This is a genomic window from Arthrobacter sp. C9C5, assembly GCF_013359735.1.
Classification (GTDB): domain Bacteria; phylum Actinomycetota; class Actinomycetes; order Actinomycetales; family Micrococcaceae; genus Arthrobacter.
Window position 1 is genome coordinate 111809 of the sequence record NZ_JABFMX010000001.1, and the last position, 212404, is coordinate 324212.

At 67.7% G+C, this 212404-nt stretch carries 193 protein-coding genes, 1 tRNA gene, 1 pseudogene and 1 riboswitch; of the genes and pseudogenes, 129 read left to right on the forward strand and 66 right to left on the reverse strand.

Features of this window, described 5'->3' with window-relative positions; translation table 11 throughout:
- The first annotated feature begins 96 nt into the window (after nt 1–96).
- The 14 genes from rplU (at nt 97) to HNO80_RS00630 (ending at nt 12204) form a co-directional block, all read left to right on the forward strand.
- Entirely contained in the window at nt 97–405 is a 309-nt protein-coding gene (rplU, locus tag HNO80_RS00565; RefSeq protein ID WP_175321083.1) for a 50S ribosomal protein L21, read from the forward strand.
- Nucleotides 406–465: 60 nt separating this feature from the next.
- Nucleotides 466–729, forward strand: coding sequence for a 50S ribosomal protein L27 (rpmA, locus tag HNO80_RS00570; RefSeq protein ID WP_009372867.1), 264 nt, complete (start codon nt 466–468; stop codon nt 727–729).
- Nucleotides 730–845: 116 nt separating this feature from the next.
- Nucleotides 846–2435: a GTPase ObgE gene (gene obgE, locus HNO80_RS00575; protein WP_175320922.1), complete on the forward strand. Its 1590-nt coding sequence runs from the start codon at nt 846–848 to the stop codon at nt 2433–2435.
- Nucleotides 2425–3576 carry a glutamate 5-kinase gene (gene proB, locus HNO80_RS00580; protein ID WP_175321084.1) on the forward strand — a complete coding sequence of 384 codons (1152 nt, stop codon included), beginning with the start codon at nt 2425–2427 and terminating at the stop codon, nt 3574–3576. The genes obgE and proB overlap by 11 nt, the downstream gene beginning before the upstream one ends.
- Nucleotides 3577–3602: 26 nt before the next feature.
- Complete coding sequence (locus HNO80_RS00585) at nt 3603–4937, forward strand: glutamate-5-semialdehyde dehydrogenase (protein ID WP_175320923.1); 1335 nt, start codon at nt 3603–3605, stop codon at nt 4935–4937.
- 90 nt (nt 4938–5027) lie between these two features.
- Entirely contained in the window at nt 5028–5261 is a 234-nt protein-coding gene (locus HNO80_RS00590) for a hypothetical protein (RefSeq protein ID WP_175320924.1), read from the forward strand.
- 55 nt (nt 5262–5316) lie between these two features.
- A complete protein-coding gene (gene nadD, locus HNO80_RS00595) occupies nt 5317–5946 on the forward strand; it encodes a nicotinate-nucleotide adenylyltransferase (RefSeq protein ID WP_217500422.1) in 630 nt (209 codons plus the stop codon).
- Nucleotides 5947–5953: 7 nt separating this feature from the next.
- Nucleotides 5954–7291, forward strand: a complete 1338-nt coding sequence (locus tag HNO80_RS00600) for a hypothetical protein (protein WP_175320925.1) — start codon at nt 5954–5956, stop codon at nt 7289–7291.
- A 125-nt stretch (nt 7292–7416) separates the two neighbouring features.
- Nucleotides 7417–7818, forward strand: a complete 402-nt coding sequence (rsfS, locus tag HNO80_RS00605; protein ID WP_175320926.1) for a ribosome silencing factor — start codon at nt 7417–7419, stop codon at nt 7816–7818.
- Between the two features lie 118 nt (nt 7819–7936).
- Nucleotides 7937–8009, forward strand: a tRNA-Ala gene (locus tag HNO80_RS00610).
- 65 nt (nt 8010–8074) lie between these two features.
- The gene (locus HNO80_RS00615; RefSeq protein ID WP_502707790.1) at nt 8075–8428 is read left to right on the forward strand and encodes a zinc ribbon domain-containing protein YjdM; all 354 of its coding nucleotides are present in this window, start codon (nt 8075–8077) and stop codon (nt 8426–8428) included.
- 69 nt (nt 8429–8497) lie between these two features.
- Nucleotides 8498–9586 (forward strand): NAD(P)-binding domain-containing protein, encoded by a 1089-nt coding sequence (locus tag HNO80_RS00620; RefSeq protein WP_175320928.1) that lies wholly within the window; start codon nt 8498–8500, stop codon nt 9584–9586.
- Between the two features lie 68 nt (nt 9587–9654).
- Nucleotides 9655–10812, forward strand: coding sequence for a class I SAM-dependent methyltransferase (locus HNO80_RS00625; RefSeq protein WP_175320929.1), 1158 nt, complete (start codon nt 9655–9657; stop codon nt 10810–10812).
- A gap of 189 nt (nt 10813–11001) precedes the next feature.
- Nucleotides 11002–12204 carry an ROK family transcriptional regulator gene (locus tag HNO80_RS00630; RefSeq protein ID WP_175320930.1) on the forward strand — a complete coding sequence of 401 codons (1203 nt, stop codon included), beginning with the start codon at nt 11002–11004 and terminating at the stop codon, nt 12202–12204.
- Nucleotides 12205–12238: 34 nt separating this feature from the next.
- Here HNO80_RS00630 and HNO80_RS00635 read toward each other — a convergent pair whose 3' ends face one another.
- Nucleotides 12239–12436: a hypothetical protein gene (locus HNO80_RS00635; protein WP_249777074.1), complete on the reverse strand. Its 198-nt coding sequence runs from the start codon at nt 12434–12436 to the stop codon at nt 12239–12241.
- 457 nt (nt 12437–12893) lie between these two features.
- Here HNO80_RS00635 and HNO80_RS00640 point away from each other — a divergent pair, with 457 nt between their 5' ends.
- A complete protein-coding gene (locus HNO80_RS00640; RefSeq protein WP_175320931.1) occupies nt 12894–13868 on the forward strand; it encodes a methylenetetrahydrofolate reductase in 975 nt (324 codons plus the stop codon).
- 57 nt (nt 13869–13925) lie between these two features.
- On the forward strand, nt 13926–16268 hold the full coding sequence (gene metE / locus HNO80_RS00645) for a 5-methyltetrahydropteroyltriglutamate--homocysteine S-methyltransferase (protein ID WP_175320932.1): 2343 nt from the start codon (nt 13926–13928) through the stop codon (nt 16266–16268).
- Nucleotides 16269–16429: 161 nt separating this feature from the next.
- On the opposite strand, the gene HNO80_RS00650 is transcribed toward metE, so the two are convergent.
- Entirely contained in the window at nt 16430–16936 is a 507-nt protein-coding gene (locus tag HNO80_RS00650; RefSeq protein ID WP_175320933.1) for a DUF2004 domain-containing protein, read from the reverse strand.
- Between the two features lie 99 nt (nt 16937–17035).
- Here HNO80_RS00650 and HNO80_RS00655 point away from each other — a divergent pair, with 99 nt between their 5' ends.
- Nucleotides 17036–18478 (forward strand): aldehyde dehydrogenase family protein, encoded by a 1443-nt coding sequence (locus HNO80_RS00655; RefSeq protein ID WP_175320934.1) that lies wholly within the window; start codon nt 17036–17038, stop codon nt 18476–18478.
- 1 nt (nt 18479) lies between these two features.
- Here HNO80_RS00655 and HNO80_RS00660 read toward each other — a convergent pair whose 3' ends face one another.
- On the reverse strand, nt 18480–19400 hold the full coding sequence (locus tag HNO80_RS00660) for a LysR family transcriptional regulator (RefSeq protein WP_175320935.1): 921 nt from the start codon (nt 19398–19400) through the stop codon (nt 18480–18482).
- 172 nt (nt 19401–19572) lie between these two features.
- On the opposite strand from HNO80_RS00660, the gene HNO80_RS00665 reads away from it, so the two are divergent.
- The 4 genes from HNO80_RS00665 to HNO80_RS00680 are packed head-to-tail and all read left to right on the forward strand — an operon-like array spanning nt 19573 to nt 24387.
- Nucleotides 19573–20958, forward strand: a complete 1386-nt coding sequence (locus HNO80_RS00665; protein ID WP_175320936.1) for an NAD(P)/FAD-dependent oxidoreductase — start codon at nt 19573–19575, stop codon at nt 20956–20958.
- Complete coding sequence (locus tag HNO80_RS00670) at nt 20955–21686, forward strand: DUF1365 domain-containing protein (protein ID WP_175320937.1); 732 nt, start codon at nt 20955–20957, stop codon at nt 21684–21686. The genes HNO80_RS00665 and HNO80_RS00670 overlap by 4 nt, the downstream gene beginning before the upstream one ends.
- Nucleotides 21683–23149, forward strand: a complete 1467-nt coding sequence (locus tag HNO80_RS00675) for a class I SAM-dependent methyltransferase (protein ID WP_349627130.1) — start codon at nt 21683–21685, stop codon at nt 23147–23149. The genes HNO80_RS00670 and HNO80_RS00675 overlap by 4 nt, the downstream gene beginning before the upstream one ends.
- Complete coding sequence (locus HNO80_RS00680) at nt 23146–24387, forward strand: SAM-dependent methyltransferase (protein ID WP_175320938.1); 1242 nt, start codon at nt 23146–23148, stop codon at nt 24385–24387. The genes HNO80_RS00675 and HNO80_RS00680 overlap by 4 nt, the downstream gene beginning before the upstream one ends.
- Before the next feature lie 13 nt (nt 24388–24400).
- On the opposite strand, the gene HNO80_RS00685 is transcribed toward HNO80_RS00680, so the two are convergent.
- Both HNO80_RS00685 and HNO80_RS00690 read right to left on the reverse strand, forming a co-directional pair.
- Complete coding sequence (locus HNO80_RS00685; protein ID WP_175320939.1) at nt 24401–25495, reverse strand: chitinase; 1095 nt, start codon at nt 25493–25495, stop codon at nt 24401–24403.
- 68 nt (nt 25496–25563) lie between these two features.
- Entirely contained in the window at nt 25564–27900 is a 2337-nt protein-coding gene (locus HNO80_RS00690) for a bifunctional polysaccharide deacetylase/glycosyltransferase family 2 protein (protein ID WP_175320940.1), read from the reverse strand.
- A gap of 433 nt (nt 27901–28333) precedes the next feature.
- Between HNO80_RS00690 and HNO80_RS00695 the strand changes: the two genes are divergently transcribed.
- The 9 genes from HNO80_RS00695 to HNO80_RS00735 all read left to right on the forward strand — a co-directional run bounded on the left by HNO80_RS00695 (nt 28334) and on the right by HNO80_RS00735 (nt 37218).
- A complete protein-coding gene (locus HNO80_RS00695) occupies nt 28334–28966 on the forward strand; it encodes a hypothetical protein (protein WP_175320941.1) in 633 nt (210 codons plus the stop codon).
- Nucleotides 28967–29210: 244 nt separating this feature from the next.
- A complete protein-coding gene (locus tag HNO80_RS00700; RefSeq protein WP_175320942.1) occupies nt 29211–30110 on the forward strand; it encodes a hypothetical protein in 900 nt (299 codons plus the stop codon).
- A 358-nt stretch (nt 30111–30468) separates the two neighbouring features.
- Entirely contained in the window at nt 30469–31038 is a 570-nt protein-coding gene (locus HNO80_RS00705; RefSeq protein ID WP_249777075.1) for a hypothetical protein, read from the forward strand.
- 480 nt (nt 31039–31518) lie between these two features.
- Nucleotides 31519–31764, forward strand: coding sequence for a glutaredoxin-like protein NrdH (gene nrdH / locus HNO80_RS00710; RefSeq protein WP_018773329.1), 246 nt, complete (start codon nt 31519–31521; stop codon nt 31762–31764).
- Nucleotides 31765–31806: 42 nt separating this feature from the next.
- The gene (nrdI, locus tag HNO80_RS00715) at nt 31807–32301 is read left to right on the forward strand and encodes a class Ib ribonucleoside-diphosphate reductase assembly flavoprotein NrdI (RefSeq protein WP_175320944.1); all 495 of its coding nucleotides are present in this window, start codon (nt 31807–31809) and stop codon (nt 32299–32301) included.
- Between the two features lie 68 nt (nt 32302–32369).
- Nucleotides 32370–34490: a class 1b ribonucleoside-diphosphate reductase subunit alpha gene (gene nrdE / locus HNO80_RS00720; RefSeq protein WP_175321088.1), complete on the forward strand. Its 2121-nt coding sequence runs from the start codon at nt 32370–32372 to the stop codon at nt 34488–34490.
- 36 nt (nt 34491–34526) lie between these two features.
- Nucleotides 34527–35321, forward strand: coding sequence for an NUMOD3 domain-containing DNA-binding protein (locus HNO80_RS00725; RefSeq protein ID WP_249777076.1), 795 nt, complete (start codon nt 34527–34529; stop codon nt 35319–35321).
- Nucleotides 35318–36292, forward strand: a complete 975-nt coding sequence (nrdF, locus tag HNO80_RS00730) for a class 1b ribonucleoside-diphosphate reductase subunit beta (protein WP_175320945.1) — start codon at nt 35318–35320, stop codon at nt 36290–36292. Before HNO80_RS00725 ends, nrdF begins: the two co-directional genes overlap by 4 nt.
- Nucleotides 36293–36456: 164 nt before the next feature.
- A complete protein-coding gene (locus HNO80_RS00735) occupies nt 36457–37218 on the forward strand; it encodes a GAF and ANTAR domain-containing protein (protein ID WP_249777077.1) in 762 nt (253 codons plus the stop codon).
- Nucleotides 37219–37995: 777 nt separating this feature from the next.
- Here the strand turns inward: HNO80_RS00735 and HNO80_RS00740 are convergent.
- On the reverse strand, nt 37996–39069 hold the full coding sequence (locus HNO80_RS00740; protein ID WP_502707791.1) for a DNA polymerase IV: 1074 nt from the start codon (nt 39067–39069) through the stop codon (nt 37996–37998).
- Between the two features lie 230 nt (nt 39070–39299).
- Between HNO80_RS00740 and HNO80_RS00745 the strand changes: the two genes are divergently transcribed.
- From HNO80_RS00745 to HNO80_RS00755, 3 genes are all read left to right on the forward strand, one after another.
- Nucleotides 39300–39992 (forward strand): SDR family NAD(P)-dependent oxidoreductase, encoded by a 693-nt coding sequence (locus tag HNO80_RS00745; RefSeq protein ID WP_349627152.1) that lies wholly within the window; start codon nt 39300–39302, stop codon nt 39990–39992.
- A 519-nt stretch (nt 39993–40511) separates the two neighbouring features.
- Nucleotides 40512–40970 carry a hypothetical protein gene (locus HNO80_RS00750; RefSeq protein WP_175320947.1) on the forward strand — a complete coding sequence of 153 codons (459 nt, stop codon included), beginning with the start codon at nt 40512–40514 and terminating at the stop codon, nt 40968–40970.
- A gap of 1199 nt (nt 40971–42169) precedes the next feature.
- Entirely contained in the window at nt 42170–42715 is a 546-nt protein-coding gene (locus HNO80_RS00755) for a hypothetical protein (protein ID WP_175320948.1), read from the forward strand.
- Nucleotides 42716–42942: 227 nt separating this feature from the next.
- On the opposite strand, the gene HNO80_RS17825 is transcribed toward HNO80_RS00755, so the two are convergent.
- Nucleotides 42943–45351: an alpha/beta fold hydrolase gene (locus HNO80_RS17825; protein WP_249777078.1), complete on the reverse strand. Its 2409-nt coding sequence runs from the start codon at nt 45349–45351 to the stop codon at nt 42943–42945.
- A gap of 70 nt (nt 45352–45421) precedes the next feature.
- Here HNO80_RS17825 and HNO80_RS00770 point away from each other — a divergent pair, with 70 nt between their 5' ends.
- Both HNO80_RS00770 and HNO80_RS00775 read left to right on the forward strand, forming a co-directional pair.
- Nucleotides 45422–46054, forward strand: a complete 633-nt coding sequence (locus HNO80_RS00770; protein ID WP_217500391.1) for a TetR/AcrR family transcriptional regulator — start codon at nt 45422–45424, stop codon at nt 46052–46054.
- 27 nt (nt 46055–46081) lie between these two features.
- Nucleotides 46082–46939, forward strand: a complete 858-nt coding sequence (locus HNO80_RS00775; protein ID WP_175320950.1) for a 3-hydroxyacyl-CoA dehydrogenase — start codon at nt 46082–46084, stop codon at nt 46937–46939.
- Between the two features lie 30 nt (nt 46940–46969).
- Here HNO80_RS00775 and HNO80_RS00780 read toward each other — a convergent pair whose 3' ends face one another.
- Nucleotides 46970–47818, reverse strand: a complete 849-nt coding sequence (locus HNO80_RS00780) for an SDR family oxidoreductase (protein ID WP_175320951.1) — start codon at nt 47816–47818, stop codon at nt 46970–46972.
- Between the two features lie 74 nt (nt 47819–47892).
- Nucleotides 47893–50040, reverse strand: a complete 2148-nt coding sequence (locus HNO80_RS00785) for a transglycosylase domain-containing protein (protein WP_175321093.1) — start codon at nt 50038–50040, stop codon at nt 47893–47895.
- Between the two features lie 155 nt (nt 50041–50195).
- Here HNO80_RS00785 and HNO80_RS00790 point away from each other — a divergent pair.
- A pseudogene (locus HNO80_RS00790) lies at nt 50196–50444 on the forward strand (LLM class flavin-dependent oxidoreductase); the annotation flags it as partial.
- Between the two features lie 316 nt (nt 50445–50760).
- On the opposite strand, the gene HNO80_RS00795 reads toward HNO80_RS00790, so the two are convergent.
- Nucleotides 50761–51096: a hypothetical protein gene (locus HNO80_RS00795; RefSeq protein ID WP_175320952.1), complete on the reverse strand. Its 336-nt coding sequence runs from the start codon at nt 51094–51096 to the stop codon at nt 50761–50763.
- Nucleotides 51097–51389: 293 nt separating this feature from the next.
- Between HNO80_RS00795 and HNO80_RS00800 the strand changes: the two genes are divergently transcribed.
- Nucleotides 51390–52217 (forward strand): TIR domain-containing protein, encoded by an 828-nt coding sequence (locus HNO80_RS00800; RefSeq protein WP_175320953.1) that lies wholly within the window; start codon nt 51390–51392, stop codon nt 52215–52217.
- A gap of 1072 nt (nt 52218–53289) precedes the next feature.
- Here the strand turns inward: HNO80_RS00800 and HNO80_RS00805 are convergent.
- Together HNO80_RS00805 and HNO80_RS00810 are read right to left on the reverse strand one after the other, a co-directional pair.
- Complete coding sequence (locus HNO80_RS00805) at nt 53290–54135, reverse strand: hypothetical protein (protein WP_175320954.1); 846 nt, start codon at nt 54133–54135, stop codon at nt 53290–53292.
- Nucleotides 54136–54224: 89 nt separating this feature from the next.
- Nucleotides 54225–54629 carry a hypothetical protein gene (locus HNO80_RS00810; protein WP_175320955.1) on the reverse strand — a complete coding sequence of 135 codons (405 nt, stop codon included), beginning with the start codon at nt 54627–54629 and terminating at the stop codon, nt 54225–54227.
- 161 nt (nt 54630–54790) lie between these two features.
- Here HNO80_RS00810 and istA point away from each other — a divergent pair, with 161 nt between their 5' ends.
- The 3 genes from istA to HNO80_RS17830 all read left to right on the forward strand — a co-directional run bounded on the left by istA (nt 54791) and on the right by HNO80_RS17830 (nt 57699).
- Nucleotides 54791–56482, forward strand: a complete 1692-nt coding sequence (istA, locus tag HNO80_RS00815; RefSeq protein ID WP_175321094.1) for an IS21 family transposase — start codon at nt 54791–54793, stop codon at nt 56480–56482.
- On the forward strand, nt 56479–57288 hold the full coding sequence (gene istB, locus HNO80_RS00820) for an IS21-like element helper ATPase IstB (protein WP_175320956.1): 810 nt from the start codon (nt 56479–56481) through the stop codon (nt 57286–57288). Before istA ends, istB begins: the two co-directional genes overlap by 4 nt.
- Before the next feature lie 222 nt (nt 57289–57510).
- Complete coding sequence (locus HNO80_RS17830) at nt 57511–57699, forward strand: hypothetical protein (protein WP_249777079.1); 189 nt, start codon at nt 57511–57513, stop codon at nt 57697–57699.
- A gap of 82 nt (nt 57700–57781) precedes the next feature.
- Here the strand turns inward: HNO80_RS17830 and HNO80_RS00830 are convergent, their stop codons facing one another.
- Both HNO80_RS00830 and HNO80_RS17835 read right to left on the reverse strand, forming a co-directional pair.
- A complete protein-coding gene (locus HNO80_RS00830) occupies nt 57782–58321 on the reverse strand; it encodes a hypothetical protein (protein WP_175320957.1) in 540 nt (179 codons plus the stop codon).
- Nucleotides 58314–59411 carry an RHS repeat-associated core domain-containing protein gene (locus HNO80_RS17835; protein WP_502707792.1) on the reverse strand — a complete coding sequence of 366 codons (1098 nt, stop codon included), beginning with the start codon at nt 59409–59411 and terminating at the stop codon, nt 58314–58316. The genes HNO80_RS00830 and HNO80_RS17835 overlap by 8 nt, the downstream gene beginning before the upstream one ends.
- 102 nt (nt 59412–59513) lie before the next feature.
- Between HNO80_RS17835 and HNO80_RS00840 the strand changes: the two genes are divergently transcribed.
- Together HNO80_RS00840 and HNO80_RS00845 are read left to right on the forward strand one after the other, a co-directional pair.
- Nucleotides 59514–59939, forward strand: a complete 426-nt coding sequence (locus HNO80_RS00840) for a flavin-dependent oxidoreductase (protein ID WP_175320958.1) — start codon at nt 59514–59516, stop codon at nt 59937–59939.
- A gap of 131 nt (nt 59940–60070) precedes the next feature.
- On the forward strand, nt 60071–60793 hold the full coding sequence (locus HNO80_RS00845; RefSeq protein WP_175320959.1) for a dienelactone hydrolase family protein: 723 nt from the start codon (nt 60071–60073) through the stop codon (nt 60791–60793).
- 158 nt (nt 60794–60951) lie between these two features.
- On the opposite strand, the gene HNO80_RS00850 is transcribed toward HNO80_RS00845, so the two are convergent.
- Together HNO80_RS00850 and HNO80_RS00855 are read right to left on the reverse strand one after the other, a co-directional pair.
- On the reverse strand, nt 60952–62412 hold the full coding sequence (locus HNO80_RS00850; protein WP_175320960.1) for an AAA family ATPase: 1461 nt from the start codon (nt 62410–62412) through the stop codon (nt 60952–60954).
- 52 nt (nt 62413–62464) lie between these two features.
- Nucleotides 62465–63877, reverse strand: coding sequence for an aminotransferase-like domain-containing protein (locus HNO80_RS00855; protein ID WP_175320961.1), 1413 nt, complete (start codon nt 63875–63877; stop codon nt 62465–62467).
- Here HNO80_RS00855 and HNO80_RS00860 point away from each other — a divergent pair.
- The gene (locus tag HNO80_RS00860; protein WP_175320962.1) at nt 63876–64829 is read left to right on the forward strand and encodes a DMT family transporter; all 954 of its coding nucleotides are present in this window, start codon (nt 63876–63878) and stop codon (nt 64827–64829) included. The two genes, HNO80_RS00855 and HNO80_RS00860, sit on opposite strands and share 2 nt — an antisense overlap.
- A gap of 38 nt (nt 64830–64867) precedes the next feature.
- The gene (locus tag HNO80_RS00865; protein WP_175320963.1) at nt 64868–65512 is read left to right on the forward strand and encodes an FMN-binding negative transcriptional regulator; all 645 of its coding nucleotides are present in this window, start codon (nt 64868–64870) and stop codon (nt 65510–65512) included.
- Nucleotides 65513–65539: 27 nt separating this feature from the next.
- Here the strand turns inward: HNO80_RS00865 and HNO80_RS00870 are convergent, their stop codons facing one another.
- The 3 genes from HNO80_RS00870 to trxA all read right to left on the reverse strand — a co-directional run bounded on the left by HNO80_RS00870 (nt 65540) and on the right by trxA (nt 67366).
- Nucleotides 65540–66586: a Gfo/Idh/MocA family protein gene (locus HNO80_RS00870; RefSeq protein WP_175320964.1), complete on the reverse strand. Its 1047-nt coding sequence runs from the start codon at nt 66584–66586 to the stop codon at nt 65540–65542.
- A 236-nt stretch (nt 66587–66822) separates the two neighbouring features.
- The gene (locus HNO80_RS18180) at nt 66823–67077 is read right to left on the reverse strand and encodes a DUF8730 family Cys-rich protein (protein ID WP_502707793.1); all 255 of its coding nucleotides are present in this window, start codon (nt 67075–67077) and stop codon (nt 66823–66825) included.
- On the reverse strand, nt 67001–67366 hold the full coding sequence (gene trxA / locus HNO80_RS00875) for a thioredoxin (RefSeq protein WP_175320965.1): 366 nt from the start codon (nt 67364–67366) through the stop codon (nt 67001–67003). The genes HNO80_RS18180 and trxA overlap by 77 nt, the downstream gene beginning before the upstream one ends.
- Nucleotides 67367–67509: 143 nt before the next feature.
- On the opposite strand from trxA, the gene HNO80_RS00880 reads away from it, so the two are divergent.
- The 4 genes from HNO80_RS00880 (at nt 67510) to HNO80_RS00895 (ending at nt 69823) form a co-directional block, all read left to right on the forward strand.
- Nucleotides 67510–67812, forward strand: a complete 303-nt coding sequence (locus HNO80_RS00880; RefSeq protein WP_175320966.1) for a rhodanese-like domain-containing protein — start codon at nt 67510–67512, stop codon at nt 67810–67812.
- 150 nt (nt 67813–67962) lie between these two features.
- Nucleotides 67963–68571: a rhodanese-like domain-containing protein gene (locus HNO80_RS00885; RefSeq protein WP_175320967.1), complete on the forward strand. Its 609-nt coding sequence runs from the start codon at nt 67963–67965 to the stop codon at nt 68569–68571.
- Nucleotides 68568–69329, forward strand: a complete 762-nt coding sequence (locus tag HNO80_RS00890) for a sulfite exporter TauE/SafE family protein (protein WP_175320968.1) — start codon at nt 68568–68570, stop codon at nt 69327–69329. The genes HNO80_RS00885 and HNO80_RS00890 overlap by 4 nt, the downstream gene beginning before the upstream one ends.
- Before the next feature lie 125 nt (nt 69330–69454).
- Entirely contained in the window at nt 69455–69823 is a 369-nt protein-coding gene (locus HNO80_RS00895) for a DUF7793 family protein (RefSeq protein WP_175320969.1), read from the forward strand.
- 185 nt (nt 69824–70008) lie between these two features.
- Here the strand turns inward: HNO80_RS00895 and HNO80_RS00900 are convergent, their stop codons facing one another.
- Together HNO80_RS00900 and HNO80_RS00905 are read right to left on the reverse strand one after the other, a co-directional pair.
- Nucleotides 70009–71418 carry an MBL fold metallo-hydrolase gene (locus tag HNO80_RS00900; protein WP_175320970.1) on the reverse strand — a complete coding sequence of 470 codons (1410 nt, stop codon included), beginning with the start codon at nt 71416–71418 and terminating at the stop codon, nt 70009–70011.
- A 144-nt stretch (nt 71419–71562) separates the two neighbouring features.
- On the reverse strand, nt 71563–72066 hold the full coding sequence (locus tag HNO80_RS00905) for a hypothetical protein (RefSeq protein ID WP_175320971.1): 504 nt from the start codon (nt 72064–72066) through the stop codon (nt 71563–71565).
- A 687-nt stretch (nt 72067–72753) separates the two neighbouring features.
- Here HNO80_RS00905 and HNO80_RS00910 point away from each other — a divergent pair.
- The 3 genes from HNO80_RS00910 to HNO80_RS00920 all read left to right on the forward strand — a co-directional run bounded on the left by HNO80_RS00910 (nt 72754) and on the right by HNO80_RS00920 (nt 77507).
- Nucleotides 72754–72963, forward strand: coding sequence for a hypothetical protein (locus HNO80_RS00910; protein ID WP_217500392.1), 210 nt, complete (start codon nt 72754–72756; stop codon nt 72961–72963).
- Nucleotides 72964–73588: 625 nt separating this feature from the next.
- On the forward strand, nt 73589–76780 hold the full coding sequence (locus tag HNO80_RS00915; protein ID WP_175320973.1) for a choice-of-anchor D domain-containing protein: 3192 nt from the start codon (nt 73589–73591) through the stop codon (nt 76778–76780).
- Between the two features lie 115 nt (nt 76781–76895).
- Nucleotides 76896–77507, forward strand: coding sequence for a DNA alkylation repair protein (locus HNO80_RS00920; RefSeq protein ID WP_175320974.1), 612 nt, complete (start codon nt 76896–76898; stop codon nt 77505–77507).
- A 2-nt stretch (nt 77508–77509) separates the two neighbouring features.
- Here the strand turns inward: HNO80_RS00920 and HNO80_RS00925 are convergent, their stop codons facing one another.
- Nucleotides 77510–77764, reverse strand: coding sequence for a hypothetical protein (locus HNO80_RS00925; RefSeq protein ID WP_175320975.1), 255 nt, complete (start codon nt 77762–77764; stop codon nt 77510–77512).
- Nucleotides 77765–77964: 200 nt separating this feature from the next.
- A riboswitch (cyclic di-AMP (ydaO/yuaA leader) is annotated at nt 77965–78130 on the forward strand.
- Nucleotides 78131–78134: 4 nt separating this feature from the next.
- On the opposite strand from HNO80_RS00925, the gene HNO80_RS00930 reads away from it, so the two are divergent.
- A complete protein-coding gene (locus HNO80_RS00930) occupies nt 78135–78890 on the forward strand; it encodes an NlpC/P60 family protein (RefSeq protein WP_175320976.1) in 756 nt (251 codons plus the stop codon).
- Between the two features lie 99 nt (nt 78891–78989).
- On the opposite strand, the gene HNO80_RS00935 is transcribed toward HNO80_RS00930, so the two are convergent.
- Complete coding sequence (locus HNO80_RS00935) at nt 78990–79547, reverse strand: dihydrofolate reductase family protein (protein WP_175320977.1); 558 nt, start codon at nt 79545–79547, stop codon at nt 78990–78992.
- Nucleotides 79548–79802: 255 nt separating this feature from the next.
- On the opposite strand from HNO80_RS00935, the gene HNO80_RS00940 reads away from it, so the two are divergent.
- Together HNO80_RS00940 and HNO80_RS00945 are read left to right on the forward strand one after the other, a co-directional pair.
- Nucleotides 79803–80000, forward strand: coding sequence for a helix-turn-helix transcriptional regulator (locus tag HNO80_RS00940; RefSeq protein ID WP_349627135.1), 198 nt, complete (start codon nt 79803–79805; stop codon nt 79998–80000).
- On the forward strand, nt 80000–81193 hold the full coding sequence (locus tag HNO80_RS00945) for a type II toxin-antitoxin system HipA family toxin (protein WP_175320979.1): 1194 nt from the start codon (nt 80000–80002) through the stop codon (nt 81191–81193). Before HNO80_RS00940 ends, HNO80_RS00945 begins: the two co-directional genes overlap by 1 nt.
- A 34-nt stretch (nt 81194–81227) precedes the next feature.
- Here HNO80_RS00945 and HNO80_RS00950 read toward each other — a convergent pair whose 3' ends face one another.
- Together HNO80_RS00950 and HNO80_RS00955 are read right to left on the reverse strand one after the other, a co-directional pair.
- On the reverse strand, nt 81228–81605 hold the full coding sequence (locus HNO80_RS00950; RefSeq protein ID WP_175320980.1) for a cupin domain-containing protein: 378 nt from the start codon (nt 81603–81605) through the stop codon (nt 81228–81230).
- Nucleotides 81606–81690: 85 nt separating this feature from the next.
- Entirely contained in the window at nt 81691–83166 is a 1476-nt protein-coding gene (locus tag HNO80_RS00955; protein ID WP_175320981.1) for a DUF5129 domain-containing protein, read from the reverse strand.
- Between the two features lie 103 nt (nt 83167–83269).
- On the opposite strand from HNO80_RS00955, the gene HNO80_RS00960 reads away from it, so the two are divergent.
- Nucleotides 83270–83830, forward strand: a complete 561-nt coding sequence (locus tag HNO80_RS00960) for an LpqB family beta-propeller domain-containing protein (RefSeq protein ID WP_249777080.1) — start codon at nt 83270–83272, stop codon at nt 83828–83830.
- The gene (locus HNO80_RS00965; protein WP_175320982.1) at nt 83827–85533 is read left to right on the forward strand and encodes a DUF5671 domain-containing protein; all 1707 of its coding nucleotides are present in this window, start codon (nt 83827–83829) and stop codon (nt 85531–85533) included. Before HNO80_RS00960 ends, HNO80_RS00965 begins: the two co-directional genes overlap by 4 nt.
- A gap of 91 nt (nt 85534–85624) precedes the next feature.
- Here HNO80_RS00965 and HNO80_RS00970 read toward each other — a convergent pair whose 3' ends face one another.
- The 11 genes from HNO80_RS00970 to HNO80_RS01015 form a co-directional block, all read right to left on the reverse strand.
- Nucleotides 85625–87295 carry a SulP family inorganic anion transporter gene (locus HNO80_RS00970; protein WP_349627137.1) on the reverse strand — a complete coding sequence of 557 codons (1671 nt, stop codon included), beginning with the start codon at nt 87293–87295 and terminating at the stop codon, nt 85625–85627.
- A 109-nt stretch (nt 87296–87404) separates the two neighbouring features.
- The gene (locus HNO80_RS00975) at nt 87405–87680 is read right to left on the reverse strand and encodes a hypothetical protein (RefSeq protein ID WP_249777081.1); all 276 of its coding nucleotides are present in this window, start codon (nt 87678–87680) and stop codon (nt 87405–87407) included.
- 32 nt (nt 87681–87712) lie between these two features.
- The gene (locus HNO80_RS00980) at nt 87713–88879 is read right to left on the reverse strand and encodes a cation:proton antiporter (protein ID WP_175320984.1); all 1167 of its coding nucleotides are present in this window, start codon (nt 88877–88879) and stop codon (nt 87713–87715) included.
- A 177-nt stretch (nt 88880–89056) separates the two neighbouring features.
- A complete protein-coding gene (locus HNO80_RS00985) occupies nt 89057–90052 on the reverse strand; it encodes a sensor histidine kinase (RefSeq protein ID WP_175320985.1) in 996 nt (331 codons plus the stop codon).
- A 7-nt stretch (nt 90053–90059) separates the two neighbouring features.
- Complete coding sequence (locus HNO80_RS00990; RefSeq protein WP_175320986.1) at nt 90060–90734, reverse strand: response regulator transcription factor; 675 nt, start codon at nt 90732–90734, stop codon at nt 90060–90062.
- A 5-nt stretch (nt 90735–90739) separates the two neighbouring features.
- Complete coding sequence (locus HNO80_RS00995; protein ID WP_349627139.1) at nt 90740–91276, reverse strand: DedA family protein; 537 nt, start codon at nt 91274–91276, stop codon at nt 90740–90742.
- Nucleotides 91277–91278: 2 nt separating this feature from the next.
- Complete coding sequence (locus tag HNO80_RS18105; protein ID WP_349627140.1) at nt 91279–91503, reverse strand: hypothetical protein; 225 nt, start codon at nt 91501–91503, stop codon at nt 91279–91281.
- A gap of 4 nt (nt 91504–91507) precedes the next feature.
- The gene (locus tag HNO80_RS01000; RefSeq protein ID WP_175320987.1) at nt 91508–92269 is read right to left on the reverse strand and encodes a phosphatase PAP2 family protein; all 762 of its coding nucleotides are present in this window, start codon (nt 92267–92269) and stop codon (nt 91508–91510) included.
- Between the two features lie 177 nt (nt 92270–92446).
- A complete protein-coding gene (locus tag HNO80_RS01005) occupies nt 92447–93643 on the reverse strand; it encodes an alkaline phosphatase family protein (RefSeq protein ID WP_349627141.1) in 1197 nt (398 codons plus the stop codon).
- Nucleotides 93640–94914: an alkaline phosphatase family protein gene (locus HNO80_RS01010; RefSeq protein ID WP_349627142.1), complete on the reverse strand. Its 1275-nt coding sequence runs from the start codon at nt 94912–94914 to the stop codon at nt 93640–93642. The genes HNO80_RS01005 and HNO80_RS01010 overlap by 4 nt, the downstream gene beginning before the upstream one ends.
- A gap of 135 nt (nt 94915–95049) precedes the next feature.
- Nucleotides 95050–95757: an endonuclease/exonuclease/phosphatase family protein gene (locus HNO80_RS01015; RefSeq protein WP_175321100.1), complete on the reverse strand. Its 708-nt coding sequence runs from the start codon at nt 95755–95757 to the stop codon at nt 95050–95052.
- 205 nt (nt 95758–95962) lie between these two features.
- Here HNO80_RS01015 and HNO80_RS01020 point away from each other — a divergent pair, with 205 nt between their 5' ends.
- Complete coding sequence (locus HNO80_RS01020; RefSeq protein WP_175321101.1) at nt 95963–96766, forward strand: thioesterase family protein; 804 nt, start codon at nt 95963–95965, stop codon at nt 96764–96766.
- Between the two features lie 28 nt (nt 96767–96794).
- Here the strand turns inward: HNO80_RS01020 and HNO80_RS01025 are convergent, their stop codons facing one another.
- Nucleotides 96795–97178: a DUF2177 family protein gene (locus tag HNO80_RS01025; RefSeq protein WP_175320988.1), complete on the reverse strand. Its 384-nt coding sequence runs from the start codon at nt 97176–97178 to the stop codon at nt 96795–96797.
- A 16-nt stretch (nt 97179–97194) separates the two neighbouring features.
- Between HNO80_RS01025 and HNO80_RS01030 the strand changes: the two genes are divergently transcribed.
- Nucleotides 97195–97944: a lipoate--protein ligase family protein gene (locus HNO80_RS01030; protein ID WP_175321102.1), complete on the forward strand. Its 750-nt coding sequence runs from the start codon at nt 97195–97197 to the stop codon at nt 97942–97944.
- Between the two features lie 8 nt (nt 97945–97952).
- Here HNO80_RS01030 and HNO80_RS01035 read toward each other — a convergent pair whose 3' ends face one another.
- From HNO80_RS01035 to HNO80_RS01050, 4 genes are all read right to left on the reverse strand, one after another.
- Nucleotides 97953–98459 carry a DinB family protein gene (locus HNO80_RS01035; RefSeq protein WP_175320989.1) on the reverse strand — a complete coding sequence of 169 codons (507 nt, stop codon included), beginning with the start codon at nt 98457–98459 and terminating at the stop codon, nt 97953–97955.
- A 126-nt stretch (nt 98460–98585) separates the two neighbouring features.
- Nucleotides 98586–99233, reverse strand: coding sequence for an MBL fold metallo-hydrolase (locus HNO80_RS01040; RefSeq protein WP_175320990.1), 648 nt, complete (start codon nt 99231–99233; stop codon nt 98586–98588).
- On the reverse strand, nt 99230–100315 hold the full coding sequence (locus HNO80_RS01045) for an S-(hydroxymethyl)mycothiol dehydrogenase (RefSeq protein WP_175320991.1): 1086 nt from the start codon (nt 100313–100315) through the stop codon (nt 99230–99232). Before HNO80_RS01045 ends, HNO80_RS01040 begins: the two co-directional genes overlap by 4 nt.
- A gap of 116 nt (nt 100316–100431) precedes the next feature.
- Nucleotides 100432–100689, reverse strand: a complete 258-nt coding sequence (locus tag HNO80_RS01050; RefSeq protein ID WP_056739948.1) for a mycoredoxin — start codon at nt 100687–100689, stop codon at nt 100432–100434.
- Nucleotides 100690–100861: 172 nt separating this feature from the next.
- Between HNO80_RS01050 and HNO80_RS01055 the strand changes: the two genes are divergently transcribed.
- On the forward strand, nt 100862–101608 hold the full coding sequence (locus HNO80_RS01055) for an SOS response-associated peptidase (RefSeq protein WP_175320992.1): 747 nt from the start codon (nt 100862–100864) through the stop codon (nt 101606–101608).
- Nucleotides 101609–101632: 24 nt separating this feature from the next.
- On the opposite strand, the gene HNO80_RS01060 is transcribed toward HNO80_RS01055, so the two are convergent.
- Nucleotides 101633–102055 carry a VOC family protein gene (locus HNO80_RS01060; protein WP_175320993.1) on the reverse strand — a complete coding sequence of 141 codons (423 nt, stop codon included), beginning with the start codon at nt 102053–102055 and terminating at the stop codon, nt 101633–101635.
- Nucleotides 102056–102069: 14 nt separating this feature from the next.
- On the opposite strand from HNO80_RS01060, the gene HNO80_RS01065 reads away from it, so the two are divergent.
- On the forward strand, nt 102070–102396 hold the full coding sequence (locus tag HNO80_RS01065; protein WP_175320994.1) for a chorismate mutase: 327 nt from the start codon (nt 102070–102072) through the stop codon (nt 102394–102396).
- Between the two features lie 15 nt (nt 102397–102411).
- On the opposite strand, the gene HNO80_RS01070 is transcribed toward HNO80_RS01065, so the two are convergent.
- Entirely contained in the window at nt 102412–102798 is a 387-nt protein-coding gene (locus HNO80_RS01070) for a hypothetical protein (RefSeq protein WP_175320995.1), read from the reverse strand.
- Nucleotides 102799–102943: 145 nt separating this feature from the next.
- On the opposite strand from HNO80_RS01070, the gene HNO80_RS01075 reads away from it, so the two are divergent.
- The 6 genes from HNO80_RS01075 to pdxS all read left to right on the forward strand — a co-directional run bounded on the left by HNO80_RS01075 (nt 102944) and on the right by pdxS (nt 111368).
- Entirely contained in the window at nt 102944–103273 is a 330-nt protein-coding gene (locus tag HNO80_RS01075) for a DUF6504 family protein (RefSeq protein ID WP_175320996.1), read from the forward strand.
- Nucleotides 103270–106824, forward strand: coding sequence for a DNA polymerase III subunit alpha (locus HNO80_RS01080; RefSeq protein WP_175320997.1), 3555 nt, complete (start codon nt 103270–103272; stop codon nt 106822–106824). Before HNO80_RS01075 ends, HNO80_RS01080 begins: the two co-directional genes overlap by 4 nt.
- 136 nt (nt 106825–106960) lie before the next feature.
- Nucleotides 106961–108967: a threonine--tRNA ligase gene (thrS, locus tag HNO80_RS01085; protein ID WP_175320998.1), complete on the forward strand. Its 2007-nt coding sequence runs from the start codon at nt 106961–106963 to the stop codon at nt 108965–108967.
- Nucleotides 108968–108978: 11 nt separating this feature from the next.
- The gene (locus HNO80_RS01090; protein ID WP_349627143.1) at nt 108979–109650 is read left to right on the forward strand and encodes an HIT family protein; all 672 of its coding nucleotides are present in this window, start codon (nt 108979–108981) and stop codon (nt 109648–109650) included.
- Entirely contained in the window at nt 109640–110278 is a 639-nt protein-coding gene (pgsA, locus tag HNO80_RS01095) for a phosphatidylinositol phosphate synthase (protein ID WP_175320999.1), read from the forward strand. The genes HNO80_RS01090 and pgsA overlap by 11 nt, the downstream gene beginning before the upstream one ends.
- A 163-nt stretch (nt 110279–110441) precedes the next feature.
- Nucleotides 110442–111368, forward strand: coding sequence for a pyridoxal 5'-phosphate synthase lyase subunit PdxS (pdxS, locus tag HNO80_RS01100; RefSeq protein ID WP_175321000.1), 927 nt, complete (start codon nt 110442–110444; stop codon nt 111366–111368).
- 208 nt (nt 111369–111576) lie between these two features.
- Here the strand turns inward: pdxS and HNO80_RS01105 are convergent, their stop codons facing one another.
- Entirely contained in the window at nt 111577–113589 is a 2013-nt protein-coding gene (locus tag HNO80_RS01105) for a M3 family metallopeptidase (protein WP_175321001.1), read from the reverse strand.
- Nucleotides 113590–113670: 81 nt separating this feature from the next.
- Between HNO80_RS01105 and HNO80_RS01110 the strand changes: the two genes are divergently transcribed.
- Both HNO80_RS01110 and HNO80_RS01115 read left to right on the forward strand, forming a co-directional pair.
- Nucleotides 113671–114951, forward strand: a complete 1281-nt coding sequence (locus tag HNO80_RS01110) for a CapA family protein (protein ID WP_175321002.1) — start codon at nt 113671–113673, stop codon at nt 114949–114951.
- 32 nt (nt 114952–114983) lie between these two features.
- Complete coding sequence (locus HNO80_RS01115) at nt 114984–115793, forward strand: alpha/beta fold hydrolase (protein ID WP_349627144.1); 810 nt, start codon at nt 114984–114986, stop codon at nt 115791–115793.
- Nucleotides 115794–115878: 85 nt separating this feature from the next.
- Here HNO80_RS01115 and HNO80_RS01120 read toward each other — a convergent pair whose 3' ends face one another.
- Genes HNO80_RS01120 through HNO80_RS01130 form a run of 3 tightly spaced genes read right to left on the reverse strand, consistent with a single transcriptional unit; the run spans nt 115879 to nt 118576 of the window.
- Nucleotides 115879–116388 (reverse strand): GNAT family N-acetyltransferase, encoded by a 510-nt coding sequence (locus HNO80_RS01120; RefSeq protein WP_175321104.1) that lies wholly within the window; start codon nt 116386–116388, stop codon nt 115879–115881.
- Between the two features lie 29 nt (nt 116389–116417).
- A complete protein-coding gene (locus tag HNO80_RS01125) occupies nt 116418–117215 on the reverse strand; it encodes a type 1 glutamine amidotransferase (RefSeq protein WP_283810421.1) in 798 nt (265 codons plus the stop codon).
- Nucleotides 117212–118576 carry a DUF1727 domain-containing protein gene (locus HNO80_RS01130; protein WP_175321003.1) on the reverse strand — a complete coding sequence of 455 codons (1365 nt, stop codon included), beginning with the start codon at nt 118574–118576 and terminating at the stop codon, nt 117212–117214. Before HNO80_RS01130 ends, HNO80_RS01125 begins: the two co-directional genes overlap by 4 nt.
- Nucleotides 118577–118667: 91 nt before the next feature.
- Here HNO80_RS01130 and pdxT point away from each other — a divergent pair, with 91 nt between their 5' ends.
- The 9 genes from pdxT to HNO80_RS01175 all read left to right on the forward strand — a co-directional run bounded on the left by pdxT (nt 118668) and on the right by HNO80_RS01175 (nt 128600).
- Nucleotides 118668–119369: a pyridoxal 5'-phosphate synthase glutaminase subunit PdxT gene (gene pdxT / locus HNO80_RS01135; RefSeq protein ID WP_175321004.1), complete on the forward strand. Its 702-nt coding sequence runs from the start codon at nt 118668–118670 to the stop codon at nt 119367–119369.
- 3 nt (nt 119370–119372) lie between these two features.
- Entirely contained in the window at nt 119373–120128 is a 756-nt protein-coding gene (locus HNO80_RS01140) for a YebC/PmpR family DNA-binding transcriptional regulator (protein ID WP_138769205.1), read from the forward strand.
- Nucleotides 120125–120703, forward strand: coding sequence for a crossover junction endodeoxyribonuclease RuvC (gene ruvC / locus HNO80_RS01145; RefSeq protein WP_175321005.1), 579 nt, complete (start codon nt 120125–120127; stop codon nt 120701–120703). The genes HNO80_RS01140 and ruvC overlap by 4 nt, the downstream gene beginning before the upstream one ends.
- Before the next feature lie 83 nt (nt 120704–120786).
- The gene (ruvA, locus tag HNO80_RS01150; protein ID WP_175321006.1) at nt 120787–121431 is read left to right on the forward strand and encodes a Holliday junction branch migration protein RuvA; all 645 of its coding nucleotides are present in this window, start codon (nt 120787–120789) and stop codon (nt 121429–121431) included.
- Nucleotides 121424–122545 (forward strand): Holliday junction branch migration DNA helicase RuvB, encoded by a 1122-nt coding sequence (gene ruvB, locus HNO80_RS01155; RefSeq protein WP_175321007.1) that lies wholly within the window; start codon nt 121424–121426, stop codon nt 122543–122545. Before ruvA ends, ruvB begins: the two co-directional genes overlap by 8 nt.
- Before the next feature lie 213 nt (nt 122546–122758).
- Nucleotides 122759–123187 carry a preprotein translocase subunit YajC gene (gene yajC / locus HNO80_RS01160; RefSeq protein WP_175321008.1) on the forward strand — a complete coding sequence of 143 codons (429 nt, stop codon included), beginning with the start codon at nt 122759–122761 and terminating at the stop codon, nt 123185–123187.
- Nucleotides 123188–123293: 106 nt separating this feature from the next.
- Entirely contained in the window at nt 123294–125054 is a 1761-nt protein-coding gene (gene secD, locus HNO80_RS01165; RefSeq protein ID WP_175321009.1) for a protein translocase subunit SecD, read from the forward strand.
- Complete coding sequence (gene secF / locus HNO80_RS01170) at nt 125055–126062, forward strand: protein translocase subunit SecF (RefSeq protein ID WP_175321010.1); 1008 nt, start codon at nt 125055–125057, stop codon at nt 126060–126062.
- 144 nt (nt 126063–126206) lie between these two features.
- Complete coding sequence (locus HNO80_RS01175) at nt 126207–128600, forward strand: RelA/SpoT family protein (RefSeq protein ID WP_217500395.1); 2394 nt, start codon at nt 126207–126209, stop codon at nt 128598–128600.
- Between the two features lie 13 nt (nt 128601–128613).
- Here HNO80_RS01175 and HNO80_RS01180 read toward each other — a convergent pair whose 3' ends face one another.
- From HNO80_RS01180 to HNO80_RS01190, 3 genes are all read right to left on the reverse strand, one after another.
- Nucleotides 128614–129297, reverse strand: coding sequence for a type IV toxin-antitoxin system AbiEi family antitoxin (locus tag HNO80_RS01180; RefSeq protein ID WP_175321011.1), 684 nt, complete (start codon nt 129295–129297; stop codon nt 128614–128616).
- 92 nt (nt 129298–129389) lie between these two features.
- A complete protein-coding gene (locus tag HNO80_RS01185; RefSeq protein WP_502707794.1) occupies nt 129390–131045 on the reverse strand; it encodes a DUF349 domain-containing protein in 1656 nt (551 codons plus the stop codon).
- Between the two features lie 61 nt (nt 131046–131106).
- Nucleotides 131107–131913, reverse strand: coding sequence for a peptidylprolyl isomerase (locus HNO80_RS01190; RefSeq protein ID WP_175321013.1), 807 nt, complete (start codon nt 131911–131913; stop codon nt 131107–131109).
- Nucleotides 131914–132137: 224 nt separating this feature from the next.
- On the opposite strand from HNO80_RS01190, the gene hisS reads away from it, so the two are divergent.
- Complete coding sequence (gene hisS, locus HNO80_RS01195) at nt 132138–133502, forward strand: histidine--tRNA ligase (protein WP_175321014.1); 1365 nt, start codon at nt 132138–132140, stop codon at nt 133500–133502.
- Nucleotides 133503–133515: 13 nt separating this feature from the next.
- Here hisS and HNO80_RS01200 read toward each other — a convergent pair whose 3' ends face one another.
- Nucleotides 133516–134829: an APC family permease gene (locus HNO80_RS01200; protein ID WP_175321015.1), complete on the reverse strand. Its 1314-nt coding sequence runs from the start codon at nt 134827–134829 to the stop codon at nt 133516–133518.
- A 121-nt stretch (nt 134830–134950) separates the two neighbouring features.
- On the opposite strand from HNO80_RS01200, the gene aspS reads away from it, so the two are divergent.
- Both aspS and HNO80_RS01210 read left to right on the forward strand, forming a co-directional pair.
- A complete protein-coding gene (aspS, locus tag HNO80_RS01205) occupies nt 134951–136732 on the forward strand; it encodes an aspartate--tRNA ligase (RefSeq protein WP_175321016.1) in 1782 nt (593 codons plus the stop codon).
- 86 nt (nt 136733–136818) lie between these two features.
- Nucleotides 136819–137607, forward strand: a complete 789-nt coding sequence (locus HNO80_RS01210; RefSeq protein ID WP_175321017.1) for a GNAT family N-acetyltransferase — start codon at nt 136819–136821, stop codon at nt 137605–137607.
- Nucleotides 137608–137721: 114 nt separating this feature from the next.
- Here HNO80_RS01210 and HNO80_RS01215 read toward each other — a convergent pair whose 3' ends face one another.
- A complete protein-coding gene (locus HNO80_RS01215; protein WP_175321018.1) occupies nt 137722–138369 on the reverse strand; it encodes an acVLRF1 family peptidyl-tRNA hydrolase in 648 nt (215 codons plus the stop codon).
- A gap of 77 nt (nt 138370–138446) precedes the next feature.
- Here HNO80_RS01215 and HNO80_RS01220 point away from each other — a divergent pair, with 77 nt between their 5' ends.
- The 14 genes from HNO80_RS01220 (at nt 138447) to nusB (ending at nt 152079) form a co-directional block, all read left to right on the forward strand.
- Nucleotides 138447–139886 (forward strand): replication-associated recombination protein A, encoded by a 1440-nt coding sequence (locus HNO80_RS01220; protein ID WP_175321019.1) that lies wholly within the window; start codon nt 138447–138449, stop codon nt 139884–139886.
- Between the two features lie 182 nt (nt 139887–140068).
- On the forward strand, nt 140069–140695 hold the full coding sequence (gene rpsD, locus HNO80_RS01225) for a 30S ribosomal protein S4 (RefSeq protein ID WP_091251848.1): 627 nt from the start codon (nt 140069–140071) through the stop codon (nt 140693–140695).
- Between the two features lie 147 nt (nt 140696–140842).
- Nucleotides 140843–141217 (forward strand): DUF948 domain-containing protein, encoded by a 375-nt coding sequence (locus HNO80_RS01230; RefSeq protein ID WP_175321020.1) that lies wholly within the window; start codon nt 140843–140845, stop codon nt 141215–141217.
- 25 nt (nt 141218–141242) lie between these two features.
- A complete protein-coding gene (locus HNO80_RS01235) occupies nt 141243–141497 on the forward strand; it encodes a DUF6167 family protein (RefSeq protein ID WP_249777084.1) in 255 nt (84 codons plus the stop codon).
- A 195-nt stretch (nt 141498–141692) separates the two neighbouring features.
- Nucleotides 141693–144371 carry an alanine--tRNA ligase gene (gene alaS / locus HNO80_RS01240; protein WP_175321021.1) on the forward strand — a complete coding sequence of 893 codons (2679 nt, stop codon included), beginning with the start codon at nt 141693–141695 and terminating at the stop codon, nt 144369–144371.
- Between the two features lie 13 nt (nt 144372–144384).
- Nucleotides 144385–144999: a Holliday junction resolvase RuvX gene (gene ruvX / locus HNO80_RS01245; RefSeq protein ID WP_175321022.1), complete on the forward strand. Its 615-nt coding sequence runs from the start codon at nt 144385–144387 to the stop codon at nt 144997–144999.
- Complete coding sequence (gene mltG / locus HNO80_RS01250) at nt 144980–146638, forward strand: endolytic transglycosylase MltG (RefSeq protein WP_175321023.1); 1659 nt, start codon at nt 144980–144982, stop codon at nt 146636–146638. Before ruvX ends, mltG begins: the two co-directional genes overlap by 20 nt.
- Nucleotides 146635–147519, forward strand: coding sequence for a shikimate dehydrogenase (locus HNO80_RS01255; protein WP_175321024.1), 885 nt, complete (start codon nt 146635–146637; stop codon nt 147517–147519). Before mltG ends, HNO80_RS01255 begins: the two co-directional genes overlap by 4 nt.
- A 26-nt stretch (nt 147520–147545) precedes the next feature.
- Nucleotides 147546–148745 carry a chorismate synthase gene (gene aroC / locus HNO80_RS01260; RefSeq protein ID WP_175321025.1) on the forward strand — a complete coding sequence of 400 codons (1200 nt, stop codon included), beginning with the start codon at nt 147546–147548 and terminating at the stop codon, nt 148743–148745.
- Nucleotides 148746–148804: 59 nt separating this feature from the next.
- Entirely contained in the window at nt 148805–149344 is a 540-nt protein-coding gene (locus HNO80_RS01265) for a shikimate kinase (protein ID WP_175321108.1), read from the forward strand.
- Nucleotides 149341–150432 (forward strand): 3-dehydroquinate synthase, encoded by a 1092-nt coding sequence (aroB, locus tag HNO80_RS01270; RefSeq protein ID WP_175321026.1) that lies wholly within the window; start codon nt 149341–149343, stop codon nt 150430–150432. Before HNO80_RS01265 ends, aroB begins: the two co-directional genes overlap by 4 nt.
- Entirely contained in the window at nt 150432–150950 is a 519-nt protein-coding gene (locus HNO80_RS01275; protein WP_175321027.1) for a tetratricopeptide repeat protein, read from the forward strand. Before aroB ends, HNO80_RS01275 begins: the two co-directional genes overlap by 1 nt.
- Before the next feature lie 155 nt (nt 150951–151105).
- Complete coding sequence (gene efp, locus HNO80_RS01280; protein ID WP_056739180.1) at nt 151106–151669, forward strand: elongation factor P; 564 nt, start codon at nt 151106–151108, stop codon at nt 151667–151669.
- A complete protein-coding gene (gene nusB / locus HNO80_RS01285; RefSeq protein ID WP_175321028.1) occupies nt 151669–152079 on the forward strand; it encodes a transcription antitermination factor NusB in 411 nt (136 codons plus the stop codon). The genes efp and nusB overlap by 1 nt, the downstream gene beginning before the upstream one ends.
- A 142-nt stretch (nt 152080–152221) precedes the next feature.
- Here nusB and HNO80_RS01290 read toward each other — a convergent pair whose 3' ends face one another.
- Nucleotides 152222–153499, reverse strand: a complete 1278-nt coding sequence (locus HNO80_RS01290; protein ID WP_249777085.1) for a PrsW family intramembrane metalloprotease — start codon at nt 153497–153499, stop codon at nt 152222–152224.
- Between the two features lie 168 nt (nt 153500–153667).
- Between HNO80_RS01290 and pyrR the strand changes: the two genes are divergently transcribed.
- From pyrR to HNO80_RS01355, 13 genes are all read left to right on the forward strand, one after another.
- Nucleotides 153668–154267 (forward strand): bifunctional pyr operon transcriptional regulator/uracil phosphoribosyltransferase PyrR, encoded by a 600-nt coding sequence (pyrR, locus tag HNO80_RS01295; RefSeq protein ID WP_175321029.1) that lies wholly within the window; start codon nt 153668–153670, stop codon nt 154265–154267.
- Complete coding sequence (locus HNO80_RS01300; protein ID WP_175321030.1) at nt 154264–155271, forward strand: aspartate carbamoyltransferase catalytic subunit; 1008 nt, start codon at nt 154264–154266, stop codon at nt 155269–155271. The genes pyrR and HNO80_RS01300 overlap by 4 nt, the downstream gene beginning before the upstream one ends.
- Nucleotides 155271–156644 (forward strand): dihydroorotase, encoded by a 1374-nt coding sequence (locus tag HNO80_RS01305; RefSeq protein ID WP_175321031.1) that lies wholly within the window; start codon nt 155271–155273, stop codon nt 156642–156644. Before HNO80_RS01300 ends, HNO80_RS01305 begins: the two co-directional genes overlap by 1 nt.
- Nucleotides 156644–157162 (forward strand): PH-like domain-containing protein, encoded by a 519-nt coding sequence (locus HNO80_RS01310; RefSeq protein ID WP_175321032.1) that lies wholly within the window; start codon nt 156644–156646, stop codon nt 157160–157162. The genes HNO80_RS01305 and HNO80_RS01310 overlap by 1 nt, the downstream gene beginning before the upstream one ends.
- 37 nt (nt 157163–157199) lie before the next feature.
- Nucleotides 157200–158438 carry a glutamine-hydrolyzing carbamoyl-phosphate synthase small subunit gene (carA, locus tag HNO80_RS01315; RefSeq protein ID WP_502707795.1) on the forward strand — a complete coding sequence of 413 codons (1239 nt, stop codon included), beginning with the start codon at nt 157200–157202 and terminating at the stop codon, nt 158436–158438.
- A complete protein-coding gene (carB, locus tag HNO80_RS01320; RefSeq protein ID WP_175321034.1) occupies nt 158438–161764 on the forward strand; it encodes a carbamoyl-phosphate synthase large subunit in 3327 nt (1108 codons plus the stop codon). The genes carA and carB overlap by 1 nt, the downstream gene beginning before the upstream one ends.
- Nucleotides 161757–162638: an orotidine-5'-phosphate decarboxylase gene (gene pyrF, locus HNO80_RS01325; RefSeq protein WP_175321035.1), complete on the forward strand. Its 882-nt coding sequence runs from the start codon at nt 161757–161759 to the stop codon at nt 162636–162638. The genes carB and pyrF overlap by 8 nt, the downstream gene beginning before the upstream one ends.
- A 351-nt stretch (nt 162639–162989) precedes the next feature.
- Nucleotides 162990–163307 (forward strand): integration host factor, actinobacterial type, encoded by a 318-nt coding sequence (mihF, locus tag HNO80_RS01330; protein ID WP_175321036.1) that lies wholly within the window; start codon nt 162990–162992, stop codon nt 163305–163307.
- 39 nt (nt 163308–163346) lie between these two features.
- On the forward strand, nt 163347–163919 hold the full coding sequence (gene gmk / locus HNO80_RS01335; protein WP_175321037.1) for a guanylate kinase: 573 nt from the start codon (nt 163347–163349) through the stop codon (nt 163917–163919).
- Between the two features lie 39 nt (nt 163920–163958).
- Nucleotides 163959–164222 (forward strand): DNA-directed RNA polymerase subunit omega, encoded by a 264-nt coding sequence (gene rpoZ / locus HNO80_RS01340; protein ID WP_138769242.1) that lies wholly within the window; start codon nt 163959–163961, stop codon nt 164220–164222.
- 26 nt (nt 164223–164248) lie between these two features.
- Nucleotides 164249–165508, forward strand: coding sequence for a bifunctional phosphopantothenoylcysteine decarboxylase/phosphopantothenate--cysteine ligase CoaBC (coaBC, locus tag HNO80_RS01345; protein WP_175321038.1), 1260 nt, complete (start codon nt 164249–164251; stop codon nt 165506–165508).
- Nucleotides 165509–165587: 79 nt separating this feature from the next.
- The gene (gene metK, locus HNO80_RS01350; RefSeq protein WP_175321039.1) at nt 165588–166823 is read left to right on the forward strand and encodes a methionine adenosyltransferase; all 1236 of its coding nucleotides are present in this window, start codon (nt 165588–165590) and stop codon (nt 166821–166823) included.
- Between the two features lie 211 nt (nt 166824–167034).
- A complete protein-coding gene (locus HNO80_RS01355) occupies nt 167035–169188 on the forward strand; it encodes a primosomal protein N' (RefSeq protein WP_175321040.1) in 2154 nt (717 codons plus the stop codon).
- Here HNO80_RS01355 and HNO80_RS01360 read toward each other — a convergent pair.
- The 4 genes from HNO80_RS01360 to HNO80_RS01375 are packed head-to-tail and all read right to left on the reverse strand — an operon-like array spanning nt 169185 to nt 173088.
- On the reverse strand, nt 169185–170270 hold the full coding sequence (locus tag HNO80_RS01360; protein ID WP_175321041.1) for a glycosyltransferase family 4 protein: 1086 nt from the start codon (nt 170268–170270) through the stop codon (nt 169185–169187). The genes HNO80_RS01355 and HNO80_RS01360 overlap by 4 nt on opposite strands.
- Nucleotides 170267–171196 (reverse strand): alpha/beta fold hydrolase, encoded by a 930-nt coding sequence (locus HNO80_RS01365; protein WP_175321042.1) that lies wholly within the window; start codon nt 171194–171196, stop codon nt 170267–170269. The genes HNO80_RS01360 and HNO80_RS01365 overlap by 4 nt, the downstream gene beginning before the upstream one ends.
- A gap of 11 nt (nt 171197–171207) precedes the next feature.
- Nucleotides 171208–172077 (reverse strand): aldo/keto reductase, encoded by an 870-nt coding sequence (locus HNO80_RS01370; protein ID WP_175321043.1) that lies wholly within the window; start codon nt 172075–172077, stop codon nt 171208–171210.
- Nucleotides 172078–172125: 48 nt separating this feature from the next.
- Entirely contained in the window at nt 172126–173088 is a 963-nt protein-coding gene (locus tag HNO80_RS01375) for a sugar-binding transcriptional regulator (RefSeq protein WP_175321044.1), read from the reverse strand.
- Between the two features lie 125 nt (nt 173089–173213).
- Between HNO80_RS01375 and HNO80_RS01380 the strand changes: the two genes are divergently transcribed.
- The 8 genes from HNO80_RS01380 (at nt 173214) to holA (ending at nt 185449) form a co-directional block, all read left to right on the forward strand.
- Nucleotides 173214–175028, forward strand: coding sequence for a glycerol-3-phosphate dehydrogenase/oxidase (locus tag HNO80_RS01380; protein ID WP_175321045.1), 1815 nt, complete (start codon nt 173214–173216; stop codon nt 175026–175028).
- Between the two features lie 158 nt (nt 175029–175186).
- Entirely contained in the window at nt 175187–175936 is a 750-nt protein-coding gene (locus tag HNO80_RS01385; RefSeq protein WP_175321046.1) for an MIP/aquaporin family protein, read from the forward strand.
- Between the two features lie 81 nt (nt 175937–176017).
- Nucleotides 176018–177532, forward strand: a complete 1515-nt coding sequence (gene glpK, locus HNO80_RS01390; RefSeq protein WP_175321047.1) for a glycerol kinase GlpK — start codon at nt 176018–176020, stop codon at nt 177530–177532.
- 345 nt (nt 177533–177877) lie between these two features.
- On the forward strand, nt 177878–180406 hold the full coding sequence (leuS, locus tag HNO80_RS01395; RefSeq protein WP_175321048.1) for a leucine--tRNA ligase: 2529 nt from the start codon (nt 177878–177880) through the stop codon (nt 180404–180406).
- A gap of 71 nt (nt 180407–180477) precedes the next feature.
- Nucleotides 180478–181503, forward strand: a complete 1026-nt coding sequence (locus tag HNO80_RS01400; protein WP_175321049.1) for a DegV family protein — start codon at nt 180478–180480, stop codon at nt 181501–181503.
- A gap of 49 nt (nt 181504–181552) precedes the next feature.
- Entirely contained in the window at nt 181553–182476 is a 924-nt protein-coding gene (locus tag HNO80_RS01405) for a ComEA family DNA-binding protein (RefSeq protein ID WP_175321050.1), read from the forward strand.
- 58 nt (nt 182477–182534) lie between these two features.
- Nucleotides 182535–184502: a ComEC/Rec2 family competence protein gene (locus HNO80_RS01410; RefSeq protein ID WP_249777086.1), complete on the forward strand. Its 1968-nt coding sequence runs from the start codon at nt 182535–182537 to the stop codon at nt 184500–184502.
- Entirely contained in the window at nt 184436–185449 is a 1014-nt protein-coding gene (gene holA, locus HNO80_RS01415; protein ID WP_175321051.1) for a DNA polymerase III subunit delta, read from the forward strand. Before HNO80_RS01410 ends, holA begins: the two co-directional genes overlap by 67 nt.
- A 159-nt stretch (nt 185450–185608) precedes the next feature.
- Here holA and rpsT read toward each other — a convergent pair whose 3' ends face one another.
- Complete coding sequence (gene rpsT / locus HNO80_RS01420; protein WP_056739236.1) at nt 185609–185869, reverse strand: 30S ribosomal protein S20; 261 nt, start codon at nt 185867–185869, stop codon at nt 185609–185611.
- Between the two features lie 223 nt (nt 185870–186092).
- Nucleotides 186093–186644, reverse strand: coding sequence for a type II toxin-antitoxin system PemK/MazF family toxin (locus tag HNO80_RS01425; RefSeq protein ID WP_175321052.1), 552 nt, complete (start codon nt 186642–186644; stop codon nt 186093–186095).
- Nucleotides 186645–186916: 272 nt separating this feature from the next.
- Here HNO80_RS01425 and lepA point away from each other — a divergent pair, with 272 nt between their 5' ends.
- Together lepA and hemW are read left to right on the forward strand one after the other, a co-directional pair.
- Nucleotides 186917–188770, forward strand: a complete 1854-nt coding sequence (lepA, locus tag HNO80_RS01430; RefSeq protein ID WP_175321053.1) for a translation elongation factor 4 — start codon at nt 186917–186919, stop codon at nt 188768–188770.
- Between the two features lie 2 nt (nt 188771–188772).
- On the forward strand, nt 188773–190011 hold the full coding sequence (gene hemW, locus HNO80_RS01435) for a radical SAM family heme chaperone HemW (protein WP_175321054.1): 1239 nt from the start codon (nt 188773–188775) through the stop codon (nt 190009–190011).
- A gap of 60 nt (nt 190012–190071) precedes the next feature.
- Here the strand turns inward: hemW and HNO80_RS01440 are convergent, their stop codons facing one another.
- Together HNO80_RS01440 and HNO80_RS01445 are read right to left on the reverse strand one after the other, a co-directional pair.
- A complete protein-coding gene (locus HNO80_RS01440) occupies nt 190072–190491 on the reverse strand; it encodes a DUF4870 domain-containing protein (protein WP_175321055.1) in 420 nt (139 codons plus the stop codon).
- A gap of 122 nt (nt 190492–190613) precedes the next feature.
- The gene (locus HNO80_RS01445) at nt 190614–191468 is read right to left on the reverse strand and encodes a DUF3097 domain-containing protein (RefSeq protein ID WP_175321056.1); all 855 of its coding nucleotides are present in this window, start codon (nt 191466–191468) and stop codon (nt 190614–190616) included.
- A 247-nt stretch (nt 191469–191715) separates the two neighbouring features.
- Between HNO80_RS01445 and hrcA the strand changes: the two genes are divergently transcribed.
- The 3 genes from hrcA (at nt 191716) to HNO80_RS01460 (ending at nt 194710) form a co-directional block, all read left to right on the forward strand.
- Nucleotides 191716–192729, forward strand: a complete 1014-nt coding sequence (gene hrcA, locus HNO80_RS01450) for a heat-inducible transcriptional repressor HrcA (protein WP_175321057.1) — start codon at nt 191716–191718, stop codon at nt 192727–192729.
- An 80-nt stretch (nt 192730–192809) separates the two neighbouring features.
- Nucleotides 192810–193937 carry a molecular chaperone DnaJ gene (gene dnaJ, locus HNO80_RS01455; protein ID WP_175321058.1) on the forward strand — a complete coding sequence of 376 codons (1128 nt, stop codon included), beginning with the start codon at nt 192810–192812 and terminating at the stop codon, nt 193935–193937.
- A gap of 2 nt (nt 193938–193939) precedes the next feature.
- On the forward strand, nt 193940–194710 hold the full coding sequence (locus tag HNO80_RS01460; RefSeq protein WP_175321059.1) for a 16S rRNA (uracil(1498)-N(3))-methyltransferase: 771 nt from the start codon (nt 193940–193942) through the stop codon (nt 194708–194710).
- Nucleotides 194711–194771: 61 nt separating this feature from the next.
- Here HNO80_RS01460 and HNO80_RS01465 read toward each other — a convergent pair whose 3' ends face one another.
- Nucleotides 194772–195707, reverse strand: coding sequence for a GerMN domain-containing protein (locus HNO80_RS01465; protein WP_349627148.1), 936 nt, complete (start codon nt 195705–195707; stop codon nt 194772–194774).
- A gap of 329 nt (nt 195708–196036) precedes the next feature.
- Here HNO80_RS01465 and HNO80_RS01470 point away from each other — a divergent pair, with 329 nt between their 5' ends.
- The 5 genes from HNO80_RS01470 to HNO80_RS01490 all read left to right on the forward strand — a co-directional run bounded on the left by HNO80_RS01470 (nt 196037) and on the right by HNO80_RS01490 (nt 201595).
- Complete coding sequence (locus tag HNO80_RS01470) at nt 196037–197125, forward strand: PhoH family protein (protein ID WP_175321061.1); 1089 nt, start codon at nt 196037–196039, stop codon at nt 197123–197125.
- Entirely contained in the window at nt 197122–197595 is a 474-nt protein-coding gene (ybeY, locus tag HNO80_RS01475) for an rRNA maturation RNase YbeY (protein ID WP_175321062.1), read from the forward strand. Before HNO80_RS01470 ends, ybeY begins: the two co-directional genes overlap by 4 nt.
- A complete protein-coding gene (locus HNO80_RS01480; protein ID WP_175321063.1) occupies nt 197592–198923 on the forward strand; it encodes a hemolysin family protein in 1332 nt (443 codons plus the stop codon). The genes ybeY and HNO80_RS01480 overlap by 4 nt, the downstream gene beginning before the upstream one ends.
- Nucleotides 198907–199866 carry a GTPase Era gene (gene era / locus HNO80_RS01485; protein WP_175321064.1) on the forward strand — a complete coding sequence of 320 codons (960 nt, stop codon included), beginning with the start codon at nt 198907–198909 and terminating at the stop codon, nt 199864–199866. The genes HNO80_RS01480 and era overlap by 17 nt, the downstream gene beginning before the upstream one ends.
- Nucleotides 199867–200008: 142 nt before the next feature.
- Nucleotides 200009–201595 carry an LCP family protein gene (locus tag HNO80_RS01490; protein WP_349627149.1) on the forward strand — a complete coding sequence of 529 codons (1587 nt, stop codon included), beginning with the start codon at nt 200009–200011 and terminating at the stop codon, nt 201593–201595.
- 98 nt (nt 201596–201693) lie between these two features.
- On the opposite strand, the gene HNO80_RS01495 is transcribed toward HNO80_RS01490, so the two are convergent.
- Entirely contained in the window at nt 201694–203646 is a 1953-nt protein-coding gene (locus HNO80_RS01495) for a M13 family metallopeptidase (protein WP_349627150.1), read from the reverse strand.
- A gap of 252 nt (nt 203647–203898) precedes the next feature.
- Between HNO80_RS01495 and leuA the strand changes: the two genes are divergently transcribed.
- The 3 genes from leuA (at nt 203899) to HNO80_RS01510 (ending at nt 207337) form a co-directional block, all read left to right on the forward strand.
- Nucleotides 203899–205638 (forward strand): 2-isopropylmalate synthase, encoded by a 1740-nt coding sequence (gene leuA / locus HNO80_RS01500; protein WP_175321067.1) that lies wholly within the window; start codon nt 203899–203901, stop codon nt 205636–205638.
- 98 nt (nt 205639–205736) lie between these two features.
- Nucleotides 205737–206492, forward strand: coding sequence for a DNA repair protein RecO (recO, locus tag HNO80_RS01505; protein WP_175321068.1), 756 nt, complete (start codon nt 205737–205739; stop codon nt 206490–206492).
- A gap of 2 nt (nt 206493–206494) precedes the next feature.
- Nucleotides 206495–207337, forward strand: a complete 843-nt coding sequence (locus HNO80_RS01510; protein WP_175321069.1) for an isoprenyl transferase — start codon at nt 206495–206497, stop codon at nt 207335–207337.
- 16 nt (nt 207338–207353) lie between these two features.
- Here the strand turns inward: HNO80_RS01510 and HNO80_RS01515 are convergent, their stop codons facing one another.
- From HNO80_RS01515 to HNO80_RS01525, 3 genes are read right to left on the reverse strand one after another with little or no spacing between them, the layout of a single operon-like run.
- A complete protein-coding gene (locus HNO80_RS01515) occupies nt 207354–208415 on the reverse strand; it encodes an alpha/beta hydrolase (protein ID WP_349627151.1) in 1062 nt (353 codons plus the stop codon).
- A gap of 10 nt (nt 208416–208425) precedes the next feature.
- The gene (locus HNO80_RS01520; RefSeq protein ID WP_175321071.1) at nt 208426–209412 is read right to left on the reverse strand and encodes an alpha/beta hydrolase; all 987 of its coding nucleotides are present in this window, start codon (nt 209410–209412) and stop codon (nt 208426–208428) included.
- A gap of 13 nt (nt 209413–209425) precedes the next feature.
- On the reverse strand, nt 209426–211120 hold the full coding sequence (locus HNO80_RS01525; protein ID WP_175321072.1) for an FAD-binding dehydrogenase: 1695 nt from the start codon (nt 211118–211120) through the stop codon (nt 209426–209428).
- A 90-nt stretch (nt 211121–211210) separates the two neighbouring features.
- Between HNO80_RS01525 and HNO80_RS01530 the strand changes: the two genes are divergently transcribed.
- Nucleotides 211211–212284 (forward strand): quinone-dependent dihydroorotate dehydrogenase, encoded by a 1074-nt coding sequence (locus HNO80_RS01530; RefSeq protein ID WP_175321073.1) that lies wholly within the window; start codon nt 211211–211213, stop codon nt 212282–212284.
- Nucleotides 212285–212404: the final 120 nt, after the last annotated feature.

Genomic DNA, 212404 nt, shown 5'->3' on the forward strand with positions numbered 1-212404 from the left:
CCGGCGTTGAGGCACAGCGTGAGCCGGTCCAAGCATTTGGGCCCCAGGTTCCGCACGCAAATCTAGTAATAAACGTCGAGAGAAGTGAGTTCCCCAGTGGTGTACGCGATTGTCCGCGCAGGCGGCCGCCAAGAGAAGGTTTCCGTTGGAGACTTCGTTACCCTGAACCGCGTCCCCGGTGGAGCCGGCAGCACCTTTGAGTTGCCCGCACTGCTCCTGGTGGACGGTGACAAGGTCACGTCTGCAGCCAAGGACCTGGCCAAGGTAACGGTTACGGCTGAGATCCTCGAAGACCTCCGTGGTCCGAAGATCGTCATCCAGAAGTTCAAGAACAAGACCGGTTACAAGAAGCGCCAGGGTCACCGTCAGGAACTGACCAAGGTCAAGATCACCGGTATCAAGTAACTAACGTTACTGTTCAGGTTTTCAGCAGATTCCCCAGAATTTTAAAGGCAGGCATTTCAAATGGCACATAAAAAAGGCGCGAGCTCCACTCGCAACGGTCGTGACTCCAACGCCCAGTACCTCGGCGTCAAGCGCTTCGGCGGCCAGGTAGTTTCCGCAGGCGAGATCATCGTCCGCCAGCGGGGCACCCACTTCCACCCGGGCGCCGGCGTTGGCCGCGGCGGCGACGACACCCTGTTCGCCCTGACCCCCGGTGCTGTCGAGTTCGGCACCCGCCGTGGTCGTCGCGTTGTGAACATCGTGGCTGCTGCAGCTGCAGAGTAACAACAAGTTCTAAATCGGTGGGGCGGGCCAGTAGGTCCGCTCCACCGGTGTTTTAACCGCATTACAATCATCTTGGGCCCCTTGCGGGCCCGAGGAACAGCACTGAGGAGATCCACGTGGCGAGCTTTGTAGACCGGGTAGTACTGCACGTATCCGGCGGTACCGGCGGCCACGGCTGTGTCTCCGTCCACCGCGAGAAGTTCAAGCCCCTCGGCGGTCCCGACGGCGGCAACGGCGGCAACGGCGGCGACGTCATCCTGCGCGTGGATCCCCAGACCACCACCCTGCTGGACTACCACCACGCCCCGCACCGCCACGCCACCAACGGCGGCCCCGGCATGGGTGACTGGCGCGCCGGCAAACACGGCGAAACCCTGATTCTTCCGGTCCCGATTGGCACCGTGGTCAAGTCCAAGTCCGGCGAAGTCCTCGCGGACCTCGTGAGCGAAGGCGCCGAATACGTTGCCGCGGCCGGCGGCATCGGCGGCCTGGGCAACGCCTCGCTCTCCTCGCAGAAGCGCCGCGCCCCCGGCTTCGCGCTGCTCGGCATCGAGGGCGAATCCAGCGACATCGTCCTGGAACTGAAGTCCATCGCGGACATCGCCCTGGTCGGTTTCCCCTCCGCCGGCAAGTCCAGCCTCATCGCCGCGATGTCCGCCGCGCGGCCCAAGATTGCCGACTACCCCTTCACCACCCTGATCCCCAACCTCGGCGTCGTCCAGGCCGGCGAGGTGCGCTTCACCATCGCCGACGTCCCGGGCCTGATCGAAGGCGCCAGCGAAGGCAAGGGCCTGGGCCACCACTTCCTGCGCCACGTCGAACGCTGCGCCGCGCTGGTGCACGTGCTGGACTGCGGCACGCTGGAATCGGACCGCGACCCGCTCTCGGACCTCGCCGTGATCGAAGCCGAGCTCGAAAAGTACGCCGTGGACATGAGCTACGCCGGCTCCGACGGTGAAGTCGTGCCGCTGAACCACCGCCCCCGCCTGATCGCCCTGAACAAGGTCGACCTGCCGGACGGCAGGGACATGGCCGAGTTCGTCCGCCCGGAGCTCGAAAAACGCGGCTACAAGGTCTTCGAAATCTCCGCCACCAGCCACGAGGGACTCCGCCAGCTGGGCTTCGCCATGGCAGAGATCGTCAAGGCCGCCCGCGACGCGGTGGCCGCCACGCCGCCGAAGGTCCAGGCCCCCGTGCTGCGCCCGCGCGCCGTCAACGAGAGCGGCTTCACGATCCGCCGCGAGGAAAAGAACCTCGAGCCGCTGTTCCGCGTGCTGGGCGAGAAGCCCGTGCGCTGGGTCAAGCAGACCGACTTCACCAACGAGGAAGCCATCGGCTACCTCGCCGACCGCCTCGCCAAGCTGGGCGTCGAAAACGAACTGTTCAAGCAGGGCGCCAAGCCGGGCGACACTGTCGTCATCGGCGAGGACGACGGCGTCGTCTTCGACTGGGAGCCGACCATGATGGCCGGCGCCGAACTGCTGGCTTCCCCGCGCGGCACCGACGTGCGCTTCGCTGACATCGGCGACCGCCCCACCCGCGGCCAGAAGCGCGAGGACCAGCAGGAGCGCCGCGACGCCAAGGCAGCAGCCCGTGCCGAGCTGGAGGCAGAGCGCAAGGCCGGCATCTGGACCGAATCGGTCAGTGCCCGCCGCGCCCCGCAGCCGCTCAAGGAGAGTGGACTCGGCGAAGCCGATGACGAGTAACGCCGTCGTCGTGCCCGGAGCGGCGGGGGTCCCAAGCCGCACCCTGCTCTCCGGCGCCCGCCGGATCGTGGTAAAGGTCGGGTCTTCCTCGCTGACGTCCATCAAGGGCGGCATCGCCGAGGAAGCGCTGAGCGACCTTGCCGATGCCCTCGCGCACAAGCGCAACGCAGGCACCGAGATCATCCTGGTCTCCTCCGGGGCGATCGCCGCCGGGCTGGCACCGCTGGGGCTTGAAAAGCGCCCCCGGGACCTCGCCACCCAGCAGGCCGCCGCGAGCGTGGGCCAGGGCCTCCTCATGGCCCGCTACACCCACGCTTTCGGCGCTCACGGCGTCACGGTGAGCCAGGTGCTGCTGACCGCGGACGACTTCATGCGCCGCAGCCAGCACACCAACGCCTTCCGCGCCCTGGACCGGCTGCTGAACCTCGGCGTCGTCCCCGTGGTCAACGAAAACGACACCGTCGCGACCCACGAGATCCGCTTCGGCGACAACGACCGGCTCGCGGCCCTCGTGGCGCACCTGGTCCGTGCCGACGCCCTCGTGCTCCTCTCCGACGTCGATTCGCTCTACGACGGGCCGCCCTCGCACGGCGCCAAGCGGATCGCGCACGTCTCCGGCCCGCACGACCTCGAAGGCATCTCGATCGGCAGCACCGGCAAGGCCGGGGTCGGCACCGGCGGCATGGTCACCAAGGTGGAGGCCGCATCCATCGCCGCCGGATCCGGGATCAGCGCCCTCGTGACCTCCACCGCGAACGCCGCCGCCGCGCTGGCGGGGGAGGACGTGGGAACCTGGTTCTCCGTCAACGGCGCCCGCAAGCCGATCCGGCTGCTCTGGCTGGCCCACCTGGCGTCCGTGCAAGGCACTTTGGTACTCGACGACGGCGCCGTCCGCGCCGTGCGCGACCGCCACACCTCGCTGCTGCCCGCCGGGATTACCGCCGTGCACGGCGACTTCGAAGCCGGCGACGCCGTGGAGATGGTCGGCACCGACGGGACCGTGATCGCCCGCGGCCTGGTGAACTACGGGGCCGACGAGCTACCCCAAATGCTCGGCCGCTCCACCCGTGAACTCGGTAAGACGCTGGGCCGCGGCTATGACCGTGAAGTTGTTCATGTTGACGACCTGGTGCTGGTCTAAGCTCCCGCCTCGCCTAAACTTGGAGCATGACTGAGGCCCTGACTTCGCACCCCGACCTGCCGGTTCACGATGTGCCCTCCGAGGGCCTGCCGCTGGCCGCAACGGACGTCGAAGCCGCCGTGCACGCCATCGCCGACCGCTCCCGCACCGCCTCCCGCCGGATGGCCCGCGCCGACCGGGCCTGGAAGGACCGCGGGCTGCGCGCCATCGGCGCCGCGTTGCTGGAGCATAAGGACCGGATCCTGGCCGCCAACGCCACAGACGTCGCCGCCGGCCGGGCCAATGGCACCTCCGCGGCGCTGCTGGACCGCCTCACCCTCACCGACGCCCGCGTTCAGGCCTTGGCCGCCGCGCTGGAAAACCTAGCCAACCTGCCCGACCCGGTGGGCAATGTGGTCCGCGGCCAGACACTCCCGAACGGGCTGCGGCTGCGCCAGGTCAACGTGCCGATGGGCGTGGTCGCCGCGATCTACGAGGCGCGTCCCAACGTCACCGTGGACATTGCCGGACTGGCCCTCAAGAGCGGCAACGCCGTGATCCTGCGGGGCGGAAGCGCCGCCGCCGCCACCAACGAGGCCCTCGTCGGCATCCTCCGCGAGGCGCTGGACTCCGTGGGCCTGCCGTCGGACGCCGTCCAGAGCGTCGACCAGTACGGCCGCGACGGCGCGAACTTCCTGATGCGTGCCCGTGGCCGCGTAGACGTGCTGATTCCCCGCGGCGGACGTGAGCTGATCCAGACCGTGGTGACGAACTCCTCGGTGCCCGTCATCGAAACCGGCGAAGGCAACGTGCACATCTTCCTCGACGCCTCCGCGGACGAGGAGATGGCCGTCGAGATCCTGCTCAACGCCAAGACCCAGCGGCCCAGCGTCTGCAACACCGTGGAGACGCTGCTGGTCCATTCCGCTTCCACCGTCCTGCCCGCCGTCGCCGCCGCCCTGCGCGCCGCCGGCGTGACTCTGCACACAGACGAGCGGATCCGCGCCGCGCTCCCGGCCGCCGTGGAGTCCGTGCCGGCCACCGAGGTGGACTGGGCCACCGAATACATGGACCTGGACCTGGCGGTGGCTATGGTGGACAGCTTGGACGAGGCCGTGGAGCACATCCGCACCTGGTCCACCGGGCACACCGAGGCGATCCTCACCAACGACCTCGCCAATGCCGAGCGTTTCATTGCGGAGGTGGACTCGGCTGCGGTGATCGTGAACGCCTCGACGCGGTTCACCGACGGCGGAGAGCTGGGCCTCGGCGCCGAAGTGGGCATTTCGACGCAAAAGCTGCATGCCCGCGGTCCGATGGGGCTGACCGAGCTCACCACCACGAAGTGGATCGTGCAGGGCGAAGGCCAGGTCCGGGCCTAGCAACGCGGTAACATGGAACAGAAGCCAGGAACGGCGGGGCCTCCGTCGTCGCAAAACCGCAATTAATTTGTGAAGTCACTAGGGGAGAACATGCTGTTGCAGCAGATCACCACGTCCATCGCCGCAGCCGTCGAACACGAGGAACTTGCGCCGCTCATTGCGCCGCCGTTCGTCATCGGCGGCTCCATGTTCGTGATCCTGCTGGTCCTGATGTTCATCACGCTGTCCTACGGCAACCTCGGCAAGCGCCACGAAGCCGTTGAGGAGCACGCGGATCCGCACCGCCAGCACCCCAACAAGCACGACCACGGCCAGGGCCACTAATATTTCCGCCAAAGTGAAGCAGCGCGGCGCGAAGCGTCGCCTGCGGCTGGGTGTGATGGGCGGCACGTTTGATCCGATCCATCACGGTCACCTCGTCGCGGCCAGTGAGGTCGCGGCGAAGTTCGGCCTCGACGAAGTGGTGTTCGTTCCCACCGGCCAGCCCTGGCAGAAGAGCAGCAAGAAGGTCAGCGAGGCCGAGCACCGCTACCTGATGACGGTCATCGCCACGGCCTCGAACCCCCGGTTCACGGTGAGCCGGGTCGACGTCGACCGCCCGGGGCCCACCTACACCATCGATACCCTGCGCGACCTGCGCACGCTGCGGCCGGACGCCGACCTGTTCTTCATCACCGGCGCGGACGCGCTGGCGCAGATCCTGTCCTGGAAAGACATCGACGAACTGTGGTCCTTGGCGCACTTCGTCGGTGTGACCCGCCCCGGACACGTGCTGGACGGCATGGGCCGAGACGATGTCAGCCTGCTCGAGGTCCCGGCCATGGCGATCTCCTCCACGGACTGCCGGGCGCGCGTCGCCGCGGGAAACCCCGTCTGGTACCTCGTGCCGGACGGCGTGGTCCAGTACATCGCCAAGTACGACCTGTACGACGGCCGGCCCGATCCCGAGTCGGAATTCCGGGAATCCCGGCCTGCCCTCGAAATAAACCAAACCGCCAGCACTGAATGAGCCTTCAATGAGTCAGGAACAGCCTCCCATCCGCAGCCGCCGCGAATTGCGCCAGGCCAGGGATGAACGCCAGGAAGTGAACCCGGACGCCGGTACCGCGGGTGCTGGCGCGGGTCAGGCTGCCCGGAATCAGGACGGCGGGGGTTCCGTCTCCCGGCAGGCCGGCGCGAACCCCTCCTTCTCCAGACGTCCCGAGGAACCGACCGAGGCCGAGACCACCGGCCGCCGCCGCGTCCCCGGCCCGGTGGATTCCGTCCGGACTACTTCCGCCGCCGAACGGTCCTCCCAAATCCGCGCCCGCGACCGTGCCGCGCTGCGGACCATCAAGGAACTTGCGGAAAAAGAGGGGCAGCTTTCATCCGGAGGTGCGCCCACGCGCCGCCAGCTCCGGCTCCAGCAGCTGGCCGAGGAAACCGCCCCTGCCACCTCGGCCAATCCGATCGTGCCGATGCCCAGCCCGCGCACCCGCCCGCATCCGGTGGTGGGAGCGGTCGCCAAGCCGTCGGCCGGCACGGAAACGTCGGCTGACGCGGCCGCCACACCGGCGGAGACTGCCGCCGCGCCGAACCAGAACGACGGCGCACCCGGTCCCGGCGGAAAGCTGCCGGAGGGAATGAGCGTCGAGCAGGCCCTCGCCGCGCGCGAGCTGCTCGCCGAGCAGGCCCGCAACCAGGTGGCGAAGATGGAGCACATTGCCGCCACCGATCCGGACGCCGTCAACCCGGAAATACTGGCCGAGCAGATTGCCCTCGCCGAGCGGGCGGCCGTGCTCAACCGACGCGCAGCCGCGAAGCAAAAGCTGGCCGAGCAGAACAACCAGCCCGCACAGCAGCGCAACGAACAGCCCAAGAACGATCCCTCGACCGCCAGCAACCTCGCCATGGTGACGCCGCTGGAATTTGTCGAGGTTCCCGGCGTGGAGCGGCCAGTCATGAAGCGCCCTGCCACGTCGTATGTCCCGCTGGTCACCAACTCCAGCCCGAAGGTCCAGCCTCCGCGCACCTCGCGCCGTCCCGGCCAGGCCCGCAAGCGGGATGCCGGTCCGGCCAATGGCCGCTCCGGCGTCCTGGCGCGCGCGGAGGCGGCCGCGCAGGCCGCATCGGCCCGCCGCCCGGCTGCGGCAGCCGCCCCCGAAAATCCCAGTGCCGCGGCGGTGGAGGAAGACTTTGCGGCACGTCCGCCGGTCGCTGCCAACGCCGCCTACGGCCTCGATCCGCTCGACGCGGCCACGGCCGGACTCGGCCGGGCGCGGCGTCTGCGTGCCCTCCAGCTCGGTGTCCTGGCCCTCGGCGTGCTGGCGCTGATTGCCGGCATCATCCTGATCATCACCGGATTGGCGCACTAGCCGCTGCGCCGCAGCATCCCCACGATGCTTCGGCGGTGCTCCGGTCCACACAGCGGTTCCGCCGCACAGCTATTTCACTCAACAGCTTTCGACATTCAATGCTCTTACATTCAACAAGGAGTCCCGTGACTGCAACCGATTCATCCATCGCCACAGCCCGCCACGCAGCCCGAGCTGCTGCGGAAAAATTGGCCGAGGACATTGTGGCCCTCGACGTCAGCGAGCGGCTTGCCCTCGCCGACGTCTTCCTGATCGCGTCGGCGCCGTCGGAGCGACAGGTCAACGCGATCGTCGACGGCATCGAGGATGAACTGTCCAAGTTCGACCTCAAGCCCGTGCGCCGCGAAGGACGCTCCGGCGGACGCTGGGTACTGCTGGACTACGCCGACGTCGTCATCCACGTCCAGCACGAGGAAGACCGCGTGTTCTACGCCCTGGAGCGCCTCTGGAAGGATTGCCCCGTCGTGGACCTTCAGCTCGGCGACGACGCCTCGGCGAAGGCCAGCGCCGCCACCGAATCCGAGTAGGCGGCCTGGCAGCCATCAGCGCAAAACCCTGAATATGCCCGATTTGGAATTTTCAGAAGTGCTGATCTAAGATATTTGAGTTGCTTCGGAGAGAACGAAGTCGGAGCAGCGAAAATTCGGGGCTGTGGCGCAGCTGGTAGCGCACCTGCATGGCATGCAGGGGGTCAGGGGTTCGAGTCCCCTCAGCTCCACCGAACGAGGTCCCGCTCTCTGAGCGGGGCCTCGCTTTAGTTAACGCTCAATTAGGATGGGGACCGTGAACGACTCCCTGCCGCCGTGCCCCGAATGCTCCAGTGCATACAGCTACGAGATGGGTGCCCTGCTGGTCTGCCCCGAATGCGGCCATGAGTGGTCCGCTGCAGCGGAGCCCGAAGACGGTGCCCCGGCCGCACGGGTCATCAAGGACGCGGTAGGCAACGTCCTGGCCGATGGTGACACCGTAACGGTGATCAAGGACCTGAAAATCAAGGGCAGCTCCGTTGTCATCAAGGTCGGGACGAAGGTACGCGGAATCCGCCTAATGGACGGCGTTGGCGACCATGACATCGATTGCAAGGTCGACGGCGTCGGACCCATGCAACTGAAGTCCAGCGTCGTCAAGAAGAGCTAAGCGGGGCCCGCCATTCCTGAACAGCCCCGTCCTGGCCAACCGGAAGCGCCCGCACGGTCCGCCGACGTCGTGGTCATCGGGGCCGGCCAGGCGGGACTGTCCGCCGCCTACCACCTGCAGCGCCGCGGCTTCGTCCCGGCCGGCCTGTCCGGCAACGCCGGTGCGGACAGCGCCGCCGACCCGCTGAGCTATGTGGTGCTCGACGCCGAGGACGGCCCCGGGGGCGCCTGGCGGCACCGTTGGAAGAGCCTGCTGATGGGCACCGTAAACGGCATCAGCGACCTCCCCGGCATCCCGCAGCCGCAGGTGGACCCGCAGGAGCCCAGTTCGAGTTTCCTGAGCCGCTACTTCGGCGGCTACGAATCCCGGCTGGGCCTGGCCATCGAACGGCCCGTGAAGGTTCACGCCGTCAGCCGCGAGGACAGCAACCCGGCCGGACGACTGCGCATCAATACCTCCCGCGGCGCCTGGTCCGCCCGGGCCCTGATCAACGCCACCGGCACCTGGACCCGCCCGTTCTGGCCCATCTATCCGGGCCAGGCCAGTTTTCGCGGCAGGCAGCTGCACGTCGCGGACTACGTGGCCGCGGAGGAATTCCGCGGCCAGCACGTGATCGTGGTGGGCGGCGGGATTTCCGCCGTGGGACTGCTCGACGAGATCTCCAAGGTCACCGGAACCACCTGGTTCACCCGGCGGGAGCCGGTCTGGCGCGACGCCGCCTTCGACCGGGAGGCAGGCCACGACGCCGTCGCCCTGGTCGAGGAGCGGGTGCGGCAGGGGCTGCCGCCGCAGAGCGTCGTCGCCGTGACCGGGCTGATCTGGACGCCGGCCCTGCGCGCCGCCGCAGACCGCGGCGTGCTCAAGCGCCACCCCATGTTCACCGGCATTGAACCCGGAGGAGTGCGGATGGCGGACGGCAGCTTCCTGGCCGCCGACGTCATCCTCTGGGCCACGGGCTTCCGCGCCGAGCTAGAGCACCTCGCGCCCCTGCATCTGCGCGGGCCCGGCGGCGGCATCGCGATGGACGGCACGCGGGTCGCCGCGGAGCCCCGGGTGCACCTCGTAGGCTACGGGCCGTCGTCATCCACCATCGGGGCCAACCGCGCCGGCCGGGCCGCCGTGGCAGGGATCGTCAAACTGCTGGCCGGTTCGGGATAACGTAAAGCGTTGCAACTTACCCAAGCCTGATCTGAGACGGCCCGACAAGAAACGGCGGCAGCCCGCGCGTGGCGGACAACAATCTTGAATCCCTCTTCCCCCGGCTCCGGAGGTTCCCCGACGTCGAGGCCGCCAATCTGCAGGCCTGGGATGCCACCGACCGTTTGTTGCTGGACACCGCCGCTGAACTGCGGGCCGCCGGCCAGGTGGCATCCGGCGGCAGGATCGCCGTCGTGGGGGACCGCTACGGTGCACTGACCCTCGGTGTGCTCGCGCTGGGGTGGCACGACGCCGGCCCGGTCCGGGTGCACGAAGACCTGATCACCGGCGAACGCGCGCTGCGGCATAACGCCGCTGCCACGGGGCTCACCGAGGGGTTCGAGCAGCTCCCGCTAGCCGACGCCGTGGAGGGCGCGGCCCTGGTCCTGCTCCAGCTGCCGCGGTCCCTGGCCGAGCTGGAGGAGATCGCCGACGCCGTCGCCCGGCACGCCGCGTCCGGGGTGGTGCTGCTCGCCGGCGGCCGGCTCAAGCACATGAGCCTGGGCATGAACGCCGTGCTGGAACGCTACTTCGGCGAGGTGCAGCCGCAACTGGCGCGGCAAAAATCACGGATCCTGCTGGCCCGGGCCGCGAAAGCGATCCACGGGCCCCCGCCGTTCCCCGTCTCGGAGCGGAACTCCGGCCTGGAGCTCACGGTCTGCGCCCGCGGCGCCGTGTTCGCCGGCACCGGGCTGGATATCGGAACCCGCTTCCTGCTGGACTTCCTGCCGGAGATCCCCAGCGTCCGGCACGCCGTCGACCTCGGCTGCGGCACCGGAATCCTGGCCGCACTGTACGCCCGCAGCCATCCGGAGGCCCGGGTCACCGCCACCGACCGGTCCGCGGCGGCCGTCGACTCCGCCCGGGCCACGGCCCGCGCCAACGGCCTGGACCGCCAGATCGAGGTCCTGCAGGACGACGCCATGAGCACCCTGCCGGACGCGTGCGCCGAGCTGGTCCTGCTCAACCCGCCGTTCCATCTCGGCGCCGCGGTGCACGCCGGAGCCGGAATCAAACTGATCGAAGCCGCGGCCCGGGTCCTGGCCCCCGGCGGCGAACTCTGGACGGTGTTCAACAGCCACCTGCACTACCAGCCCGCGCTGGAGCGGCTGGTCGGCCGCACCCGCGAGGTGGGCCGCAATCCGAAATTTACGGTCACCGCGAGTGTCCGCAGGCCGCAGCCATAGGGGGCCCGCGCCGGCAACGGCAGGCAATCCGGGCGAAATCAAACCGACTGTGACGGCCGATGGTGGGGGCTTGGGGCCGCGGGTAACGTACCATTTCTGACATCAGCAGTGCTTGGCCGAAGACGTTTAGAGGTATCAGTGACTGAGATCCGCACACCCCCGCCGCGGCGCGGAACGAACCTCCCACGGATGGGGGATTTCAACCTCACGGTCATCCTGGACGCGATCCGGCGCGCCCCGGGCGGGCTCAGCCGGGTGGAACTCGCGCAGCTTGTCGGACTCTCGCCGCAGACCATCTCCAACATTTCCCGCCGGCTGTTGGACCAGAACCTGATCGTCGAGGCGGGCAAGGAAGGCACCGGCCCAGGCAAGCCCCGGACCATGCTTCGCCTTAACGCCGCTGGCATGTATGCCGTCGGCGTTCATCTGGACCCGGCGGTGACGACCTTCGTAGTACTGGACCTCGTAGGCGCCGTGGTCAAGCACTCCCGGATCAAGACCCCGTCCGGCGCTGATCCCGGCGCCGTCATTGACACCATTGCCGCCGAGATCAGGCAGCTGATCGCCGATTCCGGTGTCGACCCCGCCAAGATTGCCGGCCTCGGCGTCGCGTCCCCCGGGCCCATCGACCTGAACGAGGGCGCCGTGGTCGACCCGCCGCTCCTGCTCGGCTGGGACCGCGTCCCGTTGCGGGACGCCCTCGTAAAAGCCACCGGCCTTTCCACGCTCGTGGATAAGGACGTCACCAGCGCGGCCGTCGCGGAGACGTGGGCCGGGGGACCCAGCGGGGCCGGGAGCTTCATTTTTATGTACATGGGCACCGGGATCGGCTGCGGAATCGTCCTCAACGACGAGGTGGTGCGTGGCACGTCCGGAAACGCCGGCGAAATCGGGCACATTGTGGTGGACCCGGGAGGCGCTCTGTGCGATTGCGGGCTGCGCGGCTGCGTGAAGTCCACGGCCATTCCCCAGGTGCTCGTGGCCCAGGCCGAGGAAGCCGGGGTACTCGCTGGCCCGCGCGGGGAAAACAACGGTCCGGCGGTCCAGGAACGGTTCGCCCAGCTGTGCGCCCAGGCCTACGGCGGCGACAAGGCGGCCGCCAAGATTATCGACCGCTCCGCCGTGCTCGTGGCCCGGGCGGTGTCCGTGATCACCAACACCCTGGACGTGGACCGTGTCGTCTTCGGGGGACCGTTCTGGAGCTGCCTCTCGGAAACGTACCTGACGCTGGTCCCTGAGCTCGTGGCGGACAACAGCGCCACCCGGAAGATCCACGGGATCGAAGTCGTAGGCACCGGCGTGGGCGAGGATGTGGGCGCCATCGGCGCCGCCTGCCTGGTCCTGGAACACACGCTGGCGCCACGGTCCCAGCGCCTCCTGCTGGAGGGCTAGCCGGGAGTCGTCTCCTTGCCGGGGGCCGGAGACGTCAGTCGATGTCCTCGATGACGGTCCCGAACGGGATGGTGTCATCCAGATGCGCCTGGTGGTCGTGCGGGTGCACCACCACCCGGACGCCGTGCAACTTGTCCGCCGCCGACTGCATCAGGATCGGCCGGACGGTGTTGATGACGCTCTCGCTCTTGCCGGCGAGATACTCCTGGTAACTGGCTGGAAGCTGGATCATGCCCTCAGGATAGACCTGCGCCGCGGACATGGGGAGGGCCGACAGTGCCCGCGTTTCGGACACGAGCCGCCAACACAATCGGCCTGATCGGCGAAGAATCTTCTGTGACAGGCTTCATGGCAGCGTAAAGACGCGTCTTAATTCTGCAGGCGACTTGAATGCCGCTCCCGGGCACCCTAGAGTCGTAGACAAGTTACCGCGGTAACGTGTCAGCGATCCTCCGTTGCCGGCCGGCCCTTCGAAAATTCCACGCGGATTTTCCACGGGCGGCCAAGGAGGGTGTGGGTGCCCCCATGTGGGCCTGACATTTGCTCACGGACAACTTCGTATCAGGCGTAACAGTCGCGGCTGCGTCCTGCTGAAGTTTCCTCCGTGTTCCCCAAACTAAACTCATTGGCGGCAGCGCCGGCCGGACTCCGGCACAGCTGGCACCAGTGGCTCACAGCCAAGGACGCAAATGTCTCCACCAAGCCTTATAGACGCACATCCAAATCTCGCCGGCGCGGCCCCCGTCGCCCTGTCCTACGAACTTTTCCCGCCACGCTCGCCCGCGGCGGCTGAGTCGCTCTGGACCACCATCGGGGAACTGGAAGCCACCAGCCCCGACTACGTGTCCGTCACCTACGGCGCGAGCGGCTCAAACCGGAACACCGCCGTCGAACTCATCAACCGCCTGGTGCAGGAAACCACGCTGCGCCCGCTGGCGCACCTGACCTGCGTGGGCAACACCCCCCAGGAGCTGGCCGAAATCATCGGCGAACTGCTCGACGTCGGCGTCCGCGGCATCCTCGCCCTGCGCGGCGACCAGCCCAAGGACGGGGGCGCCCCGGCCGATGGCTCTCTGCGCTACGCCCAGGACCTGATCGAGCTCATCCGCCGCGTCGAGCAGCGCCGCTCGGCACTGCTCTGCGCCGGCAAAGTGGCGGTCGGCGTCGCCGCCTACCCTACGCGGCACCCCGAATCCCCGAGTGAGGCGCACGACGTCGAGGTGCTGCTCGCCAAACAGCGCTCCGGCGCGGACTTCGCCATCACCCAGGTCTTCTTCCACACCGAGCAGTACGCGCAGCTGCTGTCCCGGGCGCGCCGGGCCGGCGTCACCATCCCGATCGTCCCCGGGGTCATGCCGCTGACCAGCATCCGACGGCTCACCCGGCTGGGCGAACTGACCGGCGTCGAACCGGCGCCGGAGCTGATTGAACGGCTAGCCGCCGCCGATACCGACGCCGAACGCAACCGGATCGGGGTCAGCGCCACCGTGGACCTGGCCAACGCGGCCCTGGACGCCGGCGCCCCGGGCCTGCACCTCTACACCTTCAACGAGCACGCCAGTGCCCTCGAGGTGCTGGACAAGCTCGCGCTGCCCCGCCCGCGAAGCGGCAACCGGCACAGCAGCCACCAGCGCCCGGCCGGCCGCCGCCAGCTCGCCAGCTGACGGCGCCGGCAGACACAACCTTCCTCCGCACCGCCCCACCAACTCTTAGGACTTCCCATGACTGACAAGAACACCGCTGTCCCCACTCCGTTCCCGGCCGCCTCGATCCTGGGCTACCCGCGCATCGGCCGCCGCCGCGAGCTCAAGAAGGCCGTCGAGGCCTACTGGGCCGGCAAGATCGACGCCGCCGCGCTGGACGCTGCCGCCAAGGAGATCCAGCTGGGCACCGCCAAGCGCCTCCAGGGCCTCGGCCTGGCCGAAGCCGCCGCCGTCCCCGGCACCTTCTCCTACTACGACCAGGTCCTCGACGCTGCCGCCCACCTTGGCGCCGTGCCGGCCCGCTTCGGCAATCTCCTCAACGCCGACGGCCAGCTCGACATCGACGGCTACTTCACCCTGGCCCGCGGTACCAAGGATCAGCAGCCGCTGGAAATGACCAAGTGGTTCGACACCAACTACCACTACCTCGTCCCGGAAATCGGCCCGGAGACCACCTTCGCGCTGACGTCCAACCGGATCGTCGAAGAATTCGAATACGCCCTGGCCAACGGGGTGCTGACCCGCCCGTACATCGTTGGCCCGGTCACCTTCCTGCTGCTGAGCAAGGCCTCCGACGACGCCCCGGCCGGGTTCAGCCCGCTGTCCCGCCTCGAGGACGTCCTCCCCGTCTACACCGCACTGCTGGAAAAGCTCGCCGCCGCCGGCGCCAGCTGGGTCCAGCTCGACGAGCCCGCCCTCGTGGTGGACCAGGACACCCCGGCCGACGAGATCCAAGCCGCCGTCGCCCGCTCCTACGAGGTGCTCGCCGCCGCCGCCAACCGTCCGCAGCTCTTCGTCTCCACCCCCTACGGCGCGCTCAACGGCCAGCTCGGCGCCCTCGCGGCGACCGGCATCGATGCCCTGCACCTGGATGTGTTCAAGGGCGACGTCCCGTCCGCCGCCGCCCTCGCCGCGCTGGGCAACAAGACCCTCGTTGCCGGCGTCGTGGACGGCCACAACATCTGGCGCAATGACCTGGCAGCCTCGGCCGCGAAGATCGCCGAACTGCAGAAGTCGGTGGCGAAGCTCGCCATCAGCACCTCCACCACCACCGCGCACGTCCCGCACGACGTCGACGAGGAAGTCCAGCTCTCCGCGCAGCTGCGCAGCTGGCTGGCCTTCGCCGACCAGAAGGCTACCGAGGTTGTCACCCTCGCCGGGCTGCTGAGCGATGCCGACGCCGTCCGCCCGGCCATCGAGGAGGCCACCCGCATCATCGCCTCCCGCGCCGAGGCCGAGGGTGTCCGCCGCGCCGAGGTCCGGGCCCGCGCCGCTGCCCTGACCGACGCGGACTTCAGCCGCTCCGCCTACGCGGTCCGCGAAGCCGCGCAGATCGAGGCGCTGCACCTGCCGCCGCTGCCCACCACCACCATCGGCTCCTTCCCGCAGACCTCCGAGATCCGCACCGCCCGGGCACGCGCCAACAAGGGCGAACTCAGCACCGAGCAGTACGAGCAGCTCATGAAGAATGAGATCAAGCGCGTCGTGGAGCTGCAGGAAGGGCTTGGCTTCGACGTCCTGGTCCACGGCGAGCCCGAGCGCAACGACATGGTGCAGTACTTCGCGGAGAACCTTGAAGGCTTCGACGTCACCGTGCACGGCTGGGTCCAGTCCTACGGCTCACGGTGCACCCGCCCGTCCATCCTGTGGGGCGATGTCACCCGCCGCGCCCCGATCACGGTGGAATGGGCCCGCTACGCGCAGTCCCTGACCAGCAAGCCGATGAAGGGCATGCTCACCGGCCCGGTCACCATCCTCGCGTGGTCCTTCGTCCGCGACGACCAGCCCCTCGGCGAGACCGCCAACCAGGTGGCCCTAGCGCTCCGCGACGAGATCGCGGACCTGGAAGCCGCCGGCATCAAGGTCATCCAGGTCGACGAGCCGGCCCTGCGCGAGCTGCTGCCGCTGCGCAAGGCTGACCAGGCCGCGTACCTGGACTGGTCCGTGAAGTCTTTCCGCCTCGCCACCGCCGGCGCCGCGGACGCGACCCAGGTCCACACGCACCTGTGCTACTCCGAGTTCGGCGCCATCATCGACGCGATCGACGGCCTCGACGCCGACGTGACCTCGATCGAGGCCGCCCGCTCCCGCATGGAGGTTGTGCATGACCTCGAATCGCACGGTTTCGGCCGCGGCGTGGGCCCGGGCGTCTACGACATCCACTCGCCGCGCGTCCCGGGCGAGCAAGAAGTCACGGAACTGCTCAGCACCGCGGTCAAGCACGTCCCGTCCCGCCAGCTCTGGGTCAACCCGGACTGCGGCCTGAAGACCCGCGGCTACGCCGAGACCGAGGAGTCGCTGCGCAACCTGGTCACGGCCACCAAGACGGTCCGCGCGGAACTGCTCGAAGCGGCCAAATAGCGCGCAGCTGCCGGGCGGTTCACTGAATCGTCGGCGCCATTAACCGACGACGGCGGCCGGTCACCTTCCCAGGTGGCCGGCCGCCGTCGTACGTTTTTCCCATCGGCTGCTGAGCAGTGGCCCTTATCAGCGCTCAAAAGGGCCGCTGCGGAGCAATCGGTTCAGGATTCCCAGAGGATCTCGTCGTCAACCACGCCGTCTTCGTCTGCGGAGGCTACTAGGACCTCGTCGGAGAAGTGCGCGCCCAGGGTGAAGTCGAGGACGAAGTAGCGCTCCGGCTGGCCCGGGTAGATGCCGACGTGGCCGAGCTTCAGGGCCTTGAGGAAGACCTGGTTGGTCAGCTGTGACTTGTCCGTAACGCCGAAGACCTGCTGCAGGTGCTCGGGCTTGATGGCGTTGCAGTGGAAGCGGAGGTATTCCTGCGGGCTGGTGCCTTCCTGCTCCAGTTCCTCGGCGATCATTTCGCGGACCTGGTCCACGAGCTCGGGCAGGAAGCGCAACCGGTAGTCAACCTTGTGCATGGCCGCCTCGTCGAAGTGGTCATGCGCGTTGACATTTAGGTCAAGCTCCAGGGGTTGGCCCGCAAGTTCGTGTCTCGCTGCGAAATTATGGTCACGCCCGTGGTTGAGCTCGATCTCTCCAAAGTGCTGGCTCGCTACCTTGCTCATGTCTTCAACATAGTCCTGAATACTGGTCCGTTCCAGCGTAGGCCGGCATTTATCCGATACCGCCCCCGAACTCCGGCAGGGGACCGGTACATTGATCGGATGCAAACAGTTGCCGCCACAGTCGCCCGCGCCCGAGATTTTTTTGACAGCGGAACCACCCGCCCGCTGGCGTGGCGGCTGGAGCAGCTCGGCAGTCTGCGGCGGATGCTCATCGAGCGGCGCCGGGAGTTTGCCGCCGCACTGGCCGGCGACCTGGGCAAACACGAAACCGAGGCGCAGCTGACGGAAATCGGGTTTGTCACGGCGGAAGCCGCGCACCTGGAGAAGCACCTCGAAGCCTGGCTGCGGCCGCGGCCGGTGTCCGTCCCGCTGGCCGTCCAGCCGGCGAAGGCCTGGACCGAACTCACCCCGCTGGGCGTGGTCCTGGTGATCGGCCCGTGGAACTACCCGCTGCAGCTGCTGCTCGCCCCGCTGGCCGGCGCCCTGGCCGCGGGCAACGCCGTGGTGCTCAAGCCCAGTGAGCACGCCCCCGCCACCTCCGCCGCCCTGGCCCGCTGGATTCCGGAGTACCTGCCCGGCGCGGCGCAGGTCGTCGAGGGCGGCATCCCCGAGACCACGGCGCTGCTGGCCGAGCGCTTCGACCACATCTTCTTCACCGGGGGCGAGGCCGCGGCCAAGGTGGTGCTCCGCGCCGCGGCCGAGCACCTGACGCCGGTGACCCTGGAGCTGGGCGGCAAATCCCCGGTCTATGTGGATGCCTCCACGGACCTGGCCGGCGCCGCCAAACGGATCGCCTGGGGCAGGTACATGAATGCCGGGCAGACGTGTGTTGCTCCCGACTACATTCTGGCCACAGAGGACGTCCTGGTGCCGCTGGAACGCGAGCTGGTCAAGGCCATCAAAGCGCTGTTCGGCACGGATTCCGCGCGGAGCGGGTCCTACGGCCGGATCGTCAACGACCGGCACTTCGCCCGGCTCGCCGCGCTCGCGGACAGCAGCACCGTGGTCCACGGCGGTGAGCGCGACGCCGGCAGCCGGCACTTCGCTCCGACGCTGCTCCGCCCGGCGCCCGGGGACGCCGTGATGGGGGAGGAGATCTTCGGCCCGCTGCTGCCGCTGGTCCCGGTCAGCGGCCGGGATGAGGCGATCCGGACGATCAATGCCGGAGCCAAGCCGCTGGCCCTGTATGTGTTCAGCAACGACGCCGACACTCGCCGTGCGTTCGCCGAACAGACCTCCTCGGGGGCGCTGTGCTTCGACGTACCGGCCGCGCACCTGACCGTTCCCGGGCTCCCGTTCGGCGGCGTGGGCGGCAGCGGCATGGGCGCCTACCACGGCGAACACTCGCTGCGGACGTTCTCGCACGAGCGCTCCACGCTCTCCAAACCGCTCTGGCCGGACACCCTGGCGCTGATCTATCCGCCGTACACGAAGGCGAAGCACCGGATCATCAGCACCCTCGTGGCGCCGGCCGGGAAAACCGTGAAGACCGGAAAGTTCCTGAAGCCCAGGAAGCCGGCGGAGAAGCCCGGCCAGTCCTAGCTCAGTCCCGGCGCGTGGTTCCGAGTTTGTGCAGCGTGTCGGCCAGCAGTTCCACGAAGAGCTGGACCTGGGCCGTCTGCTTTTCCTTGGGCAGCAGCGCGAAGACGTTGCGGGCCAGCCGGATCTCGGGGACGTCCAGCACCACCACGCCGGCGGGCCGGTGCAGCAAGGCCAGCTCGGGGACCAGGGCCGCGCCCAGGCCGGCGGCCGCCATTTCCAGGCTGGCGTGGAAATCGTCGCTGTACGCCACGACGCGCGGGTGCAGGTTGCAGCTGGCGAAGAGCCGTTCAATCACCGTGGCGTCGGACGTGCCGGGGTGGTGCATGATCCAGGGCATGTCGGAAAGGTGGTCGGCCGCCACCTTGGATTCGGGGCCGATGCCCCAGGCCGCGGGCAGCACCACCCGGAAGTCGTCGTCGCCGATCCACTGCCGGTTCACCGTATGCGGCCAGGCGAGGCCGGACTGGCCCACTTGGTAGACCAGCGCGACGTCGAGCTCGCCGCCGGTGCGCAGCCCCTGGATGGTCTGGCCCGGTTCGGCCACGGAGACCCGCAGTTCGATGCCCAGCTTCTTCCACGCCGGATTCTGCAGGATCCGGGGGAGGACGTACGTGGCCAGGCTGGGGAAGATGCCGAGGCGGAGTTCCTGGCTCGCACTGTCGTGGGTCCGGGCCGCCGCCGCCATCAGCGCGTCGATGTCGGTGAGGACCTTGGCCGCATGCCGGGTCATGACGACGGCGGCCTCCGTCGGGTGGATGCTGCGGGCCGAGCGCTGGAACAGGGCCACCCCGGTGTCCCGCTCCAGGGCTGACATCTGCTGCGACACCGCCGAGGCCGTGTAGCCGAGCCGCGCGGCGGCCGCCGCGAACGAGCCGAGCCGGACCACTTCCACGAGCGTTCGGAGGTGCACGGGGTTGATCAAGGGCAGCCCTTCGGTGGTTACGGTGAGGCGGGAGCGAAATCCCGCTTCATTCTGGCACATTGGTGTGCAGGCAGACGCTGGGAAATCGGACTCATCCGGCCGCCCCTCGGTTACGAATTGCCCATAAGACGATTCACCAGGACGATTCAGGCGAAGCAACAGGAGCAAACCAGTGCAGCAAGCAGCAAGCATCCCGAACGGACGGCGCGTCGCCGTGATCGGAAGCGGGGTGGCCGGACTGACCGCCGCCTACGTCCTGAACCGACGCGACAACGTGACGGTGTTTGAAGCGGATGCACGGCTCGGCGGCCACGCCCACACGCACGACGTCCGCCAGGCCGACGGCTCCGTCCTGGGGATCGACACCGGCTTCATCGTCCACAACAACCGGACCTACCCCACCCTGCTGCGGCTGTTCCGGGAACTGGGCGTGCAGACCCAGGAGTCGGAAATGAGCATGTCCATCCGCTGCGACGGGTGCGGCCTGGAATACGCGGGCGCCCGGGCCGGCGCGCGGGGCATCATCCCGCGGCCCTCCACGCTGCTGCGCGGCCGCTACCTGCTGATGCTGCTGGAGGTCACCCGCTTCTACCGCCGGGCCCGCGCCCTGCTGGCCGAGGCTGACGCCGCCGCCGGAACGGCTGTGCCCGAGCTGACCCTCGGCGAGTTCCTGGACCGGGAGAAGTTCAGCAGCTACTTCATCGTGCACTTCATGACCCCCGTGGTCAGCGCCGTCTGGTCCTGCGACCCCACCACCGCCCTGGCCTACCCCGCCCGCTACCTCTTCACCTTCCTCGGCCACCACGGACTCCTCGGCGTCAAGGGCTCCCCGCAGTGGCGCACGGTCACCGGCGGCTCGCGCAGCTACGTGGATAAGCTCGCCGCGACACTGCCGGACATCCGCCTGTCCAGCCCGGTCACCCGGGTCCGCCGCCACGCCGGCGGGGTGGAAGTCACCACGGGTGCAGGCCGCGGCGAGGAGAGCACCGAGCAGTTCGACGCCGTCGTGATTGCCACCCATCCGGCGCAGGCGCTGCGGATGCTCGAGGACGCCACTGCCGCCGAGCGCGAAGCCCTGGCCGGCATGCCCTACTCGGTCAACCACACGGTCTTCCACCGCGACGACGCCGTGCTGCCCGCCAGCGACAATGCCAAAGCGTCCTGGAACTACCGGCTGCCCGCCTGCGACGCCCGCCCGGACCGGGTCCTGGTCAGCTACGACATGACCCGCCTGCAGCGTCTGGAAGCGGCGGACGGCAAACGCTACATCGTCAGCCTCGGCGAGTCGGAGCTGATCGGAGACAGCACCGTCCTGGAGCAGATGGTTTACGAACACCCGCAGTACACGCCGGATTCCCTGCGCGCCCAGCAGCAGATCCTGGGCCTTGGCGACGGCAGCCTGGCGTTCGCCGGCGCCTACCACGGCTGGGGTTTCCATGAGGACGGCGCCCTCTCCGGCGTCCGCGCCGCCGCTAAGCTGGGACGCGAGTGGGAACCCGCCGGCGCTGCCGAAGTGCAGGCGGGTTCCCTGCAGGCCGCTGACCTGGAGGGTGCATGAGCAGTCAGGCAGCCATCTACCGCACCTCGATCGCGCACGTGCGGCGCACCCCGCTGCACAATGCCTTCACCTACCGCAGCTACAGCTGGTACGTCGACGTCGATTCCCTCCCCAGCCTGCCGCGCTGGCTCGCCCCGCTGGCCGGCTTCTCCGTGGCGGACCACCTCGGTGACCCGGACGGAACGCTGCGCGGCAACGTCGAACGCTACCTCGCCACCCAGAAGATCGCGCTCGACGGCGGGCGGATCACCATGCTGGCCAGCGCCCGCGTCCTCGGCCACGTCTTCAACCCGCTCAGCCTGTTCTGGTGCCACGACGCCGCGGGGGAGCTGCGCTGCGTCGTCGCCGAGGTCCACAACACGTACGGGGAACGGCACTGCTACCTGCTGGAGACCGACGACGCCGGACGGGCCACCGTACCCAAGGCGTTCTACGTCTCGCCGTTCAACGACGTCGACGGCCAGTACCGGATGAAGCTGCCGGAACCCGCCGAGCGGCTCGCCGTCTCGATCGTCCTGGAGCGGGAGGGGCAGAAGCCCTTCGTCGCCACCGTGGACGGCGTCCGCCGCGACGCCACCGTACCGAACATCCTGGCCGCGGCGTTCGCCGTCCCGCTGGCGCCGCTGCGGGTGGCCGCGCAGATCCGCTGGCAAGGAATCAAGCTTTGGGCACGTCGGTTGCCCATCATCAAAAGACCACACCACCCTTCACAGGAGGCAGTCCAGTGACCATGACCGAAGCGACCGGGTCCCAGCCTGCGCAGGCCAGCACTGTGCAGACGAACACTGCGCAGACGAAGCCGGCACCCGCAAACCAGGCACCCGCGAACCTGACCGTGCCCTACACGGTTCCGCAGCCGCCGGCGGCCATCGACGCCGCGATCTGGCCCAGCATCGCGGCCGTACCCTCCAGCCTCAAGGCCCGGCTGGCGGGGAAGGCCGCGGATGCGATCTTCCGTGCCGCGGTGCGCCGCCTTCCGCTGGAGGTGCGCTACCCCGACGGCACCGTCCTCGGGAGGGCGGCAACGGGCCAGGCCGGCCCGGGCCAGTCCTTCCCGGTGATGACGATGAACCGACCAGAGGCTTTCGCTGCCCGGCTCGGCGACGGCGGACTGATCGGCCTTGGTGAGTCCTACATGGCCGGGGACTGGGACGCGGATGACCTGACCGCCGTGATGGAGGTCTTCGCCGCCCGGGTGGGAACACTCGTGCCTGAGCCGCTGCAGAAGCTCCGAGGCCTGTACCTGCCCCGCACGCCCCGCACCGAGCGGAACACGGAGCAGAACACCCGCTCCAACATCTCCCGGCACTACGACCTGTCCAACGAGCTCTTCGCCACGTTCCTGGACGGCACCATGACGTACTCCAGCGCCCTCTTCCCGGAGAGCGGCGACGCGTTGCGGAGCGTTGTCTGGGACGGCCTGGCCGACGCGCAGCAGGCGAAGATCGACCGGCTGCTGGACAAGGCCGGCGTCACGGAGGGAACCCGCGTGCTGGAAATCGGCACCGGCTGGGGCGAACTTGCCCTCCGGGCCGCCGCCCGCGGGGCGACGGTCTACTCCGTGACCCTGTCCAGCGAGCAGCAGGAACTGGCGCGACAGCGCGTGGCCGAGGCCGGTTACGCCGACGCCGTCACGATCGAGCTCAAGGACTACCGCGCCGTGGAAGGCGAGTACGACGCCGTCGTCTCCGTGGAAATGATCGAGGCGGTCGGCTACGAATACTGGGCCACCTACTTCCAGACGATCGAGCGCGTGCTGGCCCCCGGCGGGAAGGTCGCCATCCAGGCCATCACTATCGGCCACGACCGGTTGATCGCCACCCGGACCAGCTACACCTGGGTGCACAAGTACATCTTCCCGGGCGGCGTCATCCCCTCGGTCCGGGCGATCGAGGAGATTACCGAAAAGCAGACCGGGCTCCGGGTCCGCGAACGCCTCGCGATGGGCGAGCACTACGCCCAGACCCTGCGGCTCTGGGAGGAACGCTTCATGGCCCGCGCGGAGGACGTCCGCGCCCTCGGGTTCGACGAGATCTTCCAGCGGATGTGGCTGTTCTACCTGTGCTACTCCCGCGCCGGCTTCGAGACCGGTTACCTGGACGTGCAGCAGATCGTGCTGGACAAGGTTTCCACCAAGACCGCCTCCAGCAAGGCGGCAGCCAAGGCTTCCAGCGAGCGGACCGCAGGATGAGCGCGGCGCTTGCAACGACGATCGCGGACGTCCTTCGCCCGGTCGTCGGCGGGGAACTCCCCGTCCGGCTCGTGGTGTGGGACGGCAGCGAGGCCGGTCCGGCCGGGGCGCCGGTGGTGCGGCTCAACTCGCCGGACGCCATCCGCCGGCTGCTCTGGGCGCCGGGGGAGCTGGGCGCCGCCCAGGCCTACGTCACCGGGGAACTGGACGTCGACGGCGACCTCAACTCGGCGCTGGAGCATCTCTGGAAGGTGGTCCGGGACCGCGGCTTGTCCGGCGTCCGCCCCACCCCGTCCGTGCTGGCCGGCGTGGCTAAGATCGCCAAGGCCGCCGGTGCCCTGGGCGCGCCGCCCGAGCCGCCGGCCAGCCAGGCCCGGGTGAAGGGCCGGCTGCACAGCCTGATCCGCGACCGCGCCGCCATCAGCCACCACTACGACCTCAGCAACGACTTTTACGCGCTGATCCTGGACCCGCAGATGGCGTATTCCAGCGGCTACTGGACGGATTCCCGCGGGAACGCCGCCGCCGGTTACGGCCTGGAGGACGCCCAGCGGGACAAGCTGGATCTGGTCTGCCGCAAGATCGGGCTGAAGCCGGGGATGCGGCTGCTCGACGTCGGCTGCGGCTGGGGCTCGCTGAGCTTGCACGCGGCGCAGCACTACGGCGTCGACGTCGTCGGTGTCACCCTGTCGGTCGAGCAGAAGGCGTTCATCGACGCGCGGATCAAGGAGCGCGGGCTCGAGGGGCGGGTTGAAATCCGGGTGCAGGACTACCGTGAGATCCCGGACGGCCCGTTCGACGCCGTGGCCTCGCTCGAGATGGGCGAGCACGTGGGGCAGCGCAACTACCCCGTGTACGCTGCCGCTCTGTTCAACAACGTGGTCCCCGGCGGCCGCGTCCTGGTGCAGCAGATGTCCCGGCGCGGCAAGCATCCCGGCGGAGGGCCGTTCATCGAGTCGTTCATCGCCCCGGACATGCACATGCGCCCGGTCGGGGAGACGCTGGGGTTCCTGGAGGACGCCGGTCTTGAGGTCGAGGCCGTCGAGGCGATGCGCCGCGACTACGTCCGTACCCTCGAGGCCTGGTACGCGCGGTTCGAGCAGAACCACGACGCCGCCGTCGCGATGATGGGTGAGGAGATTGCCCGGGTATGGCGCTTGTACCTGGTGGGCGCACTGCGCAGCTTCGCGGAAGGCCGGATGGGCGTGGAACAGATCCTCTGCAGCCGGCCGGAGTAACAGTTCGGGCAGCTCAGCCTGTGAGGGACTTGCCCAGCAGCTTCGCGAACATCCCGGGCGCCTGCGTCACGCCGCTGCAGTTGCTGGATGCGCTGCTGCCTTCTTCGGGCCGGCTGGAGGAAGTACAGGCGAAGTCCCGGTTCAGCGACCACATGGACATCCGCCCGATGCCGCGTTCCACGGCGAAGCTGTTCAGGCCTTCAGCGTCCGCGAGGGTGAAGACTTGGCCCTTCACATCGTTCATCCCGATCATCGGGGTGAGCCCGATCCGTTGCCACAAGGCCGCATCCTCGAGCGGCTTGCCGGCTTTCTCATACAGTGCACGCAGCGTCTGGTGAGTGGCCTCGGCAGCGCTTTTTGCCGCGGCGAGCATCGTCTGGCCCGGTGCGAGCGGCTCAAAGTCCATCACCATGATGTTGATGCCGGCGAGTTCAACTCCGGCGTCCAGCATCGCTGTCACGGACTTTTCGCCGTCCGTTGTCAGGCCCTCCATCGAGACGGGAAGGGTCAGCCACACCTTCAACGGGTTGACGGCGGGGCGCTCGGCCTGAAGCTTCGCGGCGGCCGCGGCACGTCGTTCCGCCGCTGCGTGATCGCTCAACCCGGCGCCTTCGACGTCGAAGTCCAAGGTGTCGAGCCCGTACTTGGTGATGACCGCCGTGTACGCCTTCACCAGGGCGCCGAGGTCGGTGCAGGTTTCGGCGAGCTCCTTGCCGAGCTGCCCTCCGAACGAGACAGCTATGTCATTGCCGGCCTTGCGGAACGATGTGATCTGGCTGTCCACGCTCAGCTTGGCGCCGGTTTGGTCAAGCGTGTGGACGCCGTCCCAGGAGGGCTGGCAGGTGTCTTTCGGGTGTGCGCCAATAAAGGACAGAACCGTGGTGGCGGCTCCGTGAAGCGCCGTGTCCTGCAGGCGCAGGCTCGGGCTGAGCGTGACGTCGAGGTACCCGCCGAACCACTGCGGGCCTAGCGCGGGCTGGCTCGTCCGCGGCTCCTGTCCGTAGTTGGTCGGCGGTGCGGGAGAACAGGCGGCAACCGCCAACACGACGGCGGAGGCGGCGAGGACCCCGCTCCGGCTGCGGGAGCGGGGCCTATGCCGCCATTGCATGAATGTTCCCTACGTCCGCCACGAGGGCCGTCCCTTTCTTCGCCACGGATCCTGCCGATGGCCCTAGGCTACAACGGGGCCAGCCGGTCCGCGGGGGCCGGGGCGAGGGTGGACAGTTTTGCCTGGCTCGTCGGCATCAGGACGCTGTTGGTGCGTTCGGGTTTGTACCAGCCGACGGCGGTGCCCCGCAGCGCCAGAATCGCGGATCCGAACACCACGTAAGCGCGGAGGGGTTCGTAGATGAGCCGGTAGATGGGGACCATGAGGAGGTGCATGGGACTCTCATGGACCATCAGCACGGCCACTATCGAGATGATCATGTGGGTTGCGGCGACGAACACCGAGAACGCGGCGACGGCCTGCCATTCTCCGCGGGCCAGGCTGGTCGCTGCCACGATGACCGTCAGGGGCATGAAGACCAACGGGACGAGCACCGAGATCAGGGCGTACGGCATGGTCAGCATGCCGAGGGCGCCGAACCGGGGATTGAAGAGCATGGACCGGTGCTTGTAGAGCGTCTGGATGTTGCCATAGGTCCAGCGGAGGCGCTGTTTGAACAATCCCCGCAGGGTCATGGGCGCTTCCGTCCATGCCACGGCGGAATTCTCCTGCACGATGCTGTAGCCGAGCTGCTGCAGGGAGAGCGTGAGGTCAGCGTCCTCTGCGAGCGTGTCATGGGAGTAGCCGCCGGCCTGGATGAGTGCCTCCCTCCGCCAGGCTGCGCAGGCGCCCGGGACAATCGAGATCGCTCCCATCAGGCCCTCCGCCATTCGCGTGACGCAGATGCCGGAGAGATATTCAAGGCTTTGCCAGGCGGTCAGGAGATTGCGGCGGTTTCCGACTTTCACGTGCCCGGCGACCGCTCCGACGATCTTGCCGTTGCGCGGCGCCAGGAAATGGCGGGCAAACATCTTGATGGTCTGGGGTTCAAACAGCGTGTCGCCGTCGAGGGTGACCACAATTTCTCCGCGGGACTGGGCTATTCCGTGGTTGCTGGCGGCGGACTTTCCGCCGTTGGGCTGGTCGATGACGCGCAGTTGCGGCCAGGTCTGGGCGTATTCGGAAAGAACCGCCAGGGTGCCGTCGGTAGAGCCGTCATTAATGGCGACGACTTCCATCCGGGGGTAGTCGCTGGCTCTCAGGGCGTCTAACGTTTTGGCCACGACAAGTTCTTCGTTGAAGACCGGTAGGACGACGCTGACGAATGGCCACTCTTCCTCCTTGACGTCCGCCCAAAGACGTTTCTTCTGCCGCTGATTGTTGATGACGGCGAGAACCACGTAGAGGAACGTCAGGACGGTAAGCGAGCCGATTCCGAACCAGAAAAGCCAAGTGAGGACCACGTTCGGAGTCACTAGATACGTCGTCATCGCGGCCAAGGTCGCATCGTCCTCCACGGCGGCCTTGACGTCCGACTGGGGAATGTATTCGGGCGGAAGCAACGGCTCGACCGTGGTGAAGGTGTAACCCATTGCTTTTGCCTGCGGGATGAAGGTCTTCAGCATTTCGATCGTTGCGTTGCGATCACCGCCGCCGTCGTGAACCAGGACAATATGCCCTTGTCCGTCCAGTTTCTGCGCCTTAATCGGAACGCCGGGGGCGTAGGACCAGTCCCGCGTATCAAAGTCCATGTTGATATGGAGGAACCCCAGCTGCTGGGATTGCAGAAGGGCCAGGGTGTTGTTTTCCGGATCTCCGGTCGGGATGCGGAACAGCCTTGTTCCGTAGCTGTCCGCAGCGCGCATGACCCGGTCCGCCCCGATGATCTGCTGGCGGTTGAACAGGTCGTCGTGGGCCCAGAAATCGATGTGGGACATCGTGTGGTTTCCGACCATATGACCTTCCTGGGTCATGCGGCGGAAGATATCCGGGTACTTGACGATGTTGTCGCCAACCGTGAAGAACGTCGCCGGTACGCCTTCCTTGGACAGCAAATCCAGAATTTGCGGCGTATTGCGCGGGTCGGGCCCATCATCGAAGGTCAACATCAATGTGTGGTCCGCCGGCTTCCCAAAAGTTTCCATGGCGTAGGGGCTGTTGCCGATCAGCTCAATTTCGTCGGCGGTGGCCTCCCTCCAGATGGTGTTGCTGAAGGGATCCTTGAGGAAGACTTTGCCATCCCGCCGCTCGATGAGCGCGATCCGATCGAAGGCGAAGCCGCCTTCGGGGCCGATTCGGGGAATGTTCCGCAGATCCTGGGTGGACAACAATTTCCGGGGGTACTCCACGGACTGGTTCTCTGGCGCTTTCCATACCGGAGCGCTGGCAGCGGGCAGGATCCACACGACCGACAGGACGATCAACAGCACGCTCGCCATTAGGGCGACGAGAATGCGTCGCCACCGTTTTCCACTGGGATCGAAGAAGACCGGTGCAGTGCCGGAAATTGGGGATGATTTCTTCATGGATTGCCTCGCCAGGGAATCTTGTGTGATGTAGTCCCCGACCGGAGTCAGGGCGTGAGCGCCAGCGCTCGTTGCCGGGGGTCATGCCCGGAACTGGCGATCAATTCGCGGAGGGAAAAATCGGCGCTCATCTGGTCTCTCCCTTGAAGCCGCACGAGCCGCCGGTTCGCGGCGTACCCTTATGCCTTCGAGGTTAGGAGCGCCCGATGGGGTCACACACGCGTAGGAAACACCCGCGTTTTTAGAGTGGTTCTACTTGGTTTGAGGGATCGACTACCGCGGATTGGCGACGACGATTCGAGTAAGCGCGGAGGGGCGCAGCAGTGGTGCCGCCGGACTCTGAAAGACGGGTCAACCTTGCGTCTATCGCCGCAGCCGGACCGACGGGTAGCGTTCAAGGTACGTGGTCCGAATTAGTGGAGGCAGATGCCGAATGCGCAGAGAGATCGGACTGGCCGCAGGCTTGCTGTCGGTTGTCCTGGCTGCCGCCGCGTGCGAGGGCGCGCCGCCGTCGCCACCGCAGTCTCCTTCGTCATCGGGGCTCTCGGCCGTTCCGGACACGTACATCACGGCCTACACCTGGTTCGACAACACGCCCGAGGGCTCCCCGGACATCAGCCACCCGGTGCTGCACAAGAAGGCCGGCGGGGCAGGAACCTACGCGGATCCGGTGACCATCGCCGTCGGGCACTCCCTGGAGACGGGCCAGGACGTCCTTGATTTCCCTGCCGGCACCCGGATCTACCTACCCGATGTCCGCCGGTACTTCATTGTGGAGGACACCTGCGGGGACGGCCCCAGCCCGGAGGACGGGCCCTGCCACGCCCTGGCGGCCAGACACGGCGGCGCATCCAGCTGGCTTGATGTCTGGATTGGCGGCGAGGGGGAGAGCGAGTCATTTGCCAGGCGCTGCGCGGACCAGGTAACCGGCGTCCGGGCCGCTGTCTTCCACCCTGCGGACAACTACGTCGTGGCCTCGGGGGCGGGCGTGATCCACGACGGCCAGTGCGACAGCGGCTACGGCAATCAGCTCGTCACCACGTCACCGGCCCCGACGGCCCGCTGATTTCCTAAGCCGAGTTTGAAAACAGGTCAAAGGACCCTGTCGATTGGCCTCTCCGCGCTTGCCAAGGTAACGTTTGGGTTACCGGTTGGTACACACGCCCCACAGAACATCCAGAATGCTCTTGCGTGTGGTAATTCCCTCGGCGGATGCGTCTTTGCGCTCCGCATGCCGTGACCAACTCCGGGCAGGAACCATCCCCAGGGACTGTCCGTTTTCCGCACCCCATGAAAAGGCTTTATTTTCCATGCGCAGAAATACTCTGCTGGCCGCCGGCATGCTCTCGGTCCTCCTCGCCACCTCGGCGTGTGGCGCCGGAACCGGCGCCTCCAATTCATCCGCCCAGTCTTCCGGATCGGCAAACGCCGGTGTTGAGGTTACGGCCGCTGCCGACAAGCCGTCGGCCGAGGTTGGCGCCTCCCAGCGGGCCGCTGCTGAGAAGGCCAAGGTTGCAGCTGTGGCCGCCAAGAAGGCCAAGGCGGCCGCCGCGGCCTCCAAGAAGGCCGCAGCCGCTGCGGCAGCCAAAACGGCAGCCGCCGCAAAGGCGCCGGCAACGGTGCCCGCCGCTCCCGCCGTACCGGCCGTGGTTCCTGCGGCTCCGAAGCCGGCCCCGGCACCCGTTGTGCCGGCGTCGTCCTCCGAACGGGTTGTCAACACCACGTACACGACGGCGTACACCTGGTACGACAACACCCCGGCGGGCTCGGCCACGATCAGCCACCCCATTCTGCACAGCACGGCCGGGGGCACCGGCACGTACAACGACCCGATCACCATCGCCGTGGGTCACTCCACCGCCAGCGGTAAGGACGTTCTGGACTTCCCGGCCGGCACCCGGATCTACCTTCCGGACGTGCGCCGCTACTTCATCGTCGAGGACAGCTGCGGCGACGGCGACGACCCCCAGGGCGGCCCTTGCCACCAGGGCACCAACGTCGAGGGGACCAACTCCACCATCTGGATCGACATGTGGATCGGCGGCCAGAGCATGAGTGCTGACGGTGCCGACAACTGTGCCAGCAAGGTGACGAACGTCCGTACGGCCGTCTTCAACCCGGCCAGCAACTACGCGGTCGCGCCGGGCGCTGGCGTCATCCACGACGGCAAGTGCGACGCCGGCTATGGCAACACGCTCCTGAAGCGGTAGCTGTCGGAAGATTGACATTCGGCTGCGGCCGGAGGCCCTGCGGGGGCTGGCGAGACTTCGCCGGCCCCCGTTTTCCGTTGCGGGACCGGTGTAGGGCCGCGCACCGGTCCGCTCCGGAGGCCCAAAGACCCTTGTTCGTGGGCTGGGACAACGCAGACTTGGAGGGAGTTAGTTGCACCCAAAAGGGGAGGGCGCCATGCGTCGGTCCGGACCGTCCGTCAGGGTAGTTTCAGTAGGGTTTTGCGTCGCCGTTCTGCTGGCGTCCTGCTCTTCCCCCAGTGGACCGCCAACGGGTTCGGCGACAGCGACGCCGTCGCCGGCCGCTTCATCCGCAAGCTCGAAACCGGGCCTGAAACCGTTGGCCCAGGCCTCCCCCCGGCCGACCGGGCAGGCCGACTGGAAGACCTACACGACGCCTGATGGCACGCTCATGTTCGACTACCCGCCGGACTGGACCGTCAAGGACCGGGCCCGCGAGGCAGCGCCCGGCGGAGTCTTCATCGAAGTCCTCACCGGCGCCCGAAAGTCGATCGCAACCCTGCGGACCAACATTGTGACCAAGGCGAGCTGCACCCAGAAGCTGCCCTACGCCCTGATGGACTCGCAGGAGTTGCCGGCTCTTGCCCAGAACGGTGTGAAGCCGCGCTTTGTGTTCGAGGGCCGGGACGACCATGAGTCCTACCCCTCAAGGCCGGCCCCGTTGTCCTACGGGATCACCTCCGCACCGCTGCCGGCCGGCCCCAGCGCCTGCCCGATCTTCCAGTTCTTCAACTGGCCGCCGGGCGTGGCGGCCTTCAGCGGCGTCTACGATCCGCTCGTTACGACACCGGGGGACACGCCCGACGTCGACACTCCGGAGTCCTACACGGGAACCGAAGAGTACGACTCGCTACGGCAGATGATCACCTCGCTGCGCCCGGCTGACTAGACCCGACCCGGGCGTCACCTACCGAGCGCACCGCGCTCCCGCTTAGGGGGCCAAACACGTCCATCCCGGGCTGGACACTCCGGGGCGGCTTACGCTGTGCCATCGCCCACTACATGTGGTGCTTCGTGCCACTCCCCGGCCCGCTGCGACGCACCCGCGACACGCCGTCCAAAATGCGACACGCGGGGCGGTTAATTGTGGCTAAGTACTCCACAGGGTGTGGATTTCGTCCTCGAAAATGGCTGAAATCCGGACATTTTGAAGGCCCTGGGCTGTGGATTAAAGGTGGGTTAAATGACATACTTGTAATACATCATCTTGGGGTCCGCGCGGGACTCTTGCACTACATGTAGTATCGACATACAGTTCGAGCGGAGCGGTTGCAGACCGCCAGGCGAGGCCAGTAACGGATAAGGATTCCTGTTCCGGTCAGGCCCCACCGGACACGAACCACAGACTTCAACAAAGGGGACTCAGGACATGACCGTTACGGTTTACACGAAGCCGGCTTGCGTGCAGTGCAACGCCACCTACCGCGCTCTCGACAAGAAGGGCATCGCCTACCAGAGCGTCGACATCTCCCAGGATGCCGAGGCCCTTGAGCGCCTCAAGTCCCTGGGCTACATGCAGGCCCCGGTCGTCGTCACCGACCAGGACCACTGGTCCGGGTTCCGCCCGGACAAGATCGAAGAACTGGCACAGGCTGCCGCCGTCGCGGTCGCCTGAAAGCCAACACACGGCACAAGCACGTCAGATGAGGTGACTCCGATGGCACCGGTTATAGCGGCAACAGCCGATGCGCCGCTGGCAGCAGGCGCCGGAAGTCCGGACACGGTCCGGACCACCAGCAGCCACCTCATCTACTTTTCCTCCACCTCCGAGAACACCAGACGCTTCGTTGCGAAGCTGGGTGTCGACGCCGCCCGCATCCCCCTCCACGCGAGGGAACCGGGGCTGGTGGCGACCGAGCCCTACGTGCTGGTGCTTCCCACGTACGGGGGGACGGGGGGAGAGGGATCGGTTCCGAAGCAGGTCATTCGCTTTCTGAACGATCCGAGGAACCGGCAACAGCTCCGTGGAGTGATCGGGGCGGGCAACACGAACTTTGGGGACAACTACTGCATGGCCGGGGATATCGTCGCCGCCAAATGCCAGGTCCCGCACCTATATCGTTTCGAACTCATGGGGACGCCGGAAGACGTCAGCCGAGTACAACAAGGATTGGAAGAATTTTGGACACGACTGTCGCAGACACCGAAGTGACCGGGGGCTCCCACGCGGCCAGCAATACCGCCGTCGAGAAGCACACCGTCCCCGGCGAGAAGCCGGCCATGCCGGCCGCCTACCAGGGCCTGGGCTACCACGAGCTCAACGCCATGCTGAACCTCTACGGCCCCAACGGCGAGATCCAGTTCGAGGCCGACCGGGAGGCTGCGCACCAGTACTTCCTGCAGCACGTGAACAACAACACCGTGTTCTTCCACGACCTCGAGGAAAAGCTCGACTACCTCGTCAAGAACGAGTACTACGAGCGGGAAACCCTCGACCAGTACACGATGAACTTCATCCGCGAGCTCTTCAACCGCGCGTACAAGAAGAAGTTCCGCTTCGAGACCTTCCTCGGCGCGTTCAAGTTCTACACCTCCTACACGCTCAAGACGTTCGACGGAAAGCGCTTCCTGGAGCGCTACGAGGACCGCGTCTGCATGGTGGCCCTGCACCTGGCCCGCGGCGACGAGAAGCTCGCCACCGCGATGGTGGACGAGATCATCGAAGGCCGCTTCCAGCCGGCCACCCCGACGTTCCTGAACGCCGGCAAGAAGCAGCGAGGCGAGCTGGTCTCCTGCTTCCTGCTCCGCATCGAAGACAACATGGAGTCGATCGGCCGGTCCATCAACTCCGCGCTGCAGCTCTCCAAGCGCGGCGGCGGCGTCGCGTTCGCGCTGACCAACATCCGCGAGGTCGGCGCGCCGATCAAGCAGATCGAGAACCAGTCCTCCGGTGTAATCCCCGTGATGAAGCTCCTCGAGGACAGCTTCTCCTACGCCAACCAGCTCGGTGCCCGCCAGGGCGCCGGCGCGGTGTACCTGCACGCGCACCACCCGGACATCTACCGCTTCCTGGACACCAAGCGCGAGAACGCGGACGAGAAGATCCGCATCAAGACCCTCTCGCTCGGCGTAGTGATCCCGGACATCACCTTCGAGCTGGCCAAGAAGGACGAGGACATGTACCTGTTCTCGCCGTACGACGTCGAAAAGGTCTACGGCATGCCGTTCTCCGACGTCTCGGTCACCGAGAAGTACTACGAGATGGTGGACGATTCCCGGATCAAGAAGACCAAGATCAAGGCCCGCGAGTTCTTCCAGACCCTCGCCGAGATCCAGTTCGAATCCGGCTACCCGTACATCATGTTCGAGGACACCGTAAACCGGGAAAACCCGATCGACGGCAAGATCATCATGTCCAACCTGTGCTCGGAGATCCTCCAGGTTTCCCAGCCCACGACGTACCACGATGACCTGTCCTACGACACCACCGGTAAGGACATCTCCTGCAACCTGGGTTCGATGAACATTGCCAAGGCCATGGACTCGCCGGACTTCGGCCTGACCATCGAGACGGCCATCCGCTCGCTCTCGGCCGTCTCGGACATGTCCAACATCACCTCGGTGCCCTCGATCGCCCGCGGCAACGACCAGAGCCACGCCATCGGTCTCGGCCAGATGAACCTGCACGGCTACCTGGCCCGCGAGCGGGTCCACTACGGCTCCGAAGAGGGCCTGGACTTCACCAACATCTACTTCTACACGGTGGTGTTCCACGCGGTCCGTGCCTCCAACCTGCTGGCCATCCAGACCGGCCAGACCTTCGGCGGCTTCGAGAAGTCCAAGTACGCGTCCGGTGAGTTCTTCGACAAGTACACGGACCGGGAATGGGTCCCGCAGACGGCGAAGGTTGCCGAGCTGTTCGCGCACATCCACATCCCCACGCAGGATGACTGGCGCGAGCTGAAGGCTTCCGTCATGGAGCACGGCATCTACAACCAGAACCTGCAGGCCGTCCCGCCGACCGGCTCGATCTCCTACATCAACAACTCCACCTCCTCGATCCACCCGGTGGCGTCCAAGATCGAGATCCGCAAGGAAGGCAAGCTGGGCCGCGTGTACTACCCGGCGCCGTACCTGACCAACGACAATCTGGAGTACTACCAGGACGCGTACGAGATCGGCTACGAGAAGGTCATCGACACCTACGCCGCTGCCACGCAGCACGTGGACCAGGGCCTGTCCCTGACGCTGTTCTTCAAGGACACCGCCACCACGCGCGACATCAACAAGGCCCAGATCTACGCCTGGAAGAAGGGCATCAAGACCATCTACTACATCCGTCTCCGCCAGCTCGCGCTGGAAGGGACCGAGGTGGAAAATTGTGTCTCGTGCATGCTTTAATCAACTGAAATAGGTTGTTTTTCATTAGGGGATGAAATGATGGAAACCACGACGGCGGTGGGCGGCTTGGTCTACGGCATCCGGCTTCGGCGGGAAGTCGAGTACCGCTATGTCGGTATCACTACCAAGACGGCCAGTCGTCGTTTCCATCAACACCTCCGAGTCGCTGCAGAGGGGCGCAAAACACCCTTCTACGATTGGCTTCGGAAGCACGACCCGGCAGACGTCATCGCGGATGAGTTGGACTGGATTGAAGGGTTGCCCGAACTGGGGCAGGCCGAGATCGAGTGGATCAGCTACCTAAGGCGCGAGGGGGATCGACTACTGAACCTCGCGGACGGCGGTCTTGGTCCGACCGGCGTGGTGTGGACGGAAAAGCAGCGCGAAGCCGCCCGGTTGAGGTCGACGGGGCGAACAGGTCTCAGCCGGCCAGGTCCTGCCAATCCGTTCTACGGCGGTAGGCACAGCACCGAGCAGCGCATGAAATGGGCGGCGGACAGGAAGGGAACGTATTCCGGAGCGGAGAACCCGAATTTCGGGAAGTTTGGGCCAGATCATCCAGGGTTCGGTCACTCGATGAGCGAGGAGGCCCGGAAGGCGCTCTCCGAAGCGCGGAAGGGACCCGGTAACCCGAATTTCGGGAAGAAGGCCAGCGCCGAAACCCGTGCGAAAATGTCAGCAGTACGGAAGGGCCGTCCGATGCCTTCCAGCCAGCGCAACGCCCACACCAGGCACCACACGAACAAAGGCATCGAGAAAGCCGACTGCAAGTATTGCGTCGAGGACTCGGCCAAACCAAGTCTCTCTTCAGAAAGCGAGTCGGAGTCATGACAGAAAAAGTAAAGCTTCTCAGCCACGTCGAGGCGATCAACTGGAACCGGATCCAGGACGAGAAGGACGTTGACGTCTGGAACCGCCTGGTCAACAACTTCTGGCTGCCGGAGAAGGTGCCGCTGTCCAATGACGTGCAGTCGTGGGCGACGCTGACCCCGGACGAGCAGCAGCTCACCATGCGCGTGTTCACCGGCCTGACCCTGCTGGACACCATCCAGGGCACCGTCGGCGCAGTCTCGCTGATCCCGGACGCCGTCACCCCGCACGAAGAGGCTGTCTACACCAACATCGCGTTCATGGAGTCCGTGCACGCCAAGAGCTACTCCTCTATCTTTTCCACGCTGGCCTCCACCAAGGAGATCGACGAGGCTTTCCGCTGGTCCACCGAGAACGAGAACCTTCAGAAGAAGGCCCAGATCGTCATGGACTACTACCAGGGCGACGACCCGCTGAAGCGCAAGGTGGCCTCGACGCTGCTGGAGAGCTTCCTGTTCTACTCGGGCTTCTACCTGCCGATGTACTGGTCCTCGCGGGCCAAGCTGACGAACACGGCCGACCTGATCCGCCTGATCATCCGCGATGAGGCCGTGCACGGCTACTACATCGGCTACAAGTTCCAGAAGGGCCTGGAGAAGGTCTCCGAGGAGCGCCGGCAGGAGATCAAGGACTACACGTTCGAGCTGCTCTTCGAGCTGTACGAGAACGAAGTTCAGTACACGCACGATCTCTACGACTCCGTCGGCCTGGCCGAGGATGTCAAGAAGTTCCTGCACTACAACGCCAACAAGGCGCTGATGAACCTGGGTTACGAGGCCATGTTCCCGGCCTCCGTCACCGACGTGAACCCGGCGATCCTCTCGGCCCTGTCGCCGAACGCGGACGAGAACCACGACTTCTTCTCGGGGTCCGGTTCGTCTTACGTGATTGGCAAGGCTGTTAACACTGAGGATGACGACTGGGACTTCTAGGTCCGTCCCCGTCTTCTGTTCAACAAAACGACGACCCCGCACGCAGAAGCGTGCGGGGTCGTCTTGCGTCGGGGCCGCTGTGCCGGAAGAAAACTTCGCCGGGAGGGTCCAGCGGGAGATTCCGGACGTAGTATCAGCGCATACGGAAGAACTGAGGCGAGCCGATGAACACCGACGGGTCAAAGATGGACGGCCCTTCCGGGCAGTCAGAACAGGGCGGGAGCGTGAGCGGCGAACTGGCCACACGGCTCAGCGACCTGGCGAGGGAGCTGCAGCAAGAAAATGACGTTGACACCGTTCTATCCGGGATAGTCCAGGCTGCCGTCCAGCTCATCCCTGGAGCCGCCGATGCGTCCATTAGCGTGGTCACCGGTCGGAAGGCAATCGATTCACCAGTCGCTTCGGGAGACCTTCCCCGCAGGGTTGACGCTCTGCAAAGTTCATCCGGACAGGGGCCTTGCCTAGATGCGGCCTACGAGGAGCGGATTGTGCGTGTTCCCGACCTCCGCACTGAGACCCGTTGGCCGGCCTTCTCCCGAGGCGCGGCTGAGCTTGGGGCGCGCAGCATGCTTTCAATGCAGTTGTTCGTCGAAGGCGATCGGCTGGGTGCGTTGAACCTCTACGGCGCCGCTCCGAACGCTTTCGACCTCGAGTCCGAGCAAATCGGACTGCTCGTCGCCGCCCACGCAGCGGTGGCCTTCGCCGACTCCCAGAAAATCAGCCAGCTCAACGAGGCGCTAATATCCCGCCAACTCATCGGCCAGGCTGAAGGCATCCTCATGGAACGCTACAAACTAACCGCCCAGCAGGCCTTCATGGTCCTCACCCGCGCCAGCACCACTTCCAATACGAAACTGCGTGATGTGGCAGAAAACCTGACCAGCAGCGGAGAAATACCGCCCGGAATACGTCCGCGTCCGAGCTGACGCGGCTCCGCTGCAGATCGTCAGTTCGCGCCAGCCGGGCTCCGGAAAGGCTCGTCGTCCTGCGGTGCGCTCCGGCGCCGGTGTACTTCCTCATCGACAAGGAGGAGGAGCTCGCTGGCGCCGGTCCGGCCTCCGAGCTTCTGCACTTGGAGCAGTGATTGGCGCAACTTCAGGAGGTCTTCAGCGGGTACGAACGGCCACCTTCCGAAGCGGTGGAATACCCGCTCATAGTACTCGCGGCTGGACTGTTCCATCAGGCGGCCGCCCGCGTTGTAGTATCCGGGCGGTACCCGCCGGGGGCGTGATGTATGTGAATTGTCTGGGCGCCGGCCTGTGAGAGGGCGCGGAGCGCTTCAGGGCAGTCTACGCGGAGCTGTTCAAGATCAAGCAGGACGCCGAAGCCGGGCAGGACCCGCGATGCGCGTCGCACCACCGCGAGGAGGGCTTGGACGTTCCTGGGGGTCAACCTGCCGGCCGGTCGAAGGGTGACGGCGGCAGCATCCATGTCGACGGCGACAGTTACGGAGAGTTTCGCAGGCATATAGCGTGTCCTTTGCAAAAGAACGGAGGCCACTGCCTGACCTCCTCCAGAGTACCAAGTCACCGCTGGCATGGACCTGTTTGTGACAATGGATTCCGGGTCTTCCATGCAGGGTCGGTCCGTCGCCGGACTGCAATCGATCGCCTTCTACGTCTCGATGGCCTGGCCGCCCTGCACCGCGGGCGTGACCGGTGATCAGCGGTTCTGCCGGCAAAGCGCAATACCGCACCACGCCGTCACCAGCCGCCGCGCGTCGGCGTGTGACCCTTTCTGGCGTCGTCGGGCATTGTCATTTCGGCCCGCAGGCCCAGGAGCCGGATAGGCCGCCCCGCTTCGATTCCGGCTGCGAGGTCCAAGGCCCGGGCGAGGATCTCGTCCCGATCGAAGGTCTCGGGAATCTTCCTCGCGTGGGTCTTGGTCAGGAACGGTGCGTATCGAACCTTCAGGGTCAACCCAATGACGGGTCGTCCTTCGGCCGCAACATCCTCGAGGACACGCGTTGTCAGCTCCCTGACGGCGTCGTCCACCTGGGCCGGCTCGGTCAGGTCGCGCTGGAAGGTGGTCTCCCGGCTGTGCCCGCGGGCAACCCACGGGGTGGCGTCCACTACGCTGGCGCCGTCCCCGCGTCCCAGCTCCGCGTACCAAGGCCCCATTTTGGGGCCGAACTCGTGGACCAGGTCCTGGGGGTCGGTGGCGGCGAGCTCGGCGACTGTGTTGACGCCGAGCTTAGCCAGCCGCCCGGACACCTTGGTTCCGATGCCCCACAGGTCTTTGGTGGGCCGACTGCCCATGACCTCGAGCCAGTTCGCGGCAGTGAGGCGGAAGACGCCGGCCGGCTTGCCGAACCCGGTGGCCACCTTGGCCCGGACCAGGGTGTCACCGATGCCCACGCTGCAATGCAGCTGCGTCCGCTCCAGGACGGCGGCCTGCACCTGCCGGGCGTAGGCTTCCGGATCCCCTGACTCGATGCCGACGAAGGCCTCGTCCCAGCCCAGTACCTGCACGGTGGCGCCGGGCTGCGCGTGCAGGGTAGCCATCACCGTCTCAGACGCCGCGAGGTAGGCCTCGGGATCGACTGGCAGGATCACGGCGTCGGGCACTTTTCGGGCAGCAATGCGCAAGGGCATTCCGGACCCCACACCGTACGCCCTCGCTTCGTAGGACGCGGTTGAGACCACGGCTCGTTCTGTGGGGTCGCCCCGGCCGCCGACGATGATCGGCTTGCCCGCAAGCTCCGGCCGCCGGAGCACCTCGACGGCGGCGATGAACTGGTCGAGATCGACGTGAAGCACCCAAGGGATTCCGTTCACGCCACCAGTCTGCCCTAAACGTCCCCGGTAGGCACCCGGCCAAACGGCATTGAGAGGGGTGCATGCGAGCATGTGAGAAGTGGCACTTTGGTTGACTTTTCAAGTGATGATGTAAAGATAGATGCATACGCATATAAACGCGTATCGCGGGGCCGCCGGTACAACGACCCTGACCGCGATATCGCTGAGAGATTGAATTAAGCCATGCAACTCGAGAAAAGGGCGCTTTCATTACCGGTGGCGGATCGGGGTTGGGGCTCGCGACCGCGAAGACCTTCATTGCAGAAGGTGCGAAGGTCATGATCTTCGACTTCAATCCCAAGTCGCAGGAAGCGGCCAACGAGATCGGCGCGAAGTTCTTCCAGGGGGACGTCTCGAAGGCCGAGAGCGTCGAGGCGGCCGTCGCGAAGACCGTCGAGGAATTCGGCAGCCTTGATATCGCCGTTGCCTCGGCGGGCGTTGGCGGCGAAGGCGACGTCGTCACCTCGACCGTGGAAAACTGGGAACGCACCAACGGCATCGACTACTCGGGAGGGTTCTACACCAACAAGTACGTCACCGAGCAGCTCCTCAAGCAGGGCTATGGCGGCGTCGTGGCCAACCTCGCTTCGATGTTCGGCCTGGTGGCCGTTTCGAACAACATCGCCTACTCGGCCTCGAAGGGCGGCGTTATGGACATGACCCGCGCCGCCGGGACTATGCATGCGAAGGAGGGCATCCGTGTTAATGCGGTGGCCCCGGGTGTCATCCGAACCCCGCTCATCGACGAGCCGACCCTCGAGCAGTACGCAAGCCTGCACCCGGCCGGTCGCGTAGGCGAGGCGCAGGAGGTCGCCGCCCTCATCACCTTCCTCGCGAGCGGCAAGGCGAAGTTCATCACCGGTGCGACCATTCCGATCGACGGCGGCTACACCGCCGTCTAGCTGTACTGAGCCGGGAGGTTATTGACATATAGGGCTTGAAAACGAGGAGGACCTCCGGGCTAAGTGGAGCTGTCTAGTTCACACACTTTGTACTCGGAGGTCCTCGTGTCCCACGTTAATGCCCGGCTGACAGTTCATGTAAGACGCCTGATCGTTGACCGGGTGGCAGCGTACCGGTGGATCCGCTGTTTCAGAAAGCCGAGGCCGCGGCCGGCCCACCGACAAACAAGACGCTCGTCTGAGCGCAGTCCTCACGGTCGACGCCTATCTCGAGGTCGAAGCGAGGGACTGAGTTCGTTTAGCTGCCATCCATGGTGCGGAATTCGTTCCGGCGTGCGGCTGAGGGTGGTTGACCGATGGAGGTGTCGGGAGGAGCATTAGGCGTGCAGCAGTGCCACTTTTCACCGCGCCTCTGAAGTTGGTGCGGAATAGCCGTTACGCTCCCGGTTGAGGCCGAAGCTTCAATTGTCGATACTGGCTCACATCTCACTTTCGCTCACGTTATGCGAGGAGATCAAAATGAGCGTGAAAATCAAGACACGGATGACCCGCCGATTTGGTGCCGTCTTGTGCCTTGTGATCGTACTGCTCTCAGCGGGGATCGCCCAACCAGCTTCCGCCGCCTCGAGAATCGACGGTCCGTACAACCTGGTGTGTGAGAAATACGACAACAAGTTGTCGGTCAACCCGCCCCGGATCTGGGCGTCCAACCGTACAGAGCTGGTTCTATGGAAGGTCTATATCTGGCGTTGGGACGGTGCCAAATGGAACCAGTACGTCGTTTATGACTTCTGGTCTACTTACAATGTCTTTGGGCAGAGCCTCACAAGCTGGGGTCCCTGGTATCACAACAGCACGATGAATCTTCCGGTGAATCACAGCGGATACTACCGAATCACGTCCGCCATCGTAGGCACTCAGGGAGGCGTACAGTTTGCTGGTCATGTTGATGGAGGTAAAATCTGTTACGTCTCATAAGGTATTTGTCTGGTAGACGCAGTTCAGACGCCTCTTCCGGTGACAATGCGTTCCAAAACAGGCATTCAGCTAAGGCGTGTCTCCTTATTGTCATAGTCAGATGACAACGGGGAAGGGTGGCCTGCCGCCTGAAGTGCGGCCCCGTGGCCATGCGCTAGTGATTTTCGAGCTGGCTGAAAAGAGCTTTCGGTACTGGGACCTAATCTTCTTACCGTCCGGGAATCGCGGCGCCGGCCTTCGCGCATGCAACCCTTAGAAACGGCCCCGGCCGGGAGTGCACGGGGTTCGACTTGGAAACTGGGAACCCAGACCCCGTGTCCGCCTGCGATGTGTCACGACAGAGGAACCGGCACCGCAGCGATCAACGTTCGTTGTTACAAGAGTTCGGAATTCACCGCTGCCGCACCTGGTTGCGGTCAAACACTTCCCGTCGGCGGTGCGGGTCGGACTACCTTTCGGAAAAATCCGGCTTGGGTCTCTGCCCATTGGGTCTATTCAGGACTATCATGTTCGAATCGGGGGAGTAGAAATCGATTTGAATTTCAAGGCGTATTCGTTGTGACTGGAGTTAGAAGTGGGTCACTCAAACTCTGGTTCCTCCCCAGGCAGGGATTTTGAACGTCCTGGGCGCTCGTCTCCGGTGGAACGCGGCAACTTTCGGTCCGCGTCGACGGTGGTCTTGGGCGGCACTAATTGGAGCCCCAGCGCAGGGGATTAGAGTCCGCAGATTGATAGCGGGATTACTACTAGGTTTTGTGGGGGTCATCCCCGTTCCGGGTTCACCATGCTGCGTGGTCAATCGGGAGCGAAGCGACTAACAGATAGTTTGCCTGCGCCGGGCTGGTCCTCGCCGTCACCTTCAATGAAAGCGACACGAGTTCGTCACGGAGCCACCCGCGGAATTGGCGAACGTCGAACGCATCGGCGGGTGGCGCCGCTATGCTCCCTCTCAACGTCTGCCTTGGAACTCCTTGCTGCGGAGAGTCCAATCCCAAACATGACGCAGTCGTTTGTCTGCCTGGTCACAGGGGGTGGCCCGGCCCAAGCCGGAGGGCCTGTTAGACATTGGGAGTAGGCGTGCCATCCAAGATTTTGAACATGCTGGTCGAATTCTCGGGTGGAGCTTCCTATTTCATTCGTCGGTCTTCACCACGAACTCTGACAGCGCCCTGAAGTCCAGTCCTTAATGAGGCAAGACCATGAAAATGAAGCACCGTACCCTAATTACAGCTTGCAGTCTCTGCTTGGCATTGTCGGCCTGTACCCCGGGCCCGCGGGCGCAAGACGCATCAACCCGCACCGAGGCTACAATCCCGGCCAGTACCAAAACGACTGTCGGAACGACTGTCGATATCGATGGGAAGCGGTGGACCTGTCAGACCATCACCGCATCCGGCAACGACGAGTGCGGGGCACTCACCCAGCAGGCTTTCGACACCTACAAAGAAAACCTCGACTCTTACGTACGAAGCGGGGAGCTTGGCGTATTTAGCGGTGAAAAGTTGTTCACCTACTACGACGCAGCATTCGCCGGCTTAGTCGCGTGCGCAATCATGATTGATAAGAGAGACTCGAACGCCTACATCGACGCCATGTTGGTGGAGGAACCGTTCAAGACCAAACTGACGGAACGCAGTTCTTACATCCCGGCCTGGCTTGCAGCGAAAAAACATCTGTGCGCCGATCTTGAGCAGACGACTGTCAATACCGGAGACCAGTCGACGGGCGATGTCCGAGTGGAATAAAGACGATCGGGCGCACTTGAAGTTTGGCGGCGGCGGGGGGCGTCAAGCCGACGTTCCTCGTCCCAGCGCCGTTGCGCCTTCAAGAATCTCCGACGACGCTACCGTGACGGTATGCCCAGTTTGAAGAGGGCTATACCCGACCCAGAACCTGTGGATCTACTCCGGGTTGCCACACTCACACTCTGGACGCCGACAGGATTAGTTGGAGGCGGTCTCCTAAGTCCGCCTTAGACGCCAGCCGCCGCACGCCCCGCCATCCGCCGGGCGAGGAAGTCCTGAACCACCGCGGCAAACTCGTCGGGCCGCTCGATCTGCGGCATGTGTCCCGTCTTCTCGAACACGTGCGATTCGGCGTGCGGCAGTGCCGTGGCGGCCGCCTCGAGGTGGCTAAACGGGAGGATGTGGTCGTGGGAGCCCCACACCACAAGGGTGGGTATGTCCGACTTCGCCAAAGCACCCATGAGGGCCGTCCGCCATTCGGCCCGAACGCCGGAGACGGTGCCAAGGTCGCGGGCGACGTCGAGCAGCGTCTTGCGGTGCGTGGGCCGCTGCGACAGGGCGAAAGCATGGCCGACCCGGGCATCGGTCACCAGCCCCTTGTCATAGAAGATCGACTCGACCGTCCGGCGGGAAGCCGCCTCAGCGGGACGCATGAGCAGGGCCGCGAGCGGCCGGACCGTGAGCAGGCGCAGGACCAGCGCAACCTCTTTGCCGAATCCGGCGCTGTTGGCAAGAACCAGGGCTGAGACGCGGTCCGGATGATCCGCGGCCAGTTTCATGGCGACGGCACCGCCGAGTGAGTTGCCGATCACGGGCAGCGGCTCGTGCACCCCGACGGCGGCGAGGAAGGCCGGCAGGGCGTCGGCAAGCTTTGCCAAAGTCGCCGGCCCGGAGAGCCGGTCGGAGTACGCGAAACCGGGCAGGTCCACGCTGATGACGGTGCGCCGTGCCGCGAGCCGTTCGTGCTGCTCGTTCCAGTCCTCCAGGCTCTGGCCGATGCCGTGCAGGAGCAGCACCGGATCCCCGCTGCCGGTCTTCCGGTAGCGCAACCGCGCACCGCCGACGTCGACGTGCCCGGTTCCGGGGAGGCCGAGCGGATCGGGGAGCGCCGCCCTCGTTCGTCCCGACCCGCGCACCTGGTGCCCGCGCCGGCCGAAACGAACGTGGTCCGTGACCCGGCCGGCCCTGAGCAAGGCGAAGTCGCGCAGATAATTCTGATGCAGCCGCCACGGCGAGCCCGCGCCCTGCCGGGGCAGGCGGTCGGCGCCGCGCAGGATGTACCCGGCCTTCAGGTCGATCAGGGAAGTCAGGCCGGCGTCGGCCACCTCGGCGGGTGCCGCGGGTGCCACCCACTGCAGGTTCCGGCGGTCGAGGTGTTTGAGCAGCCTGCAGATGTAGCCCGCGACCAGATCGGCTTTGAGCGTCCATGACGCGTTGGTGTAGCCGATGGTGAGCGCAAAGTTGGGAACGCCGTCGAGCATCATGCCTTTGTAGGTGAGGGTCTTGCCGACGTCCACGGACTCGCCGTCCACGGTGAGGGTCATGCCGCCAATGACGAGCAGGTTCAGCCCTGTCGCGGTGACAATCACGTCGGCAGGAATCGATCCGCCGGAAACGAGGTCAATCCCGTGCGGGGTGATCCGCGAGATCTCGTCGGTCACGATGTCGGCAGTGCCGGCGCTGATCGCCCGGTAAAGGTCCCCGTTGGGGATGGCGCAGACCCGCTGGTCCCAGGGCTGATACGACGGGGCCAGGTGCGTGTCGACCGGAAAGCCAGCGGGCAGTTTGGCGACGGCCGATTTCCGGAGGATCGCCTTCATCGTTTCCGGCCGCCGCCGGCTGAGCTGGTACGTGAACATCGAAAAGAGAATGTTCTTCGCCCGGACGACGTCGTACGCCAGTTGAGCGGGCACCTTGCCTCGGAGGCGGTCGGCCAGATGGTCCCGGGACGGCACGGGGGCGATGTAGGTGGGGGAGCGCTGAAGCATGGTGACCTTGGCGGCCGACTTTGCCATCGACGGCACAAGAGTCACCGCGGTGGCCCCGCTGCCGATGACCACCACCTGCTTGCCCTCGTAATCGAGCTCGGCTGGCCAGTGCTGCGGGTGGACGATCGACCCGGCGAACGTATCGGCGCCCTCGATGGCCGGGGTGAAGCCCTCGTCATAGCGGTAGTAACCCGAGCAGACGGATAGGAACGAGCAGGTAAAGATGGCCGGCTCGCCGGGACCGGATGCCGCATCGTCCTGGCGGTATTCGCCGCCGGACGTCGGGACCGCCGTCACCGCCCACAGCGCGGTTTCGCTCGACCACTCGGCCGAGACGACCCGATAATTCAGCCGGATCCGCGATTCGAGGCCCTCGTCCGCAACCGTCGCCCGGATGTACTCGCGAATCGAATCGCCGTCGGCGATGGCCTTGGCGCCGGCCCAGGGCCGGAAGGAGTAACCGAGCGTATACATGTCGCTGTCGGACCGGATGCCGGGGTAGCGGAAAAGGTCCCAGGTGCCTCCAACGGCGCTGCGGGACTCCAGGATCGCGAACGTCTTCCCGGGCATCTCGCGTTTCAGCCGGCTGGCGAAACCTATGCCGCTCAGCCCGGCTCCGACAATCAACACATCCACGTGTTCGCTCATATCGCCAAGTTATCGACTTAGAGTTGACAGCGTCAACACGGCGTCGAAAAGTGGTATTAGGATGGGCGGCATGGTTCAGCGAGGAAGACGTACCGCAAAGGTCTCGGGTGACGAGCGCCAGGACACGATCCTGATCACCGCCGAGGCCCTCCTTGCCGAGCGGGCCTTCGACGATATTTCGATCGAGGAGCTGGCGCGCGGCGCCGGCATTTCGCGCCCCACCTTCTACTTCTACTTCGGGTCCAAAGACGAGGTGCTGCTGGCCCTGCTGGACCGTGTCATCACCGAGGTGGAGCACCGGGTCGGTGACCTGCCGCGGGATTTCGAGAGCGACCCCGCGGCGGCCTGGACCCGTTCCATTGGCATGTTCGTCGAGGTGTTCGCGGCCCACCGCGGCGTCTCCACCGCAGCGATCGCGGCGCGCGCCCGCAACGAGGAAGTGCGTGCGCTCTGGTCCAAGTCGATGCAGTCATGGGTCGACTTCTCCAGCGACGTGATCCGGTCCGAGCAGGCACGAGGCGCCGCGCCGGAGGGCGTCGACGCCCACGACCTGGCAGTAAGCCTCAACCTGATGAACGAACGGGTGATCACCGCGGTCCTCGACGCGGAGAGCCCCGCCATCGCGGAGACCAGCGCCCTGCACGTGTTATCGACCATCTGGATCCGCAGTATCTACGGCTCCGACAACCCCGGCCGCCGGTAACGCCCGCGCCGAAAGGAAGAACGCAAAATGGCAGAAATCAAGACGCTCACCGTGCTCGGCACCGGAGTGCTCGGCTCCCAGATCGCCTACCAGGCCGCGTTCCACGGGTTCGCCGTCACCGCCTACGATGTCGACGCTGCGGCCCTCGACAAGGCCCGCTCCCGCTTCGCGCGGCTCGCCGGCATTTACCGGGCGGCAGACGTGGCGGGCGCCGGGGAGGGCAAGGCCGAGGCAGCCCTCGGCAACCTCCGCCTCACCGCCGACCTCGGGGACGCCGTCGCCGACGCGGACCTCGTGATCGAGGCCGTTCCCGAACTGCTCGAGCTCAAGCGGGAGATCTACCGCAAACTCGCGGAGCTGGCCCCCGCCAAGACCATCTTCGCCACGAACTCCTCAACCCTGCTGCCCAGCGACCTCAAGGAGTCCACCGGCCGTCGGGACCGCTTCCTCGCCATTCATTACGCCAACAACATCTGGGCGCAGAACATCGCCGAGGTGATGGGCACCGCCGACACCGACCCGGCCGTGTTCGACGCCGTCGTGGAGTTCGCGCGGGGCAGCGGCCTGGAGCCGATCGAGATCAAGAAGGAGAAGGCCGGCTACGTGCTGAATTCGCTGCTGGTTCCGCTGCTGAATGCGGCCGCCGGCCTGCTGTTGCAGGGCATCGCCAGCCCGGAGACGATCGACAAGACCTGGCGCATTGCCACCGGGGCGCCGAGCGGACCGTTCCAGATTTTCGACGTCGTCGGCCTGGGAACTGCCTACAACATCGCAGCCTCCTCGCCGGACGCCGGATCCCAGGCATTCGCCCGGTACCTGAAGGACAACTACATCGACAAGGGCAAGCTCGGCGTCGCGACGGGCGAGGGCTTCTACAGCTACTGAGTCATGCCGGCGCCACGTGCGCCCCGGGTGTCAACCGTGGTCGTTCGTGTCCAGGACCGTGACGGTTAGGGGCATGCGGTTGGCCCGGCGGAGCCGTCCGGCCAGCACGTTGCGCACCCCGCGGGTCACCATGGTGGTCTTCGTCAGATACCGGAATTCGGCCGCGTCCGATGTTACGAGATCCAACAGGGGGCGTGCGGCGTCGTCGGGGGTCTGCCCCCATAATCCGACGACGACCTGCAGTGCGCCCAGCCGATGGTCGTACCCCGGCTGGGAGGTGATGTGCCCCAGCAGGTCCGTCATCACCAGCCCCGGGTTCATGCCATGCACCCGGACGCCGGTGCCTCTGGTTTCCAGCCGCAACGTCTCGGTGAACTGCCGGACCCAGCGCTTGCTTGACGCGTAGGCATTCTGCAGCGCCACGGGCCCCTGGTCGCCGTGGCCGTAGACGTTGACGAGGTCGCCGCGGCCCTGGCCGAGGAACACCGGCAACGCAACTCTCGACCCGTGGAACGTGCCGAGGATGTTCGTGCGCACCACCCGCGTGAAGTCGTCGACCGGCGTGGACGCCGTAGGCCCGAAGACGCCGGAGGCTCCGGCATTGTTGACCCAGATATCGAGCGTCCCGTGGCTTAGCGCCTCGTCGCGAAGGGCCTCCACCTCGGCGAGCTCGGCGGTGTCGCAGCGACGTCCGGACGCTGCGATCCCTTCCAGATGCAGCCGCTCCACGGCGGCGGCGACGTCGGCGTCGGACCTTGACGCCAGCACCACCGTCGCACCCTGGTGCCCCAGCAGCCGCGCCATGGCAAACCCAAGCCCGCGTGTCGAGCCGGTCACGACCGCCACGCGTCCGTTGAGGACGTCCCGTTGCGAACTCATGCCTCTCTCATACGCGCAGCGGCTGCGGAGAGCAAGAGTTGTCATCGGACTCCGTGCCGAGGTGGAAACGAGACTCAGGGCTTGGTCATCGACTTGGGCGGCGGCGGGAAAGGGGCGGCGGGGTAGAGCGGGGCCACCTGCTGCATGTAGTTGGCCCACTGCGGACCGGCGAGCATGTAACCGTCAATGTTCCTGTAGAACTTGCCGTTTACGGTGACGTTCTGGCCTGGCCGTTTCTGGCCCGCCAGGGTGTCGCCGAAGAATGATGCGGTGGCAAGGCCGGTGGTGTAGCCGACCACCCAGGTCGCGCCATTGTTGTTGGAGGTGCCGGTCTTGGCCGCCACCGGGACCCGACTCTGGACCTTGGGCTCAATGTAGATTCCGGACCCCCGTTTCAGCACGTCCTGGAGCACGGCGTTCACGCCGCGGGCCACCTCGGGCCTGACCGCGCTGCGGCAGTTGCTGGTCTGGGCCGGGAGCTCCCGTCCGGCTGCATCGGTCACCGCGGTGATCGCGATGGGGGCGCAATACTTGCCGTCGGCGGCGAAGGTGGCAAAGGCATTGGCCAGATGGAGCGGCGCCACGCCGATGGCCCCGAGCAGGTTGCCCAGCTGGTGCATGTTCACCCGGGCGTTGTCCACGCCGCTGTGGAGGCCCACCGTGTCCACCATTTTCTGGATGCCGCAGAAGTCCAGCTGGGCGGCCTCGGCGAAAGTCGCCGTGTTGATGGAGTTGTAGAGCCCGTAATTGACGGGCATCTTGCGGTAGTAGCCCTCATCATTGTTCTTCAGGTCGTCGGCGGCACCGAGGGCCCTCTGCGCCGTGTTGTAGGCACCGAGGACCTTGCCACAGCTGGACTTCCAGGGAAAGTCCAGCGGATAGACCCGCCGGGAAGCATCCACCTTGGCGAGCATGGACTTGCCTTCATTGAGCCACTCCGCGAAGGTGAACGGTTTCATAGTGGACCCGGGCTGGAATCCGCCTGCCCCGTTCAGGTCCTTGCCGTTGGCGTCCTTGGAATCGACGTTGAAGTTCAGCTGGGTATCGAATTTTCCCTGGGCGGGCAGAAACACGGTGTTTTGCGCCATGGCGAGGATCTTGCCGGAGCCCGGCTGGATAGACACCAGGGACGCGCCCCATTTGTCCGGGTTGGCCCCGGCCGTGGCGTCGACCTGGACCTGGGCGGCCGCCTGCAGTCTGCTGTCCAGCGTGGTGGTGATAGTCAGGCCGCCGCGGTAAAGCCTCCTTTCGCGGTCCGTGGCGTCGGCGCCGTACGCCGGGTTGTTGAGGATCACGTGGGAGACATAGTCGCAGAAGTACGGGGCCATCTCTGCCGCGGAGCAGCCCTGCTTTGCGGCCGCGATCTTGAGCTTGACACCGCTGGCGACGGCGGCGTCATGGGCGGCCTTGGTGATCTTTTCCTCGCTGAGCATCTTGTCCAGGACCTGGTTGCGCCGCTTGATGGAGTTTTCCGGATGGACGGCGGGGTCGTAGAAGCTGGGACTGTTGACCAGGCCGGCCAGCAGGGCAGCCTGGGGCAAGGTGAGAGCCTTGGCGGTGGTGCTGAAGAAATGCCTGGCGGCGGCCTCAATGCCGTACGCGTCGCGGCTGAAGAACACGATATTGAGATAGCCCTCCAGGATCTGTGCCTTGGTGTACTTCTTTTCCAGCTCGATGGCGAGCTTCATCTCACGTACTTTGTCGCCGATGTTCTTCTGCCCGCTGAGGATGACCTGATCGCTCCTGTCCGCCGACAGCAGGGACTCGTTGATCACGTTCGTGACGTACTGCTGGGTGAGCGTGGATGCTCCCTGCCTGGCGCCGCCGGTCAGGTTGGAGGTGAGCGCCCGGAGAATACCCTGCGGGTCGACGCCGCCGTGCTCGTAGAAGCGGCTGTCCTCGATGGCGACAATCGCGTCCTTGATGAAGGGGGACATCTGGTCCAGCCTCACCTTCACCCGGTTCTCCGCGAAGAAGGTGGCAATCGGTTTCCCGTCCGCGCTCAGGACTTTGGTTGACTGCGACGGCGGAGTCACGGTCAGCTCGGCGGGGAGGTTGTTGAAGAACGTGATTGATCTGCTGACAGCGACGCCGGCCGCCGCGACACCGGGGACCACCAGGCTGGCGGCCAGAACACCGCAAAATGCGCTCACTATCAAGAACCCGAGGACCCTCCGAAAGGCCGCGGCCAGCCGAGACCCGAATCGCTTCTTCTGCGCCATTTTCTGTCCAGTTATCACGCTCAAAATCTGTGCCCAGAATAGGCCGGGCCGCCGCCGAAGGCCAGTGCCGGAAGGCCTTCCTGCTGCCAGCATCCGGGAGGCGCGACGCTGGCCGGCTTCCGGGAGCCCGAGTCCCTGTGAGAGTGTGAGGTCCTATGAAGCGGATCGGTTTCCTCTCCTTCGGTCACTGGGGTGATGTCCCAGGTTCGCGCGTGCGCACCGCCCGGGACGCGCTCCTGCAGGCGATTGACTTGGCCGTGGCAGCGGAGGACGCCGGCATCGACGGAGCGTTCTTCCGCGTTCACCATTTTGCCGAGCAGCAGGCCTCGCCGTTTCCGCTGCTCGCCGCAATCGCCGCCCGCACGTCCCGCATCGAGATCGGCACCGGCGTGATTGACATGCGCTAGTACATGTCGAGGTTGTTGCCCTGGCCTTCACTAAACGAGAACTTGCTCTGTCACCCCGGGTGAGCATTCCAAATCCGGGGACCGGAACGTGCTCCGGCTGTGTCTTCACCGCGTCTCCAACGCTGCGTCACGGAACTAGGAACCCCGGATCCTTCTCCCTGGAGTGAGTCCTCCAAGGGAGTGAGTGGCGGCTGGCCGACCTTCACTGCATTTGCGCCCGCACCTCTATCCTTCATCTTCGGCGGGCCTGATGGTTCGGAGAACCTGGCAAGTTGTCTAACTGCCCGTTGGTACAAGCCGCGTTTGGCTGGCGTCACTTGCCGCGCATCGTGCGCGACCAGACTTTCTTTATCTCCCAGTCGCGGTCATAGCGACCCAACTCCATTGCGGCAGGATGCCAGGCCTTGATCATGGCTATGCGGTCACTACTCGGAATCCTGTCCCATGCGTCGAGGGCGGGTTCCGGGTAATAGACCTGGTATGCGTATAGAAGGGCAAACAAGAGCATTGGGGCGAGGATGAGGCCTCCAAAGCTCGCCATTGCAATGGCTGTGATCAGTCCCGCCCCACAACTAGTGACCCAGATAGCCGTGCGCACCCCGCGATAGGTGGATGTCCGCATAGGCGTGCGCTGAATGAGTACTCCCATGACTCGAGGCTAGCTGTAGAAGGACTTATTTCTCGGGATATTCACCTAATGGCGCGGGAAGCCCGGTCCTTCAGGGCCGGGAGGATGTCAAAGGATCGGCTACATTGAGCACCGATGCCTACCCCCAAAGAACTCACGCTACTGGGAAACCTAAACGCAGAAATAAAATTCACTATTGCTCAAGTGCTGGGCCGCTACCGGGGGCCTACCCAAGCAGGCCGCGCGGGCCGGTATGAACTCGCGACCTCGCCGGGCGCCGCCTGGCATGATGAGGTGCCCGGTATGCTCACCTTGTGAGAGTCTTCCTGAGCTGGTCCAAGGATCTGAGTCGTGAAACTGCCAAGCTGTTTGCTAAGTGGTTGCCGAACGTAATTCAAGAGTGCAGTGAGCCGTTCCTGTCGCTCGACATCGGCAAGGGTGACCCGTGGTTTGAGACGATTACAACGAACCTGACGACGACCGATCTTGGCATCGTATTCATCACCGCGGAAAATCAGCACGAGCCTTGGCTCAATTTCGAAGCCGGCGCGATGCTCAACAAATTCGGCAAGGCAGGCATATGTCCTGTACTCGTTGGGCTGAGTAAGGAAGATTACGCCGGCCCTCTGAGCAACCTGCAGCTCACTGAGATTAAGTCCGAGGAAGATATGCGGGGCCTTTTGGGAACCATAAACCGGCGGTGCAAGACCCCTCTAGCGCCTGAAGTCCTTGGAACCATTTTCGACGCATTCTGGCCCAAGCTCATGGACGGCGCTCAGACAACACTCGCCACAGTGGAAGCGGCGGCCGGTGACGCGAAGTCGAAGCGGACTGTGGAACAGAAAGTCGACGAAATACTGAACCTCGTCCGCGGCATCACATCCGATCCGCGTTCTGGCGACATGGAGAAATGGATCGAAGCTGAAGCAAAGCAGGCGGAGTTGGGCCGTTCACGGCGCTTTGAATACTTTGCGAAGAAGTACGGGTCGATGCATGTCTACCGCAACATTGACAAAGCAGTGGGGAAGGTCTTGGAGTTTTCCGAGAAGGAGGGCAAACTCCAGTACGTTGTGGCACTGTTCTCCGACGACCCGGAGGGGCGCGTTTACCTCGCGGAGGATGTCGAGCTCTGTCCCTTCTAACTGGAAGCTGCGTACCGCACCCGTTCAAGACCACCGCGACAAAGATTGATCCCCTCGGGCGCCCCTCTAGGCGGAGGCTTCTCCTTCCTCTCCTTCCCGCCAGCCCTCAGGTACTGCTGCCGGGTCTCGTAGTTGACTCCGAGTTCACGCCCAGGGCCAGCCTTTTACTCCGGTACAGGCGCGCCTCGAAGTTCGTGGTCTAGTCGGGGGAGGGCGCTCTCCTGCGACTCGGTAGGGCAAACGCGCCGGGCGTGACGCTCACCCTCGGCCGGGTGACTTCATCGCCCACAACATAACGGTCATTATGTTGCTGATTTATTACCCATTCAGGTCCCGGCTGGAGCCGAGCAACCTGATTGATCCACGCGACACGCCGCGCCCGAACCGGACCGTGGACTCGCACCCACGCGAATGCCTTGAATGAGACATCCAGCCGGGGCAGCTCCGTCCGGTGCTCCGAGGAGCTCGAAGGAGGGGCCACGGATTCGTCACCGCGCCGAATTTCGGCAGCGCACCTGAGCCTGGGCTTTGCGGTTCCGCCGGGTTCAACCGCCGAGTCATACGGAGTTATAGGGGGTTATTGGTTTTTTCCTATAAGTGGCTATAACTTCCTATAACTGGCAATAGCGGCGACCTCGACGCTGTGAAGGTCAGGTTCTTGGACGAGACCGTTCCAGGCTGGCGTGCCGGCCGAACCGGCGGCCGCCCGGCCCGCCGATGAACACGCCACGCTCCGGCAGCTCCTCCCGGCCGGCGTCCGCGGCCAGTGAGCTCGCTGAGGAGGCGCTACGGTCTCCCAGCTTGGAGAGCCTGGAGCCTCCACGCTTGAGTCCTTGGATTCGCGCGGGGGCTTCCTCATATCCACTCAAGGCATGCAGCCGGGCAATCATTCAGCCCGCCCACCCTTCCCTCGCGGTTGGCCCGTTGGGGGCAGGTGGAACCCTCCCCGCAGCTCAAAGCTGTCCCGAGCGTCGCAATACCCCGGCGACCATGGCCCGCCATTGATATTGCATTCTAGAGAGCTCCAACCACGAATCCGACACGCTTCAGAGGTGAGCGAGTCCGCCGCAGCTCATGTTGCGTCGGCTGGGTCCAAAGTTGTAAAGCCGCCCAATGGTTCTATCCCGCTGAACAACGCCATGTTCTCCAGGTTGTTGCGTGTGAATAGCTCTGTGTAGGTCATCCTCTGCTGTAGGGATGGCCGCTGTCCCGCCATATTGAATCCAGCCCAGGCCTGAATTTCGGGGTCGATTCCTACTCCAGTCAGGTCTGCTTTGATAGCGAAGCGCGAGATTGCCTTGCTCGTAGTGAAGCGTCCGACCACGAGTTCGCCAACGATGTGGTGGTAGGGCTTCACTGACTCGTCAAAGGTAGCCGTCACGTCGTTGGGCAGGTGCAGACGGATCCGATGCGCGCCGACCCTTCCCAACCCCACGTGCAAGCTTCGGTGTCGATCGGTGCGGGCAAGTTCGTGGACCCAATAGAAGAGGTTGCTCTCCGGCCCATAAGGAGACTGATAGGGCTGGGCTGCCTCAACCTTGTCCAGAATGTCTACCGGAACTCCGGATAGCCGCTTGCGTTGGCTTGCGTACTCCTTCGCCGTCGAGCAGATTGGGTATTGGATTCGTTCAGCCAGCGGAGGCGGATCTTGTCCGGTGGCTGATGCAACCCACGCATAGAGACCGTTATCCAAGGCAGCGCGAATCGTCGCGAGCCAATCGCTGAATGCCAGCGATAATTGCACAGGTGCCTGCTCGCGTGTGACGGCCAAGATTTCAAACGTAGTCGGAGTAACGTTCCGGACGTCGATGTCCCAAGGGTGCTGTGAGATGTATTGTTTCCAGGATTCACCGAATTCTCGGCGCTTCGACTCGGCGTGGTCCAGCCGCGCGAAGGCGAAATCAAAGAGTTGTTGCATGGCCTAACCATAACGGCCGACGATAACGGTTCATTGTCTGATTTTGGATAGAGGACTTAAGCTCCAACACACCCTGCGAGACGCCGGGGCTAACTACGATCTGCTGCCCGGGCGTTCCTGGCGTCAACTTCCTGCAGAAAGAGGTCGGCCAAGTTAAGCCAGTCGCTGACCGGCAGGTCCGTGCACCAGTCTGCAAGGAATTCCTCGGGCTTGGAATTGTGAGGGTTCGGATCGAGCCCTTCAGACCGAACGTTTTTGAAGGGGGACGTCGACCGGTCCACCCGGAAGATGATGTTGCGGGGCTGGTTTACACCGCCAAATTCGATTTTGGGAAGTATCTCAGGTGACCGGACTGTGGGTTGCCACTGGCGCCAGGCGGCGAGGAAAGGGCCCTCGAAGGCAATATTGTCCGTAGCGATGTCGGTGACGCCGCGTGCCGCAAGAGCACCCAGAAATCCGTTGGCCAGTGCAAGCAGCTTTTGATTCTTCCCCATAGCCATTCAGCCTAATGTGATTATGGCAGTTTGAGTGGGGACCGGTTTTGCAGTCTGAGTTGGGCCCACTTCGCGGCTCGCCGGTTGATGAATCGCACTTTCAGTTGAGCCCACCCCACGGTTGATTCCATCAGAGTTTTTCCCGACGGTGGAAGGCAGTGATGGAGTCGAGAGTGGAGTTGTTCGCGAGGATCCGCCGGGATGCCAGGATCAAGGGCTCATCGATCCGCTGCCTCGCCCGGGAACACCGGGTCTCCCGAAGAACGGTCCGGCAGGCGCTGGCCGCTGCGGAACCACCTGAGCGAAAAGTTTCCGCCCGGGAGGCCCCGAAGCTGGGCCCGCTCAAAGGCGTCGTTGATGGGATGCTGCTGGCTGACCTGGACGCTCCGCGGAAGCAACGCCATACCGCCCAACGGATTTTTGACCGCCTGGTCGATGAGCACCAGGCCGTGATCTCCTACTCCACCGTTCGCCAGTACGTGAAGGCCCGCAGGACCGCTATCGCCGTCGAGGCGGGGAACGCCCCGGTGGAGGCCTTCGTGCCTCAGGAACGCGCGCCCGGTGCGGAGGCAGAGGTGGATTTCGGTGATGTGTGGGTGGACCTGGCCGGAGTCCGGACCCGGTGTTACATGTTCGCGTTCCGGCTCTCGAACTCGGGCAAATCCGTTCACCGCGTGTACCCGACCTGCGCGCAGGAAGCATTTCTGGAGGGCCATATCGAGGCGTTCACCGTTTTGGGTGGCGTCCCGAGCAGGCATATCCGCTATGACAACCTGACCTCGGCTGTCACGAAAGTCGTATACGGGGCCGGCCGGCAACGCGTGGAGAACGAACGCTGGGTGCTCTTCAAATCCCACTACGGCTTCGATGCCTTCTACTGCGAACCGGGCATCAAGGGCGCCCACGAGAAAGGCGGGATCGAAGGCGAAGTCGGACGGTTCCGCAGGAACTTCCTCACCCCTGTCCCGGCCGTGGCCACCCTGGCCGAACTCAACGACAAGCTGCGGGTTTGGGATGACGCGGAGGACCGCCGCAGAATCTCCCAGCGGCTCAGGACCATCGGCCAGGACTTCGCCGCCGAACAACCCCTGCTGGCGCCGCTGCCGGCAGAGGGCTTCGACCCGGGTCTGGCCCTGACCCCGCGGGTGGACCGCTCCTCGCTCATCACCGTCCGGTCCACGAAGTACTCGGTGCCGGTGCGGTTCATCAACCGCAGAGTCCGGGTCTCCCTGCAGGCCACGCAGGTGAGGATCTTCGACGGCCGGGCCCTCGTCGCCACCCATCCGCGGACCGTGGCCCGGGGCGGGCAATGCGTGCAGCTGGATCACTACCTCGAGGTCCTGAAATTCAAACCCGGCGCCCTGCCCGGCTCCACAGCGCTGGCTCAGGCCCGGAAATCGGGGGTGTTCACCCCGGCCCATGACGCATTCTGGGCCGCCGCCCGCAAAACCGACGGCGACACCGCCGCAACCCGCGAACTCATCGACGTCCTGCTGTTGCACCGGGTCATGGACGACGCAGACGTCGTCGCCGGGATCACGGCCGCCCTGCAAGTCGGGGCGGTCAGCGCGGACGTCGTCGCAGTCGAAGCACGGCGGGTCGCCGCGGAACGGAACTCCCCGGGGTGGGTCCGGCCAGATTGCGATTCCGGCGCGAAAGAAGAACTCGTCGAGCACCGCATCGTCAGTCTCACCCAGCGCCGCCTCGCGGACCCCGCGGCAGTGATCGCCGGCCTCCCACCGGACAAACGCCCGCTGCCGACCGTGGCCGGCTACGACCAGCTCCTGAACAAACGCACCACCCACTCCACCGACCCGCAGCAAGCGTCACCGAGCAAGGAGCACGTCTCATGAGCCCCACCGCACCCGTTGTCGTGTCCCAGACCCTGCGCCGGCGACGCGGACTGACCGAACAAGCCGCCGCGGCGGCCGTGGCCCAGGCCTGCCGGCGCCTCCGGCTCCCTACGATCCGTGCCGTCCTCGACGAAGCCGTCTCCGTCGCCGGCAAGGAGCAGCTCTCCTACCAGGGCTTCCTCGCCGAACTGCTGCTGGCCGAGTGCGATGACCGCGACCGGCGATCCTCGGTCCGCCGGGTCAAATCCGCCGGATTCCCGCGGGATAAATGGCTCGGAGACTTCGATTTCGACGCGAACCCGAACATCAACCCGGCCACGATCCACACCCTGGCGGCCGGGGACTGGATCCGTAAGGGCCAGCCCCTCTGCCTGATCGGTGATTCCGGAACCGGGAAGTCCCACCTGCTCATCGGACTGGGCACCGCCGCGGCTGAGAAAGGCTTCAGGGTCAAATACACCCTCGCCACCCGGCTCGTGAACGAGCTCGTCGAGGCGGAAAACGACAAAGCTCTCGCCAAGACCATCGCCCGCTACGGACGCGTGGACCTGCTGTGCATCGACGAACTCGGCTACATGGAACTGGACAAACGCGGCGCCGAGCTCCTCTTCCAAGTCCTCACCGAACGCGAAGAAAAAGCATCCGTAGCCATCGCCACCAACGAATCCTTCTCCGGCTGGACCAAAACCTTCACCGACCCCCGACTCTGCGCCGCCATCGTCGACAGACTCACCTTCAAAGGCACCATCATCGAAACCGGAACCGACTCCTACCGCCTCGCCCACACCCTCCAACAAAACACATAACCCGCATAGACCGCATGACCGGCGCAGGCATTCCTGGCCGAGACGACGGCCCGGATCGCCGCCGACCCGGCAGCCCGGTTCGCTCTCTCCCTGGACCGGCTCGCCTACGCCAAGGACAACCACACCCTCGGCACCGACCTGGTCCGCACCTACGTCCGCAACGTCGACGTCGATGACCTCCCGGACGCCGCGGCGGCCGACGTCGTGCAGCTGCGCCGCGGCATGAACGCGCTCACCGGACGGGCAAATATTCTCGGCACCCGATGCGAGGGCCTGGCCGTCGCCGTCCGGAATGCCGGCGGGACCGTCTTCGACTGGGTGGACGAGTCAGAGGCCCGCGCTGTCGTGACCCGGATCGGCGCGTCGGACCAGGCGCTTGCGGCCCGGATCGTTGCCAGGATTACCGCATAATCGAAGCATCAATTGCACCCGTCCTTTGTCACTGATATTCCGGAGAAAACGTCCAGCCGAGTGGTATATCCGATCGAGGCTTTTAGGGCTGCTCCGAGGCTGAGCTTACTCCGCGCAGTACCTGTTGCAGGTCCCGCCTTGACTGCCCAAAGTCAACAATTGCCGTTCTCTGCTTATGTTGGCATTCGGCCTCAATACGAGTACCACTTGCGACAGGATGGAGACGTACGACGATGTCTTCGCCCCAGGTGAATGCTGAAACCCCGGCCTTGATCAGGAGTTCAACCTGGTCTTCATGCAGCAATTCAAAACGTTCATGGTCTCGCACGTTGCCCTTGATGATCTCCTTGACGGCTCCAGGCGGAAGCGGGGAGGTCATCGTGGCCCTTGTGGTGGCTCCAGTAGTGTCGAATTCCTTGCCACCCTTGCCCAGCTGTCCCTTCGACAGAAGGACAAATGCCGCTACAGCAGCGATCGGCAACCCCACAACGAGGGCGGAGGCGAGGACACCCAGGTTCAGCACTACGCTGGCGACGGAAGACAATACGGCATAAGCTCCGGCTACCGCGTAGTGCACGGGACGAAAAACTCGCATCCTCTTGTCTCCTGTGTCTTCAATCATCTTCTATCCTCCGAGGACTCTGTTGATGATTCCGAACGCACAGGACCCCAGGGCTTCGCCACCTGAGAGAGTACCTTGTCCCCTCAGGGAGTTTTCGGATCCGGAGGCAACAATCCCTGCCGGCCGTCAGACCGACTGGCCCGGCCACAGCAAGCCCCACCAACCCGCCGGCAAAGGCGCCAACAAAGGCCCCAAGTACCCCGGCAACCCCGTCGATGGTGTCAAAAAGGCCCGTAGGATCAGTTCGGTTGATGGGATTGGAGTCTGTATAGAGATAGCGGTTTTCCTCCAGTCCGGAAGGGTCGGGCTGGGTGAAGCGGCCAATTCCGGCATCGTAGTAGCGGGCGCCGAATTTGGTGTGCCCGGTGGCGGTGTCTTTGTAGCCGCCGGCGTACCGGAAGGGGTTGGCCGCGGCCTGGGTGCCGGTGGCGGTGGTGTTGCCCCAGGAGTCGTAGGCGTAGGTGGCGACTTTGGCCTGGGCGCTGTCGGTGAGAAGGATCGTGGAGCCCAGCGCATCGGTGGTGTAGTAGAAGCTCGCACCGGCACTGTTGCGCATGCTGATGAGCGTACCGTCCGGGTCGCGGATGAACGAGGTGTTCGCCCCCGCGGTGGTCTGCCGGGTGATGCCGAGGGAACCGTTGAGGAAAGTGGTGGCTCCGGCGGTGGTGCGTTCGGTGTTGGATGATCCGGCGTAGGCAAAGTTTGTCGTGGTGCCCGAAGTGAACGAGGTCATCTGGTCGAAGGTGTTCCAGGCCATGGTTGGTGTGCCGGCTTTAGTGGTGTTGCCGTTGGCGTCGTAGGTGAAGGTGGAGGCCCCGGACGGCGGTGCGGTGCAGGCGGCCGCGGAGGGGCCGGTCCAGCAGAGCTGGTCCGCGGCGTTGTAGGCGGAGTGCAGGGTTCCGGTTCCGGTTTTGGCGGCGGTGAGCCGGTTGCCGTTCAGGTCGTAGGTCCAGGCTTCGGTGACGGTGCCTGTGACGGCGGTCTTGAGCCGCTGCACGGCGTCGTAGGTGTAGGTGGTGACGGCACCGGTCTCCGGAACGCCATCTCCGGCGCCGGCCTTGCCCGCCCCAATCCGCAGTTCGGCGGGCACACGGGACCGGCCCCGATCCAGCCTCGCTCAGCAACCCTCCCGGAACGGATCTGGTGGGGTGCCGGAAGCCGGGCCACCGCACGGTGGGCAGGACAGCAGGGCATGAACCTGATGTCCTCCACCCTGTTGACCGAGGACACCGGGGTTCCCTTCGACCAGCTGCAGGCGGAGCAGATTGCCGGCTTCCGGGAGGCGTGGACAGCAGCCGGACACGCCCACACCCCGCGGGTCTCCGTGTCACGCAGCATCATTCCGCTGATCGACGACGAATCGCGGCACTATTTCGGGCTGCGTGCGCAGACGGATGCCCGGGACCAGGTGGGGTACCTCGACGGCGGCCTTGCCCGCTTCGGGCGCAGCTACATCGGCGAACCCGGACAGCTGGTGCAGCAGCTCTCCCGTGACGCCGCCGTGGCCGCGGCGGACACCCTCCTCGTCACCGTCCCGAACCAGCTGGGCGTGGATTTCAATGTCCGGCTGCTCGAAGCGATTTCCCGCGAGCTGCGCCCCGCCCTGGGCTGGGACTGACGAGTACCTGACATGGGCACGCATCCGTGTGGCCGCGCCCCGGTCGGTGGCCAATGACTCTTCCCGCGAGGGTTGCGTAGCTGGTAGGCCGGTAATCAGATCCTGATTATTCAAGTCTCTCGGGAGGCCCCATGGCCGAGGTAATCATTGGCACTTCCCGCGGGGAAATGCCGGCCTACTTGGCAACGCCGGCCGGCGAAGGTCCCTGGCCCGGCGTCGTAGTTATCCATGACGCGCTGGGCCTGAGCCGGGACATCCGGAAGCAGGCCGACTGGCTGGCCGGCGAGGGGTTCCTCGCGGTGGCCCCGGACCTGTTCTACTGGGGCAGCAGGTCAGCCTGCCTCTGGTCCCTTATCCGCGGCTGGCGGCCCCTTGGCGACCTGGACCTCACCCGTGCTTGGCTGGCGGCACGCGGAGACTGCACAGGCCGCGTCGGGGTAATGGGCTTCTGCATGGGCGGCGGCTTCGCCCTCATGCTCGCACCGGATCGCGACTTCGCCGCGGCCAGCGTGAACTACGGCGGACTCGACGACGCCACGGCCCGGGCCATGCCGCGGGCCTGCCCGATCGTGGCGAGCTACGGAGCAAGAGACCGCTGGCCCGGGGTGCGCCAGGTGCCCGCCCGGCTGGAGCCGCTGCTGGCTGACGCCGGGATAGACCATGACATCAAGGTCTATCCCGGCGCGGGCCACGGCTTCCTCAACCGGCATGGCCCGTCGGACCTGACGTTCGGCGACAAGTTGCTGGCGAAACTGGTGGCCGCCGGCTACCACGAGCCCTCGGCCGAGGACGCCCGCCGGCGGATCCTGGCCTTCTTCCGGACGCATCTGAGCACTGAGGGGGAGCCACGATGATCTACCGCAGGCCGGGGGGCCGGACCAGGCTGGTGGTCAGCGGCTATTGGTCGTTCCGGCCTACATGGCTTCAACCGGTGCTGAGTATTTTGGCGCTCGAGCCCTCGCACTGGGTCACGCAGACGCGCCAGTTCTCAAATCTGAAACGTCTCGTTGAGTCAGAAAGCCGCTGAGCCCCGGAATCCGCCACCGGCAGGCCCGCCGCCGCCGGCAGGGCCGCCGCCGCCCCCGCCTCCGTCGCTGCCGCTGCCGCTGCCCAGCAGACTGCGGGTGAGCGCCTCGCCGTCGGCCATCAGCTGGCCCACGGCCGTCTGAAGGTGGTCGTCCGCGACAGGGACGCCGGCCAGGGCGGCGGCCACGACGGCGCGGCGGATCAGTTCGCGGGCAAAGGAGGCCGTGGTTCCTTCGGTGCGGGCGGCCGCCTCCTCAAGGGCGGCCGCGCTGAAGGGGATTCCGCGTGAATACAGCTTGAGCAACGCCACGCGCTCGGGCCGCGCGGGCAGGGGAATTTCCACGGCCAGATCCACCCGCCCGGGGCGTTGCGCCAGGGCGCGTTCCAGCATGTCCACCCGGTTGGTGGTGAGGACGAACGCCACATCGGCGTCGCTGGCCAGGCCATCCATCGCGTCGAGCACCTCGAATAGCAGCGGCTGGGGTCCGTGTCCGAAGCTGCGGTCCTCGGCAATGAGGTCACAGTCCTCGAGCACCACGATGGAGGGCTGCAGCGCCCTGGCCATGGTGGCCGCCTCGGAAATCCGGGCAAGCGATCCGCCGGACAACAGGATGGCGGTGGCACCTTGGCTCCGGCTCAGCAGATACCGCACCGTGTGGGTCTTTCCGGTGCCCGGACGCCCGTAGAGCAGGATGCCGCGCTTCAGGTGCTGCCCGTACCGGTTGAGGGTGTCCCGGTGCTCGGCGATGCCGAGGGCGTGGTCCGACACTTTCTGCAGCAGACCGTCCGGCAGGATGACATCGGACGCGGCCAGATCCGGCCGGGCGTGGAAGGTCACACCTGCCGCGCTGGGTCCGTACTCGCCCATGACGAGGGAGATGACCTGTCCCTTCAAGATGCTGTGGCGCTGCATCCGACGTCGGAACTCCGCGAGGAAGCTTGCGGCAGTGTCGGTAGCGCAGGCTAGGACTTCCAGGGACGCCGTTTGCCGACCGTAGCGGGGGTTGGCATCCCGTTGCAGCACCACGATCGGATGTCCGCCGTGACTGAACAACCAGAGCCCCAGCGCCACGGCCTGCCGCTGCTCGTCCGGGCCCACCGCGAGGTTTGCGTAGTCGGGCTGGGAGAGCGGGAACTGGGGGAAGACCTGCGCCTGCTGCAGCATGTCGCTCAAGGAATGATGGTGTCGCTGGTCGCCACCGCCGATGCCGACCAGCCGGGACTCCGGATCCTCGCGCGCCAGCTCGGCCATCTGGATGTCTGCGTCGACGAACCGGTGCGGCGGAATCTCCTCCACGACGACAGAAACCGACCCGGCCGGCGCGCCCAAATGTTCGGTAAGCGTCGTCAGCAACTGCGGTCCCGACGGCACCCGGTGCTGGCCGGACTGCGCAAGTTGCACGAGTTGCGCAAAATCGTCGATGAACTTCCCCAAATTTTCATCCATGCGCAGACCCTACCAGCGGCCGCTACCGTACCGTCCGCTGCCGCACCATCCGCTACTGCCCGTTGCGCTCGATCGCCTGTCCCAGAATCCGGGCGCCCTCCGGGAAGGCGCCCGGGTTCGGCCCGGCGTAGTTGAGCCGGATGAAGGGGCCTGCGGGTTCGGCAGGGAACCATTCGGTGCCGGCGGCGATCAGAACCCCGGCGCGCTCGCAGTCGGCGCTGAGCCGGTCGACGTCGGTCCCGTCAGGGAGGCGGGCCCAGAGGTTCAGCCCGCCCTTGGGGACCAGCGTGAGATGGGCCTGCGGGGCATGCTCGCGAAGGCTCGTGACCAGCAGGTCGCGGCGTGACTGGAGCTGGTGGCGGACGCTGCGCAGGTGCGTCTGCCAGGCAGGCTGGGTGACGACGTCGAGGGCAGCGGCCTGGAGGACGCCGCTGACATACATCGACTCGGCCCCGCGGTCCGCGAGGATGCGTTCCCGTGCCGGGCCGCGCGCGATCACGGCTCCCACCCGCATGGCCGGCGAGACACTCTTCGTCAGGGACCGCAGATATACGACGTGCCCGGAATCGTCACGCGCGGCGACGGGGGAGGGGGCCGAGGTGATGCCGAAGTCGTGGGCCCAGTCATCCTCCACCAGGAACGCTCCGTGCCGGCGCACGACCTCCAGGACCTCTTCGCCGCGCCGGCCCGTCCACTGCGCCCCGGTGGGGTTGGCGTAATTGGCCTGCGCGTAGAACAGCCGCGCCCCGGTCTCCTGGAACGCGCGGTCCAACCCGTCCGGATCCGGGCCGTCGGGTCCGCTCGGAACAGGAACGACGCGCACGCCGGCCTGGGCAGCAGCCAGAATCGCGCCCCAGTAGCTTGGGGATTCCATTAGCAGCGGCTGCCCGCTGCCCACCAGCGCCCTGAAGATCGAGCTGAGTCCGCTTTGGGTTCCGGGCAGTACGACGACGTCGCTCGCAGCCGGCGGTGTGACGCCGGCCTGCATCGAGGCACCCAGCTCGTGCGCGAACCAGGACTGCAGCTCCGGGAGCCCCGCAGCCGGTGCCCGGGACAGCGCCGCGTCGCCCCTGGCCGCCCTGGTCAGGGCAGCCCGGACCAGCCGTTCGGGCAGGAGTTCGCGGGCCGGGTAGCCGGAGTGCAGGGCGATGACATCGTTCGCCGCGCTGCGCATCGCGGTGGATGCCGAACGAAGTGGCGCGTGCGGCGTCCGCAGGGCCGCGGTCTGCCAGCCGTAGTCGGAGGGGCGCGCCGTCCGGACCTCCCGGACGAAGGTGCCGACGCCGGGCCGGCTCTCGATGAGGCCCTGGGCGGCGAGGGCCTGCAGGGCCTTCTGCACCGTGACGGGACTGGCCTGGTGTTCGGCGACCAGCGCGCGCGTGGATGGCAGCCGGGAGCCGGGGGCGGCGTGAGTGATCCACTCTTTGAGCTGCGTCACAATCCGCCAACTGCTATCGTGGTTCATGAGAGCCAATAGTAGCGCTACTGTGATTTTTAGCCCAGTGATACCGACCCCTCGGTCCGGCCGCCCCGGCGGCGGCCTCTGGTGGGGACTGCTCGGAGTTGCGGCGTTCTCCTTCACCGTTCCCCTCACCCGGGTGGCGGTCGCGGGACTGTCGCCTTTGTTCATCGGCTCCGGCCGGGCGGTCGTTGCCGCGGCCCTGGCTGCCACCGCCCTGATCCTGACCCGTCAGCGATTTCCGCTGGGCCTTCAGTGGGCCCGCCTCGCGGTGGTCGGCGGCGGGATCGTGGTCGGCTTCCCGCTGCTCACCTCGTTCGCGCTGACCAGTGTGCCCGCCAGCCACGGCGCGGTCGTTATCGCCCTGCTCCCGGCCGCTACCGCAACCGCCGTCGTCCTCCGCGGCCACGAGCGTCCGCGCGCGGCTTTCTGGCTCGCCACGGCTGCCGGCGCCGCGGCGGCCCTGGGCTTCGCCTTCGCGCAGCCCGGAGGCTTCGGGCAACTGCACTGGTCGGACCTGCTGCTGCTCGGCGCGGTCGTCGCCGCGGCCATCGGCTACGCCGAAGGGGGCCTGCTCGCCCGCGAGCTCGGCGCCTGGCAGACCGTCTCCTGGGCGCTCGTCCTCGCGGCGCCGCTGATGCTGCTTCTGGCCGTGTGGACGATGATCCAGCAGCCACCGTCGGGCACCCCGGCGCAGTGGGCCGCCTTCGCCTACCTCGGCGTCGTCAGCATGTTCCTTGGCTTCTTCGCCTGGTACCGCGGCCTCGCCATCGGCCCCATGACCCAAGTCAGCCAGATCCAGCTGATCCAGCCCGTGCTGAGCATCGCCTGGGCCGCGCTCCTCCTTGGCGAAACCCTGACGCCGACCACCCTCATTGGCGGGGCCGCGGTAATCGCCTGCGCCGGCATCGCCGTCCGCGTCCGGCTGAGGCCAACATCGCCACCACCGCGGCCCTGACTCTTCCCGCACCCCACCCCACGGCAAAGGACAATCCCATGTACATCCCAGCGCACTTCGCGGCCGGCCCCGGCGCCGTCCGTGACCTGCTCACCGCCCCGGCGGCCGCCAACCTGGTCACGATGACCGCGCACGGCATGCTCGCCACCTTGCTGCCCTTGGTCTACGATCCCTCCATCGGCGAGCACGGGGCCCTGCACGGACACCTGGCCCGGAATAACCCGCAGTGGTCCGAGCCGTCAGTGGGCGAGGCCCTGGTCATCATGCAGGGGGCCGACGCCTATATTTCACCGGCCTGGTATGCATCAAAGGCCGAACACGGGCGCGTCGTCCCGACCTGGAACTACTCCACGGCCCACGTTTACGGCACCCTGGTCATCCACGATGATCCGGTCTGGCTCGCCGGCCACGTCAGGCGGCTCACCGACCTCAACGAAGCCCATGCAGCCCGGCCTTGGGCAGTCGACGACGCGCCGGAGCGATACATCGCCGGCCAGCTGCGCGCCGTTGTCGGGGTCGAACTGCTGATCAGCAGGATCGAGGGGAAGACCAAGCTCAGCCAAAACCGCTCCGATCAAGACGTCGACGGTGTCGTGGCCGGACTCAGGGGGTGCGGGCACACAGCCAGTGCTCACGACGTCGAACGCGCACGCCGGGAGCGGCGCCCGGACCGGGGACGGTAGGCCGGCCGGGTCCGGGCTGCCGCGCTCCTAACGTTCGTCGCTGGCGTAGCTGAGCCCGATCTGGCTTCGGACGGTGTCCAGCGCGGCCATGACCCGGACGGTCTCGCCGGGTGACAGCACATCGTTGGCGATTGCGCCGGCGGCAATGAGCCGCTCGACTTCCCACGCCTGGTATTGCATGCCGCGGCCGGTGACCGGCTCGTCGAAGCGCTCGACGACGTTGCCGCCGTCGTCGTACCGGGTGAAACCGGTGGGCGTGTACCAGACCGGGTCCATCTCGATGCTGCCTTCGGTGCCGATCACCGCGGCCCGGTTGGGCCCCGCGGTATCCAGTGCGCAGTGCAGCACCGCCTGCTGTCCGTCCGCGTATTCGAAGATCATCGCGGTCTGGCGGTCGACGCCGGTGGCCGTCATGCTGGCGGCTGCCTGGATCCGGGCTGGCTCGCCGAACACGTCGAAGGCGAAGGAGACCGGATAGATCCCCAGGTCAAGGAGTGCTCCGCCGCCCAGCGCGGGGTCGTTGAGCCGGTGCTCCGGATCCTTGGGCAGGTTCTGGTTGTGGTCCGCGATGACGGTCCGGACTTCACCCAGGACGCCCGAGCCGATCAGTTCCCGGACCCGGACCATGTGCGGGAGGTAGCGCGTCCACATCGCTTCGAGGGCAACCAGCCCCTTCGATGCGGCGAGGTCCACGATTTCCTGCGCCTGCCACTCGTTCATGGCGAACGGCTTCTCCACCAGCACATGCTTGCCGGCGTTGAGGGCCAGCAGCGCGTTCTCGTAATGGAACGGGTGCGGCGAGGAGATGTAGATGACGTCCACCTCGGGGTCGTTTACCAGCGCTTCGTAGCTGCCATGGGCCGCGGGCAGCCCGAACCTGCCGGCGAAGTCGCGGGCCGTTGCGAGGTTCCGGGAGCCCACCGCCTGGACGCTGAAGCCGTGCTCGACCAGGTCCGAAGTCTGCAGCCCGGCGATTAATCCGGTGCCGAGGATTCCCCAGCGGACGCCGCTCCCCGAACGTTCGGGACGATCGGGGGCTGGGGTGGGGGAGGGTACTGGGGCGGTGTCTGACATCGTGGGTTCCCTTCGGCCGAGCGCAGATGGTCTGTGGCAGCGGCAGCGAAGACGTCCCCGTGGACGGAGCAGGTTACTGCCGGCGTGTTGTCGACCGTACCGTACGGGCGCCGGTTTGTTGCGGACCGGTCCCCGTCAGGGGCGTCCGTTCCGCAGCCCGTCCGGAAGCGGAGGCCGGCATGCGCCCGGCCGGCCTGGGCGCAGGCACTGCTGCACCGCGGCCGGCCGGGAACGAGTCACTTGCAGGTGCAGCGCTGTTCGGTGGGCACGTCGGCCATGACGGAGTCGACGTGCTCGCCGCAGCCGGCCCAGGTGATTTTTCCACAGCTATTGCAACGGACGGGACTGCACATTGTTTTCTCCTTTAGCGGGTACTGCTGGTTGGGTACTGCGTTGGTTTGGTGATGCTGGCGGTTAGGACGCGGGCGCGGCGGCCATCTTGGCCCGGATTTCTTCCATGTCCAGCCCCTTAACGGCGGTGATGAGTTCATCGAGCCCGCTGGCGTTCATGGCGCCGGGCTGGGAGAAGACGAGGATACCGTCGCGGAAGGCCATCAGGGTGGGGATCGAGGTGATCCGCGCTGCCGCGGAGAGCCCCGGCTCGGCCTCCGTGTCCACCTTCGCGAAGACGACGTCGGGGTGGGCTTCGGAAGCTTTGCTGAATGTGGGGGCAAACATGCGGCACGGACCGCACCAGGCTGCCCAGAAGTCCACCAGGACGATGTCGTTGCCGGAAATGGTGTCGTTGAAGGTCTTTTCAGAGATGTCGATGGTTGCCATAAGGAAAATATATACCCCCGGGGGTATTAGAGACAAGCGCTGAAGGCGTCCCAATTTTGAGCGCCAATACCCCTGGGGGTATATTGTGAGTGGCTGGATTGGCCACATGCCCCTACCGAATGCCTCCCGAAAGGTGCACATCAATGGACATTACCGCCCAGCAACTCAACCAGCAGCTCAAGAACGGCAGCGATGCCCAGATCGTGGACGTTCGGGAACCCGCGGAAGTCGCCGCCGGCATGATCGCAGGCGCACGGCACATTCCGCTGGGCGAACTGCCGGCGCGGTTGGGCGAACTGGACAAGACCCGTCCCGTCGTCGCCGTCTGCCGCAGCGGCCGCCGCAGCGCCGCAGCCGCCGATCAGCTCGCCGCCGCCGGCTTCACCGCCTACACGATGACCGGCGGGATGCTCGACTGGTCCGAGGCCGGGCTGCCCGCCGGCTGACACTCCCCATAAACTGCCCGGGCGACGCCTCCCCCCACGTGCCGCCCGGGCCTCCACCTGTCCTGACTGCGCCCTGGCGGGCTCCGGGCCGGTGGACGGCGGCCTCCCGCATCCGCGGCCAGAACCACCCAAGCTAGACCGAAAGTGACTATGACTACCTCACACAAGACCACTACGACCGAGTCCGCGCCCCAGTCCATTGACGCTGCCACGCTCAAGGCCTGGGAGGACAACCACGATGACCTGATGGTGATCGACGTCCGCAGCGGTGCCGAGTTTGATTCGATGCACATCAAGGGCTCGTACCATGTCCCGCTCCCCATGCTGAGCGAGCACACGGAAGAATTCGCCGCCAAGATGGGCACCCGTGTGGTCCTGGTCTGCCAGTCCGGGAACCGGGCCGAGCAGGCCCGGAAGCACCTTGATGCCGTGGGCCTGGGCAGCGCGAGCGTGCTGGCCGGCGGGGTGCCCGCCTACGCCGCGGCCGGCGGCAACGTGGTGAAGGGCCGCAACACCTGGGCGCTGGAACGCCAGGTCCGCATGACCGCCGGATCCCTCGTCCTGGCCAGCATCGTCGGCAGCAAGTTCCTCTCGCCGAAGCTGGGACTGCTGGCCGGCGGCATCGGGGCGGGCCTGACCTTCTCCGCGGCGACGAACAGCTGCGCCATGGGCCAGATGCTCTCCAAGATGCCGTGGAACCGTTCCGCCAACGAGCCCACCGCCCACCAGGCCCTGCAGAACCTGGGCTCTAAGGCATGATCCTCACCGCGGCGGCGTTCGGGCTGGTCGTCGGCGGCCTGTTGGGCCTGGTTGGAGGCGGCGGGTCCATCCTCGCCGTCCCGGCCCTCGTCTACGGGGTGGGGCTTCCGCTGGCCGCGGCGATCCCGACGTCGCTGGTCGTTGTCGGAGCGTCTTCCGCCGTCGCGGTGCTGCCCCGCCTGCGGGGTGTGAACTGGCGGCTGGCCCTCATCATCGGTGCCGCCGGCACGGCTACTGCCTACCTGGGCGCTTATGTGAACCGGTTGCTCGACCCGAAGGTGCTGCTGCTGGCTTTCGCCGCCATCATGGTCTTCGCCGGCATCCGGATGATGCTTCCGTCCAAGGCCTCCGGCGGCTCCTGCGCCCTGCCCAGCGGCGGCGTCAACTGGCGCAGCTGCCTGCCCAAGGCCATCGCAACCGGTGCCGTCGTAGGTTTCCTGACCGGGCTCCTCGGCGTCGGCGGCGGCTTCCTGATCGTCCCGGCCCTGACCCTGGTCCTGGGCCTGCCGATGGCGGTGACCGTCGGTACCTCGCTGGTCATAATCGTGATCAATTCGATTGCCGGCTTCGCCGCGCACCTCGGTGACCTGCAGATCGACTGGGCCGTCACGGCAGCGTTCGCGGGCGCGGCAATGGTGGCCTCCCTGATCGCGAGCCGGCTCGGAGCCAGGATCCCGGACAAGGCGCTCAAGCGCGGTTTCGGCGTCCTGGTCCTGCTGGTCGCGGCCTACGTGACGGTGCAGGCACTGCTTTCCTAAACCGGACAGCCCGGGAGAAAACAGCACGGCCGTAAGGCGCCGGAGGACGGGTCCTCCGGCGCCTTTTTCGTTGCCCGGGCCTGCTCAGGCCGGCCGGGAGGGTATCTTGGGGCCTAGGGGGATGTATGGAAGAGATCTTAATCGCAGGGGCCAAGGGCCGGCTCGGAGTTTGCGGGCCCCACTTTCACCTGGTTTGGACGCCCGGGGCGCAGGTCGACGCCGGTGACGCCGCCGCGTCGATCGAGGGGATGCGCGCTCTTAGCGGTGGCAGGGAGTTGCCCGTGCTCGTGGAAATATCCGGTGTGACAATGAGCGCGGCGGCAAGGCACACCTATGAACGGGCCGAGGCAGTGTCCGCGGTGGCCCTGCTGGGTTCCAGCGTGGTAGACACCGTCGTGGCGGCGGCACTCGGCCGCCACGGCTTTTGCCCGCATGCGTATTTCACCTCACGCAAAGAGGCCCTGGAGTGGCTTGACGGCCTCGCCGCACCGTAGGGGCCCCGGACGCCGGGGCGGAGCCGCTCGAGGCTGACGATGGGGCGGTGGTCATCGCCCCGCTGACCGCAGTCGCCGGCTGAAGGCCGCGGATGGTACTTGTCGCGGACACAGCTGTGGCGGCGACCCGGGTTACCCGGGCCGCCGCCACGCTGTCACTGTGTTGCGTTACTGGTTTGTCCTGCTTAGCTGGCCGGGACGGTTTCCGGCGCCTTCTTGCGGGCGGCCCAGGCGGCGTAGCTGCCGTCGAGTTCCACGACGTCGTAGCCGGCGCGGCGCAGCGCGCTGGCCGCGACGGAGTTCCGGACGCCGCTCTGGCAGTAGGACACGATGGTGCCTTCGGTGGGGAGTTCGTCCAGGTGCCACATCACACGGCCGCCGCTGAGCTGGTAGGAGCCCGGGATGTTGCCGGCGGCGTGTTCGGTGCGGTTCCGGACGTCCAGGACCATGGCGGCGTCGAAGCCCTCGAGTTCCTCGGGCTGGATCAGCTTCGGGGTGCTGGCGGGCAGGCCTTCGACGCCGCTGACGTAACCGGCGACGTTGTCGATGCCGACGCGGACCAGGTGGTCCCACATCTCCTGCGCGGCGGTCTGGCTGGGAGCCAAGAGGACGAGCGGGTTCTTGTCGGTTTCCGGGTTCACGACCCAGGCGCCGAAGCTGGCGGTGGATTTGCCGGCCGGGATGTTCAGCGACCGGGCGACGGTGCCTTCGTGGACCTCATTGTTCGGGCGGGTGTCAACGAAGATGACCTTGTCCGCGGCGAGGTCGGCGGCGACGTCGGCGGTGTTGAGCTCGGCGAGCGGGGCGCGTTCGCCCATCACGGCGGGGCCTTCACGGTTTTCGCGTTTCATCCGGGCGAAGTAGGCGTGCGCGTCGGGCTGGCCGTCGAGGAGTTCATCGATGAAGCCCTGTTCGTCGTTTGCGGCCAGGTAGGGGCCCCACCAGGCGTAGAGGCGTTCGTAGCCGACGGTGGAGGACGGGATCGCGCCCAGGGCCTTGCCGCAGGCGCTGCCGGCGCCGTGGCCGGGGTGGACCTGGACGTGGTCCGGCAGGGTCAGGAACTTGTCCCGCAGGCTGGCGAACAGCTGCTTGGCGCCCGCGAAGCGGGTGTCAACGCCGCCTGCGGCCTCATCCAGCAGGTCCGGCCGGCCCAGGTCGCCGGAGAACACGAAGTCACCCGAGAGCAGGTAGCCGGGCTTGTCTGCGAATGCGCCGTCGGTGATCAAGAAGGACAGGTGCTCCGGGGTGTGCCCGGGGGTGTGGAGGGCCTTGACCGTGATGTTGCCCAGCACGATCTCGTCGTTGTCGTTCAGGCGTTCGGCCTCGAAGCCGTACTGCCAGTCCGCGCCGCCCTCGCCCGAGACGTAGGCGGTGGCGCCGGTAGCGGCGGCCAGTTCCCGGGTGCCGGAGAGGAAGTCCGCGTGAATGTGCGTCTCGGTGACAGCCACGATCTTCATGCCGTTCGCGGCAGCGAGGTCCTGGTACACGGCGATATCACGCCGGGGATCAACCACAAGGGCCTCGCCCTTGGCCTGGCAGCCGATGAAATAGCTGGCCTGGGCAAGGTCTTCGTCGTAAATGCGCTCGATAAGCATGGGGCTCTCTTTCGTTGGACGGTCGGGGAGTCTCCGTGCGGGGATCCTCCGGTGGTCTATTCACAACGATAATACCCCCGGGGGTATCGCGCAAGCGGCGCCGGACGGGTCCTGCCGTGTCGCCGCCGACGTCGTCCGGAGGCTTCAGCTGCCGACCCTGGCCATCACCTTGTTGATGGTCGCCGCGAGCCCGCGTGCGGCCTGAAGGACGGCGGCGTCGGAGAGGGTTTTCGTTTCCGTTTCCACGCACAGCGTGCCTTTCCGGGCACCCACCTGAATGTGCCGGATTCCGGTCCCGTCGGGAAGCATATAGACCACGGCGTAGCCCGCTTCGCCGCCGGTGTTGACGATCGGATGTTTGATGGCGGTCCAGGTGCGCGAGCCGCCGCCCGGCAGGCTCTCCCGGATCGAACTGCAGCGGCTAAGGTCCTCCGCCCGGCTGTCAAAAGGTGACGGCCCGGCCGGCGGGGGCGGCAAGCTGACGAGCCGCAGGCTGATCTGGTCCAGCGCCTGCGGCCCACCGGCGATCTCAGCGACCAAGGTGGCCGCCCCGGAGAACGAGGCAAGATATGCCGCGTCGTCGTAAATGCATCCGGGAGCGGCCGGCGCCGTGGCAGGGCCGGTGCGGGTGTAGCGTCCTTCCAGCACCTGGGCCGGCCTTCCAGTGGGGCCGGTAATGCCCTGCAGCAGCAGGGCCAGTTGCTGCGGCGTCCGTTGTGCGGGGGCTGCGGGGCAGCGGGCGGACCAGCTGGTGGTGCGACTGACGGTGCCGTGCCGGAGGCGGTCTCCCCAATCAGTTCTTGGGCCAACCGGACCAGCGGCTCGAGGGCGGTCCTGAGTTCCGCGTCGGAACTGGCGGTGGGTGCCTGCCGGCTCAGTCCGATCGTCAGGGTTCCCTGCAGTACCTGCAGTGCAACGGTGGCACCGCCCGGTGGAGTGCCCGCGGTTGCGGGCGTACTCAAAACCGTGGCGTAGGCCTTCTCGCCGACGGCCGGCATCCTAAGCAGCCTGATCGTGGACGTTGGCTCATTCCCCGCCGTCTGCCGGAACGTTGAACATCTTTGGGCCAGTTCGTCGGTGTAGGCGAAATCCGCAGCGAGCACATCGTTCCGCGGCGCGCTTCGGGCAAAGACAAACGCCAGGGCATCGCGTGACCACACGCCGGTCAGCGTAAGGACGCCCGCAGCGAAGTGCATTGCCAGGTCCGCTCCGCTGGTCGGCGAACTGTGCGGCCGGAACACGCCGCATTCGCCGGGCTCGACGGCCGGTTTGTCGGCGGGCTCCGGTCGTCCCTGCAGGCGGGTGCGCAGGTCCGAGCTTCTGGAGACCCGCCCGGTGCCCTCCTGGCCGCTGTTGATCGCCCGGTCCACGAGGGCCATCAGTTCCTCATCGGACAGCACCTTCTCCGCCGTCGCCGCCGGAAAGGTTCCGGTTGCGGTGGCCGATCCGCTCTCGGTAGGCGGTGCGGGTGAGCCCGGCGTGCAGCCGGTCACCGCCAGAACGGCGGCAGCGCAGGCAAGGAGCCAGCGCTGGGTCCGCAAGTGAAGACCGCTGGCATTCAGTGTTGTTGCAGCACCTGGACACACGACTGGACTCCCTGCCGTCGAAAGATGTGCTGAGCCAATGGTCCGCCGCAGGGACCAAGGGCACCAGAGGATTTATGCCCCCGGTGCAGAAGTAACGAGGTCCGCGTTACTCGATCGTGACCTTTGCCCGGGATGCCGTGGCCGGGATGCTGCAGGCCGGTCGTCACCTCATTGTCAACGACGCGAGAAGCAGCTCCGCAAACCCTGCTCATCCACGTCCGGGGGCCAAATCTGGCGTGTTTTTGAGCCCAACCATGAACGGTGCCGTGTTCCTGCGTCAGCTGAACCGGCGTCGGCGGACCCAGGAAGCAAGTGGGCAAGCAAGTGCCCCAAACAACGAAGCAAGTAGTACCGGCAAGAAAGCAAGAAGCCCCCTCCAGAAGACGGGTAGGCGCCACTCGCGCGCCGCTGTTTCGGCGCTTCTAGGCTCCTGAGTACTGGGTGGAGTTAGTCGATTTAATGTTCAGAAACGGGTCTCAGCCATGCGTGAACAAGCGGAATTTCGTGCTGTGTCGGGTCATTTTCCTGGCCGTTGCGGGCGTGCGACTGGGGTGTCCCGTTCCCGACGGAAGCGGACCGCCGGATTGATCGAAGCTCCGTCCCGGCCACGGTCGCAGCCCCGACGCGCCTGGGCGCTCCTGCTGGCATCGTCGCTCGCCCTCGCCGGGCTGTCCGTCAGCGGCCCCGCCTCTGCCGACGTCGGCACGGTCGCCCACGATTTGCTTCGGACAGGCTGGGACAGCAACGAGACTGCGCTTTCGCCGACGTCGGTCGCGTCATCAAACTTCGGCAAACTTTTTTCCACCTCCGTGGACGGCCAGGTCTACGCCCAGCCGCTCGTGGTGGGCGGAACCGTAATCGCCGCGACGGAGAACAACAACGTCTACGGGCTGAACGGCGCCACGGGAGCAGTGAATTGGCAACGCAACCTCGGGCCGGCGTGGCCCGCCTCGACCGTAAGCTGCGGTGACCTGACGCCTAACATCGGAATCACGTCCACCCCCGTCTTCGACCCCGCCAGCAACAGCGTCTTCCTGCTGGCTAAGACGAATGACGGGACTAGTCCGCAACTCCCGCACTGGTACATGCATTCGCTGGACCGCGTCACGGGGGCCGAGAGGGCAGGGTTCCCTGTCCTCATCAGTGGCGCCCCCACCAACGACCCGTCCCGTCCGTTCAATGCCATGACCGCCATGCAGCGGCCCGGCCTTCTCCTGATGGACGGCGTGGTGTACGCGGGCTTCGCGAGCCACTGTGACTACGCTCCATTCGTCGGCTACGTCGTCGGCGTGTCCACGGCCGGCCGGCAGACAACGATGTGGGCCACCGAATCCGGCAACAGCAACGCAGAGGGCGGTATCTGGCAGTCCGGCGGTGGCCTGGTCTCCGACGGATCCGGGAGCATCCTCTTCGCTACGGGCAATGGCATTTCGCCCAAGCCCGGTCCGGGCAAAACGCCTCCTGCGACCCTTGCTGAATCGGTGGTCCGTCTCAAGGTGGGCAGCGACGGCCACTTGAAGCCCACTGACTTCTTCAGCCCGGCCAACAATTCCAAGCTGGACCAGGACGACGCCGATCTCGGTTCCGGTGCCCCGATCGCCATCCCGGACGGCTACGGAACCACGGCCCACCCGCGGCTGCTGGTCCAGGTGGGTAAGGACGGGCGTGTCTACCTGCTGGACCGCGACAACCTGGGCGGTATGGGCCAAGGTGCCGGCGGAACCGACGCGGTGCTCGACGAGGCGGGCCCGTACAACGGTGTCTGGGGACGGCCGGCATTCCTCGGGACCAAGAACGGCGGATACGTCTATACGGTCGAGAACAAGGGCTACCTCCGCGCGCACCGACTTCTGCCCACCAGCACCGGGGGCGTCCAGCTCGCTTCCGTCGGGACGTCCGTGGGCACCTTCGGATACACCTCCGGGGCGCCCGCAGTCACCTCCAACGGTACGGACGCGTCCTCCGCCCTGGTCTGGGCGGTCTATGTCACGGGCCCCACCGGTGCCGGCGCGGAACTGAGGGCCTACCGGGCCCTCCCGGACGCCACGGGAAAGCTCCAGCAAGTGTTCACCGCCCCGCTTGGCATAGCCGCCAAGTTTTCCTCGGTGGCTACCGACAACGGCCGGGTCTATGTGGGAACACGGGACGGGCACGTACTCGCTTTCGGCGCACCGACGACCTCCGCGGTAGGGGCGACGAACACTGACCTCGGCCTGGCCGCGGTGGGAGGGACGGGCAAGGGAACCGTGACTATCACCGCAACCAGGGCCGTAACCGTCAGCGCCATCACAACAGCTGCACCGTTTGGCATCGGTACCCTCACCCTGCCGAGGGCGCTGGCCAAGGGCGCAAGCATGACGGTGCCCGTGACGTTTTCACCAACCGCCCCGGGCCAGGTTGACGGTGCGCTGACCCTCAAGGCCGCTGACGGCGAGACAGCCCTTCTGGGCATACATGCCGTGGGTACGAAGGACGGTCTGGGGGCCACGCCGCCCACGCTCGCGTTCACCGACGTGCCCACCCAGACGAGCTCGCGGCAGACCGTCAATGTCGTCAATACGGGCACAAGCGTCGCAACCGTCACCGGCGTCACCCTGCCGGCCAACGCCGGCCTCAAGGTTGACCCGACCACGCTGCCGGCCGTGGGGCAGAAGATCCAGCCGCTCACCTCCATTCCGGTGTCCGTCACCTTCAGCCCGACGACGTCGGCTGCCGTGGCAGACCGGCTGCTCGTCACGAGCGACCGCGGTTCGCTGACGGTTCCGGTGACGGCCACCGCCGTCTCCGGAGCGGCGCACCTGCAGCTGCCGCCAGGGCTGGACTTCGGTGACGTCCCCATCGGCGCGTCAGCCACCTGGGACTTCACGATCTCCAACACCGGAAATATCCCGATGACCATCACCAAGGCCAAGGCGCCGCAGGGTGTCTTCTCAACCACCGCTCCGATCTCCGAGGGCCTGGTAATCCCGCCTGGCGAATCCGCCTATCAGAGTGTGACGTTCAAGCCGACGGTGGCTGGACAGGCGGGAACCCTGGATACGTTCTACCTGATCACCGCGAATGACGGCCAGGGCGCATCGAAGGTGATGCTCACCGGCAAGGGTGTCGATGACCCCATCGCCCTCAAGGCCTACCAGACCCGTGCGGGCGACCCAAGATCGAGCCTTGGCAGGTCGCTCACCCTGGAGTACCCCGTGGCCGGAGGAAAGTGCCAGGACTACGACAGGGGAGTGATCTGCTGGTCACCGGCTACGGGGGCGCACGTGGTCTCCGGCGCGATCTACGCGCGCTACAAGGCGCTGGGCGGCGCTGCCGGTGTCCTCCGATTCCCGACCACTGACGAGATGGTCGCCCCAGACAAGGTGGGGCGGTACAACCACTTCTCCGGCGGCGGAGGAAGCGGCAGCTCGATCTACTGGTCGCCGAAAACCGGCGCGCATTCGGTGATGGGAGCCATCCGGTCCCGGTGGGCGGCCCAGGGCTGGGAGAAGGGAAAGCTGGGCTATCCAATCACGGACGAGATGGTCACCCCTGACAAGGTGGGGCGATACAACCACTTCTCCGGCTCCATCGGGGCATCGATCTACTGGTCGCCGGCCACCGGGGCGCACTCCATCCTCGGGGCAATTCGCGCCAGATGGGCGTCCCTGGGTTGGGAGAAGGGACGGCTGGGCTATCCGGTCACTAACGAGTACTCGGTGCCCGGTGGACGGGCCTCGAACTTCCAACGCGGAAAGCTGACCTGGATCTCGGCTACCGGAAAGGTGAGCGGCTAGCGCCGGTGCAGCCGCTGCGGCCGACGCGCCACGCACGATCCGGCGCTCGCCGTCGGTCCGTACGCAGGAAGCCGCGGCTTGGACCCTGCAGCCGGACCCGGGACAGAATGGATTCATGAGCGAGGCCGGTGACTTCATTGATGCGGCTCTGCGGCGTGAAAGCTCGTGGCAGCGGGCCGAGGAGGCGCAGGACCGATACGGCCCGGACCTGGGGAGCTACGGTTCCTCGGTCGGCGCCGTCCGCGGCACTGTCCGGGATGCACTCCGCCGCTACCGGAACCTTGACCGTGACGAGATCACGGCGCTTAGCTCGGAACTGTGGGCGGTGCCCGTCTTCGAACGCCGCCTTGCCGCCGTCGTCCTGCTGCAGTCCAGCCTGGCCCTGCTGGACAATTCGGACCTGACCCGGATCGAGGGCTTCCTGCGGACCGCCCGCCTGCGCGAGCTGGCCGATCCGCTGGCGACCGACGTCGTCGGGCCGCTGGTTGCGGGACTGAACGGCCAAAACCGTGCCCGCGCGGAAACCGTGCTGGGCCGCTGGCTGCAGGATCCGGACGAATGGTTGCGGCGCGCGGCCCTGATGGCGCCGCTCCGCGAGCTTCGGGCCGGGGGAGGGGACTGGGACCGTTACCGGCGCCAGGCCGGACTGGCGGAGTCGGGCACCCCGGACGACGCCGGTCTGGTGCGGGAGGCGATCGCTGCCCTCACCTCGGTGATGGCGAAGTAGCGCTACTTGCCGGGTCGGCGCTCCACAACGGCATACGCCTTGCCGTCGAGGAACTGCCAGTCGGTCACCACCATGAAACCGAGCGCGTCCACGCGGTCATTCAGGACGTGGATGTCGAAGCCGCCGTCGCGCGGTTCCGCGTCCCAGGTAGCTACGTGGATTTCCTTCCCCTCGAGAACCAGCAGCTCTGTGTTGACGTCAAAATCCTCCTGCGGCTGATCGCTGAGCTGGCAAATTGCGACACAGTGGCTGTTCATAACGGGGCCTCCGCTCGGGGAACGCTGGGTGCCCTCATCCTATGGCCGGCGGGTACTGGCGCCCTAGGGTTTTTCCTTACCAGGACACGACTCCGTTATCTGAATGTGACATTCCCGCCAGGGCCCGTTACCGTAGATGGGTGCCTGTTTGTTTCCGATACGGGCGCTCCCGAGCCGATTGCCTAACTCTGCCGCGGCCTGGGATCCGAATGCAACCTTTCTGGCAGAGACGGGGAAACCACTTTTGACCTGCAGTCTTAGCAGGTCTTGGGGTGAAGCCGCACAGCGCCCGCACTGACGGGCCCGCGGCCGGGTGCCTCCCATCCGAATCCGACAGCTCACCTCGCAGGCATTGGGAGAGGCTACAAACATGACTTCAAGCATTACTTCTGCGCGCCATCGTTCCGACGCCTCCGCCGGACGGGCCTCAGCATTCTCGGGCAAATCAGGCACCATCGGCCGTCAGGCCGCAGTAATCTTCGCAGCCTCCGGCCTCGTCCTCACGAGCGGAATGGCAGCCAATGCAGCTGTCGCCCCGGCCGAAAACAAGGCCGCCCCGGCGTCGTCGGTTGACGTCGGCAGCAAGGTCTCCGCGCCGGTTACCGCTGATTCCGCAGTTCAGATCAGCTTCGCCCGCCCGGCAGTCGCCACCACGCCGGCACCCGTGATCGAGCAGCCCAAGCCCGTCGCCGCCCCTGCGGTTAACGCCGCGCCGGCGGTCGCGCCGGCTCCGGCACTCGCGCCGGCGGCGCCGCAGGTCAGCGTTCAGGCGAAGGCTGCCGTGGCACCTGCCCCGGCAGCCGGCGGAGCCAACGCCGCGATGCTCTCGGCCGCCTACAGCCAGATCGGCATCACCCAGGACTGCACCGCCATGGTCGAGAAGGCCCTCGGTGCGGCCGGCATCCACGTGGGCGACCTCGGTCCCCAGCAGTTCATGAACTACGGCAAGGTTGTGGGCTCCCCGCAGCCCGGCGACATGATTGTCCAGTCCGGCCACGTGGCCATCTATGCCGGTGGCGGCCAGGTCATCAGCGGCGGCATGAACGGCAGCAACCAGACGATCAAGCACCCCCTGTCCTGGCTGACCGCCACGGGTGGCGTGACCTTCGTCCGCGCCGGCGCATAGCAAAAAGCGGTAAGAACCTCTTTCCAGGGCCGGTGGTCGGCTGCCGTTATGGCAGCTGGCCACCGGCTTTTGTGCAGGTTCTTCGCCGGCCGGCGATGCTCAGCTGGCGTACCGCAGCAGGACGACGCCGTTGCCGAAAGCACGGGTGCCGGCGAGCGTCAGCGCGGTCCCGTCATCCGAGGCCTTGAACAAAGGCTTGCCGCGCCCGATCAACACCGGGTGCACGTAAATCCAGTACTCGTCAATGAGCCCGAGCCGGCGGAAGGTATCGGCGAGGTCCGCCCCGCCCAGTGCCATGTCGCCGCCGGGCTGCGACTTCAGTGCCAGCACTTGGTCGGCGACGACGTCGCGCACCACCGTGGTGTTCCAGCCGGCCCGCTCCAGCGTCCTGGAGTAGACAATCTTCGGCATGTCCCGCCAAATTTTGGCGAACTCGACCACGGCCGGTGTGCTGGACGGATCCTGGTCCGCCGTCGGCCAGAAGTCGGCCATCAGTTCGTAGGTCACGCGGCCGTCCAGGAAGGCGCCCATAGAGGCCAGCTGCTCGTTGAAGTGGCTGTGGAGTTCTTCGTCCACCGTGTGCCAGTCAATCTCTCCATTTGGCCCCTCGAAAAAGCCGTCGAGGGAGACCTGAAGGGCAAGGATGATCTTCCGCATGGGCCAGAGCCTACGCCCGGACGAACCGTTGCGGGAAGGCTGTGGTCGGCCCGGATGACCGGCAACATACTGCCGTTTGGGTTCTGAGCTTGTGCTGCCGGCTCGGGAACAGTCAATTTCGGCAGTATCTTGCCGAATGGGCAATTTTCGGGCACTATTGGGGGAGTCCTGCTGAGGGATCGGCAAAATGATGCCGATATGGCGAGGCCAGGACATGAGACCGCGACACGGTGTGTGCGCAGCGAAGGAGTGCCTGTGAGCGACGTGGCGGCGATTGCCGAGGGGATCCGCCGGACCCGCAAGGAGGCCGGTCTGACCCAGGAGGACCTGGCGCATCTGGCCGGCACCTCGGAGCGTACCGTCCGCGCCATCGAGACCGGGAGCGGCAACCCGTCGCTGCAGGCCGTGGTGGCGGTGGCGAACGTGCTCGGCCTGAAACTCGCGGTGGGCTGATGCCGGCCGAACTCCAGGACCTGAGGTTCGTCAGGGCGGCGGACGTCTACAAGAACGGCCGCCTGGCCGGCCACCTCGCACGGACAGGCACCGGGGGAGTGCGGTTCTCCTACCGGCCTGACTATCTCGCAGGCGGGCAACCCGCCGTCGCCATCTCCCTGCCCCCGTCCGAGGCGGCGGTGGAAGCCCCCGCCGGGGCGCTGCCCGCCTTCTTCGCCGGGCTCCTTCCCGAGGGCCACCGGCTCACCGTGCTGAAGAACGCCACCAAAACCAGTTTCGACGACGAGTTGACCCTGCTCCTCGCCGTCGGGGCGGACGTTCCCGGCGACGTGCAGGTGGTTCCGGCAGGAGAGCCGCCGGCCGAGCCGGCGGCCCTGGCCGATACCTCGCGGCCCGAGGAACTTGATTTCTCCTTCCTCGCCAACACCGTGGACCTGCACGGCATCCCGGGGGTACAACGCAAGACCAGCGCCTCCATGCTGACCACGCCGCTGGCCCTGCGCGGGCACCGCTACCTGCTGAAGCTCGATCCGCCGGAACACCCGCACCTGGTGGAAAACGAGGCCGCCCACCTGAAAGGTGCGAAGGCGCTGAAGATCCCCGTCGCAAAAAGCTCCGTCATCGCCGACCGGAACGGCCTGCCCGGACTCCTCGTCGAACGGTTCGACCGGGTCAAGACGGCCGACGGCGCATGGCACCGGCTGCCGCTCGAAGACGGCACCCAGGTGCTGGGCCTCCCGCCGGCGTCCAAGTACGGGGTGGGCTCCGAGGATGTTGCGGCTGCGCTGGCCCGGATGTGCAAGGCGCCGGTGGTTGCCAGCCGCAACCTGTACCTCCAGTTCCTCTTCGCATGGCTGACCGGAAACGGTGACCTTCACGCCAAGAACCTGGCCATCCTGGGCGGTCCCGCCGGTTTCGTGATGGCCCCTGTCTACGATGTTCCGTGCACCCTCCTGTACGGGGACGAGACCCTGGCCCTCCCCGTCGCCGGCAAGACCCGGAACCTCAAGGCCAGGCACTGGGCCGAATTCGCCAACACACTCGGGTTGCCGCGGCGGGCCGCGGAGAGCGCCAACCGAACCGCGCTTGCGGCGGCGGACGCCATCCGCCTCGAAGACTTGCCGTTCTCCGGTTCCCCGCTACGCGGAGCACAGCGGGAACTGCGGTTCAGGCGCCAGGAGATCAACGCCTGAACCGGGGCTTAGAAGGCCCAGCCCTCGCTGCGCCCTATTCCGCGGCCTTGGCGAAGGTGGCCGCGCTCAGGAACTCGACCCCGACAAACGGGTCTCCACCTTCAACCCAGGCGTCGTGGCCCGGCGGAATGGTGTAGGAATCACCGGCGGCGATGTCGATGCGGCCGCCGTCGGTGGTCTCGACGGCCAGCCTGCCGGACACGCAGAACCCAACGTGGCTGTTCTGGCACGAATCAGTGTGCACCACGGGTTTGATGCATTCGGACCAGCGCCATCCCGGCTCAAAGCTGAACCGGCCGATCGTGTAGTCGCCGACGGACACGATGTCGACCTCGGTCTTGTCCGGACGGCGCTTCTCATCGGGCGAGTTGTGAGACTTCACCTGCAGCTGGGTAACAACGTTTGTGGTCATTGCACTCCCTCTTTTCGATCAGGGAATTTAACTGCTTACGGAGCCAAGCGTCCTCGCTTGGCCGCCCGTTGTCGATACACATTTCTTAGAAGCTGGACGAGCTCCCCGAGCCGGAAAAGCTGCCGCCGCTGCCGCCGTATCCTGTGGTGGAACCGCCCCTGGCGGAGCTGACGCTGCTGACGCCGGTGCTGAAACCACTGTTGAAAGTGGGGACCGAGAAGAAGTAATACGAGGGGTACACCGTGCCCAGGATGCTGGGCTCATAGCTGCGCCGTTGCTTCTTGCCGGTCCCCGCCTGGGCCTCCTCCATTTGCTTGCGCATGAGCTTGGCCTCGCGCTCGTTCCGGGCGAAGCCGGCGATCACCGTGTCCGCGTGGCTCTTGAGCAGCTCCGAGAGCTCGGTCCTGGCATCGCGCAGCCGGTCCAGCGCGGTTTCTGGCGTGATGCTGCCGTCGGAGAGTTCCGCGGTCCAGCGTTCGATGTCCCGCTGGCTGCGGTCGCGGAAGGACCGGAGTGCGGCAGCCGTGGCCGAATCGCCCTCCCCGTGGCTCTTGGCGAGCATGCCCTCGATGCCCGCCAGATCGGTGCGGAAGGGGGCGAGCTGTCGGTCCCACGCCGTCGCCCAGATCGACCCGCGGTTCAGCAGGGCATTCGTGTCGGCTATTACGTCATCCAAGGCATCGAGTTCGGCGGCAGAATCGGCGTACTGCCGGGCCAGCGACAGGCTAGACCGGCGCCCGAGCTGCCGCGGCGTCAGGGTATGCACCTGGTTGGAGAGCCCGGTGGCCGTGCTGTAGCGGCTCAGGAAGGTGCGGTGCTTCTCCAGCACGGTGCTCCCGTACCGCGACGACTCGGGGATTGTGCTGGCATTGAGTTCGGTCACCTGCAGGTCCATGCTTACGTTGGCATAGTTCGCGTCGCCGCGAACTATCTCTTTGCGACTCCCCACCCGAGTCCGCCAGCGCACCAGCAACCAAGTGCCCGCACCGGCCACCGCGGCCCCCACAGCGCTCCAGGCCGTGACGAGGAAGGCAGTTGAGCGGTACCACGGCTGGTTGATCAGCTCTGCGCCGCGCCGAATGCCGGCAATGGTCCCATCTGTCCACTGCGCGTCGCGCAGCAGTTCCTTGGCGGCGTCCTGGATGTCAGCGCGCTGCTCGAGGGACACCTTCCGGTCCTCGCCCATGTATGTTCCGACGTGCCGGCCCACCGGATCCAGCGCGAAGATGAAGAGGCCGTCTGCCCACTTCTGCCCGTCCTTGCTGATCCAGTCCGGGTGCTCGGCGCGGGCGAAGCGCAGCACCTCTTCGTTGAGGTTGTCCGCCGTGCTGCCCTTGTACGTGTAGACGGCCACCTTGGTGGGCTCGTAGAACTCAATCTGCCGCACCGCAGGGAGCAGGGTGTTGCGGTCGAGGACCCCCGCCCGGTCCTCCACGACGACGTCGGCTGGCGGGACGGCGAGCGCCGCCGGTGCGGCGACCAGCAGGATGGCCACCGGGGCGATGAACAGCAGCAGGGCGCCCGCCAGTTTCGGGCCAATGATTTTCCGCATGATCCCCATCGCCTGAGAGTAGTGCCTGCCGCCAGCGTCGTCGAGCCGCGGAGGCGCTGAAAGGGCCTAAAGACACCATGACGGGGCATCGCGGCCCCTCCATACTGACGGCATGAGTGAACCGCCGAGCGGCCCCGAACGACCGGCCACAGCACGCGGCGACGGTCCGCACGGCAAGGATCCGGTCCCGGGACCGGCCGCGGCCGGGGCGCCGGTCCCTGACCGGCACCGGCCCGACCGGGTGCTGCTGGGCATCGTTGCTGCGATCGCCGTGCTGGTGGTGGTCGCGCTGGCGGTGGTCTTCCTTCGCGGGGAGCCGCAGCCGCTGGATGAGTCGTCCCCGGCCGGGGTGGTGCAGCGCTACAGCAGGGCCGTCATCGACGCGGACACCGCCGTCGCGGACGCCTACCTTACCGACGCCGCCCGGTCCCGCTGCGCCAACTTCTACGGCAGTGCCCAGGCCAGCCGGGTGGTCCTAATCTCCACCACCGAACGGGGGGACACCGCCACGGTGAAGGTCTCGGTGGTGCACTCGGCGTCGGACGGCCCGTTCGGCCCCTCCGAATACGCCGAGGAGGCCGTCATCGGTCTAGTGAAGGAGGCCGGCAAGTGGATGATCAACGATCTGCCCTACAGCCTCCAGACCTGCGCCGGCGGGGTGTTGAAAAAGTGAGCGCCACCAGGGTGTCCGTCGGACCTGCGGCGGGGTCGGCGCAGGCGAAGGTCCGCCGCCTGGTGGTCTTCGTGTTGCTCTTTGCCCTCGTGGTGATCGCCGCCAACGGGCTCAGCGGCCTGCTGGAACGGCTGCTGCGCTCCGGCCAGGTGCTGGCCGGAGAAGGGGTCGCAGGGCTGGCGTTGTCGCTGGCGTTCACACTGATCGGTGGCCCGTTCGCCGCGCTGCTCTGGTGGTTCGTCTGGCGGCGGCTGGACGAGGAAGCGGAGCGGGCGGCCACGTCGTGGGGCCTCTACGTCGCCGCGGTTTACACGATTTCGCTGATCCTCTCTGTGACGTCCCTGCTGGCGATGGCGGCCTCGTTCATCGCCGACGAAAATCCGGAGTGGCGGTCGCCGCTGTCCGTCGGGGTGGTCTGGGCCCTGGTGTGGGTGTGGCACCGCTGGATGTGGCGGTATCCGGCCCGGTGCCCGCTCAAGCTCGCGAACGTGCCTGCCGTCATCGGCACCTATTTCGGGCTGGGAGTCGGAGTGGGCGCCGCGGTGACGGCCCTCGGCGGCCTGCTGGACGTCGCCATCCGCGGATCGATGGAGCTCACGTCGATTGTTGACCCGTGGTGGCAGTCCACCCTGCAGGATCTGGTCTGGGCGGCCGGCGGGGGCCTGGTCTGGTGGTGGCACTGGGGCCGGGGTGGTGCGCGCCGGCTGCGGGGCGGGTTCGCCGATGTGGGGCTGGTCGTCGTCGGTGTGCTGGCGGCGGGCCTGCTCGCCCTGGGCGGGGCCGGGACCGTCCTTTTTGTCCTGCTCCGACTGGCCTTTGACCGGCAGGATTCCCTGATGGAACTGCTGGCGCCCCTCGGCGTCGCGATCGCCTCGGCCGCCGTCGGCTCGCTGGTCTGGCGCTACTACCGGACCATTGCGGTCAGCCGCGCCGAAAGGACCAGGCAGGCGGGGGTGCTGGTGACGTCGGGTGTGGCCCTGGCGGCGGCCGCCACCGGCGTCGGCGTGGTCGTGAACGCGGCCCTCTCCATCGCGGTCTCGCCGTTGGCCGGAGGCAACGCCCGCACCCTGCTGCTCGGCGGCATGAGTTCCCTCGCCGTGGGCGGTTGCGTCTGGTGGCTTGCGTGGCGGCCGGCGAGGCAGCACCGGCTTGAAGGCGCGGTCCCGCTCGGGCGGCGCGTCTATCTCATCGCGGTGTTTGGCCTCAGCGCCGTGGTGGCCCTGGTTGCCCTCCTGATGGTCGGCTACCGGGTCTTCGAGTATTTTCTGGGCGACGTGACGGGCGGCAGCCTGGTGGACCGGATCCGCGCACCGCTGGGCCTGCTGGTGGCCACAGGCCTGGCCGCCGGCTACCACTTTGCCGTCTGGCGGCAGGACAGGTCCCGGCCGGCAGCCGCGGGGCCCGGCCGGAAACGGATGGTCGGGCACGTGATCCTCGTGGCGGGCTCCGACCCGGAGCCGCTGCGCCGCACCATCGAGGAGCTCACGGGGGCCGCGGTCACTGTCTGGAGCCGGGACGACGCAGCCGTGCCCGTGCCCGTGCCCGCGGGCGCCGTGCCTGCCGGCGCCGCGCCCGTCGCCGGCGTGTCCGAGGGGGACCCCGGCGGGCGGCTGGCTGACGCCCTGGCCGGGGTGAGCGCCAAGCGCGTGCTCGTCGTCACGGGTCCCGGCGGCAGCGTGGACGTCATACCGCTGCGCGGCTGAGAACGCGGGGGCCGAAGTCGTTGACCTCACCGAGGAGCCCGCAGGCAGCATCACCGGGGTAGCCGGTTAGTCCAGGACCCGCCGGCCAGGATCACGGAAGCCCGAATTCCCTGCGGTAGGAACGCACGGCGTTGTGCACCGTGGGAAAAAAGTGGTCCGGGCCGAACCGGCTGCTGACGCCGAAGCGGATCAGCCGGTCCTTGATCGGCCCCTTCATCTCGGCGAACACCAGGCTGATGCCTTTCCGGGCGAGTTCGTCGTCGAGTTCCACGAGGTCATCCAGGGCGGTGGTGTCGAGGTCCGTGATGGCCTCCGACGCCACCACCACCCACCGTACGGCTCCGGGGGCCTGTGCCACGAGCGTGCGGATGTGGTCGGCAAACACCGCCCCGTTGGCGAAAAACAGCGGGGCGTCGAAGCGGGCAATCACCAGTCCCGGCACCCGGTGGCCTTCCGGGTGCCGGTTGAGGTCGTGGTAGCCGGGCATGTCCTCGACACTGGCCAGCTCCGTGCGGTAAGGGTCCCAGGCGCGCAGGACGAAGGCGATCAGGGACAGGCCAATTGCGACCACGATGCCCTCGAGGACGCCGACGAAGGCGACGCCGAGGAACGTCGCGAGGAGCAGCGCGGTTTCGGTCCGGCTCATCCTGATCAGCCGCACGAGGGTCTTGACGTCAATGATCGAGGCCGCCGCAAGGATTACGACGGCGGCCAGGGTGCTGGAGGGCAGGAACGCCGTGACCCCCGGCGCGGTGATCATGAACAGCACCACAAGGGCTGCCGCGATGACGCCGCTGAGCGGACTGCGCGCCCCGGCCTCAAGCGCGATCGGGGTGCGGGAAGCGCTGCCGGAAACCGGAAAACCGCCGAACAGTCCGCAGGCCGCATTGGCGAAGCCGAGCGCGCCCATTTCCTGGTTCCCATTCACGCGGGAACCGCGCCGGCGCGCGAGGCTCGTCGAGAGCACCGAGGTGTCCGCGAAGGCGATCAGCGCGATGCCAGCCGCGGGTCCCAGCAGGGCAAGGACTTCCTCCGGCCGGACGCTGCCGAGCGCGGGCACCGAAGGCTCCGCCGGGAGGGCGCCCACCACCGGAACGGCCCCGCCCAGCCCGGCCGCGGCGGTGACAGCCATGGAAGCCAGCACGGCCAGCAGCACACCGGGGACCTTCCATGGCAGCGCCCGGCAGCCGAGGATGACCGCGATGGTACCGGCTCCGAACAGCAGTGCCAGCGGATTAGCGGTGCCCTGGAGCAGGGCCCGCCCTGTTCCGCCAAGGCTGCCGGCGAGTGAACCGGCGTCGGCCGGGATGCCGAACAGCTTGGGCAGCTGGCTGGCGATCACGACGAGTGCTATGCCGTTCAGGTAGCCTACGCGGATGGGCTTGGACAGCAGGCCGGTGACGAAGCCGAGTTTGAGGAACCTGCCAACGATCAGCATCGCCCCTATCAGCAGCGAAAGCACCCCGGCCAGGGCCACGGCATGGCCGGACGCCCCGCCTGCCAGTGGGAGGATCGCCGCGGCGATCATCGGCGCGAGGGAGGAGTCCGGCCCGACGATCAGCACCCGCGAGGGGCCGAACACTGCGTACGCGAGCAGGGGAACCACCGAGGCGTAGAGACCGGTGACGGCGGGCAGGCCAGATGCCTCGGCGTAGGCCATGCCGGCCGGGATCAACGCGGCGCTCAGGGCCGCGCCCGCAGCCAGGTCGGCCTTCAGCCAGGAGCGACGGTAGTCGAGGACAATCTTGAGGCCGGGCGGCACACTTCCGATCCAGCGGCGGCGCACGGCGGCCCCGGCTCAGTTCCAGGCTGGTGACGAGTTGGCGGGCTTCATGCTCGATTCTACGTCCGCCGACCGGCCGGACTCTGGCCTAGATGCAGCTTGGCTGGAAGGCGGGGTCGGCCGGCAGACCGGGCGGGCGCCCGAGCGCGTTGGAGACCAGCCGCTGAACGACCGGATCGATCGGCGTCTGGTCGTGCTCAATCACATCCACGGGGCACTTGTCCTGGATGGTGATGTTGGTGACCTGCTGCGCTGAGCCGGCCAGGAACTGGCTCTGATAGGGCGTCACCACCTCGTCGTGCGTCGTTGAGATGACCGTGTACGCCGGCCCGGCCAGGAAATCTTCCCGGTAACAGGACAGCAAGGCTGCACATTTTCGCCCTTTCCGGGCCACGGCTAGCCGCTTCTGCGCTTGGCGTCTCCGGCTTCCAATGGTTGGGCGAAAGTCCTGGCCGCCTGCGATCCGGCCAGGCTGCTCGCGGCTATGGTCACCAGGGCACCCAGGAGCAGGGCGGCGTCCTCGCCGGGCAGCAGTACGTGGAGCTGCGTGCCGATGCTGGCAGCTGCCACCGGCACCCCCAGCTGGGCCGCCGAGAGAACACCGAGCGGAAGGGGGAGTCCGACCGCTCTCAGGCCGGCATGGAGCAGCACCGTCCCGATCCCCAGGGACAGGCCCAGGACCACCATGTCCGGGTGGCCGGCGAGGTCGCGCAGATTCAGGGACGCGCCCAGCCAGACAAAGAAGATCGGGCCGAGAAATCCGTCGCTGACGGCGAAAAGCTGGCGGGCCAGGCGCCTCGGTTCGCCGACGGCGGCCACCACCAGGCCGAAGGAGAAGCCGGCCAGCATCACGGAGACATGACCGAACGTGGCCACTCCGGCCAGCGCGAAGAGCAGGGTCAGCTGGATGCGCAGCTCCAGGGCAAATTTGCGCTCCTCGGAGAGCCGGTGCATGCGCTGCCGGGTGCCGCTCCGCTCCAGGGCGCGCAACGCGAAGAAGAGCGCCATGGCCGCTACCCCCACCGCGAGCGCCCCCAGCGCGGCACGGCCGGCGTTCGGCGGGTCCACGGCCAGTGGCAACGCGACGATGCAGGCGATGTCGGCAATCGCTACCTGGGCTGTCATTGCCACCACCTTCGGTCCGCCCAGGCGCAGGGAGTCGACGATCGGGAGCACCAGGGCGGCTGACGATGAAGCCAGGAGCACCACATAGAGCGGAGCATGGCCGGTGCCAAAGGCCAGGCCCATGCCGGTTCCGATGACCACGGCCGCGCCGGCAGCAACGGCGGCCCGGCCCGATCCCTTTCCCAAGGCGGAGCGGATCTGGGGATCCCTGACCGGCACATGCGTTCCGGCCACGAACATCATCAGCGCAAAGCCGATGTTAGCCAGCAGGCTGAAGGTGGGATCACCCGGATCGACCAGCGAGAGCCCCGTCCGGCCGATCACGACGCCGGCCAGCAGCTCGCCCAGGACGACCGGCAGGCGCCAGCGGACCGGAAGTGCGAGCAAGGGGCCGGCCAGGGCCACGACGGCGATCAGCGCCAGGGACAGAAAAGTCACCGTGGACACAACCCGGCGGTCGCTGACGGCGCAAGCTTCCCCGGCGCAGGTGCCGCCGGTTCAGGCAGGCAAATGACGGAGGCCGCCGCGTCCCTCATTCTGGGGTGTTTCGCCATGGAATGAGACTAGTCCGTCCGCGGTCCGGCGCCCCCGAATGAGTCGCCCGCGCTCCGCGGCTCAGCGCCCGGCGGCGGGAAGGACGATCTTCATGACGGTTCCTTCGTCCCCGGTGCGGGCCACCTCAACCGTGCCGCCGGCGGCCATGGCAATCTCACGGACCAGGGACAAACCGATACCGAAGCTGCGCTGGCTTCGGGCCCCGCCGGCGCTGGGGGTCCTGACGAAGCGCTCGAAGATCCGGTCCTGCTCGACGCCGCTGATCCCGGTACCCGTGTCCGCGACGGTAATGACGGCGTGGTCCTGCTCCGCAGCCGTTGAAATCGTGACGCGTCCGCCGGGCGGCGTGTGGGCGAGGGCATTGTCCGCGAGCGCCAGCACCGCGCGCCGCAGGGCGTTCTGCTCAATCCTGGCCCGTGGCCGGTCGAGAGCGGCGAAGTCCAGGCGCACCTCGTTCGCCGACGCCAGCTGCTGGAGGCTCTCAGCGACGGAAGCGGCGACGTCGGCCAGTTCGACGGGCTCCGCGCCGGGATCGGGTGCCGCGGCCGTAGCGGCCAGCAGCAGTTCGTTGACGATTCCGGTCAGCGTGGCCGCGTCCTCGCGGATCCGGGCCAGGTTCCGGCCCGGCTGGGAGTCCGGCGCGGCGTCGCGCTGCGCGAGCTGGATCCGGGTGTCCAGGATGGCCAGCGGCGTGCGCAGTTCGTGGCTGGCGTCCTGGACGAAGCGGCGCTGCAGGGCCAGCGCCTCGCCCAGCGGGCGGATGGCGCTGCGGGCACTGAGCCACCCCACGAGGCCGGCCAGCGCGATCCCGGCCACTCCGGCGATGATCATCGCCTCCAGCAGGTCCCTGGAATCCAGGTAGGCGTATGTCCCTGCAGCCGCGGCGGGCGGCAACTCCGGATGGGCCAGTTTGTTCATGAGATAGACGGCGGCGACGGCGAGGAGGCAGACCACCATCACCGCGCAGGCGGCGCTGATCCGCACGGCCACCTTGAGCGAGGCCTTGCGAAGGGTGGACTGGTCCGGCGTTCCCCCCGGCACGGTTACCTTGGCCATTGGCTTCCTAACCATGGGCGTCTCCGATCTGGTAGCCGACGCCGTGGACGGTGCGGATGACGGTCTTGGCGATCTTCCGGCGCAGGTGGTGGACGTAGGTGTCGATCACTCCGGGCTGGTCCGTGGTGTGGAAGAAGCTCGCCAGCAGCTCGTCACGGGTGAAGACCCTGCCGGGCTCGGCGGCGAGTGCCCCGAGCACCTCGGCCTCTTTCGCGGTGAGGGACACCTGGCCTCCATACACAGAGCGGACCGAGCGCGATGCCGGGTCGAGTTCCCAGTCGCCGATGCTCATTGGGCCGGCGGGCCGGGCGAAGCTGCGCGTCAGCGCGCGCAGCCGTGCCGCCAGTTCGCCGGCGTCGAACGGCTTGGTGACGTAATCGTTGGCGCCGGCGTCGAGCCCCCGGACCTTTTCGTCCGGGTCGCCCAGCGCCGTCAGAATCAGGATCGGCGCGGCGATGCCCTTGGACCGTAAGGCAGCGATCACGCTGATCCCGTCCATCACGGGCAGTCCGCGGTCGATGACCATGACGTCCCACGGCTCCGTCAGCCCCAGATGCAGGCCGTCCTGGCCGGTGGCGACCAGCCGGACCCGGTAGTCCGGTTCCAGCAGTTCGGCGATCATCGGGCCCAGGACGGGGTCGTCCTCGACGAGCAGCAGGGACGGCCGGTCAGCGGTTGTCATGCCGCCTATTCTTCCGTGGACGTCTTCCCGGTCAGCACGCCCTCCGCCGTGTCGGGTCCAGTTCCGTCTGCACCCGCCGCCCCGTCCGGAGCGGCCGCAGCGGCGGCGCGGCGGTTGCTGCGCCGGCGCTTGAGGAACTGGATCACCCAGGGCGCCACCGAGACGAGGACCATGACGACGGCGATGACGTCGATGTTCTTGGCGATGATCTCGTAGTGTCCCAGCCAGGTGCCCAGCAAAGTCACGGACGTCGCCCAGGCCAGGGCTCCGACGATGTTCCAGAGGGTGAAGGACTTGTGCCCATAGTGGCCGATGCCTGCGGTGAGCGGCGCAAAGGTCCTGACCATCGGCACGAAGCGGGCCAGCACGACGGCGGCGCCCCCGTGGCGGCGGAAGAAGTCCTCCGTGGTGGTCAGATGGGCGGTCTTCAGCACCCTGGCGTCATCCTTGAACCATCTCCGGCCAAAGGTGCGTCCCAGCATGTAGCCGACCTGGTCACCGGCGATGGCGGCCGCGGTCACGACGCCGATCAGCGCCGGCAAGGTCAGGTGCAGCTGCCGATGCAGCAGCCCGGCCGTGAGAGCAGGGAATCGCCGGGCAGGAACGGGAACAGGACACCGGACTCGACGAACACCATGGCCGCGATGACGCCCAGCGCGGCCGGTCCGAGCCCCGCGAGCAGGCTGGCCGGGTCCAGCAGGGAGGGGGTTCCGGCCGCGGCTGCCAGGGCAGGGGCCAGTCCCGAAGACAGGATGCTGTGCACGGTCACGTCCTTAGGGTCGGTGCGAAGGGAGGAATGAGGCGGCCGGCAGGCGCTCCACGATCCCGGGCGCGAACCGGTTCCACAGTCCGCCGAGCAGGACCACCGCGGCACTCGCGGCCAGGAAGCTGGCCGCGACGTCCGTGGGGTAGTGGACGCCGACATAGAGCCTCGACCAGGCCACGATAAGCGCCATGGCCGCACCCGCGACAGCGGCGACCTTGGACCAGCGGCTTCCGCGGGCCAGGAAATACAGGGCGAACGCTAGCGCGACGGCGAAGGAGACGTGGCCCGAGGGGAAGCTGTTGGAGCCCGTCTCCGGCGCCAGCGGGTCGAAGAGCAGCTTCGGATCCGGCCGTTGCCGGGCGATGAGGAGCTTGAAGGCTTCGCTGGCCACCCAGCCGGTGCAGGCGACCAAGCCAAAGGCCACAGCCTTGACCAGGTCACGGCGGACCAGCCAGAGGTACAGGGCGACGATGCCGATCAGCATGAGTCCTACCAGCGGACCGAACACCATGTTGATTCCCATCGCGACGGCGGTCAGCACCGCGCCGTGGTGCCGGCTGAGAGACTGGTCCACGCCCAGCTCGGCAGAGGTGTCGCCGGGCACCAGCTGCACCGTCAGGCCCAGCGCGATAACGGCCGCGCACAGCAGCGCGCCCACCACCAGCCAGTGCCTGGCCTGGGGGAGGGCCCAAAAACGTGATCCGGCAACGGCACGTTCGTCGGGGAGGCGGGATGGTGCAGTGCGGTCGTCAGTGGCGGGCCCAGTCATGGAATCCTTCGGCTCGGGTCGGCGGCGCGCGGTCACGCGTCCTCTTCAAGTCTTCCGCGAGGCTCTTAAGAAACGCTTAAGAACCGGCCCCCGGGTACAGCGCAGGGTGGATGCCACGCGAACGCCCCGGCCGGTGCGGGTTCACCAGCCGGGCGTTCGTTTGTTCGGAGGCAGGACCTAGACGCCGGCGTTGTAGACGTCCAGGCCGAAGCGGTTCAGGCCCGGTGTCCCGGCGTAGCCCAGGTAGGGCAGGCCGAAGGTGTCTTCGATGCTGGCGAGCAGGCTGTAGTGGTTGTAGGGCGTGGTGGACCAGGTGCCGCCCTTGGTGAACGGCGAGAGGACCAGTGCGCCGACCCGGCCTCCGCCCACGCCGGTGATGCCCGGCAGCGGCGCATTCGGCCCCGGGCCCTCACCGCAGCACGCGCTGGCGTCGCTCTGCGGCCCGTCGGACTCGTCGAAGGTGATGACCAGGACCCCGTCCTGCTTGAATGCGGGGGAGGAGGTGATGGCGGGAACCCACTGCTTGAGCCACTCGTCGGCGCTGGCGAGGCCGCCGGGCTGCCCGTCGACGCACGGGGAATCGTGTCCGTCATGGCAGAGGTTGGGCGTGATCATGGACAGGTTCGGGGTGGTGGCAGCGGAGGCGAGGTCCGTCTTCAGGGCGGCCAGGTCGACGTCGTTCTTGGCGCAGTCGGGCGAGCCGGTGATCCCGGCGAAGTACACGAACGGGTTGTGGCGCGCCGCGTACTGGTCGCCAACCTTGGCTTTCTGGGTGTCATCGACGGCGCCCAGCGCCGGGTGCCGGCACGGGGTGCCCATGTCCTCCATGTAGCCCTTCCAGGTCTTCCCGGCAGCCGTCAGCTGGCCGGCGACGGTGGGGACGCTGGCCGGGAAGACGCAGCCGTCCCCGACGGCCTGGCCCGGGCTGGCCGTTCCGCTGCCGGTAAACGGGGTGTAGCTCTGGCAGTCGGCCTGCATCTGGGGGTTCGGCCCCTGCCCCGAAATCTGCGCCACGTAGTTGGGCTGCGAGTTGTGCGCGGTTCCGAAGTACTGGTTCAGCAGGACTCCCTGGCTGCGCAGCGTCTGGGAGAGATACGGTGCGGCCGACGCCGGGCCCCAGGTCTCGTCATAGCCCTTGTTTTCGAGGTTGATGACGAAGACGTGCCGGGCCCCGGGCAGGTAGCCCTGGCCTGCGGTGGTGCCGACCGGGGCGGCGTTGGCCGGCGTGGCCGCTGTGCCGGCCTGGGGGCCGTAGCTGAGCGCCGCGGCGGCCAGTACGAGCAGCGCGGCGGCGGCGAAGCGCTTGAGCGTGCGGCGGCTGCGCGGCCGGGGTGCGGAGGCTGGTGCAGGTGCGGTAGGGGTGGTGGGGTTCACGGGAGCTTCCATCCGTCGGCGAGTGCTTTCTCTTTCAGGCCGGACCATTCCTCGGCCGGCGGCGGGCCGACGGGGGTGCAGGCCGGTCCGGCCACGAAGGGCGGGACAAGGTATTTGGGCGCGGCCAGGTTTGCCGGTGTGGCGAAGTCCAGGACTTCGGCGATGTTGCGGGCGGCCTTGTCCCGCGGCGTCAAGGGCGGGAGGTTCCAGCGCCATTCGATGGCCTTGAGGACCGAGGTGTGGTCGTAGACGTCGTGGGCGACGTAGCGGCGTCGTGCGCGGGGCGAGACCACCAGGGAGGGGACGCGGAAGCCGCGCAGGGCCGTGGCGGCGCTGGTATCCGGGGCCGTCGTCGGCGGGACGTGGTCGTAGAAGCCGCCCCACTCGTCGTAGTTGACCACCAGCAGGGTGTTGGCCCAGCCGGGACCGGAGGTGACCGCGTTGTAAACCTCGGCGAGGAACGTTTCGCCGGAGCGGATGTCCGCGTGCGGGTGGTCATCGCCGGAGGTGCCCGAGCCCTCGTCGGTGAACCGCGGGTCAACGAAGGACACCGCGGGCAGGGTCCCGGCGGAGCAGTCCGTCAGGAACTCGGAGTAATGGTGCGAGATGCCCTGGTACTTGGCTCCCCAGAGCGCGGTGAAGGGGATGTCGCCGTAGTAGTACTTGCCGGACACCCCGGCGCCGGCCAGCCGGTCCCAGATGGTCGGCAGGGTGCTGGTCACCGTGGAGTTATGGATCCGGTCGGTGGCCGCGGCGTGCTGGTAGAACCGGTTGGGGTAGGTCTCTGCCATGGTCGCCGCGAAGTACTGGTCGCACACCGTCCAGTCGGGGCCAGCCTGCCGCCAGAAGTCCAGGTCGGCGGCGTCGTAGTATCCGACGGCGAACTCGTCGTTCTCCCCGGCCAGGAGCCAGCCGTTGTTCTTCCCGTTGTTGAACTGGATCCGGCCGCCCTCATAGGAATGGTCCGGGTCCGGGTGGCCGCAGCCCTGGAAGTCCGTCAGGTGATGGGTGGAGTGCGGGATGCCGTAGCGGTCGGTGAAGCTCAGCCCGGACTGTTTCCCATCGGCCCCCGGCATCCAGCCAAGGAAGTGGTCGAAGGAGCGGTTCTCCATCATCACCACGATGATGTGGTCAATGCCGGATGCGCCGGGTGCAGGCAGCGTCGCCGCGGCCGCGGCCCGGGAAGCGTTGCCGGTGGCCAAAGCCGTGGCGCTGCTGGCGGCAAGGGCCGTGCCGGCGGCGGTCATGAAGTTACGTCGTGTTAAGTTCACGCCCAGTAGTAGATCACGGAAAGATTACGGTCCCGGCCCGTTTCAGGGCTGGTTCACGAACTGTTCACCGGGTGTTGGCGGTCCGGTACCGCGGCGGAAATCCGGGCAGGAACCGGGCATTCCGCCGGGCACCGATCAGGCCGGCACGGTGCCGCCGGGCATCCCGGGCGCGTTCTGCCCGTACTCCGCCGAGATCAGGATGGGGAGGTGGTCGGAGGCGCCGCGCGGCAGCGTTTCGACGTTCTCGATCATGAGGCCCTGGGACGTGGCGAAGTCGAAGTGGCCCTTGAAGACCTTGTACCGGGTGTACGTCCGCCGGTCGCTGAGGGAGAGCTCGTAGCCGGCGTCCTTCATCTGTTCCGTGAGGTACTTGGTGAAGAACGGGTAGTTGAAGTCGCCCACCATGAGCGTCATCAGCCCGCCGCCCATGCTCAGCAGTTCCGCGTGCGCGGCGTGGATCTGGTTCCGGCGCAGCGAGTTCGACGCCGTCAGGGGCGCCGCGTGGAAGGACGCGATGACGAGGTCGTGGTCCGTCTCGTTGTCGACCACCCGGGTGCCGATGAGCCGCTCGTGCGCGGGTGCCAGCACCCGGTCATGCATGGACTTCTTCAGGGCGAACGTCTTGGTCTCGTACGCGGTGAAACGGTCCTTGCGGTAGTAGATGGCCAGGCCCAGCCGGTTGCCTCTCGTGGCATCGGCGAGGTGAAGGGCGCCGATGGTTTCGGGCAGGTCTTCGGTGTCGCACTCCTGGAGGCAGAGCGCATCGATCTCATAGCCGCCGGCCAAAGCCTCCAGTTCGCCGCTGGCCTTGTGTTTGCGGAGGTTGTAGCTGATAACTCGGATCAGGGGAAGCACCTCTTCGCGCAATAGTCGGGGTAAACCTGCTCCCGAGTCTACCCAGTCCGGCGGATCGAACGGGAACAGGACTGGCCGGGCACTTGCCCGGGCAGCTCCGTGAACCGCCGCCGCAATGGCGCGCCGAAGCGGCGGGGAGCCGAGGCGATAGGGTGGTTGGGATTCCCTGATGGATGCTGCGAAAGGCTCGACGTTGACTGCTGAACTACCCGCGCTGGCCGAAGGCGATTTCTACTACCAGGTGCTGGGGGACGGGCGCTTCCGCTCCACCATCCACGCCCAGGGCGCCTGGAACGTGCACGAACAGCATATGGCGCCGGCGTCCGGCATCATCGCCGATTGCCTGGCCCGGCACGAACCGCGGGACGACATGCGGATGGCGCGGATCAGCTACGAGATCCTGGGCCTCATCCCCGGCGGCGAATTCGAGGTCACCACCACCACGCTGCGCCCCGGACGGACCATTGAACTGCTGCAGGCCGAACTCGTGGCCGGCGGCCGCGTGGCCATCCGGGCGACGGCCTGGCGGATGATCACCTCCGACACCTCGGCCATTGCCGCCTTCGAAGACCCCCGGATCCCCGCACCGGAAGACTGCGAGCCCTACGACGCCGCAACGGTTTGGCCGGGCGGGTACATCGCCTCGCTCAAGATGCGGATCGCCGAGGGCCACCGCGCCGGCTCCGGGACCGTCTGGCTGCACACCGACCACCCGCTCACGGACCGGGCGGACAGCAGCGACCTGGCCCGTCTGATCGGCCTCGTGGACACGGCCAACGGGATTGCCGCCCGGGTTCCGCCGGGCAAGGGCAGCTACGCCTTTCCCAACCTGGACCTGCAGATCCACATGTACCGGCGCCCGGAGGGGGAGTGGCTGGGCCTGGACAACGAGGTGTCCTTCGGCACGGACGGCATCGGCCTGACGTCGACGGTGCTGCACGATCTGCAGGGCCCCTTCGGGCGGGCCGAACAGATCCTGACGCTGCGCAAAAGCTAGTCGACGCGCCGGCAGGGAAACTGTCCGGTCAGTGGAAGACGAGCCAGCCGACGGTCGTGGCCAGACCGGTCAGGAACGCGCCCCAGAGGATGTCCGCCACGACGATCGCCAGCGGCCAGTTCTTCAGCGTCGCGGCGTTGGTGAGGTCGTAGGTGGCGTAGGCGAACCCGCCGAGGGCGGCGCCGTAGCCCAGCGCGGTCAGCCAGCTGCCGCCGTCGAGGGCCGGGCGGAGGGCGAAGAAGACGATCCCGGCGATGTAGAGCACGTAGAACACCACGGCGTACCCTAGATGGGGCTTGTCCGCCATCAGGTGGCCCAGGTGCCGGCGGTAGAACTTGTTCATCGACTTGAGCCAGACGGCGTCGATGACGGCGAACGCGGCGGCTACCACCAGGAATTGCAGAATGACCATAAGGGAGCATAACAACATGCAGCAGGCCGCGGCCGGACCCCGGAGCCTGACGGCGTTCCGGCAGGAGCACTCCCTCGGCGCCGCGGAAGACCTGGACTTCGCCCTGGAGCTGCTTCAGCGGGTGAAGACCGGCGCGTTGGGGCCCATGTTGCGGCTTTACCGGCCCGCGCCCACCGTGGCCTTCGGTCAGCGTGACACGCACCTGCCGGGCTTCGACGCCGCGGCGCGGGCCTGCCGCGAGCTCGGGTTCGAGCCCCTGGTCCGGAAGGCAGGCGGACGGGCTGCCGCGTACCACGAGGGAACGCTGGTGATCGACCACCTCGAGCCGCACGCCGATGCGATCGCGGGCGCCAAGGGACGCTTTTCCTTCTTCGGCGAACTGCTGGCGCAGGCACTGCGCGACGCCGGGGTGGAGGCCGCCGTCGGGGAGATCCCCGGCGAATACTGCCCCGGCGAGTTCAGCGTGCACGGCCAGGACGCGCAGGCTCCTGAGCACCGGCTCAAACTCATCGGCACCGCCCAACGCGTTGTCTCCGGCGGCTGGCTGTTCAGCTCGGTGATCATCGTGGAGAACTCAGCGCCGATCAAGGCCGTGCTCGAGGCCAGCTACGCGGCCCTGGGCCTGGACTGGGACCCGGCGACGGCGGGGGCGGTCAACGACCTCGTCCCGCACCTCGACGTGGACGCCATCGAGGCCGCCGTGCTGGGCGCTTACGGCCGCTACGCAACCTTGGACTACGGCGACTTCGCCAGCCTGCTGGACTAGGTTGGGGCTCAACCAGGGGCGCGCGCCGCGAGGAGCTGCTCGTGCAGGATGTCGGCGTGCCCGCAGTGCTGGGCGAGTTCCCGGAGCATGTGCAGATACACCCACCTCAGCGGCAGCGGCCCGCGCCGGTTTCCGCTGACCAGATCGTCCAGCCCCGGCGGCCCGGTCCTTTCGCGTGACTCAGCGCAGGCCCGCCGGTACGCTGCCTGGACGCTGGCGATGGTGTCGCCGTCGTCCAGGCCGAAGGACTCGTCCGGGGTGGCTGGTATGCCGATCTCCTGCCGGCTCCGGCCCGTGACGGCCTCGTCGAACCAGACTTTTTCCACGAACGTGGCGTGCTTGACCAGCCCCAGCAGTGTGGTGCGCGAGGGGACCAGGGACGCGCGGGCCTCCTGCTCGCTCAGCCCATCAAGGCAGTCGTGCAGCGCGGCCCGGTGCTCGTCGAGGAAGGCGTCGAATTGCGCCCGAAGGTCCGCCGCGAAGATGCCGGGATCCATGCTGGGGTAAGTGCTCATGGGTCCACAGCCTAATACGCTGCAGCCGGGCGCCCGCAGCGATGCCCGAAGCGCATCCAGCCCCAGAGACGGCTGGCCCCGTCCGAAACTTCGGACGGGGCCAGCCCATGACTGAACGCTGGGACGTCAGTGCCCCCGCGCGATCCATTCCTCAAGCTGCGGCGCTTCGGCGCCCACACTGGTCGAGTCCCCGTGGCCGGTGCGCACCACCGTGTCCGCGGGAAGCGTGAGCAGCCGGGACTTGATGGACTCGACGATGGTGGGGAAGTCGCTGAAGGACCGGCCGGTGGCGCCCGGGCCGCCCTGGAACAGCGTGTCGCCGGTGAAGACCGTGCCCTCGGCGGCCAGGTAGAAGCTCACGGAGCCGGGGGAATGGCCCGGGGTGTGGAGCGCCACCAGCCGCGCGCCGGCGACGTCTAACGTATCGCCGTCGTCGATGCCCTGATCCGGCTCGGTTCCCGGGAAGACCCGGTCCCAGAGCATCCAGTCCTCCCGGTTCAGGTAGACCGGCGCGTTGACCAGGCCGCGGAACTCGCCCACCGCGGCGATGTGGTCGTCGTGGCCGTGGGTGAGCAGGATGGCTGTGACTTTCCGGCCGGCGACGGCGGCCGCGATGGCGGCGGCGTCGTGTGCCGGATCGATCACCACGCATTCCTGGTCATTGCCGACGATCCAGACGTTGTTGTCGACGTCCCAGGTGCCGCCGTCGAGCGAGAACGTGCCCGAGGTGACCAGCTGGTCGATCCTCAGGCCGGTTTCGGAACCGGCGCTCACAGCTCGACCACCGAGCGGAGCACGGATCCGGAGTGCATCTTCTCGAACGCTTCCTCGATCTGGTCGATCGTGATCCGCTCCGTGACGAAGGCGTCCAGGTCCAGCCGGCCCTGCCGGTAGAGGTCGATCAGCATGGGGAAGTCGCGGGACGGCAGGCAGTCGCCGTACCAGGAGGACTTCAGCGAGCCGCCGCGGCCGAACACGTCCAGCAGCGGCAGCTCCAGGGTCATCTCCGGGCTGGGGACACCCACCAGGACCACAGTGCCCGCGAGGTCCCGGGCATAGAACGCCTGCTTGTACGTCTCCGGCCGTCCCACGGCGTCGATCACGACGTCGGCGCCGAAGCCGCCGGTCAGTTCGCGGATCGCCTCCACCGGGTCGGCGGAGGAGGAGTCCACGGTGTGGGTGGCGCCGAGTTCCTTGGCGCGTTCGAGCTTCTTGGCGTCGATGTCCACCGCGATCACGGTGGTGGCACCGGCGAGCGCGGCGCCGGCGACGGCCGCCACGCCCACGCCGCCGCAGCCGATCACGGCGACGGAATCGCCGCGCTGGACGTTGCCGGTGTTGATCGCGGCGCCGATGCCCGCCATGACGCCGCAGCCGAGCAGGCCGATCGCGGCGGGGTCGGCGTCGGGGTCCACCTTGGTGCACTGGCCGGCGGCGACGAGGGTCTTCTCGGCGAAGGCGCCGATGCCGAGGGCGGCGGTGAGTTCGGTGCCGTCCGCCAGCGTCATCTTCTGCGTCGCGTTGTGCGTGTTGAAGCAGTACTGCGGCTCGCCACGGCGGCAGGCCCGGCACTCGCCGCAAACGGCGCGCCAGTTCAGCACCACACGGTCACCGGGGGCCACCTGGGTGACGCCGGGGCCGACGGCGCTGACCACACCGGTGGCCTCGTGGCCGAGCAGGAACGGGAAGTCGTCGTTGATGGCGCCCTGCTTGTAGTGCAGGTCGGTGTGGCAGACACCGCAGGTGAGGATATCCACCAAGGCCTCGCCGGGTCCGGGGTCAGGGACCAGGATGGTCTCCAGGGTGACGGGTGCGTTCTTGGAACGGACTACTGCGCCTTTGACTTCGTGGACCATGGGGCTGGCTCCTTTCATCACCGCTTCCGCGACGGGAAGCGGCACGGCGCGGGCCCCTGGGGTGAGCCGGGAGTCCGCGCCGTAAGTGGTTTGGGGGGTGTCCTGAAAAGGTGGCTTTAGGCCGCGAGGCGGCTCTTGACCTCGGCCGCGGAGGGGTTGGTGGCGGCGGTGCCGTCCGGGAAGAGCACGGTGGGGACCGTGCGGTTGCCTCCGTTGAGCTGCTCCACGAGTTCGGCGGTGCCTTCGACTTCCTCGATGTTGATCTCGGTGTACCCGATGCCCTGCGCGTCCAGCTGCTTCTTCAGCCGGTTGCAGTAGCCGCACCAGGTGGTCGAAAACATGGTGATGGTGCCGGAATCGGGGGTGAAGTCCACGAAGATCTCCTCAAAGCTGGTTGACGGCGCTGGTTGACGACGATGAGTTGCATCGCCGGTTGCCGACAAAAGTCGTATGTCACTCCCAATAACCGTAACCCGAGGCCCGCTATTCCCTGCTCTATTCCCTGCTCTATTCCCGCTGGGCGGCCCGCGGTGGCATGCTGGTGCCATGTGTGGACGCTACGTGATGGCCCGGGCCGTCGGGGACCTGCTGGCAGAATTCGACGCCGAACTCGAGGAAGAGCTGGTGATTCCGCCGTCCTGGAACGTCGCCCCGACCGCGGACGTGCCGATCCTGCTGGAGCGGCTGGTGGACGGCGAGCCCGTGCGGCAGCTTCACCTTGCCCGCTGGGGACTCGTCCCCTCCTGGGCCAAGGACCCCGGCATCGGCTCGAAGATGATCAACGCCCGCAGCGAGAGCGTGCTGGAGAAGCCGGCTTTCCGCAAGGCCACCCGCACCCGGCGCTGCGCCGTGCCGGCAGACGGCTATTACGAGTGGAAGGGCGAGGGCCGCGGCAAGCAGCCGTACTACGTGCACCCGAAGGACGGCAGCCCGGTGGTCTTCGCGGGGCTCTATGAATGGTGGAAGGACCCGTCAAAGGCCGAGGGGGACCCGGAACGCTGGCTGCTCTCGACGTCGATCCTCACCACCGACTCTCCGCCGGAGGGCTACGCGGACGGCATGCTGGCGGAACTGACGGCCCTGCACGACCGCGTCCCGCTGCCGATGGACCGCCGGACCATGGAGACCTGGCTGGACCCGCAGGCCGACGACGCCGCCGCGCTCGTGGGGCTGGTCCGGGCCGGCGCGCACGACGTCGCCGAGGGCTGGAGGATCGACGCCGTCGGCACCGCCGTCGGGAACGTGAAGAACGACTCTCCGGAACTGATCCAGCCGGTCGGCAGCCTGTTTTAGCGGACGGGCCTTGGGCCGTGGCGACTAGACCGTGACCTTGCCGCCGGCGTCGACCGTCCAGGTGGGGTTGAATGCGACCTCCCAGCGGAAACCGTCCGGGTCCGCGAAGTAGCCCGTATAGCCGCCCCAGGGCTGGGTCTTCGGCGCGGCCACGACGACGGCGCCGGCGGCCTCCGCCTGGCGCATCGCCTGGTCCACCTCGTCGGCGCTGCCCACGTTGTGGCTCAGGGTGATGCAGGGGACGCCGGCCGGGGGATCGGTGGCCGCCTCGGCCTGCATCTGCCCGGCGTCCCAGAGCGAGAGGATAAGCCCGTGGTTGACCTGCAGGAAGAGCACCTCGCCGGAAACCTCCCGGTGGACCGGCCACCCGAGGCCCTCCACGTAGAAGCGGCGCGAGGCGTCAACGCTGCGGACACCCAATGAGATGAAGTCGACTCGTGGTTGCATCTTTCGATACTGTCATGCACATGTCCACACATCACCGTGACGCCAAAGACGCCCAGGCCGATAAGGAACAACTCGCCGCCGTGCGGGTGGCCGTCGACGAGGTGGACGAGCAGATCGTCGCGCTGATCGGCCGGCGCGAACGGCTGATCCGGATTGCCGGCACCCTGAAGGCGGACAGTGCCGAGGTGCGGGCTCCCGGCCGCGTGGAGCGGGTCCTCGAACACGTCAAGGCGACGGCGGAGCAGAAGGACATCGACGCCGAGATCGTCGAACAGACCTACCGGGCCATGATCGATGCCTTCATCCGGCTCGAGCTGGACGTCTACAAAGCCTCCAGCTAGGGCTGGCCAGGTCAGCTAGAGCGACTCCTCGACTGGCACGTTGGCCTGGTACTCCCGGCCCTCACAGTCGCTGTAGGCCGTCATCAGATGGCCCTTGGTCAGCCCCATCACCGTGCTCAGCGGAAAATTGCCGGTGATGGTGTTGCCGGAGTGCTCCACACCCTTGAGGTCGAAGTTCTCTTCCGTGCCGTCATGGCTGAAGCAGAAGAAGGAAACTGCCTCGCCGTTCATGAACTCGATTTCCATCCGGCGCTGGTGCGAATGGTCCGGGGTGGCCGCCACGAGCCCCACCACATAGGCCCCGGAACTCGGGATATTCCCGTCTATATCGAACTTCGCCACCAAGGTTGAATCCTTGGCGGCGATGCTTACGTGCTTCAGGAGTGCGCTATGGGAGCTCATAGCTCAATCCTGCTACCTGCGCCTGCGTCCGTCCACCCCCATCTAGGTTTTGTCCCGGGCCCGGCGTAGACTTGAATTGTTCGAAGATATATTCGAATACCCTCTCAAGATTCTTGCCAGAGGTCAGCGTATTCCGGGAGGCACCATGGGGATGTTCAGCGAGTCGGTGGACGTCGCCTGCACCCCGGCCGGCCAGCCGCTGTCCCTTGACTGGGGCGGCCGGCACTACGACGTCTGCGCCGAACCGGTCCGCTGGTTTGAGCGGCGGCAGTGGTGGGCCGAGGAGCAGCGGGCTCCGCTGGGCAGCGGACCGGGACTGGTGGACCACGAGATCTGGCGGATCCAGGTCCGGGACGCCGGCAGCCCGGAGGGCACCCTCACCCTGGACCTGAGCCGTCATCTGGGCAGCGGCCGCTGGCGGCTGCTGCGGATCCACGATGCCCTCCGCACACTCAGGAAGCCCGAATCGGCATGAGCTTCACCCATCTGCACGTTGCCACCGCCTTCAGCGCCCACTACGGGGTGTCCTGGCCGGAGGAACTGGCCGCTGCCGCCGCCGCGGACGGGGCCACGGCGCTCGCCTGCACGGACCGGGACGGGCTTTACGGAACGGTCAAGCACCTGAAGGCCTGCATGGCGGCAGGGCTGGACCCAGTCGTGGGGGTGGACCTGGCCGTCTTCGACGACGACGGCGACCTCCGCACCCAGCTCGGCGGTCGCGTCGTCGTGCTGGCGCACGGGCAGAACCACGGCGCCGGCTACCGGGCGCTGTGCCGGCTGGTCTCCGACGCGCACGCCCGCACCACGGGCAAGGCCGGGGGAACGGTGCCCGTCGCCGTGACCAGGGCGGAACTGGCCTCCCGGGCCCTCGACCCGCAGACCCTCGAACCGGTGCTGACCGTACTGATCGGCCCGGACTCCGACGTCGGCCGCGCCATGGGCGGCCGGCGCTACCTCCGGCCCCGCACGCTCTTCAAGCGCTGGCTGGACGCCATGCCGGCGGGAACTCTCGCCGCCGAAGTCGTCTCGCAGCTCAGCCCGCCCGGCGAGCCGCTGAGCACGGCCCATGCGGTGCGGATGCTCAAGCTCGCCGCGGAACATGCAGTCCCCGCGGTGCTGAGCAACGCCGTGCGCTACTGTGCCGAGGACGGTGCCGCGACAGCGGACGTGCTGGACTCCGCCCGGACACTGAAATCCCTGCCCGAGCTTTCCGCCGCGCCGCAGCTGCAACCCAACGGGCAGGCGTGGCTGAAATCCTCCGCGCAGATGCTGCGGCTTTGCCAGGAGATCATGCACGCCGCCGGCTACGGCGCAGCAGACCTCAAGAGCCTGCTGGCACACACCGAGGCGCTCGCGGACCGCTGCCGGATGGACCCGGTCGCGGACATGGGATGGAAGCAGCCCGTGGTCCCGGAAGCCTCGGTGATCGGAATTGCGGGGGACCCGCTCGTGGAACTCACGCAGCGCTGCGAGGCTGGCATCAGCCGGCGCTTCCCCGGGATCACCGGCAAAGCCGCCGAAGAGCTGCGTACCCGGCTGGAGCACGAGCTGCGGATCATCGACAGCCTGGGCTTCGCCTCCTATTTCCTGACCGTGGCCGAGGTGTCCCGGATGATCCTGGACATGGGGGTCCGGGCGGCCGCCCGCGGCTCGGGCGCCTCCAGCCTGGTCAACTTCCTGATCGATGTCAGCCAGGTCAACCCGCTGCAGCACGACCTCATCTTTGAACGATTCCTGTCCAGGGACCGCGCCACCCTGCCGGACATCGACATCGACGTCGAAAGCGCCGAACGGCACAACGTTTACCGGAGGATCTTTGAGCGCTTCGGCTCCGAACGCGTCACGCTGATGAGCATGCAGAACGGCTACCGCGCCCGCGGGGCCGTCCGCGACGCCGGCCTGGCCCTGGGCATGGACGGCGGCGACATCGACGAGATCGCCAAGCAGCTGTGGCGGTTTTCGGCCCGGAACTTCCGCGAAGCCTTGGTGGAGAAGCCGGAGCTGAAGGAATTCGCCGGCCGGGTGGAGCAGCGGGACTTCACCGAAAACCAGCAGCTGGACCTGCTGGTGGACCTGACCGAACGGCTGGACCGGCTGCCGCGCCACATCTCGATGCACCCCTGCGGGGTCATCCTGGGCGATGCGACCCTGCTGGACCGCACCCCCGTGCAGCCCAGCGGCCTGGGCCTGCCGATGAGCCAGTTCGACAAGCACGACATGGACCCAATGGGCATGCTCAAGCTCGATGTCCTTGGCGTCCGGATGCAGAGTGCCATGGCGTTCGCGGTCCGGGAGGTGATCCGGCTGCACCCGTCCAAGGCCGAGGTGGTGGCGGCCGGCCGCCACCCCGCAGGACCGGACGGCTCCGGCCCGGACTACATCGCCGCCGACGGCCGCATCGACCTCAACGCCGTCCCGCTCGACGACGAACCCACCTATGAGCTGATCCGCAGCACCCACACCCTGGGCTGCTTCCAGATCGAATCCCCGGGCCAGCGGGAACTCATCGGCAAGCTGGCGCCCCGGGAATTCAACGACCTCATCATCGACATCTCGCTGTTCCGGCCGGGTCCGATGAAGTCGGACATGGTCCGGCCCTTCCTGGAACACCGGCACGGCTTCGCGCCGGAGGTCTACCCGCATCCGGACCTCAAGCCGGTGCTGCAGGAGACCCACGGCGTCACCGTCTTCCATGAGCAGATCCTCAAAACCTTCGACGTCATGACCGGCTGCGGGCTTGCCCGGGCCGATGAATTCCGGCGGGCCCTCGGCAACGAGGTGCTCGAGGGCAGGGTGGAGGAGTTCTTCCGCCGCGAAGCCCGGGCCCGGAACTACACGCCCGAGGTGGTGGACAAGGTCTGGGGGACGCTGAAAGCCTTCGGCAGCTTCGGCTTCTGCAAGGCCCACGGCGCCGCCTTCGCCGTGCCCACCTACCAGTCGGCCTGGCTCAAGACCCACCACCCGGAAGCTTTCCTGGCCGGGCTCTGGGAACACGATCCGGGGATGTACCCCAAGCGGCTGCTGGTGGCCGAAGCCCGGCGGCTGGGGATCCCCATCCTGCCGCTGGACATCAACCGCAGCCAGGCCGAATACCGGGTGGAACGGGTGGACACCGGCCCGGACCGGGGCAAGCTCGGCATCCGGCTAAGCCTGAACGGCATTTTCGGGCTCTCCGGGGCCGAGCTGAAGCGGATCGTGGCCGGACAGCCCTATGATTCCCTCGCGGACCTGCGGGCCCGCACCCGGCTCAGCAAGCCGAGCATCCAGCGCCTGGCCCAGCTCGGCGCCTTCGACTCGCTGCACCGCTCCTCCGGCAGCACTGCCAACCGGGCCGACCTGGTCCAGCACCTGCAGCAGCTGCAGGGCAGGCCGCAGCGCAAGGGGGTCGAGGTCATCGAGGGGCAGTTGGCCTTGCCGCTGGGCGACGTCGAGCTCAGGAACCTGTTGGGCGGCCTGCCGGCCCCCACGCTGGTGGAAACCGTGCGCGCCGAACTGGACCTGTTGGCCCTGGATGTCAGCAGACACCTGATGGACAGCCACCGCCCCTTGCTGGACCGGCTGGGCGTCACGACGGCGGACAAGCTGCTGGGGCTGCGCAACGGCACCGAGGTGCTGGTGGCCGGGGTTCGGGTGGCCACCCAGACCCCGCCGATGCGCGGCGGCAGGCGGGTGGTGTTCATCAGCATTGATGACGGCACCGGCTGCGTGGACTCGGTGTTCTTCCATGAGGCCCAGGAACAGTCCGGACCGCTGCTGTTCGGGACCCGGCTGCTGCTGATCCGCGGAACCACCCGGCGGACCGGCCCGCGGGGCATCAGCATCAGCGCCTCGATGGCCTGGGACCTCAGCCGGACCGAAACGCTGCCCTTCCCCGCGCCCGCAGACGGTACGGCTGACACGACGGCTTCTGCCGGGGTGGCCGCCGGAGGAGCTGCTGCCCACGCGCCGGCCGGCCCGGAGCTCCCGGTCCAGGGCCCGCTGGACGGGATCCGCCGGACCCTGGCCATCACCGGGTTCTCCGGCTAAGCGGCGGCAAAACGCCGGCCGACCGGCGGCGGGCTGCGTTGGTTGGCCTATCCGGAACCCGATAGCATGGACGAGGCTGGCTGTGGTCCCCGTACGCCACAAGCTACGAAGCCTTAACTTTGAATAGGAGACACCCGTGTCAGATGCCCAGCAGATCACCCTTCTCGTCGACGGCGAAGAGACCAAGGTGACTACCGGGACCACCGGCGCGGAACTCTTTTTTGAGCGCCGCGACGTCGTTGTGGCCCGCGTCAACGGCGCGCTGAAAGACCTGGACCAGCCGCTGCCCGAGGGCGCCACGATTGAAGGCGTCACCATCGATTCCCCGGACGGCCTCAACGTGCTGCGCCACTCCACCGCCCACGTCATGGCCCAGGCCGTGCAGCAGCTGCGCCCCGACGCCAAGCTCGGCATCGGCCCGTACATCACCGACGGCTTCTACTTCGACTTCGACGTCGAGGAGCCGTTCACCCCGGAAGACCTGCGCCAGCTGGAAAAGATGATGCAAAAGATCATCAACCAGAACCAGAAGTTCGTCCGCCGCGTCGTCTCCGAGGACGAGGCGCGCGAAGCCATGAAGGACGAGCCGTACAAGCTGGAACTGATCGGCCTCAAGGGCGCCGGCTCGGACGCCGACGGCTCTTCCGTGGAGGTGGGCGGCGGCGAGCTGAGCATCTACGACAACGTGGAGCGCAAGGAGGGCACCACCGTCTGGTGCGACCTGTGCCGCGGCCCGCACCTGCCCAACACCAAGCTCATCTCCAATGCCTTCGCCCTGACCCGCTCCTCCGCCGCCTACTGGCGCGGCAGCGAGAAGAACAAGCAGCTGCAGCGCATCTACGGCACCGCCTGGCCCACCAAGGAAGCCCTCAAGGCCTACCAGGAGCGGATCGCCGAGGCCGAGCGCCGCGATCACCGCAAGCTCGGCGCCGAGCTGGACCTGTTCTCCTTCCCGGACGAGCTGGGCTCCGGCCTGCCGGTGTTCCACCCCAAGGGCGGCATCATCCGCAAGGCCATGGAGGACTACTCCCGCCAGCGCCACGTCGACGCGGGCTACGAATTCGTCTACACCCCGCACATCACCAAGGGCCACCTCTACGAGGTCTCCGGACACCTGGACTGGTACCGCGACGGCATGTTCCCCCCGATGCACATCGACGCGGAACTGAACGAGGACGGCACCGTGCGCAAGCCCGGCCAGGACTACTACCTGAAGCCGATGAACTGCCCGATGCACAACCTCATCTTCCGCTCCCGGGGTCGCTCCTACCGCGAACTGCCGCTCCGGCTCTTCGAATTCGGCTCGGTTTACCGCTACGAGAAGTCCGGCGTCGTGCACGGCCTCACCCGCGTCCGGGGCATGACCCAGGACGACGCCCACATCTACTGCACCCGCGAGCAGATGAAGGATGAGCTCACCAAGACGCTCAACTTCGTCCTCGGGCTGCTCAAGGACTACGGCCTGGAGGACTTCTACCTGGAACTCTCCACCAAGGACCCGGAAAAGTCCGTGGGTTCGGACGAGGTCTGGGAGGAAGCCACCCAGACCCTCGCCGAGGTCGCGCAGGAATCCGGACTGGAACTGGTCCCTGATCCGGGCGGAGCCGCCTTCTACGGCCCCAAGATCTCGGTGCAGGCCCGCGACGCCATCGGCCGGACCTGGCAGATGTCCACCATCCAGCTGGACTTCAACCTCCCGGAGCGCTTCGAACTTGAATTCCAGGCCGCGGACGGCACCCGCCAGCGCCCGGTCATGATCCACCGCGCCCTCTTCGGTTCGATCGAACGCTTCATGGGTGTCCTGACCGAGCACTACGCCGGCGCCTTCCCGGCCTGGCTGGCCCCGGTGCAGGTGGTTGGCATCCCCGTGGCAGAGGCGTTCAACGACTACATGTTCGACGTCGTCGACCAACTCAAGGCTGCCGGGATCCGCGCCGAGGTGGATATCTCCTCGGACCGTTTCCCGAAGAAGATCCGCACCGCCAGCAAGGACAAGATCCCGTTCGTGCTGATCGCCGGCGGGGACGACGCCGAGGCCGGCGCCGTGTCCTTCCGCTTCCGCGACGGCAGCCAGGACAACGGCGTGCCCGTTGCCGAGGCCGTCCGGCGGATCGTCGACGCCGTCCGCAACCGGACCAGCTAGGGGAGCAGCACGTGCAGGAGACCACAGGCGCTGTCCCGGGCTACCCGGGTGACGACGGCGTAACCGACGACTTTGGCCTGGCCGGGGTGCCGGACGCCTTCCAGCGCCTGTGGACTCCGCACCGCATGGCGTACATCAAGGGCGGCCAGCACCAGTTCAAGAACCCGGATGACTGCCCCTTCTGCGTCGCTCCCGAGCGCGAGGACGACGACTCCCTGATCGTATTCCGCGGCCGGTCCTGCTACGTCGTGCTCAATCTCTTCCCCTATAACCCGGGCCACCTCCTCATCTGCCCCTACCGGCATATCCCCGATTACACGGACCTGACCGTCGAGGAGACCGCGGAGTTCGCCGAGCTGACCCAGACGGCCATGCGGGTGCTGCGCAAGGTCGCGAACCCCACCGGCTTCAACTTGGGGATGAACCAGGGCGTGACCGGCGGGGCCGGCATCGCAGGCCACCTGCACCAGCATGTGGTGCCGCGCTGGGGCGGGGACGGCAACTTCTTCCCCATCATCGCGCAGACGAAGGCGATCACCCAGACCCTGGGCGAGGTCCGCCAGCAGGTTGCCGAGGCCTGGCCCCAGGTCAACGACCAGGACACTGACCAGGACAATGACCAGGGCGCCGAACGGGCCGGCAACGCGGGGCAGATGCCTGCCGGGACGTCGGATGCTGAATAAGCACGCCCGCGGCTTCTTCACCGCGCTCTTCTCGCCGCTGGCCCGGTGGCTGCTGCGGATGGGCGTCTCGCCCGACGCCGTCACGATCGTCGGCACCGCCGGCGTCGTCGTCGGGGCGCTCGTGTTCTACCCGCTGGGCCAGCTCTGGTGGGGAACGCTGTTCATCACCGCGTTCATCTTCTCCGACGTCATCGACGGCATCATGGCCCGGATGCAGGAACGCGGCGGACGCTGGGGCAACTTCCTGGACTCCACCCTGGACCGCGTCGCCGACGGCGCCCTCTTCGCCGGCGTCGCCATCTGGTTCTTCACCGGCGGCGCCGATATTCCCATCGCCATCGCCGCCGTCGTCTGCCTCGTGCTGGGCATGGTGGTGTCCTACGCGCGGGCCAAGGCCGAGGCGCTCGGCTACCACGCGAACCTGGGCATCGCGGAGCGTGCCGAGCGGCTGGTGTCGGTCCTGGTGGTCACCGGCTTCACCGGGATCGGGCTCCCCACCGTGGTCCTGTTTGCCACCCTGTGCCTGCTCGCCCTGGCCAGCTTCGTGACGGTCGTGCAACGCATCGCCTCCGTGCACCGCCAGTCGCTGGAGGAAAATACGGGAAGCGCCACGGAACAGGCCGCCTGAGCCCGTAATCGGAATTCAACCCGGCCGCGGCAGGGGACTAGTATTAGGCTTACCGGCCAATGGTTCCCGGTAATCCGGTGTGTGCGAGCCGGTGTATGCGAGATTGTCATCTGCGTGCCGTCCGCGCCCCGGCGAGGTCATCTATCTACCCATAGGGGTTTTTGTGTCTACACCTGATGTAAGCAGCGAAGCCGGCGCGTCCGCCAAGAACGTAACGGGCAGCAGCCGCGTCAAGCGCGGCATGGCGGAGATGCTCAAGGGCGGCGTCATCATGGACGTCGTCAACGTCGAGCAGGCCCGCATCGCCGAGGACGCCGGTGCCGTGGCCGTGATGGCGCTGGAACGCGTTCCCGCCGACATCCGCGCCCAGGGCGGCGTGTCCCGGATGAGCGATCCGGACATGATCGACAAGATCATCGACGCCGTCTCCGTGCCGGTCATGGCGAAGGCCCGGATCGGCCACTTCGTCGAGGCCCAGGTCCTGCAGTCCCTCGGCGTGGACTACATCGACGAGTCCGAGGTCCTGACCCCGGCCGACTACACCAACCACATCGACAAGTGGAAGTTCACCGTTCCCTTCGTCTGCGGTGCCACGAACCTCGGCGAAGCGCTGCGCCGCATCAACGAAGGCGCGGCCATGATCCGCTCCAAGGGCGAGGCCGGCACCGGCGACGTCTCCAACGCCACCACCCACATGCGCCAGATCCGCGCCGAGATCCTGAAGCTCGCCGCCCTGCCCGAGGACGAGCTCTACGTCGCCGCCAAGGAACTGCAGGCCCCGTACGAACTCGTCAAGGAAGTTGCCTCCACCGGCAAGCTTCCGGTGGTGCTGTTCACCGCCGGCGGTATAGCAACCCCGGCCGACGCCGCCATGATGATGCAGCTCGGCGCCGACGGCGTCTTCGTCGGCTCCGGCATCTTCAAGTCCGGCAACCCGGCCCAGCGCGCCGCCGCCGTCGTGAAGGCCACCACCTTCTTCGACGACCCGGACGTCATCGCCAAGGCCTCCCGCGGCCTGGGCGAAGCGATGGTGGGCATCAACGTCGACGAAATCCCGCAGCCGCACCGCCTCGCCGAGCGCGGCTGGTAATTCGCGCTGTTGAGGGCGCCGGACGGCGCTGATCCTCTGCGTGCTATTCCCCGCGCCTTGTTGGCAGCTAAGCGGCTGCCCGGGGCGCGGGGCCCCTTTTACGCACGCTGCCGGATCACACCGCCCGTCGCCTTGCGCTCCTGATGAGTACGACGGCGGCCGGTCACCCTTTCGGGTGGCCGGCCGCCGTCGTTTGTTCTAAATGGACCTAGTCGAGGCCGCGGCGCTTGAGCAGCGGTTCGAGCCGGGCATCCCGGCCCCGGAAGGCGCGGAAGGATTCCAGCGGGTCGCGGCTGTTGCCTCGGGAGAGCAGCTCGGCCCGGAAGAAGTCGCCGTTCGCCCGGGTCAGGCCGCCGTTGTCCTTGAACCATTCGACCGTTTCGGCGTCGAGCACCTCGCTCCAGATGTAGGAGTAGTACCCCGCGGCGTACCAGCCGCCGGCAAAGATGTGCTGGAAGTAGCCGGTGCGGTAGCGCGGCGGGATCAGGCTGTGCGCCACCCCGGCGGCGGCCAGGGCCTTGGCCTCGAATTCCAGGGCGTCCTCGGGGATCTCCGTGCCGTCGAGCACGTGCCAGGCGAGGTCCAGCAGCGCCGCACCAAGGTACTCGGTGGTGCCGAAGCCTTCGCCCCAGAGGGCGGCTTCGTTGAGCTTGTCCACCGCTTCCTGCGGCAGCGGCTCGCCGGTGGCGTGGTGCCTGGCGTAGTTGGCGAGAACCTCCGGCCACATGATCCACATTTCATTGACCTGCGAGGGGTATTCGACGAAGTCGCGCGGCACGGAGGTGCCGGCGAAGCGCGGGTAGGTGACCGAGGAGAACAGCCCGTGCAGGGCGTGGCCGAACTCGTGGAAGGTGGTCCGCAGCTCGTCCAGGGTCAGCAGCGTGGGCTCGCCGGCGGGCGGCTTGGAAATGTTGAGGTTGTTGATCACCACCGGCCGCGTGTTCAACAGTCCGGACTGCTCCACGAGGGAGTTCATCCAGGCCCCGCCGCGCTTCGAATCCCGGGTGTAATAGTCGCCCAGGAACAGGCCCAGGTCGGTGCCGTCGGAGTTCTTTACCTCCCAGACGCGGACATCGGGGTGGTAGCCCTCAAGGTCGGTGCGTTCGTGGAAGGTGATTCCGTACAGGGCGGTGGCGGCGAAGAAAACCCCGTCCTGGAGCACCCGGTCCAGCTCGAAGTATGGCCGCAGGGCCTGCTCGTCCACGGAGTACCGTTCACGCTTCACCTGCGCCGAGTAGTAAGCCCAGTCCCAGGCCTCGAGCGGGTGGCCGGCGACCTCCGCCAGCGCCTCCGCCTCGGCGTCGGCGTTCCGGACGGCGGCCGGGGCGAGGCGGTTCATCATGGCCTGCACGGCCTCGAAGTCAGGGGCGGTCTGCTGGTCCACGCTGAGCTCGGCAAAGTTGGCGAAGCCGAGGAGGCTGGCCTTCTCTGCGCGCAGCCGGACCATGTCCTTGACCAGGTCCAGCACATCGAGGCCGCCACCGCCGCTGCCACGGCCGACCGACGCCTCGAAAAGCCGGCGCCGCACCTCCCGGTTCTCCAGGGCGGCCAGCGCAGGCTGGTTGCTGGGCTGGATCAGGGTGAGCAGGAATTTGCCCTCGTGCCCCGCGGTGCGCGCGGCTTCGGCGGCGCTGGCGACGTCGTCCGCCGGGAGACCGGCGAGCTCGGCGGCGTCGTCCAGCAGCAGCGAGGCGGACTTCATCCCCTCCTTGACTCGTTGGCCGAACTCGGTTCCGAGGGTGGACAGCTCGGCGTTGATGGCCTTGAGCCGTTCCTGGCCGGCCGCGTCGAGCTGGATGCCGGTCTGGCGGAACTCTTTGAGGTATTCCTCCACGAGCCGGTTTGATTCCGCGTCCAGCCGGTCGGTGTTGATGGCGGCGAAGCGCTCGAACAGCCCCCGGTTCAGGTACACGGCGTCCTGGTGGGCCGAGAAGCTGGGGGAGAGGCGGGTCTCGAGCTCCCGGATGGCCTCGGAGGCGTCCGCGGATACCAGCGTGAAGAAGGACGCCGCGGCACGCTGCAGCAGCTGTCCGGAGCGCTCCATCGCCAGTGCCGTGTTCTCGAAGGTCGCCGGCTCCGGGTTCGCCACGATGGCCTGGATCTCGGCCAAGTGTTCTGTGAGGCCGGCCTCGACGGCCTCGGAGTAGTGCTGGACCTCGATGTCCGCGAAAGGCGGCAGTCCGTAGGGCAGGGTGCTGGGGCTCAGGAGGGGATTGGTCATGAAATAACTCTTTCATGCACGGCGCCGGTTCTCAATGGACCGCTAGGCGTGTTGTGACGCGGGCCACCGTACGATGACAAAATGCGAACCATCACCACCACGCTGCGCGGACGGCTGCTGGCCGGGTCCGCCGCGGCTCTCCTGGCGGTCTCCCTGACGTCCTGCGGCCTCGTCGCCCGCCCGGACGCCAGCGCGGGACCTGCCTCGGCGGCCGCCGCCAGTACTGCCGGGACGGCGTCCCCGGGAACCCCGGGATCTACGCCGGACGCCCCGCCGTCGAACACACCTACCCCGACGCCGACGCCGGGGAAGGGGCCGGCGTGCGCCGCCATCCGCTGCACCACTGTCCTGGTCACCGGGGACATGCTGGTCCACGCCCAGCTCTGGGAGCAGGCCCGTGCCGACGCCCTCGCCACCGGCGCCAAGGGCCTGGACTTCGAACCGCTGCTGGCGGGCCAGCGCAAATACATCGAAAAGAGCGACCTCGCGGTCTGCCACCAGGAAACGCCCGTGTCCGGACCCACCGGGCCGTTCTCCGCCTACCCGTCGTTCAACGTTCCGCCACAGATCATCACGGCCGCCCAGCAGGTCGGCTACCAGGCGTGCACCACCGCCAGCAATCACACCATTGACCAGGGCACCGCGGGCCTGGTCCGCACCCTGGATGCGCTCGGCGCGGCCGGGCTGCAGCACACCGGCTCCTACCGCAGCGAAGCCGACTCCCGCGGCGTGATGATCCTGAATACCGCCGCCGCCACGGTCGCCGTGATCGAGGGCGCCTACGGTTTGAACGGGCAGACCCCGGAGCACGCCTGGCAGGTGGACATGCTCGATCCTGCCGCGATGATCGCCAAGGCCCGCAAGGCGAGGGCGCTCGGGGCGGACATCGTGCTGGGTGTCATGCATGCCGGGGACGAGTACTCCAACGTGCCGAACGAGCAGCAGCGCACCGTGGCCCACGCGCTGGTGGACAGCGGCCAGTTCACCATGATCTACGGCCACCACACCCACTCGGTGCTCCCGATTGAGCGCTACAAGGGGACCTGGATCGTGTACGGGCTGGGCAACGGCGTCACCGAACTCTCGCCCTGGTACGTGGTGAACAACGAGGGATTGCTGGTGCGGGCGCAGTTCAGCCAGGACGCCGCGGGCAAGTGGACAGCATCGGACCTTGCCTGGGCGCCTTCCGTCATTGTGCGCGGGCCCTACCGGTGGTGCTCGGTCGCCACCGACGCCCCGCAGGGTCCCTGCGCCGGTGCCGCCGCGGACGCGGCCACCCGGCTGCGGACCCGGACCGTGGTGGAATCGATGGGCGCTGCCGCGGCGGGCGCCCATGAACTGCTGATCACGAAGGAGCGGTAGCCCTGGACACGCTGAGCGAACGACGGCGGACCGTGGGCGCGCGAGGTTCCGAGCTGGCCGTCGTCGAATACGGCCGGCAGCCGGGCCCTGACGTGCCGACGCTGCTGCTGGTGCACGGTTATCCCGACGACCACCGGGTCTTCCTGCCCGTCATCCGGGAGCTCGCCGCAACGCACCACGTGCTCGCGTACGACACACGCAATGCGGGCGCCTCCGTCGTCGTCGGGAGCCCGGGCGACTTCACCCTGGCCACGCTGGTGGACGACCTCTTTGCCGTCCTCGACGCCGCCGGAGCCACCGGGGTGCATCTGGTGGGCCACGATTGGGGGTCGATCCAGGGCTGGGCAGCGGTGCAGGATCCGCGTGCCGCGGGCGTGATCCGCCGCTACACGAGCATCTCCGGCCCGGACCTCCGCCACTTCTCTCGCTGGGTGCGCTCACGGCTCCGGCACCCCCGGTCGTGGCGGCAAGTGGCCGGGCAGTTGCTGCGCAGTTGGTACATCGCTGCGTTCCTGGTCCCGGTGCTGCCGGAGGCTGCCTGGCGGCTGTTCCTGACCCGGCGCTACGAACGGGGCGCCAAGCGCAGCGTCGGCAACGACCCGGTCCGCGGGCTGGCGCTTTACCGCAGCAACTTCCGGTCCGCCCGGAACTGGACTGCACCCGCGCGGGTGGCGATGCCGGTGCAGGTGGTGGTCCCGTTGCGGGACCCCTTCCTGTCCCCGCACCTGGTGGAGGGGCTTGAGGCGTGGGTGGATGACCTGAGCGTGTTGAGGGTGGACAGCGGACACTGGTGGCCGGCGACCAGGCCGGCCGAGCTCGCGGCGCTGCTCAGGAACAGTTGAGCCGGAGGATGACGACGACGGTTGTATCCGGGCTTGCACTACGCGGCCGAGGAGTACGTTGGGGGACTCCGGCGTCCGGCGCTTCTCAGTTCGTCAGCGGGCCCGACAGGCTGCGGGCCATAAAGACGCTGTTGGGGTCTGGCAGGTAGTCGGCGAAAGGCGGGCAGAGGACGAAGCCGTGCCGCGCGTAAAGCCGCCGCGCGGGAGCGAAGAAGTCCTGCGACCCCGTCTCCAGGCACACCCGGTCGTAGCCGCGGTTCCGTGCCTCGTCGAGGATGCGGGTCAGGAGGAGTGCGGCGATGCCACGGCCGCGGGCGTGCTGCGCCGTCCGCATGGACTTGATCTCGCCCTCGCCCGCGCCGAGGTCCTTCAGCGCTCCGCAGCCGAGCAGTGCGCCGCCGTCGAGCACAGCGCCGCCGCCCGGCACAGCGCCGTCGCGCGCGGTCAAGAACGTGATCTCCGGACCGGCCAGCGCGTCCGGGTCCAGGGCGTGCACGCTCTCGGCCGGTGAGGTCGCAAACATGTCCGCGAGGTGTTCGTCCAAGAGGCGCCTGACGTCCGGCCGCGCCGGGCTGTCCCGGGCAATGACGATCACGGAATCATCTGACAGCATGTGGCGGCTGGTCAGCGGGGCCGGCGGGCCGCGTGGTCGCGGGCCAGCACGGCGTACGAGTCATCCGGAGTGCCCGGTGTGAAGCTGCCGTACTTGCGCTCGACGGCGGTCTTGATCAGGAAGTCCGCCAGCGCGGGGTTCTTGGGCAGCAGCGAGCCGTGCAGGTAGCTGGCGACGATGTTCCGGTAGCGGGCGCCTTCCTGGCCGTCGCTGCTGTTGTTGCCGGTGCCCTTGGCCGTGGTTCCCAGCGGCGCGACGCCCGGGCCCAGCGTGGTCTGGCCGCTGTGGTTTTCGTAGCCCAGCACGGTGCCGAATTCGGGGGAGGCCACCGAGACGTTGCCGATCAGCCGTTCGTCCGTGCCGTGCGTCTCGACGTCCAGGATGCCGATGCCCGGGATGACGGAGCCGGTCCGGGTCTTGAAGAACTTCCCGAACAGCTGGTAGAGCCCGCAGATCACCAGCATCGGCGTGCCGTTCTCGGCGAGCTCCTTGAGGACGCTCTCGCGGGAGAGCAGGTCATCCTGGATCACCAGCTGGCCGCTGTCCTGGCCGCCGCCGCCCACGATCAGGTCGACGCCGGCGGGGAACTCGTCCCCGACGTTGTACTCGAGCAGTTCCGGGGTATACCCGTGCCAGCGCAGGCGCTGGGCCAGGACCAGGGCGTTGCCCCAGTCGCCGTAGATGTTCATGTCCCGCGGATAGAGCTGCAGCACGCGGATGCTGCCCTTGCTGGGGGCCGGGGTGTCCTCGGGGGGCAGTTCGTGCCCGAAGGAGAGCCCGTGCGGGGTTTCGGGGGCTGCGGGGGTCATGAGACCACCTCCACTGTGGTGATTTTGGACAGCTCGCGGCGGATGGCCAGCATGGCGGTGTAGGTGCAGAAAATCCGCTTCGGCTTGTCCTTGGAGCCGCGGATGAAGGCGGCAAGGGCGGCGGCGATGTCCGTGTCGACGGCGCCGATCGCCACGTCGTCGTATTGCAACCGGAGCGCCATGTCGTAGGCGCGCGAGCCGGAGAGCTGATCCACGCCGCCGTCGCGCAGGGTGTCGAATTCGACGTCCCACAGCCAGGACATGTCCCGGCCGTCCGCGTAGTTGTCATTGATGGCGATCATCGTGGCGTAGCCTGCGGCCGGGAAGGACTTCAGGCCGAGCCGGAAGCCGCTGGGGTTCTTGACCAGGACCAGTTCCAGCGGCAGGCCGTCGACGACGAGGCTTTCGCCGCGGCCGAAGGCAGGGGCGACGTTGGAAAGCGCCGTCAGCAGGCCGGCATGGTCGGTGCCCGTGCCGCGGGCGCCCGTGATGGCCCGCGCCAGGGTCAGGGCAGCCGCAGCGTTGAAGATGTTGTAGACGCCGCGGAGCTTCATCCCGGTGCTGACCGTCACGCCGTCGTACTCAAAATCGGCGTCGTCGGCGCCCACGCGGCGAAGGACGACGTCGGCACCCGGCCTGGCGGGGGCCGGAGGCACCGGGCTGCCCGGCGCGGCACGCATTTCGTCGTCGTTGGGGAACGTGCTGAGCAGCGAATCATCGAGGCCGAAGTAGCGGACCTCGGGACCGCCGGCCGCCGCGCCATTGAGCGTGTCTGTGTTCTGCGTGTCTGTGTTCTGCGTGTCTGTGTTCTGCGTATCCGCGTTAAGCGTGGCCGCGATTCGGGCCACACGCGGGTCCTCGCGGTTCAGGACGACGGTTCCGGTGGTCTTGGCGGCGATGTGTTGCAGCAGCTCGGCGGTCTTGTCTATCTCGCCGAAGCGGTCCAGCTGATCGCGCAGGACATTCAGCAGCAGGCAGTAGCGCGGCGGGACCTTGTTGACGAAGTGCACGGCGTGGGCCTCGTCGAGTTCCAGGACGGCGACGTCGGCGTCGAGCCGGCCGCGCCAGTCCACCTCGCCGAGCAGCGCCGCGGCCACGCCCCGGGTGAAGTTGCTGCCGGTGCGGTTGGTGAAGACCTTCAGGCCCTGGCTTTCCAGCAGTTCCACGACCATCTTGGTGGTGGTGGTTTTGCCGTTCGTTCCGCTGACGACGGCGACCCCCAGCGGCAGCGTGGAGAGCGTCCGTTGCATGAAGCCGGGGTCTATTTTTTCGACCACCAGGCCGGGGAGGGCTGAGCCTCCGCCCCGGAGCCGGGAGACCCGGCGGACGAGCTTGCCGAGCGGAACGCTGAAGTAGAGCATGCTTTGTAATATATCCCAGAGGCGGCATGGAACCCGGTCCGGCGGCGCGCTCCGGTGCGGCCCGGGGAGCGCGGCGCATTATGCTGGCACCATGACCACCCCCCTTTCTCTGCCTGGTTCCGGCGTGGGATCAGGCCTCCGGATCGGCGTCCTGGCGCTCCAGGGCGACTTCCGTGAACATCTGCACGCCGTGGAGGCAGCCGGCGCCACGGGCATCGGCGTCCGCCGCCCCGCCGAGCTGGACGGCCTTGACGGCCTCATCATTCCCGGCGGGGAATCGACGACCATCGACAAGCTCGCCAGGATCTTCGAACTGCGGGATCCGCTGCGCGAACGCATCCAGGCCGGCCTGCCGGTCTACGGTTCCTGCGCCGGCATGATCCTGCTGGCGGCGGACATCGCCGACCCGGCACGGGACCTTGCGGGCAACCCCCAGCAGACCTTCGGCGGCCTCGACATCACGGTGCGCCGCAACGCCTTCGGCCGGCAGCGTGAATCGTTCGAGACCGACCTCGAGTTCAAGGGGCTGGAGTTCAGCGCGGACGAATCCGGCGTGGCCCCGGTGCACGCCGTGTTCATCCGCGGACCCTGGGTGGAACGCGTCGGCGCGGGCGTCGAGGTCCTGGCCCAGGTGGAACCGTCCAAGGCCGGCCACCCGGAATCCCTCGACGGGACGGCTAGAATTGTTGCTGTGCGTTCCGGCAAGCTGCTGGCCACCTCCTTCCACCCGGAAGTGACGGGGGAGAAGCGCGTGCACGAATTGTTTATTCGAATGATCAGAGGAGAAGCGTAAAGCATGTCAGGCCACTCCAAATGGGCGACGACCAAGCACAAGAAGGCCATCCTGGACAGCCGCCGGGCCAAGTCGTTCGCCAAGCTGATCAAGAACATCGAAGTTGCCGCGCGCATGGGCGGACCCGACCTCGCCGGCAACCCGAGCCTGGAACTCGCCGTCACCAAGGCCAAGAAGACCTCGGTCCCCGCTGACAACATCGACCGCGCCATCAAGCGCGGCGCCGGCCTCACCGGCGAGGTCGTGGACTACACCGAGATCATGTACGAATGCCGCGGCCCGCAGGGTTCGGCCCTGCTGATCGAATGCCTCACGGACAACAAGAACCGCGCGGCCTCCGAGGTCCGACTCGCCATCTCCCGCAACGGCGGCACGATCGCCGATCCCGGTTCGGTCAGCTACCTGTTCTCCCGCAAGGGCGTCGTCTCGCTGCCCAAGAACGGCCTGACCGAGGACGACGTGCTGATGGCCGTCCTCGACGCCGGCGCCGAGGAAGTCAAGGACAACGGCGACAGCTTCGAGATCCACTCCGAACCGACGGACCTGCAGGCCATCCGCGATGCGCTCAAGGAAGCCGGAATCGACTACGACACCGACGAGGCCGAGTTCGTGCCCTCCATGCAGGTGCCGCTGGACCTCGACGCCGCCAAGAAGTTCATGAAGCTCGTGGACGCCCTCGAAGAGCTCGACGACGTCCAGAACGTCTACAGCAACGCAGACCTCAGCGACGAAGTGCAGGCCGCACTGGAAGCCGAGTGACCCTTCGCGTCCTCGGCGTCGATCCGGGCCTCACCCGCTGCGGCATCGGCGTCGTGGACGTCGAGAAGAACCGCCGCGCCACCATGGTGGCCTTCGGCGTCGTCGGCACCTCCCCGGAGGAGAACCTGGACCAGCGGCTGCTCGTCATCGCCACCTCGATCGATGACTGGCTGGACAAGTACGAGCCGCAGGTCCTCGCCGTCGAACGTGTCTTCTCCCAGCTCAACGTCAGCACGGTCATGGGTGTGGCCCAAGCCTCCGGCGTCGTGATCGCGGCCGCCGCGCGCCGCGGCATCCCGGTGGCGCTGCATACGCCCTCGGAGGTCAAGGCCGCCGTGACCGGCAGTGGAACGTCCAACAAGGACGCTGTCACCAAGCTCGTCACCAAGATCCTGCGGCTGGATGCCCCGCCGCGGCCAGCCGACGCCGCCGATGCGCTGGCACTGGCCATCACGCACGCGTGGCGGGCCGGCAGCGGTGCCGCGGTGGCCACCACAGGGCCGGGCAGCCAGTCCCTCACCCCGGCCCAGCGCGCCTGGGCCGACGCGGAGGCCAAAGCGCGCCGCGCGCGCTGAATGTCCGGGGCGCTTGCTAGGGTATTCGTAGATATGTTCGGATAGCCGGCTGCCAACCCAGCCGTAAACCCAGGAGCCAGGCCTTGATCAGTTTTCTCCGCGGAACCGTAGCGCACGTCGGCCTGTCCTCGGCAGTGATCGACCTCAACGGCGCCGGCATGAGCGTCAACGCGACGCCGCAGACCCTCAGCAAGCTCCGCGTCGGGGATGAGGGCAAGCTCTTTACTTCCCTGATCGTGCGCGAAGACTCGCTGACCCTTTTCGGCTTCTCAAGCGACGACGAACGTGAGGTCTTCGACGTGCTGCTCAGCGTCAGCGGCGTCGGCCCGCGCCTGGCCCTGGCGGTCCTGGCCGTCCATGAGCCCGAGGCGATCCGCGTCGCCGCGCATTCCGGTGACGGCAAGGCCTTCACCAAGGTTCCCGGAATCGGGCCCAAGGTCGCCGGCCGGATCGTACTGGAACTGGCCGGCAAGCTGGTCCCGCACGGCACGCCCGGAGGCTCCGCACCGGCCGTGTCCGCCGAAGCCGTCTGGAAGCCGCAGGTGGTTGCCGCGATGACGAGCCTGGGCTGGTCCGAGAAGGACGCCACCGCCAGCATCGACAAGTCGCTGGCCGATTCCCCGGAGCTCGCCGAGCAGGGCAACGTCGCGGAAATCCTCCGCGCCACGCTGCGCTGGCTGGGCCAGGACGGCGCCCGCGCCGGAAACCGGGTAGGCGCCCGTGGCTGAGCCGTCGCTCGTCGCCGGGGGAGAGGAGCCCGAGGAGCGCGCGATCGAGGCCGCCCTCCGGCCCAAGAACCTGCACGATTTCGTGGGCCAGCACCGGGTGCGCAAGCAACTCTCCCTCGTCCTGGAGGCGTCCCGTATGCGCGGCCGCAGCGCCGACCACGTGCTGCTGTCCGGGCCGCCCGGTCTGGGCAAGACCACGCTGTCCATGATCATCGCCGCAGAGATGAACGCCCCGCTGCGGATCAGCAGCGGCCCGGCCATCCAGCACGCCGGAGACCTGGCCGCCATCCTCTCCTCGCTGTCCGAGGGCGAAGTCCTCTTCCTCGACGAGATCCACCGGATGTCCCGCCCGGCCGAGGAGATGCTCTACATGGCCATGGAGGACTTCCGCGTCGACATCGTCGTCGGCAAGGGCGCCGGGGCCACCGCCATCCCGCTCGAGCTCCCGCCCTTCACCCTGGTCGGCGCCACCACCCGCGCCGGGCTGCTGCCGGGGCCGCTGCGGGACCGGTTCGGTTTCACCGGCCACCTCGAGTTCTACTCCGTTGAGGAGCTCGAGCTGGTGCTGCGGCGCTCCGCGGGCCTGCTTGACCTGAAGGTGAACTCGGCCGGGTTCAGCGAGATCGCCGGCCGGTCCCGGGGCACGCCCCGCATCGCCAACCGCCTGCTCCGCCGCGTCCGGGACTGGGCGCTGGTGCACGGCGTGGATCAGATCGACGCCCGGGCGGCGTCGGCTGCCCTCGACATGTACGAAGTGGACAAACGCGGCCTGGACCGCCTGGACCGTGCCGTCCTGGAGGCGCTGATCACCAAGTTCGGCGGCGGACCGGTGGGCCTGTCCACCCTGGCGATCGCCGTCGGCGAGGAAACCGAAACGGTGGAAACAGTCGCCGAACCCTATCTGGTCCGAGAGGGCCTGCTGGGCCGGACGCCCCGCGGCCGGATTGCTCTTGCCCCGGCGTGGACCCACCTGGGTTTTGCGGTGCCTGCCGGCGCGTTCGGGCAGGATCCGCTGGACCTGTTCCAGGCCGGCGCCGCCGCTGGTGGACCGGCCGGCTTCGGCGTGGATGCCGAGGGGGAAGTCGATCCGGAATGGATCCGTAATAGTCAATAGCACTCGCTAGTGACCTTTTCCCTCTAGACTGGTATGACGCTCGGCACGTTCGGGCCTTTGTTTCCGTGTGCGGCTACCACTAGCCGCTGCCGGCCGGGCATGATTTTCTGCCAGGTTTACTGCCAGGGTCCACACCAGGCGGCCCCGGAACGGAACGGACGTTGCTGTGAAACCAGCTCGCAAGTACAGAACGGAACTTTCCCCTTGGATCCAATGACAATTCTCCTGTTCGTCATGCTCGGCGTGTTCGTCTTCATGATGTTCCGCCGCAACAAGAAGACGCAGCAGCAGCAGGTGGAACTCCAGTCGAAGTTCGGCCCCGGCGTTGACGTCATGACCAGCTTTGGCCTGTTCGGCCGCATCGTTGAGATCGACGACGCCGAGAACAAGGTTGTCCTGGAGCTCTCCCCGGGCAACACCGCCACCGTGCACCGCCAGGCCGTCACGAAGATTGTTGAGCCGGTTGTTGCGGCCGAGGAGCCCACGGTTGTTCCCGACGACGCCTCCTCGCTGACCCTCGGCAAGACCGATGCCACCGTCGACGGCGTCGACGGCGCCGCCACCGCCGGTGAGACGCCCCGCAACGAAACGCCGGACGAAACCCTGCGCCGCCTGAACGACGAAGGCAAGAAAGACAGCTAGTCTGCCTCCTGAGCTATCCCGCGAAGCTACGGTGCGCGGGCATCCGCCGGTGCAGGCCTGACAGGCCGCACCGGCGGTTCCTCCGTAAACAATAGAAAGATCGACAATGGCACGAACTGGCCCCAAAAACTCAGCCCTCAGGGTGCTGGTCTGGCTTGGCGTAATTCTCGCCGTCTTGACTGCCGTCCTGGCCGGCGGCACCATGGCCGGGCAGGCGAGCTGGGCTCCGAAGCTGGCACTGGACCTTGAAGGCGGCACCCAGATGATCCTGGCGCCCAGGGTGGAGGGCGGTTCGGACATCAACGAAGAACAGCTCAACCAGGCCGTGGCGATCATCCGCCAGCGTGTGGACGGCTCCGGCGTCGCGGAAGCTGAAATCAGCACGCAGTCCGGTCGTAACGTCGTCGTCAGCCTTCCGGGCACTCCGTCGAAGGAGACCCGTGCGCTGATCCAGGCGTCGGCCGACATGAACTTCCGCCCGGTCATTCAGGCCGGCGCCGGCGCAGCCGTTCCGGTCGCGTCCCGGACCCCGGCGGACAAGCTGCCCAAGCCGACCGCAGCGCCGAAGAACAGCAGCGACGAGAACTGGGTCACCGCGGACGTCTACAAGAAGTTTGAGGCGCTCGACTGCGACAACCCGTCCCAGGACAAGCAGGAACGCTCCGACCCGGCCAAGCCGCTGGTGACCTGCGAGCCCGCTTCCGACGGCAGGCCCGCAATCAAGTACATCCTCGGCCCGGTTGAGGTCAAGGGCTCGGACATCACGACCTCGTCCTTCCAGCTGCAGCGCGGCGCGCAGGGCGCGGTGACCAACCAGTGGGCCGTCGACATCCAGTTCAACGACGAGGGCACCGCCAAGTTCAAGACGGTTACCGAGCGGCTGAACAAGTTCTACGTCGCTGCCGGCGGTGAGACCGGTTCGGACCCGAAGTCGCAGTTCGCCATTGTCCTGGACGACCAGGTCATTTCCGCCCCGCGGTCCCAGGCCGTCATCACCGATGGCCGCCCGCAGATCACCGGTGGTTTCACCGAGCAGTCCGCCAAGGCCCTCTCCGACCAGCTGCGCTTCGGCGCCCTGCCGATCAGCTTCGAGATCCAGAGCGACCAGCAGATCTCGGCCACCCTCGGCGGTGAGCAGCTGCGCATGGGCATGCTTGCCGGCCTGATCGGCCTGCTGCTGGTTGTGGTCTACTCGCTGTTCCAGTACCGGGCGCTCGGCTTTGTCACCGTCGCCTCGCTCGTCGTCGCCGGTGCGCTGACCTACCTGGCCATCGCAATCCTCGGCTGGACCGAGAACTACCGCCTCTCGCTGGCCGGTGTGGCCGGCATCATCGTGGCAATCGGCCAGACGGCGGACTCGTTCATCGTCTACTTCGAACGCATCCGTGATGAGCTCCGCGAAGGCCGCGGCCTGGTCTCGGCCGTGGAGAACGGTTGGAAGCGGGCCAAACGGACCGTCCTGGCCTCCAAGGCCGTCAACCTGCTGGCAGCCCTCGTGCTGTACTTCGTGGCGGTGGGCAACGTCCGCGGCTTCGCCTTCACCCTGGGCCTGACCGCAATCGCCGACCTGATCGTGGTCTTCATGTTCACGCACCCGACCCTGCAGGTCCTGGCCCGCACCAAGTTCTTCGGCGAAGGCCACAAGTTCTCCGGCCTCGACCCGAAGCGGCTCGGCGCCGTGCCCCTGTACCGGGGAGCGGGACGGATCCGTACGCCGGAGGACCGGCCGGTTGCGGCCCCGCGCGCCAAGAACACCGGTGCCGCGGCCGAGGCCGAACGCCGGATGACCATTGCAGAACGACGCCTCGCGGAAAAGCAGGAACAGCTTGCTGGTTCCTCCAAAAGCGCGTCCAAGGAGGGCAAGTAAATGGCCAGCTTCGCCACTTTCGGTAACGAGCTTTACACGGGCAAGCGCTCGTACGACTTTGTCGGTTCCAAGAAGATCTGGTTCCTGATCGCCGCGGCCGCCGTCGCGCTTTCCATCCTGCTGCCGATCGCCAAGGGCGGATTCAACCTGGGCATCGAGTTCCGCGGCGGCTCGGAGTTCACGGTCTCCAACGTCAAGGACCGCGACGCCGCCCTCGGCGAGAAGGCGGTCCAGGAAGTCGTCTCCGGCAGCCTGCCGCGCGTCGCCAACGTTGCCGGCAACACGATGCGCATCCAGACGGACAAGCTCAGCGACGATGAGGTGATCAAGGTCAAGGAAGGCCTCACCAAGGCCTACGGCGTGACCGACAACGAGGTCACTTCGACGTTCGTGGGGCCCACCTGGGGCGCTGACGTGACCAAGCAGGCACTGCTCGGCCTCGCCATCTTCGTGGGCCTTGCCGCAGTCCTGATGGCGCTGTACTTCCGGACCTGGAAAATGTCCCTGTCCGCCCTGGCCGGCATGGCGGTGACGATGTTCGTCACGGCCGGGGTGTATTCGCTGAGTGACTTCGAGGTGACCCCCTCGGCCGTCATCGGCTTCCTCACGGTGCTCAGCTATTCGCTCTACGACACCGTCGTGGTGTTCGACAAGATCCGTGAAAACACCGCGGATCTGCAGGCATCCACCCGGCGCACGTTTGCCGAAGAAGTGAACCTCGCCGTCAACCAGACGCTGGTGCGTTCCATCAACACCATGATGGTCGCCATCCTGCCGGTCGGCGCCATCCTCTTCATCGGGGCCGGACTGCTGGGCGCGGGAACCCTGCGGGACCTGTCGCTGGCGCTGTTCGTGGGCATCCTGATCGGCACCGCGGCGACCATCTTCGTCGCCGCCCCGCTGTACGCCTGGCTGCGCCAGGGGGAGCCGGACCTGATCAAGCAGGCCAAGCGCGTGCAGCAGCGCCGGGCCGAGCATGCCGCCAAGGCGGCACCTGCCACGGCCTAGCCGGCAGGCCCCGCAGAAGACCGCCCGACGGGCCGGAGAACGTCCCCGCGACGTTCTCCGGCCCGTGGCCGTTGGTCCCGGTTATCGAAGTATCCTGCTGCGGGAATAGACTTGAATAATTAACGGGTTGTGAGAGGTGCTTCATTGGAAGAACGTTCGACGCCGGTGCCTGCAGCCCCGGCGGATAAGGCTACCGGCCAGGGGCCCCAGACTGGCGTGGTCGCTGCCGGACGCCCGGACACGGCCGTGCCCGTCGACAACTCCGGAACCCGGCCCACCTTCCCCGGACGCCGCGAACGCACCCGCTCCCGGCTCGCGCGCCTGACCGGCCGCGGAACGCCCTCCTACTCGCCGATTCTGGAGCCGTTGCTGCGCACCGTGCGCGCCAACAACCCCAAGGACGACTTCGAACTCATCCAGCGCGCCTTCGTCGTGGCGGAACGATGCCACCGCGGACAAAAGCGCAAGAGTGGCGACCCGTACATCACGCACCCGGTGGCCGTGGCGACGATCCTGGCCGAGCTGGGATTGAGCGGGACGACGCTGGCCGCCGCGCTGCTGCACGATACCGTCGAGGACACCTCGTACACGCTGGATGATCTCAAGGGGGAGTTCGGTCCGGAGGTCGCCATGCTGGTCGACGGCGTGACCAAGCTGGACAAGGTCAGCTTCGGCGAGGCCGCCCAGTCCGAGACCGTGCGCAAGATGGTCGTTGCCATGGCCAAGGACATCCGCGTGCTTATGATCAAGCTCGCCGACCGGCTGCACAACGCCCGCACCTGGCGTTTCGTCTCAGCCGAGTCCTCGGCCCGCAAGGCCCGGGAAACCCTGGAGATCTTTGCGCCGCTCGCGCACCGGCTCGGCATGAACACGATCAAGTGGGAACTCGAGGACCTCTCCTTCGCCGCGCTGTACCCCAAGGTCTACGAGGAAATCGTGCGCATGGTGGGGGACCGCACCCCCGAGCGGGAGAAGAACCTCGCCGTCATCCGCAACCAGATCACCGAGGATCTGCGCGCGGCCAAGATCAAGGCCACGATCACCGGCCGGCCCAAGCACTATTACTCCATCTACCAGAAGATGATCGTCCGCGATAAGGACTTCGACGACATCAACGACCTGATGGGTGTCCGGGTTCTCGTCGACTCCGTGCGCGACTGTTATGCCGCCCTCGGAGCAATGCACTCGCGCTGGAACCCGCTTCCGGGCCGGTTCAAGGACTACATCGCGATGCCCAAGTTCAACATGTACCAGTCTCTGCACACCACGGTGATCGGCCCGGGCGGCAAGCCGGTGGAAATCCAGATCAGGACCCATGAGATGCACCGCCGCGCCGAATACGGCGTCGCCGCGCACTGGAAGTACAAGGACCAGCCCAACCGCACGGCGGCCGGTCCGGGGAGCCCGCGCGACGGGGACATGGGCTGGCTGCGGTCCCTCGTGGACTGGCAGCAGGAAACCTCCGACCCCGGCGAGTTCCTCGATTCGCTGCGCTTCGAGATCAACGCCCGCGAAGTGTTCGTGTTCACGCCCAAGGGCGAGGTCATGGCCCTCCCGGCCGGTTCGACGCCGGTGGACTTTGCGTACGCGGTCCACACCGAAGTGGGGCACCGGACCATCGGCGCGCGCGTCAACGGCAAACTCGTGCCGCTCAACAGCGAACTCAACCACGGCGACTGGGTGGAGATCTTCACCTCCAAGGCCGAAGGCGCCGGCCCCAGCCAGGACTGGCAGCACTTCGTCAAGAGCGCCCGAGCGCGGAACAAGATCCGGCAGTGGTTCAGCAAGGAACGCCGCGAAGAGGCGATCGACCGCGGCAAGGAACTGCTCACCAAGGCAATGCGCAAGCAGAACCTTCCGCTGCAGCGCCTGATGACGCACGACGCCCTCGCCGCGATTGCCGAGGACTTCAAGTACGCGGACATCTCCGGGCTCTACGCGGGCGTGGGCGACGGCCACACCTCGGCCCAGTCCGTGATGGAGCGGCTCGTCGAGAGCCTCGGAGGGAACGAAACTCCCGAGGACGACCTCACCGAGATCTCGATCCCGACGCAGGTCACCAAGACACGGTACTCGGACTCCGGCGTCGTGGTCCGCGGCGTGGACGACGTCTGGGTGAAGCTGGCACGCTGCTGCACCCCGGTGCCGCCGGACCCGATCCTGGGCTTCGTCACGCGCGGATCCGGCGTCTCCGTGCACCGGACCGATTGCACCAACGTGTCCGGCCTGATGGACCAGCCGGACCGGATCGTTGAGGTGGAGTGGGCGCCGACCCAGTCCAGCGTCTTCCTGGTTGAAATCCAGGTCGAGGCCCTGGACCGCAAGTCCCTGCTCTCCGACGTCACCCGGGTCCTCTCCGAGAACCACGTCAACATCCTGGCCGCGAGCGTGCACACCTCCACCGACCGGGTGGCGATCTCCAAGTTCGCGTTCGAGATGGGCGATCCGAAGTACCTGAGCCACGTGCTCAGCGCCGTCCGGCGTATCGACGGTGTCTTCGACGTCTATCGGACCACGGGCAACCGCCGCCGCAGCTAGCATCCCGGCCCGGCTAGCAGTCCGGAACAGTGCCGCGGTCCTGTTCAGACAGCAGGGCCGCGAGCTTCGCCAGGGCCGACTTCCGGTACGGCAGCCGCGGCGTGGCTTCCACCGCCCGGATGAGCAGCCGCAGCCGCACCTCGAGCTCCGGAGCGGCCAGGAAGGCTCGGAGGGCCGGCAATGCCCGCTCTGCCTCCACATGCAGGGCGATGTCCACCGCCGTCCGCAGCGGGCTGGAGACCATGAGCCCGCCGAGACTGACGACGTCGAACGGCCCCAGCCGGACCTCATGGAAGGTGCAACCGCGGGTTGCCCGGAGGCTCGAAACGCGCCGGTTGGCGTCCACGAGTAAGGCGGTCCGGTCCGGTTCCCCGGCGCAGCCGTAGATCCACGCCGCCGTCATCCGTCCCGCGACCACCCGCTGCCGGATTGGTGGCGGAATGGTGCAGGCGGCCGCCCGCGCGCGCAGCTGCGGGGTGGACGCGGCGCCGGGCGGCAGGTAACCGCGCTGGGAGAGTTGCGTCAGCACGCCGTCGTACGCCATGGCCTGCAGCTCCGCCCAGGAGAAGAGCGTCCCGGGGGAGTAGAGCACCGGCGGGGCACCGCCGGGCTGGCCGGGACTGGAAGCCGGCTGGCCGGCAGCCGCGGGGCCGGCACGCGGGTGACTGGCGGCGGGGTAGCCGGGGCGCAAGGTCATTCAGCCATCGTGCCGCCTGGCCCCGGACACGAAACAGGCCCCGTCCCGGTCATGTGGATAACCGGGGCGGGGCCTGTTGCTGGCCTCTACACCTAGGAGAGTTCGCTGGCGGACCGCTCGAGCTGCTCAAGCCAGGCCTGGCGGGCCTCCAGGGCCTCCTGGGCTGCCTTGATCTTGCGCTCGTCCCCGGCCTTTTCGGCCTTGGCCAGATCGTCCTTGAGCCCCGCGATGGCAGACTCAAGCTGCGAGAGGGCGCTGTTGGTGCGGGCCTTCGTTTCCGGGTTCGAGCGCTTCCAGTTCTCGTCCTCGGCGTGGCGGACGGCGTCCTCCACCTTCCGCAGGCCGGCTTCGATCCGGCCCATGTCCGCGCGGGGAACCTTGCCGGCTTCCTCCCAGCGGTCACGGATGGACTGCAGCGCCTTCTTGGCCGCGGCGAGGTCCTTGATGGGGAGCAGCTCGTTGGCCTCCACCAGCAGGGCTTCCTTCACCTTGAGGTTCGCCCCGTACTCCTGGTCGATCTCCTCGTTGGCGGCCTGGCGGTTGGTGAAGAAGACGTCCTGAGCGGCGCGGAAACGCGCCCACAGGGCGTCGTCGTCCTTGCGGCTGGCGCGCGGCGATGCCTTCCACTGATCCATCAGGCGGCGGTATTCGCCGGCGGCGAAGCCCCAATCGGTTGAGGAGGACAGCGCCTCGGCCTCGCCGATCAGCTTTTCCTTGGCAGCCTTGGCCGCAGAGTTATTGCTGTCCAGCTGGGAGAAGTACGCGCGGCGGTGGCGGTCGAAGACGGTGCGGGCGGCGCGGAACCGCTTCCACAGCGCGTCCTCATTGCTGCGGCCAAGCCGGACGCCGCTCTTCTGGGCGGTCTTCCAGCTCTCGAAGAGCTCGTTCATCCGGGCACTGGAGGTCTTCCACTGGATCTGCGCGGGGTCGTGCCCGGCGATCTCCTCGGCCTCGGCCACGATCGCTTCGCGGGCAGCGAGCTCGGCCGCGCGGACGGCGTCGTGCTCCGCCTTCTCGGTCTTTTCGAGTTCGGTGATCTGGCCCGACAGCGTGTCCAGGCGGCCCTCCGCGGCACGGAGATCGCCCACCATGTTGCGCTCGGCCAGCAGCTCGCGCAGGTGCGTGACCGTCTTCTGCATGTCCGTGGCGGGAGCCTTGGAAGCAACGCGCTGCTCGAGCAGGACGATCTGGGCAACGACGTCGTCGTACTTGCGGGCGAAGTAGCCGAGGGCCTCATCATCGCTGACGCCCGGGTACTGGCCGACGGGATATTCCTCGCCATCGATGGTCAGGAACACGTGGCCGTCGCCTTCGACGCGGCCCCAGCGTGCTGCCTCGGCAAGCGATGTGGCGCTCGAAGCGGGGGTGGCGGCGGGCGCGGCCAGCGACGGCGTTGCCTTCGGGCGTGCAGCGAAGGCGGCGGGTGACGGGGCCGGACGGGGCGCGGGAGCCGGGGCCGGGCGGGAATCCGGTGCGGATTCTGCGGCGGGCTCGGCAACGGCCTCGGGTTCCGCAATGGCCTCGGGCTGGACTGCTGCCTCGGCTTCAGCCTGCACGTCCGCCTCTGCCGGGGCGGCTGCTGGGTCGGCCTCCGGCGCTGCGGGCTCCGCCGCGGCCGCCTCCTGCACTTCCGGCGTTGCCGCGTTGGCGCCGCCGGGCTCGTTGGCCGCGTCGGTCACCGTAACCTCGGCTTCGGTCTCGTTGGCAGCTGCTGCCATTGTTTCGTCGGATTTCTGACTGTCTGTCACCGCTAGAAGTCTTTCGCTTGGAGGGAAATACCGGCACCGCGGCCGCGAGGGCCCCGGCTGGTTACTTCAGAGAGAACGAGTCTATCGTGACTGGTTCCACAGGTGCGCCGTCCGTGGCGCTGGCGCCGGGTTTGACGCCGGCCGCCGCAATCTTGCTGACCACATCCAGCCCGGACGTGACCTTGCCGACCACGGTGTAGCCGCCGGCGGCGTCCGCGGGGATCACGGTGTCCTTGTAGACGATGAAGAACTGGGTTCCGTTGCCGTACGCGTTGCCGCCGGTCCGTGCCACGGCGATGGTGCCGGCCGGGTACTTGTTGTTGGCAGGGGTGTTCTCCAGCGGGCCCCAGGTGTACGCGGGGTCGCCGCTGCCGTCCCCGGACTTGGAACCGCACTGCAACACGCCGAAGGACGCGGCGGTGGTAAGCCGGTGGCAGCTGAGGCCCTTGTAGAAGTTCTTGTCCGCGAGGGACTTGAACACGGCGGCCGCCTGCGGGGCCTTGCTGCCGTCCAGGGAGACCCCCAGGTTGCCGCGGTTGAGGGCCAGGGTGCCGGTGAAGGTCTTGCCGGCCGCGGTCTCCGGCTTCGGAATATTCGCGCCGTTGCTCGCGGCGGGGGACGGTGTCGCGGAGGCCGAGGGGCTCTGCAGCCCGGCCTCCGCAGCCTTGAACTCGTCCTCGCTGGGGTTGCTGGAAAACACCGTCAGCTGCAGCACGACGGCGAGGACGAGGGCGGCGGCGCCGCCGGCGGTCGCGAGGAGATTGTCGCGTTTCCGGCGTTTGTCCTGCTCCCGGCGCAGCTCGCGCTTCGCCTCCATCTGCTGGACGCGCCGCTTGGCTTCGCGGGCGCTCCGTGAACTGGCCGCCAAAAGTCCTCCTGGTTGTAGGGCCGCACCCCGGGCCGCGCCGTCGGCGCTGATCCGGGGGCAACACGCAAGCTGCCAGCAGCCGCCGCCCTAGAGCTGCGCATTAGAGATGCGCGCGCCGAAAGCATAAACTGACTGCCGCACACAGTTTATGCACGACTGGCCGGTCAGCGCGCGACGCCGCGGCCGTTGCAGCCGCCGTCGTTATCAGAGGAGAAAATTCCACCATGGCACGCACCGCCTCCCTGTCCGGATTCCCCGAGTGGCTTCCCGAGGAGCGGCTGGTGGAACTGCATGTGCTGGACACCCTGCGGCGGACCTTTGAACTGCACGGCTTCTCCTCCATCGAGACGCGTGCCGTGGAGACGGTGGGACAGTTGCTCCGCAAGGGCGAAATCGACAAAGAGGTTTACGGCCTCAGCCGGCTGCAGGACGACGAGGGCGCCGGCGACGCTGCGACCGACCCAGCCGCGTCCCACAAAGCGGATCCGCACGCCCTGGCCCTGCACTACGACCTCACCGTGCCGTTCGCGCGCTACGTCGTGGAGAACGCCGGCTACCTGGCGTTCCCGTTCCGGCGCTACCAGATCCAGAAGGTCTGGCGCGGTGAGCGTCCGCAGGAGGGTCGCGCCCGCGAGTTCACCCAGGCGGACATCGACATCGTCGGCGACGGCGAGCTGCCGTTCCGCTACGACGTCGAGATCGCGCTGGTGATCGCGGAGGCGCTGGGCGCCCTTCCGATCCCGGACTTCCTGCTCCGGGTCAACAACCGCAAACTGGCCGAGGGCTTCTACAACGGCATCGGCCTGACCGACACTGCCGGCGTGCTGCGCAGCATCGACAAGCTCGAGAAGATCGGCGCGGCCAAGGTCGCGGAGCTGCTCAAGACCGAGCTCGGCGCCACCGAGGAGCAGGCCCAGGCCGCGCTCAAGCTGGCCGGAATCCGCACCGGGGACACCTCCTTCGTGCAGCAGGTCCGGGCGCTCGGCGTGAGCAACGAGCTGCTCGAGGAAGGCCTCAACGAGCTTGAGCAGGTCATAGCCGCCGCCGTCCAGCGCGCGCCGGGCAAGGTGGTCGCGGACCTCAGCATCGCCCGCGGGCTGGACTACTACACCGGAACCGTGGTGGAAACCGTCCTGGTGGGCCACGAGCAGCTGGGTTCGATCTGCTCCGGCGGCCGGTACGACGCGCTGGCGAGCAAGGGCAACCGGAAGTTCCCCGGCGTCGGACTGTCGATCGGCGTGACCCGGCTGGTGTCGCGCATGCTCAGCCAGGAGCTGGCCAAGGCGTCCCGGGCCGTGCCCACCGCCGTGCTGGTGGCGCTCAACAACGACGAGAGCTGGGGCGCGGCGCAGGACGTCGCGGCGCAGCTGCGGGCCCGCGGAATCGCCACCGAGGTCGCGGCAAAGGCAGAGAAGTTCGGCAAGCAGATCAAGTTCGCCGACCGCCGCGGCATCCCGTTCGTCTGGTTCACCGACGACGACGGCAAGCACCAGGTCAAGGACATCCGCACCGGCGAACAGGGCGACGCCGATCCGGCCAGCTGGACGCCGGCCGAGGAGGACCTGCACGTCCGCGTGACCAGGGCCTAAACCTTCCGCGCGCTCATTTCCCGCTGCCCCGGCGAAGCTGCAGCACCAGGAAACGTCCGGCTATCCCGACCGCGAGCACGGCAGCCATGCCCAGCACCGAAGCGGGCGGCAGGGTGAGCGCCAGGACCAGGCATCCGAGGAAGCCCATCACGTTGAGCCAGCGCGGGGCGTGCCAGGGCCGGCCCTCCAGGGTGAAGGCCGCGGCGTTGGACACGGCGTAGTAGATCAGTACCCCGAAGCTCGAGAATCCGACCACGGTTATCACGTTGGTGCTGAGCAGCAGGACGATGACGACGGCAGCGACGGCCAGTTCCGCCACAAACGGAACCGTGTGTGCGCCGCCCACCCGTGCCAGCGGGGCGGGCAGGTCGCCTTCCCGTGCCATGGCCAGGGTGGTCCTGCCTACCCCGGTGATGAGGGCCAGCAGCGCGCCAAGGCACGCGGCCGCCGCCCCGGCCTGGACGAAGGGAACGCCGGAGTTGAGCCGGGAGGCTGCCACCGCATCCAGCAGCGGCGCCGTCGAACCCGCCAGCTGCTGAGCGGGCAGGTGCCACTGCAGGAGGGCAGCGAGTCCGAGGTAAATCACAAAGGCGCCGGCCAGCGCGGCCAGGATGGCCCGCGGGATGGTGCGGGTCGGGTCCTTGACCTCCTCGCCAAGTGTGGCGATCCGCGCGTATCCGGCGAAGGCAAAAAACATCAGCCCGGCCGCAGGAAGGACGCCCCACCCGCCGGCGGAGAGCGCCGCGGGGTATGCCGGAGCCGCCGTCACTGCCGCGGCCCCTTCCGGGTGCGGGCCCAGCAGCGACGCCACGGCGACGAACACCAGCGTGGCCAGCACCACGGCAAGCAGGATCCTGGTCAGCAGTGCCGTACGCGTGATGCCGAGCAGGTTAACCCCGGTGAGAACCACGACGGCGGCGACCGCCAGCGGCGTAGCGTAGGCCGGCGCCACGTAGTGCCCGAATGTGAGCGCCATTGCCGCGCAAGAGGCCGTCTTGCCCGTCACGAAGCCCCAGCCGGCGATGAAGCCGGGCCATTCGCCGAGCTGCCGCCGGCCGTAAACATAGGTACCGCCGCTGGCAGGGTATTTAGCCGCCAACTGCGCCGACGCGACGGCGTTGCAGTAGGCGATGACTCCGGCCACGGCCACTGCGACGGTCAGCAGCGGCCCGGCCAGGGCGGCGGCGGGGGAGAAGACCACGAACACGCCGGCGCCCAGCATCGAGCCGAGGCCGATTGCCGTTGAATCGAAGACGCCGAGCCGGCGCTGGAGCTGCTGCTGGCCGGGCCGGCCACCGGAATGGGTTCCGTGATGCCGAGTTGCCATGGCGGGTGGGTCCTTTTCAACGGGTAAACTCGAACGGGATCGTTCCAGTAGCGATCAAAAAGAGCGTCATTCCTTAATATCGCTTTTGATTTTCCCTCAGTCTTCTTCAGAAAGGCGTGCTGTGCTGCGCACACATGACCTCGGATCGCTTCGCTCCGAGCACATTGGACAAACCGTAACCCTCGCCGGCTGGGTCGGCCGGCGTCGTGACCACGGTGGTGTCGCATTCGTGGACCTGCGCGACGCTTCGGGCGTCGCCCAGGTCGTCGTCCGCGAAGAAGAGGTCTTCCACGGCCTCCGCAACGAGTTCGTGCTGCAGGTAATCGGCACCGTTTCCAAGCGCCCCGCGGGCAACGAGAACCCGGCGCTGGCTACCGGCGAGATCGAGGTCATGGCCGAGAAGGTCACCATCCTCAACACCTCCGACCCGCTGCCGTTCCAGATCGACGAGCACGTTGAAGTGGGCGAGGAAGCCCGCCTCAAGCACCGCTACCTGGACCTGCGCCGCCCGGGCCCCGCCCGCAACCTGCGCCTGCGCTCCGAAGCCAACCGGGTAGCCCGCGAGCTGCTGCACCAGGACGGCTACGTCGAGATCGAGACACCCACGCTGACGCGCTCGACGCCGGAAGGCGCCCGCGACTTCGTTGTCCCCGCCCGCCTCGCACCGGGTTCCTGGTACGCGCTGCCGCAGTCGCCGCAGCTCTTCAAGCAGCTCCTGCAGGTCGGCGGCTTCGAGAAGTACTACCAGATCGCCCGCTGCTACCGCGACGAGGATTTCCGCGCCGACCGCCAGCCGGAGTTCACCCAGCTCGACATTGAAGCCAGCTTCGTGGAGCAGGATGACATCATCGGCCTCGGCGAAAGCATCGTGAAGGCGCTGTGGAAGCTGATCGACGTCGAGATTCCCACCCCGATCCAGCGCATCACCTACAACGACGCTATGGCCCGCTACGGCTCGGACAAGCCGGACCTGCGCTTCGGTCTGGAGCTGACCGAGCTCACCGAGTTCTTCAAGGACACCAACTTCGGTGTCTTCAAGGCGCCCTACGTGGGTGCCGTCGTGATGCCGGGCGGCGCCTCGCAGGCCCGCCGGGCCCTCGACGCCTGGCAGGAATGGGCAAAGCAGCGCGGCGCCAAGGGCCTCGCCTACGTGCTGTACAAGGAAGACGGCGAACTTGCCGGCCCCGTGGCCAAGAACCTGACCGAGACCGAACGCGCCGGCCTCGCCGAAGCTGTCGGCGCCAAGCCGGGCGACTGCATCTTCTTTGCCGCCGGTGAGAAGACCCCGTCCCGTGCGCTGCTCGGCGCCGCCCGGGTTGAGATCGGCCACCGCACCGGCCTGATCAACCCGAGTGACTGGGCCTTCTGCTGGGTCGTCGACGCGCCGATGTTCGAACCGGCAGCGGCAGCAGTCGCGTCCGGCGACGTCGCCGTCGGCGGCGGCAAGTGGACGGCCGTGCACCACGCGTTCACGTCGCCCAAGCCGGAATTCATGGACAGCTTCGACACGGACCCGGAAACCGCACTGGCCTACGCCTACGACATCGTCTGCAACGGCAACGAAATCGGCGGCGGCTCCATCCGTATCCACCAGGGCGACATCCAGGAGCGGGTCTTCAAGGTCATGGGCCTCTCGCACGAGGATGCGCAGGAGAAGTTCGGCTTCCTGCTCGAGGGCTTCAAGTTCGGCGCGCCCCCGCACGGCGGCATCGCGTTCGGCTGGGACCGCGTCGTCTCGCTGCTCGCGGGCGTGGACTCCATCCGCGACGTCATCGCCTTCCCGAAGTCCGGCGGCGGCTACGACCCGCTGACCCAGGCGCCCGCGCCCATCACGGCGCAGCAGCGCAAGGAGGCCGGCGTCGACTTCAAGCCGGAGGCCAAGAAGGACGAGGGCTCCAAGTAGCCTGACCTGATCAGCAGCAAGGGCTCCCCGGGCAACCGGGGGGCCTTTGCCGTGGAACGGGCAGCCTTTTGACGGAGGATTCGAACATGGGAGCAGTGCCCGGCCTTGAGGCCCTGATGGACGCCGCGTGGCCTGCCGCCGACCGTGAGGAGTCCGGCGGCTGGGTGCTCCGGGCTGCCTCGGGCGTGACGCAGCGGGCCAACTCGGTGTGGCCCCGCCAACCGGGAGCCGACCCGCACGCACAGCTCGCCGCGCTCCGGGACGCCCGGCTCTGGTACCGGTCCCGCCGCCAGCCGCTGATCTTCCAGGTCTTCGACGACCCGCGCTCCGCGCCGCTCAACGCCCTCCTCGATGCCGAAGGTTTCACCCGCCAGTCCGAAACCCTCGTCCTGGTCCGGGACGGCGGTACTCCTGCTCCGGGTTCGGGCCGCGGTGTCGAGCTCTCCAAGGAGCCTTCCGGCGAGTGGCTGCAGCTGTGGTGGAGCGTCGACGGCCGCGGCGACGAGACGGCACTGGAGGTGGCCCGCGGCATCCTGACGGGTTGCCCCTCGCTCTACGCCCTCGTGCGGGACGACGACGGCGCCCCCGCCGCCGTCGGACGCCTTGCCGTGCCCGTCGTGGAACCTGGCAGCCCCCGGTGGGGTGGGCTCTACTGCATGGCGACCCGCCCCGACGCACGCCGGCGGGGCTACGCCGCCAGGGTGCTGCACGCATTGCTGGGCGAGGACACGCGCCTGGGCCTGGCCGGCTACTGGCTGCTCGTCACGGCTGCCAACACCGGGGCCCAGGAACTCTACGCCCGTGCCGGCTTCGAGGAGTCCGGCCGGTATCTGTACCGGCAGGAGCGGCCCAAGCGACACCTGACCGGCTGCTGACCGGGAATCCCTCCCGCCGTTTCGACGGTTCCCTGCGCACAAGGTGGTGCGCAGCATTGAGTGGGCAGGGATGGGCACGGAACCGCCGAAACGGCCGGGGCGAGGGGCCGGCTCCTACGCCGGCGGATCCGTGACCATGATCCGCACCGCGCACAGGTCCGCTGCGGCCTTCTTCAGCACGGCTGCGCGCGGGTCCGGGACGTCCAGGAACGGCAGCCGGACCAGGGTCGCGTAGCGCTTGAGCACGGGTTCGGCAAGTACCTGCTCGGCCAAGGTGCGGTCCCCGCCCGGGGCGAGGTATTCGATGCTGTGGTCCGCGAAAATCCGGGCGGCATGCTCGGCCACGGCCTCCACCAGGGCGTCCGCCTGATTGGCGCGGCGGCGGGCGAAGCGCTGCTGGGACCAGCCGCCGGCCGCCGTGCGGGACTGCACATGCCGGGTCCCGGTTTTGGCGGCGAGCACCCGGCCCTCGGACACCACCGCCACCGAATAGCCGCCGCGGCGCACCAGCACCAGGCCGAGCCGGCGCGGCTGCGAGGCCAGCGACGCCAGCCGGGCCAGGGGATCGTTCCCGCGGCCGGGCCGGCCGCCGTCCGGCCAGGGCGGCAGCAGCAGGGCGGTGGCGCCGTCGGCGGCCAGCAGCCGCAGGCCGGCGTCGTCGGGTTCCTCCCGCAGCTCCCCGTGGCTGGCGCGGAACCGCTCCGCCCAGCCGGGCAGCCGTTCGCCGGAGACGAACGCCACACGGGTGTCGGGGCTGGCCATGGCGCGGATCTCCGTTGTGAGGGTGCAGGGGCGGTCGCCGTGTCGGGGCGGGCAGGAACTAGAAGTAGCCTATCTATGTGGATGATCTCTTTGGCTCAGGGCAGGACAACGCGTCGGCAAACAACGACGTCGACGCCGAAGAGTCCGGCGGGGCCAGCTCCCCGAGCGGCACAACCGCCCGCTCCGCGCCGCGCAGCCCGCTGGCAGTCCGAATGCGGCCGCGCAGCCTCGACGACGTCGTGGGCCAGCAGCACCTCCTGGGCCAGGGATCGCCGCTGCGCCAGCTCGCGGCCGGCAGCGACGCCACCGGACCGGCGGGGCCGAGTTCGCTGATTCTCTGGGGACCGCCGGGCACCGGCAAGACCACGCTGGCGCACGTCATTGCCAAGGGGCCGGGCCGAAAGTTCGTCGAGCTCTCCGCCATCACCGCCGGCGTGAAGGACGTCCGGCGCGTTATGGACGAGGCCCTTACCGCACGGGACCTGTACAAGACCACGACGGTGCTGTTCCTGGACGAGATCCACCGCTTCAACAAGGCCCAGCAGGACGCGCTGCTGCCGGGCGTCGAAAACCGCTGGGTGGTCCTGGTCGCGGCCACCACGGAAAACCCCTCGTTCTCCGTGGTGTCGCCGCTGCTGTCCCGCTCGCTGCTGCTGACGCTTAAGCCGCTCACCGACGCCGACGTCGAAGGACTGCTGCGCCGGGCCGCCACGGACGCGCGTGGCCTCAACGGCAAGGTGGAACTGGATGATGAAGCACTCGCCCACCTGGTCCGGCTGTCCGGCGGGGACGCGCGCCGGGCGCTGACGGCGCTGGAGGCCGCCGCCGGCGTCGCGTTCGGGGACGCGGAGGACACTGACGGGATCGCCGGGGGAGCTCCCGTGAAGATCGAACTCAAGCACACCGAGCGTGCCCTCGACGTCGCGTCGGTGCGCTACGACCGCGCCGGCGACCAGCACTACGACGTCGCCAGCGCGTTCATTAAGTCCATTCGGGGCTCCGACGTCGACGCCGCGCTGCACTACCTGGCCCGGATGCTGGAGGCGGGGGAGGACCCCCGCTTCGTGGCCCGGCGGATCGTCATCTCCGCGGCCGAGGACGTGGGCATGGCCGACCCCACCGCCCTGCAGACCGCCGTAGCGGCCGCCCAGGCGGTGCAGCTGATCGGCATGCCCGAGGGGCGCATCATCCTGGCCGAGGCCGTGGTCCACCTTGCCACCGCACCGAAGTCCAACGCCGCGTACATGGGCATCAACCAGGCGATCGCCGACGTCCGCGCCGGCCTCGGCAACGGCATTCCGGCCCACCTCCGGGACGCGCACTATCCCGGGTCCAAGCAGCTGGGCCACGGCAAGGGCTACAAGTACGCGCACGACGCGCCGCATGCGGTGGCCACCCAGCAGTACCCGCCGGACGACCTCGTCGGCCGGAACTACTACGAACCCACCGGCAACGGCGCCGAACGCGAGATCTCCACCCGGCTGGAACGGCTGCGGAAGATCATCCGGGGCAAGTGATGACCGTGGTAGGATTGTTCGTTGTCTGGCAAGGCACGGACGCACAATCCACCAGTTCTCAGCAGTTCATGCTGATTTGATGGGTTCGCCCTGTGCCCAGTAGCAAAAGGCAGCGGTTGGCCGATGCTCTCCATCGTGGAGGCCAGTAACACTGACACACCGCAGATATTGGAAGGACACAAGTGGCTAACAACACTCGTGCTCGCCGTACCGCACGCCTCTCGCGTGCACTCGGCATCGCTCTGACCCCCAAGGCCGCCAAATACATGGAGCGCCGCCCGTACGGCCCCGGTGAGCACGGCCGTGCCCGCAAGAAGCAGGACTCCGACTACGCCGTGCGTCTGCGCGAAAAGCAGCGCCTGCGCGCCCAGTACGGCATCCGCGAAGCCCAGATGACCCGTGCCTTCGAAGAAGCACGCCGCACCAAGGGCCTGACCGGTGAAAACCTGATCGAACTGCTCGAAATGCGTCTCGACGCCCTCGTGCTGCGTGCCGGCTTCGCCCGCACCATCGCCCAGGCCCGCCAGCTGGTTGTGCACCGCCACATCCTGGTTGACGGTATCCGCGTTGACCGCCCGTCTTTCCGCGTCGGTGAGGGCCAGCTGGTCCACGTCCACAGCCGCAGCGAGACCATGCCTCCGTTCCAGGTGGCAGCAGCCGGCGCGCACCGCGACGTGCTGCCGATGGTTCCGGCCTACCTTGACGTCAAGCTTGACGCCCTGCAGGCACGCCTGGTCCGTCGCCCGAAGCGCTCCGAGATCCCCGTGACCTGCGAAGAGCAGCTCGTCGTGGAATTCTACGCACGCTAGATCCAACGCGACACCTTACAAAGAAGCCCGTGGCAAGCGCCGCGGGCTTCTTTGTATGTAAGGTACTTGGGGGAGTTCTCCGTTTGCCGTGCCCGGCGGCCGGGGACCCCTGCAGGAATCCACGTAGTTTCAAGGAGATGAACGTCTATGTCTGGTGGCGATATTGCCGGCCTGATCGCGGCCGGAGTGTTTGCACTGCTGGTCCTGCTGCTCGCCGTACCGATCCTCAAGCTCGGTGGTGTGTTCGACGAGGTCCGCAGCACCATCCGCTCGATCAGCGACGGCGCCACCCCGCTCATGGATGAGGTCACCGCCACCGTCTCCACCACCAACCAGCAGCTGAAGAAGGTCGACGGGATCGCCTCCAACGTCTCCGACGCCTCCGCCAACATCTCGGCGCTGTCCTCGCTGGTCGCCGCGACCGTCGGCTCGCCGCTGATCAAGGTGGCCGCCTTCAGCTACGGCGTGCGGTCCGCCTTCTCAGCCCGCAAGAAGCCCGCCACCGGCCGCCGCAGCCGCTGACCAAGCCGATCTGACAGGATCTGACATGAACAGAATCATCTGGATGGGCATCGGCGTCGCGATCGGTGTCATCGCTTTCCGCAAGCTCACGGAGGCGCAATCGACCCTTGGCCCCGAAGGCCTGAACCGTGCGGTCGGCCGGCTCGCCGACGGCGTGTACGATTTCGCCGACGCCGTCCGCGTCGGGATGCGCGAGCGGGAAACCGAACTCCGCACCGCCCTCGGGGTGGACGCCAGCGCAGACGGCGCCGTCACCGGCCGGGATGCGCTCCGGCGCTAGCCGGGGGAGAATGAGAAACAACGGCTCCCCGCGGGGCGCCTGCCGGAACCAGGCCGGCAATCAGAGAATTTCCGAAGGCTGGCAGCACGGCGCCCCGCGCCCACCCGCTGGCAAACACCGGTGTCAGAAACCGGTGGCAGACAACCAGCCCGGAACCAACTATGCAGTGAATATTGAAGGGTAAGTAACCAGGTTATGAAGTCGCAGGAGATCACCAAGCGCTGGATCGACTTTTTTGTCAGCAAGGGCCACACCGCAGTGCCCTCCGCCTCCCTGGTCTCCAGCGACCCCTCCCTGCTGTTCACGGTGGCCGGCATGGTGCCCTTCATCCCCTACCTCACCGCGCGTGAGGAAGCCCCTTACTCCCGCGCCACCAGCGTGCAGAAGTGCATCCGCACCGGCGACATCGAGGAAGTCGGGAAGACCGCCCGGCACGGCACTTTCTTCCAGATGTGCGGCAACTTCTCCTTCGGCGACTACTTCAAGGAAGACGCCATCAAGTTCGCCTGGGAACTGCTCACCACGGGCGTAGACGACGGCGGCTACGGCCTGCCGCCCGAGCGCCTCTGGGTCACCGTCTACGAAGAGGACGACGAGGCCAAGGAACTCTGGCTGAAGAACACCGGCGTCCCGGCCGAGCGGATCCAGCGGATGGGCAAAGCGGACAACTACTGGTCCACCGGTCAGCCCGGCCCGGCCGGACCCTGCTCCGAGATCTACTACGACCGCGGCCCGGCCTACGGCATCGAGGGCGGCCCGCTGGCCGACGAGACCCGGTACATCGAAATCTGGAACCTCGTGTTCATGCAGTACCAGATCGACAACGTCCGCTCCAAGGTGGACTTCGACATCACCGGCGAACTGCCGAAGAAGAACATCGACACCGGTCTCGGCATGGAACGCCTCGCGATGATCCTGCAGGGCGTCGAGAACATGTACGAGACGGACCAGGTCCGCCCGGTGATCGACAAGGCCGCCGCGCTCTCCGGCAAGGAATACACCTCCGCTGAAACCCCGGAGGACCCGCACCACACGGACGACGTCCGGATGCGCGTGGTGGCCGACCACATTCGCTCTGCCCTGATGCTGATCGCCGACGGCGTCACACCTTCCAACGAAGGCCGCGGCTACGTGCTGCGCCGCCTGATCCGCCGGGCCGTGCGCTCGATGCGGCTCCTCGGCGTCGAGAAGGCCTGCCTGCCCGAGCTGCTGCCCGCCTCCCGCGACGCCATGAAGGGTGTCTACCCGATCGTGGAGACCGACTTCGACCGGATCAGCCGGATCGCCTACGCCGAGGAGAAGGCGTTCCTGCGCACCATCGCCTCCGGCACCGCGCGCCTTGAAGACGCCGTGAAGGAATCTAAGGCCGCGGGCCAGCCGCTCTCCGGCGCCGACGCCTTCGCGCTGCACGACACCTACGGCTTCCCGATCGACCTGACCCTGGAAATGGCCGAGGAAGCCGGGCTCAAGGTCGACGAGCCGGAGTTCCGCAAGCTCATGCTGGAACAGCGCCAGCGCGCCCAGGCCGATGCGAAGGGCAAGAAGGGTGCCCACGCGGACCTCAGCGCCTTCCAGGAGCTGCTGGCCGCGGGGGAGACCGTCTTCACCGGCTACACCGAGCTTGCCGGCGAATCCAAGGTCCGCGGCATCCTGGCCGGCGGCCGCAAGGTCTCGCAGGCCTCCACCGGCGAGGAAATCGAGCTGGTATTGGCCGAGACCCCGTTCTACGCCGAAGCCGGTGGCCAGGCCGCCGACACCGGGCTCATCACCGGCGACGGCTTCGTCGTCGAGGTCCTGGACGTGCAGCGCCCGATCAAGGGCCTGAGCGTGCACAAGGCAATCGTCCGCGAGGGCGAAATCGGCGCCGACTCGCTGGTCCAGGCCGCCGTGGACCGGGAACGCCGCCACGCCGCCGAGCAGGCGCACACCGGCACGCACATCGTGCACGCGGCCCTGCACCAGATCCTCGGCCCGGAGGCGCTGCAGCGCGGTTCGTTCAACAAGGCCGGCTACCTCCGCTTCGACTTCGCCTGGGGTGAGGGCCTCAGCGCCGCCACCCGGTCCGAAATCGAAGAAGTGTCCAACATCGCCATCCGGAACAACTTCCAGGTGCAGACCAAGGTCATGGGGCTGGCCGAAGCGAAGGCCCTCGGCGCCATGGCGCTGTTCGGCGAGAACTACGGCAACGAGGTCCGCGTCGTGGAGATCGACGGCGCCTGGTCCCGTGAGCTTTGCGGCGGAACGCACGTGTCCAACACCTCGCTGATCGGCAGCCTGTCGCTGCTCGGCGAACAGTCCGTCGGTTCGGGAAACCGCCGTGTGGAGGCTTTCGTTGGCATGGACGCGTTCCGGCACCTCGCCGCTGAACGAGCCCTGGTCACCGAACTCACCGAGATGCTCAAGGTTCCCTCCGGGCTGCTCACCGAGCGGATCGCCAGCACCCTGAACAAGCTGAAGACGGCGGAGAAGGAACTCGAGCGGCTCCGCAAGGAACAGCTCACGGCTGCCGCCGCGCAGTTGGTGGGCACCGCCAAGGACGCCGCCGGCGTCCAGGTCATCGCCCACGACGCCGGCCTGGTCAGCGGAGCCGACGACCTTCGCGGCCTCGCCCTGGACCTCCGGACCCGGCTCGGCTCCGAGCCGGCCGCCGTCGCGGTCGCCGGGGTCAGCAACGACCGCCCGGTCATCCTGATCGCCACCAACGAGGCTGCCCGGTCCGCCGGCGTCAAGGCCGGTGCGCTGGTCCGTCTCGCCGCCGGTATCCTCGGCGGCGGCGGCGGCGGCAAGGACGACGTTGCCCAGGGCGGCGGCACCGACGCTTCCAAGGTCGGCGCGGCCCTCTCCGCCGTCGTGGACGCGATTACCAGGCGCTAACCCAGGACCTTGGATGACTGAATCGGCCGTGCCCGGCGCCTACCCCCAGGGCGTGAAACTCGGGGTGGACGTCGGCACCGTCAGGGTGGGCGTCGCGGTGTGCGACCGCGACGGCATCCTGGCCACGCCACTGCGGACGCTGGCCCGCAATGTCAAGAAGAACACCGACGTCCGGATCCTCGCGGATCTTGCCGTGGAGCTCGGAGCTGTCGAAATTTTTGTGGGCCTGCCGCGCACCATGAAAGGCGAAGAGCACGCCTCAGCCCGAATGGCCACCGAATATGCAAAGCTACTGGTCAGTAAACTATTGGAGGCCGGATCCGGCGTGCAGGTGAGGTTGGTTGACGAACGGCTGAGCACCGTGTCAGCCCACCGCGACCTGCACCAAGCTGGCATGAGCAGCAGGGACCACCGTAAAGTAGTTGATCAGGTCGCGGCCGCAGGTATCCTGCAGCATGCGATCGACATGCAAAAGGCCAGGGGAACGGATGTAGGAAGCCGCGTCAGCGCGGACCTCCCTCCGGGGCCACCCGGCGACGGCGCTCAGGCCGTCCCGGCAGTACACACGCATTCTGCACAACGCATTCTGCCCAAAATGGAAGGCTACAGTGAGCCCGGTCAACAATGACGACTCCTCTGGTGTTGCCAATAGCGGCGCCGGCCGACCGCTGACGCGCAAAGAGATCAGGGCCCAGGAGAAGTTCCTGGCCACCCAGGGTCACGACGTCATCCCGCCGCAGGCCTTCGAGGCAGGGCCGGAAGCTCCGGCCGCGCCGCCAGCCGACGCTTCGGCCACGGCTGAAGCACCTCGTGAACCCTCCGCCGACGCCCCGGAACCGCCGGAGGCTGCGCCGACCGTGCATGAACCCGTGAACGAGCTCCCCGCCGCGCGCGTGCACGAGGAGCCCGTTAACGCGGAGCCCCTGCGCGAACAGCCCGAGCACCCCACGCCCCAGCCGGAACAACCTGTGCATGAGGAGCCCGCGCATGAGGAGCCGGTCCACGAGTACGCCGGCGGGATGTCCCGCGAGGAGACCCTGCGCCGGGCCGACGCGTTGCAGTATGGCCACGGACTTCATGACGAGGCGGATTTCCACCCGGCCTACGCGGACCACGCCGACGATGAGGCCCGCCATGTCTACGTCGACGAGCCCGGCCACGATCTGATGGCCGGCGCCGCCAGCATTCCCACCGCCAAGGGGCCCTCCCCGAAGGTCCGCCGGCGCCGCCGCTTCCTCGCGCTCGTCCTGACGCTGGCCGTCTTCGTGGTCGCAATCGTGGTCGGAGCGCAGGTCATCAAACCCTTGCTCGGCGGCGACAAGGTCGCCGACTACCCGGGCCCGGGAACCGGCTCGGTGACGATTACCGTTCCGCCGGGTGCCGGACCCCGGTCCGTGGCGGCGGAGATGGAATCCAAAAAGGTCATTGCGAACGCCGATTCCTTCGTCAAGCAGTTCGCCGCCTCGGGCGGCGCCCTGAGCCCGGGAACCTTCACGATGCGCAACGAAATGAACAACTCGGATGCCGTGGCTGTCCTGTTGAACAAGGGCCAGGAAAAGGTCATGTACGTTGCCCTGAGCGCCGGTTTGAGGATCAGCGAATCGCTGCAGGCCATATCCGAGGGCACCGGAATCCCGGTTGCGGAACTCAAGGCACTCAGCGACTCCCCGAAGCAGTTCGGTGTGCCGTCCAAAGCCAAAAACCTCGAAGGCTTCCTGTTCCCGGGCGAGTACCGGTTCCCGCTGGGGACGTCCGGCAAGGACGTGCTGCAGAAACTGGTTGGCAGCACGCTGGAGGAACTCAAGTCACAGGGCGTGACCGATCCGGCCAAGCAGTACGACGCCATCACGGTCGCAAGCATCGTGCAGGCCGAAGGCGGCCAGGCGGAGTACGGAGACGTCGCCGGCGCCATCTACAACCGGCTCAAGCCCAACAACACCGAGACGAACGGCCTGATCCAGTCCGACGCCACGGTGACCTACGGGCTGGGAATCCGAAGCTTCCACATCGACGAGGACCAGAAGGCCGACAAGTCGAACAAGTACAACACGTACGCCAACGCTGGCCTGCCGGCGGGCCCGATCGGTTCGCCGGGCAAGCGGGCTATCGACGCGGCCGCCAAGCCGAAGAAGAACGACTACCTCTATTGGGTCACCATCAACCTGGACACCAAGGAGACGAAGTTCTCCAAGACCTTGGCCGAGCACAACGGCTACGTGGCCAAGTACAACGCCTGGTGCGAGGCCAATCCCGGACGTTGCGTGTGACACTGCGGGCCGCCGTCCTCGGGCACCCCATCAGCCACTCGAAGTCGCCGGCCCTGCATCGCGCCGCCTACGCCAAGCTGGGCGTCGAAGTGGCCTATGACGCCGTCGACGTCACCGAGGACGCCCTCCCGGCCTTCATGGTGGGCGTGCGCGGGGACGACAGCTGGCGTGGGCTGTCCGTGACCATGCCGCTCAAGGCCGCCATGGCTGCAGAGGTGGACGACATCCGCGGCGTGGCGCGCCAGCTGGGCGTCATCAACACCGTGGCCTTCGAACCCGCGGACGCGGCGGGCGGCGGCCGGGCCCGCCTGGTGGGCTACAACACCGACGTCGCCGGGATCGTCAACGCCGTCCGCTACGCCGGTGTGGCCGCTGAGCCGTCCGCCGTCGTCCTGGGCGGCGGCGGAACCGCTGCGGCCGCCGTTGCCGCCCTGAAGGAACTCGGCGCGCCGTCCGTGGTCCTCTACGCCCGTGACGTCGGCCGCGCCGCCGAAGCGCGTACAGCGGCCGCCGCCGTCGGACTTCCCCTGCAGGTGCTGCCGCTGACGGCTGCAGCGCCCGCGGTCGCAGCAGCGGACGTCGTGATCTCCACCCTGCCGCCGCGGGCCGCCGACGGACTCGCGAAGGAACTGGCCACAGCGTTGGACGCAAACGGCGGCGCGGTGGCGGGGGTGCTCCTCGACGTGGCCTATGATCCCTGGCCAAGCCGGATCGCCGCGGCCTGGGCGGACGCGGGCGGACGGGTGGTCCCCGGCCTGGAAATGCTGCTCTACCAGGCGGTCGAGCAGGTACGCCATTTCACCGGCCTCGAAGGACCCCTGCCGGCAGAAGTCATAGATGTGATGTGTGACGCAGTCGGGGCACCCCGACGGGTGTTCTAAGCGCCTTGCATGGCAGGATGGATTTTATGTTGCGTTGGTTGACTGCCGGAGAATCCCATGGTCCGGCCCTGGTCGGAATTATCGAAGGCGTCCCCGCCGGTGTTGAGCTCACCAGCGACCGGATCGTCGAAGCGCTGGCCCGCCGGCGCCTCGGTTACGGCCGCGGCGCCCGGATGAAGTTCGAACAGGACGCGGTGACGGTCCTGGGCGGTGTCCGCCACGGACTGACCCAGGGCGGCCCCGTCGCCATCCAGGTCGGCAACACCGAGTGGCCCAAATGGGAGCAGATCATGTCTGCGGACCCGGTGGACCCCGAGGTCCTCGCCGACCAGGCCCGCAACGCACCGCTGACCCGGCCGCGTCCGGGACACGCCGACTTCACCGGCATGCAGAAGTACGGCTTTGACGAGGCCCGCCCCGTCCTGGAGCGCGCCAGCGCCCGGGAGACCGCCACCCGCGTGGCCCTGGGCGCCGTCGCCGCCGCGTTCCTCAAACAGCTCGGCATCGAACTCGTCTCCCACACGGTGTCCATTGCCAGCGTCTCCGTCCCGGAAGGCCGGCCGCTGCCGGTGCCGGACAACGTGCTGGCCCTCGACGCCGACCCGCTGCGCTGCTTCGACCGCGAAACCTCGGACGCCATGGTTGCGGAGGTGGACATGGCGCACAAGGAAGGCGAAACCCTCGGCGGCGTCGTAGAAGTCCTCGCCTACGGCCTGCCCCCCGGACTGGGCAGCTACGTCCACTGGGACCGGCGCCTCGACTCGCGCCTCGCTGCCGCACTGATGGGCATCCAGGCGATCAAGGGCGTGGAGGTCGGCGACGGCTTCCTCACCGCTGCCCGCCGCGGCTCGGCTGCCCACGATGAAATCGTCAAGGACGCCGACGGCAGGATCGTCCGCACGTCCAACCGGGCCGGCGGCATCGAAGGCGGCATGAGCATCGGCGACGTGCTCCGGGTCCGCGCCGCCATGAAGCCGATCGCGACGGTGCCGCGCGCGCTCAAGACCGTCGACATCAGCACCGGCGAGGCCGCCAAGGCACACCACCAGCGCTCGGACGTCTGTGCGGTGCCGGCCGCTGGCGTGGTGGCCGAGGCCATGGTGGCGTTGGTCCTCGCCGAAGCGGTCACGGAAAAGTTCGGCGGCGACTCCGTGCAGGAGACCGCCCGCAACATCAAGGGTTACCTGGACAACATTCCGGCGTCCCTGGACTCGATCGGGCACTAGTGCCGGGTCGTCACGCAGCGCGTAAGTCACTGGACCGCCCGGTCGCCCTGATCGGGCCGATGGCGGTCGGCAAGTCCGCGATCGGGCAGCAGCTCGCCCAGCAGCTCGGCGCCCGCTTCGTCGACACCGACGTCGAAGTGGTCGCCCAGCACGGCACCATCGCGGACATTTTCGCCTGCCGGGGCGAAAGCGCGTTCCGCGAACTGGAGGCCCGGGCCGTAGCCCAGGCGATCGAGGACGCCGCAGGCACCAGCACCGTCATCTCCCTCGGCGGCGGGGCTGTGCTGGACTCCGGAACGCAGCAGCTGCTGGCCAACTGCACCGTGGTCTACCTCGAATGCGATGCCGACACCGTCTCGGAACGGATTGCCCGGAACTCCGGGCGCCCGCTCTTGGCCGGCGATGCGATGGAACGCTGGCGGACGCTGTTCGCCACCCGCCAGCCGGTCTACGAACGCCTCGCGGACCTGACGCTCGATGTCAGGAGCGGTTCCGTCCAGGAGCTCGCGCGCCGGCTTGAAGATGCGCTGGAGCAGCTCGCCGCCGCCCCAACCGCGGCAACGCGCACCCCCGCAGCCACAAGGAAAGTTGAAAAGTGAGCACCGAATCAACCGTCATCAAAGTCACCGGCCACGCTCCGGCGGAGAATTACGACGTCGTCGTCGGCCGCGGGTTGCTGGCTAACCTGCCCGGGCTGCTGGGAGAGCGCGTCAAGCGCGTTCTCGTCGTCCACCCGCGCGCCCTGCGGCTCACCGGCGACGCCGTCCGCGAGGAGCTGGCCACCGCCGGCTTCACGGCGCTGACGGCTGAAATTCCGGACGCCGAAGAAGGCAAACACATCGAGGTGGCCTCGTTCTGCTGGCAGGTGCTGGGCCAGAACGACTTCACCCGCTCGGACGCGATCGTCGCCGTCGGCGGGGGAGCGGTGACCGACCTCGCCGGCTTCGTCGCCGCGACCTGGCTGCGCGGGGTGAAGGTCATCCACATGCCGACCAGCCTGCTCGGCATGGTGGACGCCGCCGTCGGCGGCAAGACCGGCATCAACACCGCCGAGGGCAAGAACCTGGTGGGCGTCTTCCACCCGCCGGCCGGCGTCCTCGCCGACCTGGACACGCTGGACACGCTGCCGAAGAACGAGATGATCTCCGGCATGGCCGAGGTCATCAAGTGCGGCTTCATCGCCGACCCGGCCATCCTCGACCTGATTGAAAAGGACCCCGCCACGGTGTCCGACCCGCGCTCCGAAACGGTGCGCGAACTGATCGAACGCGCCATCGCGGTCAAGGCCCGGGTTGTCTCCGAGGACCTGAAGGAAACCGGGCAGCGCGAGATCCTCAACTACGGCCACACCCTGGGCCACGCGATTGAACTCGCCGAACGCTACTCCTGGCGGCACGGCGCCGCCGTCTCGGTGGGCATGATGTTCGCCGCGGAACTGGCCCGCAGCGTTGGCCGGCTCAGCGACGCCGACGCCGACAGGCACCGGAGCATCCTGGAAAGCCTCGGGCTGCCCATCACCTACCGCCGAGACCGCTGGCAGGCGTTGCTGGACGGCATGCGGCGGGACAAGAAGTCCCGCGGCGACCTGCTGCGCTTTGTGGTGCTCGACGGCGTCGGGCGCCCGGGCATCCTGGACGTGCCGGACACCTCGCTGCTCTTCGCGGCATACCAGGAAATCGCGTCCTGATGATCAGCGACAGCGGTGGCACCAGCGAGTGGCCCGACGGCGGGTTCCCCGGCATCCGGATCAACCCGGAAACCCTCATGCCGCAGGTGGTCAACGAGGAAGCCTGCGCCGAGGCGCTGGCGGCCTCAACGGACGCCACGGACCTGATCTTCGTGCGCCTCGTGGAAGGGCACCCGGGCGAGGCCGCCGAGCTGCTCGCCGAGGCCCGGTACAAGGACCCGGATTCGTTCCGGCTGCGGATGTTCGAGGCGGAGGTCCTGCGGGTTTCGCACCGCTTCGACCGCGCCGTCGAGCTGTACCGCCAGCTCCTCCCCGAAGTGCAGGGCACTCCTGACGAGGCCGTGGTCCGGCAGCACCTCGGCCGGTCCTACTTCGCCGCCGGCAACATCGCCGCCGCCGTCGAGGCCTTCGCCAAGGCGCTGGACCTGCGGGTGGCGGGCTCGGCGGACGCCGCGCTGATCTACTCGTCGACCGTGGCGCTGCAGCGCGCCCGGGACGTGCTGGACCTGGCCTGCTAGGGGCCGCTGGTGGCCCGTCCGGCAGCGGGCCGGCAAAACCGGTAGAATGGTTTTTGGATTTTTGATAAATACGCGCTGGCGGGCCGGATCGGCATGCCTGCCTGGCATAAGCGGCTGGCGGCTAGAACCAGTCAACAAAGAAACCTGAGGATACTGTGGCAACCACTAACGACATCAAGAACGGAACCGTGCTGAAGCTTGAGGGCCAGCTTTGGAACATCATCGAGTTCCAGCACGTCAAGCCCGGCAAGGGCGGCGCTTTCGTCCGCACCAAGATGCGCAACGTGATGTCCGGCAAGGTCGTCGACAAGACCTTCAACGCCGGGCTCAAGATCGAGACCGCCACGGTTGACCGCCGCGACTACCAGTACCTGTACCAGGACGGCGCCGACTTCGTGTTCATGGACACCTCGGACTTCGACCAGCTCACCGTGCCCGCCGCCACCGTCGGCGACGCCACCAACTTCATGCTCGAGAACCAGATGGTGAACATCGCCATCCACGAGGGCAACCCGCTCTACATCGAACTGCCGCCGAGCGTCGTGCTGGAAATCACCTACACCGAGCCGGGCCTGCAGGGCGACCGCTCCTCGGCCGGCACCAAGCCCGCGACCCTCGAGACCGGCTACGAGATCCAGGTGCCGCTGTTCGTCGAGAACAACACCAAGGTCAAGGTCGACACCCGCGACGGCAGCTACCTTGGCCGGGTCAACGACTAGTGAGTGCACGCGGTAAGGCCCGTAACCGGGCCCTGGATGTTCTCTTCGAGGCGGAGCAGCGCTCCACCTCCGCATTCGATGTGCTGCGTTCCCGTCGTGAACAGACGGATCAGATCATCAACCCCTACACCTTGGAAATCGTTGAGGGGGTCGTGTCCCACCAGGCCGCGATCGACGAATTCCTCGAAACCTACTCGCAGGGCTGGTCGCTGGAGCGGATGCCCTCGGTTGACCGCATCATCCTGCGGATCGGCACCTGGGAACTGCTCTACAACGACGACGTTCCCGACGGCGTCGCCGTGAGCGAGGCCGTGGCGCTGGCCAAGACGCTGTCCACGGACGAGTCGCCGTCGTTCATCAACGGCCTGCTGGGCCGCCTGCAGCAGCTGAAGCCCTCGCTGCTGGCCTGATGGCCACTGCATAAAGGGCCGGTGCCCGCCCCACGGCGGACACCGGCCCTTGGCGTATCCCGGCCCGCTTTCGCCCCGGGCTTCCCTCGGGCTTTTCCTCCGGCTTTCCCTCCGGCTTTCCCTCCGGCTTTCCCTCCGGTTCTCAGCGCAGCACGGCGTCGCGCAGGGCGAGGATCTCGCCGAGCTGGTGCTGTTCGTCAAGCTGATGCGCCGCCACGTCCCGGCCGCTGAGGATCCGCTGCCGGATGAAGGCCAGCCGGGTGGCGGCCTGCAGGAACGCCTTCATCTGCGGGGCCCGGCCGATCGACCTGGCCCAGCGCAGGGCTGAGCGGCGCCCGGCGGGGGTCGCCAGCATGGCCACCTCCTGGCTCGTGAACCAGCCGGCCGCCGCGTACTCCTGCAGCCGTTGGCGGGTCAGCCGGCGTTCCGCCACGCGCAGCAGCACCACGACGAGGACCGCGAGCAGGAAGATCGGAACCTGGACCAGGATGTACTGCGCCAGGAAATTCTGGCCCATGGAGTTCCAGCCGCTGTGCAGCAACATGGCGGGGACCAGACCCACCGGGAAAGCGAGCAGCGTCAGGCCGGAGTGCCAGCGCCGCGCCGCGAAGCCCAGGATGAGCCCGGTTGTGCCGGTGAAAATGGCATGCGCGAACGGGGACATCACGCCGCGCAGGAAGAACACGACGGCCAGGTCCGTGCCTGGGGTGCTGGACTCGGCGATGGCCCGGCCGAAGTACAGGATGTTCTCGGTGAAAGCGAAACCGCCGGCAACCGTGAACGCAAAGACGACGCCGTCGACCGGACCGTCGAACTGTTTGCGCGCGAAGAGCAGGAGCAGCAAGAGGCCGAGTGACTTCGCGAACTCCTCCACCACCGGTGCCTGTACCGTGACGGCGAACGTCCGGTAGTCCAGCCCGGACGCGGGACCCGCGGCGAGCGAGAAGAACGGCTGGATCAGCATCGTCACGGAAATCGAAACGAGCGCGCCCCACGCGAACGCGAAGAACAGCAGCCGCTTCGGTTCGGGCTCCCAGCGGTCAATGTAGCGGACGGCCAGCAGGACCGCGCTGAGCGGCAGCAGAGAGGCGATGAAGCCCACGACGAAGCCGCCCGGCCCGGTGTTTTCCAGCACGAACGGCAGCACCAGGAACAGGCTCACAAAGGCGAGAACCGCGCCGCCCAGCACCAGGGCCGCCATGCCCGCCGACGCCCGCGCGCGGGGGGCCGCGGCGTAGGCTGCCGGCAGCACCGGACGGCGCTGCGCCGGCGGCTGCGCCTGCATCTGCGCCTGCCCAAAGCCCGGCGCCGGACGGTAGTTCTCCGGCTGGACCTGGCCCATCCAGCTGGGGTTCGCCTGCTGCGGCTGCCGGGGCGCTCCGGGCGTCTGCCGGGCGGGGGGAGGATCGAAGCTCGTCATGCCACGAGCCTAAGGCGCGCGCCGCCGGGCGGCCCAATATGGCCCGTGCCGGTGTGACGCACGCCGCCTGCTCCCGGGCCGGGAGGCGGCGGCCCGTGTGGTAATTTGAAAGAGCAAATGATCCTTTTTTAATTCCGTCCCGTGAGGCGGGGAAAGGGGAGACGAGCGTTGACTTCTGTTCCAGAAGCACCGGTTCCGGCCAAGGTCCAGCTCAGCAGGGTTGTCCTCAACCAGGCTGACATCGACCGTGCACTCACTCGTATCGCCCATGAGATTCTTGAGTCCAACAAGGGCTCCCAGGACCTGGTCCTGCTGGGCATCCCGCGGCGGGGCTATCCGCTCGCCGTCCGGCTCGCCGCCAAGATTGCCGCCGCCGATCCCGACGTGGACCCGGCCGCGATCGTGGGCCAGTTGGACGTCACCATGTTCCGCGACGACCTCTCGCACCAGCCGACCCGGCCCCCGTACCCCACCCAGTTGCCCTGCACCGGGATCGACAACAAGGTAGTGGTGCTGATCGACGACGTCCTCTACTCCGGCCGCACCATCCGCGCCGCTCTGGACGCGATCATCGACCTCGGCCGCCCCCGGATCGTCCGGCTCGCGGTCCTGATCGACCGGGGCCACCGGGAGCTGCCCATCCGCGCCGACCACGTCGGCAAGAACCTCCCCACCTCTTCCGCGGAGAAAGTCCGCGTCCGGCTGGAGGAAACCGATTCGGCCGACGGCGAAGCCGTGAACGAAGTCGTAATCGAGGCCACCGCATGAAGCACCTGCTCTCCACCGAAGACCTCAGCTACGCCAATGCCATCCGCATCCTGGACACCGCCGAAGAGATGGCCGCGGTGGGGGAGCGCGAGGTCAAGAAGCTCCCGGCGCTGCGCGGCCGCACCGTGGTCAACCTATTCTTCGAGGACTCCACCCGCACCCGCATCTCCTTCGAAGCAGCCGCCAAGCGGCTCTCCGCGGACGTCATCAACTTCGCCGCGAAGGGTTCCTCCGTCTCCAAGGGTGAATCCCTCAAGGACACCGCCCAGACGCTCGCCGCGATGGGCGCCGACGCCGTCGTTATCCGGCACTGGGCCTCCGGCGCCCCGCACCGGCTGGCGGCGACCGACTGGATCGACGCCGCCGTCATCAACGCCGGCGACGGCACCCACGAGCACCCCACCCAGGCGCTGCTGGACGCCTTCACCATGCGCCGCCACTGGTCAACACTCGCCGGCAGCCCGTCCGCCGGCGCGGACCTGAAAGGCATGCGCGTCGCGATCGCCGGCGACGTGCTGCACTCCCGCGTGGCCCGTTCCAACGTCTGGCTGCTGCGCACCCTGGGAGCGGAAGTCACCCTCGTGGCCCCGCCCACGCTGCTGCCCATCGGCGTCGAAGAGTGGCCCTGCACGGTCAGCTACGACCTCGACGAGACCCTCGCCCGGGGCGTTGACGCGATGATGATGCTGCGCGTACAGGGCGAGCGGATGAACGCCTCGTTCTTCCCGACCACCCGCGAGTACTCACGGCGCTGGGGTTTCGACGATAACCGCCTCCGCGCCCTCGACAGCCTGGGCCTGAAGGACACGATCATCATGCACCCCGGTCCGATGAACCGCGGGCTGGAAATTTCCTCGGCCGCCGCCGACTCGCCCCGCTCCACCGTGCTGGCACAGGTGCGCAACGGCGTGTCGATCCGGATGGCCGCCTTGTACCTGCTGCTCTCCGGGGATACCCGCGAACCAGCAACCTCCACCGCCGCCTACTCCAAGGAGAGCCACTGATGGCATCACAGCAACAGGACACGGGCAGCACCGGCGCCTACCTCATCCGGGGAGCCTCGATCCTCGGCGGGCCCGCTGAAGACCTGCTGATCCGGGACGGCGTCATCGCCGCCCGCGGCCAGGACCTCGACACCGGGGACGCAACGGTAATCGAGGCCGCCGGCCTCGTCGCCCTGCCCGGCATGGTGGATATCCACACCCACCTGCGCGAACCCGGCCGCGAGGACGCCGAAACGGTCGAGACCGGCACCCGCGCGGCGGCCCTGGGCGGTTACACCGCCGTGCACGCGATGGCCAACAGCACCCCCGTGGCGGACACCGCCGGCGTCGTCGAGCAGGTCCTCACCCTGGGCCGCACGGCCGGCTGGGTGGACGTCCGCCCGGTCGGCGCCGTCACCGTGGGCCTGGCCGGCGAGCAGCTCGCCGAGCTCGGCGCCATGGCCGACTCCCGCGCCCGGGTCCGGGTCTTCTCCGACGACGGCATCTGCGTCAGCGACCCCGTGCTGATGCGCCGTGCCCTGGAATACGTCAAGGCGTTCGACGGCGTCGTCGCCCAGCACGCGCAGGAACCCCGCCTCACCGCGGGAGCGCAGATGAACGAGGGCGTCGTCTCCGCGGTCCTCGGCCTCACCGGCTGGCCCGCCGTCGCCGAGGAAAGCATCATCGCCCGCGACGTCCTGCTCGCCCAGCACGTCGGATCCCGGCTGCACGTCTGCCACGTCTCCACCGCGGGCTCGGTGGAAATCGTGCGCTGGGCCAAGTCACGCGGCATCAACGTCACCGCCGAGGTCACGCCGCACCACCTGTGGCTGACCGACGAGCTGGTCCGCAGCTACGACCCGGTCTACAAGGTCAACCCGCCGCTGCGCACCGACGAGGACGTCCAGGCCCTGCGCGCCGCGCTGGCGGACGGCACGATCGACGTCGTCGGCACCGACCACGCCCCGCACCCGAGCGAACACAAGGAATGCGAATGGGCGCAGGCCGCGATGGGCATGACCGGGCTGGAAACCGCCCTGTCGGTGGTGCAGCACACCATGATTGAGACCGGGCTGATGACGTGGGCAGACTTCGCCCGCGTGACCTCCACCACGCCTGCCGCGATCGGCCGGCTGGAGGACCAGGGCCGGCCGCTGGAGACCGGCGAACCCGCCAACGTCATACTCGTGGACCCGGCTGCGCGCTGGACCGTGGACCCTTCTAAGATGGCAACCATGGGCCGTAACTCTCCGTTTGCCGGCCGGGAACTCCCGGGCAAGGTGGTGGCCACCTTCTTCAAGGGTCATCCGACCGTCCTGAACGGGGAACTCAACACGCCGTACCGGTGGCTCCCCGACAGCGCCGAGGTCCCGAACACGGCGGTCCGGCCCTGATGGTCAAGGAACTCTCCCTGCTCTTGACGCTGGTCCTGATCGGCGTCGCGCTGGTCCTGATCTGGATCGGCTGGCGCAACCGGCTGCGACGCCAGGCCGACGTCGAGCCGCTCCCGGCCGTCCCCGCCGAACTGGGCGAGGCGCTGGCCGCCGCGGCTGGCCAGTACGTCGCCTCCACCACCGCCGGCGACTGGCTGGACCGGATCGCCGTCCACCAGCTGGGCCTGCGCACCAACGCCGAACTCAGCGTCCACCCCGAAGGCGTGCTGTTTGACCGCTCCGGCGCCGCCGCCGTCTTCATCCCGGCCGCCAGCCTCACCGGCGTCCGGCAGGAAAGCGGCATGGCCGGGAAGTTCGTCGAAAAGGACGGCCTCCTGGTGCTCAGCTGGATGCTCGGCGCCAAGGAGCTGGACACCGGCTTCCGCACCCGCCGGGCCGAGGACAAGTCCCTGCTCCTGTCCACCCTCCAAGATTTGATCTCCGCAGCCCCTCAGGCAGAAGCCGATAGTGGAAAGTAACGACGTGACGGAATCCAACGAAGTGTCAGCAACAGAAGTGGTTGAAGAAACAGTGACAGCAAACGACTCTGCACCCGCTGCAGCAGCCTCCACCCCCGCCGTGCTCGTCCTCGAGGACGGCCGGATCTTCCGCGGCCGCAGCTACGGCGCCACCGGCACCGCGCTGGGCGAGGCGGTCTTCGCGACCGGCATGACCGGCTACCAGGAAACCATCACCGACCCGTCCTACGCCCGCCAGCTGGTCGTGCAGACCGCGCCGCACATCGGCAACACCGGCGTGAACAAGGACGACGCCGAATCCCGCCGCATCTGGGTGGCCGGCTACATCGTCCGCGACGCCGCGCGCCGCGCGTCGAACTGGCGTTCGGAACGCAGCCTCGACGAGGAACTCGTCGACCAGGGCATCGTGGGAATCCAGGGCGTCGACACCCGCGCCATCACCCGGCACCTGCGCGAACACAAGACCATGCGCGCCGGGATCTTCTCCGGCGAGGCCGCCGGCGCCACGGACAAGGAGCTCGTGGACACCGTGCTGGCCAGCGCGCCGATGGAAGGCTCCCGGCTCGCCGAGGAAGTCAGCGTCGACGAGGCGTACACGGTCGAGCCCGCCGACTGGGGCTGGGAGGGCGAGCCGCGGTTCAGCATCGCCGCGATCGACCTTGGCATCAAGCGCATGACCCCGATCCGCTTCGCCGAACGCGGCGTCCGGGTCCACGTCCTGCCGGCCACCGCCACGCTCGAAGACGTCAAAGCCGTCAACCCCGACGGCGTCTTCATGTCCAACGGCCCCGGCGACCCCGCCACCGCCGACAGCCAGGTGAACCTGCTGCGCTCCGTGCTGGACGCCAAGCTGCCCTACTTCGGCATCTGCTTCGGCAACCAGATCCTGGGCCGCGCCCTCGGCTTCGGCACCTACAAGCTCCGCTACGGCCACCGCGGCATCAACCAGCCCGTCATGGACCGCCGCACCGGCAAGGTCGAAATCACCTCGCAGAACCACGGCTTCGCCGTCGACGCCCCGCTCGACGGCGCCACCCAGGCTCCGGAGGAGCGCTTCGGCCGCGTCGAGGTCAGCCACGTCAGCCTCAACGACGACGTCGTCGAGGGCCTGTACTGCCTCGACATTCCCGCCTTCTCGGTCCAGTACCACCCCGAAGCGGCCTCCGGCCCGCACGACGCCGCCTACCTGTTCGACCGCTTCATCGAGCTGATGGCGGACACCCAGAACGCTGACACCAAGACTGCCACCGACTCCAAGACTGAGGACAAGAAGTAATGCCCAAGAGAACTGACCTTAAGAGCGTCCTGGTCATCGGTTCCGGCCCGATCGTGATCGGCCAGGCGGCCGAATTCGACTACTCCGGCACCCAGGCACTGCGCGTCCTCAAGGAGGAAGGCCTGCGCGTCATCCTCGTCAACTCCAACCCGGCCACGATCATGACCGACCCGGAGTTCGCCGATGCGACCTACATCGAGCCGATCACGCCCGAGGTCGTCGAGAAGATCATCGCCAAGGAACGCCCCGACGCCCTCCTGCCCACCCTGGGCGGCCAGACCGCACTGAACACGGCGATCGCCCTGGACAAGAACGGCGTGCTGGAGAAGTACAACGTTGAGCTGATCGGCGCCAACATCGCCGCGATCGAGCTCGGCGAGGACCGCGAGAAGTTCAAGGGCGTCGTGGAGCGCTGCGGCGCTGAATCCGCGCGCAGCCACATCATCCACAGCATGGACGAGGCCCTCACCGCGGCCCAGGACCTGGGCTACCCGATGGTGGTCCGGCCCTCCTTCACGATGGGCGGCCTCGGCTCCGGCCTGGCCTACAACGAGGAGGACCTGCGCCGGATCGTCGGCCAGGGCCTGCAGTACAGCCCCACGTCCGAGGTGCTGCTCGAAGAGAGCATCCTCGGCTGGAAGGAATACGAACTCGAGATGATGCGGGACAAGAACGACAACGTCGTGGTGGTCTGCTCCATCGAGAACTTCGACCCGGTGGGCGTGCACACCGGCGACTCCATCACCGTCGCCCCGGCGCTGACCCTGACTGACCGCGAGTACCAGCGGCTGCGCGACATCTCGATCGCCGTCATCCGCGAGGTCGGCGTTGACACCGGAGGCTGCAACATCCAGTTCGCCGTCGAGCCGGACACCGGCCGCGTCGTGGTGATCGAGATGAACCCCCGCGTCTCCCGCTCCTCGGCCCTGGCCTCCAAGGCCACCGGCTTCGCGATCGCCAAGATCGCCACCAAGCTCTCGCTCGGCTACACCCTGGACGAGATCCCGAACGACATCACGCAGAAGACGCCGGCCTCCTTCGAGCCGACGCTGGACTACGTCGTCGTCAAGGTGCCGCGCTTCGCCTTCGAGAAGTTCCCCGCCGCGGACTCCACGCTGACCACCACCATGAAGTCGGTGGGCGAGGCCATGGCCATGGGCCGGAACTTCACCGAGGCGCTGCAGAAGGCGCTGCGGTCGCTGGAGCAGAAGGGCTCCCAGCTGGACTTCAGCCCGGTCCCGGAATGGGAAGTCCCGGAACTGATCGAGAAGGCCAAGCGGCCCAGCACCGAACGGCTGCACCAGGTCCAGCGCGCGCTGCTCGGCGGCGCCACCCTGGAACAGCTGTTCGAGGCCACCAAGATCGACCCCTGGTACCTGGACCAGCTCCAGCTGCTGAACGAGATCTCGCAGGAAATCCGCCACTCCACCGCCCTGACCCAGGAGATGCTGCAGCGCGCCAAGCGGCACGGCTTCTCCGACGCGCAGATCGGGGCCCTGACGCACAACTCCGAGGACGTCGTCCGCGGCGTCCGGCAGGCCCTCGGCATCCGCCCGGTCTACAAGACCGTGGACACCTGCGCCGCGGAGTTCGCCGCGTATACGCCGTACCACTACTCGTCCTACGACGAGGAGGACGAGGTGGCGCTGCACGCCAAGCCGTCCATCATCATCCTCGGCTCCGGGCCGAACCGGATCGGCCAGGGCATCGAGTTTGACTACTCCTGCGTGCACGCCTCGATGGCGCTGCGCAAGGCCGGCTACGAGACCGTGATGGTCAACTGCAACCCGGAAACGGTCTCCACCGACTACGACGTCTCCACCCGGCTCTACTTCGAGCCGCTCACCCTTGAGGACGTCCTTGAGGTCATCGCGGCCGAAGAGCGCACCGGCGGCGTGATGGGTGTGTTCGTCCAGCTCGGCGGCCAGACCCCGCTCAAGCTCGCCCAGCAGCTCGCCGACGCCGGCGTGCCGATCCTCGGCACCTCGCCGGAGGCCATCGACCTGGCCGAGCACCGGGGCGCCTTCTCCCGGGTGCTTGATGAGGCCGGGCTGATCTCGCCGAAGAACGGCACCGCCGTCTCCTTCGAGGACGCCAAGAAGATCGCCGACGAGATCGGCTACCCGGTCCTGGTCCGGCCTTCCTACGTGCTCGGCGGCCGCGGCATGGAGATCGTCTACGACGAAGCGAACCTCTCCCGCTACATCGCCAACGCCACCGAAATCACCCCGGATCACCCGGTGCTGATTGACCGCTTCCTCGAGGACGCCGTTGAGATCGACGTCGACGCCCTCTACGACGGGAAGGACATGTACCTCGGCGGCATCATGGAGCACATCGAGGAAGCCGGGATCCACTCCGGCGACTCCGCGTGCGTGCTGCCGCCGATCACCCTGGGCAACAACGTGATCGACCGGGTCCGGACCGCCACCCGGGCCATCGCCGAAGGCGTCGGCGTCCGCGGCCTGATCAATATCCAGTTCGCCCTCGCCTCCGACGTGCTCTACGTGCTCGAGGCCAACCCGCGCGCCTCCCGCACCGTGCCGTTCGTCTCCAAGGCCACCGGCGTGCAGATGGCCAAGGCGGCAGCCCTGATCGGCACCGGGGTCACCATCAACCAGCTCCGCACCGCCTACAAGATGCTGCCGGAATCCGGTGACGGCTCGACGCTGCCGCTCGACGCCCCCGTGGCGGTCAAGGAAGCGGTGCTGCCGTTCAGCCGCTTCCGCACCCCCGAGGGCAAGGTTGTGGACTCCCTGCTGGGCCCGGAAATGCGCTCCACCGGCGAGGTCATGGGCATCGACAAGCACTTCGACACGGCCTTCGCCAAGAGCCAGGCAGCGGCCAACAACGCGCTGCCCACCGAAGGCAAGGTCTTCGTCTCCGTCGCCAACCGGGACAAGCGCGCCGTCATCATGGCCGTCAAGCGCCTCTCCGACCTCGGCTTCGAGATCGTCTCCACCGGCGGCACCGCCGACGTGCTGCGCCGCAACGGCCTGCAGGCCACCACGGTCCGCAAGGTCGCCGAGGGCTCCAGCGCCGAGGGTGAGGGCACCATCGCGGACCTGATCGTCGCCGGCGAAATCGACATGGTCTTCAACACCCCGTCCGGCGGCGAAGCCCGCGGCGACGGCTACGAAATCCGTGCCGCGGCCACGTCGATCGGCATCCCGTGCATCACCACGGTGGCGGAGTTCAACGCCGCCGTCCAGGCCATCGAGGCGATGCGGACTTACGAGTGGTCCGTCACCAGCCTGCAGGAGCACGCCGCGGCCCTGTTTGCTTCCCAGGAGCGGGTCGCGCAGGAAGCGAAAGCGCATGCCTGAGGCTGCCACCGCTGATACGGCAGGCCGGGAGCCCTTTGGCTCCCGGCTCGGCCGGGCCATGGCGGAGCGCGGCCCGCTCTGCGTGGGCATCGACCCGCATCCGGCGCTGTTGCAGCGCTGGGGCCTGAACGACGACGTCGCCGGGCTGGAGCGCTTCTCGCTCACCGTGCTCGAGGCCGTGGCCTCGCTCGCTGCCGCGGTAAAGCCGCAGGTGGCGCTTTATGAGCGCCACGGCTCGGCCGGCATGGCCGTGCTGGAACGAACCCTCGCGGCGTCCGCGGAGGCCGGGGTGCTCAGCATCGCAGACGCCAAGCGTGGCGACATCGGATCCACCATGGCCGCCTACGCCGACGCCTGGCTGCGCGACGGCTCGGCCCTGGCCGCTGACTCGGTGACGTTGAGCCCCTACCTCGGCTTCGAATCGCTCCGGCCGGCGCTTGACCTCGCGGCGGAGGCCGGGCGAGGCGTCTTCGTCCTTGCCCTGACGTCCAACCCGGAGGGCGCCTCCGTGCAGCATGTCGGCGGTGCCGATTCGGTGGCACGGCGGATTGTCCGGGCCGCCGCCGCGGAGAACCAGCGCTACGGTGTTGATCATGACGCCGGGAAACTGGGCTCCGTCGGACTTGTCGTCGGCGCGACCGTCGGTTCCGCATTGACGGACCTTGACCTGGACCTGGCGGCGGTACACGGCCCGATCCTGGCGCCGGGCCTGGGCGCGCAGGGTGCCACAGCCGCCGATCTGCGGCGCACCTTCGGCAGCGCCTACGGCCAGGTGCTTGGCACCTCAAGCCGGGACATCCTCGGCGCCGGGCCGCAGCCTGCCGGGCTGCGGGACGCTGCGCAGCGCACGCTCGACGAACTCCGCGCAGCCTAGCCCATATCGCCGCGGCCATCCGCCACGGCGGAGGCGCTTGTGGGCCGGCCCTGCGGGTTTGCTGCGTCGTTTGCCACAGATGGCCGCTATGGACCGGGCATGCCGGCCATCTGTGGCGAACGGGTGACGCCGGCTATCCCGGTGGGCCGCGCTGGTGCACGTCCGCGGTGTGGCCAGAAAGGCGTCGGCCGCAGCTGTCGCGCCGGAAGCGATCCATTGCTTTCCGGCGACTCCAGACTGTAAGTTCAGGACAAGTCCGCGGTACCAGCCGGGGTATGCGCGGCCCGTCTCACGGTCACGTCTGACCAGGCCGTTTGCGTGGTCTCGGCTGACAATGCAGGGAGGACCTCAGTGAGCTTGCGACCCCTCACGCCGCAGGAGCGTGCCGACGCCCTGCACAAGGCCGCCGCGGCCAGGCTGGCCCGGGCGGCCGCGAAGGAGCGGCTGAAGTCGGGGGAACTGTCGATCGCGGAACTGCTCAGTGCGGGGGAGACGGACGAAGCGATCGCCCGGATGCGGGTCGTGGAGCTGCTGGAAGCGCTGCCGGGAATCGGGCACGTGCGCGCCGCGGCGATCATGGACCGGATCGGCATCGCGGCCTCCCGGCGGGTGCGCGGCCTGGGAATCCACCAGCGCCGGGCGCTGGTAGATTTTATAGACGAGAAATAGCTTGGCCCGCCGAGCTTCCACCACCGCCCAAAGGAATACGTGAGCAAGAAACCCGGACTGACAGTCCTCGCCGGTCCGACGGCTGTCGGCAAAGGCACCGTGTCCACCTATATTCGGGACCACTATCCCGAAGTCTGGCTTTCGGTCTCCGCAACCACCCGCCCGCCGCGGCCCGGTGAGATCGACGGGGTGCACTACTACTTCAAGTCCAAGGAGGAGTTTGATGCCCTCGTGGCAGCAGGAGAACTCTTGGAATGGGCTGTGGTGCATGGACAAAACACTTACGGCACCCTCAAGAGCACAGTAGACGCGGCAATTGCTGAGGGTCGCTCGGTGCTTTTGGAAATTGACCTGCAGGGCGCACGCCAGGTGAAGAAGGCCGTTCCGGACGCGCAGTTCGTCTTCCTAGCCCCGCCAAGCTGGGAAGAATTGGTGCGCCGCCTGGTGGGCCGCGGCACCGAATCCGCCGAGGAACAGCAGCGACGGCTGGAAACCGGTAAAGTAGAACTAGCCGCTGAACCGGAGTTCGATCACACAGTCATCAATGATGACGTACGTCGGGCAGCGGATGAGCTTGTTTCACTCATGGGGCTAACGCCGCGCCCGCACTAACCGCAGGGTCGGATTGGCCCGTTAGAATTTGGAGAATTCGTGTCCACGAACCTTGAAGGCATCATCAACCCGCCGATCGACGAGCTGCTGAAGGCTGCCGATTCGAAGTACGGACTGGTGATTTTCGGTGCCAAGCGCGCCCGGCAGATCAACGCCTACTACGCCCAGCTGCACGAGGGCCTGTTCGAGTACGTCGGCCCGCTGGTCGACACCAAGCTGAACGAAAAGTCGCTGTCCATCGCCCTGCGCGAAATCAACGAAGGCAAGCTCGTTTCCACGCCGATCGAAGCCGCCGCAGAGTAATAACTCTGCTGCCTGACGGAGGTCACGTGCGCATAGTCCTCGGAGTCGGGGGAGGGATTGCCGCCTACAAGGTGGCGTCGCTCCTCCGGCTTTTTACTGAAGCCGGCCATGACGTCACCGTCATTCCCACCGAGGCCGCCACCCGGTTCGTCGGCGTGGCCACCTGGGAGGCCCTCTCCGGGCACCCGGTCAGCAACAGCGTCTTCGACGAGGTGCACACCGTCAACCATGTCCGGCTCGGCCACGAGGCGGAACTGATCGTGGTGGCACCGGCCACGGCTGACCTGCTGGCCCGCGCCGCCACCGGCCAGGCTAATGACCTGCTGACCAACACGCTGCTGATGGCCGGCGGCCCGGTCCTGATGGCCCCGGCCATGCACACCGAAATGTGGCGGCACCCGGCAACCCAGGCCAACGTGGAAACGCTGCGCAGCCGCGGCATCACCGTGCTCGAACCCGCCACGGGCCGGCTGACCGGGGCGGATTCCGGTCCGGGCCGGCTGCCCGAACCCGAGGCAATCTTCGCTGCCGCGCTGGCCCTGGCCGGCGCTCCGGCCGTGCCTAACACGGTGCCCACCACCGCCTCCGCAGCCGGGCCCCTGGCCGGGCTCACCGTCACCGTCAGCGCCGGCGGCACCCGCGAACCGCTGGACCCGGTCCGGTTCCTGGGCAACCGTTCCTCCGGCAAGCAAGGCGTGGCGCTGGCCGTCGCCGCCCGCGAGGCCGGCGCCCGGGTCCGGCTGCTGGCGGCCCACATGGACGTCCCGGCCCCCGCCGGCGTCGAGGTGGTGCAGGTTGAGACCGCGCTGGAACTGCGCAAGGCGGCCCTGCATGCCGCCGCCGATTCCGACGTCGTCATCATGGCCGCCGCTGTGGCGGACTTCCGCCCCGCGGATGTCTCCGGAACCAAAATCAAGAAGCGCGACGACGTCGCCGATCCCGTGATTTCGCTGGTCCGCAACCCGGACATCCTCCGGGAACTCGTCGAGGTCCGTGACGCCGCGTCCCGCAACCAGCTGATCGTGGGTTTCGCGGCCGAAACCGGCGACGCCGACGGAGACGTCCTCGAGTACGCGCAGGCCAAGCTGCGCCGCAAGGCCTGCGACCTGCTGGTGGTCAACCAGGTGGGCCAGAACCAGGTCTTTGGCCAGGACAGCAACGCCGTAGTCATCCTTTCGCGGTCTGGCTCCGAACCCCAAGAGGCGTCGGGTTCCAAATCCGACGTCGCGGCTGCCGTCATTGACCGCATCAGCGCCGAGTTAAGCCGGGTTGTCCCGCCCGCATAAGCGCTGGCGTAATCAAGGTCTCCTTAGCAGGGGGACACACGCCGCCGGACGTCCGTTTCCCAACCAGTAAGGTAGTTGAGTGACTTTACCGCTGCACATCCCAGACTTCCATGGGTCCACGCCCGCCTCGCTCCGGCTCTTCACGTCCGAGTCGGTGACCGAAGGACACCCCGACAAGATCTGTGACCAGATCAGCGATGCGATCCTCGACGCCCTGCTGGCCAAGGACCCGGAGTCCCGCGTCGCGGTCGAGACCCTCGCCACCACCGGCTTGGTGCACGTGGCCGGTGAAGTCACCACGGACGCCTACGTCGAGATCCCGCAGATCGTCCGCGAGACCATCCTGGGAATCGGCTACGACTCTTCCGCGAACGGCTTCGACGGCGCCCGCTGCGGCGTGTCGGTCTCCATCGGCCAGCAGTCCAACGACATCGCCGGCGGCGTGTTCAACTCCCTCGAAGCGCGCGAAGGCCGCCAGGAAGACGATTACGACCTCCAGGGCGCCGGCGACCAGGGCATCATGTTCGGCTACGCCAGCGACGAGACCCCGTCCTACATGCCGGTCCCGATCTGGCTCGCGCACCGGCTTTCCGAGCGGCTCACCGAGGTCCGCAAGTCGGGCCAGCTGGGCTACCTGCGCCCCGACGGCAAGACCCAGGTCACCGTGGGCTACGACGGCGACCGTCCGGTCTCGGTCGAGACCGTCGTGATCTCGAGCCAGCATGCGGAAGGCGCCAGCCTGGACCAGCTCCGCGCCGACCTCGCCGAGCACGTCGTCGACCCGGTCATGGCGCTGTCCAACCTGGACATCTCCCGGGCCCGCAACATCCTTAACCCGGCCGGCGCCTTCGTGATCGGCGGTCCGGTGGGTGACGCCGGACTGACCGGCCGCAAGATCATCGTCGACACCTACGGCGGCATGGCCCGGCACGGCGGCGGCGCGTTCTCCGGCAAGGATCCGTCCAAGGTGGACCGCTCCGCCGCCTACGCGATGCGCTGGGTTGCCAAGAACGTGGTGGCCGCCGGGCTCGCGAAGCGCGCCGAAATCCAGATCGCCTATGCGATCGGCCAGGCCCGCCCGGTTGGCACCTACGTGGAGACCTTCGGGACCGAAACCGTCGATCCGGCCCGGATCAGCGCCGCGATTGCCGAGATTTTCGACCTCCGCCCCCGCGCCATCATCGACGCGCTCGACCTCAAGCGTCCGATCTACGCCAAGACGGCCGCGCACGGCCACTTCGGCCGCGAGGAGCCTGACTTCACCTGGGAGCGCCTGGACCGGGTCGACGAGCTGAAGGCCTTCTTCAACGCCTAAGAACCGGCCGAACCGCTGGATGTTGTCATAGCTCTTCAATGTCACAGCTCTTGAATGTCACAGCTCTTGAATGTCACAGCTCTGTGATGTGCTGTAGCCAGGCCGCCGAACGGCGGCCTGGCTACAGCTTTAATGTTGATCCATACCCTGGTTGTCGGAGTTTCCAGGCTTTTTACTTGACCCATTCCAGCGCCGAAGGGAGGCAGGCACCATGACTCCAGACCGCCGCGCCGCCGCGCCGGAGGAACCGCTTCAGCTCTCGCTGCTGCACGGCTTCCCCGCCTCCGCGGCAGCCGCCGGGCCTGCCCTTGCCGCGGAACTGCCGGTGGCCCGGGTGCTGCTGGAATCCTCCCTCCCGCACCTGGACCGCCCGTTCGACTACAGCGTGCCGGCGGACCTCGACGCCGTGGCCCGGCCGGGCGTGCGGGTCAAGGTGAAATTCAGCGGCCAGGAGCTTGGCGGATACCTGCTGGAACGCACGGCGGCGTCCGACGCCGGCCACCCGCTGGTGCCGCTGTTCAAGGTCGTGTCCCCGGTTCCGGTGCTCACGCCCGCCGTGGCCGAACTGGCCGGGAGGGTCGCGGCGCGCTACGCCGGAACTGTCAGCGACGTCCTGCGCGTCGCCATCCCGCCCCGGATGGCCAAAATGGAAAAGGACTACGCACCGGGCGGCCTTCTCGACCCGGCGCTCTTCGCCGCCGGCGACGACGCCCGTGCTGAGCTGCCTGCTGCCCCTCCGTCTGGCTGGGCGGAGTATCACAACGGCCCGGCGTTCCTCCAGCACCTGGGAGCGGGGGAGTCGCCGCGTGCCGTGCTGAGCGCCCTGCAGGGGTTTGGTCCCGGCGGCTGGCCCCGGATGGTTGCCGAGGCCGTTGCCGCCGTCCGCCGCTCCGACCGGGGCGCCGTCGTCGTGGTGCCGGACTACCGGGACCTGGACCGGGTGGAGGCGGCCCTGCTGGAACACCTGCCGGCCGGCGACGTCGCCCGGCTCACGGCCGACGACGGACAGACCCCGCGGTACCGCAACTTCCTGCGGGTCCTCAGCGGTGCCGCAGGGGTCGCTGTGGGCACCCGTTCCGCCGCCTACGCCCCGGTGCGGAACCTGGGCCTGGTGGTGTGCTGGGACGACGGCGACGACCTGCACATCGAGCAGCGTTCCCCCTACGCCCACGCCCGTGAAGTCCTGCTGCTCCGGGCCGCGCATGAAAGCGCCGCCTGCCTGCTCGCCGGGCACGCCCGCAGCACGGAGACGCAGCGACTGGTGGAATCCGGCTGGGCCCGCCCGGTCGAGGCGGAGCGCTCCGTGATGCGCCGCAGCGTCCCGCGCGTCCAGAACACCGCGGACAGTTTCGAACAGGAGCGCGACCCGCTGGCGCGGATCGCCCGGTTGCCGGGCGCCGCATGGCGCGCCGCGAAGGAAGGCCTGGAACGCGGTCCCGTCCTCGTTCAGGTCGCCCGGGCCGGATACGCGCCGTCCCTGGCCTGCGAACGCTGCCGCGAAGCGGCGCGCTGCACCGCCTGCAACGGCCCGCTGGCCATTTCCGGGCCCGCCGGCAGCGCCGCGGTACCTGTGTGCCGGTGGTGCTCCGCGGCCGCCCCGGACTGGCACTGCGTGCACTGCAACGGGGTCCGGCTCCGGCGGGGCGCCACCGGGGCCCTGCGGACGGCAGAGGAACTGGGCCGGGCGTTTCCGGGCAAACCCGTCGTCACTTCCTCCGGCGACCGCGTCCTGGCCACGGTCCCGGACTCAAAGGCGCTCGTGGTCGCGACGGTCGGCGCCGAACCGGTCGCGGCGGGCGGGTACGCGGCCGCACTGCTGCTCGACGGCGACTCGCTGCTGCGCCGCGAGAACCTCCGCGCGGGCGAGGACGCCGTGCGGCGCTGGTTCAACGCCGCCGCCCTGGTCCGTTCCGCGGCCGAGGGCGGCCTTGTGGTCGTCACCGCCGAGGACACGGCAGGAGTCGGGGCACTGCTGCGCTGGGACCCCGCTGGGTACGCCGGGCGCGAGCTCGCCCTGCGGCAGGAGCTGTCCCTGCCGCCGGCGGTCCGGATCGCGTCCGTCACCGGCGGCCGGACCGCCGTCGGGCACTTCACCCAGGCCGTCGAACGGGCGCTGGCCAAACAGGGCATCGTGCTGCGGCAGGCCGGACCGGCGCCGCTGCCGGGCGTCGGCGGATCCGGAACCGCGTCACCGGCGGCCGGTGCGGAGCGGCGCGGCGGCGAGGACGTGCGGACGCTGCTCTTCATCCCGTACGCCGAAGCCACCGAGGCCACGAAGGCCATGCGCGCGGTCAAGGCCGCGGCCGCCGCCAAGCGCACCGACGATCCGGTGCAGCTGCGGCTCGACGGCGTCGACGTGCTCTAGCGGCGCTTGCGCCGACGCAGGGCCACGGCCTCTTCGGCGGCGGCCAGCAGGCGCTGCGCGGAGGCGTCCCAGCTGAACCCGGCCGCGCGCTGCACCGCACGGCTGGAGCGCTCCTTCCAGAGCTCGGGCTCCTCGAGCTCGCGGACCGCGGCGGCAAACGCGGACGGGGAGTCAGGGTCGACGTAACTGACGGCGTCGGCGCCCACCTCGCGGAAAATCGGAATGTCGCTGGCGATGACCGGAGTGCCGTGCGACATCGCTTCCACGAGCGGCAGGCCGTAGCCCTCGGCCTTGGAGAGGCTGACCAGAGCGGTGGTGCGGGCCAGCAGCGCCTCGTACTCGGCATCCGTGACGCCGTTGTGGAACAAGATGCTGGCGCCCGCGGGGGCCAGCGCCTCCAGCTCGGCCCTGCGTTCGGGCGTGATCCGGCTCAGCAGGTGCAGTGTCATCTCGGGCAGCCCGGCCATGCCCTTGACCATGGTTTCGACATTCTTGTAGGGCATGAAGGACCCCATGTAGAGCAGCGTCTTGTCGGCGCCGGCGCCGGGATCCCGAGGCGTCAGCCCGGGCTGCGGGGCGTTGCCGACGATCCGGACCGGTCGCTTCGTCAGGCGGTATTTCGCCATCAGGGCCTCGGTGGTGGAGCTGATGGTCGCGACGACGTCGGCCCGGTTCAGCAGGACCCGCTGGGGCCAGAACGCCTTGTGGTAGAGCCGCCAGAGGACGCGGACCGGGGCCGGGAGGAAGCCGGGAGGTGCCGGGTGCTCGTAGTAGATCAGGTCGTGCAGGGTCAGGACCAGGGCGTACTTCCGGCCCCAGCTGCCCATGGTCTGCATCGGGCACACCACCACGTCGGCCCCCAGCGGGTTGACCTTGCCCGCCACGAACAACTCCGCGGGCGAGAGCGGGCTGTTGATCAGGGTGTAGGGGACGTCCGGGAGCAAGGCCAGCTGGCGCGTATCGCTGATCAGCATGGAGACGTCCGCGACCTTGGCGGTCGCGGCAATGAGGCTGGCGCCGTAACGGCTGATGCCATCGTGGTGGTCGAGCCTGGTGAAGCGGGCGTCAATAAGGATTTTCACGCGGCGTGGTCCTTCAGGAAGCGTCGGATGAAGCCCGCGGCGGGTTCCGGGGTTTCATAATGGATCAGGTGCCCGACGCCGGGAATGACTTCGAGGCTGGCGTCCGGCAGCAGCGGGAGCAGCTTGTGCTGGTCGGGGAGGGTGGCGATTTCGTCCTTCTCGCCGGCCACGAGCAACACCGGCAGGGCCAGCCGCGGGGCCACCTCCGCGACGTTGCTGCTGACCGAGGCCTTGAAGGCTTCGAGCAGGCTGTCGCGGTCGGCGAAGGCGGAGAAGTACGCGCTGTGCTGGGCGTGGACGAACCTGCGCAGCGCCTTGTCCGGGGTCTTGGCCATGGTCTCACTCATCACCCGGACGATCAGCTGGTTGCGCAACAGCGCGTTCCCGAGTCCGCGGGGGAGCCGGGCCGCCGCCTCGTAGTACAGCACCGCGGCCTTGGTCATCAGCCCCTTGGGCCCCTCCAGCGCGGGTGCGGCGATGGGGTTGATCAGAATCAGTTCGGCGACCGCGCCGGGATGGTCCGCCACGAAGTGGCTGGCGATGATCGAACCGAAGGAGTGGCCCAGCAACACCGTGTCCTGGCCCAGCCCGAGGGCGGCCATGAAGTCAGCGATGAACCGGCCGTAACCACTAACGCTGTGCCCGCCGGCCCGGAACGCGGCGGAGGCGCCGAACCCCGGCAGGTCCGGCATGATGAGGCGCATCTCGGGCAGCTGGTCGACCACCCGGAGCAGGCCGTGGTGGTCGCCGCGGAAGCCGTGGATCACAAGGATGGTCCGGGTGTCGGCGGTCTCCCGGACCGGCTCATAGCTCCAGTAGGCGACCCGTGTACCGTCCAGGTCCACCGCGGAGGCGCTGCTGCGCGTTTCCAGTTCGGGGCTGAGCAGGGGAGGCAGGGGGGTAGGCTCGGTGGCCACGTGTTCCATTCGTTCGGGTCCTAGTTGACGTCGTCGGGGTTCGAGCCGGTGCGGAATCCCCGGTCCAGGCCGGCCAGGGCGTCCAGGTCCGCGGTGCTGAGGCTGAAACCGAAGATGTCGTGGTTCTCGCGGATCCGCGCGTAGGAGCTGGCTTTGGGGATGACGACGTTGCCCAGCTCCAGGTGCCAGCGCAGGATGACCTGGGCCGCGGTCCGCCGGTGCGCCGCGGCGAGCTCCAGCACCACCGGGTCCTCCAGCACCTGGCCCCGGCCCAGCGGGCTCCACGCCTCGGTGGTGATGCCCAGCGACGCGTGCAGGGATCTCAGCTCGGCCTGTTGCAGCCAGGGATGCAGCTCAATCTGGTTGACCGCGGGTACCACTTCGGCGGTCTGGAGCAGCCGCTCCAGATGTGCGGGCTGGAAGTTGGACACCCCGATGGCGCGGACCTTCCCTTCGCGGTAGAGCGATTCGAGTGCGCGGTAGCTCTCCGTGAAGAGTCCGCGCCGGGCGCACGGCCAGTGGATCAGGTAGAGGTCCACATATTCGAGGCCCAGCTTGGCGATCGAGGTGTCGAAGGCACGCAGCGTCGCGTCATAGCCCTGGTCATCATTCCAGAGCTTGGTGGTCACGAAAATGTCCTCCCGGGCGAGCGAGGGGTGCAGCTCGCCGGAGCCGCCGTTGGAACCGTCGAAGGCGGACAGGGCGCCGATCGCTTTCCCGACGCCCGTCTCGTTCCCGTACATCGCCGCAGTGTCGAAATGACGGTAACCGGCCTCCAGCGCCATGGTCACGAGCCCGGCGGCGTCCGCGGGCGGAACCTTGTAAAGCCCGAACCCGAGGCGGTCCATCATCACGCCATTGTTCAAGGTCAGCCGGGGGGAGATTCTCATAGCAACGACTCTACCCATTCCGGGCACCCGGCCGCGGGTGACCGGCCGTCAGGACAGGCCCTCGGCACTGACCAGCCGCCGGGCGCTGGCCTCATCCAGGATCAGGTCCGTGGCCAGGCCGGCAGCGAGCGCCCCGCGCAACCCGTTGATCTTGGACGCGCCGGAGACCACGCAGATCCGGCGCCGGACCTGCCGGAGCTGGGCCAGGTCGGGCCCGGTGGAGCGTTCGTTGAGGGTAATGCCGTCCGAGGAGCCGTCCGCGCGGAAGAAGACGGTGGCGACGTCGCCGACGACGTCGGAACTCGCCAGGACGCTCAGGTCGTCCTCGTCCAGGTAGCCGCCGGCGTAGACGTGGCTGGGGTAGTCGGCGTCGACCGATCCCACACCGAAAATGGCGATGCTCATCCGGGACTGCAGCTGCAGGATCCGTTGAACACTGCGCTCATTCCACATGGCCTTCTTGGTCGCGGCGTGGTCAAAGAACGCCGGCACCGGGAACTGTTCCACCCGCGCTCCGTAGGCGCTGCCGAAGCGCCGCATGATGTCCGAGGCGTAGGTGATGCCCGTGGTCTGCATGTTTCCGGCTCCGTTGAGCTGCACGATGATGCTGTCATGGGTGATCTTCCGGGTCAGGTGCCGGCTCACCGCGCTCAGCGTCGAACCCCACGCCACCCCGATGATCGCGTTCGAGTCCACGAGCGGGCCGATGGTACGTGCGGCCTGCATTGCCACGCGGTCCAGCGTTTCGGCCTCGTTGAGCGTGTCCACCACCGGGACGACGTGCACATCGACCTTGTATTCGGCGCGGATCATGCTGGCGAGCTCGGGTCCGGTGTCCAGCGGGCTGCGGATCTGGATCTGCACGAGCCCCGATTCCCGGGCCGCCGACAGCAGCCGCGAGACGGTCGAGCGGGACGTCCGGAGCTCACGGGCGATGGCGTCCATCGTCAGGTCCTGGAGGTAATACAACTGGGCGGCCCGGAGGGCGTCGGACTGGCGGGTTGGCGACATTCCATTTCCAATCTGCACGTTTGTGCATAGTGCTTGACTCCATTTTCCATTAGTCCAAAGAATAGTGTTGAACGGCGACGTGCCCGGTGGGCGCGCCGCACAGCATCAATCCCCAAGGAGCAGTTTTGGGAAACAAGGTTTCATCCGGCAATCCGGCGTCGAGCACACAGCGCACGTCCGTGCAGCAGTTGCGGAACCGTCCGCACGCGCAGGTGCTCATCATCGGCGGCGGCATCAACGGAGTCGGAACCTTCCGTGACCTGGCCCTGCAGGGTGTCGACGTTGCCCTCGTCGAACGCGGCGACTTCTGCCAGGGAGCCAGCGGCGCCTCCTCGCACATGATTCACGGCGGCATCCGGTACCTGGAAAACGGCGAGTTCCGCCTCGTCCAGGAGTCTGTGGTGGAACGCAACCGGCTCCTCCGGATTGCGCCGCACTACGTGAAGCCGCTGCAGACCACCATCCCGATCTTCAGCACCTTTTCGGGCATCCTTGCCGCGCCGCTGCGGTTCCTGACCCACAAGCAGGGAAAGCACACCGAGCGCGGCGCCTTCCTGATCAAGCTGGGCCTGAGCATGTACGACTCGTTCTCCCGTGACGGCGGCACCGTGCCGCGCCACCAGTTCCGCGGCCGCAAGCGCGCCCTGGCCGAACTGCCCCGGCTGCACCCCGGCATCAAGTACGCCGCGACCTACTTCGACGCCTCCGTGCACAACCCGGAGCGGCTCACCCTGGACGTGCTCCAGGACGGCGAGAAGGCCGGCGAGGCGGCCGGCAACGGCGCCCGGGCCAGCAACTACCTCTCCCTGGTCTCGATGGACGGCGCGGCCGGTTCCGGCAACGGCACCGCGACCGCCGGCGCGAAGGCCGGAACCGTCCAGCTCCGGGACGAACTGACCGGTGACGTCTTCGATTTCAGCGCCGACGTCGTGGTCAACACCACCGGCGCCTGGGTGGACCTGACTAACCAGGCCATGGGCGCCGCCTCGTCGTTCATGGGCGGCACCAAGGGCTCCCATATCGTCCTGGACCACCCCGGGCTGCTCGAGGCCTGCCAGGGCCGGGAGATCTTCTTCGAGCACACGGACGGCCGGATCGTGCTGATCTACCCGATGGGTGACCGCGTGCTGGTCGGCACCACCGACATCGACGCCGACCTGTCCGAGGACACCGTCTGCACCGACGCCGAGATCGACTACTTCTTCGACCTCATCGGGCACGTCTTCCCGGACATCGCGGTTGACCGCGAGCAGATCGTCTACACCTTCTCCGGTGTCCGTCCGCTGCCCAAGCACGACGCCACGCAGCCGGGCTTCGTCAGCCGCGACTACCGGATCGAACGCCGCGGGCCCGGCAAGGGTTCGGCACAGCTGGCCGCCGGCGGCGCCGTCGTGCTCAGCCTGGTGGGCGGCAAGTGGACCACGTTCCGGGCCCTCGCCGAACACCTCAGTAACGACGTCCTCGCCGAACTCGGCATGGAACGGAAAGTCTCGACCGCCAAACTTGCCATCGGCGGCGGGGCAGGCTTCCCCGAAACCGAGGACGGCGTCCAGCGCTGGATCAAGGCCCACATGGGGGCCGGCCGCGACGCAGACCGGACGGCGGGCCTGCTCACCCGCTACGGCACCCGCGCGGTGGACGTCATGGCCTACCTCGATGCCGGGCCCGACCGGCTGCTGCACTCCACCCGGGAACTGAGCGTCCGGGAGCTGGAGTTCATGGCGGCCAACGAGCAGATCGGACACCTGGTGGACGTGCTGATCCGCCGCACCTCACTCGCGTTCCGCGGGCTCGTGACGGGGGAGTTGCTGAACGAGGTCGCCGAGATCCTGTCCGGACCGCTGGGCTGGGACGCGGCGGCCCGGACCGCCGAGATCGACCACGCCCAGGAGGTGCTCCAGCGGTTCCACGGCGTCCAGGTACACAGCCTGGTCGCCTGACGACTTGAGTGTCCGGAGGCTGGACCTTCCGGGCACAAGGGCTGCGGGGTTTCTCCCAGGGGAACCCGCAGTGGCCGGCCGGCAGCGCGAAACCGTTGCCGGCCCAACGGCCCTTCAAACTCGCGAAGGGCTGACAACAGAAAATAGAGGAGTCAAAGATGTCTCTTGGAATAGTTTTCCTGTCCGAAGTATTCGGCACCGCAATGCTGACCCTGCTGGGTTGCGGCGTTGTGGCCAACGTCGCGCTCAAAGGAACGAAGGGCAACAACGGCGGGTTCCTGATGGTCACCTGGGGATGGGGCATTGCCGTCTTCTGCGGTGTCTTCGTTGCGGCCAAGTCCGGGGCGCACCTGAACCCGGCCGTCACCTTCGGCCTGCTGCTCAACGGCAAGAAGGAGTACGCCCCCGGTGTCGCAGTCGATTTCGGCTCCACCCTGACCTACTTCGGCGGGGAACTGCTGGGCGCATTCCTGGGTGCCGTCGTGATGTGGCTCGCCCACAAGCAGCACTTTGATGTCGAGCCCGAGCCCGCCAGCAAGCTGGGCGTTTTCTCCACCGGACCCGCCATCCGCTCCACCCCGTGGAACCTGATCACGGAAATCATCGGCACCTTCGTCCTCGTCTTCGTCATCCTGACCTTCGGCGGGACCCCGTCGGGACTTGGCCCGCTGGCCGTGGCACTGCTGGTTGTCGGCATCGGTGTTTCCCTCGGCGGCCCCACCGGCTACGCCATCAACCCCGCCCGTGACCTTGGCCCGCGCATCGCCCACGCCCTGCTGCCCATCAAGGGCAAGGGTTCCTCGGACTGGAGCTACTCGTGGATCCCGGTCGTCGGACCGCTGATCGGCGGCGGACTCGCCGGCGTCGTAGCAGCCGTGGTGCCGATCATCGCCACCGCCGCCGCCTGATCCTGCCGCGCAGGACCCTGAACCAAACCCGATCGAATCGCATCACTTCAACCGCCAGGCTCAACAGACAAGGACGTCAGCATGAACCAGTATGTAATCGCCATTGACCAGGGAACGACGAGCACCCGCGCCATCGTGTTCGACCACAGCGGCAACATCGTTTCCTCCGGCCAGATGGAACACGAGCAGATTTTCCCGCAGGCCGGCTGGGTGGAGCACGACCCCGCCGAGATCTGGAACAACACCCGAGAGGTCATCGCCTCCGCACTGTCCAAAGCCAATCTCACCCGGCACGACATTGCCGCCGTCGGCATCACCAACCAGCGCGAAACCGCGGTGGTCTGGGACAAGACCACCGGAAAGGCCGTCTACAACGCTATCGTCTGGCAGGACACCCGCACCCAGCCGATCGTCGACGAACTGGCCAAGGACGGCGGGCTGGAGCGTTTCAAGCAGAAGGTCGGCCTGCCGCTGGCCACCTACTTCTCCGGCACCAAGATCAAGTGGATCCTCGACAACGTCGAGGGCGCCCGGGCCAAGGCAGAAGCCGGCGACCTCGTCTTCGGCAACACCGACAGCTGGGTGCTGTGGAACCTCACCGGCGGAACCGATGGCGGCGTGCACGTCACCGACGTGACCAACGCGTCCCGGACCATGTTCATGGACCTCGACACGCTGTCCTGGGACCAGGAAATCCTGGACGCCTTCGGTGTCCCGGCCTCCATGATGCCCGCCATCAAGTCCTCCTCCGAGGTGTACGGCACTGTCCACACCTCCCAGCTGCTGCGCGAAGTTCCGGTCGCCGGCATCCTCGGCGACCAGCAGGCGGCAACCTTCGGCCAGGCCGCGTTCGACGCCGGCGAGGCCAAGAACACCTACGGCACGGGCTGCTTCCTCATCTTCAACACCGGCGAGGAAATCGTCCACTCCAAGAACGGGCTGCTGACCACGGTCGGCTACAAGCTCGGCGACGCCAAGCCGCACTACGCCCTGGAAGGCTCGATCGCTGTCACCGGTTCGCTGATCCAGTGGCTGCGCGACAATCTGGGCATGATCGGCAGCGCCCCGGAGGTCGAGACCCTGGCCGCTTCGGTTGAGGACAACGGCGGCGTCTACATCGTTCCGGCCTTCTCCGGCCTGTTCGCGCCGTACTGGCGCTCCGACGCCCGCGGCGCGATCGTCGGCCTGACCCGGTTCGTGAACAAGAACCACATCGCCCGCGCGGCGCTGGAGGCCACCGCGTTCCAGACCCGCGAGGTGCTCGACGCCGTCAACGCCGACTCGGGGGTTCCGCTGACGGAACTTAAGGTCGACGGCGGCATGGTCGCCAACGACGCGCTGATGCAGTTCCAGGCCGACATCCTGGGCGTGCCGGTGATCCGGCCGAAGGTCGTCGAGACGACCTCGCTCGGCGCCGCCTACGCGGCCGGCCTCGCCGTCGGCTTCTGGAAGGACCTGGGCGAGTGCTCGGCCAACTGGTCCGAGGACAAGCGCTGGGAACCGAAGATGGACCAGGCGGAGCGCGAGCGCCAGATGCGTCTCTGGAAGAAGGCCGTCACCAAGTCCATGGACTGGGTCGACGAGGACGTGAAGTAAGACCCAGCCTCTGTCGAGGGAGGCCGCACCCGCCCTGCCCGCTTCGCGGTGCCCACCACACCCTGGCGGGGTGCGGCCTCCCTCTCCAGTGCGTCCATGCTTCAGCCGCTCGTGGCGACTTACGGTGGGAGGTAGGCGGTGCGCTAAAGTAGTCGTATGCGTGCGATCCTCCTGCTTAGTTAGCCGCCCGGCATCCCGGCGAAAACCCGGATTGCCGAGCGGCAGCCCCTCCGTGTCGAGGGGCTTTTGTGTGTCCGGGATATGTACCGGACCGCAGCAGGGGACCAAGGGATCAGGCGGGACAGTCCTGATCCGACAAGATCGAAAGAACAGAAGAGGCCAGCAGTGAGCGTTCAGCCGGAGACAGAGACCGGAACAGCAGCAGCCGTCGCGAGCGAAGGCCCCGAAGAGGGCGCCTACAGCTTCGCCGCCATGGAGGCCAAATGGCCGCAGGTCTGGGAGGACCTCAAGGTCTTCACGCCCCTGGACGACGGTTCGAAGGAACGCCGCTACGTGCTGGACATGTTCCCGTACCCGTCCGGCGACCTGCACATGGGCCACGCCGAAGCATTCGCGATGGGCGACGTCGTCGCCCGCTACCTGCGCCAGCAGGGCTACGATGTGCTGCACCCGATCGGCTGGGACTCCTTCGGCCTGCCGGCGGAGAACGCCGCCATCAAGCGGAACGCGCACCCCAGCGAGTGGACGTACGCCAACATCGACACCCAGGCGGCGTCGTTCAAGCGCTACGCCATCTCCGCTGACTGGTCCCGCCGGCTGCATACCTCGGATCCCGGGTACTACCGCTGGACCCAGTGGCTGTTCAAGCGCTTTTACGAGCGCGGGCTGGCCTACCGCAAGAACTCTCCGGTCAACTGGTGCCCCAAGGACCAGACCGTGCTGGCCAACGAGCAGGTCGTCAACGGCGCCTGCGAACGGTGCGGCACCGCCGTGACGAAGAAGTCCCTGAACCAGTGGTACTTCAAGATCACCGACTACGCCGACCGGCTGCTGGATGACATGGACGAGCTGCGCGGGCACTGGCCCGAGCGGGTCCTGGCCATGCAGAAGAACTGGATCGGCCGTTCCGAGGGCGCCCACGTCAACTTCGTGGTCGAGGCCGACGGCGGCAAGCCCGCCAAGGACGTCACGGTCTTCACCACGCGCCCGGACACCCTGTACGGCGCGACGTTCTTCGTGGTCGCCGCCGACGCCCCGCTGGCTGTCGAGCTGGTCACCGAGGAACACGCTGCGGCCCTGGACGCCTACCGCGAACAGGTCAAGGCGCTGTCGGAGATTGAGCGCCAGTCCACCGAGCGGGAAAAGACCGGCGTCTTCACCGGCCGCTACGCCATCAACCCGCTGAACGGCGAGAAGCTGCCGGTCTGGGCGGCCGACTACGTGCTGGCCGATTACGGCACCGGCGCCATCATGGCTGTCCCGGCCCACGACCAGCGCGACCTGGACTTCGCCAAGACCTTCGACCTGCCCGTCCGGGCGGTCCTGGACACCGGCGAGGAAAACCCCGCCGTGTCCGGCACGGCGACCACCGGCGAGGGTACCCTGATCAACTCCGGCGCCCTGGACGGGCTGCCGAAGGCCGAGGCCATCCCGACCGCCATCGCGATCCTGGAGCAGCTGGGCACCGGCGAGAAGTTCGTGAACTTCCGCCTGCGCGACTGGCTGCTGAGCCGCCAGCGGTTCTGGGGCACCCCGATTCCGATCATCCACTGCCCGGCCTGCGGCGAGGTCCCGGTCCCGGACGACCAGCTGCCAGTAACCCTGCCGGAGGACCTGCGCGGCGAGGATCTGTCCCCGAAGGGCACCTCCCCGCTGGCCGCCGCCGAAGCCTGGGTCAACGTCGAGTGCCCCAGCTGCCACGGCCCGGCCAAGCGCGACACGGACACCATGGACACCTTCGTGGACTCCTCCTGGTACTTCCTGCGCTTCGTCTCGCCCGACTACACCGAGGGTCCGTTCGATCCGGCCAAGATCAACGACTGGATGCCCGTGGGGCAGTACGTCGGCGGGGTGGAGCACGCCATCCTGCACCTGCTGTACGCCCGCTTCTTCACCAAGGTCATCCACGACCTGGGCCTGATCGAGGCCGACGAACCGTTCAGGGCGCTGCTGAACCAGGGCCAGGTGCTCAACGGCGGCAAGGCCATGAGCAAGTCCCTCGGCAACGGCGTGGACCTGGGCGAGCAGCTGGACAAGTTCGGCGTCGACGCCGTGCGGCTCACCATGATCTTCGCTTCCCCGCCGGAGGACGACGTCGACTGGGCGGATGTGTCGCCGTCGGGCTCCGCGAAGTTCCTGGCCCGCGCCTGGCGGCTCGGCCAGGACGTCAGCAGCGAGCCCGGCGTCGACTTCGCCGCCGGTGACCGCGCCCTGCGCACCGTCACCCACCGCACCATCGCCGACGCGCAGGCGCTGCTGGACCACAACAAGTTCAACGTGGTGGTGGCAAAGCTGATGGAACTGGTCAACGCGACCCGTAAAACCATTGATGCCGGCGCCGGCGGCGCGGACCCTGCCGTTCGCGAGGCCGTGGAGGCTGTTGCGGTGATCCTGAGCCTCTTCGCGCCGTACACCGCCGAGGACCTGTGGAACGTACTGGGGCACCCGGCGTCGGTAGCCAACGCCGGCTGGCCCACGCACGACGAGACCCTGCTGGTGCAGGATACGGTGACCGCCGTCGTCCAGGTCCAGGGCAAGGTGCGGGACCGGCTCGAGGTTTCCCCGGGAATCTCCGAGGACGAACTGCGCGAACTGGCGCTGGCCTCGGAAAATGTCCAGCGCGCGCTGGACGGCAGGGGGATCCGCACGGTCATTGTGCGGGCACCTAAACTGGTCAACATCGTCCCGGCCTAGCCGGGCAAGGCCGTTCGTGAACCGGCCGCCGGCAGAAGCCGGCGGCCGGAACTCTTTCCAGGAGGTGCTTCGTGCCGGACCGTGAGCCCCCGGGCTGGCTGTGGCTGCGCGAGCGCCTCGTCAGGCTCCGCCAGGCTGCCCGCCCCGGAGCCGCCCCCGAACCAGTGCGCGCCATGGCGGCGCGGACTGCAGTGGTCACTGATTCCGCCGCCGCGCTGCCGGCGGAATGGGTGCGGGACTTCACCGTCGACGGCCGCCTGACGGTGGTACCGATGCCTGTCATGGTGGGCGCCGAGATCTACGGCGAGGGCGAGGACGACATCGCCGAGACCATTGCCGTGGCGCTGGCCAGCGGTTTGCCGGTCCGGACCTCCAGGCCCTCACCCGGCCAGTTCGAACAGGCCTACCTCGCGGCGGCGGCACGCGGCTTCGAATCCGTGGTCTCGCTGCACATTTCCGGGGAGCTCTCCGGCACCGCGGACTCCGCCCGGCTCGCAGCAGCCAAAGTGGGAATCCCGGTGGTGGTCGTGGATTCCCGCACGGTCGGTATGGCGCAGGGCATGGGTGTGCAAAGCGCCGTCGTCGCGGCTGCCGACGGCCGGGGCGCGGAGGAGGTGAGGACCTTCGCCGAAGAACGGCTGGCCCGCACCAAGGTCTACTTCTATGTGCCGAGCCTGGAGCAGCTGCGCCGCGGTGGCCGGATCGGCGCGGCCGCCTCGCTCTGGGGCACCATGTTCTCGATCAAACCGATCCTGGCGGTCGACGGCGGCAAGGTCGTCCCGCTGGAAAAGGTCCGTTCTGCGCCCCGCGCCATCGCCCGGCTGGAGGAAATCGCCGCCGCCGACGCGCTGTCGCGGCCAAGCGGCGAGGCCAGGATCGCCGTGCACCACTTCGGCAACCGCGCCGAGGCCGAGCAGCTGGCGTCTCGGCTGGGACAGCGGTTGCCTGATTGCCCGCCCGCCCAGATTAGTTCGCTGCCGGCCGTGCTGGCGGCCCACGCCGGACTGGGCGTGCTGGCCGTGATTGTGGGGGAGAGCAGCACCCCGCTTCCCGGGGCCGGCCCGACTCCGGGGGTTGCCGGGGCGCTTTCCACATAGCCGTTCCGGTGCCTGTCGGTGGGCCCGGTTCCATCCCTAGGCTGGCTTCATGTCGCGCCGATACCCGGGGGCCGGAGCCCGCAGCGGACCCCACCCGGGATCCGGCGTGGCCCGACACCGCTGGGCCGCCAGCCTCGGCAGTGCGCCGGAGGAGGGGCTGCTCGGTGATGTGCCTGCCAGGGGAGCCCGGGCGGGCGGATCCCCGGACGGGGCCGCTGCGGACCGGGCCTCTCCTGACCGGGCCGCTGCTGCGGAGTCCGCAGTGCCCGCGGTGTTCAGGTGGCGCAGCGGGCGGAGTGCCGCCGCGTTGATCGCCGTGATCTCGGTGCTGCTGGCCGGCTGGTTCTGGTGGCAGACGGCCGACGGAGCGCCCCGGGTTGAGTCCCTGGGCGAGCCACCCGGATCGGAGGCGGCGGACGGGTCCGGACCAGCCGGAGCCGATGACGCCGGTCCCGGCGGGGCGCCGGAGACTACGCACCCGGCCGCCGCGGAGATGCCCGGCGCGACGGCGGCCGGCACCATTGTCGTCCATGTTGCCGGCGCCGTGGCGAGGGCCGGGGTGGTGCAGCTGCCGCGCGGAAGCCGGATCCACGAGGCGATCAAAGCCGCGGGCGGAAGCACCCGCGCGGCCGACCTGGACCGGCTCAACCTGGCCGCCATCCTCGAAGACGGCCAGAAAGTCCTCGTCCCTGAGCGCGGCAGCCCGGACCCGGTTGAACTTCCCGGCCCCTCCACCAGTACCGGCGGCACCGGGACCTCCGGCGGCACCGGAGCGCCAGCGGGGAAAATCAACCTGAACACCGCCGGCGTCGAAGAGTTGGCGACGCTGCCGCGCGTCGGTCCGGTCTTGGCCCAGCGCATTGTCGACTGGCGCAAGCAGCACGGCAGCTTCGGCAGCGTCGAAGAACTCGACGCTGTGGAGGGTGTTGGACCCAAGCTGCTCGAAGCCCTATTGCCGCTGGTGCGGGTCTGACGTGCCGGGGGAAAGGCGGCCCCGTTGGCAGGCTTTCCGGGACGCCGCCGCCGATGCCATGGCCCGCAGCCGGGATCCGCTGGACCCTGCTGCGCCGCAAAGGAGCCAGCCGCCGGGCACGGCCGAGGCGCCGGGCGTGCCCGCGGCGCGGGCGGCGGACAGCTCGTTCCGCGCCGGGGGAGCCGCGCGTACCGCACTGGCCGGCCTGGGGAACCGTGTCCTTGAGGCGTTGCGCAGGCGCCGGGCCGGGGCCATGCCCGTGCCGCCCGGCCCGCAGGGACGACGACGCCGGACCGACCTCCGCCTGGTGCCGGCCGCGCTGTTGGCTTGGGGCACTGCCGTGGCTGGCGGATGGCTGGACCCGATCGCGCTTGCCGCCCTCTGCGCCGGACTGGCGGCCGCCGCGGTTGCCCTGTTGCTGCGTCCCGGTGCCCGTCGCCGGAGACCTGCACCCCGAAGCTTCCGGGCCACCTTGGCGGTTGCTCTGTTTCTCTCGTGCGCCGCCGGCGCGCATTCGGCGGTGGCATCGGCGCAGCGGAACGACGGTGCTGTCGCTGAGGCCGTCGCCGCGGGTGCGTCCGTGGTGGCCGAGATCGACGTTGCCGGCATGCCGCGGCGGCTCTCCGCCCCGGGCCGCTCCGGGTTGCCGGACCGGTGGGCCGTGCCGGTGACCCTGCTCGTCCTGGTCTTCGACGGCCGGCGCGTGGAAGCCTCCGTGAAGCTGCTTGTCCTCGGCGGGGACGACTGGGGACACGCAGCGCCGGGGCAGCGTTTCCGGGCCACAGGCAGGCTCAGGCCAGCCGGAGCCGGTGAGGCCGAGACCGGCATCCTCTCGGCCTCTTCTGCGCCGCACCGTCTGCGGACAGCCTCCGGCTGGGAGCACGTCCCGGCAGGCCTGCGGAGCGGATTCAGCGCCGCCGCCGCGGGGTTGCCCGGCGACGCGCGCGGACTCCTGCCGGGGATGGTGACCGGCGACACCGGTGAGCTGGACCTCGAACTGGCTGCGGCCATGAAAACCGTCGGAATGACCCACCTGACCGCGGTGAGCGGAGCCAACTGCAGCCTGGTCCTCGGGGTCCTGCTGCTGGCGGCCCGTAGCCTGCGGCTTCCCCGCCCGGCGGCTTCCGGACTTGCCGTGGCCGGGCTGGGACTTTTCGTGCTGATGGTCGGGCCCGATGCCAGCGTGCTCCGGGCCGCTCTGATGGGGTCGATCGGGCTGTGGGCGCTTGCGTTTGGCCGTGCCGGCCGCGGCCTCAGCCTGCTGTGCGTGGCCGCGACCGGCTTGCTGCTGGCGAATCCGGCCCTGGCTACCGACTTCGGCTTTGTGCTCTCCGTTTTGGCCACGCTTGGCATCGTCGTGGTGGGCCGGCCCATCATGGGTTGGCTGGCCGCCGTCGTGCCCCACTGGCTGGCTGCCGGACTCGCTGTCCCGTTGTCCGCTCAATTGTTCTGCAGCCCGGTGATCGTGCTGCTCCAGCCGCAGTTCTCCAGCTACGCGCTGCCCGCGAATCTGGCTGCCGCCGTGCTGGTGCCGCCGGTCACGGTCCTCGGCACGGCAGCCGTGCCGCTCGTCCCCGTCGTCCCCGCGGTGTCGGCTGTTCTCATCGCCGTTGCCGGCACCTTCGCAGCGGGGGTGGCCGGCATCGCCCGCTGCTTCGCGGCCCTGCCGGGCGCGTCGTTGCCCTGGCCGGAGGGCGCCTTGGGCTCGTCCTCGATGGCGGCGCTCTCGGGGCTGACCCTGACGGGCGTCTGGCTCGCTACCCACCCTGCCGCTGCCGTACGCCTGGTCCTGAAAATGCATGACCGGACCACGCTCTTCCTCACCCGGACTCTCCACCGTCATGAGCGGCCGCCGGGCACCGTCCGCACCCTGAAGGGGCCCGTCGGATGCGGCTTGGAGGACCGCCCCCGCCGTGGGAGGCTTAGATTCTGCAAACCAACTTCCCGGAGGAAACACGAGTGGCTGCTGCCCAGACCCAACGCACCAGGACCACGGCGACGAAGACCGCCACCTGGCGCGACGTGACGCCGGCGGCGGTGGTGCTGGTCGGCGGACCGGAGGACTACCTTGGTTCCCGGGCCATGGACCGGATCCGCTCCCAGGTCCGTGCCGCGGCCCCCGACGTCGAAGTCACCCGTCTCAACGCCGGCAGTTACGAACCGGGCACGCTGGCCATGAACGTCAGCCCGTCCCTCTTCGGCGAGCAGAAGCTGATCGAGGTGGAGGGCCTGGAGGCGATGAATGACGCCTTCCTCGCCGACGCCCTGAAGTACCTGGCCCAGCCCGAACCGGACGCCGTCCTGGTGCTGCGTCACGGCGGGGGAGTGCGGGGCAAGAAGCTCCTCGACGCGATCAAGGCGGGCGGCTGGCCCGTGGTTGACTGCCAGCCGTTGAAGAAGGACGCGGACAAGGTGGCTTTTGTCACCACAGAATTCAAGGCCGCCTCCCGGCGGATCGAGCCGGATGCCGTGCACGCCCTGGTTAACGCGGTCGGGGCAAACCTGGCTGAACTCGCCGCCGCCTGCAGCCAGCTGATCGCCGACGCCACCACCGGCGTGGATTCCGACATGGTTGACCGGTACTACGGCGGCAGGGTGGAGGCCACGGCTTTCAAGGTCGCCGATGCCGCCATGGCCGGGAACGCGCCGCTGGCACTCTCCACCCTCCGCCACGCACTGGATACCGGAGCCGACCCGGTGCCGATCGTCGCTGCCCTCGCCTCGAAGCTGCGGTCCCTGGCCAAGGTAGCCGGGGCGCAGGGGTCTTCGGCGCAGATCGCCAAGCAACTGGGCATGCAGCCGTGGCTCGTGGAACAGGCGCAGCGCGACGTGCGGCGCTGGACTCCGGAGGGCCTGGTCCGGTCCATCCAGGTCACGGCAGAAGCTGACGCGCAGGTCAAGGGACTCTCCCGCGACCCGGTCTACGCGGTGGAACACGCCGTCACGGTGATTGCGGGCGCGGTCCGCCGCTGACGACCCGCGCCCGACCGCGCTCGGCCCAGGCGGTGGCGCGCCACGGCTTGCCGCGCCGCCCGGGCACGTTGCCGGCCTCCGGACCGGCGCTTTAACTGGCTGTGGCCGGCACCCAGGGGGTACCGGCCACAATCATCAGTTCAGTTGAACTGGAAAACCTTAGAGTGCGTTGACCTTCTTGGAGATCGCGGACTTGCGGTTTGCAGCGTTGTTCTTGTGAAGAACACCCTTGCTGACAGCCTTGTCGAGCTTCCGGCTGGCAGTAACCAGTGCAGCAGCAGCGGCATCCTTGTCGGTGGACTCAACGGCGGTGTTGACGGCGCGGATGGCCGTCTTCAGCTCGGACTTGACTGCGTTGTTGCGCAGGCGAGCCTTTTCGTTGGTCAGGATGCGCTTCTTCTGGGACTTGATATTAGCCACGTGTGAACTCTCTTTTTCAATGCGGAAAATGGTCTAGAGGGCTTTCAGATTGGCCATTGACTGAGCGGCGTGGGGATACCTATGGCGACCAACCATCTGTGGCCGTCGACCTGCACGGACACACAGCTGTCAATAATAGCAGAGACGCGAACCCGGTGGCGATTTCCGCTGCGCTGCCGCGGGTCGGATCTCCCCGAGGCGGCGTCACCGCGGGGCCCGGACTTCAGGACCAGCCGTGACGCGTGCGCAGCGCCGACGAAATGTCCCGGAACCGTCCGGCGTCCAGGATGGCGCCCTCACGGCGCACGTCCTGGGGGTTGATCTGCAGGATGCGGTCCAGCCTGGCTTCGCTGGGGCGCCACTGCCGGTCCCAGGGTCCGGTGCCGATGTCGACGTAGTCGTCCGAGCGGCGCGCGTCGCCGTCGTGGTCCTTGCTGGTGAGCATCAGGCCGAGCAGGTAGCGGCCCTGGCTTCCCACGAGCAGCACCGGCCGGTCCTTGCCCCGGGAGTGGTCCTCTTCGAACGGGACCCAGGTCCAGACGATCTCACCGGGCTCGGCCCGGCCGTTCGCGGCGGGGCTGTACTGCACTTTGGCTTTGCCCTGGAAATCGCCCGGGTAGGTCCCGGTCAGTCCGCCGGAAGGGCGGGCCGGCTGCCGGGCGGGAGCCTTGCCGGCAGGGCGGCGTGTGGCGGGCGGCGCGCCGCCGCCGAGCCGGTCGAGGAAGCGCAGGGCGCCGCGGACGGCGTTGCCGAAGGAGCGAAGATTCAAGGCCATGGGGAAACCCTACCGGCCGCCCCGCGCCGGCGAACGTTGACCGGCCGGTGACGACAGGCAGCGACGGCCCGCGCCGTGCGGTCCCGCTCGGTGCCGGCGCTAATGCAGTGCCACGGTCCGGGACGTGGGAGACTATAGGAACGAGAAATGCGGCGTGCCGCAGCTGGGTGGAACACGCAACGTGGAACACCGGCTGCGCCCGTCCGTAGAACAGCCCAGCTGTACAGCCCGTCAGTACAGCCCCCAAGTATTGCCAACAGTAAGGACCCTGCGTGTCTCCCATGGCCCGCACCGCCCCGGTGCCTGCCGCAACAGATCCGGCCCTCATCCGGAACTTCTGCATCATTGCGCATATTGACCACGGCAAGTCCACCCTGGCCGACCGGATGCTCCAGTACACCGGTGTCGTCCAGTCCCGCGACATGAAGGCCCAGTACCTGGACCGGATGGACATCGAGCGCGAACGCGGCATCACCATTAAGTCCCAGGCTGTCCGGATGCCCTGGGAGCTGGACGGCACCAGCTACGCGCTGAACATGATCGACACCCCCGGCCACGTCGACTTCACCTATGAAGTCTCCCGGTCCCTCGCCGCCTGCGAGGGCGCCGTGCTGCTCGTGGACGCCGCCCAGGGCATTGAGGCGCAGACCCTCGCCAACCTCTACCTGGCGATGGAGAACAACCTCACGATCATCCCGGTCCTGAACAAGATCGACCTGCCCGCGGCGCAACCGGAGAAGTACGCCGAGGAGCTGGCCAACCTGATCGGCGGGGACCCGGACGAGGTGCTGCGCGTTTCCGGCAAGACCGGCGCCGGCGTCGAAGTCCTGCTGGACAAGATCGTCCGGGATCTCCCCGCCCCGGTGGGCGACCCGAACGCCCCCGCCCGGGCGATGATCTTCGACTCCGTCTACGACACCTACCGCGGCGTCGTCACGTACGTCCGCGTGGTGGACGGCATGCTGCACCCGCGTGAGCGCATCCAGATGATGTCCACCCGCGCCACCCACGAACTGCTCGAAATCGGCGTGAGCTCCCCGGAGCCCACCCCGTCCAAGGGCCTGGGCGTCGGCGAGGTCGGCTACCTGATCACGGGCGTGAAGGACGTCCGCCAGTCCAAGGTCGGCGACACCGTGACCAACCTGGCGAAGCCCGCCACCGATTCCCTGCCCGGCTACGCCGACGCAAAGCCGATGGTGTTCTCCGGCCTCTATCCGCTGGACGGCACCGACTACCCGGTGCTCCGGGACGCGCTGGAAAAGCTGATGCTGAACGACGCCGCCCTGGTCTACGAGCCGGAGACGTCCGCCGCGCTGGGCTTTGGCTTCCGCGTCGGCTTCCTGGGTCTGCTGCACCTCGAGATCACCCGCGAGCGGCTCGAACGCGAGTACAAGCTGGACCTGATCTCCACCGCCCCGAACGTTGAGTACGAGGTGACCCTGGAGGACAAGAAGGTCGTCCACGTCACCAACCCCAGCGAATACCCCACCGGCAAGGTCTCCGAGGTCCGCGAACCGATGGTCTCCGCCACGATCCTGGCGCCCAACGAGTTCGTAGGCGCCATCATGGAACTGTGCCAGAGCCGCCGCGGCGTCATGGGGGGCATGGACTACCTCTCCGAGGACCGGGTGGAGATCCGCTACCGCCTGCCGCTGGCCGAAATCGTCTTCGACTTCTTCGACATCCTGAAGTCCAAGACCCGCGGCTACGGCTCGCTGGACTGGAAGGCCGACGGCGACCAGGTCGCCGACCTGGTCAAGGTGGACATCATGCTCCAGGGCGAACAGGTCGACGCCTTCAGCGCCATCACCCACCGCGACAAGGCCTACGCCTACGGCGTGATGATGACCGGCAAGCTGCGCGAACTCATCCCGCGCCAGCAGTTCGAGGTGCCAATCCAGGCTGCCATCGGCTCCCGGATCATCGCCCGCGAAAGCATCCGGGCGATCCGCAAGGACGTGCTGGCCAAGTGCTACGGCGGTGACATCACCCGAAAGCGCAAGCTGCTGGAGAAGCAGAAGGAAGGCAAGAAGCGCATGAAGATGGTGGGCCGCGTCGAGGTGCCCCAGGAAGCCTTCATCGCCGCCCTCACCACCGAAGAGTCCAAGGACAAGGCCAAGAAGTAGCCATGCCAAGCGCGCTTCCCCTCGGTGACCCCGCGCCGTCGGACGGGCTGCTGCCCGGCCAGGCGCTGGAGGGCGCCGCGGACCGGGCCTTCGGGCTCTATGTCCACATTCCGTTCTGCGCCGTACGCTGCGGCTACTGCGACTTCAACACGTACACCGCGACGGAACTCGGCGGCGGCGCCTCGCAAGACGCCTACGCCGACACTGCCGTCGCGGAAGTGGACTTCGCCGGGCGGGCCCTGAAAGCCTCCGGCCTGCCGGAGCGCCGGCTCAGCACGGTGTTCTTCGGCGGCGGCACCCCCACGCTCCTTCCCGCCGGGGACCTGGCCCGCATCCTGGCCGCCGCGATCGATACCTGGGGCCTGGAACCCGGTGCCGAGGTCACCACGGAAGCCAACCCGGACTCGGTCACGCCCGAATCCCTGCAATTGCTCGCCGAAGCCGGCTTCACCCGGGTCTCCTTCGGCATGCAGTCCGCCGTGCTGCACGTCCTCAAGGTCCTCGACCGCACCCACACGCCCAGCCGTGTGCCGCAGGTGGTCCAGTGGGCGCGCGAGGCGGGCCTCGCGGTCAGCCTGGACCTGATCTACGGCACCCCGGGGGAGTCGCTGGAGGATTGGCGCTACTCGCTGGAGACCGCACTGTCCTACGGCCCGGACCACATCAGCGCCTACGCGCTGATCGTCGAGGATGGCACGAAACTCGCCGCCCAGATCCGACGCGGCGAGGTTCCGGGGATCGACGACGACGACCATGCCGCCAAATACGAATTGGCCGATGAACTGATCTCGGCGGCCGGGATGGGCTGGTACGAAGTCAGCAACTGGGCGCGCACGCCGGAGCAGGCCTGCCGGCATAACCTGGCCTACTGGCGCGGGGACGACTGGTGGGGCATCGGCCCCGGAGCGCATTCGCACGTCGGCGGCGTCCGCTGGTGGAACGTCAAGCACCCCACGGCCTACGCCGGCCGGCTGGCAGCAGGCGCCTCGCCCGCCGCGGGGCGGGAGACCCTCGACGCCGAGACCCGCAACGTGGAGCGCGTCATGCTCGAAGCCAGACTGGTCACCGGCCTGGAAATCCCGAGCCTGGGCGGGCTGGGGGACACCGGGCGGCACGCGGTTGCCGGACTGATCGCCGACGGGCTCGTGGAGCCGGCGGAAGCGTTCAAGGGCCGGCTGGTGCTCACGCTCAAGGGTCGGTTGCTCGCCGACGCGGTGGTCCGCCGGATCCTGCCGGACTAGGCAGTCAGCCCGCGCGGGCCGGAAGTGTCCGTTCGAGCGGGCCGGAAGTGTCCGTTCGCGCTACTTGATCCAGCGGAGGTTGTATTCGTAGCGGTGCGGCTGGCCGCGGTTGACGTGGATGCCGGCAGCCACCGAGAAGCAGGCGAGGGCAATCCAGATGGCGGTCGCCAGGACAGCAAACAGGTTGCCCACCACAGGGACAAAGACCAGCAGATTGGCTACCATCGCGGCGATGGTGGGCGGAAGCGTAAAGTTCAGCGCCTCCTTCGACTCCTGCGCCGTGAACGGGCCGCGGTCCTTGAAGATCAGGTAGATCAGCAGCGCGGGAATGCAACCCAGGATGCCGCCAAAGTGCGCCAGGGTGGCCCATTGCCGGTCCTCGCTTGCCGTCAACGGCAGAGCATTTGCGGGAACGCCATGGTACTGCGACTGGCCATGGCCGGCCTGGTGATCCGTGTGTTCGCGTGCGTCTTCTGCCACGTTTCGTCCTTTGGATTGCGGTGGAGCGTAGGTACCTGTACGAGCCGCGGCCGCAACAAAATGCAGCGGCCGCCCTACCAAGAATACTTGCTCGGACCGTGAACTAAAGCACGGGGAGGCGGCTACGGCACCGTGAGGAAGTCGATGACCTCTTCGACCCGGCCCAGCAGGGAGGGCTCCAGGTCCGCGTAGCTGCGGACCGCGCCGAGGAGTTTCTGCCAGCCCAGGCCGATGTCCTCCTTGGTGCTGTGCGGCCAGCCGAAAGCCGTCAGGATGCCGGTCTTCCAGTCCACCCCGCGCGGAATCACCGGCCACCGTTCAATGCCCAGGACGGCAGGGCGGATGGCCTGCCAGACGTCCACGTACGGGTGCCCGACGATCAGCACGTTCCCGGCCGCGCCCGGCGAGGCCATCACCGCGTCGGCGATCCGCGACTCCTTCGAGTCGGGAACAAGGTGATCCACCAGGACGCCGAGGCGGCGCCCCGGTCCGGGCCGGAACTCCTTCACGGCGGCAGCGAGGTCGTCGATGCCGTGCAGCGGCTCGACCACGATGCCCTCGACGCGGAGGTCGTCGCCCCAGACCTTTTCGACGAGTTCGGCGTCGTGCTTGCCCTCAACCCAGATCCGGCTGGCCTTCGCGACCTGGGCACGCTGTCCCTCCACCCGAACCGAACCGGAGGCGGTGCGCGCGCCGCCTCCGGCACCCGCCGCGGGAACCCGCGGGGCGGGCGGCATCAGCCGGATGGGCTGGCCCTCGAGCAGGAAACCGAAGCCGAGGCGGAAGGATCGGGACTTGCCGCGCCGGTCCTCGAGGGCCACGACGTGCATGCCGCCGGACTTCTCCACCCGGGTTACGGCGCCCACCCAGCCGGACTGCACATCCTCCAGCACCATGCCGCGTTCCACCGGGATCTCGGGAAGCTGGGCCTTGGCGGGCGCGGAGAGATCCTGCGGGCCCCAATTCTGGTACGACATCTGCTACACACTGCTTTGCACTTGGGAATTACGGGGGACAGAACGGCGGCGCGGCCTGTGGTGTGCCGGGAAACACCAGTCCCGGGGCTCACGCCCGCAGCGAATCCAATGCTAACAACGGCGCGACTCATATTAGACTGGTTAGCACTTAGGCATGTCGAGTGCTAACCCGGATGGTTCGGGGGCGTCGTGTTCTTGCACGCGCGGCGGCACCGGCGAACCGATACGGGTCGATTGGAGGTGGAGCGTGAGCGAGCCACGCAAACTCGAAGTGCTGCGCGCCATCGTGGAGGACTACGTCCATTCCCGCGAGCCGGTTGGATCCAAGGCCCTGGTGGAGCGGCACCACCTCGGCGTGTCCAGCGCCACGATCCGCAATGACATGGCCGCCTTGGAAGACGAGGGCCTGATCACGGCGCCGCACACCAGTGCCGGCCGGATTCCCACGGACAAGGGCTACCGCCTGTTCGTGGACCAGATTTCGGCCGTCAAACCGCTCTCCCCGGCGGAGCGCCGCGCCATCCAGGCGCTGCTCGAGGGGTCCGATGACCTCGACGACGTGCTGGACCGGACGGTGCGGCTGCTGTCGCAGCTGACCAACCAGGTCGCCGTCGTGCAGTACCCGCTGTTGAGCCGGGCCCGCGTCCGGCACATCGAGTTCGTGCTCCTGGCGCCGCGCAAGGTACTCACGGTCCTGATCGCGGACACGGGCAAGGTGGAACAGCGGGTGATCGACGTCGGCCAGGACTTTGGCGACGAGGCCCTCGCCGAACTCCGTACCCTGTTCCTGGCCAGGCTCTCCGGCACCCCGTTGAGCCTGCTGCCCCAGTCGCTGCAGGCCGTGGTGGACAGCTGTCCGCCGGTGCGGCGGGGACCCGCCCAGGCCCTGGCCCGGGGGCTTGAATCGCTTGCCGCGAGCAGCCGCGAGGAACGAATGGTCATGGCCGGGACCGCCAACCTGGCCAGGTCAAATGTGGATTTCCCGCTGAGCATCGGACCCGTGCTCGAAGCGCTCGAAGAGCAGGTGGTGATGCTGCGCCTGCTCAGCGACATGGCGCAGGACCCGCGCGGCGTCACCGTAAGCATCGGCCGGGAGAACCCCTATGACGGCCTGTCCGAAGCGTCCGTGGTGGCCACCGGCTACGGCCCGGACGCCACGGCCAAGGTCGGAGTCCTCGGCCCCACCCGGATGGACTATCCCACCACCATGGCCGCCGTCCGTGCGGTGGCCCGCTACCTTTCGCGGATCCTCGGCCCCTGACGGGCCGGATCCGGCACCGGACTTCTTGCCCACTACAGGCAGTGCCCCACTGGCAGTACAAAAAGGAAGAGATACACACTTTGAGCAGCCACTATGACGTTCTTGGAGTCTCCCGTGAAGCGACGGGGGAAGAGATCAAGAAGGCCTACCGCAAGCTTGCGCGGACCCTGCACCCGGACGTGAACCCCGGTGATGACGCTTCCGAGCGCTTCAAGGCGGTCACCCACGCCTACGAGGTGCTGTCCGACCCGCAAAAGCGCCGGGTCTACGACACGACGGGCAACGAGAACGGTACCGACAACGGCTTCGGCGGCGGCTACGCCGGCCAGGGCTTCGCCTTTCAGGACATCTTCGAGACCTTCTTCGGCGGAGCCGGCGGCCAGGGCGGCCCCGCATCCCGGGTGCGGCGCGGCCAGGACGCCCTGATCAGCGTCCGGATCGACCTGCGCGACGCCGTCTTCGGGGTCAACAAGAAGCTCGAAGTGGACACCGCCGTCACCTGCCCCACCTGTGAGGGTTCCTGCTGCCGCGAGGGCAGCCACCCCGAGCGCTGCGACATCTGCGGCGGCAGCGGCCAGGTCCAGCGCGCCGTGCGTTCCATCCTCGGCCAGGTTATGACCACCGCCCCCTGCGGCAGCTGCGAGGGCTTCGGCACGGTCATCAAGGATCCCTGCAACGAGTGCGCCGGCCAGGGCCGCATCCGCAGCCGCCGCTCGCTCACCGTCAAGGTTCCCGCCGGCGTCGCCACCGGCACCCGCATCCAGCTCTCCGGCCAGGGCGAGGCCGGTCCGGCCGGCGGCCCGTCCGGCGACCTGTACGTCGAGATCCGGGTCAACAACGACCCCACCTACGTGCGCGAAGGCGACGACCTGCACGCGAGCCTGAACATCCCGATGACGGCGGCCGCGCTCGGCACCGAGCTGACCCTTGAGACCTTCGACGGGCAGCAGGAAATCGACGTCAAGGCCGGCACCCAGTCCGGCGAGGTCATCACGCTCCGTGGCCTGGGCGTGACGCACCTGCGCGGCTACGGCCGCGGAGACCTCAAGGTCCACCTGCAGGTGGACACCCCGGCCAAGCTCGACGCCGCCCAGGAAGACCTGCTCCGGCAGCTCGCCAAACTCCGCGGCGAGCAGTTCACCGAAGGGAAGCTTGCCGCCAGCGGCGGCGTCTTCGCGAAGCTGCGGGACCGGCTCGGTAACCTGTAGCGGTGAGCAACCCGGTCTTCTTCACCCCCGCAGGCACCCTGGACCAGCTGGTCCCCGGCGCGACGTTCGTTCTCGAGGGCGCCGAGGCGCGCCACGCGGTGACGGTCAAGCGCCTCGCCGTGGGGGAGCCGGTGGACATCGCCGACGGCGCCGGCAAACGGATCACCGGCACCGTGACCGCCGTCGCGCCGCAGGAGCTGACGGTGGAGTGCGGCGAGGTCGTGACCGAGCCAAGGCCGGACGTGCGGCTGGTGCTGGTGCAGGCCTTGGCCAAGGGCGACCGCGACGAGTTGGCGGCCGAGACTGCGACCGAACTGGGGATCGACGCCGTCGTGCCCTGGCAGGCTGAACGCTCGATCGTCCGCTGGAAACCCGAACGCGCGGCGAAGGCGCACGCCAAATGGCAGTCCGTGGTGACGGCAGCCGCGAAGCAGGCACGCCGCGCCTGGATTCCGGAGGTCCGCGCCGCGGTGGACGGCAACGGCCTGCAGGCGGCCGTAGCCGCCGCGGACCTCGCCGTGATCCTGCACGAGGACGCGGTTCGGCCCCTGCGGCAGGTGCTGGAGGCCTGGCACCAGCAGGCCGGCGACAGCGGTGTGGCCCGGGAGGTGCTCCTGATCGTGGGGCCCGAGGGCGGCATCAGCCCGCGTGAGGTCACCCGGCTGTGCGATGCGGGAGCGGTCACCGCCCTGCTGGGCCACCACGTGCTGCGTTCCTCCACCGCCGGCCCCGCCGCCACGGTGCTGGCCAGCGACATCCTGGGACGTTGGTAACGGCACGCAGTGGTAGACCAGGCCAGACTCCGCCCTCGGGCGGGCAGGCCGGATGCCTGCCTTAGCGGACGGTGAACCCGCGGGTATCGACGTTGAGGTCCTGGACCTTGCTCGCGGGGTCGACCTGCGACACGCGGACCTCATACTCTCCGGGACCGAGGTTCAGCGCGAGGTTGAATAGTCCGGACTTTGAGGCATCGGCGGAGGCAGTGATGTTGCCGTCCAGGTAGGGCGTTTTACTGGCGCCGTCGACCCGCAGGATCTCCCAGCGCAGCTTGCCGCCCGGGACCGTGCTCCGGCCGGAAATCTTGACTGCCCCGTCCGACACCTCGGTGCCCTCCTGCGGGTCGATGATCCACACCGGCGCCACCATTCCGGCGCTGCGTGAGGTGGGGGAACCGAGCCGGACCCGGTTGAAGGCGACGTAGTCGGTGTGCCCGTCGACGAGGATGACGACCTGGATCTGCTGCCCGGTATCGGTCAGCCCGGCGCTGGCACCCGCGGCCGTGGCCGTGTAGACCAGCTGCTGGATCGCGCGTTCGGCCATGTCGGCGTCGACGTTGCTATTGAACGCATCGGCGGACACGTCCACCGTGATGACGTTCTTGCCGGAAATCGAGGTGGCCAGGAGCCTGGGGTTCTGCCACGGGGTGAAGAAATCGGGGTCCAGCGGCTTCTGCGACATCATCACCCGCAGCGCCCGCGTGATCGGGTTGTCCTCTTCGGACACATCCCGGAACTCGCGGTACAGGAAGACGTTGTTGTTGCTGCGCCCGATCCAGTAGACCGGAGCCTTGTTGGATGCCTGCGTGGATTCCAGCGGCGCGCTGGTGGTGGCGACGCCGGCGGCCGGACCGGGGACCGTGTGGGAGGGCGTGTCGGAGTTCGTGATGCCCGGCTGGGGCGTGGCCACGCAGCCGGACAGCGCCAGGGCAGCGGGCAGCACAAGGTGCAGCAAGCCGCGGCGCGTACGGCGCCCTGCTGCTGTCTTGTTCACTCCACGCTGACTGATTGCCCCTGTCCCTTCGCTGTGTTTCTCGCTCCGCGGGCCCGGCAGGGCCGAATCCAGCATTACACAAGGCGCCTGCGCTCCGGAGGGGATTCCGCGCTGTCCGGCGAACTGCAACGGGAACGATATGAGGACGATATGAAGTTGATACCTAATGTCGCGGCAGCCGGCCTTCGCGCCGGCACCGGGCTGCGCTGGCGTAAGATGGAAGGACCCGCTGAAACCCGGCGCGGACGGCCCGGACCGCCGTCGGCCGGCGCCGAGGCGGCGAGACCATTTCCAAACTGGAGGGGACCAGAGGCCCACGGGCCAACACCATGACTGAAGCAGCCAACGGCAAGGCCCGGATCAGCGCGAACGAGCGCACCGCAGGGGAATTTCCCCACTCCCTCCCAGGTCTGCGGACGGAGGTGGTCCTGTTCGACAATTCCGACCAGATGGTGCAGTCCCTGGGAAGCCATGACGAAGCCCTGCGCTTCATCGAAACCCAGTTCCCTAACGTCGACTTCCATGTCCGCGGGAACGAGCTCTCCATCAGCGGCCCTGCCGCCGACGTGCCCAGGATTATGCGGCTGCTCAACGAGGTGCGCGGCCTGGTGGCGCGCGGCACCGTGATTACACCGGTTGTCCTGCAGCAGCTCGTCTCGCTGTTGCGCAGCCAGTCGCTGCAGAACCCGGTGGACGTGCTCACCCACAACATCCTCTCCAGCCGCGGCAAGACTATCCGGCCGAAGACCTTGAACCAGAAGAACTATGTCGACGCGATTGACGCGAATACGGTGATTTTCGGGATCGGCCCGGCCGGCACCGGCAAGACCTACCTGGCCATGGCCAAGGCTGTCCAGGCGCTGCAGCAGAAGGAAGTCAGCCGGATCATCCTGACCCGCCCGGCCGTCGAGGCGGGGGAGCGGCTCGGGTTCCTGCCCGGCACGCTCAGTGACAAGATCGACCCCTACCTGCGTCCGCTCTACGACGCCCTGCACGACATGATGGACCCGGAGTCGATCCCGCGGCTGATGGCTGCCGGCACCATCGAGGTGGCGCCGCTGGCCTACATGCGCGGACGCACGCTCAACGATGCGTTCATCATCCTGGACGAGGCCCAGAACACCACCCCCGAGCAGATGAAGATGTTCCTCACCCGGCTGGGCTTCGGCTCCAAGATGGTCGTGACCGGCGACGTCACCCAGGTGGACCTGCCGTTCGGCACCCGTTCCGGGCTGCGGATCGTCGAAGACATCCTGCAGGGGATTGAGGACGTTAATTTCTCGGTCCTGGACGCATCCGACGTCGTCCGGCACCGGCTGGTGGGCGACATCGTCAACGCCTACAGCGTCTGGGACGAGACACAAAGGAACCGGGTCAAGCATTCCGTCGCCCGGGAAAACCGGGGAGAACACGCATGAGCATCGAGGTCAACAACGAATCCGGCGTCACGGTGGACGAAGCCGAGCTGGTGGCACTGGCCCGGTTCGTCTTTGAGCGGCTCTTCATCCACCCGCAGGCGGAGCTGTCCATCCTGCTGGTCGACGAGCCCGCCATGGAGAAGCTGCACATCGAACTGATGGACGAGCCCGGGTCCACCGATGTGCTGTCCGTGCCTATGGATGAACTCACTCCCGGCACGCCGGACAAGCCCACGCCGCAGGGCATGCTGGGCGACATCGCGATCTGCCCGCAGGTGGCCGAGGTGCAGGCTAAGAACGCCGGCCACTCCACCCAGGACGAGATGCTGCTGCTGACCACCCACGGCATCCTGCACCTGCTGGGCTTCGACCACGCGGAGCCGGAGGAGAAGGAAGAGATGTTCGGGCTGCAGCGCGAGCTGCTCTCCGGCTTCACCGGCAAGGACGCCCCGGCAGAGACGATTCAGTGACCCCACTGATCCTGGCCGGCATGGCGCTGGTCTTCCTCAGCTTTGCAGCTGTGTTGACCGCGGCAGAGGCTGCCTTCAACTACCTTCCCCGCCACGACGCCGAACAGGCGATCCTGCAGAGCCGCGGCACGGCGCTGAAACGCATCATGGCCCAGCCGGTGGCGCACATGCGCGCGCTGCGGTTCTGGCGGATCTGGTTCGAGATGGCCTCCGCGGTGGCCGTGACCGTGCTGCTGAACAGCCTGCTCGGCAATGTCTGGCTCGCCGGGCTCGCAGCGACCGGCATCATGGCCCTCGTGGGCTTCGTGATCGTCGGCGTGTCCCCGCGTCAGCTGGGCCGCGTGCACTCCGCCGGCATGGTCCGTTTCTCCGCCCCGCTGATCCGCTGGCTCTGCTGGGTGCTTGGGCCTATCCCGGGCTGGCTTGTCACCCTGGGCAGCGCCGTGGCCCCGGGGGCGCCTGCGGACAACGAGGCCTTTTTCAGCGAAGAGGAATTCCGCGAACTCGTTGAACGCGCCAGCGAATCTGACGTGATCGAGGACAACGAGGCCGAGCTGATCCAGTCCGTCTTCGATTTCGGCGACACCCTGGTCCGCTCCGTGATGGTGCCCCGGACCGACATTCTCTGCATCGACTCGGGCTCCAGCCTGCACCGGGCCATGTCGCTGTTCCTCCGCTCCGGGTACTCCCGGATCCCCGTCATCGGCGAGAACACGGACCAGATCCTCGGCATCGTGTACCTCAAGGACGTCGCCGCCGTCGTCCACAACCTGGCCCCCGGCGAGGAACCCCCGGTCGTCGACGAACTGGCCCGCGAGGTCCGCTACGTGCCGGACTCCAAGCCGGTCAGCGAGCTGCTCCGCGAGTTGCAGAAGGAATCCACGCACGTGGCGATCGTGATCGATGAGTACGGCGGCACCGCCGGGCTGGTCACGCTCGAGGACCTGATCGAGGAAATCGTCGGCGAGATCGTGGACGAATACGACACCGAGGCCGCGGAAGCGGTGGAGCTGGGCGACGGCAGCTACCGGGTCAGCGCCCGGATGAGCATCGACGACCTCGGCGAGCTCTTCGACCTGGAGCTCGACGACGACGAGGTGGACACCGTGGGCGGCCTGCTCGCCAAGGCGCTCGGCCGGGTGCCGATCGTCGGAAGCACCGTCAGCGTCGACGGCGTCACCCTACGGGCCGACAGACTGGAAGGCCGCCGGAACCGCGTCAGCCACATCATTGCGGCCGCGGTTCCAAAGGAAGAAACTGACCTTGAAGATCTTCTCGACGAGGCTGAATCAACGCAACAGGGAGTTCCACGTGAGCAAGCAGAATAAGTCCGACGGCGAAGCGCCTTTCGGCGGTTACCGGGCCGGGTTCGCGGTGCTGGTGGGACGGCCGAACGCGGGGAAGTCCACCCTCACCAACGCCCTGGTGGGTCAGAAGGTCGCCATCACCTCAGCGAAGCCGCAGACCACGCGGCACACCATCCGCGGCATTGTGCACCGTGACGACGCGCAGCTGATCATGGTCGACACCCCGGGCCTGCACCGCCCGCGGACCCTGCTGGGCAAGCGCCTCAATGAACTTGTCGCGGACACCCTCGCCGAGGTCGACGCGATCGGCTTCTGCCTGCCAGCCAACGAGAAGATCGGTCCCGGCGACAAGTTCATCGCCGCGCAGCTCGCCGCCATCGGGAACAAGCCGGTCATTGCGATCGTGACGAAGGCCGACACCGTGGACCGCCAGGCGCTGACCGAGCAGCTCCTCGCCGTCGCCGCCCTGGGCCGCGAGGTGCTGGGGGAGGACGGCTGGAAGGACATCGTTCCCGTCTCCGCAACGGACGGCTTCCAGGTTGGGACTGTGGCCGACGTGCTGATCGGCCACATGCCGCCGTCGCCCCCGCTGTACCCGGACGGGCACCTGACGGACGAGCCGGAAGCGGTGATGATCGCCGAACTCATCCGCGAGGCTGCCCTCGAAGGCGTCCGCGACGAACTTCCGCACTCCCTGGCGGTCGTGGTCGACGAGATCGTTCCGCGCGAGGGCCGGCCCGAGGACCGTCCGTTCCTGGACGTCCGGGTCAATCTCTATGTCGAACGGCCGTCACAGAAGGCGATCATCATCGGCAAAGGCGGGGCGCGGCTCCGTGACGTCGGCACCACGGCGCGCAAGGCCATCGAGGCGCTCCTCGGCGCCCGCATCTACCTGGACCTGCACGTCAAGGTCGCAAAGGACTGGCAGCGGGACCCGAAGCAGCTGGTGAAGCTGGGCTTCTAGGCCCGGACTGAACCGGCGGCGGCAGCCCGCCGGGAAGGGCCGCGGAAAAACGCAGCGGCCCCGGCCGGGCATGCCCATCGGGATATTCCCAGTTTCGGACACTAAAATAGGGAACTCCCGTTCGCAAAGGAAGGCGCCACCTGTGGTTCTACCCCGTGATAACCGTGCAGACGGAACCGGCCCCCCGGTTCGGTCCCATGCGGCTGCCCGGCACGCGGAAGACCCTTCCGTCGGCCCGGCGCGCCATCTTGGCGCTGCCCGGCATATCCCCGGTTGGCTGAAGGCCACCACGATCGTTGTCTCCGTGCTGCTCGTGGGGGTCATTGCGTTCGGCGCTTACTGGCTCATCCGGTTGCAGGGGAACATCACCACGCAGGCCCTCGGCGCCGGCAACAGCCGCACGGAGAGCGCGCCCGACGACGCCACCGGACGGATGCAGATCCTGATCCTCGGCACGGACACCCGCGACGGCAAGAACTCCCAATACGGCTCCAAGGACGACTCCTCCGGTTACGGCCACTCGGACGTCATGATGCTGATGGACATCTCGGCGGACAACAAGCGCGTCAGCGTCATCAGCTTCCCGCGCGACCTGCTGGTGGACATCCCCAAGTGCAAGGACCCGAAGTCCAACAAGCAGTACCCTGCCCAGACGGGCGTCATGATCAACGCGGCCATGTCCGAGGCGGGCATCGGCTGCGCCGTAGACACCGTCAACAAGCTCACCGGCCTGGAGATCGACCACTTCATGATGGCGGACTTCAATGCCGTCAAGGAACTCTCCAACGCCGTCGGCGGTGTGGACGTCTGCATCAGCGACGCGGTCTTCGACCCGGACTCCGGTCTCCGGCTGCCCAAGGGCACGTCCAAGGTCAAGGGCGAGCAGGCTCTCTCCTTCGTTCGTACCCGCCATGCCTTCGGCGACGGCAGTGACCTGGGCCGGATCAAGGCGCAGCAGGGCTTCCTATCCTCGCTGGTGCGCAAGATCAAAGACGACGGGACCCTGACCAACCCGGCGCGGATGCTCGGCATTGCGGACGCCATTACCAAGAACCTGACCATCGACGACGGCCTGGCCTCCGTTCCGACGCTGTTGACGGTGGGGAACCGGCTGAAGAACATCGACGTCGGCAAGGTGGCGTTCGTTGCCGCCCCGACCGAGCCGGCGGTGTCCGACTCGAACCGCCTGCAGCTGGCGGAACCCGCAGCCTCCGAGCTGTTTGCGGCGATGCGCAAGGACATCGACCTGACCGACCCGACAGCCAAGCCCGCGTCCACCCCGGAGGCCTCCGCCAGCGCTTCGGCAAGTGCCGCGCCGACAGCCAGCAAGACACCGGCCGCCCCGGCCTACGACAAGACGCTGCAGCCCATTGCCGTGGCCAACGGCTCCGGTAACCCGGCGCGGGGCCAGGAACTCGCGGCCGCCCTCAAGACCGGCGGCTTCACCCAGACGAGCCAGTTCGACGCGCAGGCTGTGGCGGCCACCGCCGTCTACTACGGAGCAGATTTCGCCGACGTTGCAGCCGACGTCGCCAAACTGCTGGGCATCCGGGCGAAGCAGGTGCTCCCGGCGGCGGGTGTCACCGGCGTCCAGGTCTATGTGGGCAGCGACTACAAGAGCGGTACCAAGCAGGCGGATGCACCGGTATCGCTGCCGCCGGACATCGTCAACCAGACGGCCGGTGACACCGTCTGCCAGCAGGCGAACCCGGAGCTGATCGTCCCTTAGGACTGAAGGGTTCGACTGAATAGGGTTTTCTTAAACAGGGGCAGGCCGGGTGTTTCACCCGGCCTGCCCCTGTTGGCTCAGTCGCCGTCGGACGCTGGCTACCAGATGCTGACGCGCTCCTCCGGTGCCAGCCACATGCCGTCCTGCTCGGCGGTTTCGAAGGCCGCATGGAAGGCGTCAAGGTTCTGGGCGATGTTGTTGGTGCGGAATTCGTTGGGGGAGTGCGGATCCGTGGCGAGCCGGCGGATGGCTTCCTCGCTCCGGATCACCTGCCGCCAGCTAGCAGCCCAGGAAGCGAAGAAGCGCTGGGCGCCGGTCAGCCCGTCCAGCACCGGCGCCTCCTGCCCGCCGAGGCTGATCAGGTACGCCTTGTAGGCGATGGTCAGGCCGCCGAGGTCGCCGATGTTTTCGCCCAACGTCAGCCTGCCGTTGACGTGGTGGCCTTCGGCTTCCGCGGGGGAGAGGGCATCGAACTGGGCCACCAGCCTGGAGGTCAGCGCCTCGAAGGCCGTCCGGTCGGCCTCCGTCCACCAGTTCCGGAGCAGGCCGCTGCCGTCATACTGGGAGCCTTGGTCATCGAAGCCGTGACCGATCTCGTGGCCGATCACGGCGCCGATGCCGCCATAGTTCACCGCATCGTCGGCGTCGGCGGTGAAGAACGGCGGCTGCAGGATGGCTGCCGGGAACACGATCTCGTTCAGCAACGGGTGGTAGTAGGCGTTCACGGTCTGCGGCGTCATGAGCCACTTCTCCCGGTCCACGGGCTTGCCCACCTCGTCCAGGTGCCGGTCGACGTCGGCGCTGTGGGCGCGCTCCACGTTCCCCAGCAGGTCCGCCTCGTCGATCACGACGGCGGAGTAGTCGATCCACTTGTCCGGGTAGCCGATCTTGGCCCGGAAGGAATCCAGCTTCTTCAGGGCCTCCAGCTTGGTCTCTTCGCCCATCCAGGCCAGGCCGGTGATGGATTCGCGGTACGCCTCGATCAGGTTGCCGACCAGCGACCGCATGTGCTCCTTGTGGCTTTCCGGGAAGTGCCGGGCGACGTAGATCTGCCCGACGGCCTCACCCAGGGCGGCCTCGACGACGGCGACGCCACGCTTCCAGCGGTCCCGGTTGCGCGGCGTGCCGCTGAGCGTGGTGCCGTAGAAAGCGAAGTTCGCGTCCACGAACGCGGCGGACAGGTACGGCGCGGCCGCGCTGACCACCCGCATGGCTAGCCATTCCTGCCAGGTGGCCAGCGGCACCGTCTCGAGCAGCGCCGCGGCGCCCGCGAAGAAGTCCGGCGTGCTGACGACGAGTTCGGTGCGCTTCTCCGGCGCGATGGCGGCGGCGTCGAACCAGGCGGCCAGCAGCGGGAACAGCTCCGAGACCTCCTCGGCCGATTTCAGGTTGTACGTCTTCTGCGGATTGCGCAGCGTGACCTTGTCCCAGTGATGGGACGCGAGGGACGTCTCCAGGTCCACCACCCGGGCCGCGGCGGCCTCCGCGTCGGCCACGCCGGCCAGCCCGAACATGGTGCGGACATGTTCACGGTAGGCCTGGACCATCGGCGCGAACTTCTCTTCGCGGTAGTAGGACTCATCCGGCAGGCCCAGGCCGCCCTGGCCGGTGTAGAGCAGGATCCGGTCCGGGTTGCCCGCGTCCGGTGCCGGGTAAATGTAGAACAGTCCGGAGACGTCCGCGCGGAAGAGCCGTCCGGCCAGCTGGACCAGTTCGGCCACCGAGCCGGTGGCGAAAACCTCGGCCAGGCGTTCCCGGATCGGCTCCGCGCCTTTGGCCTCCGCGGCGGCCTCGTCCATGAAGCTGTTGTAAAGGTCGCCGATCTTGCGTTCGATCCCGGTGGCTGCCTCGCCGCGGCCGGCCGCCTCCAGGATGATCTCCTTGACCGCCAGTTCCGAGCCGTCGCGCAGCGCCGTGAACGTGCCCTCCAGGGGCCGGTCGTCCGGGATGGCGGTGTTCTTCAGCCAGCCGCCGTTGAAATGCCGGTACAGGTCGTCCTGGGGGCGGACGCCGTCGTCGATGGTGGACTTGTCGATCCCGGAAAGCGGCACTGATGCTCCTTCGAGTGGGAGGCTGAACCGGGCCTGGCACCGGTACAGCGTCTGCATGGTGGACGTTACGGAGGTATGGCTCCTTCATCTTACGCACCCGTGTTACTGTGAAAATGTGCGCGCAGAACTGCTTCTTCTTAGCTGCCGCGGCGGGGCCTCAGACGCGATCTAGCGCAAGGCCAAACCTCGCTGCGGAGTTTGTGTTGCCCGGCCACCCTTTCACCAAGAACCACAGAAAAGGCCCCGATAGTAATGCGAAACGCACAGCAGCCCTCAGGAATGCCGGTCCACCGCTACGTCCCGTTCCAGGACCTGATCACCGTCGAACTGCCGGACCGCACCTGGCCCGACAAGGTCATCACCAAGGCCCCGCGCTGGTGCGCGGTCGACCTGCGTGACGGCAACCAGGCCCTGATCGACCCGATGAGCCCGGCCCGCAAGATGAAGATGTTCGATCTGCTGGTCCGGATGGGCTACAAGGAGATCGAAGTCGGCTTCCCCTCGGCCTCGCAGACGGACTTCGACTTCGTCCGCCAGCTGATCGAGGGCAACCACATCCCGGACGACGTCACGATCCAGGTCCTGACCCAGGCCCGCGAGCACCTGATCGAGCGGACCTACGAGTCCCTGGTCGGCGCCAAGCAGGCCATCGTGCACCTCTACAATTCGACGTCGGTCCTGCAGCGCCGCGTCGTGTTCAACCAGGACGAGGACGGAATCCTCGATATCGCCCTGCAGGGTGCCCGGCTGTGCAAGAAGTACGAGGAAACCCTCGAGGACACCCACATCACCTACGAGTACTCCCCGGAGTCCTTCACCGGCACCGAGCTCGCCTACGCCGTGCGCGTCTGCAACGCCGTCGCCGACGTCTTCGAAGCCTCCGCCGACCGCCAGGTGATCATCAACCTGCCGGCCACGGTGGAAATGGCCACCCCCAATGTGTACGCCGATTCGATCGAATGGATGAGCCGGCACCTGCACCCGCGCGAGGGCATCATCCTCTCCCTGCACCCGCACAACGACCGCGGCACCGGCGTCGCGGCGGCCGAGCTGGGCTACCTGGCCGGTGCCGACCGGATCGAGGGCTGCCTGTTCGGCAACGGCGAGCGGACCGGCAACGTCGACCTGGTCACGCTGGGCCTGAACATGTTTGTCCAGGGCATCGACCCGATGATCGACTTCTCCGACATCGACGACGTCCGCCGCACGGTGGAGTACTGCAACCAGCTGCCCGTCGCGGAGCGTTCACCCTACGGCGGTGACCTGGTCTTCACGGCCTTCTCCGGCTCGCACCAGGACGCCATCAAGAAGGGCCTGGAAGCCCTGGAGAAGGACGCCGCCGCCGCCGGCAAGGACGTGGCGGACTACGCCTGGCAGGTGCCGTACCTGCCGGTCGACCCGAAGGACCTCGGCCGCAGCTACGAGGCCGTGATCCGGGTCAACTCGCAGTCCGGCAAGGGTGGCGTGGCCTACCTGCTCAAGAACGAGCACAACCTGGACCTGCCCCGCCGCGCGCAGATCGAGTTCTCCGGCGTCATCCAGCGCCGCACCGACACGGTGGGCGGCGAAGTCAGCGGCGCCCAGCTGTGGCAGCTGTTCCAGGACGAGTACCTGCCCTCCGCCGCGGCCGAAGCCCAGTGGGGCCGCTACGCCCTCGGCGCGGTCAGCACCGAATCCGACGAGGACGGCACCATGACGCTGACCGCCGCGCTCAAGGTGGACGGCAAGCAGCTCCGCCGCACCGGAGTGGGCAACGGCCCGATCGCGGCCCTGCTGAGCATCCTGCGCGAGGACGGCGTCGACGTCCGCGTGCTGGACTACAGCGAGCATGCCCTGTCCGAGGGCGGCAGCGCCCAGGCCGCGGCCTACGTTGAATGCGCCGTGGGGGAGCGGGTCCTGTGGGGCGTCGGGATCGACGCCAACACGTCGATGGCCTCGCTCAAGGCCGTCATTTCCGCTGTCAACCGCGCCATCCGGGACTCCCGCGCCTAAGCCATTGAGACAACAGCACTGCGCCGCCGGAGCTTCCGGCGGCGCAGTGCTGTTTCCCCAATGGCGGCGTTTCCCGAAAGTCAGTGCGAAGATTAACTGTGGCCCAACCTTCCTCCTTTGCTGCCCGCGCGTACCGCGACGACGCCGTGGTCCTGCGCACCCATAAGCTCGGCGAGGCGGACCGCATCATCACCCTGCTGACCAAGCACCACGGGCAGGTCCGCGCGGTCGCCAAGGGCGTCCGCCGCACCAGCAGCCGTTTCGGCGCCAGGCTCGAGCCGTTCATGGTCGCGGACCTCCAGCTCATCTCCGGACGCACCCTGGACGTCGTCACGCAGGCTGTCGCCAAGGGCGCCTACGGCTCCAGCATTGCCGCCGACTACGGCCGCTACACCGTCGCCGCGGCGATGACCGAAACCGCCGAAAAGCTCACCGACGTCGACGGCGAGGCGGGAACCGCCCAGTACAACCTGCTGGTCGGGGCGCTGGCTTCCTTGAGTCGTGGCGATCATGCCCCGGAGCTCATCCTGGACTCCTACCTGCTCCGCGCCCTTTCCACCGGCGGCTGGGCACCCAGCTTCACCGACTGCGCCCGCTGCGGCGCGCCGGGCCCGCACACCGCGTTTTCCGCCCCGCTGGGCGGCATGGTCTGCGGGGAGTGCCGGCCGCCGGGTTCGCCCGCGCCTGCCACGGAGACGGTGCTGCTGCTGGGCGCGCTGCTGACCGGGGACTGGACGGCCGCGGATGCGTCCGCGTCCCTCCACCGCCGGGAGGCCGCCGGCCTGGTGGCAAGCTACCTGCAGTGGCATCTGGAACGTGTCCTGAAATCCCTCAAACATGTGGAGCGAACCTAACCGTGGCCCTAGGCAAGAAGACTCCAGGCAAGAAGACTCCGGTCCGTCAGCGCAGCACCGAAGTGGTGGCGCCCTATCCGCATCCCTCCGGCGCCGTGCCGCCCGCCATCCCCGCGGAGTTCGTTCCCCGGCACGTCGCGATCGTGATGGACGGCAACGGCCGCTGGGCCAACCAGCGCGGGCTGCCCCGGATCGAAGGCCACAAAGCGGGGGAGCCGGCCCTGCTGGATGTCATGGCCGGGGCAATCGAACTGGGCATTGAGCACGTCAGCGTGTATGCATTCTCCACCGAAAATTGGCGCCGTTCACCCGAGGAAGTTCGCTTCCTGATGGGATTTAACAAGGATGTGCTCCGACGGCAGCGGAACCAGCTGGATGAGTGGGGCGTCAGGATCCGCTGGTCCGGCCGGCGGCCCAAACTCTGGGGCTCGGTGATCCGGGAGCTTGAAGAGGCCGAGGAGTTCACCCGCGGCAACAGCACCTGCACCTTGAACATGTGTGTTAACTACGGCGGCCGGGCGGAGATCACCGACGCCGTTTCGGCCATCGCCGAGGAAGTGGCCGCGGGACGGCTCAAGCCCGGCGCCATCACCGAACGGACCATCCAGAAGTACCTGGACGAACCGGACCTGCCGGACGTGGACCTGTTCCTGCGCAGCTCGGGTGAGCAGCGGCTCTCCAACTTCATGCTCTGGCAGTCGGCCTACGCCGAATTCGTCTTCCTCGACACGCTGTGGCCCGATGTGGACCGCCGCACCCTCTGGGACGCCGTCGAGATCTACGCGCAGCGGGACCGCCGCTACGGCGGCGCGGTGGACGCCGCCGCCCCCATCAGCCCAGCCTGAGCCCGCTCGAGCGCATTCAGCCGGGGTAGAGGCTTAGCCAGAGCAGGAGGTCGTCGTAGGCCTCCTGCCGCACCGCGCGGCGGGAGAGGAAGACGTCGTGGATGGCGCCCGGGTAGCGGAAGACGGCAGCCCGGCGGCCCAGCCCCAGCGCCCGGCGAGCAGTTTCCTCGACGTCGATCACGGCGTCGACGTCCATCAGAACGTCGGTCCATTCGGCCTGGATGTGGGTGCGCCCGGACAGCATCACCAGCACCGGTGAGGTGATGTCCAGCCGGCGCTGCACGGCCGCATGGCCGGCCAGGACCGCCTTCGTCCAACCGGGCCGGATCGGGAAGGACGCCCGTGGCCGCCACTGGGGATCCACGTCCCATTCGCCGTGCGCGGTGCCGCTGACGCTGTCCCAGTAGCCGGGCATGCTGGGCAGCAGCAACGGCCGCCGCGGGTCGGTGCGCGCCAGCGGTTCCACCAACTGCATGGCGATGTTCCGGATCAGGCTGCTGCCCTGCAGCTCCAGCCAGGGCGCGTTCAGGACCAGGGTGCCCAGTACCCCCGGATTCCGGTCCGCCCACAGTGCCGCGACGAGGCCGCCAAGGGAATGCGCGAGCAGGTGCACCGTCGGCGTCCCGGCGCTGCCCGTCCGGGCGGCCACGTCGGCGGTGATGGCGGCAAGCGCGGCGGCGAGGTCCTCGTCATAGACCGCCAGGTCGGTGGTGTAGCCGGGGGTCTGCCAGCTGCGCAGGCTGCGCCCGAACTTCCGTAGGTCCAGGGCGTAGAAGTGGAACCCGCCGGCCACGATCTGCTCGGCGAGTTCGGCCTGCAGGAAGTAATCGGCCCAGCCGTGCAGGTAGAGGACCACTTTCTCCTGCGCCCGGGTCCCGGAGGCGTACGGCAGGCCGGCCGCCGCACCGGACACTGCTCCGTTTGCGGCACCGTCCACGGCACCGCCGTTGGCGGCATGGCGAACCAGGGTGGCGACGACGGGTCCTTCATCGTCCGGCCGCAGCGGCAGCTCCAGGGACTCGAAGCGGTGTCCCAGTGCATCCCGGCGCCACCGCGGCGGCTCCGCGGGACCCCTCACGCGGAACCCCTCACGCGGGGCCGCCGTCGTCCAGCACGTAGGCGCGGATCCAGCGGGCGAGCCGCGCATATGCGTCCGCGCGGACCCGCGGCGCCGAGAGGAAGACGTCGTGCAGGGCACCGTCGATCCGTTCCAGGGTCACGGTGCGGCCCAGGCTCAGGGCGCGGAGGGCAATCGTGTTGACATCCAGGACGGCGTCGGTGCGCCGCATGGACTCCTTCCAGAACATTCCGTTGGCGCTGGCCCCGGAGATCATCACGAGGATGGGCACGTCAATGTTCAGCCCCCGGGCCACCTGGGACTGGCCGGCGAGCACGGCGCTGAGCCAGCCCGCCCGCACCGGGAAGGCCCGGGGCGGCCGGTAGTTGTCATCCAGCACCCACTCTCCCTCGGCGGCGCTGCTGATACTGCGCCAGTAAAAGGCGCGCTCGGGGAGCCGGATCACGGATTCGGGCCGGAAGCGGGCCAGCGGCTCCAGCATGGTCCGCGCGGCGCGGCGGACGGCCGGGCTGCCGTGCATTTCCAGCCACGGACTGTCGAGGACCAGCTGGGCGGCGCGGCCCGGATGCCGGCTCGCCCAGAGGGCCGCGATGAGTCCCCCGGTGGAGTGTCCCATCAGGGTGACCTGCGGGGGAGGGGACCCCTTGGGAGCCAGGGATTCGATGATGCCGATCGCTGCCGTGATCTCGGCGTCGTAGTCGGCAAGGTCCGCGACGTAGCCGCCGTGCGTGCCGTGCTGCAGGCTCCGGCCGTGGTTGTGCATGTCCAGCGCGAAGAACCCAAAGCCCTGTCCGGTCCAGAACTCGGCGAGCTCCTCGTTGAAGAAGTAGTCGCTCCAGCCGTGTAGGAAGAGGACGGCCCGCCGGGGCGCCAGGCCGGCGCCGGCCGAGGGGATGTGCCTGACCAGGGTGGCCGTGCGCTCGACCCCGTCCGGGCCGGCCGCCTTGAAGGCGCACGCCGCGAAGTCGTCTCCCAGGATGTCGGTCTGCCAGTCCATCGGCTCCTCCCGGCTACAGGGCCGAGGCCGCGGCGCGGCCTGCCGTGCGGCCCGAGAACAGGCACCCGCCCAGGAATGTGCCCTCCAGGGCGCGGTACCCGTGGATGCCGCCGCCGCCGAAGCCTGCCGCTTCGCCGGCCGCGTACAGTCCGGCCACCGGCCGGCCGGCGGCGTCCAGAACCCGCGAATGCAGGTCGGTCTGGATCCCGCCGAGGCTCTTGCGGGTCAGGACGGAGAGGCGGACCGCCAGCAGGGGCCCGTGCCGGGGGTCCAGCATCCGGTGCGGCGGAGCCACCCGCATGATCCTGTCCGTGGTGAAGCGGCGGGCGGCGCGGATCGCGGCAAGCTGCGGGTCCTTGCCCAGCCCGCTTGCGAACTGCCGGTCCCGGGACCGGATCAGCCGGTCCAGCTCGGCGGCGACGATGAGCGGAGAACCGGCGAGCCCGTTCATTTTCGCGGCCAGCTCCGCCGGGGTGCCGGCCTGCAGGAAATCCACGCCCCGGTCCAGGAACCGCTGCAGCGGACTGTCTGCGGACGGTTTCAGGCGGGCCGCGAGCAGGCGCACGTCCTTCCCGGTCAGGTCCGGGTTCTGCTCGGAGCCAGAGAGCGCGAACTCCTTCAGCGCGATGGCCTTGTTCAACACGAACCACGAGTGGGTGTGCCCGGTCCCGAGGATGTGCCGCAGCGCACCGAGCGAGTCGAAGCCGGGGAACAGCGGAGCCGGGAGCATCTTGCCGGTGGCGTCGAGCCAGAGCGCCGAGGGCCCGGGCAGGATCCGGATGCCGTGCTGCGGCCAGACCGGGTCGTGGTTGTGGATGCCTTCCGGGTAGTGCCACATCCGGTCGCCGTTGATCAGCCGGCCGCCGGCACGGTCCACGGCGGCCAGGAAGTCGCCGTCCACCGAGGCCGGCACGCCGGTCAGCATGGACGCCGGGGCGCCGCCGCCGGGCCACTGCCGCCGGACTGCGCCGTGGTTGCCGCCGATGCCGCCGCTGGTCACGATGACGGCCCCGGCGGAGGCCTCGAAGGCGCCGGCGGCAACGCGGGAGGACTGCTCGCCCCGCGCGGCGCTGCTGGCCTCCAGGATCTCGCCGTGCACGCCGCTCAACCGGCCCGCCACCGTCGTCAGTTCGGTGGCGCGGTGCCGGAAGTGGAGGGTGACGCGCCCGGCGGCCACGCCCTCGCGGAGTTTGGCGAGGAAGGGCGCGACCAGTGCCGGGCCGGTGCCCCAGGCGACGTGGAAGCGCGGCACCGTGTTGCCGTGGCCGTCCGGGCCGTAGCCGCCGCGCTCGGCCCACTGCACGAGCGGAAAGAGCCCGACGCCGAGCGAGGCGAGCCAGGCGCGCTTCTCACCCGCCGCGAAGTTCACATAGGCCTCCGCCCACTCCCGGGCGAGGGCGTCTTCGGGACGGTCGAAGGCGGCGGAAGACAGCCAGTCGGCGAGAGCCAGCTCGGCACTGTCCCGGACGCCCAGCCGGCGCTGTTCCGGGGTGTTGACCAGGAACAGGCCGCCGAAGGACCAGTGCGCCTGCCCGCCGGCCGAGGCCTCGGGCTCCTGGTCCAGGACAGCCACCCGGCGGCCCGCCGCGTACGCTTCCGCCGCGGCCACCAGGCCGGCGAGGCCCGCCCCGACAACGACGACGTCGGCCTCGATCCGGGTGCCGGGCGTCGCCGGCACGCTGCTGCGGACTGCATCCTCGCTGGTCATGGCTTCATGCTAGCGCCCGCGGGGGTACGGTTTTGCCTGGTGTGGGTCCGGCATTTTGGTTTGCGCGGCCGGAACCGGAAAACTAGGGGTATGCGCGTATACCCCACCTTTTTCCGGCTCGCCTTCTCCTGGATGGACGCCGAGCGCGCCCACAAGATCGGTTTCCTGGGCATCCGGCTGGCCAACCGCTGCGGCGCCGGCCGCGTGCTGCAACGGTTTACCGCGCCTTCCGCAGCGCTGCGGACCGAGGCCTTCGGCTTGACCTTCCCCTCGCCGTTCGGGCTCGCCGCGGGCTTCGACAAGGAGGGCCACGGTATCGAAGCGCTGACCGACCTGGGCTTCGGCCACGTCGAAGTGGGAACGATCACCGGGCAGGCCCAGCCGGGCAACCCGGCCCCGCGGCTGTTCCGCCTGATCGAGGACCGCGCCGTGATCAACCGGATGGGCTTCAACAACGACGGCGCCGCAGCCGTGGCGCCCAGGCTCCGTTCCGCCCGGGCCGCCCTGCAGCGCCGCTATCCCGGGGTCCGCCCGGTGATCGGTGTCAACATCGGCAAGAGCAAGGTTGTGGAGCTCGAGGATGCCGTGGCGGACTACCTGATCAGTGCCCGGAGCCTGGCCCCGGCCGCCGACTACCTCGTGGTCAACGTCAGTTCCCCGAACACCCCGGGCCTGCGGTTGCTCCAGGATGTCAACACCCTGCGCCCGCTGCTGGCCGCCGTGGCGGAGGCCGCGGACAGCGCCGCCGGCCGGCACGTGCCCCTGCTGGTGAAGATCGCCCCGGATCTCAGCGACGAGGACATCGACGACGTCGCCCGGCTGGCGCTGGACCTGAAGCTGGACGGCATCATCGCCACCAACACCACCATTTCCCGCGCCGGACTGGTCTCCAGCCCGGAACAGGTGGAGGCCTGCGGCGCCGGCGGCCTCTCCGGTGCCCCGCTCCGGAAGCGATCACTGGAAGTCCTGGCCCGGCTCAAGGCCGCGACCGGCGGGGCCATCACGCTGGTTTCGGTCGGCGGGGTCGAGACCGCCCAGGACGTCCGGGACCGGCTCGAGGCCGGCGCCACCCTGGTGCAGGGCTACACCGCGTTCCTGTACGAGGGCCCCTTCTGGGCGGCGAAGATCAACCGCGAGCTGGCTAAGCGGCCGGCCCGCCGCTAACCGACGGTCTCCCGCCGGGTAAGCCTGCGCGGATCCCGGAAACGCGAAAGCCCCCGGCAGTTAAATGAACTGCTCCCCGGAAGTTGGACTGAGAAATTCAGTTCCGACTCCCGGGGAGCA

Excerpts from the sequence above, each read along its gene's own strand:
- rpmA (WP_009372867.1), top strand. The coding sequence starts at position 466 with ATGGCACATAAAAAAGGCGCGAGCTCCACTCGCAACGGTCGTGACTCC.
- proB (WP_175321084.1), top strand. The coding sequence starts at position 2,425 with ATGACGAGTAACGCCGTCGTCGTGCCCGGAGCGGCGGGGGTCCCAAGC.
- HNO80_RS00585 (WP_175320923.1), top strand. The coding sequence starts at position 3,603 with ATGACTGAGGCCCTGACTTCGCACCCCGACCTGCCGGTTCACGATGTG.
- HNO80_RS00590 (WP_175320924.1), top strand. The coding sequence starts at position 5,028 with ATGCTGTTGCAGCAGATCACCACGTCCATCGCCGCAGCCGTCGAACAC.
- nadD (WP_217500422.1), top strand. The coding sequence starts at position 5,317 with ATGGGCGGCACGTTTGATCCGATCCATCACGGTCACCTCGTCGCGGCC.
- HNO80_RS00600 (WP_175320925.1), top strand. The coding sequence starts at position 5,954 with ATGAGTCAGGAACAGCCTCCCATCCGCAGCCGCCGCGAATTGCGCCAG.
- HNO80_RS00630 (WP_175320930.1), top strand. The coding sequence starts at position 11,002 with ATGGGGGATTTCAACCTCACGGTCATCCTGGACGCGATCCGGCGCGCC.
- HNO80_RS00635 (WP_249777074.1), bottom strand. The coding sequence starts at position 12,436 with ATGATCCAGCTTCCAGCCAGTTACCAGGAGTATCTCGCCGGCAAGAGC.
- HNO80_RS00640 (WP_175320931.1), top strand. The coding sequence starts at position 12,894 with ATGTCTCCACCAAGCCTTATAGACGCACATCCAAATCTCGCCGGCGCG.
- metE (WP_175320932.1), top strand. The coding sequence starts at position 13,926 with ATGACTGACAAGAACACCGCTGTCCCCACTCCGTTCCCGGCCGCCTCG.
- HNO80_RS00650 (WP_175320933.1), bottom strand. The coding sequence starts at position 16,936 with ATGAGCAAGGTAGCGAGCCAGCACTTTGGAGAGATCGAGCTCAACCAC.
- HNO80_RS00655 (WP_175320934.1), top strand. The coding sequence starts at position 17,036 with ATGCAAACAGTTGCCGCCACAGTCGCCCGCGCCCGAGATTTTTTTGAC.
- HNO80_RS00670 (WP_175320937.1), top strand. The coding sequence starts at position 20,955 with ATGAGCAGTCAGGCAGCCATCTACCGCACCTCGATCGCGCACGTGCGG.
- HNO80_RS00680 (WP_175320938.1), top strand. The coding sequence starts at position 23,146 with ATGAGCGCGGCGCTTGCAACGACGATCGCGGACGTCCTTCGCCCGGTC.
- HNO80_RS00685 (WP_175320939.1), bottom strand. The coding sequence starts at position 25,495 with ATGCAATGGCGGCATAGGCCCCGCTCCCGCAGCCGGAGCGGGGTCCTC.
- HNO80_RS00690 (WP_175320940.1), bottom strand. The coding sequence starts at position 27,900 with ATGAAGAAATCATCCCCAATTTCCGGCACTGCACCGGTCTTCTTCGAT.
- HNO80_RS00695 (WP_175320941.1), top strand. The coding sequence starts at position 28,334 with ATGCGCAGAGAGATCGGACTGGCCGCAGGCTTGCTGTCGGTTGTCCTG.
- HNO80_RS00700 (WP_175320942.1), top strand. The coding sequence starts at position 29,211 with ATGCGCAGAAATACTCTGCTGGCCGCCGGCATGCTCTCGGTCCTCCTC.
- nrdH (WP_018773329.1), top strand. The coding sequence starts at position 31,519 with ATGACCGTTACGGTTTACACGAAGCCGGCTTGCGTGCAGTGCAACGCC.
- nrdI (WP_175320944.1), top strand. The coding sequence starts at position 31,807 with ATGGCACCGGTTATAGCGGCAACAGCCGATGCGCCGCTGGCAGCAGGC.
- nrdE (WP_175321088.1), top strand. The coding sequence starts at position 32,370 with ATGCCGGCCGCCTACCAGGGCCTGGGCTACCACGAGCTCAACGCCATG.
- HNO80_RS00725 (WP_249777076.1), top strand. The coding sequence starts at position 34,527 with ATGATGGAAACCACGACGGCGGTGGGCGGCTTGGTCTACGGCATCCGG.
- nrdF (WP_175320945.1), top strand. The coding sequence starts at position 35,318 with ATGACAGAAAAAGTAAAGCTTCTCAGCCACGTCGAGGCGATCAACTGG.
- HNO80_RS00735 (WP_249777077.1), top strand. The coding sequence starts at position 36,457 with ATGAACACCGACGGGTCAAAGATGGACGGCCCTTCCGGGCAGTCAGAA.
- HNO80_RS00750 (WP_175320947.1), top strand. The coding sequence starts at position 40,512 with ATGAGCGTGAAAATCAAGACACGGATGACCCGCCGATTTGGTGCCGTC.
- HNO80_RS00755 (WP_175320948.1), top strand. The coding sequence starts at position 42,170 with ATGAAAATGAAGCACCGTACCCTAATTACAGCTTGCAGTCTCTGCTTG.
- HNO80_RS17825 (WP_249777078.1), bottom strand. The coding sequence starts at position 45,351 with ATGAGCGAACACGTGGATGTGTTGATTGTCGGAGCCGGGCTGAGCGGC.
- HNO80_RS00770 (WP_217500391.1), top strand. The coding sequence starts at position 45,422 with ATGGTTCAGCGAGGAAGACGTACCGCAAAGGTCTCGGGTGACGAGCGC.
- HNO80_RS00775 (WP_175320950.1), top strand. The coding sequence starts at position 46,082 with ATGGCAGAAATCAAGACGCTCACCGTGCTCGGCACCGGAGTGCTCGGC.
- HNO80_RS00780 (WP_175320951.1), bottom strand. The coding sequence starts at position 47,818 with ATGAGTTCGCAACGGGACGTCCTCAACGGACGCGTGGCGGTCGTGACC.
- HNO80_RS00785 (WP_175321093.1), bottom strand. The coding sequence starts at position 50,040 with ATGGCGCAGAAGAAGCGATTCGGGTCTCGGCTGGCCGCGGCCTTTCGG.
- HNO80_RS00795 (WP_175320952.1), bottom strand. The coding sequence starts at position 51,096 with ATGGGAGTACTCATTCAGCGCACGCCTATGCGGACATCCACCTATCGC.
- HNO80_RS00805 (WP_175320954.1), bottom strand. The coding sequence starts at position 54,135 with ATGCAACAACTCTTTGATTTCGCCTTCGCGCGGCTGGACCACGCCGAG.
- HNO80_RS00810 (WP_175320955.1), bottom strand. The coding sequence starts at position 54,629 with ATGGGGAAGAATCAAAAGCTGCTTGCACTGGCCAACGGATTTCTGGGT.
- istA (WP_175321094.1), top strand. The coding sequence starts at position 54,791 with ATGGAGTCGAGAGTGGAGTTGTTCGCGAGGATCCGCCGGGATGCCAGG.
- istB (WP_175320956.1), top strand. The coding sequence starts at position 56,479 with ATGAGCCCCACCGCACCCGTTGTCGTGTCCCAGACCCTGCGCCGGCGA.
- HNO80_RS17830 (WP_249777079.1), top strand. The coding sequence starts at position 57,511 with ATGAACGCGCTCACCGGACGGGCAAATATTCTCGGCACCCGATGCGAG.
- HNO80_RS00830 (WP_175320957.1), bottom strand. The coding sequence starts at position 58,321 with ATGATTGAAGACACAGGAGACAAGAGGATGCGAGTTTTTCGTCCCGTG.
- HNO80_RS00840 (WP_175320958.1), top strand. The coding sequence starts at position 59,514 with ATGAACCTGATGTCCTCCACCCTGTTGACCGAGGACACCGGGGTTCCC.
- HNO80_RS00845 (WP_175320959.1), top strand. The coding sequence starts at position 60,071 with ATGGCCGAGGTAATCATTGGCACTTCCCGCGGGGAAATGCCGGCCTAC.
- HNO80_RS00850 (WP_175320960.1), bottom strand. The coding sequence starts at position 62,412 with ATGGATGAAAATTTGGGGAAGTTCATCGACGATTTTGCGCAACTCGTG.
- HNO80_RS00860 (WP_175320962.1), top strand. The coding sequence starts at position 63,876 with ATGAGAGCCAATAGTAGCGCTACTGTGATTTTTAGCCCAGTGATACCG.
- HNO80_RS00855 (WP_175320961.1), bottom strand. The coding sequence starts at position 63,877 with ATGAACCACGATAGCAGTTGGCGGATTGTGACGCAGCTCAAAGAGTGG.
- HNO80_RS00865 (WP_175320963.1), top strand. The coding sequence starts at position 64,868 with ATGTACATCCCAGCGCACTTCGCGGCCGGCCCCGGCGCCGTCCGTGAC.
- HNO80_RS00870 (WP_175320964.1), bottom strand. The coding sequence starts at position 66,586 with ATGTCAGACACCGCCCCAGTACCCTCCCCCACCCCAGCCCCCGATCGT.
- HNO80_RS18180 (WP_502707793.1), bottom strand. The coding sequence starts at position 67,077 with ATGAACTCATCACCGCCGTTAAGGGGCTGGACATGGAAGAAATCCGGG.
- trxA (WP_175320965.1), bottom strand. The coding sequence starts at position 67,366 with ATGGCAACCATCGACATCTCTGAAAAGACCTTCAACGACACCATTTCC.
- HNO80_RS00880 (WP_175320966.1), top strand. The coding sequence starts at position 67,510 with ATGGACATTACCGCCCAGCAACTCAACCAGCAGCTCAAGAACGGCAGC.
- HNO80_RS00885 (WP_175320967.1), top strand. The coding sequence starts at position 67,963 with ATGACTACCTCACACAAGACCACTACGACCGAGTCCGCGCCCCAGTCC.
- HNO80_RS00890 (WP_175320968.1), top strand. The coding sequence starts at position 68,568 with ATGATCCTCACCGCGGCGGCGTTCGGGCTGGTCGTCGGCGGCCTGTTG.
- HNO80_RS00895 (WP_175320969.1), top strand. The coding sequence starts at position 69,455 with ATGGAAGAGATCTTAATCGCAGGGGCCAAGGGCCGGCTCGGAGTTTGC.
- HNO80_RS00900 (WP_175320970.1), bottom strand. The coding sequence starts at position 71,418 with ATGCTTATCGAGCGCATTTACGACGAAGACCTTGCCCAGGCCAGCTAT.
- HNO80_RS00920 (WP_175320974.1), top strand. The coding sequence starts at position 76,896 with ATGAGCGAGGCCGGTGACTTCATTGATGCGGCTCTGCGGCGTGAAAGC.
- HNO80_RS00925 (WP_175320975.1), bottom strand. The coding sequence starts at position 77,764 with ATGAACAGCCACTGTGTCGCAATTTGCCAGCTCAGCGATCAGCCGCAG.
- HNO80_RS00930 (WP_175320976.1), top strand. The coding sequence starts at position 78,135 with ATGACTTCAAGCATTACTTCTGCGCGCCATCGTTCCGACGCCTCCGCC.
- HNO80_RS00935 (WP_175320977.1), bottom strand. The coding sequence starts at position 79,547 with ATGCGGAAGATCATCCTTGCCCTTCAGGTCTCCCTCGACGGCTTTTTC.
- HNO80_RS00945 (WP_175320979.1), top strand. The coding sequence starts at position 80,000 with ATGCCGGCCGAACTCCAGGACCTGAGGTTCGTCAGGGCGGCGGACGTC.
- HNO80_RS00950 (WP_175320980.1), bottom strand. The coding sequence starts at position 81,605 with ATGACCACAAACGTTGTTACCCAGCTGCAGGTGAAGTCTCACAACTCG.
- HNO80_RS00955 (WP_175320981.1), bottom strand. The coding sequence starts at position 83,166 with ATGGGGATCATGCGGAAAATCATTGGCCCGAAACTGGCGGGCGCCCTG.
- HNO80_RS00960 (WP_249777080.1), top strand. The coding sequence starts at position 83,270 with ATGAGTGAACCGCCGAGCGGCCCCGAACGACCGGCCACAGCACGCGGC.
- HNO80_RS00985 (WP_175320985.1), bottom strand. The coding sequence starts at position 90,052 with ATGGCCAAGGTAACCGTGCCGGGGGGAACGCCGGACCAGTCCACCCTT.
- HNO80_RS00990 (WP_175320986.1), bottom strand. The coding sequence starts at position 90,734 with ATGACAACCGCTGACCGGCCGTCCCTGCTGCTCGTCGAGGACGACCCC.
- HNO80_RS01000 (WP_175320987.1), bottom strand. The coding sequence starts at position 92,269 with ATGACTGGGCCCGCCACTGACGACCGCACTGCACCATCCCGCCTCCCC.
- HNO80_RS01025 (WP_175320988.1), bottom strand. The coding sequence starts at position 97,178 with ATGGTCATTCTGCAATTCCTGGTGGTAGCCGCCGCGTTCGCCGTCATC.
- HNO80_RS01030 (WP_175321102.1), top strand. The coding sequence starts at position 97,195 with ATGCAGCAGGCCGCGGCCGGACCCCGGAGCCTGACGGCGTTCCGGCAG.
- HNO80_RS01035 (WP_175320989.1), bottom strand. The coding sequence starts at position 98,459 with ATGAGCACTTACCCCAGCATGGATCCCGGCATCTTCGCGGCGGACCTT.
- HNO80_RS01045 (WP_175320991.1), bottom strand. The coding sequence starts at position 100,315 with ATGGTCCACGAAGTCAAAGGCGCAGTAGTCCGTTCCAAGAACGCACCC.
- HNO80_RS01055 (WP_175320992.1), top strand. The coding sequence starts at position 100,862 with ATGTGTGGACGCTACGTGATGGCCCGGGCCGTCGGGGACCTGCTGGCA.
- HNO80_RS01060 (WP_175320993.1), bottom strand. The coding sequence starts at position 102,055 with ATGCAACCACGAGTCGACTTCATCTCATTGGGTGTCCGCAGCGTTGAC.
- HNO80_RS01065 (WP_175320994.1), top strand. The coding sequence starts at position 102,070 with ATGCACATGTCCACACATCACCGTGACGCCAAAGACGCCCAGGCCGAT.
- HNO80_RS01070 (WP_175320995.1), bottom strand. The coding sequence starts at position 102,798 with ATGAGCTCCCATAGCGCACTCCTGAAGCACGTAAGCATCGCCGCCAAG.
- HNO80_RS01075 (WP_175320996.1), top strand. The coding sequence starts at position 102,944 with ATGGGGATGTTCAGCGAGTCGGTGGACGTCGCCTGCACCCCGGCCGGC.
- HNO80_RS01080 (WP_175320997.1), top strand. The coding sequence starts at position 103,270 with ATGAGCTTCACCCATCTGCACGTTGCCACCGCCTTCAGCGCCCACTAC.
- pgsA (WP_175320999.1), top strand. The coding sequence starts at position 109,640 with ATGCTGAATAAGCACGCCCGCGGCTTCTTCACCGCGCTCTTCTCGCCG.
- HNO80_RS01105 (WP_175321001.1), bottom strand. The coding sequence starts at position 113,589 with ATGACCAATCCCCTCCTGAGCCCCAGCACCCTGCCCTACGGACTGCCG.
- HNO80_RS01110 (WP_175321002.1), top strand. The coding sequence starts at position 113,671 with ATGCGAACCATCACCACCACGCTGCGCGGACGGCTGCTGGCCGGGTCC.
- HNO80_RS01125 (WP_283810421.1), bottom strand. The coding sequence starts at position 117,215 with ATGACCCCCGCAGCCCCCGAAACCCCGCACGGGCTCTCCTTCGGGCAC.
- HNO80_RS01130 (WP_175321003.1), bottom strand. The coding sequence starts at position 118,576 with ATGCTCTACTTCAGCGTTCCGCTCGGCAAGCTCGTCCGCCGGGTCTCC.
- pdxT (WP_175321004.1), top strand. The coding sequence starts at position 118,668 with ATGACCACCCCCCTTTCTCTGCCTGGTTCCGGCGTGGGATCAGGCCTC.
- HNO80_RS01140 (WP_138769205.1), top strand. The coding sequence starts at position 119,373 with ATGTCAGGCCACTCCAAATGGGCGACGACCAAGCACAAGAAGGCCATC.
- yajC (WP_175321008.1), top strand. The coding sequence starts at position 122,759 with ATGACAATTCTCCTGTTCGTCATGCTCGGCGTGTTCGTCTTCATGATG.
- secD (WP_175321009.1), top strand. The coding sequence starts at position 123,294 with ATGGCACGAACTGGCCCCAAAAACTCAGCCCTCAGGGTGCTGGTCTGG.
- secF (WP_175321010.1), top strand. The coding sequence starts at position 125,055 with ATGGCCAGCTTCGCCACTTTCGGTAACGAGCTTTACACGGGCAAGCGC.
- HNO80_RS01180 (WP_175321011.1), bottom strand. The coding sequence starts at position 129,297 with ATGACCTTGCGCCCCGGCTACCCCGCCGCCAGTCACCCGCGTGCCGGC.
- hisS (WP_175321014.1), top strand. The coding sequence starts at position 132,138 with ATGGCACGCACCGCCTCCCTGTCCGGATTCCCCGAGTGGCTTCCCGAG.
- HNO80_RS01200 (WP_175321015.1), bottom strand. The coding sequence starts at position 134,829 with ATGGCAACTCGGCATCACGGAACCCATTCCGGTGGCCGGCCCGGCCAG.
- HNO80_RS01210 (WP_175321017.1), top strand. The coding sequence starts at position 136,819 with ATGGGAGCAGTGCCCGGCCTTGAGGCCCTGATGGACGCCGCGTGGCCT.
- HNO80_RS01215 (WP_175321018.1), bottom strand. The coding sequence starts at position 138,369 with ATGGCCAGCCCCGACACCCGTGTGGCGTTCGTCTCCGGCGAACGGCTG.
- HNO80_RS01230 (WP_175321020.1), top strand. The coding sequence starts at position 140,843 with ATGTCTGGTGGCGATATTGCCGGCCTGATCGCGGCCGGAGTGTTTGCA.
- HNO80_RS01235 (WP_249777084.1), top strand. The coding sequence starts at position 141,243 with ATGAACAGAATCATCTGGATGGGCATCGGCGTCGCGATCGGTGTCATC.
- alaS (WP_175321021.1), top strand. The coding sequence starts at position 141,693 with ATGAAGTCGCAGGAGATCACCAAGCGCTGGATCGACTTTTTTGTCAGC.
- ruvX (WP_175321022.1), top strand. The coding sequence starts at position 144,385 with ATGACTGAATCGGCCGTGCCCGGCGCCTACCCCCAGGGCGTGAAACTC.
- aroC (WP_175321025.1), top strand. The coding sequence starts at position 147,546 with ATGTTGCGTTGGTTGACTGCCGGAGAATCCCATGGTCCGGCCCTGGTC.
- HNO80_RS01265 (WP_175321108.1), top strand. The coding sequence starts at position 148,805 with ATGGCGGTCGGCAAGTCCGCGATCGGGCAGCAGCTCGCCCAGCAGCTC.
- HNO80_RS01275 (WP_175321027.1), top strand. The coding sequence starts at position 150,432 with ATGATCAGCGACAGCGGTGGCACCAGCGAGTGGCCCGACGGCGGGTTC.
- HNO80_RS01290 (WP_249777085.1), bottom strand. The coding sequence starts at position 153,499 with ATGACGAGCTTCGATCCTCCCCCCGCCCGGCAGACGCCCGGAGCGCCC.
- HNO80_RS01300 (WP_175321030.1), top strand. The coding sequence starts at position 154,264 with ATGAAGCACCTGCTCTCCACCGAAGACCTCAGCTACGCCAATGCCATC.
- HNO80_RS01305 (WP_175321031.1), top strand. The coding sequence starts at position 155,271 with ATGGCATCACAGCAACAGGACACGGGCAGCACCGGCGCCTACCTCATC.
- HNO80_RS01310 (WP_175321032.1), top strand. The coding sequence starts at position 156,644 with ATGGTCAAGGAACTCTCCCTGCTCTTGACGCTGGTCCTGATCGGCGTC.
- carB (WP_175321034.1), top strand. The coding sequence starts at position 158,438 with ATGCCCAAGAGAACTGACCTTAAGAGCGTCCTGGTCATCGGTTCCGGC.
- pyrF (WP_175321035.1), top strand. The coding sequence starts at position 161,757 with ATGCCTGAGGCTGCCACCGCTGATACGGCAGGCCGGGAGCCCTTTGGC.
- HNO80_RS01355 (WP_175321040.1), top strand. The coding sequence starts at position 167,035 with ATGACTCCAGACCGCCGCGCCGCCGCGCCGGAGGAACCGCTTCAGCTC.
- HNO80_RS01365 (WP_175321042.1), bottom strand. The coding sequence starts at position 171,196 with ATGGAACACGTGGCCACCGAGCCTACCCCCCTGCCTCCCCTGCTCAGC.
- HNO80_RS01370 (WP_175321043.1), bottom strand. The coding sequence starts at position 172,077 with ATGAGAATCTCCCCCCGGCTGACCTTGAACAATGGCGTGATGATGGAC.
- HNO80_RS01375 (WP_175321044.1), bottom strand. The coding sequence starts at position 173,088 with ATGTCGCCAACCCGCCAGTCCGACGCCCTCCGGGCCGCCCAGTTGTAT.
- HNO80_RS01385 (WP_175321046.1), top strand. The coding sequence starts at position 175,187 with ATGTCTCTTGGAATAGTTTTCCTGTCCGAAGTATTCGGCACCGCAATG.
- glpK (WP_175321047.1), top strand. The coding sequence starts at position 176,018 with ATGAACCAGTATGTAATCGCCATTGACCAGGGAACGACGAGCACCCGC.
- HNO80_RS01405 (WP_175321050.1), top strand. The coding sequence starts at position 181,553 with ATGTCGCGCCGATACCCGGGGGCCGGAGCCCGCAGCGGACCCCACCCG.
- HNO80_RS01410 (WP_249777086.1), top strand. The coding sequence starts at position 182,535 with ATGGCCCGCAGCCGGGATCCGCTGGACCCTGCTGCGCCGCAAAGGAGC.
- HNO80_RS01425 (WP_175321052.1), bottom strand. The coding sequence starts at position 186,644 with ATGGCCTTGAATCTTCGCTCCTTCGGCAACGCCGTCCGCGGCGCCCTG.
- hemW (WP_175321054.1), top strand. The coding sequence starts at position 188,773 with ATGCCAAGCGCGCTTCCCCTCGGTGACCCCGCGCCGTCGGACGGGCTG.
- HNO80_RS01445 (WP_175321056.1), bottom strand. The coding sequence starts at position 191,468 with ATGTCGTACCAGAATTGGGGCCCGCAGGATCTCTCCGCGCCCGCCAAG.
- HNO80_RS01470 (WP_175321061.1), top strand. The coding sequence starts at position 196,037 with ATGACTGAAGCAGCCAACGGCAAGGCCCGGATCAGCGCGAACGAGCGC.
- ybeY (WP_175321062.1), top strand. The coding sequence starts at position 197,122 with ATGAGCATCGAGGTCAACAACGAATCCGGCGTCACGGTGGACGAAGCC.
- leuA (WP_175321067.1), top strand. The coding sequence starts at position 203,899 with ATGCGAAACGCACAGCAGCCCTCAGGAATGCCGGTCCACCGCTACGTC.
- HNO80_RS01520 (WP_175321071.1), bottom strand. The coding sequence starts at position 209,412 with ATGGACTGGCAGACCGACATCCTGGGAGACGACTTCGCGGCGTGCGCC.
- HNO80_RS01525 (WP_175321072.1), bottom strand. The coding sequence starts at position 211,120 with ATGACCAGCGAGGATGCAGTCCGCAGCAGCGTGCCGGCGACGCCCGGC.
- HNO80_RS01530 (WP_175321073.1), top strand. The coding sequence starts at position 211,211 with ATGCGCGTATACCCCACCTTTTTCCGGCTCGCCTTCTCCTGGATGGAC.